This is a genomic window from Marinobacterium mangrovicola (assembly GCF_004339595.1).
Taxonomy (GTDB): Bacteria; Pseudomonadota; Gammaproteobacteria; order Pseudomonadales; family Balneatricaceae; genus Marinobacterium_D; species Marinobacterium_D mangrovicola.
On record NZ_SMFU01000008.1, the window covers coordinates 344,254 to 574,939 of the forward strand.

Consider the following 230,686-nt stretch of genomic DNA (forward strand, 5'->3'; position numbering starts at 1 on the left):
CTGCCAGCGGCGGTTAGCCTGCAGAATGGTTTCGTGCTGATCGATGACCAGAATCGCCTCATCCAGGCTGTCGAGCAGTGCTTGTGGATCGACGACCGTTTTGTCGCGGCGTAGCCAGGCAGGTTTCAGCAGGCTCATGCTTCGCCCTCCAGCTCTACCTCCGGGTGCGCATGAACCCAGGCCGCCAGCTCCAGGCGGGAGTGCAGATCCAGTTTGCGCAGCAGGGATTTGACGTAAACCTTGACGGTGCCATCACTGATCCCCAGCTCCCGGGCGATCAGCTTGTTGCTCATGCCGGCGGCGATCAGCGACAGGGTCTGGCGCTCACGCAGGGTGATCTCACCCAGCGAGTTGTCGGCCTGTACCGGGGCTTGGGTATTTCTCAGGCGCTGGGTCAGAATCACCAGGGCTTCATCATCCAGCGCGACTTTGCCCTCCAGCACGCCTTCCAGCCGCTGCAGAATCAGTTCGGCATCGGTCTCTTTTAGCAGGTAGCCGTCGGCACCGGACTGAATCGCCTGCAGCAGATGTTCGCTGTCATCCGAGGCGGTGAGCATAACGATTCGCAGGTCAGGTGAACGTCCCTTCAACTGTTGCAGTAAAGAGAGCCCATCATCGCCGGGCATCTGCAGATCGATCACCGCGAGGTCTGGTTGCAGCTCGTCGATCACATCCAATAGCGCGCGGGCGGAGCTGAAGTCAGCGATCACTTCGAAGCGTCCGCTTTCATTGAGCAGTTCCGCCACACCGCGACGGAAGATGGGGTGATCATCGACCAGAACGACCCGGGCGCAGCTTTGGCTTTTAAAATCGGGGCTGCCAGGGGCGCGGATCTCAAGATCGGGCATCGTTGTCCTCCAGTATCAGCTCTATGCGGGTGCCGCCGCCGGGACGCTCTTCGATGCTGAAACGGGCGCCGATCCGGGCCGCCCGCTCCTGCATGATGCCCAGGCCGAAGCTGTCGCCGCGACGGCGCTCCGGGTCCAGGCCCTCACCGTTATCCTCAACCCGCAGGTGCAGGCCGCCGTTGTCCAGCGGCAGCAGCTGGATACGCAGATGGCTGGCATGGGCGTGGCGCACGGCATTGCTGAGTGCTTCACGCACGATCATCAACAGCTGGATCGCGCTGGATTCATCGGGCTCCCGCTGCGGGCAGCGATCATCCAGTTCAAACACCAGCGCCGAGCGCTGTTCGAACTCCCGCACCACCGCGGCCAGGGCCGAGTGCAACGAGCCGCCTTCCAGCGTCAATCGTGAGCTGCTGATCAGGTCGCGCAGCATGCGGTAGGCGTGGCGGGTTTGCTGCGACAGGTCGGCAGCAATCGCCTGCAGCTCCGGCTGATCGCAGCGGCCGCAGCGGGCATCCAGGCGCGAGGTGCCCAGGCGCAGATAACCCAGCACCTGGGCCAGTGAGTCGTGCAGTTCGGCGGCATGGGTGCGGCGTTCGTGGGTGATCGCCTGCTCCAGACGCTGGCGGTGAGCCGCATGGATCGCCAGCCCCTGGCCCAGCGAGCGGGCCAGGGATTCAAGGGTGGCCGCAGCGGCCTTGGGCAGGCTGACCGGCCCAGACAGCATCAGCCAGGCGTCGGCGGGTGTCGATTGCAAGCGGATCGCATGCAGCGCCTCGGTGGAGGCGGGCAGTGGCATGGCCAGTGAGTGCAGCTCGTCGAGGCTGCCCAGGGTGCCGCTCAGTTGGTAGCGAACGAATCCGGTCACGCCGGGGGGCAGATCATCCGTCCTGCCTGGATGTGCCCCGGGAGTATGCAGCTGGAGCTCTTCGCCCGGGCAGCGTGTAGCGATGAGCAGATGGGCCGATTCCAGCCCGTTGTACTGCCTGAAGGAGCGCTCCAGCGTCTTCAGTTGCGCGGGTAAGACGTTTTCCAGCTTGTCACAGCCGGCTATCTCCAGGGAGAGGGCCGAGAGGCGTGCCGAATCCGACGGCTTGCCGGTCTGCTCCTGTGGGACGGCAGAGCGGTTCAACAGCGCGTCGATCAGACGCCGGAGCCAGCCCGTCGATGGTTGATAAGCCTGGTTGCCTGTTCTTTGCATCACTTGGGTATCCCGAGCCATTGAATCAGGTTTAACAGTGGGAAGAGCAGCAAATATGCCAACTTTGGCAACTTACCCACTAAGTAGTATCTCCATAGATGCATTGAAGCTCTAGCTATTGTAAGTAAAGATTTTTTCCTATCAGTGATCGGTTTCGGGCGTTTTGGCTCCTTCTCCGGGTGCACCAGTCTGAGTCTGAACAGAGTGGAGTGCACCCGGATGAGGCCTTCCTGGACTGAGTTCAAACCCGTTACGCACAACCCTTTATTTTTGAAGGAGGGCCCAGGCATGACCGCTTTGCAAACACAGCTGCCTCGTGATTCCGGCTGGGGCAGTTTGCGCCAGTCGCGCAGGCTCAGGATCAAACCCCAGGATGGCCTGCGCCTGCGGCTAAACCCCGGAGAGCGGCTGCAGATAGACAGTCTGGACGGCATGCAGTGCTGTGAGCTGGTGGGGCTGGATGCTTATAGCCAGGATTATCTGAGCACACTTGAGCTGGCGCCCGCCTCGCTGTTTCAGCGACAACTGGCGACTGAGCGGCCCAGTGCGGTGCGTTTGAATGCGCTGCTGACAAGTTCAGGTGTGGCCGAACCGATGAGTCAGCCGGGTGTGGCGGTTGCCTCCGAGCAGATGCCGCTGGAACTCAAGGCGGTGGAAGAGGGCGACCCGCTGGAGCTTGTGCTGATAGCGCCGGGGCTGGATATGCCGGTGGATGAACAGGTCGCACCCGGCGAGCTGGAGCTGCTGCATCATTATCGTACCGCCTCTGTGGATCTGCTGCCGACGCCCTATACCGGCGACAGCCGCAGTGTGGCGCCGGTCCGTGAAGTGCACGTTCCGAACTCCAGCGCCCGCGCCTACGAGGTGAAGGCGGGCGAGTGGATTCAGATCAGCGATGTGGCCGGCAAGCAGTGCTCCGATTTTATCGCCTTCGATCTGGAAGCGCTGCAGCGGGGTGAGGAGATCACCCTGGATTCCACCGCCACGCGCACGCTGGCGGGTGTCTCGCTGCCGCAGCCGGGGCTTTACTCCCGCTTTGCTGACCAAAAGATGCAGACCATGCTGGAGCTGGTGCAGGACAGCGTTGGTCGTCACGACAGCTTTCTGCTCGCCTGTACGCCCAAGTACTACGAGGACGCCGGTTATTTCGGCCATATCAGCTGTACCGCCAACTTCAACATGGCGCTCAAGCCCTACGGCATCAAGCCACGTTCCGGCTGGCCGGCGATCAACTACTTCTTCAATACCTCCGCTGAACCCTGCGGCGCCATCGGTATGGATGAGCCCTGGTCCCGTCCGGGGGATTACGTGCTGATGCGCGCAAGTCGCGACCTGCTCTGTGTTTCATCCGCCTGCCCGGACGATATCGACCCGGCCAACGGCTGGTGCCCCACCGATATCCAGGTGCGGATCTACGCCGCCGACGAGGAGTTTCCCCGTGCCATCGCCTACCGCAACCAACCCGAGGAGCCTGCCCGCATGACGCAGCAAACCGCTTTCCACAGCCGCACCTCCGCGCTGACACGCCATTTCAGTGAATACCGTGGCTACTGGATGCCCTCCGAGTTTGATGGCTGGGGCGCCCGGGCTGAATACCTGGCCTGTCGCGAGAAGGTGGCGGTGATGGATCTGTCGCCGCTGCGTAAGTTCGAGGTTACCGGCCCCGATGCGGAAGCGCTGCTGCAGAAGGCGCTGACCCGCAACGTGCGCCGGTTGGCGGTGGGTGCTGTGGTTTATTCCGCCATCTGCCATGAGACCGGCGGCATGATCGATGACGGCACCCTGTTCCGCATGGACGATCAGGCGTTCCGCTGGATCTGCGGCGACCCGTACACCGGCACCTGGCTACGTGAACTGGCCGAGCGGGACGGCTTTCGCGTGCGGATTCAGGAATCCACCGATCAGCTGCACAACCTGGCTGTGCAGGGGCCGTTGAGCCGCCAGTTACTTAGCGAAATTATCTGGACCCCGGAGACCCGCACTCCGGTCAGCGAGCTGGCCTGGTTCCACTTTACCGTGGGGCGTCTCGGCGGGCCTGCGGGCACACCGGTGATGATCTCCCGTACCGGCTATACCGGCGAGCTGGGCTTTGAAATCTGGTGTCATCCAAGCGATGGCGAAACTGTCTGGGACGCGATCTGGGAGAAGGGCAAACCGCTGGGGCTGGCGCCGCTGGGCTTCGATGCCCTGGATATGCTGCGCATCGAAGCGGGGCTGATCTTCGCCGGCTACGAGTTCTGCCCGGAGACCGACCCCTACGCCGCGGGTATCGGCTTTACCGTACCGCTGAAAACCAAGGAGGAGGATTTCATCGGCCGTGCTGCGCTGGAGCGGGTACCAGCGGCAAACCGGGAAAAACTGATGGGACTGGTGCTGGATACGGAAGACGCCATCGCCCACGGCGATCAGATCTTCAATGGCCGCTTCCCGGTAGGCGTGGTGACCAGCGCGATCCGTTCACCGCTGATCGGTAAAACCATCGCCCTGGTGCGGCTGCAGCCGGACTTTGCAACGCCGGGAACAAAGCTGGAGGTCGGTCAGCTGGATGGCCACCAGAAACGCCTCGGCGGTGAGGTGGTAAGCCTGCCGTTCCACGATCCAGAGCGCATCAAGGTTCGCAGTTAGGATAAAGAGCTAAGGCGGCCGTGCAGGCCGCCATTAGGTAGTAAGTCAGGGGGCGCCTAACTAATCAGCTTGTTTGCCACTTCATCCAGCCGGTCCAGAGCACCTTTGGCTTCTGCGAGCAACGATGCCCAGTCGTCTGGCGGATGCCCTGTATCAAACATCTTCTCAAAGACGCGATAGGCATCCGTTTTGCTGCCATAGGCGCGTTTGTTTTTTTCGTCATTCACCCAGGCAAAGACAATAATTTTCGACGCTGAGTCAAAGCGGAAAAACAGCCGGTACTGCTGGAAAAATTTCGCCCGAAACCAGTGCTTATGCTCGTTTCCCAGGGTCTCACCCTGGCGATACTCTGGAAGTGCCGGGTTCTGCGGTATGACCTCAAATGCCAGTTTGGCTATGGCCGCGAGGCGCTTGGTGGCGTTTTTCCGGGCAAAGTTTTCAGGGTCTTTGGCTTTGAGTGCTTCGACCTGAGTGAGGAGTGAATCAACCTCATCGAGAAATAGCGGGTGGCAGAAAAGAGTCCACCCGTTGATAACGAGACTGGATTGATTCGGCAAAACTATTCGTCCTCATCATCCAGCGGTGCATCCAGATCGACGTCGATATCGCCGACCAGCGTTTGGATGCGCGAGAGCAGTTCCGGAGTGGCTGACTGCAATCGTTGCGGGTTGGACTGAATATCCTTGGCCAGAAACGTCAAAAAGCTACCCAGCGCAGGATCGGATTCATCCTGATCCGCGCGCGACAGCAGAACCTGTCCATCAGGCTGGATGGTGTAGCGAATCTTTTCCCGTTTGCCCAGATTCAGTGCTTTACGCACGGCATCGGGAACGGTGGTCTGGTACCGGTCGGTCAGGGTGGATTCTGTAGTGAGCAGGGACTTGGCCATGGTGGACCTCGGTACATAAAATCAACGTACCGAAAAGGTAATGCAATTGCATTGTCTGGTCAAGGTGTGTCCAGATCTCTACTAGACTTCGCGGTTCAACCGCGCCGAGCAAGCGTCTGCGAAGGCAGCTCCCCAAACAGGCGCTTGTAGTCAGTGGCAAACTGGCTCAAGTGATAAAACCCATAGTGAGCCGCGGCATCGGAGACCGATTCGGTCTCACTGTTACTCAGGCGACGCCTAACCTGGTTCAGTCGGTTGGTGCGCAGGTAGAGCTTGGGATTAATCCCCAGAATACTCTCGAAACTGTACTGCAGTGTGCGCCGGCTGACGCAGGCGATTTCGCACAGTTCGGTGAGGGTCACGGGCAGGCTGCCGGTATCGGCCACATGTTCTCTTACCCTATCCACTACTGCCTTACGGTGGGCATGGCTGGGCGTTAGCCGGTCGTTGATCTTCGCATCGCGCAGCACGTTGAGCAGGGTCTGCATCACCAGGTCTTCATGAATACTACGGTCGATGCTGCCTGCGCTGGCCGAGATCACCCGGTTGATCAGTACACCCATCTGTTCGATTTGGCGCGGGTCCACCTGAATTCTCGGGTTGCCGCCGATCTGCGGCAGCTGAATCGCTATTCCCTGAGCTTCGGCCTGTTGCAGCAGTGACTGCTCATGCACCGCGATGCTGAGGATATTGGAGTTGTCCGGCGTCATCAGCTCGAAGGCGTCCTGGCCGCGCCGCCAGAGCAGATCGCAGCTTTCCGGCGCTTCGCCATTGATGCGAAAACCCTCCCGCACCACCGGAATGCCGACCCAGATGGCGTCCTGCCAGATCTCGCAGGTTTGTCTCAGAGTTTTGCTGGTGTGCTCGCGAAACACCTGCAGGGCGCCGATATGGCACTCCTCGATGGAGCCATGAAAAGCGCCGGCGCTCACCTGGTCATATTCCTGCTGCCAGTCGGTGATGCCACCGGCCTGCTCGTTCAGGTCATCGGAGAATACCGCGCACCTAAGGGGTGCGTTGCTCAGCGTGGGTGAGCCAATAGGGGCCTCTGGTATTACCTCGTGCTGCGAGGTCTGGGCTACCTCGTTCAATAGAAACCTGGTCATGGCCGCCGTACCGCTCCTTTGCCGGTTTTCGATAACCCAGGCTTAGTTGCCTGCTCTAGTCTGGAATGACAGGAAGCAATAACCGTTCCGCCAGGGGCTTTATGCGGTTGCAGCTCCATTGCGCGAAACAAGATGAGTCAGGAGTCCCATGATCTATACCGACGCACTGATCGAGGCGATCCGGCAGCGGCTGGAGGAGTCTCTGGCCAACTGGCGTTTACCCCCAGGTTCCAAGGTGGAGATGCTCACCGTCTCGGAGAACATCACTTATCTGGCCCGCTCGGCAGACGACAGCCAGCGCCTGATCCTGCGTCTGCACCGGCCGAACTATCATCAGCCGGGGGAGATCGAGTCAGAACTGGCCTGGATCGAAGCACTGCGCGCCGATAATGCGCTGCATACGCCGGCAATTATTGATGGCGAGGCGGGGCGTGTTTGCTCGGTCGAGGTCGATGGCGAAAGTTACGCGGTGGTGGCGTTTGATTTTGTGGCCGGCAACGAACCCAACGTGGGTGAAGATCTGCCACGCTGGTTTGAACAGCTGGGTGCGGTGACGGCCACCTTGCATCAGCACAGCCGCCGGTGGCCAAGGCCGGAAGGTTTTGTGCGCAAGGAGTGGAACTTGAACACCATGCTCGCCGCCGATGGTCATTGGGGTGACTGGCGCAGCGCAGAGGGGCTGGATGCGCAGAGCGAGGCGTTGATAGCGGCTGCTATCGCGAAAATAGAGCAGCGTGTCGAAGCATATGGCGCCGGCTCTGACCGCTTTGGCTTGGTACATGCTGACCTGCGCCTGGCGAATCTGCTGGTCGATGATGACCGACTCTGGGTGATCGATTTCGATGACTGCGGTATCAGCTGGTTCGCCTACGATTTTGCCGCCGCCATCAGCTTCTACGAGCTGGATCCGTCGATCCCTGAACTGCAGAGCGCCTGGGTGAAGGGCTACCGATCAAAAGGGGAGTTCACCGCTGAGGATGAAGCGATGCTTGCCAGCTTCATCATGATCCGCCGTATCATGCTCACCGCCTGGTTGGCCAATCACAGCGAAAGCGGCACCTATGCAGAGTTTGGCGAGGGGTACGCGGCGGGCACGGCCAGCCTGGCTCAGCGCTATCTCGAGGGGGAGTTCTAATGAGCGCGGAAACGAAGCGCGATACGCGTTCAATCCTCGACCAGAACGCTTTTAACTTTGCGCGCAGCAGCGGCAATGACCATCTGGACTCACTGATCCGCCAGCGCCGCGAGCTGGTGGGTCCCACCTCTATGCTGTTTTACGACCAGCCGATCGAGATGGTCGAGGGCCAGGGTGTCTGGCTGTTCGATGCCGAGGGCAAACGCTATCTCGATGTTTATAACAACGTACCGGTGCTGGGGCATTGCCACCCCAGGGTGATCGATGCGGTGGCGCAGCAGATGGTGCGGCTCAATGTTCATACCCGCTATCTGGACGAGGCGCTGCACCGCTACGCCGAGCAGCTGCTCGGCACGCTGCCTTTGGATAGCGGGCGGCTGGTGATGACCTGTACCGGCAGCGAGGCCAACGATCTGGCGCTTCGGCTGGCGCGCCTGCACAGCGGCAAACAGGGCGTGATCGTCTCGGCGGCGGCTTATCACGGTAATACGGCGGCGGTGACCGAGGTTTCGCCCTCGTCGATGAAGCAGGGGCAGGTGCCGGATTTTGTGGTCTGTATCGACCTGGAACCGCTCAACGATGAAAGCCTGGATGCAGCGGCTTACCTGGATACCCAGGTAGCGAACGCCATCGAACTCCTTGATGAACGCGGCTTTGGTTGTGCGGCGCTGCTGATCGATACCATCTTCTCCAGCGATGGTGTTTATGCCGATCCCGCCGGCGCTTTGGCGCCTGCGGTGCGAAGGGTTCAGCACGCCGGCGGTCTGCTGATCGCCGATGAGGTGCAGCCCGGGTTTGGCCGCACCGGCTCCGAGTTCTGGGGCTTTGCCCGCCACGGACTGATGCCGGATATCGTCACCTTCGGCAAGCCGATGGGTAACGGTTATCCGGTGGCGGGGCTTGCGGCGCCGGAAGCGCTGCTGGCGGAACTGGCTGCCCAAACCGGCTATTTCAATACCTTCGGTGGCTCTTCGGTGGCGGTGGCGGCGGCCCAGGCGGTGCTCGATACGCTGGTGGAAGAGGAGCTTCAGGCCAATGCTCTGAGCACCGGCAATGAGCTGCTTGCTGGCCTAAGTGGGCTCTGCGATGAGTTTCCGCAGCTGGCGCGGGTGCGTGGCGCCGGGCTGTTTATCGGTGTGGATATCGTTGCTGCGGACAACCAGCCGGACCCGCTCGCCTGCAGCCGGATCATCAATGCGCTGCGCCATCGCGGGGTACTGATCGGTGCTGCCGGCCTCTATGGCAACGTGCTGAAGATCCGTCCGCCACTCTGTTTTAAACCCGAACATGGGCACCTGCTGCTGGAGCAGCTCCGCCAGGTGCTGATCAATGATCTTGGAGGAGTTACATCATGACTGAGACAAGCAAGCGTGTCGCAATGGTGACTGGTGCCAGCAAAGGCATAGGTCTGGGTATCGCCCGTGTTTTCGCCGCCCAGGGCTATAAGGTGGCGCTGGTGGCCCGCCATGCGGAGGCTGCCGAAGAGGCGGTGGCCGCTATTGTTGTAGCCGGCGGCGAGGCGATCGCGGTCAGCGCAGATGTGACCGATCGCGCCTCGCTGAAGAGCGCGGTGGAAAAGGTGCAGAGCGCCTTTGGTGGTTTGGATGTGCTCTGCGCTAACGCCGGTATCTTTCCCTCTGCGGATCTGGAAACCATGAGTGAGGACGACTGGGACCTGGTGCTCAATACCAACCTTAAGGGGATGTTCAACACTGTGCAGGCGGCGATTCCGGCGCTGAAAGAGAGCAGCGCGGGGCGCATTGTGGTGACCTCTTCGATTACCGGCCCGGTCACCGGCTTTCCCGGCTGGTCCCACTACGGCGCCAGCAAGGCGGGGCAGCTTGGCTTTGTGCGCACGGCGGCGATCGAGATGGCGAAGTACGGGATTACCGTCAATGCGGTGATGCCGGGCAATATCATTACCGAGGGGCTAGAAGGTATGGGTGAGGAGTACCTGGGCCAGATGGCGGCATCAATTCCACTGAAGCGTCTTGGCAGCGTGGAAGATATCGGCGAGGCGGCGGCGTTTTTCGCCTCACCGGCGGCGGCCTATATCACCGGCCAGACTCTGGTGGTGGATGGCGGCCAGATTTTGCCCGAATCGCTGGAAGCTTTGGGATAAGTCGCTGGCAGCGCTGGAATAAGCCGTTTGCTCCGGCGAGTTTCCGTGAAGGCGGCCTTCCGGGTTGCCTTCCCTTTACGCTGGTGTCAGCATCCTCAGCCTCGGGCACGCCACAGGGGGTGGCGCCGTCGTTAGTTTGATAGAGGTAAGGTTAATGAATCCCTGGTTGTTGCTGACTATCGCCATCGTCTCGGAGGTGATCGGGACCTCGGCGCTGAAGGCAAGCGAAAGCTTTACCCGCCCCATCCCTGCCACCATCGCTGTGGTCGGCTATGTGCTGGCGGCCTATCTGCTGGCGCTGACATTGAAGACGATCCCCGTGGGGGTCGCCTACGCGATCTGGGCCGGCATGGGCGTGGTGCTGGTGGCGCTGGTGTCCTGGCTGCTCTATGACCAGCGCCTGGATATGCCGGCGGTGGCGGGTATGTGTCTGGTGATCGCCGGAGTTGCCGTGATCAACCTGTTCTCGAAAACGGCAGTTCATTAAGAAGGAAGGCGCTGGTAATCGTATCGCCGGGTAGCAGAAGTCAGTCCTGAGCGGGGCTGACCGCAGCTCTTACCACCTGGTTTCTTCCCCCTTCCTTGGCGCGATAAAGCGCATCATCCGCGGTTTTCAGCAGGTCGCTGGAACTGGCTTCCGATATTCTGGGTAGATAGGACAGACCACAGCTGATGGTGACGAAGCCACGTGCGGCGCCTTCGTGTCTGAGCACAAGCGCTTCGATACCGCGTCGTATCGCTTCTGCCAGTTCTACAGCCTGGGTTTCCTCGACGCCGGGCAGGATCACCGCAAACTCCTCTCCACCGATACGTGCCAGAAGCGCATCAGCACCCGCCTCGGAACTGACCGTTCGCTGCGCGCTATCTGAAAGCATGATCAGACATTGGTCGCCCGCCTGGTGACCATAGCGGTCGTTATAAGCCTTGAAGTGATCCACATCGAACAGGATCGCCGCCACTGGCTGGCCTTTATGCTCGACCTTGTTGAACAGTGCTTTTAGCCGGTCATCAAAACAACGTCGGTTCGCCAGCCCGGTCAGGTGGTCGGTCAGTGACAGGTTTTCCAGGCTGGTGCGCTTCATCCGCTGCTGCTGGATAAGGTGGGTAAATTCCCGTGCCAGCTCGCCGACCTCATCACGGCGTTCCAGCAGCGCAGAGCTCAGCGTGGCCTCGTTGATCTCTGCCCGCGCCTCTCGGGTAAAGCGTGCCAGCTGACGCAGTGGCAGAAGTACCGTCCGTTCAAGCAGTACAAGGACCAGAAGAATCACTGTTGCCAGCAAGCCTGCTGTCCAGAGCTGGCTGTAGCGCATGGCGGCAAGGCGTTCCATGAAGTTACTGCGATGAATCTTAATGCCGATCTGTACTGGTACATCTGTGCCGGAGAGCTGTTTCCGAGCGATGAGTTGTTCATCCGAAATCGGCTCAATACTCGGTGTACCCAGATCCTCCTGCTGGCCTAACTGAAACTGCATCGCCAGTGCCGTTTGTGTTGAAATCTTTTCGACCCAGGCCTCGTCCAGCACCTGCAGTTGCACCAGCCAGCCTTCAGAAGGGCCGGTATCGTCGGTGTGGTGAATGGCGTGTGCCGCCACATTGAACACCTGGCCGTCATTGACGAGGAGAAAATTGGTTTCTGGTTCGCCCTCCAGGTTGTGATCGATCTCCACAACCGCTCGGTTGGCGAGCTTGTCACGTGCCAGAGACGCAAGAGGCGCCGCCCAGGAGCAGCGTTGGGTAAGATCCGGGCAGGAGCTGAAGTTGCCAGTGTTGGAATCGATACCGGCCGTCCAGTGCAGCTCAAGCTCCGGTGTGAAAAACAGCATCAGGTCGTAGTCCATATCGTTGAACATTTCGAAGCTGAAGTTTCTCACCGGGTAGTCGTTTTGTTTGCCTTGAATAAAGGCGTAGGTGTCATCCCAGGCGGCCCAGTCCTTGGTGGTGGTGGCCAGATAATGCAGGTCAGTGTGGATAACGCGATCCAGCCGATTGAGCTCGCCAAGTGCGTCATCGCGTTCATGCACCAGGAGCTTGGGCAAAACGATGAGCTTGCCGGTCAGTATTATCGCCAACAGGGCCAGGAGCAGAAGGATGACAAGGCCTGAGAAAAAGCGCCCGCATAAGGAGCTGGGTGCCAGCCTGCTTGGCCAGTGGCGCGTAGGTTTACGTGGAGTGTTGGGCAAGCCTTGAATCCTGTTTTCCGCAAATGGGGCGTTCGGTCATCAGAGACTGAGCGCGTTTAATCACCTTCCATGATAGATGCTATGCCGTGAAATTCCCTTTTGCGGTGTGCCGGGTAAACCCCGAGCGGAGCCTTGCTGAGAGATCCGCGAGCGAGAATCTACATCCGTTTGTAGCTGGATGGAACCTAATCCTTCTAGCGGGTGGATGATTGCGGCTTAACTGTTCGGCTTGGCGGCTGGTGATCTGCTGAATGAATACGTGAAGGATGAGAAACCGGATCATCTGCACATCCGATTCGAGATTGTCTTTGGGCTGTCATGTAAACGTTTACATATCGTAGTTAATCGTTAACACTTCTGTAATTTGGCGCATCTAACCTTGCTTTCCATCGGAAGGAGGGCGGATGAACAAACCAGCCACAATCAAGGATATAGCCAGCTACTGCGGTCTGTCGGTCGCTACGGTTTCCCGGGTGATCAATGACAAGGGGCCGATCAAGGCGGATACGGCTGAGCGGGTGCGTCAGGCGGTGGATGCCTTGGGTTACGCGCCCAGTATGGCTGCCCGTGCGCTGAAAACCGCCAGCAGCAGTGTCATCGGTGTCATCCTGCCCAGCCTCACCAACCCGGTGTTTGCCGAGACCGCCTCGGGCATTCAGCAGCGTGCCCGCGAAAAGGGGCTGACGCCGATTATCCTCTCCTCAGACTATGACCTTTCGCTGGAGCGCAGTGCCGTGGCCACGCTGCTGGGCTACCAGGTTGAGGGTGTGCTGCTGACGGTGAATGACGCCGCCAGTAGCGATGCCCTGGCGCGGCTTGATAAAGAGGGCGTGCCCTACTGCCTGATGCACAATGTGCCGCGGCAGCAGGTATGCGGATATATCGGTGTGGATAACTATCGCGCCGCCGCTGAGGTGGCCGTGCATCTGGCTGACCTGGGGCATCGCTGCATCGGCATGGTATCCGGTGATTTTCAGCGTACCGACCGGGCGCGGGACCGCCACGCCGGTTTTCTGGCCGGGCTCAGGTACCGCAACCTGGAGCTGGCGCAGCTGGTACAGGTGGACCCGGTCAATGCCGTTGGGCTGACGGGGGAGATCCACCGCGTTTATGAGCAGCCCGGCTCAGCGCCCACGGCCTGGTTCTGCTCCAACGATCTGCTGGCCCTGGCTACCATCGCGAAACTTCAACTCCTGGGCATTCGCGTGCCTGAGGATGTGTCCATCGTCGGCTTTGACGGCATTCAGGCCGGCACCCTGAGACAACCCAACCTGGCCAGTATCCGCACGCCGAATGCAGAGATCGGCGCGGCGGCTGTGGACCAGCTGTTAACCAATAAACGGGGTATCCCCGGGCAAACGGGCCGGACTCTCGGCCATCAGTTGCTCATGGATGGCACCGTGGCACCACCTCCTGATCATCTATCCTGACCCACTCAAGAGAGAGTTCTCATGTTCAAGAAACCTGCGACCAAGCTGTTTTCTGCCCTGGTACTGACCACCGGAATGTTCCATGGATCGGCCCAGGCAGCCGATGCTGATGCGATCTGCTACAACTGCCCGCCGCAGTGGGCCGACTGGGGCACCCAACTGGAGGTGATCAAGGAGGAGCTGGGCTATACCGTTCCCTTTGATAATAAGAACTCCGGCCAGACCCTGTCCCAGCTGCTGGCAGAGCAGAACAACCCGGTGGCGGACGTGGCTTACTACGGCGTCTCTTTCGGCATCACCGCCCAGGAAAAGGGCGTGACCCAAGCCTATAAGCCTGCGCACTGGGATGAGATCCCGGACGGCCTGAAAGACCCGGAAGGCAACTGGTTTACCATCCACTCCGGCACCATCGGTTTCTTCGTGAATGTGGATGCCCTGGATGGCAAGCCCGTGCCGCAGAGCTGGAACGACCTGCTCGACCCGCAGTACAACGGCATGGTGGGTTACCTGGATCCGACCAGCGCCTTCGTCGGTTACGCCGCGTCGGTGGGTCTGAACGGTGCTCTGGGCGGCGACCTGGATAACTTCGAACCGGCCATCGAGTACTTCAACAAGCTGAAGGACAACGACCCGATCGTGCCGAAGCAGACCGCTTATTCCCGCGTGATCTCCGGCGAGATCCCGATCATGCTGGATTACGATTTCAACGCTTACCGCGCCAAGTACAAGGATGGCGCCAACGTCGAGTTCGTGATTCCGCAGGAGGGCACAGTGGTGGTGCCTTATGTGATGAGCCTGGTGAAAAACGCACCGCACGCCGAAGCGGGCCGCAAGATCCTCGATTTCATCCTGTCTGACAAAGGCCAGGCGGTTTGGGCCAACGCCTTCCTGCGCCCGGTACGTCCGGGAGCGATGAGCCCGGAAGTGGAAGCCAAGTTCCTGCCGGCCTCCGATTACGCCCGTGCCGAGTCCGTGGATTACGCCAAGATGGCGGAAGTACAGAAGACGTTCCAGAGCCTTTACCTCGAAGGCGTCAACTGATCCTGACAGTTGACCTTGGGTGCCGGTGCAAGCCGGCATCCGTTTTACCCGTTGGACGAGTGATTGATGAAATACACCCTTTCCGGACGCTGGCTGCGCGGCGAGCAGTCGGCACGCCTGTTACTGCTGTTGCTGCCGGTGCTGATTATCTCCGCCGCCTTCTTCCTGCTGCCGCTGGCGCGGTTGCTGGTGATCTCTTTTGAGGGCGATCAGTGGGGCGCCAATTACTGGCAGGCGCTGACCGAGGCGCGTTATCTAAGCAGCCTGATCGATACGCTGCTGCTGTCGGTGTCCGTCACCCTGGTAACCCTGGCGATCTCCGTGGTTTGCGGCCTGTTTCTGGCGCGCAACGAGTTTGCCGGCAAGTCGCTGCTGGTGTCGCTGCTGACCTTTCCGCTGGCATTTCCCGGTGTGGTGATCGGCTTTCTGGTAATCATGCTGGGCGGCCGCCAGGGGCTCAGTGCCGAGCTGGGCCTGATGCTGGACGGGACCCGCTGGACCTTTGCCTACTCCATCGCCGGTCTGTTTGTCGGCTATGTCTATTTTTCCATTCCGCGGGTGCTGCTCACGGTGATCGCCGCCGCAGAAAAGCTGGACTATCAGCTGGAAGAAGCCGCGCGCTCCTTCGGCGCTTCCCGCTACCGCATCTTTCGCGATGTGATTCTCACCGGTCTCAAGCCCGCGCTGCTGGCGAGCGGGGCGATCTGTTTCGCCACCTCCATGGGAGCCTTCGGTACCGCCTTTGCGCTGGCCACCGATATCAATGTGCTGCCGATGACCATCTACACCGAGTTTACCCTGGGCGCCAACATCGCCATGGCCGCGGCGCTGAGCATACTGCTGGGGCTGATTACCTGGCTGGTGCTGTTTCTGGCCCGCATGCTGTCTGGCGCCGATGCCAGCCCGGCGGCCTGAGTGGAGGAATCGAGAATGAAACGAACGCCTTCCTATTATCTGCAGCTGGGATTCACCCTGCTGATCTGCGCCTTCATGCTGGTGCCGGTGCTGATGTCGGTCACCGCCGGGGTTACCGAAAACTATTTCAAAGGGATCAGCAGCGGGCTGACGCTGCGCTGGGTGCAGGAGGTGCTGTCGATCTACAGCGATACCCTCTGGCTCACGCTGAAGCTGGCGCTGGCCACCCTGGCGGTGAACCTGCTGGTGGGCGTACCAGCGGCCTATGTGCTGGCGCGCTCTAAAAGCCGCTGGGCACGCCTGTTCGAGGAGATTCTGGTGCTGCCGGTGGCGATTCCGGGACTGGCGATCGCGCTGGCGCTGATCATCGCCTACGGCGGCGTGCAGGACCTGCGTACCAGCTGGCTGTTTATCCTGATTGGGCACGTCATCTATACCCTGCCGTTTATGGTGCGGGCGGTGGTCGCGGTGCTGCACAGCATCGATTTCCGCCAGCTGGAAGAGGGCGCATCGAGCCTGGGCGCCGGATTCCTGCGCCGCTTCTTTGATGTGATCGTGCCCAACTGCCGCGGCGGTATCGTCAGCGGTGCACTGATGACGCTGACGCTTTCGGTAGGCGAGTTCAATCTGACCTGGATGCTGCATACGCCGCTGACCAAAACCCTGCCGGTGGGGCTGGCCGATGCCTATGCCTCGATGCGGCTGGAGATCAGCAGCGCCTACACGCTTATCTTTCTCGTGATGCTGCTGCCGCTGTTGCTGGCGACGCAGTGGAACGGTCACCGTCGCAAGGCTCAAGCCAGACCTGCAGTGCAGACGCCGGCGCCGGTTGCTAAAGGAGTTACCTCATGAAGCTAGATCAACAGGGCGTATCGATCCGCCTGGAAAACTGCAGCAAAACCTTTGCCGATGGTAATCGAGCGCTGCAGCCGCTGGACCTGGAGATCCGCGCCGGTGAAACCCTGGTGCTGCTGGGGCCTTCCGGCTGCGGTAAAACCACCACGCTGCGCATGATCGCGGGGCTGGAGTTCCCGGACGCAGGCGGGCGGATACTATTCGGCGATGAGGATGTGACCCGGCTGCCGATTGAAAAGCGTCAGGTCGGTATGGTGTTCCAGTCCTATGCGCTGTTTCCCAATATGAGCGTGGCGCAGAACGTGGCCTACGGCCTGAAGGTGCAGAAGTGCGCCAAGGCAGAGATCCGTCAGCGCGTCGATGAGATGCTGCAGATGATGGAGCTGAGTCACCTGGCCGAGCGCAAGATCGATCAGCTCTCCGGCGGCCAGCGTCAGCGGGTGGCGCTGGCACGGGCGATAATCACCAACCCTCGCGTATTGCTGCTGGATGAACCGCTGACAGCACTGGATGCGATTCTGCGTGACCGCCTGCGCGCCGATATCGACCGGCTGCTGCGCTCGCTTGGGATCACCGCGATCTACGTCACCCACGATCAGGAGGAGGCGATGGCGCTGGGCGACCGTATCGTGGTGATGGATCACGGTCGGGTGGCACAGATCGGTACGCCAAAGCAGATCTACTTCCAGCCGCAGAGCGATTTTGTCGCCGACTTTATCGGCCAGATCAACGCCTTTGAGGGCGAAGTCCGAAACCAGTGGATGACGCTGCCCGGCGGCCGTCTGCACTGTCCGCACCTGGCCGATGGCGAAGCGCGGGTTTATTGCCGCCCGGAAGATATCGAGCTGGTTGATATGGATAGCGTCGATGCGCATCTGCAGGGCGTGGTTGAACAGACTCAGTTTGTCGGCGACCGTAACCGGCTCTGGCTTGCCGGCATCATGCCGCGTCAGGTGCTGGTGGAAAGTAGCGGCCGGGTCGAGTTTGCCCCGGGGCAGCGGGTCGGTATCCGTGTGCGCAGCGAGAAAATGATCGCTCTGGAACCCCGTGAACCGATCCGCAGCGAAAGTGTGCGGGAGGTGAGCCCATGCTGATAGCCCAGCTTAGCGACCTGCATATCAAGGCGGGCGGCGCTCTGGCGTACGCCGGCAAGGTGGATACCTACACGGCGCTGGAGCGTGCGGTGGATCACCTTAATGCAATGAAGCCCCGCCCGGATCTGGTGATGGTCAGCGGTGATCTGGGCGACTTCGGCACCCTGGCGGAATACCGTCAGGCGCGGCTCGCGCTGGATCGTCTGCAGATGCCGTTTCACGTCATTCCCGGAAACCACGATGAACGCGGCGCCATGCGCGAGGGGTTTGCCGATCATGCTTATCTGCCCTCCGGCGACGGGCACCTGAGTTATGCCCTGGAAGATCAGCCTTTAAGGCTGGTCGCACTGGATACCAGCGAACCGGGCAAACCCTATGGTCTGATGGATTCAGAGCGGGTGCAGTGGCTTGAGGCGACGCTGTCCGAACGGCCGGAGGAGCGCACTCTGCTGTTTATGCACCATCCGCCGTTGGCGGTGGGGATCACCCATATGGATGTGCAGTGTCTGCAGGAGGCGGAACGGCTGGCGGTGGTGCTGCGGCGTCATCCCCAGGTGGAGCTGATCCTGTGCGGGCATCTACACCGTCCGGTGGAGTTTATCTGGGAGGGACGGCCGGTTTATGTGGCGCCGGCCCATAACCACGCGGTCACCCTGGATCTGGAACCGGGCGCAGCGTCCAGCTTTACGCTGGAGCCCGCGTTGATCCGCTTACTCTACCTGCATCCGGATAGCGGTACCCTGCTCAGCCATATGACGCCAGTGGGTAACTGCGACGGGCCCTATCCCTTTTTTGATGCGGCGGGGCGGCTGATCGACTGAGCCGTCACGGCCGCATGGTTTTCAGCACCGGTTCAGCTCGGGGGGAGTCTTATGTGGGTAAGGCTCCTTGACGATCTGAGGGAGGTGCATCATGTCTGCCAACAACACCTGTCTTAACAACACTTGGCTTCACATCATCGGTCTCAACAACATCTGTCTGGTGTTGCTCGCGTCGCTGCTGCTGGGTGGCTGCAGCTACGAAGCCTACAACGGCCACGGCAGTGGTTACGTTAATAGTCACGTCAGCAGCCGCACCACTGTGGGTGTGCAGGGTTACTACGACAGTGACTACGACGATTTCTTTTTCTACCCCGATGTGAATGTCTACCTGGGGATTAACTCGGGGAGCTATTACTACCGGCCCCGTCCTTCACATCGGAGCAGCTGGGTGGGTGTGCGGGTGCTGCCCGGTTATATCAACCTGCGTCCGTCTCATCGGGTCAGAATCGACCGTTTACCGCGTCACAGCCCCTATCGGCATCACCGCGACCATCGCTTGCGTTACCGTCGCGATCATCACTATCGCTACCGCCAGCATCGCTAAACAGCCGGGACTGCTACCACGTGGCTGACCACCCTGTTGCGGCCCTCATCCTTGGCCGCCAGCAGGGCGTGATCGGCGCGCAGGATCAGGTCGTCCGGTGAGTCATGTTTTTCCAGCTGCGCCACACCCAGGCTGACCGACACACTGATCAGCTCCTTGTTGACCTTCAGGTGGTGTTTCTCAACGGCATGACGCAGGCGCTCGGCAAAGTGCTGCGACTGTTCCAGGTTGCTGCCGGGCAGGAAGAAGATAAATTCGTCCCCGCCCCAACGGCAGACCAGATCGGAGGAGCGGGTCAGCGGCGCAAACTGCTCGACAATGGATTGCAGCAGCAGGTCGCCGGTGGGATGACCGTAGTTGTCGTTCACCTCTTTGAAACCGTCCAGATCCGCAATCACGCAGCTGAGTGCTTCAGAGCGCCGTTGAGCCTGGGCGATCTGTAGCGGCAGCCACTGATCCAGCATCTGGCGGTTGGCCAGGCCGGTAAGCTTGTCGGTATGCGCCATCGCTTCCAGGCGACGCTGGAACTTGCCCACGGTGAGCCAGGCCAGTAGCAGTACCGCCAGGGTGATCAGGGCCGAGCAGATCAGGTTCCAGATCAGCGTGGTGTAGATCTGCTCGGTGGCACGGTTGTTGGCCTGCTGTACGATCAGGTACCACTGAAACTCCGGCACCAGCCGGCTGTTAACGTAGTGGGTCTGGCCCTCGTCATCGCTGTAATTGAAGCTGGTGCTGGGCGAGGTGAGAATCCGGGTGGCATAGATGCCCAGCTCTTTGCTGTCGCGCAGCTGCTCCTCACCATCGAAGGAGTCACCGTGCATGGTGACCTTGCCGAGCCGGTCTACGAAGAAGATCTCGCGGTTATAGCGGCGCTGGTAATCCTCGATCAGCTGCTTCACCAGTGAGGTGGAGAGCCCCACGCCAGTGGCGCCGATAAAGTTACCGTCGTAGTCATACACCTTGTAGTTGATGAAGACGGTGATCTGGTCCGGCTTGGCGGTGTCCGTATCGATATTGATCTCGTACTGATCGACCTTGTTCTTGAAGTCGAAGTACCAGGAGTCCTGTGGGTCGTTTTTGTCCACCGTTTTGATCATGCCCTGAGGATGATAATAGTGGCGCGTTTTTTCCGACACGAAGAAGGCGGTTTCGGTGTCGTAGCGCTTTTCGATCTCGCTCAGGTAACGGGTGATGGCGCTGTCATCCTCCTCGCCAGCCAGGGCCCAATCGCGCACGAAAGTATCGTGGGCCATCAGTGACGAGATAAAGATAGGCCGCAGCAGATCCTGCTGAATCTCTGAATAGATGTTATCGCCGGTGAGCGGCAGGGTGCTCTCTTCAATCTCGCGCGAAAGTGTATCCCGGGCGGTGAAGTAGCTGATCAGGCTGGTGGAGATAAAGCCTGTGAACAGAATCAGGCAGAGAACGATAAGGATCTGGTATTTCTTGGTCACGGGCGGCTAATCCAAAGAGCGTATCAGAGCTTCGAGCTGTGCTGAGCACGTTGACGTGCCGGTCAGGTTTGCGAGTTTGAGAAGGTTATAGCGAAGTGTGAGGCAAGTCCATGCAGGATGCATTGTCAGCGGATGGGTTACAGGGGAGTTGCGGGGGGAATAATGCAGGAGGGCGCACTCGGCGCCCTCCTGGTTAGTGGGCTTAGCCCTTGGCGGTGCGTTTTTTCTTTTCCGGATCGTCGAACGGCAGGGTGTGTGAAATGGCAGATACCTCGATGCTGCCCTTCACCTGCAGCGGTGTGCCCTGTTCGGCGTAAGGTACTTCCAGACGGGCGATTGCCATGGAGCGGTCGGTGAGGCGGGAGTACATGGCGCAGGTGATCACGCCGACCTTCTTGCCGTCAGCCCAGAGCTCGTCACCCTCGGCTGCGGCTTCCTTGCCATCGAGCAGCACGCCGAAGATCTTGAAGCGCTCTTTGCCCTGCAGGCGGAAGTGTTCGAAGGCGCCGCAGAACTCGGTCTTGTCCTTGGAAACGGTGAAGTCCAGACCCAGCTCCCAGAGCGTGTCGCCGGCGGGCTCGTTTTCGAACGGGTAAAACTCGGAGTTATCGAACGGGTAGAACAGCAGGTAGCTCTCGGTACGCAGCCAGTCCAGCGCGGTGAAGGAGCAGGGGATGATGCCGAAATCCTTGCCCTGTTCCAGGATACCGTCCCAGATGGTCGCCGCGTCAGCTGCCTTGCAGAAGATCTCATAGCCGCGTTCACCGGTGTAGCCGGTGCGGGAGATGGTGATCGGGCAACCGAACAGACGGGCGTGGGTGTGGTGGAAGTAGGCCAGGTCGCGGATACCGGGAATATGCTCGGCGAGGAAGTCCACCGCAGCCGGGCCCTGCAGCGACAGGTCGTGCAGGTCGTCATCAAAGAGTACCGCCACGTTCTTGCCGAGCGCGGCCTGGGTCAGCTGCTCGTAGCCGCGGCCGGTGCCGTGTACCACCATAAAAGCGTTGGGTCCGGTGCGGTAGATCACGCAGTCATCGATGAACTTGCCGCCATCGTTAAGCATGGTGGCGTACACCGCCTTGCCCGGATACAGCTTGGAGATGTCGCGGGTGGTCGCCCACTCCAGCAGACTTTCGGCGTGGGGACCCACGTAGTGAACTTTCTTCAGGCCCGACACATCCATCAGACCCGCCTTGGTACGGATCGCTTCATGTTCATCGGCCAGGGTGTAGCCGCTGTTGCTATAGGTCCAGGCAGTGGGCATGCCGTTCCAGTCTTCCAGGTTGGAGCCCAGTGCGCGGTGCTTGTCCGCCAGTGCGGCGATACGCCAAGAATTTGCCATTGTTGCCTCCTTATATAGAGCAAGCTAAGAACTGTTAATTCCTGATAGGTGATTTTTATTCCCTAAAGGAAAGGCAAGAGTTGGGCCAGTTCGATAAAAGCGCAAATTCCCTTTGGTTAATAAATATTCCTAGCGTAGGTGCTGCCTGTAGTAGAGCTGGTATCGAGGCAGGAACCGTCTATAAGGGTGCAATACCCTGTAAGCCCGTCGATAAGGCGGTTTCGTGCATGTCTCTGGTGCGCCGGTGCATGCTTCTGGTGCGATATTGATCTGGATCAAGAAAGCGCGGATGCAATCATCCGGTAAAAATAAATATTCCTATAAAGAAAATAATATTCACAAGTTCAGTGTTTTCAGGCCCTTGAAGCTACGGGGCGGAAAAAGTTTGTCGGGGCTTTCGAAGTTGGCAAAGAACTTGCTTTCTCATTGAGAAATTAATTTTCTTAACGAGAAAGTAGGTGAGGAAGATGGCTCTCGATCCCCAAAACACCCAGCGTTATCGCATCACGATTTCTTGTCCTGACAAGGTCGGCATCGTTGCCGCGGTCACTCAGTTTATCTCCGAATATAACGGCTGGATCAGCGAGGCTCACCAGTTTGCCGACGCGGAAAGCTGCACCTTCTTTATGCGCTATGAAGTCGTTGCCGATTCGCTGCCGTTCGGCCTTGAAGAGCTGAAAGAGAAGTTCGCGCCGGTGGGTGACAAGTTCCAGATGAACTGGAACATCACCGACTCCGCAGCTCGCAAGCGTGTCGTGCTGATGGTCTCCAAGGAAGCCCATGCGCTGTCCGACCTGCTCTATCGCTGGAGCGCTGGCGAGCTGAACATCGATATTCCCTGCGTTATCTCCAACCACGACAAGCTGCGCTCCTATGTGGAGTGGCACGGCATTCCCTTCGTCCACGTGCCTGTGGATATGAGCAACAAGGAGCCGCACTTCCAGGCGGTACGTGAGCAGATCGCCGCTGCCGATGCGGACGCCATCGTCCTCGCCAAGTACATGCAGATCATTCCGGAAGAGCTCTGCGAGGTCTATCCGAACAAGATTATCAACATCCACCACAGCTTCCTGCCGTCCTTCATCGGTGCGCGTCCTTATCACCAGGCGGCCGAGCGCGGCGTGAAGCAGATCGGTGCGACCTGCCACTACGTCACCTCCGAGCTGGATGGCGGCCCGATCATCGAGCAGGACGTACAGCGCGTGACCCACCACAACTCCACCCAGGACATGGTGCGCCTCGGTAAGGATGTGGAGAAAGCCGTATTGGCGCGCGGCCTGCGTTACCACATCGAGGACCGTGTCCTTGTTTACGGTAACAAAACCGTCGTTTTCGCCTGATTCACCCTCTGGAGACGAGCAATGCCCTGGCGCTTACTGAAATTCGGGTTGCAGAGCGAGCATAACGAGCCCCGCTTCTTCCCGGAGAGCAAACCGCTCAAATCGCACTACGACGTAGTCATCATCGGTGGCGGCGGCCACGGTATGGCCTGCGCCTATTACCTGGCAAAAGAGCACGGCATCACTAACGTGGCGGTGCTCGAGCAGGGGTATATCGGCGGCGGCAATACCGGTCGTAACACCACCATCGTCCGCTCCAACTACCTGACGCCGGAAGGGGTCAAGTTCTACGACACCAGCGTCAAGCTGTTCGAGGACCTGGCCGATGACTTCGACCTGAATATCTTCTACTCCACCCGCGGCCACTTCACCCTGGCCCACACCGACAGCGCGCTGCGCACCATGCGCTGGCGTGCCGAAGTGAACAAGCATCAGGGCATCGACAGTGAAGTGGTAGGGCGCGAGGAGATCGCCAAAGAGGTTCCGTACATGGACCTGGACTGCAACGGTCACGCGCCGGTGATGGGCGCGCTGTACCACGCACCGGGCTCGGTGGCGCGTCACGATGCGGTGGCCTGGGGCTATGCCCGCGGTGCTTATAACCGTGGTGTCGAGATCCACCAGAAGACCCGCGTCACCGCGATCCGCACCCAGGGCGACAAGGTGGTGGGTGTGGATACCGACCGGGGTCAGATCAGCTGCAACAAGGTGATCTCCATGGTGGCTGGCTCCACCCCGCGCATCACCGAGATGCTGGGGATTCGCACGCCGATCGAGATCTTCCCGTTGCAGGCCTGCGTCTCCGAACCGGTGAAGCCGTTTATGGACACCATCGTCGTCTCCGGCAGCCTGCACGTGTATGTCAGCCAGTCCTCCCGCGGTGAGCTGGTGATGGGCGCCTCGGTGGACCCGTCGGTGCTGCACTCCACCCGCTCCAGCTTCGACTTTGTCGAAGGCCTGGCGGACCAGATGCTCGACCTGTTCCCGTTCATGAGCCGCATGAAAGTGATGCGCCAGTGGGCCGGTATGTCGGACATCACCCCGGACTTTGCGCCGATCATGGGCAAAACCCCCATCGACGGCTTCTACCTGGATGCCGGCTGGGGCACCTGGGGCTTCAAGGCGACACCGGTCAGCGGCAAGACCATGGCCTGGACCGTCGCCAACGATAAAACCCATGAATTGATTGAACCCTTCCGTCTGTCCCGCTTTGCCGACTTCGATCTGGTCGGCGAGAAAGGCGCGGCGTCGGTGGGCCATTAAGGAGACGGGATTATGAAACTGCTTGATTGTCCCGATATCGGCAAACGCCCGATCAGCGAATTCGACTACCTGGGCGAGATTCGTATCCCGCCCTCCGACGCTGACGAGGCTACCTGGGCCGACTACGTCTTTAACCGCGATAACGCCCCTGGCGTGCTGCGCGAGCGCTGGTATCACCGCCCCACAGGACGCTGGTTCATTCTTGAGCGCAACACCCTGACCGATGAAGTGGTCGGTCTGGTTGACCCCGCTGACGTTCGTTACAAGGAGCCGAATTATGAAGTACCGGCTTGATCCCCAGCCGCTGGAGTGGATCGACCGTCGCGAGTCGGTCAGCTTCCGCTTCGAAGGCCAGTCTTTTTCCGGTTTCCGCGGCGACAGCCTGAGCTCCGCGCTGCTGGCCAGCGGCCAGAAACTGCTGGGTCGCAGCTTTAAGTATCATCGTCCGCGCGGTGTGCTCTCCATGGCCAACCACGATGTGAACGCGCTGTTCCAGAGTGACGAGGCCACCAACATCCGTGGCGACGTAACGCCAGTCAGCGAAGGTCTGGACCTGCGTGCGTGCAACGTTAACGGCTCGCTTGCTAACGACAAGGACAGCTACATCGGTCTGCTGTCGCGCTTCCTGCCGGTGGGCTTCTACTACAAGGCGTTCCACAAGCCGAAGAAATACTTCCCCTTCTGGGAAAAAATCATCCGCGAGAAAGCGGGCCTCGGCGAAATCAATACCGACTGGACCGCAACCCGTCAGCCCAAGCAGTACGGTTTCTGTGATGTGCTGGTGATCGGCGCTGGCGCCAGTGGCATGAGTGCCGCGCTGACTGCTGCAGACGCCGGTGCCGATGTGGTGCTGGTGGATGAGAACCCGCATATCGGCGGCAGCCTGGACTATCAGCTGGCCAATGTGGAAGAGGCTGCCGGCGTTCGTGCGGATCTCAAAACCCGGGTCCGCAGCCACGCCAATATCCGTCTGCTGGAAGGTCACTACGCCGCCGGTTGGTACACCGACCACTACGTTCCGCTGGTGGGCGCAGACGGCATCGTCAAAATGCGCGCCGAGCAGGTGATCATGGCCACCGGCGTGATGGAGCAGCCCTCCGTCTTCCGTAACAACGACCTGCCGGGTGTGATGCTGGCCTCTGCGGCGCAGCGCCTGATCACCCGTTACGCGGTCAAGCCGGGCCAGCGCGCCGTGGTGCTCACCGGTAATGATGAAGGCTATCGTGCGGCGCTGGACCTGCTTGAAGCGGGTATCGAAGTGGCCGCGGTGGTAGATCTTGAGTGGCTCGACAAGCGCGGCCCCTGGGCTGAGCAGGTCAAGGCGAAGAACATCCCGATCCTGGAGCAGAGCGCGATCTACGAAGCCAAGGGTAAGGATGCGCTGACCGGTGTGGTGGTTGGCGAGTTCGATGGTCGCGGCTGTGATTCCGGCCTGACCCGCAAGTTTGCCTGCGACCTGCTGCTAATGAGCGTGGGCTGGGCGCCAGCATCGCAGATGCTGTACCAGTCCGGTTGCAAGCTCGGTTACGACAAGAAGGCACACCAGATTCTGCCGCGTGCGCTCTCCAACGGTCTGCATGCCTGCGGTCGCCTGAACGGCGCCTTCACCCTGGAACAGCGTCTGGCCGATGGTGAGCGCGCCGCCAAGGACGCGATGGCTCAACTCAAGGGTGAAGCCATCAACATGGATCTTACCCTCCACCGCGACAGCGCGGCCCATAGCCACGACTGGCCGATCATCCGCCATCCGAAGGGTAAGAACTTCCTCGATATCGATGAAGATCTGCAGCTTAAGGATCTGATCAACGCCGCCAAAGAAGGCTTCGACAACATCGAGTTGATGAAGCGTTTCTCCACCAACGGCATGGGTCCGAGCCAGGGCAAGCACTCCAATATGAACGGTATCCGCGTGCTGGCGGAAATCACCGGCAAAAGCATCGACGAGACCGGTTCCACCACCGCGCGTCCCATGTTCCACCCGGTACCGGTCAGCGCCATGGCGGGCCGCCGTTTCCGTCCGGAGCGTCTCACGCCGATGCATCAGTGGCACCTGGATAACGGTGTTCAGCTGATGGAAGCGGGCCAGTGGATGCGTCCCGAGTACTATCTACCTGTTTCAGAAGCTGGCGCTTCTGACGCCGCGGGCGCTGGACAGATCGATCAGCGTCAGCAGGCGATTCTGCAGGAAGTGCAGGCGGTGCGTAGCGGCCTTGGTCTGATCGATGTCTCCACCCTTGGCAAGATCGAGGTGATGGGGCCGGACGCGGCGCGACTGTTGGACGTGGTGTACACCATGAAGATGTCCACCATCAAAATCGGCATGACCCGTTATGCCCTGGCAGTGGATGACAGCGGCGTGATCATCGACGACGGTATCGTCGGCCGCATCGCCGAAGACCGCTTCTACGTCACCGCTACCACCAGCCACGCGGCGGCGGCTTTCCGCACCCTGTCACTGAAGATTCAGGAGCTGGGGCTGAACGTACGCCTGGCTAACCTGACCGGCTCCATGGCGGCCATGAACCTGGCGGGACCGGCTTCACGCAAGCTGCTTAGCGGCCTTACCGATGTGGACCTGAGCGAAGCGAACTTCCCCTATCTGGGTATGCGCGAAGGCACCCTCTGCGGCTACCCGGTACGCCTGATCCGTGTCGGTTTTGTCGGTGAGCTCGGTTACGAGATCCACCTGTCGGCAGCGGGCGCGATGGAGGTCTGGGAAACCCTGATGCGTGAAGGTCAGTCCGCCGGCATCCGTCCGTTCGGTGTCGAGGCCCAGCGTATTCTGCGCCTCGAAAAAGGTCACATCATCGTTGGCCAGGACACCGACGGTCTGACCAACCCGTTCGAAGCCAACATGAGCTGGGCGGTACCGCTGAAGAGCAAGCCCTGGTTCACCGGCAAGCCGTCGCTGGCGCTGCTCAAGGCACGCTGCCAGCGCAAGCTGATCGGCTTCCGCCTGCCGCAGGGCTTCACTGGCGAACTGCCGAAAGAGTGCCACCTGATTATCGAGAACGGCGAGATTGCCGGCCGTATCACCAGTATCGCCTACAGCCCCTCGCTGGGTCGCACCATTGGCCTGGCCATGGTCGATCTGCCGCTGGCCGATGAAGCCACCGAGCTGAAGGTGCGGGTCGATGGTGGCGCCATGGTCAGCATCGAGCCCTGCCCAACACCTTTCTACGATGCCGATGGCGCCCGCCAGACGGCGGACCTGACGGAGGTGGCCTGATGAATGCTTATGCCTCAACAGATATGAGCAACCTGAGTTTGAGTGTGCGTGATGACCTCTGCGGGTATCTGCTGACCGGTCCGGAAAGTGCCAGTGCGCTCTCCGCCGCCGGCCTGCCGCTGCCCGAGGCGCAGCTGAGCGCAGAGGAAGCCGGGGGGGCGCTGGTCGCCCGCACCGGCAGCGATGAATACCTGGCCTTCCTGCCCAAGGGGCAGAACGCGCCCGCCTGTGCATGGTGCTTCCCGCGTGCGGATCGCATCCTCGCGGTGCAGGGCGAGGGCTGGATTGAACTGATGGCGCAGCTCTGTCAGTTCGATTTTCGCAAGATGCAGCCGGGCGACTGGCTGATGGCTTCAGTAGCCGGCGTTAACTGCTGGCTCTACCGCGAGCAGAGCGGCAACGCCCTGCTGATCGGCTTCGACGCCGGTTTCGACCACTACCTGAGCGACGTTTTTAACACCCTGGTCAGCGAACTGGGTGGCAAAGAATCTACTAAAGGAGGTGCACTATGATGCCCGCAGAGATCGATCGTTTTATCAGCCAAAATGACATCAAGTACATCCTGGCCCAGTTCGTCGACATCCACGGCGTTGCAAAGACCAAGTCGGTACCGGCCAACTGCCTGACCGATGTGGTCGAGAAGGGCGCGGGTTTCGCCGGCTTCGCCGTCTGGGGCCTGGGTATGGAGCCGCACGGTCCTGACTTCCTTGCCCGCGGTGACCTGAGCACCCTCAGTGCAGTGCCCTGGCAGCCGGGTTATGCCCGCATCGCCTGCGACGGTTACGTCAACAACGCGCCGCACCCGTACTGCTCCCGCGTGGTGCTGAAAGAGCAGCTGAAGAAGATCAGCGAACGCGGCTGGACCCTGAACACCGGTCTTGAGCCCGAGTTCTCTCTGTTCACCCGTGGTGAAGACGGCTCCCTGCAGCCGGTGGATGAGAGCGATGTGCTCGACAAGCCCTGCTACGACTACAAGGGTCTGTCCCGCTCCCGCGAGTTTCTTGAGGAACTTGTGGAATCGCTGCAGGCGGTGGACTTCGACGTCTACCAGATCGACCACGAAGACGCCAACGGCCAGTTCGAGATCAACTACACCTACAGCGACGCGCTGACCTCCGCTGACCGCTTCACCTTTGTGCGCATGGCATCCGGCGAGATCGCCAACAAGCACGGTATGGTCTGCTCCTTTATGCCCAAGCCCGCGTCTGATCGCACCGGCAACGGTATGCACTTCCACCTGTCGATCACCGATGAGAAGGGCAAGAACCTGTTCAACGACGACAGCGACAAGAATGGTATGGGCCTCTCCAAGATGGCCTACCACTTCACCGCTGGCATCCTCGCTCACGCCGACGCGATCTGCGCTTTCGCGGCGCCGACCGTGAACTCCTACAAGCGTCTGGTAGTCGGCGGCAGCGCTTCTGGCGCGACCTGGGCGCCGGCCTATGTCTGCTACGGCGACAACAACCGCTCCGCCATGGTTCGTGTGCCTTACGGTCGCCTGGAATTCCGCCTGCCGGACTCCGGCTGCAACCCCTACCTGGTACATGCGGCACTGATCGCCGCCGGTATGGACGGTATCGAGCGTGAGCTGGATCCGGGTGAGCCGATGAACGTGAACCTGTACAGCCTGAGCCTGGAAGAGATCAAGGAGAAGGGCGTCAGCATTCTGCCGCAGAACCTGAACGAAGCGCTGGACGCGCTGGAAGCCGACACCCTGTTCACCGAGAAGATGGGCGAGGAGATCGTCTCCGAGTTCCTGAAGGTGAAACGTCAGGAGTGGGTTGAGTACAGCCGCCACGTCTCCGATTGGGAAATCAAGCATTACGCCGAGTTTTTCTAATTCTCTATTTAGCGCGAATTGTGTGATGCCGGGCGACCGGTAAGAGGACAAAAATATGTGTGGAATTGTTGGACTTTATCTGAAGAACCCGGCGCTTGAGAGCAAGCTTGGTGAGCTGTTCGAGCCGATGTTGATCGCCATGACCGACCGCGGTCCGGACAGTGCCGGTTTCGCCATCTATGGCGACGAAGTGGGTGAGGGCAGCATCAAGCTGACACTGCGTCATCCGGACGATGAGTACGATTGGGAAGGGCTGGCGGACTCCATGCGCCACCAGCTCCGCGTTGAGCTTTCCTGGATGCAGAACGCCAACGTCACCGTGTTCAAGGTGGTTGGTGAAGAGGCTCAGGTACGCGGCTGGCTGGAAGAAAACGCGCCGGATGTACTGATCCTCAGCGTCGGTCAGTCGATCGAGATCCTGAAAGAAGTGGGTCTGCCGGAAAACATCGCCGGCAAGTTCAACCTGAAAAACATGAAGGGCAGCCACATCATCGGCCACACCCGCATGGCCACCGAATCCGCGGTGACCATGGAGGGCAGCCATCCCTTCTCCACCGGTATGGATCTGTGCCTGGTGCATAACGGCTCCCTGTCCAACCACAACCGTCTGCGTGAAAACCTCAAGCGCGAGGGGATTACGTTCGAGACCGAGAACGACTCCGAAGTGGCAGCGGGTTATCTGACCTGGCGCCTGCGTCAGGGCGACAGCCTCAAGGTGGCACTGGAGCATGCGCTGGAAGACCTGGACGGTTTCTTCACCTTCACCATCGGTACCCGTGACGGTTTTGCCGTGATGCGTGACCCGATCGCCTGCAAACCGGCGGTGCTGGCAGAGACCGACGATTATGTGGCGATGGCATCCGAGTACCAGGCGCTGACCACCCTGCCGGGTATCGAGAACGCCAAGGTATGGGAGCCGGAACCGGCGACCTTCTATGTCTGGGAACGCAGTGCCTGAGGAGTGATGACGATGAAAACTTATGACCTGACCGAAGCAGCGGTACGCGACCTGAACCAGGCGCTGCATGACCAGTCCCCGGAGTGCGTTGAGCGTGAATTTGAAGTGCTTAACCCCAAGGGCCAGCACAACATCGCCTGCGGTATCGACCAGAACCTTTCTGTCGATATCAAAGGCCACGCCGGCTACTTCTGTGCCGGTATGAACAAGAAAGCCCATGTCACCATCCACGGCAACGTGGGCCAGGGTGTAGCGGAAAACATGATGTCCGGCACAGTGCGGGTGAAGGGCGACGCCTCCCAGGCCGCTGGCGCCACCGCCCATGGCGGTCTGCTGGTGATCGAAGGTAACGCCGGTGCCCGTTGTGGTATCTCCATGAAGGGTGTGGATATCGTCGTCAAAGGCGATGTAGGCCACATGAGCTGCTTCATGGGCCAGGCTGGCAGCCTGGTGGTGTGCGGCGATGCCGGTGAAGCCCTCGGCGATTCCCTCTACGAGGTGCATATCTACGTGAAGGGCACGGTTAAGTCACTGGGTGCAGATTGCATCGAGAAGGAGATGCGCGACGAGCACATCGCCGAGCTGACCGATCTGCTGAACCGTGCCGGCGTCGATGAAGACCCGGCCAGCTTCAAGCGCTACGGGTCTGCACGCCAGCTCTACAACTTCAAAGTCGATAACGTATCAGCTTATTAAGCAACCGCCGTTAAAGCTAGCTGCGTTGTCAGCAGGGCGTTAAAAACCGGCTCAAATCGGTCATTTATTGGGTATAAACTCCCTCATTTCGCCGATTTTTGTCCGGGCGACGCCTCGCTACTGCTGACCGCCTCGCTAACGCTTTAACAACCGGTTCTCTGATTGATGAGGAATAAATCATGAGCAACGATAGCAACTACAACGGCGGGCTGCGTGAATCGGCAACTTTCGACCGCACCACCATGGATGAGATCCGCCGCGCGGCCGATACCGGCATCTATGACATTCGCGGCTTTGGCGCCAAGCGCAAGCTGCCGCACTTTGACGACCTGCTGTTCCTCGGTGCCAGCATGTCCCGCTACCCGCTGGAAGGCTACCGCGAGAAGTGCAACACCTCGGTGGTGCTCGGCGATCGTTTCGCCAAGAAGCCGATCACCCTGGATATCCCGATCACCATCGCCGGCATGAGCTTTGGCGCGCTGTCTGCCAACGCCAAGGAAGCCCTGGGCCGTGGCGCCTCTGAAGTGGGTACTTCTACCACCACCGGTGACGGCGGTATGACCCCGGAAGAGCGTGGTCAGTCCAAAAAACTGGTGTATCAGTACCTGCCGTCCCGTTACGGCATGAACCCGGACGACCTGCGCAAGGCCGACGCCATCGAGGTAGTCCTCGGTCAGGGCGCCAAGCCGGGTGGCGGCGGCATGCTGCTGGGTCAGAAGATCACCGACCGTGTTGCCCAGATGCGTACCCTGCCGAAGGGTATCGATCAGCGTTCCGCCTGCCGTCACCCGGACTGGACCGGCCCGGACGACCTGGCGATCAAGATCCTGGAACTGCGTGAGATCACCGACTGGCAGGTGCCGATCTACATCAAGGTAGGTGCGACCCGTACCTACTACGACGTGAAACTGGCGGTTAAAGCCGGTGCCGACGTCATCGTCGTCGACGGCATGCAGGGCGGTACCGCAGCGACCCAGGATGTGTTCATCGAGCACGTGGGCATCCCGACCCTGGCGGCTATTCCGCAGGCGGTTCAGGCGCTGCAGGAGATGGGCATGCACCGCAAGGTTCAGCTGATTGTCTCCGGCGGTATCCGCAACGGCGCTGACGTGGCCAAGTGCATGGCCCTGGGGGCTGATGCGGTGGCTATCGGTACCGCGGCGCTGATCGCTCTGGGCTGTAACGATCCGAAGTACGACGAAGAGTTCAAGAAGATCGGTTCCGCCGCAGGCTTCTACGACGACTACCAGGAAGGCAAAGACCCGGCCGGTATCTCCACCCAGGATCCGGAGCTGATGAAGCGTCTTGATCCGGTGAAGGCGGGGCACCGTCTGGCCAACTACCTGCGCGTGCTGACGCTGGAAGCTCAGACTCTGGCTCGCGCCTGCGGCAAGAACGATCTGCGCAACCTGGAACCGGAAGACCTGGTCGCACTGACCGTCGAATCCGCCGCCATGGCGCGTGTGCCGCTGGCTGGCACCAGCTGGGTTCCCGGTCAGGGCTTCTAAGCTCAGCGACGCTTTACCCTAGAACATACCTAAGCGCAGGGCTCTCCCCTTACCCGTTAACTACTAACCGGTAAACAGGGGGAGGGCCTGCCAGTACCCCAATTACAAAGACCTTCAGGAGATAAATGTGGATACAGCACAGCTGATCGACGGCAAGGCCGTTGCGGCCAATCTACGTAAAGAGATCGCCGAACAGGTGAAACTGCGCAGCGAAAAGGGCCTTCCCGCCCCGGGCCTGGCCGTAGTCCTGATCGGTGAAGACCCTGCCTCCAAGGTCTATGTGGGTAGCAAAGTGAAGGCCTGTGAAGAGGTTGGGTTCGTTTCACGCAGCTATCGCATGGACGTGGAAACAACGCAGGGTGATCTGCTCGCACTGATTGATGAACTCAATGCCGATGCGGAAATTCACGGCATACTGGTACAACTGCCGCTGCCGAAGCAGATCGACGTTCAGTCGGTGATCGAGCGCATCGATCCGAAAAAGGATGTGGACGGATTCCACCCCTACAACCTGGGACGTCTGGCCGGCAAGGCTCCGACTCTGCGCCCCTGCACACCTTACGGCTGCATGCGTCTGCTCAAGGCCTACGGTATAGATCCCATGGGTAAAAAAGCGGTGGTCGTCGGCGCATCCAACATCGTGGGTCGCCCGGTGGCGCTGGAGCTGCTGATGGAAAGGGCGACCGTCACCGTCTGCCATTCCAAAACCCAGGATCTACCCGCTGAACTGGCCGACGCCGATATCGTCATCGCCGCTGTGGGTATCCCCAACTTCATCAAGGGCGAATGGCTGAAACCGGGCGCCGTGGTGATCGATGTGGGTATCAACCGCCTGGCGAACGGCAAACTGACCGGCGATGTGGATTTTGAAGCGGCGAAGGCAAAAGTCGCTGCCATCACACCAGTGCCGGGTGGCGCAGGCCCGATGACCATCGCCTGTCTGCTGCAGAACACCCTGGAAGCCTGCGAGGCGATGGAAGCCGCCTGACAGTGCACAGCACTAAAACATCTGCTCTAACCTGTTTTTCATCCAGGGGTGGTCCGTTATCCACCCCGCCCTCAGCCCTTCATGGATAAAGGCCCCTTGGGGCCTTTCTTTTTTGATCTCTTACGCTATTCGTCTCTCTTCATAGCTGAAAGCTGACTGGCTTATTAATCATTCAGGCCGGTTTGTGGTCAGCTATACAAGACAAGTCTCAGAACGTATCAAGAGGGAAGGAACATAGGATGAAACGACGCTATTTACTTCAGGCCGGGCTGGCAGGCGCTGCCGGACTGCTGACTGCGAAAGGGGCATCAGCTGGCGCAACGCCTCTGACTGACGGTCCAGCGGAGGGTGCTCAGCCCTATAAAACCGATATCAAAACCCTGGCGATCGTGTCGCACCCCTATCCGGAAAGATCGGTGATGACCAAGGGGATGCAGGAAGCCGCGGAGAGTGTCGCCGGCGTGCAGGTGCGTAACCTGGAAACGATCTACGGCTTTGATACCCGCGCCATCGATGCAGCGAAAGAGAAGGAGATCATGCGCGGCGTCGATCGTGTCGTGTTTATGTTCCCGACCCACTGGTTCAATATCGCGCCCATGATGAAGGCTTATCTCAACGATGTCTGGGGCAGCGTGGGGCCAGGGCTCTGGCAGGGCAAGGAGATGCTGCTGGTCACCACCGCGGCGGGCGGCAGCACGACCTATGGGGAGTCCGGCAGAATCGGCGTAAAGCTCGAGGATGTGTTCCTGCCGATGAAGGCTAGCGCACTGCACGCGGGTATGACCTATCTGACGCCACTGGCGTTTCAGTCGATCTCGCGCTCAAAACTGCCGGAGTACCAGCAGGCGTTGATCGAGCGTTTGCAGGCTTAAGCACTAAATCGGTAAGAGCCTGCAGACGATCCCTTTTGATCGCCTGCAGGTGATTTACTTCCAGGAGCGATTTCAGGCTGTGCGTGCCAGGTAACGCCAGCGGAAGTAATCGATCATCACGAAGCCGATCAGACTGATCCCGAGCAGCGGCATAAATGCCGACAGCAGGGCGACCACCATCAGCAGCCGGGCGCGGGTGGGCCAGGAGAGCTGCAGCCAGGAATCGATCATCAGCGTTTTACGCTGGCTGCGGTGACGCCACCAGAGGCGATAACCGTAGATGATCAGCACGATCAAGGCGCAGCCAAAGGCCGCCAGTAGCAGACGGTTAGGCAGGCCGAACAGCACTCCCATATGCGCATCGATACCCCAGCGGATCAGCTTGGCTACCATCGGGTAATCGGCAAACCGCGCCGCGTCGATCACGCTGAGAGTGCTGGGATCGATCGATACCGCATCCACCTGCGTCGGCCAGGCGCGATCGATCTCCTTCACCGACCAGCTCTGGTTCGCATTCATCGCCGGATTGATCTCCAGCTTGTTCGCCTCGATGCCGTTTTCACGGGCCACTTGCAGCGCCGTGTCGAACATATCCACAGAAGCCTGATTATCGTTTACCGGTTCGGCCAGGGTGCGGTTCACCGACGGGGTCACCCAGTTGAGCTGTTGGCGCACCATGTTGATCCGCTCTCCGGCCCAGTTGGACCAGGTAAGGCCCGTAGCGGAGAAGAACAGCATGCCGAGGGCGATCCACAGACCGATCAGGTTATGTTTGTGGCGCACCGGCTCCACCTTGCGGGCGCGGCGGTAACGTACAAACCAGAGGATACAGCCGCTGAGCGCGCCGACCCACATCCAGGAAGCGGCCACTTCGCTGTAGATTCTGCCGTAATGACCCAGCAGCAGGTGGCGGTGGAAAAAGTCGATGGCGATACGAAACGGCAGAATACCGCTGGTGCCGTACACATCAAGGTCGCCTTTTACCTCCAGATTGGCGGGGTCTATAAAAATACCCTGGTTAGAGTCCTTGGCCGGATCCTTGAAAATAACCCGGGTGGTTTCGCCCGGTGTAGGTGCAGGACGCACCGCCATCGGCAGCTCGTCGCTGTGGATAAACTGCAGGGCGGCGCGGATCTGCTCCGCCAGTGGTTTGGTGGGCCCGGTATTGCTGGTGGTGAGCTGCTCGCTGTAGAGCGCATCCTCTATCTCTGGCGTCAGCACGTAAATCACGCCGGTGAGTGCGGCGATCAGAATTAATGGCCCGATAAACAGACCGATATAAAGGTGAAGCCGGGTGAGCAGATCCAGCAGTGTGCGCTGGGAAGAGACAGGCGTAGCGCGGCCGCCAGCCTGGCCGGAATCCTTGCGGGACATTTTAAATCTCAGAAAAACAATGAATTAACAGTGATTGAGCGTCGGAGAGTTAAGTGGTGGCGCGCGCTTGAGTGCATGCCAGAAGCGGATATAGCTCGCGTATCCGCCACAGAGCGCCGTGATCAGCAGTGCGGTGGGGATAATCGCTGAACGCCCTAGCGCAGGGGCTGCGATATCAAGAAACGGGAAATGCTGGATCAGCGAGCAGTAGCCGCAGGCCTGGCTCCAGTCGCTATGCCGATGCTGGCCAGCCCCGTGCGACCCATGTGAGTTAACCGAGTGATGCAGGGCAGGATCGGATGCCATCGGTGGCATCACAGACCCCGCGTGATGCGATACCGGTGCTACCAGTTCCCGGCTTAGCTGGCTGTAAAGCGGCGCGACAAGCAGCAGCACCAGCGCAAATAGCGCAAGCCAGGCAGAAGAGCGAAGTAGATGACGGCGGCGGAGAAACATTAACTCAACAGGAGATCAACAGCAGAATGCAGCAGGAGCAAGACTACGCCAATAGAGGGCTGAGTTCATCTATTCAGGGAAAAGTCTTAGTTTGGATGCAGTTTTTCGGTTTGATCAGATCGCCTGTAGAGCCGAGGGCTGGCCAGGTCCAGCCCTTATCGGCAGAGGGAGTCGATCAGGGATATTAAGCGAGATTACCCGACAGCTTTAACATCCTGGCCAGACTCTCGGCGGCGAACCTGAGGTTATCCGGCCCCTGTTTCAGTGCTTCATCCAGGCTGCAGACGCCGGGTACGATACTGAACACCGCTGTAATCCCCTCATCGTAGACCGCATCGATATCCCTGCCCACGGAGCCGGCCAAGGCGACAACGGGAACACCGTATTTTCTGGCGCGCCGCGCCACGCCGATCGGCGTTTTGCCTCTCAGTGACTGGCCGTCGATCCGCCCCTCGCCGGTAATCACCAACTGAGCGTCACCCAGGTGGTGCTCGATATTCACGGCATCCAGTACGATATCGACGCCGCTTTTCAGGCTGGCGTTGAAACAGGCGAGAAATGCCGCGCCGAGACCGCCAGCTGCGCCGGCGCCCGGGGCGTTGATGACCTGTTTATCCAGCGTGCGTTCGACAAGCTGGCCGAAGTGGCCAAGGTTGGCATCCAGGGCCAGTACCATCTCGGGATCGGCGCCTTTCTGCGGTCCGAAAATAGCCGAGGCACCGTTTTCCCCGATAAGCGGGTTATCCACATCGCAGGCGATCTCGAAGCTGACCTGCTGCAGGCGCGGATCGAAGTCGCTCAGGTCTATCTGTGCTAACTCTGATAGCGCACCGCCGCCGGGTTGCAGCTCCTGTCCCTGTTGGTCGAGCAGCCTGGCGCCGAGAGCCTGGAGCATACCGGCGCCCGCATCGTTGGTGGCGCTGCCGCCCAGGCCAATAATAAAGCGTTTGGCACCCTGGTCGAGCGCGGCCAGGATCAGCTCGCCGGTGCCCCGGGTTGTGGTCAGCCAGGGGTTGCGGGATTCCGGCGTCAGAAGATCCAGCCCCGATGCAGCGGCGGCATCGATAACAGCGGTTTCGCCATCGCCGAGCAGTGCCCAGCGTGCCTCCATCAGTCGGCCCAAGGGATCGCTGACTTCGGCTGAAAACCACTGGCCGTCGGTGGCGTTCACCAGTGCTTCGCTTGTGCCTTCGCCGCCATCGGCGACCGGCAACGGGATCAGTTCCGCGTGGCTGAGCAGCGGGGCTATACCTTCGGCAATCAGTGCAGCAGCCTCAGAGGCGCTCAGGCTTTCCTTGAACGAGTCGGGTGCGATAACTATTTTCATCTCTCTGCTCTTTACAGTTCTATTTATTGGTCTGCCTCTCCTTCTGCTTGCTATGGATCCAGGGGCACTATTGCCCTCAAGCGTGCTTGAGAAGAAAAGGGGGAGCCTGTCCTGAATGCTTTGCATCCAGGAGGAGCGAGCTTATATCGACTTTAGTCTTATTGTTTGCGTTATATAGATCGTGCGGAGATGTCTGGTTTATCTTTTATTAAGTGATCTGAATTATGCCTGAGAGGGCTGTTTGTATCTCAGATAATCCAGCACCATTGTTACTGCATGCGCTTCTCTTTCCTGAATATTGGGCAGGCTCAAAAGATCTACATCAAAAATAAAGGAAAGTGTCTGTGCGTTGGCGAGGTAAAAGTAGCCGAGTGCAGCTATAGAAATATAAAGCTGGATAGGATCTACGTCGTTTCTAAATATCTTTTCTGCAGCACCGCGCTGAATAATTTCCCGAATCTGGGATACCAGCGGCGAGTGCTGATCCTTGATCTCCGGCAGAGTTTTGAGAAAACGCGCGTTATGCAGGTTTTCGGTGGTCAGCAGCTTGAGGAACCAGGGGTTCTGATAGAAGTGACGGAAGGTAAAGCGCACCAGCCTGTCCATCGCCTCTACCGGCGGGTATTGCTCGAGGCTGAGCTCCCGTTCCCCCTGGCGTATCGTCCGGTAGGCATCGGCCAGTACGGCACGATACAGGTCCTCTTTGTTGCCGAAGTAATGGTAGATAAGCCGTTTGTTCGCTTCAGCGTTTTTGGCAATGCTATCCACCCGCGCTCCATCAAACCCTCGCTCGCAGAATTCTTCATGCGCTGCGTTAAGAATCTGTTGTTTAGTGGCTTCTGGGTTACGTTTACGGACCATTAGGTGGACACCATTTCAAAGTTGGCTGGGTTTATCGGCAGTTTTAACCGGCGCTCGAGATAAACCGATGGATGCGAAAAGAGAAGCGACCATTTTTCTGAATAGCGGGATACTTAAAAGTATAGCTAAAAAAGTGACCGCGCATAGTACCATACTTATAGGTCGAGTAAAGAAAGGCGCAGGGTCACCGCCACTCAGCATCAGGCCTCGACGCAGGTTTGTATCAAGCAAAGTACCCAGAATAATACCCAGGACGATCGGCGCCATAGGGAATTTCAGCTCACGCAGAATAAAGCCGGCGATCCCGAAGAATATCATCACGTAGACATCAAACATGCGCTGGGTAATTGCAAAGGGGCCCACCACACAGAGTATGTAAACGATCGGCATCAGCTTTTCTCTGGGGATGGACAGTACCTTTATCAGCAGCTTGCTCATGGAAAGGCCGTAGGCGGTGATGGCGAGGGTGGTAAACAGCAGCATCGCGATAACCTGGTAGAGAAAGCTCGGGTTCTGGATCATCAGCGTTGGGCCGGGCTGGATGTCATGGATAAACATTGCCGCGATCAGTACCGCCGCTGAGGTGGAACCGGGGATCGCCAGGGTCAATACCGGGATCATGGCGCCTGGAATAACGGCGCTGTTGCCGGTTTCCGCCGCGGTGAGGCCTTCATAGGAGCCGTCACCGAACTTCTCTTTCTCCTTGCTGGCGCGGCGTGCGGCAGCGTAGGACGCCCAGCTGCCGATATCTTCACCGACGCCGGGGATGATGCCCACCAGGGTGCCGATGATGCCGGAGCGGAAGATGGTGCGGCGGTAACGCCAGACATCAACGAAGCGCGGGATGACCCGGTCTTTCGAGGTGATCACCTGGGAGTCTTTGCGATTACGCATCACTGTCAGTATTTCGGCAAAACCGAAGGCGCCGACCATGGCGGGAATAATACCTACGCCACCGGACAGTTCCGGCATATCGAAGGTAAAGCGCTGATAAGCCTGCAGGCTTTCCATGCCGATCATGGCCACCAGAAGACCGAGTATCCCGGAGATATAACCTTTCAGGGCGTCGGTAGGCGAGGTTAGCTTGCCACAGATCACCACACCAAAGGCTGCGAGCCAGAAAAACTCGTAGGAGCCGAAGTCGAAGGCAAGCTCGGACAGCATCGGTGCCAGCAGTGCCAGGCAGAAGATGCCTACCACGGTGCCGATCGCCGAGCTGGTAGTCGCAAGGCCCATGGCGTAACCCGCCAGGCCCTTTTTGGCCAGCGGATGACCGTCGAGACTGGTGGCGGCGCTGGCCGGCGTGCCCGGAATATTGAGCAGAATCGCGCTGCGGCTACCGCCATAAATGGCGCCGACGTACATGCAGATCAGCGAAAGAATCGCCTGATCCCCGGGCATGTTATAGGTGAGGGTGACCAGCAGTGCGACCCCCATGGTGGCGGTGAGGCCCGGCAGCATGCCGATAATGATCCCCAGCAGTGTTGCCCAGGCAATGGTGAACAGGTTGGACAGGGTCATTAAATGACCTATGCCGTCACCCAGCATTGCCAATCCTTCAGAAAACAGCATAACCAGCTCTCCTCTCTAATTTCTCAGGGCAGGCGAACGAGAAAACCATCCTGGAATATCCAGGTGATCGCGATGCCTACCAACACCCCCTCGACGGCGGCGAGTGTCACGCAGCGTGCCAGGCCATGCTGTTTGTCGGAGATGAAGTACTCGAAGATGAAAATGACGGCAAAGGTAAACAGAGCCGTGGCTATCCAGAACGGAAGCCGGCCGACCATACCCAGGGTGTAGAACAGGGCCAGGGCCAGCATGGTCAATAAGCGACGCATTTCGTTGCTACGAAACAGGGCCGGGATCTCCAGGCTTCTGAAGTGCGCCGCCAGGTCGCCGGACCGGATCGAGCGCAGACTGAGGAGAAAGCCGCAAAGCGCGAGGCACGCGCCCAGTATCATCGGAACCAGGCCGGGGATGGCGTATCCGGGTACACCCCTGGTTTCCAGTCTTGGCATATTCCACGCGCTATAGAAGACGATAAGCCCCAGAGCGAGGAAAACCGCGCCGATAAAGAGATCGGACACTATAAGTCTGCTGTTGTTTTTCATGATCTGCTTGCCTTGAACATGACAGGCCGCTCAGCGGACGAACCCACTGAGCAGCCGGAATGTCAGTGGGATACTTCAGCGTGTTTTTCGCAGTCGATACCGATCTCTTTGGGGTCGATAACGGCTTCGCCACGGGCCACATAGGCACAGGCGTTCTCGATAACGCTCGGCATGGCGCGGCGGCGCGCTTCATTACCGTAGGAGGGATCGAAGATGGCGCCCTGGTGGCGGGCATATTTCTCCAGCTCAGGTGAGTGCATCACCTGCTCTTCCCAGACCTTATCCATGGCGGCAATCACCTCTTGCGGTGCATCCTTGGGGATAAATACGCCGAAGTAGTCCGGTGCGATGGGGAAGTCCGGCAGCCAATTGGTGATCGGCGGGATAGGATCGGTGCCTTCGATCATCAGAGGCTGATCGCTGAGTACTGCCAGGGGCTTGAGGCGGCCACCGCGAATCATCTCCGCCTGGGAGACCGCCAGTTGGGTGGTCACCATCGCTTCGCCGCGGGCTGCGGCAATCACTGCCGGGTTACCGCCGGGATAGGTGATCATGCGGTATTTGAAATCACCCGCATCACTGATTGACGAGATCGCCGTGCCGCCGGAAGAGACGACCCCGGCGGTGGCGACGGTAATATCCTCGCCGCGCTCCTTGAAGGCGGCCAGCAGTTCACCGAAGTCATTGAACTCGCTGGAGGAGGGCACACTGACCACCGGCACGTTGGCCACCGAGAGGTAGATATGCCAGTCATCGATATCCGTACCCTCAATCAATCCATTGACCGAATAGTTGGCGTTATTGGCAATCGCGTTGGCGGTCCACGTGTAACCGTCCTTTTTCGCCAGCAGGGTTTCCCGGGTACCTATAGCGCCCGAGGCGCCCGGCTGGTTGACCACGACGATGTTCTGGCCCAGCCCTTTTTCCAGCAGGGGTGCGGTGATGCGGGTAACCTGGTCGGTTGAGCCGCCAGCACCCCAGGGCACGATAATGTTGATCGGTTTTTCTGGTGTCCATCCTTGAGCAAACGCGCAAGTGCTAACCAGGGTTGTTGCGATAAGACAGCTTTTAAGCGTGGTTTTTATCGGTCGCATCATAATCTCCAGTCTTATTTTTCTTTTAACTTTGATTACTGCTTTTGGGGCTCCAGAGGTTCAGCCTCGCCTGGTAGCGGTTAGCCAATGCCTGGAGTGTCTTTGGAAAAGCTGAAGGAAGGATAAGAACGTGCCGTCGACCCGAGCTGCGTTGAAGCGGTCGCCTGCCTGGCCATGCAAGTCATTGCACGCAGGTGAATTGCGTAGCCTGGTATTGCCCGGGTGGCAGTAGCTGCTCAGCCACCGGTGAGTCTTTGGGGTCAGTGAAAGTTTCATCGTTCTTATACTTATTTGTAACTTTATGGTTACCTGAGGCTAGCAGCGGTAATTTTTCTTGTCAATTGTTCGTTATTTGATCCGAATCCCCAGTCTTTTACCAGCGTTTACTAAACGGAAATCCTCCATTAATCCAAATTAAAAAATAATAAAAACAATAATTTAAAAATAAATCAGATTGCTGTAGTGCTGAAAAATAAACCATAAATAACTATTTGGTTACATATGTGTTGACTTCGAAAAAAGCCACTACTAGGATTTGTAAGTATCTATACGGTTACATATCTTTTGGCCGGATAGGCATAGATCTGAAGGGCACATTGCCACGGGACAGGTTGGCAGGCCGGCTGAACGCTCAGCCCCTTTGGATTGAACAAGTTGATCTGCCCGGCCACGGGCGAAAACAAAAACAAGAGGTAGCACAATGGCTGACGTAAGACTTGGAATCATCATGCACGGTGTCACTGGTCGCATGGGTATGAATCAGCATCTGATCCGCTCGGTGCTGGCGATCCGTGACCAGGGTGGTGTCGTTCTCTCCAATGGCGATCGCGCCGTGCCGGATATCATCATCGTCGGCCGCGATGCCGATAAGATCGAACGCCTGGCGAAGAAGCACGGTGTAGAGCGCTGGACCACCGATCTGGATGCCGCCCTTGCCAATCCGGATGACAAGATCTTCTTCGATGCGGCTTCAACCCAGCTACGTGCGGGCCTGCTGAAAAAGGCGATGGATGCCGGTAAAGCGGTGTACTGTGAAAAGCCGACGGCGGAAAAGCTTGAAGTCGCCCTTGAACTGGCCCGCTATGCCAAAGAGAAAGGCGTTTGTAACGGCGTCGTACATGACAAGCTGTCCCTGCCGGGTCTGATGAAGTTGAAGGCACTGCGTGACAACGGTTTCTTCGGTGAAATCCTGTCGGTGCGTGCCGAGTTCGGTTACTGGGTCTTCGAGGGGGACTGGCAGGCGGCGCAGCGTCCTAGCTGGAACTACCGCAAGCAGGATGGTGGCGGCATGATCCTGGATATGCTCTGCCACTGGCGCTACGTGCTCGATAACGTCATTGCACCGGTTAAGGCGGTAAGCTGCCTGGGCGCGACTCATATTCCCAAGCGTTGGGATGAGAAGGGCCAGCCCTATGAAGCCACAGCCGATGATGCAGCGTACGCAACCTTCGAACTGGAAGGCGGCATCATCGCCCAGATCAACAGCTCCTGGTGCACCCGTGTCCGTCGCGATGACCTGGTGACCTTTCATGTAGACGGCACTCTCGGTTCCGCCGTAGCCGGCCTGCATACCTGCCGTACCCAGAGCCGGGTCAACACCCCGAAACCGGTCTGGAACCCGGATGAGCCGCAGACCATGGACTTCATGAACGACTGGGTCGAAGTGCCGGACAACATGCACTACGACAACGGCTTCAAGGTGCAGTGGGAAGACTACATCCGCCACGTGCTCGAAGGCGGCCCCTGGGAGTACGACCTGCTGGCCGGTGCCCGCGGTGTTCAGCTGGCCGAGCTGGGTCTGAAAAGCTGGGAAGAGCGTCGCTGGCTCGACGTGCCGGTACTCGAGGTTTAATTCGGCACTGCAGTCGGAAGCAGGTGGGGTGAGCATACGCCTCGCACCCCCCGATGAACGCCTTCACCTGCTGCTCCTTCCCCCGGCTGCATTCATGCCGCTTTTTCTCACCCAAACCGGGCTCCCTTATTACCGGGATCGGTATCGGGAGCCGGTGCATCAGCACCGCGACCCAGCGTTTGTCTGCGTCAGGGGATGCCCGGTTTCTGCAAATAAAAACAGAGTGATCCTTATGTCTGAATTGATTCTGCCCGTCGCTGCCGGCGGCACCGAGCGCTACCGGTTAAGCGCACAGCGTGAGTTTGCCCAGCAGATCGACGCTCCCTTGCCCCGCATCGCATACTCTGCAGCCCATGTCGTTGCCGACCCGCTGCGTGACTGTTCTCCCTGGCTGGAAGCGGCCGTGGACTGGGATGCCACCATCGCTTACCGCCAGTACCTCTGGAAACTGGGCCTGGGCGTCGCCGAGGCGATGGATACCGCGCAGCGCGGCATGGGGCTCGATTGGGAAGGTGCCAAGGAGCTGATCCGTCGCTCTCTGGATGCCGCCAGCGATTTCCCCGGCGCTCTGGTCGCCTGCGGCTGCGGTACCGATCATCTGCAGCCCGGGCCTGATGTCAGCGTTGATGACGTGATCCGCGCTTATGAAACCCAGATGGAATATATCGAAGGCCTGGGTGGCAAACTGATCATTATGGCCAGCCGTGCACTGGCGGCCTGCGCCCGCTCACCGGAAGACTATGCCAGGGTGTATGGCCGCATTCTGTCCCAGGCGAAAGAGCCGGTGGTGCTGCACTGGCTAGGCGAAATGTTCGACCCGGCGCTGAACGGTTACTGGGGCAAGGATGATCATGAAGCGGCGATGGATGTCTGCCTGGGGATCATCGAAGAGCACGCCGACAAGGTGGATGGCATCAAGATCTCTCTGCTGGACAAGGATAAAGAGATTGCGATGCGTCGCCGCCTGCCCGAGGGCGTGCTGATGTACACCGGTGACGACTTCAACTACGCCGAGCTGATCGAAGGCGATGAGCAGGGCCACTCCCACGCGCTGCTGGGAATCTTCGATGCCATCGCACCAGCGGCCAGCTCTGCGCTGCAGGCGCTGGGTAAAGGCGACCTGGCGACTTACCACGATATCCTGACGCCCACCGTGCCGCTGTCGCGCCATATCTTCCAGGCGCCGACCCGCTTCTATAAGACCGGCGTGGTGTTCATGGCCTACCTGAACGGTCACCAGAACCATTTCAGCATGATCGGCGGGCAGCAGAGCACCCGGTCCGTGCAGCACCTGAGTGAACTCTTCCGTCTGGCCGATCAGGCCGGCCTGCTGACCAACCCGGATCTGGCCGTGGCGCGCATGCGCAACGTGCTGGCGACCTACGGTGTGGAGGGATAAACGATGCGCGACTTCTCCAATGATATGGAAAACCTCTCACTCAATACCGCGACCGTGCGTCAGCGCTGGAACCTTGAGCAGATTATCGATGGCTGCGCCCGTCACGGGATTGTCGATATCAGCCCCTGGCGCGATCAGGTAGCCGATTGCGGCCTGGAAAAGTCCGCCAAACTGATTCGCGATGCGGGACTGACCGTGTCTGCGCTCTGTCGTGGCGGTATGTTCCCGGCGGCGGATGCCCGCGGTCGTCAGGCGGCGATCGATGATAACTGCCGCGCCATCGATGAAGCGGTGGCGCTGGGCTCTCGCAGCCTGGTGCTGGTAGTCGGCGGTTTGCCGGAGGGCTCCCGTGACCTGGAAGGCGCCCGCGAGCAGGTGCTCGACGGCATGCATTCGATCCAGGAGTACGCGCTGAGCTGCAATATGCCGCTGGCGATCGAACCCTTGCACCCGATGTACGCCGCGGACCGCGCCTGTGTGAACACCCTCAAGCAGGCGCTCGACATGTGCGATCGCCTGGGTGAGGGGGTCGGTGTTGCTGTGGATGTTTACCACGTCTGGTGGGATCCGGAGCTACGCGAGCAGATCATGCGTGCCGGCCGCAGCGGCAAGCTGTTTGGCTATCACGTCTGTGACTGGATGGTACCGACCCAGGATCTGCTGCTGGATCGCGGCATGATGGGTGACGGCGTTATCGATCTGAAGAAGATCCGTGGCTGGGTCGAAGAGGCGGGCTTTAACGGCAAGTGCGAGGTCGAGATCTTTTCTGCCGAGAACTGGTGGAAAAAGGATCCTGACGAAGTACTTAAAACCTGCATCGAGCGCCATCAGAGCGTTGTCTGATCGATGCCTGCTGGGTGGGGGCCCGAGCTATTTTTGATATAGCTGTTTTGATATCGCTGTTTTGATAGTGATGTTTGAGAGACCTCCGCCCAGCGCTTTGATTGTTATCCCTTTTCTTCCCTTTATTTGCAGCTGATAGCTGGCCGTGGCGGTCCTTTTGCCGGTCTGTATCCAGTCTACATGTCCAGCGTCAAAGCCTGGAGGCGAAGCCTGCGGCCGGGTCGCCCTGCATAACCAACACAATAATAAACAGTAGAGATGTACCCATGGATAACCTTGCCGAGCCTCTACGTAAGAACATCAACCTTCTTGGTCAGTTTCTGGGTGAAGCGATCAGAAACGATCAGGGGGAAGCGGTTTTTCAGAAAATTGAGAGTATCCGGGAGAGTTCCAAGAACTCCGGTGACAGCCAGTGGGGAAGGCCGCTTCTCAATCTGATCGAACATATAGACGATGAACAACTGGTGCCGGTGGCGCGGGCGTTCAGCCAGTTTCTCAGCCTCTCCAACCTGGCTGAAGAGGTCGACCGGGTGCGCTGTTACCGCAATCCGGAGACCGATGAGCCTGACCCCTATGCGCTGAACCGGGTGTTCGACGCCATACTGCAGCAGGATATCTCAGCCTCCAAGCTGGTAGAGAAAGCGGCGGACCTGAAGATCGAGCTGGTGCTGACCGCACATCCCACCGAGGTCAACCGACGCACCTTTATCCAGAAGTACGACAGCATGGCGCGCTGCCTCGAATCCATGGAAGGACTGCATCCGTCGAGCCCTACCGCCATTAACCAGAAAGAGCGCCTGCGCCAGCTGGTCAGCGAAGCCTGGCACACGCCGGAAATCCGCAGCAACAGGCCCACGCCGGTGGATGAGGCGAAGTGGGGCTTTGCGGTGATCGAAAACTCCCTCTGGGAGGCGGTGCCCCGCTTTCTACGCAACTTCGACCGCGAACTGGAGCGGGTATCGGATCAGCGCCTGCCGATCGATGCATCGCCGATCAGCTTTGCCTCCTGGATGGGCGGCGATCGTGACGGCAATCCCAATGTCACCGCGGCGGTTACCGCTGAAGTACTCTGGCTGTCGCGCTGGATGGCGGCGGATCTGTTCCTCAAGGATATCGGCCAGCTGTTGCAGCAGCTCTCCATGACTCGCGCCAGTGATGAACTCTGGGCCGAGGTCGGCGAGTGCGATGAGCCTTACCGCAAGCTGCTGCGTGGTGTGCGCACCCGGCTGGAGAACACCCGCAGCTGGACCGAAGAGTGCCTGAAGCTGGGCTGGCGCGAGCCGGTGGATGTTTACCGGCTCAATGCCGAGCTGCGTGAGCCGCTGCTGCTCTGCGACCGTTCGCTGCGCGCCTGCGGTATGGCGGATCTGGCGGACAGTCTGCTGCGCGACACCCTGCGTCGTCTTGCCTGTTTCGGGCTGGGCCTGGTGCGTCTCGATATCCGCCAGAGCTCCGAGCGCCACGCCGATGCGCTGGATGAGGTGACCCGTTATTACGGCCTCGGCAGCTACCGCGATTGGAGCGAGGAGGACAAGCAGGCCTTCCTGATGCGGGAGCTGAACAGCAAGCGGCCGCTGTTACCGAAAGAGTGGCAGCCCAGTGCCGAGACGCGGGAGGTGATCGACACCTGTGAGGTGATCGCGCGGCAGAGCCCGGAGGCGCTCGGCAGTTACGTGATCTCCATGGCGTCGGCGCCCTCGGATGTGCTGGCGGTGGCGCTATTGCTGCAGGAGTGCGGCGTCGCCTTCCCCATGCGCATCGTACCGCTGTTCGAAACCCTGGCCGACCTTAATAACGCTGAGCCTTGCATGGCCCAGCTGTTCGATATCGGCTGGTACCGCCATTACACCCAGAACCACCAGGAGGTGATGATCGGCTACTCCGACTCCTCCAAGGATGCTGGCGCGCTGGCAGCGGCCTGGGGCCAGTACCGTGCCCAGGAGGCGTTGACCCGTCTCTGCCGTGATAACGGTTTTACATTGACGCTGTTTCACGGTCGTGGCGGCACCGTCGGTCGCGGCGGCGGCCCCAGTCACCGCGCCATCCTCGCTCAGCCTCCGGGTTCGGTGGATGGCCGCCTGCGCGTAACCGAACAGGGCGAGATGATCCGCTATAAGTTCGGTATGAGCGATATCGCCGTGCGCAGCCTGGAGCTGTATGCCAGCTCGGTGCTGGAGGCGAGTTTGGTGCCCGCGCCGGAGCCGAAACCCGAATGGCGTCGGCTGATGGATGAAATGGCGGAGACGGCGCACGGACTCTATCGCCAGTTTGTCTGGGAAGAGCCAGACTTCGTGTCCTATTTCCGTCAGATCACGCCGGAGAAAGAGTTGGCCAAGCTGCCACTGGGCAGTCGGCCCTCCAAACGCAAGGTGGATGGCGGCGTCGAAAGCCTCAGGGCGATCCCCTGGATCTTCGCCTGGACTCAGATCCGGTTAAATCTGCCTGCCTGGCTGGGTAGTGATAAAGCGATAGATGAGGCGATGAGTTCGGGTCATCAGCGGGATTTAGAGCAGATGTTAAGCGATTGGCCCTTCTTTAAGTCGTATGTAGACATGTTGGAGATGGTTTTGGCTAAAGCGGACCCTGGAATTGCTCATTATTATCAGCAGCGACTGGTTGATCCGCAATTCAGTGATCTGGGTGAGCGCCTTATAGAACGGCTGCGACAGTGCCAGAACCTGATTAAGCGGTTAAGAAAATGTGAGGTTTTACTACAGGATAAGCGAGCAGTTCGTGAGTCGTTTGACGTCCGAAAAACCTACATCGACCCGCTCCATTATCTGCAGGCAGAGCTGCTGTTGAGAGACAGAAATAAACCCGGCGAGGCTGTCGATTTTGCGTTGATGGTGACCATGACGGGTATAGCAACAGGTATGAGAAATACGGGTTGAAAGTTCAATTTATGAAAGGGGAGCCAGGCATCAGGCTATAACGTTTCGGTAACGTCACTGACCTGCTCACAGCTTCCTTTAACTGGATCCTTAACTTAATCCTTTAACGACATCGTTTTGTTTATCGATGATATCCCCCGTTTAGATAAACAGGAGAGCTAGAATAATGAAAATAGGCATCCCCAGAGAGGTGGAAGAGGGCGAACGCCGCGTAGCGTTAACGCCTGAAGTCGCCACTCAGCTGCACAAGCTGGGTTTTTCTCTTGCCATTGAGACCCAGGCCGGTGCTGCAGCCAACTTCGATGACGAACAGTATCGTGCTGTCGGTGTCGAGATTGTCGAAGACCCTCGCGAGCTGTGGAAAACCTCAGACATCATCATGAAGGTGCGCCCGCCCAAGGAGCATCCGGAGCTTGGCTTTTACGGCGTTGAGCTGCTGGGCAAGGGGCAGACCCTGATCAGCTTCATGTACCCGGCCATGAACCAGGAGTTGCTGCAGGATCTCTCGAATCACGGCGTGACCGCGCTGGCGGTGGACTCCGTGCCGCGTATCTCCCGCGCCCAGAAGATGGACGCGCTGAGCTCCATGGCCAACATCGCCGGTTACCGTGCGGTGGTGGAAGCGGCGCAGCACTTCGGTCGCTTCTTTACCGGGCAGATTACTGCCGCAGGTAAAGTACCGCCGGCCAAGGTGCTGGTGATCGGTGCCGGTGTGGCCGGTCTTGCGGCGATTGGTGCCGCGAAAAGCATGGGCGCCATCGTGCGTGCCTTCGATACCCGTCCTGAGGTTAAAGAGCAGGTCGAGAGTATGGATGCCGAATTCCTCATGCTCGATTTCGACGATGAGGATGGCTCAGGAGACGGTGGTTACGCCAAAACCATGAGCCCCGAGTTTATCAAGGCGGAGATGGATCTGTTCGCGGCCCAGGCGGCTGAGGTCGATATCATCATCACCACCGCGCTGATTCCGGGTAAGCCGGCGCCGGAGCTGATTACCGAGCGCATGGTAGCCAACATGAAACCGGGCAGCGTAATTGTTGACCTGGCGGCGGAAGCGGGTGGTAACTGCAAGCTGACCGAAGCCAACAAGGTCGTGGTTAAGCACGGCGTGACCCTGATCGGTTACACCAACCTGCCGAGCCGTCTGGCGGCCCAGGCGAGCCAGCTTTACGCCACCAACCTGCGTCACCTGCTGACCGATCTCTGCCCGGAGAAGAACGGCGAGATCGTCGTTAACATGGAAGACGAAGTGATCCGTGGCGCCACCGTGGTGAAAGAGGGCGAGGTCACCTGGCCGCCACCCGCACCGCGCATTTCGCTGGCGCCTAAGGAAGATGTCGGCATCAAGTCCAAGGCGGAGCTGGAAAAGGCGGAGCCGAAAAAAGCGCATCCGCTGGCGTTCCTGGTGCCGCTGGCACTGTCAGGCCTTGCCCTGTTTGGTCTTGGCTCTGTGGCGCCGCCTGAGTTCCTCGGGCACCTGACCGTGTTCGTGCTCTCCTGCTTTATCGGTTACATGGTGATCTGGGGTGTGTCTCACTCCCTGCATACGCCGCTGATGAGTGTGACCAACGCCATCAGTAGCATCATCGTTATCGGCGCTCTGATACAGATATCCAGCGACAGTCCGCTGGTGGTGATTCTGGCGACGCTGGCGGTGTTTATCACCAGTATCAACATCGTCGGCGGCTTTGCCGTCACCCAGCGCATGCTGCGGATGTTCAGGAAATAAGGGGCTGACTCATGAACTCAGGCATCATCACAGTTTCATACATCGCCTCCAGCGCCCTGTTCATCATGGCGCTGGGCGGCTTGAGCCACCAGGAAACCGCTCGTCGCGGCAACTTCTACGGCATGCTGGGCATGGGCCTTGCGGTGCTGGTTACCATCGTTGGACTGGTTACAGAGAACCAGGTGTTCCTGATTGGCGGTATCGTTGTCGGCGGCATCATCGGCTGGATTCTGGCCAAACGGGTTGAGATGACCCAGATGCCGGAACTGGTGGCGATTCTGCACAGTCTGGTCGGTCTGGCGGCCGTCTTTGTCGGCTGGGCCAACGCACTGGATCATGGTGTTAGCCTCAACAGTGTGGAGCAGGCCATTCACGCATCGGAAACCTATATCGGTATTCTGATCGGTGCGCTGACCTTCTCCGGTTCGGTTTGTGCCTATCTGAAGCTCGCTGCCAAGATCAGCGGCAAGCCGCTGCAGCTGCCGGGGCGTCACCTGTTCAACTTAGGTTTAGGCGTGCTGGCGATCTGGTTTGGTGTGGAGTACGTGGCCGCATCGCCGGACGGAGGATTCATCTGGCTCGTAGCGATGACCATCATCGCGCTGATCTTCGGTGTACACATGGTAGTTGCTATCGGCGGTGCGGATATGCCGGTGGTGGTTTCCATGCTTAACAGCTACTCCGGTTGGGCGGCCGCCGCCATGGGCTTTATGCTTGGCAACGACCTGCTGATCGTGGTCGGTGCGCTGGTAGGTTCGAGCGGTGCGATCCTCAGTTACATCATGTGTAAAGCGATGAACCGCAAGTTCCTCAACGTCATTCTCGGTGGCTTTGGCAACAAGAGCAGTGGCGGTTCAGAGTCGGCAGGTGCCGCAGGCAGCGAAGAAGATATCAAGCCGATCGAGGCCGACGAAGCTGCCGATATGCTGGTGAGCGCCAAGGAAGTGATGATCCTGCCCGGTTACGGCATGGCCGTGGCCCAGGCTCAGCACACCGTGTTCGAGATCAGCAAGAAGCTGCGCGACAAGGGCGTCAATGTACGCTTCGGTATCCACCCGGTCGCGGGTCGTATGCCGGGCCATATGAACGTCCTGTTAGCGGAAGCCAAGGTGCCTTATGACATCGTCTACGAAATGGACGAGATCAACGAAGACTTCCCGGATGTGGACGTCTCCGTGGTCATCGGCGCCAACGACATCGTCAACCCGGCCGCCCAGGAAGTTCCGGATAGCCCAATCGCCGGCATGCCGGTACTGGAGCCCTGGAAAGGCAAGACGACCATCGTCCTCAAGCGCGGCATGAGCACCGGTTACGCCGGTGTGGATAACCCGCTGTTCTACAAGGACAACACCCGGATGTTGTTCGGCGATGCCAAGGATAGTGTGGATTCTATCCTTAAGATCTTGAATGGCTGATTGGTAGATCAGGTGGGGAGTGCTTAGTCGCTCCCTGCATGATCACACTTCAGTGTGAAAATCGATAACCGTGCGCTTTTCAAGTCCGGTTTCGCCTGCTGGCGAGCAAAGGGGCTTGTGCGGACAAGCCCCTTTGCAATCCCAAACCGCCCCTAAGGCTTGGTCGGCTATGCCGACTTCCCTGTGCTTCTCGTCTGAAAGAGCGGGAAAGGCTTACTTTTTCAGAATAAGTCGGCTTCGCCTCAAACAGCCTTTCCCTTGTTTCTCTTTCAGCCTGCGATGCTCGGCTGCGCCGAAGGGGGTAGATTGATGCGCTCAGGCAGTTATGCGACATCGAGCCTTGTTTAACAATAGGGTTCGAGACAGGCATAGCCCTGAAAAGACGTTGACCACCCTCGTAGGTAATGGCTTATGAGTGGTAAATAAAAACGGCCAGTCCTTTTGGGATTGGCCGTTTTCGTTTAAGCAGATTCTGGCAGAACCTTTTGGCAGAAAAGCCTTACCAGGCCCCCACCACATATCCAAGCTTCTCCGGCAGCCAGAGCGCAAGCCCAGGTACCAGCATCACCAGCAGCAGGCTGGCGAACATCGACGCGACAAAGATCAGTGTCCAGCCCAGGGTCTGTTCCAGCCTGATACCCGCAATCCGCGTAGTTACCATCAGGTTCACCGCCACCGGCGGCGTAAACTGGCCGATGGCGATGTTCATCGCCAGCAGGATACCGAACCAGACCGGGTTCCAACCGAAGTGTTGCATCAGCGGCAGCAGGATCGGGATCAGGATCAGGTAGATCGAGATCGCATCCAGTAGCATGCCTGCCAGCAGAACCAGTAGCATCACCAGCCCCAGCAGAACCCAACCGTTTTCCGATAGGGAAAGCATCGCCTCAGCCAGATGGCGGAAGGTGCCGAGCGTGGTGCCGGCCCAGGCGAAGATGCCGGCCAGGGCGATGATGAACATGACGATGCCGGAGGTGATTCCCGCTTCGCCCATCAGGCGCCAGAGGTCCTTCAGGGTTAGCTTGCGGTAGATCAGCGTACCGACGATCACGCCGTAGGCTACGGCAACAACCGCTGCTTCCGTGGGCGTAAACAGACCGGAGCGCAGACCGCCCAGGATCAGTACTGGCGCAAACAGGGCCGGGAGTGCCTGTTTGAAGCTTTCACCCAGCGGCGGGCGCTCGGTAGTTTCCGGATCTTCCCAGCCGTAGCGGCGGGCCAGCAGCCAGGCCGGCAGCAGCAGCGACAGACCAGCGAGAACGCCAGGGATCAGGCCGGCGGCAAACAGCGCGCGCAGATCCACGCCCGGTACCACGATGGAGTAGAGGATCAGCGCAATGGACGGCGGAATCAGGATCGCCGTGGATGAGGATGCGGCGATCAACGAGGCCGAGAACGGCTGTGGATAACCGGCACGTTTCATACTCGGCAGCATCACCATCGCCACCGCGGCTGCGTCGGCAGGGCCGGAACCGCTCATGCCGCCCATGATCAGGCAGACCAGTACGACGACCACGGCCAGGCCGCCGTGGCGCGGACCGATCAGCGCCTGGGCAAAGCGCACCAGGCTGGCGGCGACGCCGGCGTATTCGAAGATCAGGCCGGTGAGGATAAACAGCGGGATCGCGATCAGCGGGTATTTGGCCACGCTGTTGTAGGTGTTGGTGCCCAGGGTGGCGAGCATATCCGGCGACAGGCCGGAGAGGATGCCGATCATGCCACCGATGCCGAGGGAGATCGCCACCGGCGCACCGAGGAGCAGGGCGAGCAGGAAGCCGCCAATCATCAGAATATCAGGCGTCATGGTGCTCTCCGCTATCGGGTGAACGGCCTTTCAGTCGGTCGATCAGGCTTTGAGTCGAGCGGATCATGATCGCCAGCGTCAGGATCGGCAGCCAGGCCACGTAGATCCAGTTCGGCAGGCCAAGCCCCGGGGAGAGCGATTCCCACTCGTACTCTTCCATGGCGAAGGTGTAGCCGTACCAGGTGGCGGCGCCGAGCACGGCGATGCCGGCGGCCCACTGCAGCAGGTATAGCACCGGCAGCAGTGAGCGCGGTACATGGTGCTCGATCAGTTCGATACGGATGTGCTGGTTATCCCTGGCGGCAGCCGCGGCGCCGGCAAAGGTGACGATCACCAGCAGGAATACGGAGAACTCCTCGGTAAAGGCAAAAGAGGCATCGGTGGCGTAACGTACCACCACGTTACCGAGGCTGATAATACAAATGACAGTCAGTGCCAGCGCGGCCAGGAAACGTTCCGGTCGGGCCTTTGGCGGTCTGGATGACATGTAAACTCCAGAAAGGAAAATGCCCGCCGCGTTAAAACGGGCGGGCAGGGATCAGTTTAAAAGTGTTGTCAGCTATTAGTTGTTGCGGTTAGCCACCGCTTCCTGCGCTTCCTTGACCAGATCTTCACCGATCTTCGGAGCCCAGTTTTCATAGACCGGCTGGGTCGCTTCGACAAAGGCTGCGTGCTGTTCCGGTGTCAGGTCGATCACCTCAACGCCGCGCTCGCGGATCTTCTCCAGAGTCTCTGCCACTTCACCGCGGGACTTTTCGATTTCCCACTTGCCGGCATCGATAGCGGCCTGCTTCAGCAGGGCCTGATCTTCCGGCGAGAAGGTGCGCCATACGCGGGTGCTGACGCCGAATACCAGCGGATCAGCCATGTAGTGCCAGCGGGTCAGGTAGGTCTGGCCAACCTGGTCAATACGCGCCACGTCGAACACGGCAACCGGGTTTTCCTGGCCGTCAACGGCGCCGGTGGTCAGCGCAGGTTTTGCATCAGCCCAGCTCATCTGGGTCGGGTTGGCGCCCAGCGTAGAGAAGGTGTCCTGGAACAGCGGAGACCCGACCACGCGGATCTTCAGGCCCTTGAGGTCTTCCGGCTGGTCGATAGCGATCTTGGAGTTGGACAGCTCACGGAAGCCGTTTTCGCCCCAGGCCAGCGGCGTCACGCCACGCTTTTCAATGGCGCTGAAGATCTTGTCACCGGTTTCACTCTGGGTGATCGCATCGATCGCTTCGTAGTCCGGCATCAGGAACGGCAGGGAGAACAGGTTGAGTTCCGGCACCTGCGGTGACCAGTTGATGGTGGAACCCACGGCCATATCGATCAGGCCTGAGCGCATGGCGGAGAACTCTTTGGTCTGGTCACCGGAGACCAGCTGGGAGTTGCTGTAGATCTTCATGTTGATGCGCCCTTCAGAGCGCTCATTGACCAGCTCAACCCACTTCTCGGCAGCCTGGCCCCAAGGGAAGGCGGCGGGAAGTACGGTGGAAACGGTGTATTCGGCCTTGTATTCGGCGTGCGCAAGCGGGCTCAGCAGCAGGCAGGAAGCGGCGGCTGCCAGCAGGGTGCGTCTTTTCAGCATCGGGGCGTCCTTTTCGATCTTCTTTTGTCTTGGGGTCCACGGGAAGCGGTTGGGCTTCTTAACTGTGGGCGGGGGGCAACAATATGCCGTAGCTGGTGCCGTGCGTAAAGCTTTAGGCGCCTGTTGAGGGCGCTCGAAGCCTGATAGCGCGCAGTTTTAGGGCAGGTCTGGGAATTGTTGGTTCGTCCTGGCACGGATTAAGGAAGAGCGACTGTGGAGAAACATCTGTTGCGGGTGTCCATAAATGGCACGGATGATGCTTCGATTAACTGTATACATATGACTACAAAATAACAGGCTGTTGTGGGTGGCTTTCTTAGCCGACGCTGTAAGAGGTTACTTCGTTTGCTGTGGCTCCGAAGAGGCGTGGATCGATAAGCACCCTGGAAGTTGGATAAAAGAAGGTTGTATCCGGATGAAATTGAACATCAGTATCAAGCAGTCGTTGATCGCAGGGCTCGCCGTTAACCTGCTGGCGCTGGTTCTGTTTGGCGTCATCGCTTTCACGAGTATCAGCACGTTGAACACTAACCAGTCGGCGCTCAGTCAGCTGGCGCTGTTTGAGTCTCAGAGCGGTACGATCAGCCAGGCAGTCAACACGGTGCTTGGGCACAACAGCAGGGTCTCCGCATCGGCAACAGTCGATGAGCTTGATTCGATCGGACGAGAGGCGGATCGCAGCGGGTTTGATGAGGCGCTGGCGCTGAGTGAGCAGACAATTGCTGATTTCGGATTGCCGGAGGATAAACAGGTTGAGCTGGAACAGGGGCTGAAGGAGCTGGGTACCCGGTTTGAGCAGTTCGCTGACACCAGTGGCCAGTTCTACGATCAGTCGCGGCAAATCCTGCTGCTGAAAGAGCAGATGCCGGAACTGATTGCGGAAATTGATGCGCAGACCGATCAGAGCATTGGTTTGATCGCGGACCTGTCTAATGAGCTGGGGCATCTTGTTACCCGTGAAAGCCGGCGCTTTCTGCGCAGTGTGCGTAGTCTCAAGGATACCGACAGCGAAGCGTTGGGAGAGCTGCGCAGCGGTTTTCAGGAGATTGTGTTCGGTAATGTCCGCACGGCGCTGACGGTGAGTGAGCAGATCCGCTTCGACATGGTAAAGCTGACCGCCCTGTCCCGCCGGTTGCTGCTGGTTGAGGATCTGCAGCGGTTACAGGTATTGAAAGCAGAACAGTTCGAACCGCTGGATCAGGCGCTGCTGGATAATCTGGAACGTCTTGATGGGCTTTTGCATGAAGCGCCGGGCCTGCAGCAGAAGGCGGAGGCGCTGAGAGGGGAATATCAGCAGATGCGCTCGCTGCTCACCGACAGTGAGCAGGGGCTGTTTACGGCGAAGGTTGCTCAGCTGCGCTACCAGTTTGCACTCTCGAATGTGGAGCTGCAGCTGGAGCAGATGATGCTGCAGGTACTTAATCAACTGGATCTGTTAAAAGGTCTCGCTGAAACCGTGCGCGTACAGGAAGATGCCGCATCCGCTGAGATCGCTAACAATGCGCGTAACCTGATGCTGGTCGCGGGATCGGCCATGGCGCTGCTCCTGCTGGTTGTTGGTGTGCTGCTGCTCAGGCGGATCATCGCCCCGCTGAACTTTATCTCTGGCCGTATGGATGAGATTGCCAATGGCGATGGTGATCTGACCGCCCGCATCTCTCTCGACAGGGAGGATGAGATCGGCAAGCTGGCGCAGAATTTCAATGCCTTTGTCGCGTTGATTCAGGATCTGGTGCGCAAGACGGCAGGTGCCAGTGCCGAGGTTTCACGAGCTTCCGAGCAGACATCGAGCAGTGCCGAGTTGATGGCCGAGGGCGTTGATGCGCAGAAACGGGAGATCGACTCGGTGGTCTCGGCGGTGCAGGAGATGGCCTACAGCCTGGAGGAGGTCTCCAACAGTGTGGCTTCGACTTCGGGTTCGGCCAGCCAGGTGGATGATCTGGCGAAGACCGGGCGTGGTCAGGTTGATCAGGTGATCCAGCGGATTCGTGATGTGGCCAACCACGTGAAGCAGGGCACTGAGGTGGTGGGGCAGCTTAATGAAGACAGCGAATCGATCGGCGAGGTGCTTGATGTTATTTCCAGTATTTCCGAACGGACCAATCTGCTGGCGCTGAATGCGGCGATAGAAGCCGCCCGGGCCGGAGAGGCTGGGCGAGGGTTCTCCGTGGTAGCCGATGAGGTGCGCAACCTGGCGCAACAGACCCAGGATTCCACGGCGAGAATTCAGGCAATCATCGATAAACTCAGGACCAATGCACAGGCGGCCAACGACGCGATTCGCCAGGGTTATGATCAGTCTCTGGTGGCGGTTGAGTCAGCCGACGCGGCAGGCTCGGCCCTGTCTCAGGTAACCGAGTCCATGGCTAATATACGCCTGATGGCCGAACAGGTGGCGGCAGCCACGGAGCAGCAGTCTGCTGTAGCCAACGACATTAACAAACATATGGTCGCGATCAGCGATGTATCTGATCGTGCTTCCGATCAGGTTCAGGCGATGCGCGACGAGTGTTCGGGGCTGAAATCTCAGGCTTATGGGTTGGGCAGCGTCGTCGGCGCCTTCAAGATCTAAACAAGTCTCCTGTTGCCAAGTTAAGGCTTCTCTTCATCATTGTCTCTTAGCCCGGCTGTTCGCCGGGCTATTTTCTGCACCCTTCTGGTAACCCCTGATTATTGCTGCACCGTTTTGGATGCCGTTTCTCCCGAAATGTGGCCCCAGATCCTGTTTTTTTGCCTGTAATCATGTGTTTATTCAAAGTTGGTCCGCTGATTGCTTATTCCTTTAAGGAAATTAAATATCTTTGTGGTAATTTTCGGTTCGCCATGACGGTGCGCCGGCAGTTCTAAAGCACAGCGGAGAACAGATAGATGGAAAACATGGTGATTGAGCTGGGGTACGCCCTGGACACCTTCTACTTTTTGATGTGTACGGCACTGGTGATGTGGATGGCGGCGGGCTTTGCCATGCTGGAGTCTGGGCTGGTACGCGCCAAGAATACCGTGGAGATCCTGAACAAGAACGCGCTCTTGTACGGCATCGCCTGTATCGTTTATCTGCTCGTTGGCTACAACGTCATGTACCCGGCTAACCCGGTGAGCTCAGTCATTCCTGGTATCGACTTCCTGCTTGGCGCCGATAACAGTGCTGAGGATGTGGTCGCCGGTGGTGAAGGGGCACCTTACTACTCGGCCATGGCTGACTTTATCTTCCAGGCGGTGTTCGCCGCTGCGACCATGTCGATCGTTTCCGGCGCGGTAGCGGAGCGTATGAAGCTCTGGCCCTTCCTTATTTTCGCGGTGTTTATGGTCGCGGTTATCTATCCGGTAGAAGGTTACTGGAAGTGGGGTGGCGGTTTCCTTGATCAGCTCGGTTTCCAGGATTTTGCCGGCTCCGTGGTTGTTCATATGGCGGGTGCCGCCGCCGCACTGGCCGCTGTCATCCTGGTAGGTCCGCGAAAAGGCCGCTTTGGACCTAATGGTGAAGTGCGTGCGATCCCGGGCGCCAACCTGCCGATGGCCACCCTGGGTATGTTTATCCTCTGGATGGGCTGGTTCGGCTTTAACGGCGGTTCTGAACTGAAAATTGCCAACGTTGAAGAAGCTAACGCTGTCGCGAAGATCTTTGTGAACACCAACGCTGCAGCGGCAGCGGGTATGGTGGTCGCTGCACTGGTTGCTCGTTTCCTGTTCGGTAAAACCGATCTGACCATGACCATCAACGGTGCTCTTGCTGGCCTGGTGGCTATCACTGCGGAGCCGTTGGCGCCTTCCGCCGGTGTGGCGAGCCTGATCGGCGCAGTGGGCGGTGTTGTGGTTGTCTTCTCGGTACTGATGCTCGATAAGCTGAAACTGGATGACCCTGTTGGCGCGATCTCCGTGCATGGTTCTGCCGGTATCTGGGGGATCTTTGCGGTGCTGATCAGCAACCCGGACGCCACCTTCATGGGGCAGTTGATCGGTACTGTTGCTACCTTCGCCTGGATGTTTATCGCCAGCTTCGTCGTGCTGCTGATCATCAAGGCGATCATGGGGCTGCGTGTCAGCGAGCAGGAAGAAGCGGAAGGGATGGATGTGCATGAGTGCGGTATGCACGCCTATCCCGAGTTCGGCCCGGACCACATCAAGTAACGCCCAGGCGTGTCAGGTTTGCCCTCCATCAAAGGCCCTTCGGGGCCTTTTTATATTTCTAGATAGATAGTGTCGCTGTAAGGCCTCACTGAGTTTTTATAGTGGCCGTGAATGGCCTTCGGCCGCGCGGGGCGGGGCTTGGCGTCTCCATATCGAACCGCCAACGTGCTAGGATGCGCTGCGGTTTTAAGTACACTCGGGCATCTTTCAGGGATCGGAACCAACTTGGCAGTAAAGACGCGTTCATTTTTGATGTTGCAGGGTGTGGCATCGCCATTTTTTGCTCGCCTGGCGGATGCTCTGCGGGCTTGTGGCCATAAGGTCTACAAGGTCAACTTCAACGCCGGAGATCTGGCCTACTGGATACCGCGCGGCGACAGGGCGCATTTTCGTGGCTCTCTTGAGCAGTTGCCCGCATTTATCGAATCGCTTTGGAAGCGCTGGGGAATAACTGATCAAATTCTGTTCGGCGACCGCCGGCCGGTGCATCGTGCTGCGGTGGAGAAAGCCGAGCGCTTTGGCATTCGAACCCATGTGTTCGAGGAAGGGTATTTTCGCCCTTTCTGGGTTACGCTCGAGCGTGAAGGCGTGAATGGCCATTCACTGCTGCCGAGGGATCCGGATTGGTTTCGTGCCGCTGCAGTCTATTTGCGTGATCAGCCCGAGCAAAAGCCGAAAAGGTTTCATTCGGCATTTCGCAAGCGTTCTGGCTACGACGTGATTTATCACGTTGCAGGCATGTTGAATCTGGTACTAAACCCGCGCTATCAGACCCATTCTCCAATTACCGCTCCGGTGGAGTATGCGGGTTACATCTTGCGTTTTATGCGGCTGCCTTTCTGGCGCAAGCGAGATGCTGCTGTGATCGATCGTCTCTGCCGGGAGGCCGACGAGGTTCCTTTCTATCTTTTGCCGCTGCAGTTGAATACCGACGCGCAGATCCGTGATCACTCCCGTTTCGACAATATGCTGCAGGCGATGGAATATATCCTTGAGTCATTCGCGAGGAACGCCCCGGGTAAATCTCGCCTGTTGATCAAAAACCATCCTCTGGATATGGGGCTTGTGGATTATCCGGGTCAGATAGCGCTGCTGGTTAAGCGGTTTGAGCTGGAAAACCGGGTTGAATACATAGAGACCGGGAATCTGGAAAAAGCGATCAAGTCGGCCGCTGGTACTGTGACTGTTAACAGCACCGCCGGTATGGTTGCTTTGGGGCACGGCTGTCCGACACTCTGCTTGAGCGACCCTATCTATAACCTGCCGGGCCTGACGTGGCAGAACGGCTTAGACAGCTTCTGGCGTGATGCTGGGCCTGCTGATACCGAGCTCTTCGAGGCATTCCGCAAGGTAGTGGTTCATGCGACGCAAATTAACGGCGGCTTCTATTGCTATGACGGGATTGAAATGGCCGTGGAGAACTCCGCCAAGGTACTCTGCGCGGACAATCAGCCGCTTGAGCGTTTACTGAGAGCCTGCCCGTTATGACAGAGATTTTGATTACGGGAGCAACGGGTTCCATTGGGGCCGCTTTGGCCTCTGAATATGCTCAGGCAGGCGTGCACTTGCGGCTTCAAGGGAGAAACGCCGAGCAGCTGAGGCTGGTCGCCGATACATGTCGTAGCGCTGGAGCAAGGGTGACGGAGTCCGTGCTTGATCTTTGTGACCGCCAGGCACTGGTGCGCTGGGTGGATGGAGTACTCGAGGCTGGAACGCCGGATCTGGTGTTTGCTAATGCCGGCATGAATATCAATACGGGGCCTGAGCTTTCTGGTGAAAGCTGGGAAGAGACAGAGCAGTTGCTTGAGCTTAATGTGCGGGCAACATTTTATCTGGCCCACAGGCTGGCGAAGTCCATGAAGCAGCAGGGGCGAGGGCAACTAGTGTTATTGAGCTCTCTGGCGGCCTGGTTTGGTTTGCCGGTGACACCGGCATACAGTGCCAGCAAGGCTGCGGTTAAAGCCTATGGCGAGGGGCTGCGAGGCTGGCTCAGTGGCAGTGGAGTAACAGTCACCGTGGTTATGCCGGGTTATGTGAGTTCGGCGATGTGTGACGCTATGCCTGGCCCCAAACCTTTCCTGTGGCGGCCGGAACGAGCCGCGCGCTATATCCGTTCCAGGGTGGCGCGCGGTCGCGCACGGATCAGCTTTCCCTTTCCACTGAATTGGGGCACCTGGTGGCTGGCGGTGTTACCCGCTGGGCTGTCGCACCGGATTGTGCGGCTGATGGGGTTCGGTGGCTAAAACGTGATGCTGATAGTTGTAACTGCAGGTCTGCTTATTTCGCTGCTGATGGGCTCCCTGGTGAATCCCTTGGGTGGGCGGCCAAAACTTCCCGGTCTTTATTCAATACTGAGTGGTCTGGCCTGGTGGCTGGCCTGGTTTGGGGCCGCTTGCCTGTTGAGTCAGAGGCTTTATTTTTCGGTCAGCCTGGTCGTGATTCTGCATGGCGTGCTGATTGCGGTTAACCACGCCAAGTTCACCTCGCTGCGAGAGCCCTTTATTCTCCAGGATTTCGAGTATTTTACCGACGCTATACGCCATCCCCGGCTCTATATCCCGTTTTTCGGCGTCATAAAAACGCTGCTGCTTCTGGCTGCCGGAGCTCTGGCGATCGGGTTGTTCTTCTGGCTGGAGCCCGCTTTCCATGGGGTGCTGGAATGGTGGCAGCTTGCTCCGTCGGCTTTGGTGATCTCCTTCATCGCTGCAGGCGCAGCCTGGTTGATCAGGCCACGGCTGACGCTGCTGCCTGTCGAGGATATGCAGTCGACGGGGCTAATTTCCCTGCTGCATTCTCACCTGGCTGAATACTGGCTGGCGCGTGGTAAAAAACTTCCTGAGCCTGCGGCTGAATTTCCGGTTTTTGAGCAGGGTAGTAGTCTGCCAAACCTGGTGCTGGTGCAAAGCGAGTCTTTTTTCGATCCCCGTAACTCGTATCCTTTTGTGGCGTCTTCTGTGCTCGAAAACTGGGATCAATGTAGCTCCAGGGCGATTGTCAGTGGGGCGCTGTCGGTTCCAGCCTGGGGCGCTAATACGGTGCGTACCGAGGCTTCGGTTCTGACCGGGCTCTCGGAAGATGCTCTGGGAATCTTCCGTTACAACCCCTATCGCCGCCTGGTGAAAACTCCGGTGTCATCGTTGGCTACGCACCTCAGGGCGCAGGGCTACAGGACTGTTTGCGTTCACCCTTATATGGCGCACTTCTATCAGCGCGACCGGGTGCTGCCGGTACTGGGCTTTGATGATTTTATCGATATCACTGCTTTTGAGCCGGTGGATCGTTGCGGGCAATACACCGGAGACCTTGCCGTTACGCGTAAGGTCTCTGAGCTGTTAGACGAAGCTGCCAGGCCGCTGTTTGTGTTTGTGATCACCATGGAGAATCATGGTCCTCTGCATCTCGAACAGCCTGAACCTGGGCTGGAAACCGCGGTCTACAAACGTCCGCCTGAAGGGCCTGTCGATGATCTGACGGTCTACCTGGGCCATCTCAGGCACGCCGACGAAATGGTCGCACAGTTAACCGCAGCGGTCGCAAGCTCCGAGCGAGGCGGCTCCTTGTGCTGGTATGGTGACCATGTACCTATCATGGCGGATGTGTATCGTTGCTTCGGCGAACCGGATCCGGCTACGCCTTGGGTGGTGTGGTCTACAGATCAATCCCATGCTGATGACAAAGTAAAACCGGCTGCTGAGCGGCTCGCGGCAGATCATCTGGCGTGCCGTTGGCTGGAAATTATAAAAGAGCAGCGCCGCCTATAAACACGGTGTATGTATATTTGCTACTATGCGGCGTTACACTGCGAAGAAGTTTGACTCGGGACTGTACACATAGATGGACAAGCGAATTGCTGTTATCGGTTGCTCACTGCGTTTGCCTAGCTGCGACAACACGGAAACACTCTGGAAAGCCCTGCTCGAAAAACGTGACCTGGTGACAGAAGTCCATGAGAGTCGCTGGAGTAAGGACGCATGGAAGCATCCAGACAAAAAACACCCGGGCAGTAGTTATACCTTTGCGGCGGGATCCCTGGGGGATGTGAGCGGTTTTGACGCGGCTTTTTTTGGTCTGTCTCCGCGTGAAGTAACTCATATGGATCCTCAGCAGCGCCTGCTGCTGGAGATGAGCTGGGAGGCGATGGAGCGCGCCTGTATTGCGCCTTCCACCCTGCGCGGCAGCAATACCGGTGTTTTTATGGGTATCGCTTCCGTTGATTACGCCTACCGCTTCGCTGATGACTTCAGCGCGATTGATGCCAATACCGGTACAGGTACCGCGTCAAGCATCGCCTCCAACCGAATTTCATACCTGTTTGACCTGAAGGGCCCCAGTGTCTCCATGGATACGGCCTGCTCATCGTCCATGGTGGCTTTTCACCAGGCGTGCCAGTCGATCCTCAGTGGTGAAAGTGATCTGGCTTTGGCAGGTGGAATCAGTCTGCATCTGCACCCGTTCGGTTTTATGATCTTCTCGAAGGCGACCATGCTCTCGCCGGACGGTCGTTGCAAAGTCTGGGACGAGGAGGGCAACGGTTACGTCCGTTCCGAGGGCGGCGGTGTATTCCTGCTTAAGAATTATGAGAAGGCGGTTGCCGATGGTGATCCGATTATTGCCGTCGTCGCGGCAACCGCGGTCAATACCGATGGCTATAAAACAGGGATTACTGTCCCCAACCCGGATGCGCAGATTGCGCTGATGCGCAAGGCCTGTGAACGTGCAGGGCTGGAGCCGGATCAGATCGATTATGTCGAGGCTCATGGTACGGGCACTTCTGTGGGAGACCCCATAGAGACGCGCGCTATCAGTGAGGCCTTGGCCCGTCAGCGAACTAAGCCGCTGAAAATAGGTTCCGTCAAAAGTAACCTTGGGCATCTGGAAACGGCATCCGGCGTGGCGGGTCTTGCCAAGGCGCTGCTGTCGATTCATAACCGTCAGGTGCCGGCGACCATCGGTTTACGCAAGCCGAACCCAAATATCCGTTTCGATGAGTGGAACATAGAAGCCGTCACCGAAACTCTGGAACTGCCTAAAACCGGCCAGTTAACCATTGGCGTTAACTCCTTCGGTTTTGGCGGTGCCAATGCTCACGTGATTTTGCAAAGCCCGCCGGAGGCATCTGAAATCAGTGAAGCGGATCATGAGCCAGGCCGGGATCTGCCGCTGATTCTTACCGCTCGTAACGCGGATGCGCTGAAAGTGATGGCTGAGCGCACCGCCGATCAGCTCGATTCCGCTCATGCCGCCAGTCTTTACGATCTGTGCTGGAGCGCACGCTACCGCCGCGAACAGCATGAGCAGGCGTTGCTGGTATGGGCTCGGGATAAGGGGCAAGCCGCTGGCGCGCTGAGAGCCTTCGCGAAGGGCGAAGAGAGTTCGGGTGTATTCAGCGGACGCAGGCAGCTGCAGGAGCAGGGCAGCGTTTGGGTCTACTCCGGAAACGGCTGTCAGTGGGCCGGTATGGGCCTGCAGTTGCTTGAACAGTCGAGCCAGGTCCGCGAGACCGTCGCGGAAGTTAACGCGCTGATCAAGCAGTACTCTGATATATGCGACGTAGAAAAACTGCTCGGAGAGCCTCAGGAAGCTGACTGCTATGATCTGACCGAGCTGGCGCAGCCGGCGCTGTTCGCGCTTCAGGTTGCGGTGACCCGTTACCTGCGCGATCAGGGCATCAAGCCCGTAGCAGTGACCGGCCACAGCGTCGGTGAAGTGGCAGCAGCCTGGGCCTCGGGCGCGCTGACGCTGGAGCAGGCCGCTCGCGTCATCTGTATTCGCAGCCACTATCAGGGCAAGACCGCTGGCAGCGGTGAAATGACCGCCGTCGCGCTGGACGAGCAGAGCCTTAATACGCTGATCGATGAGCTTGAATGTGAGCGCGTTGCCGTTGCCGGCGTCAACAGTGCGAAGGGGTCTACGCTGGCCGGTGAGCCCGCTCAACTCGAGCTGATCGAAACCCGTTTAAGGGAGCAGAGCGTTCGCTTCAAGCGCTTGAGTCTGAATTACGCATTCCACAGCCCCTGTATGGATCCGATCGAAGCGGGCCTGAAAGAGGCGTTGGCCGGATTGCAGCCGGGCGACAGCGAAATTCCGTTTATCTCCACGGTGACTGGCGAGGAACTGGGCGGTAAATCTCTGGATGCTGAGTACTGGTGGCGCAATATCCGCCAGCCGGTGCTGTTTGAAAAGGCGATATCGAATTGCCTCGAAAAGGGTCAGCGGACATTCATTGAAATTGGTGCACATCCCGTACTGCGCACTTACCTCAATGAATGCCTGCGGGCCGAAGACCTGCAGGGGCAGGTGGTTGCAACCCTGTCTCGTGGTCAGGATAGCGCAGCGGAGCTTGAAAGAGCTCTGGCTGAGTTGATTCTGAGCGGCGCGAAACTCGATGAAAGCGCCTGGTTCCCGGTACAGGGCAAAGCCGTCGCGCTGCCCGATTACCCCTGGCAGAAACAGCCTTACTGGAAGTCGGACAGCGCTGAGTCTTTGCGTTTGCTGTCACGTCACTATCAGCACCCGCTGCTTGGCTACACCTTGCCGCATCAACCCGGAGTCTGGGAGTCGCAGCTGGATACCGGACGCCAGCCCTGGCTGGCGGATCATTTGGTGGGCGATGGTGTCGTATTCCCGGGTGCCGGTTATGCGGAACTCGCACTGGCGGCGGTCGAACAGCATCTGCTGGAGCATGAATCCGACGCGGATTGGATCGATATCGAAGGCCTCGAGATCCAGGCTCCGATGCTGCTGGAGACGGGCACGACCAAGGTAGTGAGCACCAGCCTCGAAGAAGTGAGCGGCAAGCTGTGTATCAAGGCACGCCCATATGCTCATGAAGGCGAGTGGCAGAATCACGTTAAGGCACGTTGGTTTGCCGGTAGCGCTGGCCGTCTCCTGGATCGTCAGGGACCAGGGATACCGGAACGGGCAGCGGACTTTAATCGTGAGCAGCACCTGTCCGCGGCCGCTCATATCGGCCTGGACTACGGCCCTGCGTTCCAGGGTGTCAGCGAAGGCTGGGTCGACGGCGACACCGTTATCGGCCGTTACCAGCCTACTGAAGAGATCAAGCAGACTCATGATGGCCTGCTGTTGCACCCGGGCATCCTGGATACGGCTTTCCAGCTGTTTATCCCGTTACTGGCCCAGGAAAAAAACCGGGGCGGCTTCGGTTATGTGCCGGTGCAGATCGAACGCCTGCAATTTAGCCGGGTGAATATAGGCGTCATTCCCGCGCTGGTTCGGGTGCGGCTGGTGCGTCGATCGCCACATTCGCTGCTGGCCGAAGTTGAACTCTTCGGTGCTGAGGGCGAAGCGGTTGCCGTACTGACCGGCGTCCGTTTCAAGGCCGTGCCGCTGCGTAAACAGCAGTCACTGGCTATTTCCAAACTGGAGATGCCGTTGCTGCCGCTGCCGCTACCAAAGATACCCTCTGCGTTGAACCACACCGGTTTATTACAGGCGTTAGAGCCATTTTTTGCCGATCAATCCGAAGACCGGATGATCACCGAAGTTGAGCCGCTGCTGGATACCCTGGTGCTGGCGGGCCTCGAACATGGGGTCAGCGAGAAACCTGTGCGTCTGGCTCAGCTGGGCGACCAGCAGAAGCGCTGGGCAGAAATGGCCATCAAACAGGGAATGCTGGCTGAAAACGAAGCCGGCGATCTGATCGTTCCTGAACCGCCGGAAGTGGATCTGGCCGGCCTTTGGGAGCTGCTTCTGCGTGAATATCCCGAAGCTTTTGTGCCTGTGCATGCGGCAGGCCGTTTTGGTTTGCACCTGTCTGAATGGTTGCACCAGACCGGCTCATTGCCGGAATTAACCGAGCGAGCCTGGGGTGAGATCTACCGCGCGCGTTATGAACCGGCCCGAGAAGCCGTATTCCGGGGGCTGCTGGCTGAACGGTTACACGCGCAGCTACAGGATCTGCAGCCGGGCCAGCGCTTGGCTATGGCGGAAGTGTGTGCGGGAGAGATGATCCTGACACCGTCGCTGGCAGCGCAGATCAAAGGCTTTAATGCAGATCTATGCTTCCTGAGCAGTTCGTCGGCAGCCGTTACAGAGGCGCGTGCCCAGCTACATAATCCTGAACAGCTGCAGGCGCTGCACTGGGATAAACAGACTTTGCCCGCTGAGCTGGGCTTGCTGGACCTGGTCATCATCCACCTGGACTTTATGCGTCCGTCCGAGGTGCGTCAGTTGCTGCAGCAGCTGCGCACGAAGCTCCGGCCGGGTGCGCAGGTGATGCTGATGGGGCTGCCGCAGGCGTTCTGGCTGGAGCAGCTTTCAAGTGCAGCACCTGATCTGCTGGAGCAGGAGGGTAGTCTGCAGCCGGGCGTCGCTCATTGGATCCGCTTGCTCTCCGGCCTTGGCTACGAAATCGCGCAGCAGCTGGAAGATTCCGAGCAGCCGGGTAGTGCCTTCCTGCTGGCGGCGGCGCAGCCGCTGGACGCGGAGGTCGATGATTCAGGTGAGCCGGGACGGTTGCTGGTGTTGACCGATCAGGCCGCTCAGGTATTGAGTGACAGGCTGCTATCCCACTGTGGACGGGCGCAGGCATTTTCCAGTTCCGATGATCTGCTGGGTCAGCTTTCCGAAGAGGTAGATTTGTCACAAGCGACGCAGGTTGTTCTGTTGGCAGGGGCCTGGTCCGAAGGCTCGCCAGAGCAGACGACAAAGCGCTGTGCACAGATCCGTGACCTGGTTAAATCGCTTGATGCCAAGGATGAAGCGATTCGTCTGACAGTCATTACGGCCGGCGTGGGTGCGGCTCAGCTAACTCCGCAGACGCTTCCGCAGAGCGAACAGGTTATCAGCCAGACCGCTGTCTGGGGCTTTGTTCGCACCTTGATGAATGAAACGGCGTTGCCTCTGCAGTTGATCGATCTGCCAGCTGATCCCGCGAAGGTTGATTCGGCTGCCTTTGAGCAGGCTTTGAACTGTTCGGTTGATGAGGATGAGCAATACCTCGTCGCTGCCGGTGAGCGATACGTGCCGCGTTTGATGCACGCTAAACCGGCCGAGCGAGAGGACAGTGTCGAACTGAGCCAGAGCTTTACTCTTGGCTTCGATCAGCCTGGACAGTTGAAGAATCTGCGTTGGAAGCCTCGTGAACTGGCGCTTCCAGGGGATGAGGAGGTTGCCGTTGAGGTCAAGGCTACCGGACTCAACTTCCGCGATGTGATGTACGCGCTCGGCCTGTTGGCCGATGAGGCGATCGAGAACGGTTTCTCTGGTCCAGCCATGGGGCTCGAGTTTGCCGGTGTCGTTACATCGGTGGGCGCCGGCGTCACCGATTTCCGTCCTGGTGACAAGGTGGTTGGCTTTGGTTCCGCCAGCTTTAGCACTCAGATGGTGACCGGCGCAGAGACCCTAGCGCATCTTCCTGCCGATATCAGCTTTGAAGCGGCAGCGACAATTCCGACCACCTTCTTCACCGTGTACTACGCGCTCAAGCATCTGGCGCGGCTGCAGCCCGGTGAACGACTGCTGATTCATGGCGCCGCCGGTGGTGTAGGTCTTGCCGCGATTCAGATCGGCCGCCTGATGGGAGCGGAAATCTTCGCCACAGTCGGCTCTGCCAGCAAGCGTGATGTGGTGCGCCTGCTGGGCATCGACGCGATTTATGATTCGCGCAGTCACACCTTTGCCGAAGAGATTCTTGCTGACACCGACGAGCAGGGCGTGGATGTGGTGCTCAACTCCCTGGCGGGTGAAGCAGTTAATCAGAACCTGCGAGTGCTGCGCCCCTTCGGTCGTTTCCTGGAGCTGGGCAAGCGTGATTTCTATGAGAACACGGCAATAGGCCTGCGTCCGTTCCGCAATAACATCAGCTATTTCGGCATCGATTCCGATCAGTTGATGAAGGTGCATCCGACGCTGACCCGGATGCTGTTTCGGGAGATGATGGCCCTGTTTGAAGAGGGTGAACTTTACCCGCTGCCGTATACGGCGTTTGCCGCATCTAATGTGGTCGATGCGTTCCGCTATATGCAGCAGGCGAAGCAGATCGGCAAGGTCGTGGTTAACTACCCGCAGCTCCCCGACGCTTCGCAGCCGCCGCTGCAGCAACATGAGAGCCTGAATCTGTCGGGCGATAGAACCTTCCTGGTCACCGGCGGCCTCGGTGGTTTCGGCCTGCGTACGGCTCAGTGGCTGGTTGAAAAGGGTGTACGCCACCTGGCTCTGGTGAGTCGCCGAGGTAAGGCTGAAGGGGGCGAGGCTGAGATTGTCGCGGAGCTATCTGCTCAGGGCATTGACGTTCAGGCTTATGCCTGTGATGTATCCGATAAGGCTCGCCTGCAAGAAACGCTGGAGCTTATCGAGCAACAGCAGCCGTCTCTTGCCGGTGTGGTGCATGCCGCCACCGTTTTTGCCGATGGCCTGGTAGAAAACATGACCGACGAGCAGATCTCGCAGGTTTTGGGGGCCAAGGCTTACGGTGCCCAGTACCTGCATGAGCTGACGGTGGATAAGCCGATAGAGCTCTTCCTGATGTTCTCTTCGGCAACGACTCTGTTTGGTAACCCTGGTCAGGCTAACTACGTAGCCGCGAACCTGGCACTTGAAGCGCTAACTCATCTGCGCAAAGCTCAGGGACTGGCCGCAACCTGTGTGCGCTGGGGAGCGATTGATGATGCCGGCTACCTGGCCCGCAATACCCAGATTAAGCAGGCACTGCAGTCTCGCATGGGTGGCGATGCTCTGACCACGGCCCGTGCTTTAGCAGTATTGGAACAGATGCTATTGCAGAACCAGTCGCTGCTGGGTGTAATGGAGTTTGACTGGTCGGCACTGGCGCGCTTCCTTCCCAAGGCGAATGCTGCACGTTACCAGCTGATTGCTCGCAGTCATGACGGCAGTGATAGCAGTGACAAGGGTGGGGACCTGTTGGCAGAACTACTGAGTTTGGAGCCAGAGGAACAGCTGGTCAGGATTGCTGAGGAGCTGAAACAGAGCCTGGGGCAGATCCTGATGCTATCCGCGGATCAGATCGATCCGGAGCAGTCGGTCTATGACTTGGGCTTTGACTCGCTGATGGGCGTCGAGCTGATCACCGCGATAGAGGATCGCTTCGGTGTGCAGCTGCCGGCAATGGCGATCAGTGAGTCTCCGACCATTGCGAAGCTTTCCGTTAAGCTGCAGGAGCGTATCAGCGGTGAGCACGACGACAGTGATGATGTAACACATGCCCAGATTGCTGCTCAGCACGGCGTGAGTGAAAACGAGGTAAAAGGTAGTTGAAAGTCGCGCAATCGATGAAGCAGCGTCTGATAGAACAATCTGTTCAGCGCAAACTGAAACGCAATGACCGCAAGGCTTCTGCTGGAACGTTGGTAACCGGTGAGGCTGCGCCTAACCGGCGTACAGACTTTCGGCAGCACCCCGGCTGGCAACAGCTGAATATTATGCGAGAGGGGGCTCAGAAGCTGGGTGTTGAAGATCCCTTCTTTCGGGTCCATGAGGGCTGTTCCGGTGCCACCGCCATTATTGACGGCCGCGAGTGTATCAACTTCGCCAGCTACAACTACCTGGGCTTGTCCGGCGATCCGCGTGTGATAGCAGCAGCGCAGAATGCTGCAGCGAAATACGGTACTTCGGTTTCAGCCAGCCGGATGGTGTCGGGCGAGCGTCCTATTCATCGAGAGTTGGAGCAGGCATTGGCGCAGGTTTATAAGGCCGATGATTCCCTGGCGTTTGTCAGTGGCCATGCGACCAATGTTTCGGTGATCGGTTACCTGATGGGTAGTCGTGACCTTGTTCTGCATGATGAATATATCCACAACAGCAGCCTCGTTGGGGCCCAGTTGTCCGGCGCAAGGCGTATGGCATTCCGTCATAACGACCTTAATCATCTTGAAAAACTTCTGCAGCAAAATCGTCATCAGTTCGAACGGGTGTTGATCGTTGTCGAAGGCCTTTACAGTATGGACGGTGATACGCCTGACCTCTCGGGCCTGGTTGAGCTGAAAGAGTCCCATGAGTGCTGGTTGATGGTTGATGAGGCTCATGCGCTTGGGGTTCTTGGAGAGAAGGGGCTCGGTAGTCATGAGCATGTGGGTATCGATCCGACCCGCGTCGATATCTGGATGGGGACACTGAGCAAGAATCTGTCTGGCTGCGGCGGCTATATCGCAGGCTGTCAGCCGCTGATCGATATGCTGCGCCATTTCGCGCCTGGATTCCTGTACAGTGTTGGCATGCCTGCCAGTGTTGCAGGTGCAGCGATTGAGTCGCTGCGGATCATGCAGGCTGAGCCTCAGCGCGTGCAGGCGCTGCAGAAGAATTCTGAATATCTAGCAAACCAGGCAAGAGCTGCGGGTTTTGATGTGGGTGAAAGTATAGGCCGGGCGGTGGTGCCGGTTATCAGTGGGAGCTCTCTGGTCGCGACGCGTCAATCAGTTGAGCTGCTGAAACAGGGTGTGAACGTTCAACCCATCCTGTACCCCGCGGTGCCTGAAAAAAGTGCGCGCCTGCGTTTCTTTGTATGTAGTGAGCACACTGAGGAACAGATCGATTTTACACTTGATGCTCTTCTCGAATTGGGAGCAGCATCATGAACGCCTCGTGGACTAGTGGCTTAATGACGACGTCCAACCGCTCTAGTGGCGCTGGCCGGCTGGCCAGCGCTTACTGAAAACGTTAATATGCCGCCCTCAAAGGATTTGAGATGTCTTTGCGGGCGGATATAAATGGAGTTATCTGTGGTATGCAGACCCCTTTCTTTACGACCACATCACGGTTTTTAGCGACTTTGGTCTGTGTCGGCGCTCTCGCCGGTTGTGCCCAAACGTCCCCCGTTTCCTCCGGTAGCCAATGGCAGTCGCAGGCGACAGTCGCCAACACCTTATCACCTGAACTACAGCAGTTTTTCAATAACTCCGCTGAGCAGGCATCCGCATATTTTGATCACACCCCTTGGGGCAGTCATGCCGATGTGATCGTGCAGAGCCAGTATTACGCCGGTTCAGGGCGTGATTGCCTGCGCTTGCAGGTAATTCCTGCCGCCCAGACGACAAAAATCGCCATCGCCTGTAAACAAGATAGCCAATGGGTCTCGGTACGTCCGGTCACCCAGCTGCTTAACGCCCAATAAAGCTGGTATTTGCGCATGAAACAGATCAAAGCATTATTCCGTCCGTTCCTGCTGGGGCTTGGTGGATTGGTCCTGGCGAGTCAGGCTCAGGCGATGGATATCGACAATAGTGGGATTTTGTCGGGGGTAGATCGCGCCGCTCCTATACCCCAGACCATTGATGAACAGCAGTCGCGTACCGATTGGCGTACAGCGCGCTTCGGGAAGGGGTCTTTGGATGCTCTTTCTGAAGATGATATGGATTTGGTTCTTCCCTTCGGCAGTCATCTGTTTAACGGTGGTTTTAGCGGAATTCGTGCTGATGGACTGAACTCCGACTATCGTCTTGTGCCTGGAGATCAGGTCACACTGAGGGTATGGGGCGCGGTTGAGATAGAGCGAATTATGCCCGTCGATGCACAGGGTAATATCTTTGTGCCGGGTATTGGACCGATCAAGGTGCAGGGCAGCACCAACGGTGAGTTGAACTCCAAGGTTACCTCAGCCATTAAGTCTGTTTACCCCGAGGGGGTTGAGGTTTACACCAACCTTCAGGGAGTTCAGCCGGTAGCTGTGTTTGTTACTGGCTACGTCGAACATCCGGGCCGCTATGCGGGTACGCCCACAGATTCTCTGCTGTATTTCATTGATCAGGCCGGTGGCATCGATAGTCGTTTGGGCAGCTATCGTAAAATCAGCGTTAAGCGTAATAACGAAATTATCGCTTCCGCGGACCTCTATGACTTCCTGCTTGACGGCAAATTGCCGCTGCCTCAGTTCCAGGACGGCGACACCATCGTTATTTCTGAACGTGGCCCGTCTGTCGTGGTAACCGGTGACGTTGAACGTGACTACCGTTATGAGCTCTTGCCTGAAGAGATGAACGGCGGCGCGTTGTTGTCCTTGGCGCGTACCAAGTCAGACGTTTCGCATGTGTTGCTGCGCGGTAACCGTGATGACGGGCCTATCTCGATCTACGTAGCTGTTAACGAGCTGTCACAGCAGCCGCTGCGCAGTGGTGATGAGGTGCTGTTTAGCTCGGATCAGCGTGATGAAACGATCGTTGTTCAGCTTGAAGGCAGTTTCTATGGCCCTTCCCGCTATGCACTGCCGAAAGATGTCCGCCTGCAGGAGTTTCTGGATGCGATTGCGGTACCGCCCCAGTTGACCGACACGTCCAGTATCTCGTTGCGTCGTGTTTCGGTTGCTGAACGCCAGCGTGAGGCCTTGCAGGAAAGCCTGCATCGTCTCGAAACCAATTACCTTTCTACGCCTTCATCAACTTCGGAAGAGGCTGAGATTCGACTCAAAGAATCCGAGTTGATCAGCAACTTCGTGGCGAAAGCATCACAGGTCGAGCCGAATGGCCGTCTTGTTGTCTCGCATAACGACCAGATCAGCAACATCCGTCTTCAGGATGGTGATGTGATCACTCTGCCGGAGTACAGCGATTCAGTAATGGTCAGCGGTGAAGTCCTGGTTCCGCAGTCGATGGTATACAAACCCGGCCTGACCGCTATGGACTACATCGAAAGCTCCGGTGGCTTTAGCCAGAATGCAGATGATGAGAATGTTCTGGTGGTACGGATGAATGGCGAACTCCGCCAGGCAAGTGATGTCAGCTTAAAACCGGGCGATGAAATCCTGGTGCTTCCGGTTATCCCAACGAAGAACTTGCAGTTGGCCACCAGCATCAGCCAGATCGTCTACCAGATCGCTATCGCAGCCAAGGTCGCCTTCGACCTGTAATAGGCTGACGTTAAGCTGATCCCTTTCGGCGGGCTTGGCCCGCCACATTTTTTCGCATGAGGTTTATGCGTGATTAGTACAAGAACTCCATGGCAGGTCACCCGCTCGGTATGGCACGCCATGTTTATCCGCGAAGCCCTCGCTCGTACCATGTCAGACCGCATGGCCTGGTTCTGGATGCTGTTTGAGCCGATTGCGATGATCGTGCTGATGGTACTAATTCGAACTGTGGCCATGGGGAGTGTGCAGCACATTGGGGGGGCTGAGTTCATACCCTGGATAGTCACAGGCCTATTCGGATTTTTCCTTTTTCGCGAAAATATGTTGCGTCCTATAGGTGCCATTGATGCGAACAAAGGCTTGCTTGCTTATCGCCAGGTCAAACCGATTGATTCGGTTATGGTTAGGTGCTATCTCGAAGGCCTCCTTAAATCATTTATTTTTTGTCTCTTTATTTTGGCGGGAGTGTTGCTGGATATAGGGCTTCTACCGGCGGAGCCTCTAGTGGCCCTATGGGCTTGGTTTTCGCTTTGGTGTCTAGGGGGGGGCGCAGGTCTCGTTTTTTCCGCGCTTGCCGGGCTAGTTCCCGAGGTGGCGAGGGTCCTACGAATTATATCTATGCCGTTGTTGATTATATCGGGCGTAGTATTCCCCCTGAACTTCGTTCCCCATGATTTGCTGCACTATGTGATGTGGAATCCAATAGTACATGGTCTGGAGACGCTGCGAGCCGCTTTTTTTGCTTTGTACCAACCTGTGCACGGCACGAGCCTTCTTTATCTCTGGTATTGGGCGTTAACATTGATGACCCTTGGGTTGATGCTACATGTTCGTTTTGAGTCTAGGCTGAAACGCCAATGATCAAAGTAGAGAACCTTTACAAACGCTATCACAACCACCATGGCAGTGATTGGGTACTTAAGGATGTGAGTATTGAGATTCCGAGTAACGTTAGCGTGGGATTGGTTGGCCGTAACGGCGCCGGAAAGTCCACGTTACTGCGCTTGCTTGGTGGGATGGATAGCCCTGATCGCGGTCGTATCGTTACCAATAGTCGTATCTCTTGGCCCATAGGGCTGTCAGGGGGGCTTCAGGGCTCAATGACTGGTCGACAGAATGTACGGTTTGTTGCCCGAGTTCACGGAAATCGCGATGGAATTGCGGATATCGTCGCCAGAGTCGAAGAGTTTGCAGAGATAGGTAAGGCTTTTGATGAGCCAGTTAAAACATATTCTTCAGGTATGCGTTCTAGATTAAATTTTGGTCTATCGCTTGCGTTTGACTTCGATGTCTATTTATCAGATGAGGCAACGGCTGTCGGTGACAGATTGTTTAAAGCCAAAGCGACGAAGGCTTTTCGCGATCGTGTTGGAAAAGCGAGCATTATTATGGTTTCTCACTCAGAAGGAATTTTAAAAGATTTGTGTCAAGCCGGTATTTGGCTCGATGAGGGTAAAGCTATCTGGTTTGATGATATTAATGCTGCCATCGAGGCATATCATAATAGTAGCGGCAAAAAGGGAAAGGGTAATTAACCTGCATGAAAATCAACATTAAAAAGCTTATTAAGCAATATCCTTACTGGTTTGCCTGCCTGCTATCGATAGCACTTGTTGCATTCTATTGGGGTCTTTGGGCCAGCGATCGTTACGTATCAGAGGCCAATGTGGTGTTGGAAAGCCCACAGATAGCAGCGCCTACATTGGACTTCCAGTCCTTGCTAACTGGCGCTGGTAGTAATGATCGTGACATGCTGTTGCTGCGGGATTACCTTTTGTCGGTTGATATGTTGCGTAAAGCCGACGCAGAGCTGGACCTACGTGGTCACTATACGCGGAACGGTATCGATTTCTTCTCAGAGTTATCTGGTAAAGATGTAACGATTGAGGAGCTGCACGAATACTATCTAAAGCGTGTCTTTGTAGACTTAGACTCATATGCAGGTGTTTTACGTATCAAGGTAGTCGCGTTTGATCCGGATATGGCGCATGCACTGTCTTCTTTTCTGCTGACTGAAGGCGAGCGTCACATGAACGCTATGGGGCAGCGCTTGGCTGAAGAGCAGGTTCAGTTTTTAGAAAAACAGGTAGCCAAACAGGCAGAGCAATTTGATCTCGCACGCCAGAAACTTATCGAATACCAGAACGAAAATGGCCTAGTTTCACCTACGGGTACAGTTGAAAGCATCAATGCGGTAGTCGCGAGTCTTGAAGCTCAATTGGCGAATTTAAGAGCAAAGAAAACAGCTTTATTGAGCTATCAGAGCAAGCGCTCGTCCGAGGTGCAGCGTACGGAAGCTGAAATTAAGGCATTGATTCAGCAAATCAGCCTGGAGCGCGCACGAATGGCGCAGCAGTCGGGTGGTGCGTTGAACGTCGTCTCTTCTGAATACCAGACACTTGAATTGCGTACCCAGTTTGCTCAGGAAAGCTACTCGGGTGCATTGATGGCGTTGGAAAATACGCGTATTGAAGCAGCACGTAAGCTCAAGCAGGTATCTGTGCTGCAGAGCCCAACACTGCCGGAGTACTCAGTAGAACCGCGTAGACTCTATAACACAGTGGTGTTTGCGATCATCGCGTTGCTGGCGGGGCTGATTTTTCAGATGCTCGTGCTGATTGTTAAAGATCACAAAGATTAATTTTTTCACAAACTGAAAACCGGGTCGGAATGCCGGCCCTACAGCACGTGCGGATAGAGGTTGCTCTCCAAATTGGAGGAATACGCGACCGGGCGGTAGCGTGCTTAATCACTGGCCAAGGATCATGATGAGTCAAAAAACCTTTCTTGTGACCGGCGGTGCCGGCTTTATCGGGTCGGCTGTTGTGCGTGAGCTGATCAACAATAGTAGCCACAAGGTCGTTAATGTCGACAAGCTGACCTATGCCGGTAATCTGGAGTCTTTGGTAAGCGTTACAGGCGACCCGCGTTACACGTTTGTGCAGGCCGATATCGGTGATGCTGCCGCTATGCAGCGCGTCTTGGCAGAGCATCAGCCTGATATCGTTATGCACTTGGCGGCCGAAAGCCATGTGGATCGCTCCATCGACGGCCCTTCTGAATTTATTCAGACCAATATCGTAGGTACGTATATTCTCCTGGAAGCAGTCCGCCAGTACTGGAACGGACTGAATCAATCAGCTCCTGAAAAAGCCGAATGGTTCCGTTTCCATCATATTTCCACTGACGAAGTTTACGGAGATCTGCCTCACCCTGACGAGTTTGAGGGTGACGAGCTGCCATTGTTTACAGAGCAGACGAGCTATGCGCCCAGTAGCCCGTATTCCGCCAGTAAAGCTAGTTCGGACCATTTGGTACGCTCCTGGCAGCGCACGTTTGGCTTACCGACATTGGTAACTAACTGCAGCAATAATTACGGCCCGTTTCATTTTCCTGAAAAACTCATCCCGTTGATGATACTTAATGCCTTGGCTGGTAAACCTCTTCCGGTTTATGGTGACGGTAAGCAGATCCGTGACTGGCTGTATGTTGAAGACCACGCTCGTGCGTTGATTCTAGTTGCCCAGAAAGGCGCGATAGGTAGCACATACAACATCGGTGGCCACAACGAAAAGCGGAACATCGAAGTGGTCCACACTCTTTGTGATATTCTGCAAGAACTCCTTCCCTCTGACGCAAACTACGGTGATCTGATCACCTATGTACAAGACCGTCCCGGCCACGATGTCCGCTACGCCATCGACGCGAGCAAGATCGAACGCGAACTGGGCTGGAAGCCGCAGGAAAGCTTTGAAACAGGCATGCGCAAGACCGTCGAATGGTACCTTAATAACAGGGAATGGTGGCAGCGCGTGCAGGATGGTAGCTACCAAGGCGAACGCTTGGGAGTCGCCAAATGAAAATCCTGATCACTGGCGGTAATGGCCAGGTAGGTTTTGAATTGCAGCGTTCGCTGGCACTGTTCGGCGAAGTTTTAGTACCTACCCGACAGAAATTGGATTTGGCCAGCCATACGGCGGTTGAAGATTATCTGCAGACTCATCATCCGGGTCTCATCATCAACGCCGCTGCCTATACAGCTGTCGATAAAGCTGAATCTGAGCCCGATAAGGCCCGCCGCTTGAATGCCCAATTGCCCTCTCAATTGGCTGCCTACGCTAAAGCAAATGACATCTTACTGGTGCATTATTCATCCGATTATGTCTATCCGGGCATAGGTGATAAGCCATTCAGTGAAGATGCTGAAACAGGCCCTTTGGGCGTCTATGGCCAAACCAAATTGGAGGGCGACGAAGCCATTACAGCCAATGGTTGCCGTCATCTGATTTTTCGTACCAGTTGGGTCTACAGTGCTCGTGGTAACAACTTCATGAAGACCATGCTGCGTCTGGCTAAGGATAAAAACGGTCTCAATATCGTTGCTGATCAGGTCGGGGCACCAACTCCGGCAAGGTTGATTGCTAATGTAACCGCTCATGCAGTTGCCCGATCGTTACCCTCCGGTACATACCACCTGGCCCCCAAGGGATCAACCAGTTGGCATGGCTTTGCCCAAGCGATCTTCAAACTGGCGAAAGAAAAAGGCGAAGAATTGAAAGTGGGACCGGAACAAGCCCATCCTATACCGACCAGCGAGTACCCAACGCCGGCCCAAAGGCCGCTGAACTCTAGATTAAACCTGAGTAAACTAGAAACAGCACTTAACGTCCAATTGCCTGATTGGCAGAGTCAGCTGCAGCTGACCCTGGGTGAATATCTAGAAGAATGATTGAGTCTCGGAGCAACATCAATATGACGGTAACATTGGGCGTAAGCCTCTACAGCAACTGGCAAATCATATCTCCCTTGCTAGAAACCTTAGGTTGCGCCCCCGTTAAAGATGCTTATCCAGAAAGTTGGTATTTAGAACAACAGGGTGTCCCGGAGGGATTCCTTTTACTTGCTTACACTTACCCTGAAAAAGCATTGGTGTGTGCAATGCAAAAGGGGCAGGAACCGGCTAAAGCATTGCAAGATTGGGAAAGGCATATCCAAGCATTACTTACCCTTTACAAAAAAAACCGGAACCGTGCTGTCTTAGTCAATATCCAGCAGGCAGCGAATAATCGGGAGCGAACCGTAGAAGCGATTGCCAGCAATTGGAATCTGAATATTGCATTGCCGGATATCAAAGACAAAAACGATGACAGTGAGCCAGACTCATATTTTCGACTGATCGCAACCTATATAGTACAGCAAGACCGGAAATTAAACGGGCTTCTTGCTCAACTGGAGGCTTGTACCCTTCCAGTAAACAGTGAGGACTCCGAGAGGATACAGGAGCTAGATATAGATTCCCTATTCTGGGATATTTCGAAACTTCGTCAAAGGAATAGCGAATTTGAGGCTCTTAAAGTATCCCGCGACAAAGCTGAGGGCGAGCTGAAGCAGTGTATCGAAGATATGCACGAGCTGCGCACGGCCCTAGAGTCAAAGGACTTAGATTACCAACAAAAGGATTATGAGGCGCAGAGGCTTCAGCAAGAGCTTGAACAGGCCCGTCGACAAAGCCAGCAGCTGCAATCGGGGCTGGGCGAAGAAAATCTGATGGTTATTGAACAACTCCATCGGGTTCAAGAAGAGCTCGCGCAAGTGCAAGGGCTGGATATAGATTCTGTATACCGGGAAGTTTCGAAACTTCGTCAAAGGGATAGCGAATTTGAGGCTCTTAAAGTAGCCCAAGCCAAAGCTGACGAAGAGCTAAAGCAGCGTATCGAAGATGTGAACAAGCTGCGCACCTCCTTGGAGGCAAAGGAATTAGAATACCAACAAAAGGATGATGAGGCGCAGAGGCTTCAGCAACAACTGGAACAGACTCGTCAACAAAGCCAGCAGCTTCAATCGGCGCTGGGCGAAGAGAACCAGTTGGTTATTGAGCACCTCCACCGAGTTCAAGAAGAGCTCGCGCAGGTACAGGGGCAGGATATAGATTCCGTATACCGTGAGGTTTCGAATCTTCGTCAAAGGGATGAAAAACTTGAGGTTCTAAAAGCAGCCCAAGCCAAATCAGACGAAGAGCGAGAGCGGCGTGTCGCAGATGTGAACAAGCTGCGTGCCTCCTTGGAAGCAACGGAATTTAAATACCGAAAAGCACACGATGAGGTGCGCAGGCTTAATCAAGAGCTGGAACATGTTGGTCAACAAGGCGAGCAGGTACAATCGGCGCTGCGGGAAGAAAACCGGTTGGTGATAGAACACTTGCATCAGGTGCAAGAAGAGCTCGAGCGACAGTTTATTCATAAGCATTCACTCGAAAAACAGTTGAAAAGGTTAACCCTGGAACAAGAGCAGGCTCTTTCCGCCGCCAACAACCAGATCAGTCGGCTACAAAACGAACTTAACCGAATCAAAGGTAGTGTTGCGTGGAAAGCTACTACGCCCATGAGGGCTATCAGCCACTCCTTCATACGGACATCGCACGAAAAAAGTAAGCTTAAAAAGCAAGTAGAACAGCTAGAATCTACGAAATACTTCGATGCAGCCTGGTATCTGAAAACCTATCCGGATGTGGCAGCAAGCGAGCTAACTCCGGTGGAACACTACCTAAAGTTTGGAGCGGATGAGGGGCGAAATCCTAGCCCGGAATTCGACACTCATTGGTATGTCCAGGTAAACCCAGATGTTCAGGAGTCTGGCATCAACCCTCTTATTCACTTCATTAGCCACGGCCAGGGCGAAGGGCGCGCACCTAACTCAAGAGTACAGCAGTCCCTCCCATCACCCCAGGAGGAGAAGTAAGCTATGGCAGTTATAATCACTCTGAACGCGGCTAGTACAGAAATCATTACCATAGGCGCCAAAGGTGAAAAAACAGCGAAAACCATCGCCGTTGCGGTGACGCCGAACCCGGAAAGTAACACTCTTTACGAATACAACCTGCCTGACGCCAACAGTCTGCATCCGGCGGAGGAAGGCCTGAAGCTGCTTTTTCCGGGTTTGAAATTACAAGCAAAGCGGCAAGTTGAAACCCAGCATCCTGAGGAACTGGTACGTCACTGTTGTCCGCACCTAGAGCAGGACAACCAGTTGAGTATTAACAGCCCTGGCGAAGAGCAGAATATATTCAACGCGCTTGCCGAAGCCGGGCTCCTAAAATTTTTTACCCAACTTACTGTACTTGCCCACGAGAAGCCTGTTTATCAGAATGCGAAGCCTGCTCAAGAAATAGTGGATTTATTTACAAAGCATGGCTTTGAGTATGGCGGAACCAATACCAAAGATCCGGACTGGCCAACGTTGACATTCAAGCGCAACCGTCTCCAAAACACGGTAGATAAGCTGCGAGGCGAGCTTCAAAGCGCACTCGAAAAGTTCCATGCAGAGGTCGAAAAAAACAAAGCCTTAGAGAAGTACCTGGCTGAAACACAAAGCCGGTTACAGCAACTGGAAAAGGCACGAAAAAGTACTGAAGACAGGCTCAATGACACTCTACATGACGAAAGGAAAGCGGGTCAGCGTCTGAGCGCAGAGCTTGAAAGTCTCAAAGTGAAGTTGGCGGAAACCGAAGAACAGCTCGAAGAACGGTCTAATACTCAAAGTACTCTCAAGACCCTGCAGGATCGGATGGAATATCTGTTCGGCCAGAATACATTGCAACTTGAACAAGCTGCAAATGCGTTGGGCCAACACGTAAGCCAAACTGCAGAAATCACTTCAAGGGAACTTGAAGCCGGCATAGCCTTGCAGCGCGTGGCTCCGGGGGCCGCTGCAATCACTCACAGCGGGCTACCTAAAAGTGCCGCGTTGGAACTGGCAAGCCAGCTTAATACCAAAAACTACGACCTGATCATTGAACTGGGCAGTGGTAGTACCACTTATTTCATAGCTCAGCTCTTGAAGAACGCCGGAAAGGACCACTCCTCGACAACTGAGAATCAGAGGTCGCTGAGCCATTATGTAGAGCCCAGTGAAGACGACTTGCCAAGGCGGATCCTGAGCGTCGATCACAATCGAAATCGTCAGAAAGAACTCGGCGAAAATTTAACCAATGCGGGTCTAGCAAGCTATGTAAGCCTGCAATTCGCACCGCTGGTACCTTCGCAATACGCCGGTAAAGAGCAGCTCTTCTATGACTGCAGTACTCGCCTGCAGCAGGTTGCTCATTTGTTGGATAGCCGCCTAGGTAGAATCCTGGTTGTGGTGAATATCGACCCAACAGAAACCGGCCCGGAACCAGGCGCGGCCTTGCCCGCAGTATTGCAATATCTTTCAGCGCATCAGCTAGATATCGTCATCCATAGTCCGTCCCAGCAGCAAATCACCGACCAATGGTTAAGCATACTGAGCCAACGAGGTCTTGACCATTCGGCACTGAAGGCCTTTGGCACGGGACAGGTTCAACACCTCACGGTGAACCCGTAACAGAGAGTAAAACAGCATGAAACCGGACAACCCCCTGATTTTGAACTTCTCTCAACCCGCTCAACAGGTCTCTCAGGCGACCTTGCAAGCTGATGCTACAGACGCTGCTCGGCAACTTGAAAGGCTAAAAAGTGAACTCTACGGCAAGAATCAACTGATCGAAACCAAAAATAAAGAAATCAGTGAATTGAAAATCAGAAATCGCCAGCTGCAGGCGGAAAATCAAGAAAATCAAGAACGGCAAAAACTCATGGACGAAGAGCTGCGAAGAGCCGAAACGCAAATTGAATTAATCATGGAGCTAATGAACGAAAACCAAGCAAAGAAATAGTAAGTCACTTTTCTTTTCGTGTTTATTAGTGGATTAATGGAAAAAGGTATCAAAAAAATGAAAGGCATAATTCTCGCCGGTGGCTCCGGCACCCGCCTACACCCCATTACTCTGGGAGTCTCCAAGCAGCTGCTGCCTATTTATGATAAACCCATGGTGTACTATCCCATCTCCGTACTCATGTTGGCTGGTATTCGCGATATTCTCATTATTAGCACCCCGGAGGATCTATCCCAGTATGAGAAGTTACTGGGTACAGGCGAGCAGTTCGGTGTGAACTTCAGCTACAAGGTGCAGCATAAACCCGAAGGCCTTGCTCAGGCTTTTACTATCGGCGAAGAGTTCATAGGCAAAGATAGCGTATGCCTGGTACTGGGCGACAACATCTTCCACGGCCAGCATTTCAGTGAGCAGCTAAAGGATGCTGCTCAAAAAGACAAAGGCGCAACGGTATTCGGCTACTGGGTTAAAGACCCCGAACGATTTGGTGTGGTGGAATTTGACGAAAATGGCAGAGCCATCAGCATCGAAGAAAAGCCCGAGCAACCAAAATCATCCTACGCTGTCACAGGCTTGTATTTCTACGACAACGACGTTGTGGAAATAGCCAAAAACGTAACACCGTCCGCGCGTGGCGAACTGGAGATCACCGCCGTAAACAATGTGTACCTCGAGAGGGGCGATCTGCACGTTCAGAAACTCGGTCGCGGCTTTGCGTGGCTGGACACTGGTACCCACGACAGCCTGTTAGAAGCCAGCAGCTACGTGCAGACTATTGAGCACCGTCAGGGATTGAAAGTGGCTTGCCTGGAAGAAATCGCTTGGCGCAACAAGTGGATAACTGACGAAGAACTCCGGGCGCGGGGAAAGACCCTCAAAAAGACGGGTTACGGTAGCTACCTCTGTGAACTCGTAAAGTGAAACCCCCATTATTAATTATCTCATCGTCGCTATTACATGGAATTGTTAGCTGGTAACCCATGATGAATGTTCAGGTAAAACCTGCAACGCTGCTAAGCGCTGCGAACAGTAAATTCAGAAATGCGCAATATCGGGAGGCGATCGATGCATATCGTCAATTACTCCGGGACAACCCGGAATTAGGAAGGTCAATCCACTTTAATCTGGAACTTGCGCAGAGACGGCTGAACGGTGATTCGCACGCTCAAAAAGAGGTGAAGACCACTCCTGCGGCGGCTCCAGAGAAATCAGCAGTGGAGATGAGTAAAGCAGCTCACCACTTTGACCCCGAATACTACTTGCAAGAAAATGACGATGTGCGCGAAGCAGGCGTTAATCCTGAAGAGCACTACTGGTCAAACGGCGAACGAGAGGGCCGAAAGCCCAATCCGTGGTTTGATCCTTCGTTCTACTACCGGCTGAACGCTGATGTCCGCCAAGCCGGGATTTCCGCTTTCCGGCATTACATCGATTCAGGCCGTCAGGAAGGTCGTGGAAGTCATTCTCCCATTCAGGATGACAAGCGAGTAACTACCTCTGCCCATAAACCGTTATTGTTCGTGGGGCATGATGGTGTGCTCGCGGGCTCTGAAATTGTGCTGCTTGAAGTGGTGAGGTGGTTCTATAACCACACCACTCGTAAAATCAAACTTTTGCTTCTAGCTCCTGGCCCGGTAGCTGACCAGTACGCTGAATTTGCTGATGTCTATGTGTTGCCCGGTGACGGTGTCGACCAGCCCGACGACCTGAAAGCATTCCTTAACGAGAACTTCGAGTTCGCATATCTCAACACCGTTGTCTCGGGTAGACTGTTCAACTATCTAGAACAAGCAGGTGCGCGACTGGATTGCGATATCGTTACCCATATTCATGAAATGGAAAAGGTGTTGGCGACCTTTCCGGTGGAGATGGAAGCATTGCTTGGCCGAACCAAACATTGGATATCTGCCTCCCCGGCTTCCTCTGCAACACTGGAAACCAAGTACCAAATAGCCATTGGCGCACTGACAACCGTACCCGCGTTTATTAACCCGGTTGCAAGAAAGGAAGCCCTCACCAACGAACTTCAGGCCGAGGCAAGAGAAGAACTGGGGCTGAGCACGAGTGCCTTCGTGGTCATGGGTTGTGGGACGGTCTACGAGCGTAAAGGCCCTGACCTGTTCCTGGAAGCCGCCCGCTTGCTGAAAAAGCAAACCAACCAGCAGATTGAGTTTGTGTGGCTGGGCCAAGGGCCTGACAAGGAAATATTGGAAGCATCACTCACTGAAGAGGAAAAAGGCTGGATAATATTTGCGGGTAACAGAAATAACGCGAACAAACTACTAGCTGGGGCTGACGTATTCTTTATGTCATCCAGAGAAGATCCGTTCCCTCTCGTGGTTCTGGAATCTGCCCAGCATGGTGTCCCAACCGTCTGCTTTGAGCCTGCAACCGGCATCACAGCGTTTATTGAGGAGAATGCCGGTATCGCAGTACCGGAAATCAGCTCTCAATTGGCAGCGAAGGCTCTTCAGAAACTGATGGAGCACCCCAGCTATCGGCAGGAGCTTGGTAACAATGCGCGGGCAAAACTGTTCGCTAACTACACCACAGACCAGCAAAACCTCAAGATTTACACTACCATTCAGCAAGTTACCGATTACAAGCCGTCTGTTTCAGTCATCGTGCCGTTCTACAACCACGAAAAATTCATCGAAGAGCGGCTGGACAGCATTCTGGCGCAGCCCATAAAAGACATTGAAATCATCGCGCTGGATGACTGCTCCACTGATAACACCGTGGCTAAAGTGCACCCGTACGAGCTAGACGGCCGGGTAACCCTCATCGAGAACGAAGCCAACTCTGGCTCCCCCTTTAAGCAGTGGGAGAAAGGCATTCGCCTGGCTCAAGGGGATGTGATCTGGATTGCAGAAGGTGACGACACCTGTGATCCAAACTTCATACAAACCCTGCTGCCTTATTTCGACGACCTGATGGTTAACATTGCCGGGGCGAAAACAGAAATAATTGACGAGCACGGTACCCTGAAGGAAAACGCGCTGTCGCCATACCTGAACATGGCGTTCCCCGGCAAGTTTGACAAGAGCTATATCAAGGATGGCTTCGAGGAAGTCAACGAGCAACTTGGAGCCATGTGCACCCTCGTGAATGCAAGCGGATTGCTGATCAGAAAGCGATCCTTCGGCGCCAGTCTGAGCACTGCCCAGAACTTCAAAATGTGTGGCGACTGGCTGATTTATCTTGAATGTCTAACAGGCGGAAAAATAGCCTATGATATCAACACTCGAAACTACTTCCGGCGCCACTCTGCATCCCAGGTTCACAAGGTAGAGGGTACCGAGGTTTACTTTAACGAGCGCTACGCCATCACAGATTTTGTGGTAGAGAATTTTGCAGTATCCCGACGGATGCTGAAAAAAGCGTTCGCAGCAATCGACCATGAATGGGAGCGCTTTGCGCACAAAAATCCAGGCAAGAGCCTCTCGGACTTGTACAACCTGGACACCATCAGAAAGAAATCCTCTTTCCTTGAAAGGCAACCCCACGTTGCTTTTTACGTGCACGGCATGATGTTCTCCAAAGGCGGAATCGAGCGCCTGGCAGGTCAGCTCGCGAATCATCTGGTGGAGAACGGCTGGCAGGTAACCATATTCTGCAAGGCCCACCCAAGTAGAAAGCCGATCTACCCACTCTATGAAAGCGTTAGAGTGGTGCCGCTGTTCGATGAACATAAACTGGAAAAATCGGTAAAAGCTCTCAATACAGCGCTTTGTTATTCAGACATTGATGTATTCGTTCCGATGCTCTCTGAGTGGCTGTTTGAGCCTGTAATAGAAGCAGCACAGAATACAGGCGTTGCCATAATTGCGTCCGAGCACAATGATCCTTGGAAAATCGAAGAATTGTGGTGGGGTAAAAAGGAGCGAGCTGAGTGGTTTGGGAAGGTCGATGCCATCCATCTTTTACTGAATAAATTCACAGAAAGTTTGCCTGGGAATTTGCACCAAAATGTATTTACCATACCAAATGGCGTCGATATCCCCAAAGAAATATCAATAGATAAGAGAGAGAAAATTATTCTTGCTGTTGGTCGTTTGGAGAAACAAAAGCGATTTGACCGACTTCTAGAGGCAATTGGTAAAACTCAAACTTCTCTAAGGGATAAGGGGTATCGCGTACATATTTTGGGTGAAGGTAGTTTAAAAGCCGAGTTGAAGAGCCAAGCGGAATCTCTAGGAATTCAGGACTTGGTTGTGCTATTGGGGTCATCCCCAAACATTGAAATTTCCTATAAAAGCGCAGATTTTTTTGTGATGTCATCTGAGTTCGAAGGGTTTGGGATAGCTTTGGTCGAAGCAATGGCTCATGGATTGCCTGCTATTGGGTTTCGTGAGTGCAATGGACCGAACGAAATAATCATAGAGGGCGAGACTGGAGCATTAGTTGATAGTAGTGATGAGCTCGCTAAGATGATTGATGAATGGCTATCGGCAGACCTAACTGAAGCTCGATTATCTGCTGCCAAGCACGCGAAAAACTTTAGTTTGGATAAATTCTATGATGAGTGGAAAGATCTACTCAGCTTTGTAAGGAGTGCGACGTGAAAAGATTGGTTATTCTATCAACCCAAAGAAGTGGCTCGACGATGGTATGTGATGATATTGCAGGGGCTGGTGCTCTGGGTAGACCATCTGAATACTTCATTAAGGTGATTGATTCCAGCGAGAAGGTCGATTCACAAGAATTGAAACGCTTAATTCGAGAGGTAGACGAAAGAGGTCAGACAGAAAACGACATAACAGCTGTAAAAATTATGTCTAATCAAATAAGACCTATTGGAAAAGCTTTGAAGAAATCAGGTATATTGAATATTGATGATGCAGATGAGTGTTTTTATGAATACTTTAAAGGCTCGGTTTTTGTGAGAGTTAGAAGAGCTGATAAGGTCGCTCAAGCCGTTTCTCGGGTAATGGCACAGCAAACCGATGTCTATCATTCGGCTGATGAAACAAATGGACTTGAGGGTATGTTAGGTAAAGTTTCTAAGTCCCGCGACAATACCAAGTTGCATTATGATGAGGTTGCTATTAGGAATTCTTTAAAATCTATAGGGAGGGAAGAGGCGTTTTTAGATCAATTTGTCTCGAAGTTTTCCTTGAATGTTGTAAATATTCGGTATGAGGATGTGGTAAAAGATAGATCGTATGTGAGCAAAATAGGTGAACTGTTTGGTTTGGAATCTGTCAGCCTAAATGATCGCCGTTTAAGAAAGATATCCGGTAGTGAAGCTGCAGAATGGATTGAGAAATTCAAAATGGTAGCTGATAGCTGATAGCTGATAGCTGATAGCTGAGATTTAATGATAATTGAACGCTTGTAGTATGAGGTTATGAAAAATAAGCCGGTGCTATAAGCTTACAGGCAGTGTCTTTAGAACAGTGAATAATATAATCAGTTGATCTGTTGGTTAATAGCCTGCCTTTTTAACAGGTAATATCGTAAATCATTTCCTGTTTTAAATTAAATCTTAGTTTGTGCTCATGCCTTAAATTTCTTTATTGTTCATCGTGGAATGAAAAATAACTAACCAGGATTTTCTATAAAGTCTGTAGTTTGGGCCGCTCGAAAGCATTTAAAAAGCCCCCTAAATTCCACTTGGAATCTCGCTGCCATAGGTTGAAAAGAATATCTTATGCATTTTACTGTTTATGGGAACTGTCAATCTAAAGCTTTGGCAGAAAGCCTTTTATGTTTTGATGATTTTTGTAAACTATATAGTCATTTAAAACTTAAAGCGGTCCAAAATATAGGCGCTGATGAACTAGAATCAGTATTTGATGTTTTTCGTAAATGTGATCTTTTTATTGAGCAGGTGATAAGTGATAATTATAAGACGCCCGATCTTGCGTCCAAAAAACTGGCTCTATTTAAGAAGTCGTCTGCTCAGACTCTAAAGTTTCCCTCAATTTATTTTGGCGGAACTTTTCCAAGTTTTTTTTTCGGTACCGTTGAAGTCTGTATTGGGATTTAATCATTGTTACTTAATAATTAAGTGCTTTATTCTTGGCGTACCCAAAAAACATTTAACATGTCTTTTGAAGTCAAAAGATATGTTTATGTATGAAGAGTCTGTTGAACTTTTTGAGAATTGTCTTTTAGGACTTAAGGTTAGGGAAAAAACAAACGAAGTGGATTTAAAAGTTTCAGATATTATCTTGGCTAATTTTAAAGATAATGTCCTTTTTGATACGATGAACCATCCTAGAGGCCTTGTTTTTAAAGAACTTAGTAATAAAATTATCGGCATCCTAGGGGGCAATAGAGACTGCTATAATTTTGATGATTTTAAGATTTTTCTTGGTAGTGTTAGTATTCCTCCTTATTATAGTACCAAGTTCAATCTGGGTTTGAACTATGAATTAGAAGACTTTTCAACCGTTGATGGTGAATTAATTTCGATAGATGAGGTTGTGGATAGGTTTTATTACGATTATATGAATTCATCTTTATCGCTTGAAACACTCTTGGAAAAAAATAAGAGTAAGAACGTTATAATTCTTGATCGCGTAGTTAACAGGTGTTTCTTTGATGGTTAATGATTTCTTTGATGAGTTCAAGAGGCTGTTCCGTGATGCCAGATACAGCGATATTACCGTAGTTAAAATAAGCTCAGAAGCGAGTGAGTTTTTCTCTGGCGAAGTGAAAGACATATGTAAGTCCCAGTCTTCTTTCGATTATGGCCGTATAAAGAGGCAGATTAACGAGCTTGCTCGCTTAGACTCTAATTTGCAATTATGCAATCCGGTAAGTGGTGAGTTGACGCGTGTTTGTTTTTCTCGTACGCATGGAATGAGCAACTTTTTGATTTTTGCAGATGCAGAATATTCAAATATATGGATGCTTGGCCAGACGACGAGCTTTATAGATATAGTTATAGTTAATGGAAAGATATATAGGACAGGATTTGATTCAGCTACTTGTTTGAAAAACTTTGAAGCTGCTGTCTTCGAGGGTGTTTTTGATAATTATTCTGGAGGGTTTTCATCAAAGGCAGCTTTGGTTTTGAAGTGTGCAAGGCCATTTCATAGCATCTACGATCAAGAGTACTGGCTTTGGTTTCTATGTCAAAATAATGAGAGTGATATAGGGTTTAAAATATTTGATGAGGTTTCCTTTATTGACCCCGCTTTGATTGTGAACGAATTTGATACAGTTAATTCGTTCGCACAAAAAAATGATGATTATGCCTGTTTCTTTCCATGCTTTTTTCCAAGAAACTCTTACCTTAAGTCCATTGCAAGTGATAGCGGTTCAGGTTATCAAGACTCTCTAGAAATAAAGAGGCTAGTTAGCACTGTAAAAGATTATGAGATTTTTTTGAGAGGCTGTTCTGATCAAGAAATAGTAAAAAAAGACGATTGCTTTTATCTCTGGATAGGTATTACGGGCCAAAAAAGATCTTGGGTTGAGCAGAGCTCTGGTTATGCACAGATTATCAATTATCTTAGTAATTCGATCGATAAAAAATTGGTCGTTTTTGTTGATGGTTGGACAGCTGTTCATGGCTCAAAAGCTCAAGGACAAGTTTGTGATGAAGATAATGCCGTAGCTTCAGAGATATTTTTAAATCTTAATTGCCATGATAAGGTAGAGTTTGTTTCTTTGGTGGGGTTCGATTACGCATCCAAGATATCTGCGAGTAAAGTGGTCGATTTTTTTATATCGAATGGCGGGGCTGGTGCGACCGTTCCACTGAGAATCGCGCAGCTGCCTGGTGTTATTCATTCTAATTCTAGCCTGTTTACATTTCCTGATAATTATCCCAGCAGTATTAAAATTATTAATAAGCCGCCTTTAGTTTCTGATTTGGTGGGGGAAGATAATTTGATTTCAGATAAAACATCTTACTCTATAGCATGGGATGTTGTTTTAAATAAGCTTCTTGATGCTATTTTTGAACTTAGAGGTGAGAGTTTTATCAATAGAGATTTAGAGGAATGTAAAGCTAGGTCGATCGAATTTATAGAATCTAGGCTAGGAAAATCAATAGGATACTTTCCCGATATCTTTCGGACGATTGCTGTTTTTTTTGAAATGCGAAAAGATATGTTTTGGGCTTATAAAGCGATCTCTTTAGCACATGAAGCGCGACCATCAGGGGATTTCTTGATTAATAAAAAGAAAAAGTATTGTAAATACCTCGATTTTGAAATTATTTCCTATCAAGACTATAAAAGAAGGCACAGTGCATGAGGCTACTCGATTGTACGTTTAGGGATGGTGGTTACTATAACTCCTGGGATTTCTCCACTGATTTAATCCACCAGTACCTTGAGGCTATGTATTCTGCTGGGGTGGATGTGGTCGAACTTGGCTTTCGTACGCTCAAGAATAATGGATTTCAGGGCCCTTGTGCCTTCACTACCGATGAGTTTATCCGCAGCTTGACGATACCGGACGGGCTGAAGATTGGTGTCATGGTCAATGGCAACGAGCTGGTGGGTGGGATGCCTCAGCAAGAGGCGCTGGCACGGCTATTCCCCGATGCAGCGGCGGATTCCCCGGTGGATCTGGTACGTATTGCATGCCATGTGTATGAATTTGAGCAAGCACTTCCTGCCGTTACCTGGTTGAAGGAACGCGGCTACCAAGTTGGTTTTAACCTGATGCAGGTGGCGGATCGCACCGAAGACGAGGTTAAGGCGCTCGCTCGTCTGGCCTCAGCCTACCCGATGGATGCGCTCTACTTCGCCGACAGTATGGGCAGCATGAACCCTGGTCAGGTTGCACAGATTATTCATTGGTTCCGCAGCGAGTGGACCGGCGCCATGGGCATCCATACCCATGATAATTTGGGGCTGGCGCTCTCCAATACCCTCCGGGCGCTGGATGAGGGCGTAACCTGGGTCGACTCCACTGTCACTGGGATGGGCCGTGGGCCGGGCAATGCCCGCACTGAAGAGCTGGCTATCGAGATAGCCGCACGGAGCGGCAAGTCGGCCAATATGGTGCCGCTGATGGTGCTGCTGCGTGAGCACTTCAAGCCGATGCAGGCCCATTATGGCTGGGGCTCCAATCCCTACTACTACTTGGCGGGTAAGTACGGCATTCACCCTACCTATATTCAGGAGATGCTCGGCGACTCTCGCTACAGCGAGGAAGATGTTTTGGCGGTAATCGAGCATCTACGAGTGGAGGGTGGCAAGAAGTTTAATCTTAACACCTTGGATGCAGCACGACATTTCTACCGGGGCGAGCCAAAGGGACGCTGGACTCCCAAGGAGCGATTTGCCAGACGTGAAGTGTTGTTATTGGGTACTGGTCCAGGTGTGGCCCGGCACCGTAGCGCGTTGGAGCGCTATATCCGCGACAAGAAGCCGTTAGTGTTGGCCCTCAACACCCAGAGCGCTATTGATGCGGAATTGATAGATCTTCGCGTAGCCTGTCATCCAGTTCGCTTACTGGCAGACTGTGAGGCTCATACGCGGCTGCCTCAGCCGCTGATTACTCCTTACAGCATGCTGCCGCCAGACGTCCGTGACTCACTTGGGAATAAGGAGGTGCTGGATTTCGGACTAAAAGTGCAGGCTGATAGCTTTGTGTTTAAGGATAAGCACTGCACCTCGCCCACCTCGCTGGTCGTGGGCTATGCGCTCGCGGTAGCTACTAGCGGTAATGCCTCTCGCATCCTGATGGCCGGCTTCGACGGCTATAGTGCAGACGATCCGCGTAGTCGCGAGATGCACCAGCTCCTGGAGCAGTACCAAGATTCTGAGGGGGCTCTACCGATTAAGTCCATCACTCCGACACGGTATGGGGTACAGAGCGAGTCGGTTTACGCCCTTTAATATCTCCTATTTCTCGATAAGCTTTTTTGCTATCCGGTGCAATTTGTTAAACAAGAGGTTTGTATGCGCACTGTCGTTATTATTCCAGCCCGCTATGGTTCCAGCCGCTACCCGGGCAAACCTTTGGTTTCATTACTGGAAAAACCGATGGTCCTCTGGGTGGCCGAGCTGTCGGCAAGAGCCGTAGGCGTCAAGAACGTTTATGTTGCTACCGAGGACTCTCGTATCGCAGAGGTTGTTGAGGCCGCTGGTTTTCAGGCAGTAATGACCACCGACGATGCTCTTACTGGCACCGACAGGCTGGCTCAGGCGGCCGAGCAGGTCGAAGCGGATATCTACATTAATGTGCAGGGCGATGAGCCGTTGGCTGATCCTGCTGATATTTTAAAGGTGCGCGACGCTAAATTGGCCCACATGGACGCTATTATCAACGGTTTCAGTTGGGTAGGCGATAACGAGGATCCGCAAAGCGTTAACATTCCCAAGGTGATTACCAACGAGCGCGACGAGCTGGTTTACATGTCCCGGACGGCCTTGCCGGGGTTTAAGGACGCCAAGTGCGCGCCTAGCCGCTACAAGAAACAGGTCTGCATCTACGCCTTTACTCGGGAGGAACTCGCCGCCTTTCGTGCCTTTGGCCGCAAAAGCGAGCTGGAATATTCGGAAGATATCGAGATCCTTCGTTTCCTAGAACTAGGCACAAGCATCCGCATGGTTGAAACCCGACCGGGCAGCCTCGCAGTGGATGTACCTGAGGATGTCGCCAAGGTTGAGTCTGCACTGCGCCAGGCCATCGAGGTGCAGGTATGAGGTCTTCGGTAAACCTCTACACCACGCTGGTCTTCGACTGCGACGGAGTAGTGTTGAACTCCAACAAAGTCAAGACCGAGGCGTTCTATCAAGCAACGTTACCCTTCGGGCAAGCCGCAGCTAGTGCCATGGTCGACTACCACGTCGCTAACGGAGGAATCTCTCGCTACAAAAAGTTCGCCCACTTTCTTGAGCAGATTGTGCCAATTCATGCCGAGCATCAAGGGCCTGATATCGACGGTTTGCTGCAGGCTTATGCCAGTCATGTGCGTGAGGGGCTGCTGAGCTGTGAGTTGTCCCCGGCGCTTGAAATGTTGCGCCGGCAGATCCCGGATACGCGCTGGTTGATCGTTTCCGGCGGTGACCAGACCGAACTACGCGATGTGTTTACCCAGCGAGGCATTGCCGATTGGTTCGACGCTAGTATATTCGGCAGTCCAGACACCAAGGATGAGATCCTGGCGCGGGAGCTCGCCTCTGGCAACATCCGGCAACCGGCTCTGTTTCTTGGTGATAGCAAGTATGATTACAAGGCTGCCACTGCTGCCGGGCTGGATTTCGTGTTTCTGAGTGACTGGAGCGAGGTGGTTGATTGGCATGCTTGGGTTGCTGAACAGGGTATAGATTCGGTCAACTCTATTCAGTCATTGGCGGAAATTTGAGCGATAAATGACCAAAACATTACCGTTGCAAGAAGCTGCTCATGCTATTGCTAAGGCGTCTGTTCTGGCAGGACGCAAGGATGTCTCAAGTAACTTGAAGCACTTGCTCGATAAATTGGGGACCGGCGCAGACGAATCTTGGAACGCTGAAGTTGCAGGGAGCGATATTTGTGAAGAGTTTTTTGAGCTGCAGTCCCGCGTCTGCTTCCCTATTGGACTGTCGGCCTGGTACGCCTTTGATGAAGGGTTAGGAGTTTACCATCGAGAATCTTTGGCGGAATTTACATATTCTGACGGCGATGAAGTAGAAGACCGCATCTTTAACGCCGTTAAAAGTGCGGAGCAGGTGGGTTTATATTCCAAAGAATTGCTGAAACACCAGATCGACTGGCCTTCGGAGTACCATCTTTCGGCAGATAGGGCTAATCTGCTTCGACCGTTCGCGAATCAACTTGCTTTTGGCCATGTTCTTGAACTCGGGTGCGGTTGTGGTGCTGTTACCCGTTACCTCGGGGAACTAGGCGCTCGCGTGACTGCGGTCGAGGGGAGTCCCAGGCGTGCAGCCATTGCTGCTGAGCGCTGTCGGGACCTTGCGAATGTTCAGGTGGCGGTTGATAAAATTGAAAGCTTCCCGATCCAGGGCAAATATGATGTGGTTACCCTCATCGGGGTGTTGGAGTACTCTCGTGTGTATGTTGAGGGGGATGATCCGGTTCAGCAGGTACTGGAGCGTGCGCGAAGTTACCTTAAACCTGGGGGGGTACTGATTGTTGCCATCGAGAATCAGCTTGGTCTGAAATACTTCGCTGGTGCGCCAGAAGACCACGGTGTTGGCGTTATGTCGGGCATCAATGACTTGTACACTAATGATTCGCCGGTCACCTTTGGTCGTTTGGAACTGGAGCAGCGCGCCGCTAGCGCTGGTTTCAGCCACGCAGAAACCTTTTCTCCCTTCCCTGATTACAAGCTCCCGAACTTTATTGTTGCTCCCGAGGCGGCTGAAAAAGCACCGCATACTTGGAACCTCGGCACTTTATTGGCGAGTTCCGTGTCTGCAGACCGGCAGCGGAATAAGAATTCACTGTTTTCTCTGCGCCGAGCTTGGCCGTTGGTGGCGAAGAATCGTTTAGTGGAAGACCTTGCCAATTCTCATTTGATGTTGGCCCATACTCAACCTGGCAATACCTGGCAGGAAAAAGATTCACTCGCTTATTACTATTCCCCGAAAAGAGGTGCTTCGACGAGCCAGGAATTAGCGTTCCATAAGAACACGTCAACAGAATCAGGCATATCCGTTTGGCGCCGGAATATTGGCAATACTCTACTTACCGCCGGGGATGCCGGGTGGCGAGAAGAGCCTTATCAACCCGGTGAGGTCCACAGCGACCTATTGCAGGCTGTTTTGCAACGCCCGGGTTGGACATTGGACATGGTATGCGAGTGGGCAGAGACCTGGATTACCAGCTTGCGGCGAGCAGTAATGCCAGAATGCGTTGAGGGACTGGTGCCTGAAGGGTGGCAAGGCTATCAGACATGGCTCCCTGCGCACTTTCTGGATGCAGCACCCCGAAATCTTATAATTAAGCCGGATGATTCAACTGTATGGATTGACCTGGAATGGAAGCGGGAGCATCCGTTACCGATTGAGCTGGTTGTGTTCCGGGGATTGTTTGTGACGTTTTACGGTATAAAAACTGTAGCTGCACCAGCCAATACGGAATTGCTGGATGGCAATGTGTTGTTGCACCGGGTAATGGAACATTTCGGCTACAAGGCGACTGCCGGCGACTTACGGCTGTTTTCGAAAGTCATGCACAGTATCGCGTGCCATGCGGAAGGCCGAGTGCCGAGTGAGGGGGGGGCTTCGCTCGATTCTGTGAGATTGCCGGTTTGGAGTACCAGAACCCTGAAGCCAACGCTCACCGCAGATTGCACGGTTTATTGGCGTGCCCAGAAGCAAGGGTTCAGTGAGGAGCGCAGTTGTCACCACCCGCTTGCGCTGGATGGCAATAAGTATACGTTTGGTCTGCACCTGCCTGAAGCCTTAGGCGAGGGAGGTGAGCTAAGACTGGACATATCCAATCGTCCCGGTGTTTTTTTGGTGGACGCGCTAGAGTTAGTGAATGCAGATGGAAACTGTATCTGGCAGTGGGCACATGATGGTGAGGGCATGACAGGCGTCGCTCAAATGAAATTACTTCCCGGGCAGGGCGGTTCCACTTCTGTCTTCCTGTCTGAAGGGTATGATCCCCAGTGCATTCTGCGCATACCTGAGCCTGTTTTTGAACAGTTGGCTGCTGGCACGGTGTTACGCTTGGTAGTGGCTGGTGCGTCCTTTCAGTTGTAAGTCTAGGTTACGCGGTAATTCCTTTTGGAGAAAGTAAACCACATGAAAGTTCTTGTTGTAGGCGGTGCCGGCTATATCGGTTCCCACATGGTCAAGCGGCTAGCCCGGTCTGGCCATGAGGTGGTTGTTCTCGATAATCTCACCACAGGACGTCGGTCACTTGCCCAATATGGCAAGCTTATTGTAGGTGATCTTGGTGATCCTGCTTTATTGGAAAGGTTGTTTCGGGAATACGAGTTTGATGGGGTGATGCACTTTGCGGCCAGCAGTCTGGTTGGCGAGTCGGTTTCAGATCCTTCAAAGTACTATCAAAATAATGTGGCGTGCACGATAACTCTGTTGGATGCCATGGTTCGCAATGGCATAAAACACTTTATTTTCTCTTCCACTGCTGCGACCTTTGGTGAGCCTGTATACACACCGATTGATGAGGCCCATCCCCAGGAGCCGATTAATCCCTACGGCGCCAGTAAATTGATGCTCGAGCGCATTCTGAAAGATTACGCTTTTGCTTATGGCCTTAATTCTGTGAGTTTGCGTTATTTCAATGCCTGCGGTGCTGACCCGGATGGTGAGCTTGGCGAATGTCATGATCCTGAGACTCACTTAATTCCGTTAGTGCTGCAAGCAGCATCTGGCCGTCGCAAGTCGATCACGGTTTTTGGCCGAGATTACGCCACTGAGGATGGTACTTGTGTTCGCGATTATATCCACATCGAAGATCTGTGTTCAGCCCATGCCCTGGCGCTTGAAGCGCTAGTGTCTGGAAAGAAAAGTGGTGCCATCGCTTATAACCTTGGGAATGGCTCGGGTTATTCGGTTCAGGCGGTTATTGATGCAGCTCGTCAGGTCGTCATAAAAACAGGCCATACATTCATTGTCGAAGAAGGACAGCGTCGGCCCGGAGACCCTGCGATCCTAGTCGCTGACGCGGGCCGGGCCAGGACAGAACTGGGCTGGTACCCGCAGTATGAGGATCTTCAAACCATCATTGAGCACGCTTGGCATTGGGAACAGAAGCAAGCGTCTGATGTGCTCTGTAATTAATGGCTAACCTGTCTACTTTTTCGGTTTAATCCTTTAGTTAAGGGGCGTTAATGGATTACCAACGACTTTCAATTCCTGATGTAGTGCTGATAACTCCAAAAGTGTTTGGTGATGAGAGGGGATTTTTTCTTGAAACCTTTCGTCAAGGCGACTTTAAGGAAAACTGCGGCAACTATACCTTTGTACAGGACAACCACAGCAAATCCCGCCAGGGTATTCTGCGTGGACTCCATTATCAGCTTGAGCAGACCCAGGGCAAGTTGGTTCGTGTGGTACAGGGCGAGGTGTTTGATGTGGCTGTGGATCTGCGTCGAAGCTCGCCGACCTTTGGGCAGTGGGTGGGTGCTTATCTGTCAGATCAGAACAAACAGATGCTATGGGTACCTCCAGGTTTTGCACATGGCTTTTACGTAATGTCTGAGACGGCTGAATTTGTCTATAAGTGCACCGATTATTATCATCCTGATAGTGATCAGTCATTGCTATGGGCCGATCCGGAAATTGGCATCGAGTGGCCCTTGATCAATGGTGAACCGCCGATGCTGTCGGACAAAGATCGTGCAGCACAGAGTCTGTCTAACGCGCCGTGCTTCTGATCCTCTATTAGTTCTCGTTATAGGGGCGCATCCTTGACGTTAGATGATAAGAGGAACCTTTAATATTAGTTCCTGTATTGACGACGACGCAGAGTATCAGTGGTTTACAATAGTTCGAAATGAAAAGAGCGTCGGTATTTTTTTTCAGTGTGCTTCTTGCAAGCATACATATTAGTGATTTTTTAGCTCATCAGTTGGCACTTAACGCTTTGCTTTCAGGTGAAAGCTCTAGTGCTTTAGCTTATAAATTGGGTAATGGACAGGGTCATTTGGTGCGTCTGGCTATTATAGTAGTGTAGCATGTTGTAGCAGAGGATGGCCGTAGGTATAAGGTGGGAAAAAACGAACGGTGATCTAGTGATACCTGCGGTATTTGTGGCTAATGCTGCGCTTTTTAAATACCAACGCGGATGGAACACAGCGTAAACCGAATTGGAAGTGATAATCCGTCATGCTTGGGAATGTGAATAAATGGCAGAAATTTGTGATTAAGCGTTTTATAAAGTGGCCAAAAAAAGATATATCGGTTCGGAAAAGCCTTTCGGGAATAACGACCGAGTTGTCTTGCGAACGAAAGAGAACTGAATTAGATTTGGATGTTAAACTCCCGATGGCTGAAGACATGGGAGAAGCTAAAAATACGAAGGCACTATTTTTCGTACATATTCCAAAAACAGCAGGTACTAGTTTTCGTAAAGCTGCGGAGGAATATTTTAGTTTTGAGTCTGTTTGCTACGATTACTCTCTTGATTCTGCAGAGACCTCGGATTTAGTTAGAAAGTTCATCTATGAGGAAAAGGATTATCTAGGTCTAAACACCGCTTTGTCCGAGACGGAAATTCTTTTTATTAGTGGTCATGTGCCAGCGAAAAAATATGTGCATCTGTTGGGCGCGAGCCAGTTAGTAACATTTTTACGTGACCCGGTTCAGCGAGTTTTGTCAGAATATAACCATTTCTTGCGCCACAAAAATTACGAGGGAGATCTTCCGTCCTTTTACCGTAAGCCTCAGTTTATTAATCGTCATTCTAAGATGTTGCATGGACTCCCTATTGAAGCTTTGGGTTTTATCGGTTTAACAGAGGATTATGATGTCAGCTTAAGTCAATTGAATGCTCTATTCGGAACAGCTTTTCAACGTCGAAAGTTGAACCAGGGACGCGAGGCTAAGGATAAAGCCTATGAAGTGCCAGATGATCAATTGAAAGAAATGCAGGAGCTGAACGCTGTTGACATTGCGCTATATCAAAAGGTGGTTGAGCTTTACAAACAGCGTTATGCCCTGTTTGTAAAGGGCTTGCCTTATGTACATGGTACTATTCAGCAACTCAACTCAAAAGTTATTAAGGGCTGGGCGTGGTATGCTCAAGGGGAGCGAGCCGTAACTATCGAGGTTTTGGTTGATGATAAAAAAGTGGCGGATCTAGTAGCTAATGATCTGTGTCCCGGTTTATTGCATTTGTCTCCTCCACGGAACGGTTATATCGGCTTTCATTATCGCTTTAGCAAACCTTTGGGTGCTGGTGTTAATGTTTCTGTTCGTGTCTCTGAAACAGAGCAGGTTCTGGGGCAGCAAGAAGTGGTGGTTGTTTAATGACAACTCCGGTTGTTGGGGGCTTTCTCCGACCAAGTGAAGTAACCTCCCTTGCTAGATACTTTAGAATTACCCATTAATGAATAAATTATCTCACGATACCTACAGCACCGATCGCTGGTATCTGATCGATGCTAATTTGCCGGAAAACTGTACAACTATTAACGTCTGGGCCGTGATCCACTTCGCTACCTATGAACGCCGAATTCCTCTTCCGGCTAGCTTTAAAGGGCGTGTATTTGAACTGCTACCCCGCCCCAAAGCGTCCCATAGGTTGAGCATTGAAGCTGAATATGAGCAAGGCCCGTTATCTATAGAGAGTCTTGATCTGCAGATTGTTTCCGGGCCGATTGCTTGGTATTGGGTGGGACGTCGTATTTTCGGGACGTTACCGAAAGTGGAAACCGCTAAAGCCGAACGCATGAAGCTTGGCTGGCGCAAGGTGCTTTCGGATCCGTTTAGCGTATATCGTTTACTTGGAAGCTTACGCTACCACTTTCCAGCTCCCGACTACAGCGAGTGGCGAGCCCATTACTGGTCGTGTACAGATGATGTTAAGCGCCGTTTGGGCCGATACCTAAGCCACAATAGGTTGGATCAAGCCGCTGTCCAGGTGCTGGTCGATGCACGCCAATTTGGCGAGCGCAAAGTGCAAGATTTGACACTCAAGCCTGTATGTAACAGTTTACGTGAATCTGTAAGAGATCAAATTGGAGTACGAACCTCCGTTCACGTGTTGACCGAAGAAGATGATTATTGGCCTGTTGGCGACCCAGATGGGTGGGTGCTCTTTACACAGCCTGGTCATATATTGGAACCTTGGGCACTAGCATGGTTTTTGAGTGAGGCAAATAAATATCCTGATGCCAAACTGATTTACTCTGATCATGCCCATTTACAAAACGATGAAATCCCCTCCGATCCTTACTTCAAGCCGGATTGGTCGCCAGAGCTGCAGCGTGCGAGTCATTACGTAGGTGATTGTGTATTTATCAAGGCCTCGGAGCTGGATGCCGTCCGTGATCGCTTGGGCTATATGCCCAGGGCATACGAGTTAGTACTAGAGGTAGGAATATTTTCGAACGAGGAGCAGGTTCGGCATATTCCGGCCGTACTCTTCCATCAGGCCGGTGCGAGCTCTAAGGCCTGTCCTGAGCAGCTAAGTGCGCACTTGGTACGTCACAACATTGATAGCAGGGTGATCCGGGATGGTCGTGATCAAGTGAGGGTGTGCTACGGTTTACCAGCTTCGCAGCCGAAGGTTAGCATTATTATCCCAACTCGTGATATGTTGCATTTTCTGCAGCCTTGCGTGAACAGTATTCTTAAGAAAACCACCTGGCCTAATTTCGAAGTGCTGATTCTCGATAATCAGAGCAGCTGCGCAGATACGCTAGCGTATATGGAGGCATTGTCGTCAGACCTCCGGGTTAGGGTGCTGGCCTATGATCGTCCGTTCAATTTTTCTGCAATCAATAATTTTGCAGTAGAGCATGCTGAAGGTGATCTGGTTTGTATGCTCAATAATGATACTGAAGTGATCAGCACTGACTGGTTGGATGAAATGGTTTCCCGCCTGTTGCAACCCGGTGTAGGGGCTGTCGGGGCCCGGTTGTATTTCAGTGATGGCAGGGTTCAGCATGCTGGTGATGTGATTGGCCCTGGCGGATGTGCCAATCACCTGCACGGCATTCTCGAAGCGGGTGATCCAGGCTATATGAATCGCTCGATTTTACCTCAGGAACTATCAGCGGTTACAGCAGCCTGCCTTTTAACAACACGTAAGTTATATCGGGAATTAGGCGGCTTGGATGAGCAGAATTTGGCCGTCGCCTTTAATGATGTTGACTTTTGTTTACGCGTTCGACAGGCCGGTTATCGAGTAGTGTATACCCCTTATGCTGAGCTGTATCATCATGAGTCAGTATCGCGGGGTAAGGACGATAACCCTGAAAAGCAGGCACGGGCTGAAAGCGAGGTTCGATACATGCGTGAACGCTGGGCCAGCGTGATCGAGCGAGATCCTTTCTATAATCCCAACCTTAACTATGCCAAGCCGGATTTTACACTCGGCAAATATCCTCGCATCGATTGGCCTTGGTAACAGCTGAATGAGCTGGCTTCTGATCGAGCAGAATGAAAACCCCAGTAGTGACTATTTCGTTAAACCCGTCTTGGCAAGTGGTCGCCTGTGTGTCTGCGATTTGAATTCGTCTACTGAACCGGTTGCCGTTGAGTCTGGCACTCATCTAGCCTTTGTGCGTTACGTCACGCCTCGATGGATAAGCTGGGTGGAACGGAATCGGGCCTCTTTGGGGCGACTGGTCTTTTTCATGGATGATGACCTCTTCGACCTCAGCGCGCATCAGGGGCTCCCCCTGCGCTACCGTTGGAAGCTTTATCGCTTAGCCACCCGCCGTAAAGCCTGGCTGCGCAGGATGAATGCAGAGCTTTGGGTCTCAACTCAGTGGTTGGCCGATAAGTACGCAGATTGGCAGCCGCGTGTATTGGAGCCTAAGTCTCCCTATGCAGGTTGTCAGCCACAAAAGACTTTTTTCTATCACGGCTCTGCCTCGCATATTGGTGAAATCCGCTGGCTGCTGCCAGTGGTTGAAGAGGTGCTGCAGCGGGACTCCTCGTTTAGTTTCGAATTGATCGGCAATGCCGAAATTCGCAAGCTGTTTTCGCATCTACCCCGTGTTCATGTTCTCCAGCCTATGAGCTGGCCTGCCTACAAGGCCTTGGTTAGCCGGCCTGGTCGTACGGTAGGGCTAGCACCGCTCCTGCCCGGCTCGTTCAACCAAGCACGTTCCGCCACCAAGTTTTATGATATTACCCAGGCAGGTGCGATAGGCATCTACGCAGACCATCCAGTGTATCGGTCGGTTGTTCAGCATGAAGAGAATGGTTTGCTGCTTCCGATGGAGCAGGTGGCTTGGGCAGAGGCGATTTTAGATCTTGGTAACAATTTGAGTAGGCGTGAAAGTATGCTTAAGCAGGCTGGAGCTGTGTCGTCTAAGTAATACTAAGCTTACTGGCATACATTTATATAATTGGTCGTCTTTAAGTATCGGCGAGTTTTTAATTCAGTATTAAAGGTATCGTTTTGCAGCAGATTTCAGAGTTAATTTCCGCATATTCTCAGACTCAACCTGATCCCAGTAATTCTGGCCAACGTGTAAGCTTCGGTACCTCTGGCCATCGAGGTTCAGCCCTCAAGTCCACCTTTAACGGAAATCATATTCTGGCAATCACTCAGGCCACGGTGGATTACCGCAAGGAGCAGGGTATATCAGGGCCACTGTTTATTGGCATGGACACCCACGCGCTGTCTCAGCCTGCGTTCGAAACCGCAGTCGCTGTGCTGGCTCCCAATGGTGTGCGGGTGATGGTCGATTCGGCAGGTGGTTTTACCCCAACCCCTTTGGTGTCCCGGGCGATTTTGGCGTGGAATGAAGGGCGTTCGGAAGAACTCGCTGATGGTTTAATTATTACGCCATCCCATAACCCGCCGGAAGATGGCGGTATCAAATACAACACTCCCGACGGCGGACCTGCGGACGCTGTGGTGACCGGTTGGATCGAGAAGCGTGCTAACGAGTTGCTGCAATCGGGTCTTGAGGGTATCCAGCGTCTGCCATTCGATGAGGCTCGTCAGAAAGCTGAGCAGTACGATTATGTGGGCGAGTATGTGGCGGCGCTGGCGTCAGTTGTCGATATGGATGCCATAAAGGCGGCCGATATTCACATTGGTGCTGACCCGATGGGAGGCACCTCGCTGGCAAGCTGGGATGCGATCGCTGCTAAGTTTGGCCTAAATATCGAAGTAGTTAACCGTGAGCAGTCGCCGGACTTCGGATTTATGCCGCCGGATCACGATGGCAAGATTCGCATGGATTGCTCCAGTACCGCAGCGATGGCTAACCTGCTGAAGATCCGTGAGCGCTTTGATCTTGCATTCGGTAACGATCCCGACGCGGATCGCCACGGTATCGTCGACGCCGGCGGGCTGATGAATCCCAACCATTACCTCGCTGTGTGTATCGATTACCTGCTTTCGCATCGTCCGCATTGGCCTGCAGAGCTGGCTATCGGCAAGACACTGGTATCTTCTTCAATGATCGACCGGGTTGTCGCAGGTCAGCAGCGGGAGCTTTATGAGGTACCGGTGGGCTTTAAGTGGTTTGTGCCTGGTCTTCATGGCGGTAAACTCGCCTTCGGTGGTGAAGAGAGTGCCGGTGCAAGTTTCCTGACTCGCGATGGCAAGGCGTGGAGCACAGATAAGGACGGCATTATCCTTTGCCTGCTGGCGGCAGAGATTCTTGCTGTAACCGGTAAAACGCCGTCTCAGTATTATGCGGAGCTGACTCAGCGTTACGGTGCGCCGGTCTATAAGCGAATCGACAGTCCGGCCACTGCTGAGCAGAAGGCGAAGTTGAAGGCGCTGACATCCGACGATGTTAACGCTGACACCCTGGCAGGTGATCCTATTATCGGCTGCTTCACCGAAGCTCCGGGTAACGGAGCGGCCATCGGTGGGCTTAAAGTAGTTACGGAGAATGGCTGGTTTGCCGCGCGCCCCAGTGGCACTGAAGACCTGTGTAAGGTCTATGCAGAAAGCTTTAAGGATGAAGCGCACCTGGAAGCCATCCTTAGCGAAGCGCAGCTGCTGGTAGGGTGAGGCGTTGCCTATAGTAGGCTTTATTGTGTTATGCGCTCCGGTTTTGCATCCTGAGGTGAAGGCCGGAGCGTAGTTATCTTCGATTGGCTTCCTGGAGAGAGGAATGCAGCAAGCAAAGTCGGTAATCGGTCGCGTTTTGCGTTACCCGTACTGGTTTATTGAGCTTTTTACCTGGGCAAAAAGCTTTAAGCAAAACCCGATCATAGGTAGTTACTGGCTTAATCGCTGCGGGCTACATGTAGCCCGGGTTGTGGTCTCTCAGGGGTTATTCCGTTTCCGTCTGTTGCTCTTGGCGCCATTGGTGGCGAAAGAGGATCGACGGGATTTTCTGCGTAATGGTTATATCCTCAAAAAGGACTTTCTCGAGCCTGAGCAGTTTGCTCGTCTGAAGGCGGAAGCAGAGGGCTATCAGGGATTGATCCGTGAGTTCGTTGAGGGAACGACGCTGACCCAGCGCGCCTTTCTGACCCAGGATAAACGCGCAGACCTGCCGGCCATTAGTGCGTTTACCGATGGTTCACGACTGGATAGGTTGATGCGCTGGGCTTCATCGAAGAACCGGCCGCCGTTTTTCTTCATCGAGAACCTCTGTAACCACGCCAATGTGGCACCTCAGCCGGACCCGCAAAGGGATTTCCATACCGATACTTTTCACCCCTGCGTAAAAGGCTGGCTGTTTATCGATGCAGCCGATAATCGCAACGGGCCTCATGTTTATGTGCCCGGTTCCCACCGCTTAACCTGGCGGCGCTTGAAGTGGGAATACCGTGAAAGCCTGGAAGCTTCCAAGCAGGGTGAAAGGCGACAGCCAGGACGTTACTGGGATGGCTCATTCCGTGCCAGTGAGGCAGACCTTGCCCAAATGGGGTTCGAACCGAAGGCTCTGCATGTGCCGGAAAATACGCTGTTGATTGGCAACGTCTATGGGTTTCATCGCCGTGGTGTCGCAGAACAGCCCAGTCGGCGCATGACAATCTGGATGCAGTCCCGGGATAATCCCTTTAATCCGCTGTTCACGCCTTTCCCTCGAGCGACAGCCTGGTTGTTTGAAAAGGTCTGGCAGCGAGAGCTTGAAAGTCAGGATCCCAAGAAAATAGCAGCAGGCACTCAGCGCAATCAAACGGGCTCGTTTGACAGGAATTGCGTTAACTGAGTATGCGAGTTGGTTTCATGGTAAAGGGGCTGGGTCAGACTCCTTGGCTGGCCGAGTTTCTGGAAGCGCCCTGTGCACGGATTTCTGGCTGGTCAAGCCTTTATCGATTCACCCATGTTGCTGGGTGGGGCTTGAAGCCCAGTGCGATTAGGGCGCGGGAGTGTGCTCAGAAACTGAGTGTGCCCTATCTGTCCCTGGAGGATGGCTTCCTGCGCTCTCTGGGGTTGGGCGTTGACGGCGCTCCTCTCCATAGTCTTATCGTTGACAGTAGTGGTATCTATTACGATGCCACTCGCCCTTCCGATCTTGAAACGCTGATACGCGAGCAGGCACCGGACCCGATTCAACTGCAGAGGGCCGGTGATTGCATCGATATGTTGAAGCGCTATCGCCTCTCCAAATATAACCACGCGCCAGATCGATCGCCGGCTGAACTGGAAACCAAGCAGTCCAATGTCTTGGTCGTGGATCAAACCGCGGGTGATGCCTCCATAGAGTACGGCTTGGCCAGCGCGGCCTCCTTCAGTGAAATGCTTAATGCGGCCGTTGCCGAAAACCCGGGTGCTGAAGTGCTGGTTAAGGTGCATCCGGATGTGATTGCTGGCAAAAAGCAGGGGCACCTGCTGGAGCAGGCACGCGCCTTGGGCTGCCGCTTGATTGGGGATGACCTTAATCCCTGGGCATTACTGGATCTTGTAGATCGTGTCTATGTCGTGACCAGTCAGCTCGGTTTTGAAGCGCTGCTGGCCGGCAAAAAGGTGCATTGCTTCGGGATGCCTTTCTACGCGGGTTGGGGCCTGACTACAGATCGGCAGAGCTTGGAGCGTAGGGGCGTCAAACGCAGTCTTGAAGCCCTCTTTTATGCTGCCTATCTGCAGTACTGTCGCTATATCAACCCTTACACCGGGAAGCGATGCGAGTTTGAGGATACGGTTGCCCTGATCGCTGATCAAAAACGCGCTCGGGATCGCTTCGCTGGTAGCTGGGATGCGATCGATTTTGCAGGGTGGAAGCGTGCGTTTATCGGTCGGTTTCTTGGGCTGGGTGCTCAAGTGGAGTGGCGGCAGCCGGCTTCGGAAGTGTCGGCACCCAAAGTGTTAGCCTGGGCCTCCAAGCTGGATTCGGCGCTTATTTCCGGTTGCCGGGAGCGGGGGCAGGAACTTTGGCGGATAGAAGACGGTTTTATCCGCTCAGTGGGGCTGGGTGTGGATTTGGTCGATCCGCTATCGCTGGTGATCGATTCTCGCGGTATCTACTACGATGCATCTGCCCCCAGTGATCTGGAGTATATGCTGGAACATGATGAGTTCTCGCCGGATCTGTTGCGACGGGCTGCGAGGCTGAGGCAGCGCCTCGTTGCATTGAAAATGTCCAAGTACAATGTGGGGATTCAACAGCAGTTGGATCTACCGAAAGATCGCAGGATTGTGCTGGTGCCGGGGCAGGTGGAAACCGATGCATCCATTCGCACCGGTTCTCCCCAGATGCAGACGAATCTGGAGTTGCTGCGCGCCGTGCGGCACGCCTGCCCGGATGCCTATATCATCTATAAACCTCATCCGGATGTGGTATGCGGTGGCCGCAAAGGCGAGATACCCGGGCAGGACTATTTTGATCTTGAAGTTCAGGATCTGGCGATGCCGGACCTGCTGGAGCAGATCGATGAGGTACACACACTCACTTCACTGACCGGGTTTGAAGCGCTGCTTCGCGGTATTCCCGTTCATGTCTGGGGGCTGCCTTTTTATGCGGGCTGGGGGCTGACAGAGGATCATATTGACTGTCCGCGTCGCACTCGCCGCCGCACTCTGGATGAGCTGGTGGCCGCAACGCTGATCCGCTATCCGCTGTATGTCGATCCGGATAGCGGGGATCAGGTCAACGCTGAAACCGCGGTGGATATTCTTCAGCAGCACCGGCAAAAGAAAAGAAAAACGTCCTTAAGAACCCATGTCTGGCGCCGGATTCGGAAACGGGTTTAAGACGCATTAAACGGAAACACCAGTGGCGTAAGAGTAAGCACTGTTGCGGTATAGACCAGGCTCACCGGCAAACCTGTTTTCAGGTAATCCGATAGGCGGTAACGTCCGGGCGAATAAACCATCAGGTGGGTCTGATAACCAAATGGGATCAGGAAGCAGGCGCTGGCACCGTAAGCCACCGCCATGATGAAAGGCATGGGATCCGCGTTGAATGCTTGTGCTGTGGACAGTGCAATCGGAAACGCCAGTGCCGCTGCGGCATTGTTAGTGACGGTCTCCGTCAATACCAGTGTCAGCAGGAAAATGCCGACGAAGGCTGCATAGACGCCATAGCCGTTGAATAGCGCCTGCATCCCTTCTGCGACCAAGCCTGCAGCGCCTGATGCGCTCATACCCTTGGCGATGGTCAGGGCCGAGCCGATCACCAGAAACAGTTCAAACGGGAAGCGGCGTCTCATTTCATTAACGCTAAGCAGGCCCCCCAGCAGAAAGAGCCCCAGCAGGCAGAGCAATGCCTCGAACAGGGTTGTGATACCCAGCGACGCACTCAAAATTGCTGCGGCGAAGCCTCCAAGCGCTGTCAGGCTCTGTTTCATGCTTAGACGAGGGCGTTGCAGGGTGCCACTGAGTAGATGAAAGTTTCGGTCCAGGTTTCTATGCTGGCTGAAGTCGCCACCGACAGCGAGCAGAAGGCTGTCGCCCACGCGCAGCGGGATTCGACCCAGCTGCCCCTCAAGTCTTCTCTCTCCGCGCCGTATCCCCACCACACCTGCGTTAAACGTGGTGCGGAAATCCATATCTTGCAGGGTGCGGTTCGCAAGCTCCGATTCGTTTGAGATCACCACTTCCACCAGGTTGCTGGCGAGCAGGTCGTCGGCATCCTCTCCCATCAGTTTCAGGCCCTGAAAGCGTTGCAGTGCCTGTACCTTGTTGACCTCTCCGGTAAATATTAGCAGGTCTCTGGCCTGCACCACCTCGTCGGGCGTAACCGGGCTGATCAGACGGCCATCACGTTCGATTTCCAACAGATACAGGCCATCCAGGTTACGCATGGCATTGGCTTCAATGCTTTTTCCCACCAGCGGTGAATCAGGCGCCACCTCTGTGGTCAGGAAATAAGACTGGCGGCTATCCCTGCTCGTGTTGCTGTTGTTTGGCAGGTAGCGGGCGCTAAGCATCAGTGCGCCAAGGCAGACCAGAGCGACGGGTATGCCTACCAAGCTGAACTGGAACATGCTGAGTTCGGGTATCCCAGCATCAACGGCGAAGGAGCTGACCACCAGGTTGGTGGAGGTGCCGACCAGCGTCGTAATACCGCCCAGTATGGAGGCATAGGATAGAGGTATCAGGAGCCGGGAGGCGGGAATGCGGGTTTGCCGTGACAGTGTGCCGAGAAAGGAGGCCACAATCGCAGTGTTGTTCAAAAAGGCTGATAGCACCGCGCTGGTAGTCATCAGTTTGAGCAGAGCCGACGACTGGCGGCCGGAGACGATCTTGTCGGAAATCTGATCGAGCAGCGGAGAGCGCTCCAGAGTCAGAGATATCAGCAACAGCAAAATAAGGGTAGCCAGGGCCGGGTTGGCAAAGCTGCCGAGCAGTTCGGGCAGGTCGACCAGGCCTGTTAGCAGGTAGCCGCAGGCAAGAGTCACAAAGGCGGTGGCCGGTTGTATTCGTCCGCTCGCCAGTACCGCCAGCAGGGCAACAACCGATGCAAGAACTCCCCATTCCATTGTGTTACTCCCTGAATGTCGGCCGTAAAAGGTTGAAATTCTATAGAAAGCTTTAATAAACTGTCTATGTGAATAACCGTATTTTTATCTATATTTGTTTTTTATTCCTTATAAAACAATATATTAAAGAGGTTTTTGGCTATTAAGGATTTATCGCCGAAGAATCTGGAAAAAGCTCGTGTAAGGGCTGTTCAGCTTCGAATATCAGGCTATACCCTGGCGGAAACCTCTGCCCAGACCGGACTTTCTGTGCCTACGATTACCAAGGTGTTCAAGGCATTTGAAAGCGGTGGTTGGGCTGCGATAAAGCCGGCGCCAAGAGGGCGCAAGGCCGGAGAGGGAAGTGGTCTCTCTGCAGAGCAGCAGCAACAGTTGCGTGAAAGATTGCTGGAGCCGCCGGTAACGGGCTTATGGAGTCGCGAAGCGGTGGCTACAGAAGTCGCTAGACTGCTCGGTGTGCAGGTCTCCGAGAGAGCCATATCGCGGTTACTGGACGAGTGGCATTTAGATTGCCCTGCGCTCAAAGTGCGCAAACCCAAAGGAGTGCGTAACACGCCTGCCCACTGGTACCGGCATGAGTATGAGCCTTTGCTTGCCTGGGGCGAGCAGCATCAGGCATCTCTGCTGTTGGCATTCTGCCGGCCAGCCCGTCGTTCCCCTGATACGTTTCAGTTATCTCTCCAAACGTCTCTGCGCAAGCAGCTTTGGCTGGAGAGTTCTCACTGGCCGACCGAAAGCTGGCTGATCCAGGTGCTGGAGCGACTGATAGCCCAGAAAAAGACGCCGCTGGCGCTGTGTCTTGCAGGCCTGGATCTCAGGCGGGCTGATCGGCTTTGGGCTTGGCTCAACGAACATGAAACACAGATTAAGTTGATTGCAGTGCCGCCAGAGGTGGAACTGCGCTCATCCTGACTTTAGGTAAATGATTTTAGATAACTGGCTTTTTATAAGCACAGACTGGTTGAAGGAACTCTATGTCTCTTACACATTTAAAGCGCTTGGAAGCGGAAAGCATCCACATCATGCGCGAAGTCGTGGCTGAAGCGGAAAATCCGGTGATGCTGTACTCAATCGGCAAAGACAGTGCGGTGATGCTGCATCTGGCTATGAAGGCATTTGCTCCTTCCAAGCCGCCGTTCCCGCTTTTGCACGTGGATACCCGCTGGAAGTTCCGCGAAATGTACGAGTTCCGTGATCGCATGGCGGAAGAGTTGGGCCTGGACCTGATAGTCTATGTTAACCCGGAAGGTGTGGAAAAGGATGTTAACCCCTTTACCCATGGCTCCGCGCTGCATACCGATATCATGAAAACCGAGGGCCTGAAGCAGGCTCTGGATAAGTACGGTTTCGATGCGGCCTTTGGTGGTGCCCGTCGTGATGAAGAGAAATCCCGTGCCAAGGAGCGTATCTTCTCGTTCCGTACGGCCCAGCATCGCTGGGACCCTAAGGGTCAGCGTCCTGAGCTCTGGAAGCTTTACAACGCGCGTAAGCAAAAGGGCGAGAGCATGCGCGTATTCCCGCTGTCCAACTGGACCGAGCTGGATATCTGGCAGTACATCTATTTGGAGAATATCCCCATCGTGCCTCTTTACTACTCCGCAACCCGCCCGGTGGTGGAGCGTGATGGCACCCTGATCATGGTGGACGACGAGCGTATGCCGCTCAAAGAGGGCGAAGTGCCGATGATGCGCAAGGTACGTTTCCGTACCCTGGGCTGCTACCCGCTGACGGGTGCCGTTGAGTCCGAAGCGGACACCTTGCCGTCAATCATTCAGGAGATGCTCCTGACCAACACCTCAGAACGCCAGGGGCGAGTGATCGACCACGATTCCGCCGCCTCCATGGAGAAGAAAAAGCAGGAGGGCTATTTCTGATGGCACACGTATCCGATCTGATTTCCAGCGATATCGAACAGTATCTGAAACAGCACGAGAACAAAGGCCTGCTGCGCTTTATCACTTGCGGCAGCGTAGACGACGGCAAGAGTACGCTGATCGGGCGCCTGCTGTTTGACTCTAAAATGCTGTTCGAAGACCAGCTTTCCGCAATTGAGTCTGACTCCAAGAAGTACGGCACCCAGGGCGAAGATATCGATTTCGCACTGCTGGTTGATGGCCTGGCAGCAGAGCGCGAGCAGGGTATCACCATCGATGTAGCCTACCGTTTCTTCTCCACCGATCGTCGCAAGTTTATTGTTGCCGATACCCCGGGGCACGAGCAGTATACCCGCAACATGGTTACTGGTGCTTCCACTGCAGACGCGGCCATTCTGATGGTCGATGCGCGCAAGGGAATTCTGACTCAGACCCGTCGTCACAGCTTCCTGATGTCCCTGATCGGTATCCGCAATATAGTGGTAGCGATCAATAAGATGGACCTTATGGGCTATTCCGAAGAGGTCTTTAACCGGATCCGTGACGAATACCGCGAGTTTGCCAAGAATCTCGATCTGGATGAGATTACCTTTATCCCGATGTCGGCGCTTAAAGGGGATAACATCACTTCTCTGAGTGATAGCACCCCTTGGTATCACGGCACTACGCTGATGGGCTACCTGGAAACCGTTGAGGTGGATGACGATCGCCTGCAGCGTAATCCTTTCCGCATGCCGGTGCAGTGGGTTAACCGTCCCAACCTGGACTTCCGAGGCTTTTCGGGAACCCTGGCCAGTGGTGTGATCCGCCCGGGCGATGAAATCCGTGTCCAGCCTTCTGGTAAAACCAGCCGTGTGGCAAGCATCTACACCTATGACGGTGATCTGGAAGAGGCGGTAGCTGGCCAGTCCGTGACCCTGACGCTGGCCGATGAGATCGACATCTCCCGTGGCGACGTGATTTCCACCACCGAGCAGCCGGCACAGACAGCGGAACAGTTCGAAACCACCATCGTCTGGATGCACGACGAGCCACTGCTGCCGGGGCGTCCTTATCTGTTGAAACTGGGGACTCAGACCGTTACCGCGACCGTCACTGCCATCAAGTACCAGGTGAACGTGAATACTCTGGAGCATACCGCGGCGAAGAACCTGGCCTTGAACGGTATTGGCATCTGTAACATCAGTCTGGACCGCTCGGTTGCCTTTGATCCCTACAAGGAGAACCAGGACACCGGTGGCTTCATTCTGGTTGACCGCATGAGCAACAATACGGTTGCTGCGGGCATGATCCACTTCTCCCTGCGTCGCAGTCAGAACATTCATATGCAGCATGTGGATGTGGATAAGGCGGCGCGTGCAGTTGCCAAGAACCAGAAACCCAGCGTGTTATGGTTGACGGGGCTTTCCGGCGCAGGCAAATCCACCATTGCCAACCTGGTCGAGAAAAAACTGCACGCTATGGGCCACCACACCTATCTGTTGGACGGTGACAACGTTCGTCATGGCTTGAACAAGGATCTTGGCTTTACCGACGGCGATCGGGTGGAAAATATCCGCCGTGTAGCTGAAGTGGCTAAGTTGATGGTGGATGCGGGTCTTATTGTAATCACCGCTTTCATCTCTCCGTTCCGCTCCGAGCGCGCCATGGCGCGCGGTATGGTCGAGGATGGCGAGTTTGTTGAAGTATTCGTTGATACACCGCTGGAAGTGGCGGAAGACCGTGATCCGAAAGGTCTTTATAAAAAGGCGCGTCGCGGCGAGTTGAAAAACTTCACCGGTATAGACTCCGTCTACGAGGCACCGGAAGCGGCTGAAGTTGTGCTGGATACAACACGTAGCACCGCTGAAGAAGCTGCAGATCAGGTGATCCGTCAGCTGCAGGCGCGAGGCATCGTACCTACGCTTTAAGTTTTAACGTATGCAAGGCAGTGGCCCCAAAAGAGAGGGCTGCTGTCAGCAATAGCAGGAATTTAAGATGACCGATATTTCACTGCCGGTACTGATGGATCAGGTAGAGCAGATCGCTCTCAAAGCGGGCGAGGCGATCATGGCGATTTATAGCCGTGAGTTCACCATTGAAGAGAAAGAGGACAAGTCGCCTCTGACCGAAGCGGACAAAGCTGCTAATAGCATCATTGTTGCAGGCCTTGAGGCTCTGCCGGTGTCTATACCGGTGCTGACCGAAGAAGCCGTAGAGGCTTTTGACGGCGCGGACGATAACGGGCGCTACTGGCTGGTAGATCCCCTGGATGGCACCAAAGAGTTCATCAAGCGTAATGGTGAGTTCACCGTAAACATCGCCCTCATCGAACAGGGGCGGCCGGTGTTGGGTGTGGTCTACGCACCTGCACTCGATATCACTTATCTCGGTGCCGAGGGCGTGGGTGCTTTCAAGGCTGAAGGCAAAAACGAACGACAGCCGATCGAAGTGGCTGTGCATGCAGGCGATACTGCATGGCGTATCGTCGGCAGCCGCTCCCACGCCAGTCAGGATACGCTGGATTGGTTGAAGCCGCTGGGTGAGTACGAACTGGTACCCATGGGCAGCTCGCTGAAGATATGCCTGGTTGCAGAGGGTGCTGCCGATCTATATCCGCGCCTTGGTCCCACCTGTCTGTGGGATACGGGAGCGGCCCATGCAGTGGTTAATGCTGCTGGCGGCGCCATCGAAACACCTGAGGGTGAGGTGCTTGGTTATGCCAATACGGCAGAAACCCTGAACCCCTGGTTTGTTGTTTACGGCGGTAGCCGGCCTTAACGGTTCACAGTCGACGCTAGACAAAGGGTTGGACTCTACGGGTTCAGCCCTTTTTTTGGCTCAGATAGTGCTGCTGGCCTTGTTGCGGCGGCGATCCCATCAGGATGCCCATCGGAGTTCTGAATCACCGCCGTGCCGGCCTTAATCGACACGATGGTGGGCTTCCCACATAGGGGATTCTTTCACTACAGGCCCGTCGCAGATGCCCCGGCTTGATGAACTATACTCAAACAGCGAAACATCACTCTAATGAGAGGTGGATCATGTCTAGAGTAAAATCCGCAATTTTTACTGCAGTGCTGGCGTCGGCCTTTTCTGTATCGGTCCTGGCAGGCCGCTGCCCCATGGATGCCAAGGCCGTCGAAGAGGGGCTTGCCAGTGCTGAGATTAGTGATGAAGCACGCAGCAAAATTATGCAGCTTCACGATGAAGGGCTGGCCGCGCACAATGCGGGTAATCACGCCGAAGCGGAAGAAAAGCTCGGCGAAGCGCTGAGGATGCTGTCGAACCCCTCTGATATGTAGCGTAGCGGGGCTGTACTTAACGAGAAAAGCCGCTCGCGATCAGAGCGGCTTTATATTTCTGCGCGAGGTAAACAGGATCGCTGAGCCAGGGTAATTATGTCGCTGCTGTTTTGAGTCGCCAAACCACGCTCATCGGTTTAGCGCCTTCGTGGCTCTGATAACTCACTTCGCCATAAAAGCGGAAAGGAGCAGCTTTGCCGTTATCCAACTTATGTTCACGCACGAAAAGATAGACCCGGGTGCCTAATTTTTCATGCTGAATAATTTCACGACCGCGTTTGTTGTCCGGGCTCGTGCTGTTCTGAGACTGCCAGTGGAAGTGGGTGCCGTCGATGAAATAGTCATGGTACTGATGATCGCTGGCTTTGCCCTGCTTGTTCAGTGTTACCAACAGAACCTGTACCTGTTGGTCTTTCAGCACAACGTGGCCGGATTGCCAGTTGCCCTGATTGAATTCTGCGCCAAACAGCGGTGGGATCTCTTCCCGCATAAAACTCTGTCCCACACTTAGTTCGAGCGGGTCTACTTTGCCCCTAAACCGGGCGAAGGTCACCATGCTTTCGTCGGCTGTCAGGTCTTCATAATCTGGATTGTTGGCTCTGAGGGTGTAGCTGCCATCGGAATTCTTTAGCACCCGTCGCAGCAGGTACTGGTTATCGCCAGCGCTGTCCTGACGCTCTATCGCCAGAGTGTGGTTGCTGATACTGCCTGCGCTGCCGGGAGTGATCTGCTCCAGTATGAGGTAATCGCCATCGTAGATGGGGTTCTTGCCGCCGTTCATGGAGTTGCCAGAAGCACGGGCGATGAAGTGGCGCTGCGGGGAAAGATCGCCAAACCCGGTAGGAGCGGGCAGGTATTCCTCCAAATCGGCTTGGCCGGTTTTAAAATGCCCACAGGCGATTTTGATATTAGGGAAGAAGGGGAGTTGCGTTACGGGTTCAGCCGGCGGCATATCGGTCATGGCCGAGATCGCTGTTGGTGCCGATGAAAGCCGGTCTTGAGCGTACTTTTCCAATCGCCAGGTCAGTATTTCCTGTGTCATTGCGCTAAACGTCGGAAGCTCCGCCGCACTCAGGCTCTGCTGATAGTGAAACTGCATTCCATCCTGAGCGAACCACTGGATCCTGGAGCCCTGTTCCTCTGTGCACCAATGGTGAATGGGCATTTTTCGCCAATGGTTAAGCCAGGTGTTGTCAGTGACGGTGGGCAGAGGTTGCAAGGTCTGCGGTAGGTCTGTTATCCAGTCGGGGCGAGCCAGAAACCAGTCTTTGGCCCAGGCTGCCAGTTCCTGCACCGCAACTGGCTGGTTCAGGGCTTGCTGCTCAAGCAGCGTCTGCAGCAACACCAGCTTGTAGGACTTGGAGGTTTTGCTGATGCTCAGATCGCGAAACCACTGCGCATGCTGCTCCAGTACCTGCAATTCATCGGCCGAAGCGTCTCCCTGTTCATCGATAAATTCCCACCAGCTGCCGTAGTTACGGCGTAGTTGGCTGAGGTTGGCACCGCTATTCCAAAACTCCTTCAGTGTTGGTCGCCGTTTCAGACTTTGCTTGAGTTTGCTGTAATGGGCATCGAGCTTGTCGCCCACCAGGCTATCCAGGAACTCGATAAACCCCAGGTCGTAATTGATATAGCAGCCATCCGGCAGCAGCTCGGCGGGGTTCTTTGCCGCCTGGACCAGTTGCCTGCGGCCCGGTTTGTTATCGAACGCCGATCCCAGCAGCATCTCCGGGCGGTTCAGAAAGCTGTGATGATTACCGACGAAATCCAATACCACCAGTTTCTCTTTGCCAGGGTGCAAACGCAGACCTCGGCCAAACTGCTGCAGGAAGAGTATTTTTGATTCGGTGGGGCGCAGCATCATCACAGTATCGATCTGCGGCAGGTCGACACCCTCGTTAAACAGGTCCACCGAAAACAGTACCGCCAGTTGGGCTTTCTCCAGTTGTTCGAGCGCCTCTGAACGGGTCAGTGCGGATTCGGTATGCACGCTGGCGGCATTGATACCTGCTCTGGTGAAGAAGTCGGCCATGTAATCCGCGTGACGGCGGGAGGCGCAGAAAGCGAGGGTTCGGGCCTGGGCCTTGTTGCGCCATTCTCTCAGGGCGTGGCGAGCACGACCGCGAGTGGCGAGCTGGGTGGATAACCTGTCCGGATCAAAACGTCCGTTACGCCAGGGGATCTGCTCATAGTCGACTTCGGTGTCGAAAATACCGAAATAGCTGAATGGACAGAGTTGTTGATCGCTGATGCCGTCAAACAGGTCCCGGCGGTAAACCAGATTGTGGTCGCACAGCCGCAAAATGTCTGAGCCATCGGTTCGGTCTGGCGTTGCCGTGAGGCCCAGTAGAAACCTGGGCTGAAAATACTCGAGCAGGCGCTGGTAGCTCCCGGCCGAGGCGTGATGAAATTCATCCACCACGATGTAGTCGAAATAATCCCGGTTGAAGCGTTCCAGGTGAGCGGTACGGCCCAGCGTTTGAATTGATGCGAAGAGCAGGTCGGATTCAACGTCTTTCTGTTGGCCGGTATAACGGCCCACCCGCTTGTGCGGCAAAATTGCGAGAAAACTCTCTTCCGCCTGTAGCAGTATCTCCTCACGATGGGCGACAAATAGCACCCGCCCGGCTGCCATCTGGGCTGCGTCAAAAGCTGCCAGGTAGGTTTTGCCCATGCCGGTTGCCAGCACAACCAGGCCTTTTTGCCAGCCACGTTGGCGGGTTGTGACTAAAGCCGCCAGCGCCTCAGCCTGATGAGGCTTGGGTGTAGGGCGTGCTGGTTCAGGCTCCTGCTCATCCATCTTGGCGGTATGGATAGACACCACTTTGCGTGCCTGCGCATAGCGTTGTTCGTAGCTCTCGATCCACGGATGGCTCAGCGTTTTGACCTGCGGTTGCTGCAACAGGTGCTGGAACTGCTGGCGCACCTCATCCAGTCGCTGGGCGGCCAGGGAGTCCTGCTCGTTGGGGTAATCCAGGTGATAGTTCCACTCCAGTCCATCAGTGAGTGCTTTGGCACTGATATTACTGGAGCCCACAAAGGCATCCGCGCTGATCAGATCACCCTGCTCGGAACGAACGAAGATATAAGCCTTGAGGTGAAAACTGTCGGCGGAACCTGTTTCGAAAACATGGATATCCGCGCCCCGTTCCGCCAGCAGCATCAGCTTCTTCAAAGCGGTCGGATCGGTAATGCACATATAGTCGCTGGTCAGCAGTGTTAGACGCACCTGGCGTGTCTCGGACTGCAAAGCGGCTTCCAGGTCGCCGAAGATAAGGTTCAACCCGGTGGAGCGGATAAAGGAGACCGCGATTTCAATATCGCTGGCGTGGGTCAGCGCGCGACGCAGGGCCGGCAGCAGTTGGCGGTTCTCTCCGCCGGTCAGCAGATACTGTTTTGCGCTCACGCTTCTGCCTCTGGCGGATGCTGGATGCAGACTGTCTGCCAGCTCACATCACTGCGCTGAAGCAGGTCGGCAGACTTGTTATCCCTGATGGTTTGCATCTGCAGACCTTCTCGGTTGGCTAAGTCTTTCAATTCATCAGTACTGACAGGAAACATCGGACGTGCCGGATCTGATGGGCCAAAGCGGAGAGTGATGACCAGTAGGCCGGTTTTGCCAAGTAGTTGTGACAGCCTATGGAAAGCGAGCGGGCGCTCACTGGACGGCAGGTGCATCCACACGGCCGAAAGTAGAATCAAATCATAGCCCGAGGCCGGAGGTTCAACGTCTGTTAGGTGTGGCAGGCTGGCATCGACCCAGCGAACGCAATCGCCAGTCGTACTCAGCCCGAGTTCGCGCAATGCTCTCGCTGGCTCGACTGCGGTAACCTGACAGCCCAGTGTCGTCAGCCAGAGTGCATCTCTGCCGCTGCCTGCCCCCACATCCAATGCATTGGCGGGTGTACGATGCGCCAGAAGTGAGATCCAGTCTGCGTGAACATTATGAGCCGCGACCGAATCATATTGCTTCTGATAGCGCTCGGCATGCTGGTGATAGTGCTTGATGGTTTGACCCGGCATAACCGTCCTTTGCTGGTGTCACTTCCTTAGATACCTTCGGAGTATACCTAATGCATCCAGCGATCCCAGGGTGCCTGAAGAGTCTGTAATGAACTCTTCTTTTCCCAGGGCCTTTGGCGGTGTTTCTCTCTCGAAAAGAGGCGCTGGTTTTCATCGAATGCAGTTGGAAAGTTGAGTATAAATAAAAAATAGGATTTAGGGTTTGACAGGGTGCAGGGGCGAATGTATAGTTTGCCCACGTTGATGCGGGGTGGAGCAGTCTGGTAGCTCGTCGGGCTCATAACCCGAAGGTCGTTGGTTCAAATCCAGCCCCCGCTACCAAATTTAAGAGAGGCAGATCAGCTACTTAGCGATCTGCCTTTTTTGTTTCTGGCTTATAGCAGCCGCAATACAGTCATGCTGCGGCCGGCAGAACCCGATTGATAAATTCTCGCCTTTATTCGGGCGCGCTTACATCTCACCGACGCGCTGTTGGCGACCCGCCGATTTTACTTCATGCTTTTTGGATTGTTTCTTGAGGCGCTTCGTCGGATCTCGGTAGCATCACGCTTCGATTGCGTCCGTCACGTTTAGCGCTGTAAAGCGCTTTGTCAGCGCCACAGATGGCGATATCGATACTTTCAACATTGCCGCTGGCTATGCCGATGCTGAGGGTTATCGCTTCTCCTGAGGGGAGGAGTGATAATTCTTCGATCTTCTGGCGCAAGGATTCTGCGATCTCGATCGCCTGCTCAGGGCTGACGGAGACCAAAATCAGCAAAAACTCCTCACCGCCCCAGCGAACAAGCAGATCGTTTGTGCGTATGTTGTCTTTCAGGCATTGAGCAATGGCGAGTAGCACATGGTCGCCACGTTCGTGACCGAAGCGATCGTTGACCTGTTTGAAGTGGTCAATATCGATCATCAGTACACTGAGCGTTGTCGATGCGTTGTGTAATCCGATCCACTCGTTGAACAGCATCCGGTTGCCGACACCGGTCAGCGGGTCTCTACTGGCCATGCGCTTCAGCTCCTGGTTTGCCAGCTCAAGGGCTGCCGTGCGTTCAGCGACGAGAAGTTCTAGCCCCTCGTTGGCTTTTTCAAGCTCACGGGAGGTTTGTTCCAGGCGCTGTTCAAACTCCTTACGCATGCTGATATCGCTCATGCTGCCAACCATGCGGCTGGGGTTGCCGTCCGCATCGTATTCCATGACCCGGCCACGGTCATATACCCAGATCGCTTCGCCGTTACCGACCAGCATCCGGTGTTCATGGCGGTAGTGGCCGTTTCCGTCAAGTGCTTCCTGAATAGCGCCCATGACCTCCTCGCGATCATCTGGATGGAGAAGGCCTGAGAGTACATCCATATGGTGTTCGGACATCTGGTCATCCAGGCCGAGTAACTGACACCATTTTGCGTTATGGGTGACCCGGTTGTTCGGGATATCCCAGTCCCAGATGCCGACGTCGGCGGCGTCCATAGCATAGGAGTAGCGTTTTTCCTTCTCCTCGATCTCCTGATGAGCTTGGGTGAGTTCGGTAATATCGTGGGCAATGACGAGAATTCGGTCGCTGCCGTCGGGCCCCTTGAGCGGCTTTTTGATCGACTGGTAGTAGCGTTCTTCGCCGGTGATCGAGTCGGTTGAGTGTTCGTAAACAACCTGGGTTTCTCCTGAGCGCATAACCGCCTGGACATTCTTTAGATAGAAATCGACCTGCTCTTGGTTCGGGTTGAAGTCGGCGTCGCTTTTGCCAACCATCTCTTCCGGCGTGGAATCATAGAGCTTTGCCAGGGTGTCGTTGCAGAGCAGGAAGTTTCCTTCCCAGTTTTTCAAAATGATGATGTCGGGAGATTCATCGATCACCGTGCGGAGCAGGCTATCCCCTTCAGACTGAAGCACGGGATCCTTGCAGAGAGGTGTGCGTGGCCCTCGTGCGCCGCAGCTGTTACAGCCCAGGAACTGGGTCGCTTCATCCCATTTCTGGATCTGAAGCGCAGAAGCGCCACAGTAAGAGCAGATCAGATCGGCGGTTTTAGTTGCTGTTTTCAAGCCTGACTCCATGGCGAAGCGGTAAGCGTGTTTTAACTTATCTTAATATTCCTTTTTGGATATTTCCTGTCCATACGGTTAACAAGATTTTGGTGGGGTATTTTCAGCCTGTTAGACGCAACTCTTGGTAAGGAAGGGGCTGTGGGTGTGGTGCCAGTGTGGTGAATGTTAGGCCGTTGTTTGACGGGTTCAGAATGTGTAAGCGAGCAACCGTCTCAGTGGGACGGTTGCTCGTCAGTCACTAGTTGTTCATCACCATAACGATTTCAGGTACGCCGATTACCAGTGCGACGACCACGAGGTCTGCTACCAGGAAGATCGCTACCCCCTTGAAGATATCCACCAATGAGGCGTATTTACCGGCAACGCCACGGATGACGAAAATGTTCATCCCCACAGGAGGGGTGATCATGCCGATCTCCAGCAGTTTCACCAGCAACACGCCGAACCAGATCAGGTTGATGTCATAGACCTCGAAGATCGGCAGCAGCACCGGCAGAGTCACCAGCATGGCGCCGAAGGGCTCCATGAACAGGCCCAGGATCAGGTAGATGATAACCACGACGAGCATCAGCTGTAGATATGAGGGATCCCAGCCGGAGACGGCGGAGGTCAGCACATCGGCGATGCCGCTGAGGCTCAGGAAAAGCGTAAACATGCTGGCACCGATACCAATAATCAGCAGTGACGACGTGGTCGCCAGTGTTTCCAGAAACGCTTTTTTGGCGCTGGCCCAGTTGAGTTTGCGCACGGCGATGGAGAGTATCAATGCTCCGGCAGCGCCGACGGCACCTGCTTCCGTTGCGGTGAAGAAGCCGCTGAACATACCGCCGAATACCAGCAGAGCCAGCAGCAGAACCGGCCATACATCCAGCAGCGCACGGGTAGGGTCGATATTCTCGGCGTCCTTGGCCACGCGGGGCACGATATCCGGGCGCAGCCAACTGACCGCCAGAATGATCATCGCGTAGCTGACGGCCGTGAGCAGACCGATGGTGATACCGCCGAGGAACACCTGAGTAATAGATACCTGGGCAAAGACGCCGTAAACGATCATAAGAATGCTGGGCGGAATCAGTGCACCGATGGTGCCGCCGGCCGCGATGGTGCCGCAGGCGAAACTCGGTTTATAGCCGCTTTTGACCATCTCAGGGATGGCGATACGTCCCATAGCGGCTGCGCAGGCGACACTTGAGCCGCAGACGGCGGCAAAGCCTGAGCTGGCGAACACGCTGGAGATCGCGATGCCACCGGGCAGCCAGCGGAAGAATACCTTGGCGGCGTTGAACAGCCCGGAGGTCAGACCCGAGTGGTAGCAGATGAACCCCATCAGCAGAAACATGGGCACTGCGCTGAGGGTCCACTTGGAGACAAATTCGTAAGGCTTGGATGCCAGTAGGCTGATAGCGGTATCCCAGCCGAACATCAGGCTGATACCGCCGAGTGATACAGAGATCAGCGCCAGTGCGATCGGAATTCGTACCACCAGCAGAACGATGAGCAGTGCTAGCCCTGCAAAGCCGATTTCGATACCCATGGTCCGGTTACTCCTCTCGGTCCTTGGTAAACAACAGCGGGATGCGGGCCAGGGTGACCAGCGTGGACAGGCCAAAAGCGACCGGTAGAATCAGGTAGGTGGGCCAGACCGGCATCGGGAAATTCAGCGACATGACGTAGGAGCCGATATCGTACTGCTCCATCGCTTTGTCCCAGGTGGCGACGGTGAGAATGGCGTATACACTGGCGGAAAACAGCGCTACGAAGCAGTCCACAAAGCGCAGACCGCGGCTGCCGAAGAGGCCACTGAACGCTTCAACGAAAATCATGCTGCGTTTGCGCTCAACCCAGGCCAGCGGCAGCAGGGCCAGTGTCACCATGTAGTAGCGGGTCACCAGTTCCTGAGTTGCCGGTATTGAAAAGGAAACCGAGCTTCTTAGAAAAACATCCAGCGTGATGTGAACCATCATCGCCAGAATGCCCAGGGCACCGAGAAGCGCCACGCCCTGAGCTGTGCGATCAAGCCAACGCTCTAGCAGTTTCATAGCAACTCTCTTGGATAATTATGGGGGCCAAGGATGGAAGCCCGACGGCAGATCGCCGGGCTTCCGGGTTGAGACGGATCAGATACCGTAGGTGCTGAAATCGACTTTGGACCAGATCTCGCTGTTCATCGCATCGGCGACGGCGGCAGGATCGTTGTTGGCCGAGTCGGCGATACCTTCCCACTTGGTGACAAGCTCCTGGAAGCGGGCAAGCTTGGCATCTGCATTCTCGATACCGTAGCGTTCACCTGCCTGTGAGGCAGCAGTTTTCAAGTCTTCCTCAACGAACGCCTGTGTCGCGTCAATTAGACCCTGGCTCGGCTGCAGCACCTCAACGCCCGCTTTGGCGGCCATGCCCATGCCCTTGTCGGAGATGGTCGCCCAGCGGTCTGTGCACAGAGTGCTGGCCAGGGAAGAAACCTCGATCAGTGCCTTGCGGTCTTCGGTCGAGAGGCTTTTCCAGGTGTTCAGGCTGACCGCGTGAGAGATGTCGGAGAAGAAGGTGCCCAGCGGGACTTCGGTGACATACTTGATCGCATCATCCAGGCGGAAGGAGACGATGTCGGCTGTGGAAGCCAGAGTCCCATCGATAACGCCCTGTGACAGGGCTTCGAACTGCTCGCCAACCGGAATGCTCGCCGGCGCGGCGCCCATCGCTTCAGCCCAGCGTGAGTACTGAGGTCCGCCGGCGCGCAGGCGCAGACCCTTGAGGTCTTCCAGCTCGGTAACCGGCTTGTTGCTGAGAATCTGGTAGATGTTGGTGGAGTGAGCCGAGGTGAAAACCACGCCCAGCTTTTTCAGCTCTGCCTGACAGTCTGCACAGGTGACGATGTACTCGGTCAGCGCTGCACCCATCGCCTGAGGGTTGGCACCGAGGAAGGCCATATCGCCCACCAGGTTGAACTCCGGGAGATCTGCGGGGAAATAGGCGGAGAGGAACAGGCCTGCGTCTACCAGGCCGCTTTTGATGCCGGTACGCATCTCGCTCAGAGAGGCGATCTCGGGGCCAAGCAGCTTGGCGGTCAGGCGGCCATCGGTGGCTTCCGGCAGCTTTTCCTGCAGAGTGGTGTACAGCGGATCGGTAGCGGGGTGAGCCGGCGGAACGCCCGGTGCAATGCGTAGTTCCTTGGCCGTGACAGCCTGGCCGTAGCAGGCCGCGAGGCCAATAGCGATGGCGATACCTTTGGTAAGGCTCTTCTTGATAGTTAGCATTTTTGGACCCTTATAATTATTAGATTTGCCGTATTTGCTGCAGACCCCGTCCTTCGCTTGGTGTCATGTGAGGGTTAGCCGCATGCACGCTTACCGAGGAATGCGGCTACCATAATAATTAGATGAGTAGATTGTATGCAATACTATTTGTTTAGCAGTAAACATAACCCGGTTCGTCCGGGATGAGTCGAGTGAAATACTTCAAATAAGAAAAGAGCGGTGCCCCTGGCGGCGCCCTCAAACAGGATGGGAAAAGTATGCGTCTGCAGGACAAGGTGTGCATCGTCACCGGATCGGCCAATGGAATAGGGTTGGCGACCGCGAGGAAGTTCGTCAGCGAGGGAGCTGTTGTTATCCTCTGTGATCTGGATATTGATCAGGTGGAGGCGGTGAAGCAGGAGTTGCACGCTGAGGGTGGAAGGGCCGAAGGCTTTCGGGTTGATGTCAGTGACAGGGCCAGTGTTGATGCGATGGTATCAGCCGTCCGCCAGCAATATGGGCGGATCGATGTGTTGGTAAATAACGCCGGTATTACTCAGGATGCGAGCCTGCTGAAGATGGAAGAAGCGCAGTTCGATGCCGTCATCTCGGTGAACCTTAAAGGTACGTTTAACTGTACTCAGGCTGTCGCTGCATCCATGGTGGAACAGGGCGCTGGCGCGATTATCAATACCTCCAGTATTTCCGGGGTTTACGGTAACTTCGGCCAGACCAACTATTCTGCGTCAAAGGCAGGGGTTATCGGTATGACCAAGACCTGGGCGCGGGAGCTCGGGCCCAAGGGTGTGCGTGTGAACGCTATCATCCCGGGCGCTGTTGCCACCGATATTTTGAAAACCGTGCCGGAAAAAATTTTGCAGCAGGTGGAGAGTGCCTGTTGGCAGCGTCGTATCGGTCAGCCGCAAGAGCTGGCCAACGCCTATGCGTTTTTTGCCAGTGATGAGGCCAGCTATATTAATGGCGCCACGCTGGAGGTCAGTGGCGGTGTGTCTGCCTGAATAGCAGGCTGATGATCCTGAGGCGGCGCGGGTCGTCTCTTCTGCTTATCGTTCTCGTGGGTGCATCCGCTGGCGAAGCTTGTTAGGCTCCTCTCTCATTCTGAGCCATCAATAAGTTCGCGCTGTGCCTGATCCCGATTACTACATTGGTCTCCCGCAATGGAATCATCCCGCCTGGCATGAGCATCTTCTCGCCAGTGATGACTCCACCCCTCTAAAGGGCTATGCCGGCAGCTTTAATTCGGTAGAGGGCAACACCACGTTTTACGGTTTGCCCTCCGCCGATGCAGTCACTCGATGGCGTTATGAAACCGGTCGGGATTTTCGCTTCTGCTTCAAGTTTCCTTCCGAGCTCAGTCACCAGAATGGCCTGGCCCACGGGGATGAAGTCCTGCTCGGCTTTATTCGTCGTCTCTCATTGCTTGAAGAGAAGCTGGGCATGCTCTGGCTGCAGTTGCCGGCGGCCTTTGGACCCGCTCAGCTGGACCTGTTAGCGCAGTTTCTGATGCAACTGCCGGCAGGCTTTCGTTATGCGGTGGAGGTTCGCCATCCGGCATTTTTTGAGCGCGGAGATGCCGATAAGCGCCTGACCGATCTGCTTGCCCAGGCCGGCGTTAATCGGCTGGCTTTTGATACACGGGTACTGTTTCGACATCCGGCGGATGATCATGTCACCCGCGAGGCATTGAAGGCCAAGCCGAGGTTGCCGCTCCGCCCGGTAGCGACGGCAGGTAATCCGATGCTGAGATTTATTGCACCACTGGACAGATCGCTTGCGGAAGATGCGCTTGATTATTGGGCGGGCCGGGCGACGAAATGGATAGAGGAGGGGCGTACTCCCTGGCTGTTTTTTCACACGCCGGATAACGCTCATGCACCGCTGCTGGCACAGCGTTTTGCAGAAAAGATGTCTGGGTTTCGGGGCTTTACCCCCTGGCCAGAGCCATCTCTGGCACAGGGTGGTTTGTTTTGAAGCGGTAGCCTGGGAGCCTAATTCCTTTAGTGCAGTGCGTTCGGCTGGGCCAGGGTAAAGGCAGGTATAGGCGCGATGAAGGATTCTTCATCTTCGGTCTGCATCTGGTAGTGTCCCTGCATGCTGCCGACCTCAGTGGCCAGCACGGTACCGCTGGTGTAGCTGAAGCTCTGGTCCGGCTCGATCACGGGCTGCTCGCCGACAACACCCTCGCCTTCAACTTCCTGAACCTGCTCGTTGCCATCGGTGATGACCCAACGGCGGCTGACCAGCTTGACCGGGTCCGGATTGTGGTTGGTCACGGTGATCTGGTAGGAAAACACGAAGCGGTGAGCCTCCGGGTCCGATTGCTCGGGCAGGTAGGAGGTCAGTACATCAATTTCTATATTGCGGCCGTATTCAAAAGGGTCCATGCGATTCAGTGTTCCTCTTGGTCAGTGTCGCTGAGGGCATCGCTGATCCGCACAAACTCTGCAAGCGTCAGGCGCTCGGGGCGAAGCTGCGGATCAATCCCCAGTGTTTCCAATGTGGCGGCATCGATCAACGGTTTCAAGTTGTTGCGCAAGGTTTTACGTCGCTGACTGAAGGCGGTACGCACCACATCCTGCAATTTTGTTACATCTTTAGCCGGGCAGGGGAGGGTTGCATAGGGGGTGAGGCGAACGATCGCCGAGTCGACCTTGGGCGCTGGGTTAAATGCGCCGGGCGGGACGATAAACAGCTTCTCCACCTCGCAGTAATACTGCGCCATGATGCCCAGGCGTCCGTAGTGGTTCTCACCCGGTTGCGCCGCCAGTCTGTCTACGACCTCGTTTTGCAGCATGAAGTGCATATCGCTGACCCGGCCGCTGAAGCTCAGCAGGTGGAAGATCAACGGAGTCGAGATGTTGTAAGGCAGGTTGCCGACGATGCGCAGTGGTTGATCATTTGTGCACAGCGAGGCGAAGTCGAACTTGAGCGCGTCTGCTTCATGGATGCGGAAGTTGTCTTCATAACGGAAGAACTTGGTGCGCAGTACTGGAATCAGGTCCCGGTCCAGCTCGATGGCATCCAGCGCCCCGGCTTCACTCAACAGCTCTTCGGTGAGGGCGCCCAGGCCAGGCCCGATCTCCACCAGGTGGTCTTCAGGCTTGGGGTGAATGGCGCGGACGATGCGGCGAATGATGCCGGCATCGTGCAGGAAGTTCTGGCCAAAGCGCTTGCGCGCCTTGTGCGCTATCGGTTTCTTGCTCATGAAAGTTTGCTGTTGTCCTGTCTGCAGGCCGCCATGTTGGCAGCATAGTCGATCGCGGTGCGCAGGGAGCCGGTGTCTGCCAGCCCGGTGCCGGCCAGATCCAGCGCTGTGCCGTGATCCACCGAGGTGCGTATGATCGGTAATCCGAGAGTAATGTTAACGGCGTTGCCGAAGCCCTTGTATTTCAGCACCGGCAGCCCCTGATCGTGATACATCGCCAGCACCGCGTCGGCGTTGGCCAGGTATTTTTCGGTAAACAGGGTATCGGCGGGCAGAGGGCCGATAAGCTCGACATCGGCGTTAGCGTAGCTTTCCATTACCGGCTCGATCACGTCGATCTCTTCACGTCCCAGATAGCCGCCTTCCCCCGCATGGGGGTTCAAGCCGCATACGAGCACGCGTGGCCGTGCACAGCCAAAATACTTTTTCAGGTCGGCGATCAGTACATCGATCACTTCATGCAGCAGGGGGGCGGTAATGGCCGCCGGAACCCGTGCCAACGGCAGGTGAGTGGTAGCCAGTGCGACCCTCAGTCCTTCGGTGGCCAGCATCATAACGACCTTGTTGGTCTTGGTCAGAGCTTCAAGAAACTCGGTATGGCCACTGAACTCGATTCCGGACTGGTTGATAACGCCCTTATGCACCGGTGCGGTGACCAGTGCGTCGTAGTCACCAGACTGACAGCCCAGAGTTGCCAGGGTTAGCGTTTCCAGCACGTAGCCAGCATTGGCCAGGTCGAGCTGGCCAGCTACAGCGGGCGCAGCCAGTTTGACCGGCTGAATAAACAACTCGCCAGGCGCGGCGGGCTGTGCCGGTTGCATCAGGTCGATGGTATGCAGCTGAATATCAAGGCCCAGCTCTGCAGCCCTGGACTGCATAAGCTCAGGGTCTGCAAAGACTACCAGCTGATGCGCCTGAGGCTGTTGAGCAATCGCCAGGCACAGGTCGGGACCTATGCCGGCGGGTTCACCCGGTGTAATCGCAATCCGAAGTGTGCGGCTCACAGGTCGTCCAGGTTTTTACGCTCGATATAGGCCTGGGCGCGGATTTCACGCAGCCAGTTATCCAGCTCTTCGTTGTACTTGCGTTTGCGAATCGCGTTGCGAGCGGTGCTTTCACGCATCTCGTCGGCGAAGTCCTGGGTACGGCGCTCTTCAACCTGGAGGATGTGCCAGCCAAAGCGAGACTCGAACGGCTGGCTGATGCTGCCTGCGGCGGTGTCATCCATTACCTGCTCAAACTCAGGCACCATCTGGCCAGCCTGGGTCCAACCCAGCTCGCCCCCCTGGGAGCCGCTGGCGGGGTCGTCGCTGTATTGACGAGCCAGCTCATCAAAGGATTCGCCGTTCTGGAGTCGGTTATAGAGCTCCTGCGCGAGCTGCTGAGTCTGGGATTCGCTACGCACTTCGCTGGGTGAGATCAGGATATGACGTACCTTGGTCTGTTCGACCAGCGTTTCCTGTTCGCCCCGTTTGTCGCGCAGCTGCAGAATATGAAAACCGGCCGGTGTGCGCACCGGTGCGCTGACCTGGCCATTCTGCAGAGAACCGATTGCGCCGGCAATATCGGTAGGGAGCTCGGTACGCGCACGCCAGCCCAGGTCGCCGCCCTGCAGGGCGTTCGAAGCATCGGAGTTGGCGGTGGCGAGCTGCTGGAAGTCAGCACCATCACGCAGCTGCTGGTAGAGGCTGTCCGCTTCATCCTGGGCGCGCTTGATCAGCTCGGGAGAGGCGCTCTGCGGGATTGAGATCAGAATATTGCTGAGCAGGTACTCAACCTTGTCGGAGGCCTGATTATTCGCCAGGAAATTCCTGATCTCCTGTTCGGAGACGTTGATCCGGCGGTTGACGTTGGCCTGCTGAACGCGGGAAAGCAGGATCTCCTGACGGATCTGCTCGCGAGACTGAGCGTAGTCTCGACCCTCTGCAATCAGAGCTTCACGGAACTGAGCCAATGACATGTTGTTCTGGTCGGCAATCCGCTGCATGGCTGCATTAAGCTCCTGATCGCTGACGCGGATACCCTGACGATCACCGATCTGCAGCTGGATACGATCCATGATCAGTCGTTCGAGTACCTGCTGGCGCAGCACATCAATAGCCGGGGCCTGAGCGCCCTGGGCTTCAATCTGCTCCTGAACCAGCGCAGTGCGCTCTTCCAGCTCGCTTTGCAGCACAATATCATCGTTAACGACGGCGACCACCTGATCAAGCAGCTCGGCTGCCTGTGCCTGCTGCAGGGTGAACAGGGTCATTACCAGTAGCAGTTGGCGTTGAACAAACCGCTTAAAACGCATTTCGAGCATCCTCTTCCTTGCCAGTGATATCTTCCAGGAATTCACGACCGCCGGACTGGCCGAAGGAGCCCAGGCCGCGGAGTACGAATTCAAAGAAGATACCGGTGTCGGTCTCTATATCTTCGATATTATCGGTGTCATCTACCCACTGGCGTCCAGTGACTCGGATCTTCCAGCAGCAGCTGGTGTATTCAACACCCAGCAGGGTTTCGATGTTCTCATCCCTGAGCAGATCTTCCTGCCAGCGGCCGATCATGCCCCATTGGTCCGAGATCGGCCAGCGGAACGCAAAATCAGTTTGGCGAATTTCGTTTTCATCCTTGTCCCGTTGAGAATCGAAACGGGAGCCCGAGTTGTCACGGTAACTCAGATAGATCAGCCTGGATTCATCAGGCTGGTAACTGAGTCGATAGTTCTGCTGGACCATTTGCAGATTGTCAGAGTCATCAAGCTCACTGTCGTGAGCGAAGCGCAGCTCCGGCGTGATATTCCAGCTGGCCAGAACCGCCAGGTTGGAGCGGCTTTCCGTGCCATCCACATCACCCGGTCGGAAGCCTGTTTCTTCATCCCTGTCTTCGAAATAGTAGGCCTGGGCTACGCCAACCCGGGCTCGTTCCAGACCTGCTTGGGAGTAGAACGCGCTGCTTAAACCAACTGTCGCTTGGCTGGTGCCTGCGACTTTATCGTTGCCGCTATAGCCGGTTTCGTTGAACAGGTTGTAGTAATTTAAATCCAGTCTTTCTGAATCGAAGTTAGGTATCTCCGATTGATCTTCGCTGGCCGTGTGAATCAGTTTGATACGTGGCTCAAGGGTTTGGGTCAGATCAGCACCGTAGCCACGTTCGAACTTAAGGGTTGAGTCGAGACTGGCAATGGGGATGCCCAGGCTTGGTGCTTTGGACCAGTTTTCAGGCTGGTCGGAAAGATCGTATTGGGAATACCAGTAAGTAAGTCTGGGCTTGACTGAAGCCCAGGGTCGATCCCAGCTGTAGCTGATGCTGGGGCGAACATGGAAACGGCTGCCGATCACTCTTTCCTCTTCGGTCAGCCTGGTGTCGTCGTTATCGCGGTCGAAATAGGTGTACTCCGCCTGGTAGGCGAACAGCGCTGTATTGGCGATAACTTCCTGGCCGGTCAGAGCAAATTGGGGCACCTGCTCGTAAGGCTCCCGGCCCCCGTCAATGGTCTGGTATTTATGTACTTTTCCGGTGAAGGTCCAGCCATCACCCTCGTAGCGAGCCATGGCTATCTGATCAAGATCGTCTTCTTTAGCGATTTCCAGGTTGGTCGTATCCAGATCATCCAGGTAATCGTCGTCACTGATGCGGCGGTAGTCGATCCGGGTAAACCAGTTGTCCGCCGGGTTGCCATTATGCTCGATGCCCAGTGCCCAGCGGCTATCGCCATAAAGGTCATCATCATTGATGTAGGCGGTGCTTAGAGTGTTCATGGACCAGGTGTTCATGTACCGGAACTCGTTTTCCAGCACCAGACCGCGCTCGCTTACGTAGCGCGGTGTGAACGTGTCATCGTAGTTCGGCGCCAGATTGAAGTAGTAAGGCGTCGCGATATCAAGGCCGTCGGTATCCGAGTATCCGACGCTTGGATAGAGAAAGCCTGAGCGACGGGTGTCGTCGATCGGGAAGTAGAAATAGGGCAGGTACAGTACCGGGATATCCGCAACTTCAAAGGTCGCGTGGCGAGCCTCGCCGTAGCCTTCCTCGGTGTGGATCTCCAGGTCGTCTGCTGCGATCGCCCAGTCGTTGTTACCCGGCTCACAGAAGGTGATACGGCCATCGTTCATAACGACACGGGCATCGACGAAACGTTCGATCGAGTTAGCGCTGCCGCGCAGATGCTCCTGGTGCATCACATACTCGGCGTTATGGAAGCTGGTATGGCCGGCGTTAAGATCAGCGCGGGCACTTTCACCCACCATCAGCAGGCCGGGTTCCCGGTACGTGACCTTGCCATCCAGAGAGGCTGTCTGACTTTCGGCGTCGTATATTGCTTCGTCACTGGTCAGCAGGCGCTGGCCCTGGCGCATATTGATGCCGCCTTGGAGCTGGGTGGTGCCACCAAGGACAGTGGACGAGCGCAGCGCCTCCAGGAAAATGGTCTGCTGCTCTTCCAGTGTCTTTGCCTCGCCCAGGTTCAGTGCGGGCTCGCGGTACTCACCAGCGCAGGCGCCGCCGAAACCCTCTTCACCGGGGGTGTAGCGATACCAGTCAAGGTAGGCGTAATTTTGCGCTACCGCTTTGGCACCTGCTGCAGGGGCTACGCTAGAACGGGCGACCGGGTTCTGCGTGCAGACCCACTGACCGTTGTCGACGGTACAGGCAAACTGGTCATAGCGGTCACCGGCTGCTACCTGCTGAGTCGTTACCTGACGAGAGGTCGATTCAGCGCTAGGCTCCGAGCTTTCGTTGGCGCGAGCTGCCGGTGCGGCGGTTTCTGTGCGGGATGCCGTCGATCGGGAAGCCGGTGCTGGCGCGGAAGCCTGTGGTCGCGGCGCCGCTGGGGGGGCAGCCCCAGTCACTTTTTGTGGCTCGGAAGGCTTTTCCGCCTGGGAGCTGGATGCTGTAGCAGTGTTTTCTGAGGGGGTAGTAGAAGCAGAAGAGCGGGCTTCGGGTGCAGCAGTGGCACCAGCCTCCTGCATCAAGGTTTCATTAACCTCACAATCCCACTCGCCGGATGAACTGGTATTGCAGTTCCAGAGTCTTTGGTCATCTTGTGCGGCTGCCTGTGACGCGGATAAAGCTGCTGCAACCGCTAGCATCAGCTTGAAAGAGTGGGCTCTTTTAAAGGGCATCAAGTCGCTTTCCGTTTGCGCGTGTAGGCGGCCTGTTTCTTGCCACCCCCGAAGTCGAGTACCATACCGAGCTGTGCATGATACAGCGGTTAGCGGCGCTAAGGCCAGACCTGAGGCGAGAGTCTGCGGGCGCTCTTAGCCCGAGTGTGATTGAGAATTAACCCAGGCTCAAAGTCGGTGAGTAAGAGCACTGCAGACCGAGCCAGAAGGAGCCAAAAAACTGATGGATGTTCGCCTGCAGCAGCTGGAGCAGTGGGTGTCGACAATAGCTGCAGAGCAGGGGCTCGCACTTAGCTCGGACACCCTGATCCCCGTATCCGGGGATGCAAGCTTTCGACGTTATTTCAGAGCGTCTGGAAAGCAAGTTAACTGGATCGCTGTTGATGCCCCGCCAGAGAAAGAAAACAGTGCTCCATTTGTTACTTTAGCCAGAGACTGGTTCAGCCGTGGCGTCAGGGTGCCGGCGATACTGGCAGCTGATCTGGAGCTCGGATTCATGCTGCTGGAAGACTTCGGGGATCGCTTGCTATTGCCGGAGCTGGTGCCAGAAAGTGCCGATCGTCTTTATGGGCAGGCGCTCGAAACCTTATTACAGATACAGCAGATTCCTGCCGATGACCTGCCGCCCTACGACGAAGCGCTCCTGCGTCGTGAGATGGGGCTGTTTGATGAGTGGTTTCTCGACCGTTTGTTGGGTGTGCAGCTCGGTGACGATGAGCAGCAGTTGCTGGCCGGCATCAAGACGCAGCTGGTTGAATCATCCCTGTCCCAACCGCAGGTTACCGTGCACCGGGATTACCACTCCCGTAACCTGATGCCGCTGCCCGATGGTGGTCTTGGCGTTATCGATTTTCAGGATGCGGTACGAGGAGCGTACACCTACGATCTTGTTTCTCTGTTTCGTGACAGCTACATCCGCTGGCCCGATGAACGCGTTCGTGGCTGGGTAGAAGAGTTTCGCTGCGCCTTGCAAGCTGCAGGCGCTGATGTGGCAGAAAGTGATCAATTTCTGCGTGATTTCGACTGGATGGGTATGCAGCGTCAGTTGAAAGTGCTGGGGATCTTCTCCCGATTGTCATTGCGAGATGGTAAAGATGGTTATCTCGCCGATATGCCAAGAACACTGGGTTATCTGCTGCGTGCAGCGGCTCGCTATTCGGAAACTCAGCCTTTCGCTCATTGGCTTGAGCAACGCATAGTGCCTGCCATGAGCGCACATCCCTTATTTAATAAAGGGGTTGATGCGGATGCTTTAGCCCGGGAGCTTGATTAAACCGTGCGTGCGATGATTCTTGCGGCCGGGCTGGGTACCCGGATGCGCCCGCTGACACTGAAAACCCCCAAGCCGCTGCTGACCGCGGCGGGTAAACCGCTGATCGTATTCCATATCGAACGTCTTGTAGCCGCCGGTGTGGAGCGGATCGTGATCAATCACGCCTGGTTGGGTGAGCAGATAGAGTCGGCCCTGGGCGATGGTGCCCGCTTCGGCGTGGAGTTGCTCTATTCACCCGAAGGTCAGCCTCTGGAAACGGCAGGGGGGATCCGTCAGGCGTTACCGCTGCTGGCCGACCGGGAAGGCGACAGTTTTCTAGTGGTCAATGGCGATGTCTACTCGGATATAGAGCCTGGTCGTCTGAAAAGAATGGAACTGAACCCGGATAGCGACGCTCACTTGTTACTGGTTGATAATCCCAGCTGGCATCCGGGAGGGGATTTTCACCTGGCCGCGAGCGGTCGGGTTTTGGATAGCGGCGATTCCAGGCTGACCTTTTCCGGGATCAGTATGCTGCGAGCGTCTCTGTTTACCGGGTTGGTCAGTGGTGAGCCGGCAGCACTGGCACCGATTCTACGCCAGGCCATGAGTGCTGGTCGGGTCAGTGGGGAAGCCCTGGATGCTTACTGGGATGATATAGGAACCCCGGAGCGGTTGAGTGCGCTGGATAAGCGCCTGAAAGGAGAGAGTTAAGATGGCAAATGCGGAATCCCTGGGTCAGAAGCTGTACCGACACCGGACAGGTCTGGGCGTGGGCGCATTGATTGGTCTTTTCAGTGGTGGTCCTGTTGGGTTGTTTCTCGGCGGAGCACTGGGGTATTGGGTCGATAGTGCGTTGAGAAAAACCGCTTCTACCTATAATCCGCAGCAGCTGTTTTTCCGTGCGACCTTCTGTGTCATGGGTAAGGTGGCGAAGGCGGACGGTCGCGTGACCGAGGTCGAAATCGACTTTGCCCGTGAAGTGATGGCGCGGATGAATCTGAGCGAGGAGAAGCGCCGCGAAGCGATTGAATGTTTCTCCGAGGGCAAAGCGCCTGACTTTGATATCGCCAAGGTGCTGCTGCCTCTGTCTGCGTTAATGCGCAACCGTAGTTCGCTAAAGCTGATGTTTGTCGAAATTCAGCTGCAGGCGGCCATGGCTGATGGTCAGATCAGTGCCAATGAGCAGGCGCTGCTGCAGCAGATCTGTCAGCAGCTGAACTTTACCCAGAGAGAAGTGCAGGCCCTGCTGGCCAGGATGCAGGCGGAGCAGGCGTTCCGCGAGCAGGCTTACCGTTCGCATGCGCAGCAGGAAAATTATTCAGCGGCATCGCTGGATCAGGCCTACGGCGTACTCGGGATCGAGCCCTCGGCCAGCGATGCTGAGGTCAAGCGCGCCTGGCGCAAACTGATGAGCCAGCATCACCCGGACAAGCTGGTTTCCAAGGGGCTGCCGGAGGAGATGATTCAGCTGGCCAAGGAGCAGACTCAGGAGATCCAGGCGGCTTATGACCATATCCGCAAATCCCGCGGCATGCGCTAGCTCCGCTTTGTTGTTTATGCTGCTAGATGGATTTGTTCCAAGAAGAACCCGGCTATTAGAGCCAGGGTTCTGCGACCGCAGCACACTCGATGATAACTCGAACTACTAGCAAGTCTCTCAGTTGCGGGGCATACCGGGTGGGTTTTGTGTTTGGGCTGCTTGCGCTTCCTGCTGCTCTTTTTCCTTTTCCTCGGCGATGGGGGCAAGGATTCCGGACTGTATCAGTCCTCTTACCTTGGCCGTTAGCCAGGGCATCTCATCATGCCAACCGGTGAAGGGGCCGGCAGCTCGCACCTGCAGATAATTGGGCAAGCCCTCGCGGCGGGCCTGGCCTTTGCGAATGCGGGCGTCGGGAGCGGCCTGTGGATAACCCGGTAGCGGTGAATGGTAGATATCGACGATGCGCGTCTCATCCAGTCCAGCCCATAGGGTGGTAAAGAGCGGTGCGTCGGCGGACTGATCTGGTATCGGGTCGATCATGACCAGTGAAAGGCGCTGCTCTGCTTGTTGGTTCAGATAGTCCATCACCCAGGGAGTGGCGCGGCCGAATGCGATAACCACGACAGGCTCCAGGGAATCGGCCGTTAACTGCTCCAGCGCCAGGTCCATGCGTTCAGCAAAGCGCTCTGCAAAGGGGGCGAGAGGTGCCTCGGGCTGTTCGTCGCTGACGCTGTTCCCAGTGTTTGTTTCCTCTGCCTCATTGGCTGCGGGTTCTGCTGCCGAGGCTGCGCCCGATGCGAAACTCTGCATTACCGGCAGGGTACGCTCCGGCAGTGGCTGCTCATCGGGCTGGGGAGGCTCCAGTGCAAGCGTCAGCCAGCCTTTTTGAGCCAGGTCGAACCTCAGTGCTTCAACCTGTTGTACCCAGGCGGTGCCAATCGCCGGGTCGGGGACCAGCAGCAAACCACCCACCGGTTCCTCTCTGTCAGCCTCCTGGCGCAGAGCGTGGAAGCGCTGCTCTCCAATTTCCATGGTCAACACCACCGTGTCGGCTGGCAGAAGTTGGCGCAGCTTGGAGTCCAGGGGAAGGTTGCCAGCACTGCTACGTTCGACATTATAAAGCTCGGCCATGTCGAAACTGGGGGCTGCGGCCGACGCCGTGCCTTCCGTTTCTTCGGATGCCTGGGTCGCAAGGGGAATAGCAAACGCCAATAGCAGAAGGCTTGTTTTCATCGCTGAGGATGTGAGGCTGCTCAATAAGGTCATGGCGCCGATTATCGGCGTCGCAGCGTTTGCGGGCAAGGCTGAAACCCGCGGCTTGCTTTTGTACAATAGCGCACCACCTATCTAATCCTTGCGGTAGATTACCTGATGACAGATTTCAAAATTGCCCCTTCGATCCTTTCCGCCGACTTTGCCCGCCTGGGCGAAGAGGTTGAAGCGGTGCTGAGTGCCGGTGCGGATATTGTTCACTTCGATGTGATGGACAACCATTACGTACCCAATCTGACCATCGGGCCGATGGTCTGCAAGGCGCTGCGCAAGCACGGCATCGAAGCGCCCATCGATGCGCACCTGATGGTTAAGCCGGTTGACCGAATGATCGGTGATTTTATTGAGGCTGGCGCCACCTATATCACCTTTCATCCGGAGGCCTCGGATCATATCGATCGCTCACTGCAGATGATCCGCGATGGCGGCTGCAAGTCAGGACTGGTGTTCAACCCGGCGACCCCACTGCACTACCTGGATCACGTCATGGATAAGGTCGATATGATTCTGCTGATGTCGGTAAACCCGGGTTTTGGTGGGCAGAAGTTTATCCCGACGACGCTCGATAAGCTGCGCCAGGTGCGTCAACGCATCGATGAAAGCGGCCTGCCGATCAGGCTCGAAGTCGACGGCGGTGTAGGCATTGGTAATATTCGCGAGATTGCTGAAGCCGGTGCGGATACCTTTGTGGCGGGCTCGGCGATTTTTAACACCGATGACTACCGTGCCACCATCGACAAAATGCGCGCAGAACTGGCCCTGGTGAAATGATGGCAGTGGCCGGAACGCCCAAGGCGGTGCTTTTCGATCTGGACGGTACGCTGGTTGATAGCGTGCCGGACCTGGCACGGGCGGTGGACCAGATGCTGGAAGCGCTGGGCCGCAGCGCGGCAGGTGTGGATTCGGTGCGCCAGTGGGTGGGTAACGGCGCTGATATGCTGGTTAAGCGTGCCCTTAGCGGAGATATGGCAGGGCTGCTGAATGGCGATGATGTCGAGCTTTTCCCTGTCGCCAGGGATCTGTTCTTTGGCGCCTATGCCCAGGCGAACGGTCGTAATAGCCAGATCTATGCGGGCGTTCAGGTTGCGCTGGATCGTTATCGTGAAGCGGGCATGCCCATGGCCGTAGTGACCAATAAACCCGCTGCTTTTACCGATCAGCTACTGACCCAGCTTGGGCTTGCTGGTTATTTTTCGGTGGTGGTGGCAGGCGATACTCTGGCGGAGAAGAAGCCCTCTCCGGCACCGCTGCTTTATGCTTGTGAAAAGCTGGGCAGTGAGCCTGCCAGCTCTCTGATGGTGGGCGATTCCTCGGTGGATGTAGCAGCTGCCCGTGCCGCTGGATGTGCGGTGGTGTGTGTCAGCTACGGTTACAATAAAGGCGCGCCAATCGCTGAGGCCGGTGCAGATCGGGTAATCGATTCGCTGGCTGAATTAATCGTCTGATTTCGTTTCTTGCTCCAAATCCTGTTCTGTTTCCAGAAGCAGTTCCCGAGCCCTGTGCGTGATCGCCTGCACGCCGGGGTGGCGGATCTGCCGCTCCAGAGAAATGGCGTAGTAGCGCTCCCTGATTCCCTCCAGGCGACCGAGGGTTTCGACGCTATGCTGTCGCTGCAGTTCGCTTTCCAGGACTGAGGGGCCGCAGAACAGTCCGGTTCCAGCCTGGCCGAAAATATCGATCAGGGCGGAGTCTACGCACTGTACCCGGATTGCCGGCTCGATATGACGGGCCCGGAACCACTTCATGATATTCGCTCCGGCAACGGTGTCATCCGTAGGTAGCAGAAGCGGAGCTCCATTCAAGCCTTCAGGAAAGTTCGGTCGGTATTGCTGTGCCAGTTCGGGGCTTGCGAACATGCTGATGCCGGTTTCGCCAAGCAGATGGTTGTAGGCGCGTACATGGGTGCTGGCATCGATGGGGCGATCCGCCAGGATGAGGTCCACGCGGTTGGCAATCAGGTCGCCCAGCAGGGATTCCATCGAGCCTTCACGGCACTCCAGGTGTACTGGTTCTTCCAGCTCCAGCGCCGGCGCAAGCAGTTTATAAGCGATGCTCTTCGGGACGACATCCGCGATCCCGACAGCACAGTTAATGCGACTGCTGCCGGCATGGTGCAACTGCAGTTGCATCGCCTCACCCAGGTTGAATATCTCCTCCGCATATTCGAGCGCCTGGCGGCCGGCGTCCGTTAAATCAAGGCGTCGGCCGTGGCGCTCGAACAGCTCTATCTCCAGCATCTCTTCAAGCACTTTCAGCTGTCCGGAGATGGTTTGTGGAGTGAGGTTGAGTCGCTTGCTGGCGCGCGCAATGGTGCCTTCCTGGGCGACGACCATGAAGTAGCGTAGATGACGGAAGTTGAGGTTATGAATATGCATTCGAAATTTTCGAATATTGGTGAGATTAAATTCGAATTTTATATCGGTTTGGAAGGACTATACTCGAACTTGCTCATGCAGTCTCTCCCCGAGACTGAATTGCTCTGTTCCGGTATGTGGACAGACATTGGCTTTATCACACACATATTTACCCGCCGCCCTGGCGGGTTTTTTTTGCCCGGGAGGCGCCAGGCTGGGCAGCTCGAGCGTTGGTTTTTTCAGCCTGCTTCCGCTCGCATTTACGGCCTGCATTTCTGGCGGGGTGGTCTTTTGGCTAGCCGTTTGAATTCTATATTCGTGGTTGTTGGCTGCAGAAATGACAAAAGGCAGATCCGGGGATCTGCCTTTGCTGAGGTAGCGCGTCAGAGATGCTATTACATCTGTGACTGCTGGTAGTTTTTCAGACCGATCTTGTCGATCAGGCCCAGCTGTTTTTCCAGCCAGTAAGCATGATCTTCTTCGGTGTCTTCCAGTTGCTGGCGCAGCATCTCGCGGGTCTGGTAATCCTGCTCTTCTTCACAGAGCTTGATCACGTCTTTGAGGTTTTTGGCGACGCTGTACTCGGTGTTCAGATCGTTGCGCAGCATCTCCGGGACATCCTTACCCACATGGATAGGGTCACGGGTAACCAGGTCCGGAGTGCCCTCCAGGAACAGGATACGGGCGATGATCGCCTTGGCATGGCCTTTCTCGTCGTCAAACTCGTGAGCGATGCGCTCGTAGAGCTTGGTCAGGCCCCAGTCGTCGTACATTTCTGAGTGGATGAAATACTGGTCCATGGCGGCCAGTTCGCCCGCCAGGAGCTTGTTCAGGGCGTCGATGACTTTCTTTTTGCCTTGCATCACTTATTCCTTTTCGATGGCGGATTGCAGGTAGTTCTCGATGCCGGTTTCCCGGATCAGATGTTGCTGGGCTTCGATCCAGTCAACATGAGCTTCTTCGCTCTCGAGAATCTCTTCGAGCAGGTGGCGGCTGACATAATCTCCACCAGCCTCGCACTCGGCAATGACTTCGCGCAACAGGGCCAGTTGTTCCATCTCCAGGTCCAGATCGCACTGCATCATTTCAGCACAGTGTTCGCCAATACGCAGGCGCTCCAGTTGCTGCAGGTTAGGCAGGCCTTCCAGGAACAGTATGCGTTCGATCAGCTCGTCCGCCTGTTTCATATCGAGAATCGATTTTTTGTAGGCCGCGTGGTTGAGTTTTTCCAGGCCCCAGTTTTTGTACATGCGTGCATGCAGGAAATACTGGTTGATGGAGGTGAGCTCGAATGTGAGCACTTTGTTAAGCCGGCGAACTAGCGACTTGTCACCTTGCATTGAAAACTCCTTTTGAGACGTCGCATGGATAATTGACGGCTGGGCGGGTGAGCAGCCATGCAAAGGAGTATAGCGCAGATGTCCCCGCGTTGGGGACCGATGAAACTTATGGGCAAGTGGAGGGGGTGTTGCTGATTATGGAATCAGGCCGGCATGGCCAGTGCCATAGCTCGCTCGGCCTGCTCGCGCTTGATTATCTGGCGCGCGGTGCAGGTGCATTTGCCACATTCACTGCCGACGCAGAGTGCGCGGTTGAGGTCCCGTACGCTGCGTGCGCCATCATCGATCGCCTGCTGAATCTCGCGTTCGGTAATGTTGTTGCAGATGCATACGTACATAAGATACCTCTGTGGATCTTTAACCAAATAATATTGGTAATGATAATAGTTCGTATTAGATAGATTTCAACTGTTTTTTTCTCAAGATGACGCGGCCGGCTAGATCCTTGTCGCATGCACGCCCGGCGGCCTTGTCATGCTTAATCATCAGCAAAACCAGTGCCATGCGGAGAGGTTATTAGAGGCCTTTTAAAAACAGTATATTAGCGATGCTTGGAGCAGGGGGGCAGGTCTCAGGAGCGAGGATGTAAGAAAGTGAACAGCACTTTGTCATCCTTGGGGCGGAGATTTCTAACAGTAAGTATTTTGACGCAGGTTGTTTTAAAGCGAGGAGCGTACGAATAAAAAAGGCCCGGGGTGACGGGCCTTTTCGATGAATCCTTCGTGCCGGATTAATCGCAGAGAGCGTCCAGCTTCTTCTTCAGTATGCCGGTGACGGCGCCCGGGTTGGCCTTGCCGCCGGTGGCTTTCATCACCTGGCCCATAAAGAAGCCAAGCATCTTGCCGCGCTTCTCGGGTTCTGCCGCTTTATATTGCTCGACCTGCTTATCGGCATTGGCGATCACATCATCGACGATCTTCTCGATGGCGCCGGTATCGGTTACCTGTTTCAGGCCCTTGGCTTCGATGATCTCGTCGGCGCTGCCGCCGTCGGTCCACATGGTCTCGAACACTTTCTTGGCGATGTTGCCGGAGATGGTGTCGTCCTTGATACGCTCCAGCAAGCCGCCGAGCTGATCGGCAGATACCGGGCTCTGCTTGATGTCGATATCATTTTGGTTCAGGTACTTGGCCAGTTCGCCCATGACCCAGTTTGCCGCCAGCTTGGTATCGCCGCAGGCTTTAACTACGGCTTCGTAGTAATCCGCCTGGGCGCTGTAGCCTGAGAGTACTCCTGCATCGTAGTCGGAGAGTTTGTACTCGCTGATAAAGCGCTCGCGGCGCGCGTCCGGCAGTTCCGGCAGTGTTTCGCGAATCGCTTCGATGTAGCTATCGTCGATCACCACCGGCAGCAGGTCGGGGCAGGGGAAGTAACGGTAGTCGTTGGCATCCTCTTTCGAGCGCATGCTGCGGGTCTGGTTCTTGTCCGGGTCGTACAGGCGGGTTTCCTGCAACACGGTGCCGCCATCTTCGATCAGATCGATCTGGCGGGCGACTTCGGTATCGATAGCGCGCTCGATAAAGCGGAAGGAGTTGATGTTCTTCAGCTCGGTACGGGTACCGTACTCTTCCTGTCCTTTCGGGCGCACCGAGACGTTGCAGTCGCAGCGCATGGAGCCTTCGGCCATGTTGCCGTCGCAGATACCCAGGGTGGTAACGATCGCATGGATCTTGCGGGCGTAGGCGGCGGCTTCCTTGGAAGAACGCATATCCGGCTCGGAGACGATCTCCACCAGCGGGGTGCCAGCGCGGTTCAGGTCGATGCCAGACATGCCGTGGAAGTCTTCATGCAGGGATTTGCCCGCATCCTCTTCCAGGTGGGCGTGGTGCAGACGCACGCGGCGTTGCACGCCTTCCTCGGTTTCGATATCCACAAAACCAGGGCCGACGATCGGTTCCGCCAGCTGGGTGGTCTGGTAGCCCTTGGGCAGGTCGGGGTAGAAGTAGTTCTTGCGCTCAAATACGGAGCGCTTGCCGATCTCTGCGTTCACTGCCAGGCCGAACATGACGGCCATGCGCAGGGCGTTTTCGTTGAACACCGGCAGCGTGCCTGGCAGTGCCAGGTCAACGGCGCAGGCCTGGGTGTTCGGCTCGGCACCAAAGGCGGTGCTGGCGCCGGAGAAAATCTTGGTCGTAGTGGAGAGCTGGACGTGAATCTCCAGCCCGATAACAACTTCCCATTCCATCGTAGTCAAACCTCTCAGATGCCAGCCGGTGCCTGTTTATGCCAGTCAGTCGCCTGCTGGTACTGGTGTGCCACATTGAGCAGCTTCGCTTCGGCAAAGTGGTTGCCGATGATCTGCAGACCGACCGGCAGGCCATCAACCTGTCCACAGGGCACGGACATGCCTGGGAGACCAGCCAGGTTCAGCGACAGGGTGTAGATATCTTCCATGTACATGCTGACCGGGTCGTTGCTCTTTTCGCCGATCTTGAACGCCGGGTGCGGCGTGGTTGGCGCCATGATGACGTCGACCTCTTCCAGTACCTTGGCGAAATCCTGCTGAATCAGACGGCGGATCTGCTGCGCCTTGTTGTAGTAGGCGTCGTAATAGCCGGCGCAGAGCGCGTAGGTGCCCACCATGATGCGGCGCTTAACCTCTTCACCGAAGCCTTCGCCGCGGCTGCGCTTGTACATGTCTTCCAGGTCTTTCGGGTCTTCACAGCGGTAGCCGTAACGTACGCCGTCAAAACGGGAAAGGTTAGACGAAGCTTCAGCCGGAGCGATGATGTAGTACGCAGGGATCGACAGCTCGGTGCGCGGCAGGCTGACCTCTTTCACAGTGGCGCCCATCTTTTCGAACTCGGCCACGGCGTTGCGCACCTGTTCGGCAACCTTCGCATCGAGAGTATCGGTGAAATACTCTGCCGGCAGGCCGATCTTCAGGCCGGCCAGCGGCTCGTTCAGTGTTGCCGTGTAATCCGGTACTTCACGGTCAACGCTGGTGGAGTCCATCGGATCGAAGCCGGCCATCACGTTCAGCATCATGGCGCAGTCTTCTGCGGTGTGGGCCATGGGGCCGATCTGGTCCAGAGAAGAGGCGAAGGCCACCATGCCGTAACGGGATACGCGGCCGTAGGTCGGCTTCAGGCCGGTGATGCCGCAAAGGGCCGCCGGCTGGCGAATGGAGCCGCCGGTGTCGGAACCGGTAGCGGCCGGTGCCAGGCGTGCAGCGACAGCCGCACCAGAACCGCCGGAGGAACCGCCCGGTACACGGTCGGTATCCCAGGGGTTACGGGCCGGGCCGTAGTAGCTGGACTCGTTGGAACCGCCCATGGCGAACTCGTCCATATTGGTTTTGCCCAGCATGACCGCGCCGGCCTGCTTGAACTTGGCCACCATGGTGCCGTCGTAGGGGGAGATGAAGTTATCCAGCATCTTGGATGCGCAGCTGGTGCGCACGCCCTGGGTGCAGAACAGGTCCTTGTGGGCGATCGGCAGGCCGGTGAACGGGCCAGCGGTGCCGGCGGCGATCGCTTCGTCAGCGGCCTTCGCCTGTGCCAGCGCTTCCTCTTCGGTCACGGTGATGTAGCTGTTGTACTTGCTGTCTTCGGCCTTGATGCGCTCCAGCCAGGCTGTAGTCAGCTCAGTGCTGGTGAAGTCGCCGTTGCGCAGGCCTGCCGCCAGCTCGGCCAGTGTCTTATCAAACATGATTCACTATTCCTTGAAAACTGAGGCCGGATTACTCGATCACCCTGGGGACCAGGAACAGGCCGTCTTCGACCGCGGGAGCTGCCTTTTGCAGCGCTTCGCGCTGGTTACCCTCGGTAACCTCATCGGCCCGCAGACGCTGAACCGCGTCCAGTGGATTGGCCAGAGGGGCCACGCCGCTGGTGTCCGTCTGCTGCATCTGGTCGATCAGATTAAGGATGTTGGAGAGGTTTTCGGTGTAGGCGGGGATATCGCTTTCATCGATCTGGAGGCGTGCCAGATGGGCGATACGTTCTACGTCGGATCGGTCCAGAGACATAAGTCCGCTTCTCGCTGTCTAAACGTTCGGGATAGGAATTAGAAGCCGGTTAAGTTACCACATTTGTTCCTTGCCCAAAATCCCCGCCATTGTTAGAGTTATCGCCTTTCAGGACTTGTGGCCAGTAAGTTCGCCCGGACCCTACTTCTCCCCGCGGCGGCCAAATGGCAAACCTCAGGGTATCCGCTTCTCATGTTCAAAAAAATCCGTGGTCTTTTCTCCAGTGACCTGTCCATCGACCTGGGCACCGCTAACACCCTTATATATGTACGTGATCAGGATATCGTCCTTAACGAACCCTCTGTGGTTGCGATTCGCGTTAATGGAAACCAGAAATCGGTTGCCGCGGTAGGCGCGGACGCCAAGCGTATGCTCGGCCGCACGCCGGGTAACATCACTGCCATCCGACCGATGAAAGACGGTGTTATTGCCGACTTCCACGTGACCGAAAAGATGCTGCAGTACTTTATCAGCAAGGTACACGATAACTCTTTCCTGACGCCTAGCCCGCGCGTGCTGGTGTGTGTGCCGTGTAAATCCACCCAGGTTGAGCGTCGTGCTATCAAGGAATCGGCCATCGGTGCCGGTGCCCGCGAGGTCTACCTGATCGAAGAGCCGATGGCGGCAGCGATCGGTGCCGGCATGCCGGTGGATGAAGCCAGTGGTTCCATGGTTGTGGATATCGGTGGTGGTACTACGGAAATTGCCGTCATTTCACTGAACGGTATCGTCTATGCGGAGTCTGTACGTGTAGGTGGTGACCGTTTCGATGAGGCGATTGTCACCTATGTGCGTCGTAACTACGGCAGCCTGATCGGTGAGGCGACTGCCGAGCGGATCAAGCAGGAAGTCGGCACCGCCTATCCGACCTCGGAAGTGTTCGAGATCGACGTGCGTGGCCGCAACCTGGCTGAAGGTATTCCGCGCAGCTTTACGCTGAACTCCAACGAGATTCTCGAAGCGCTGCAGGAGCCGCTCTCCTCCATCGTGCAGGCGGTTAAAAGTGCACTGGAACAGTGCCCGCCGGAACTGGCGGCAGATATCGCCGAGCACGGTGTTGTGCTGACCGGTGGTGGTGCACTGCTGCGCAACATCGACCGCCTGATCAGCGAAGAAACCGGTCTGCCGGTGGTGATCGCCGAAGAGCCGCTGACTTGTGTAGCCCGTGGCGGTGGTAAAGCGCTGGAGATGCTGGATAAGCAATCGTTCGAGCTGCTGACTTACGAATAATAACATGTGACCTGTTTTCGACTGGCCGTCGACGGGAGTGTCGGCGGCATGAAGTCAAAACCGGAGGTCTGTTATCAAGACTATTTTTAGAGGGGGGGCACCGCGTGCCCTCTTTGTCGTTCTGATACTGTTTGCGGTACTGCTGATTGTCTCTGACCTGAACTGGTCAAAGATGCGCGAGGGACGTGCCTGGATGTCTCTGGTGGTAACGCCGCTGCAGTGGCTGGTGGATCTGCCTTCCCGTGCGGCCGACAATCTGTCGGGCGTGCTCGTTTCCCGTACCACCTTGCTCAGCGATAACGAACGCCTGCGCACCGAAGCGCTGCAGCTGGAGCGCAAGGTGCAGCAGAACGCGTCGTTGATGGCCGAAAATATCCGTCTGCGCGAGCTGCTGGATGCCGGTCAGCGTGTCGACGAGCCGGTGCGCCTCGTGGAGCTTATCGGCGTCAATCCTGACCCCTTCCAGCATGAAGTGATCATCAACCACGGTTCTGAAGACAGTGTCTATGATGGTCAGCCGGTGCTTGATGCCGGTGGCGTTATGGGGCAGGTGGTATCGCTGTCTCACTATACCTCCCGAGTCATGTTGATTACCGATGCTCGCGCCGCAATCCCGGTAGAGGTCAACCGAAACGGTTTTCGTGCCATTGCCCTCGGTAAGGGCGTGTTGGGTGAGCTGGAGCTTGAACATGTCCCTGATACGGCTGACGTTCGCGAGGGTGATCTGCTGGTGACCTCCGGGTTGGGTGGCCGATTCCCGCGCGGTTACCCTGTCGGTATCGTCGGTGAAGTCGTACGCGATCCCGGACAGCAGTTTGTCCAGGTGCGCGCACGGCCGTCTGCTCGGCTCGATAAAAGCCGTCATCTGTTGCTGGTGGGTAATAAACCCCAGGTGAAGGAGATCCCGGCGGAGGTCGCCAGTGAGTGAGGAGCGCGCCGGCGGCGGGCTGATCATCTTTGGTACCTTTATTATCGGTCTGGTGCTGAGCCAGATTCCGATGCCTGACATGCTGATCTGGGCGCGGCCCGCCTGGGTGGTCCTGGTGTTGATCTACTGGGTGATGGCGCTGCCGCATCGAATCGGCGTGGGCAGTGCGTTTCTGCTTGGGTTGGTTATGGACCTGGTGCGTGGTTCGGTGCTGGGGTTGAATGCGCTTTCGATGACGATCATCGCGTTCCTGGTGCTGGTTCTGTACAAGCGGATGCGGATGTTCCCTCTCTGGCAGCAATCAGGGCTTATTCTGGTCCTGGTCGGTATCAATCAGTTACTCTTCCACTGGATGCAGGGCATCACCGGAACAACCAGCGACTCGTTGCTGTTTTTGCTGCCCGCTGCAGTCAGTGCCCTGGTCTGGCCCTGGCTCTTCCTTTTACTGCGTAATGTTCGACGCCTTTTCCGCATAGCCTGACCTCGGTCAGGGTAAGCAGAGCATCACGGAGATCAACATGGCACAGCTAATACTCGCTTCAGCTTCCCCAAGGCGCAGAGAGCTGCTGGGCCAGATCGGTATCGACCTGATCATCCAGCCGGTGGACCTGGATGAAACCCCTCGCGCAGCGGAAGCACCGCGAGATTACGTGGCGCGTCTTGCACTGGAAAAAGCGCAGGCGGGATATAGTGCTGCCGGCGTTGATCTGCCTGCACTGGGCTCCGACACCGCCGTCATTCTAGATGACGAGATTCTTGGCAAGCCCCTGAATGAAGAAGATGCAGTGCGCACCTTGTTGCGTCTCTCCGGGCGGCGCCATCAGGTGATGACCGGGGTTGCCGTTGCCCAAGGGGAACATTGCCAGGTCCAGGTCGTCACAACTGAAGTGACGTTCACGCCGATTACCGAACACCTGGCCCGCACATACTGGGCGACGGGAGAGCCCGCAGACAAGGCGGGCAGCTATGGTGTCCAGGGTCTGGGAGCCGTGTTTGTCGAGTCGATTAACGGCAGCTACTCCGCTGTGGTGGGGCTGCCATTGGCACAAACAGCGGCCATACTAAAAGAATTCAATATAGAGATCTGGCAGAAGCCGGACGTTACTGCCTGACGGCTAAGGGAGCGGCATGGGTGAAGAGATACTGATCAACTTTACGCCGATGGAAACACGGGTCGCCGTGATCGAAAACGGTATGCCGCAGGAGATCTACGTGGAGCGCGTCAAGCGCCGCGGCATCGTCGGCAATATATACAAGGGCAAGGTGGTACGAGTGCTGCCCGGTATGCAGGCGGCCTTTGTGGATATCGGTCTTGAGCGTGCCGCCTTTATCCATGTGGACGAGGTGGTCGATCAGAATCAGACCCCGCCGGGAGAGCCCCGTACCAATCTGTCTATCGCTCAGGTGCTGCGTGAGGGGCAGTCGCTGCTGGTGCAGGTGACCAAGGACCCGATCGGCACCAAGGGCGCCCGTTTGACCACCCATCTGTCTATCCCGTCCCGTTACCTGGTGCTGATGCCTGGCAGCTCTCATATCGGCGTATCCCAGCGGATCGAGGATGCCGAGGAGCGTGAACGCCTGCGTGGGCTGATTCAGAAACTCACCGAAGAAGATGGCAGTGATGAAAAGAGCTGCGGATTTATTCTGCGCACGGTGGCTGAACGTATCAGTAGCGCCGAATTGTCGTCTGATATCCAGTTTTTGCGCCGACTCTGGAGCAATATCCAGGAACGGATCGAGAAGGTGCAAGCGCCGGCAACGGTATACGAGGATCTACCGCTGAACATGCGTGCCCTGCGAGATATGGCCCATGCTGGCGTAGAGCGCATCCGCATCGATTCCCGCGAGACCTTTCAGAAGGCGATCGATTTTTCCCGTTCCCTGGTGCCTGAGATCGAAGACAAGCTGGAGTACTATCCGGGCGAGCGCCCGATCTTCGACCTCTTCAATGTGGAAGAGGAGGTGCAGAAAGCGCTGGGTCGCAAGGTTGAGCTCAAATCCGGTGGTTACCTGATTTTCGATCAGACCGAAGCGATGACCACCGTGGATGTGAATACCGGCGGTTTTGTTGGGCATCGCAACCTGGAAGAGACCATCTTCAAGACCAACCTGGAAGCGGCCACCGCTATAGGGCGTCAGCTGCGCCTGCGTAATCTGGGCGGCATTATCATTATCGACTTTATCGATATGGAGGATGTGGATCATCAGCGTCAGGTGTTGCGTACGCTGGAGCGGGTCCTCGAAAAGGACTATGCCAAGTGCAAGGTGACCGGTGTGTCCGAGCTGGGCCTGGTAGAAATGACACGCAAGCGCACGCGGGAAAGCCTGGAGCAGGTGCTTTGCGAGCCCTGCCAGCAGTGCGAGGGACGCGGCTCTATCCGTACGCCCGAAACCGTCTGCTACGAGATTTTCCGCGAGATCCTGCGTCAGCACCGTGCTTATGACACCGATTCCTATCTGGTACTGGCCGCGCAGCGGGTGGTGGACTATCTGCTTGATGATGCCTCGGATCACGTGGCTGAACTGGAAATGTTTATAGGGAAAACCATCCGTTTCCAGGTTGAGCCTATGTACAACCCGGAACACTTCGACGTTGTTCTGCGCTAAGGACGCGCTCCTTTCATGATCAAAGCCTCGGTCAAACACCTGCTCTGGTGGAGCCTCATGGCAGCTATGCTGCTGGGGCTGCTATTGATCGGGCTGCGCCTGGCGCTGCCGCAGCTGGGTAGTTATCGCGAAGATATCGCTGACTATCTTGGCAGCCGGCTGGGTGTCGAATTGAGCATTGCCTCGCTTGATGCTCGCTGGGATGGTTACTTTCCCAGTGTGACCCTGCATCAGTTGCGGGTGAATAGTTCGGAAGATGCAGGGGCGGAAGTTCGTCTGGAGATCGCCCGCATCGATGTGAAGCTGGATCCCTGGCGCTCACTGCTGAGTTGGCAGCCCATCTTTCAGCAACTGGATGTTATTGCACCGCGGGGGCACTGGCGTCAGCAGGACGGTAACTGGTTACATCGGCCGGGCCTTGGCGAAACGGATAGTGCACAAGCCAGTAGTGGGATGAGTGAGGCTGGATGGAGCAGGCTGCTTAACCTGTTGCTGAGTCAGCCGCAGGTCGGCATCCAGGATGCAAACCTGGTGTTGCAACCGGAGCAGGGGGCTCCGCGCCAGCTTAATGGCATCGATGGGTTGCTGGAAAATGTGGGCGATGAACATCAGCTTAGTGGTGGCCTTCGCATTGCTGCGTTGGGTGAGGATACCCGGCTGCAGTTTGCCGTGCAGTTTCAGGGGACGCCGACCGATCCTCTGCAGGGTGATTATCCCTTTTATCTCAAGCTGGACTCGCTCGGCCCTGAGCTATTGACGCTGACGGAGCTAGAGTTGCCTTTGCGCCGGCTAAGGGCCGGTACCGAATTCTGGGGGCGCTGGAGTCACGGCAAGCTTAACCAACTCCAGGGCCGGCTTGCGGTAGGAGATCTTCTCTATGGTGAAGCGGAACAGGCGGTTCAGCTCAGCAACAGCACGCTGGATTTTGCCCTGCTCCCGCTTGCAGATGCTCAGTATCAACTGCAGCTGAACAATGTTCACCTGAACTCTGCCGGCAAGCAGTTCGATCTGCCGCAGTTGGCCCTGGAAGGGCGCCTTGAAGGTAAGGGTTTTCAGCCAAGCCATCTATTGATACCAGAGTTAGAGCTTGGGTCTCTGAACGCTTTGCTCGTTGAGCAGCCGATACTGCCGGAAAAGGTGGTAGAGGCGCTAAGCGAAATATCACCGGCGGGCCGTTTGGCCAATATTGATTTGAGCTGGGAGACGGGAGCACCCCTTAGGGCTTTCCAGGCAGAGGCTGACGCAGATGACTTGAGTATGCAGGCTTACTACGGAGCACCCTCTATAGAAGGGATCTCCGGTCTGGTAGAGGCAAATATCGACGGCGGCCGGGTGAGCCTGGGTAGCGATGATTTCGCGTTACATTTTCCCAAGCTGTATCAGCAGGGGTGGCGCTTCAATTCGGCACAGGGGCAGGTCAGCTGGCATCTGCGTCCCGATGGTGCCCTGATCTCCAGTGGCTTACTCCATCTCGGCGAGGATGAGGTCAGTGCTGAGGGGCGCTTCAGTATCGATATTCCCTACAGCCGTGAGGTGCAGACCGAGCTTACGCTGATGATCGGTATGCGTGACAGTGACGGCAGTCATGCACAGCGCTTTACTCCCGCCCACGAGGTCGGACAGGGGCTGCATGAATGGCTGGGGCGGGCGATCAAGGCTGGCCACGTACGTCAGGCGGGTTTAGTACTGCATGGTGGCACTCGTACAATGGAACCGCGTCGACCACCCACAGTACAGCTATTTTTCGATATCGATGAGGCTCGTCTGGATTATGACCCCCAGTGGCCTGAAGTCACTGATGCGGACCTCTTCCTGTATATCCATAACGGTGATCTGCGCGCAGATGTACGTAGCGGTCAGCTAATGAATACGCGTGTAGAGTCTGGCTGGGCATATAAGCCACTGCACGATGACCAGCTGCAGTTGGCGTTTCAGCTTGAAGGGCCAGCCAGCGATCTGAATACCGTCCTGGCTCTGGAGCCACTGCGAGAAAGAATCGGTGAGGGGATGGACGACTGGCGGTTAGCGGGTGATTTATCCACAGGTTTGCGTCTTGCGGTGCCGGTGGTACATCGGGAAGGACAAAATCTGCAGCCGGGCGTCTGGGTTCAGTCCCGTCTGAGTCAGGGAGAGCTGGCGTCGAATTCGCTGCGTCTTCAACTGAGCGATCTGAGTGGTGATATCAGCTTTTCCATGGACCAGGGCCTGAATAGTGACAATCTGGCGGCACGGGCTTTTGGGCGTGATGTGAGCGGGCGGATCGACACCCGGGCAGGCATCACCACTGTGCAGGTATCCGGTGACGCTGCAATGTCCGATGTGCAGACCTGGAGCGGCGTCGGTGTCTTGGGGCTTGTATCGGGCGAGCTGAATTACGACGCTCTGCTGGTGCTCTGTAACGGTCAGCAGCAGTGCGTTAACCGATTTGAACTGACCTCTTCACTGAACGGCGTAACGGTGGATCTGCCGGCGGAGTTTGGGCTCGCCGCAGAGGCTGAGCGTAACCTCAGGGTGAGAGTACCGCTGGCTAGTTCAGAACTCGACTTCGATTACGGTGGTCTGCTAAGCGGTGCGTTTGATCTTTCCGACGGCCCTCTGCGTGGAAGCCTGCAGTTGGGTGGGCTGGCTGAGGAGAGGCCGAGTCTCAGGCCTGATGAGGGGCTCTATGTGGATGGTGCGCTGGAGACGTTGGCGTTTAGTGATATCAGTGAGCTGCTGGATCGCCTTGAGGCCAATGGCGGTGCTTCCACAGAGAGTGATACCGGTAGCGCGGCGAGCCCTTTACGACAGGTGGCCCTGGATATTGGTCGTTTTGAGCTGGGCGAGTTTTCCGTAACAGATGTCCAGGCGCAGCTGAAGCCCGCGGATGTGGGTTGGCTGTTGCAGCTCGCCGGCCCCGTGGTAGAGGGGCAGATTATCCTGCCTAATGATGGTCAGCCGGTGGAGGTCGCGTTAGAGCGTTTACGGATAGCCCTACCGGATGAGGCTGGTGTTCCCGATACGGGATCGGCGGGCGAGAGTGCGCCGGCTTTACCGCTGGATGAGCTGCCGGAAATCGATCTGTCAGTACTCGACCTGATCTACAAAGATATGCCGATGGGGCGCTGGAGTCTGAAGCTGAGGCCGAAGGCTGGCGAAATCGAGCTGCAGGAGATTCGTGGTGAAATGGATCAACTCAAGCTGCGCGGTGAGGTTAGCTGGGCGCAGGGCGAGGCGGAACACACTGGCCTGACGTTAAAGGTTGAAGGCCAGGATATTGGCAGACAGCTGGAACTCTGGGGTTTGGATAAGACCCTTGATAGTCAGTTGGTTCAGTCAGATCTGCAGTTGGAGTGGCAGGGCGCCCCCTGGGGGATTAATGCCGCAACGCTGGATGGCTCCGCTCAGCTGTTGTTGAAAGATGGTCATCTGATCGAGTCCGGCAACAGCGCTAATTTGCTGCGTGTCTTTGGCATTCTGAACTTCAACACGCTGGGGCGTCGTCTGAGACTGGACTTTAGTGACCTGGTGGATAAGGGCGTCGCCTTTGATCGTCTTGCCGCCGATTATCGTTTCGATAATGGCGTTGCCAGCAGTGAAACGCCGCTGTTGATGGAAGGGCCTTCCGCCAACCTCCGGGCTTCCGGCAGTATCGATTTTAATAATGAAACCGTTGATAAGGATATCGACGTGGTGCTGCCGCTGACCAGTAATGTGCCGTTTGCGGCCGTGTTGCTGGGGGCGCCTCAGGTGGCCGGTGCGGTGTTCCTAATCGACAAGCTGATTGGTGATAAGCTGGAGCAGGTGACTACACTGGGTTATCACCTGAGCGGCGATTGGGGTGACCCGAAGGTAGAGCTGGATACCGCGCCACCGCCAGAGAGGGAGATTGGCTTGCCATGACAAAAGCCGCAGTCATTCAGATGGTTTCCACGTCGGCATTGGCCGCCAACCTAGAGCGAGCAGCGCATTTGCTTCAGCAGGCCGCCGAGGCTGGCGCCAGGCTGGCGCTGCTGCCGGAAAACTTCGCCTTGTTTGATAGCGGCCTGGCTCGCTCTCTGGCAGAGGCAGAATATCGTGACCAGCCGGTTCAGACCTGGCTCGCCGAACAGGCGCGCAGCCTGGGTATCTGGATAGTGGCAGGCAGCTTGCCGGCTATCGATCGTCCTGATGGCAGTTTGATCGAGGATGGCCGGGTGCGCAGCCGCATGCTGGTGGTGAATGATAGCGGAGATGTTGTAGCTCGTTACGACAAGCGTCATCTGTTCGACGTGGATGTGGGCGACGCCCAATCTCGTTATAGAGAGTCGGACAGATTCGAGCCCGGCGATGACGTGGCGGTAGTGGATTCACCGATCGGTGTGCTGGGTCTGAGTATCTGTTATGACCTGCGTTTTCCGCTGCATTATCAGCGACTGCGCGAGCTGGGTGCCGAAGTGCTGCTGGTACCCTCCGCGTTTACTGCCGTGACCGGTGAGGCCCACTGGGAGGTTTTGCTCAGGGCCAGAGCGATCGAGACTCAGTGTTACTGCTTGGGTGCTGACCAGGGTGGCCAGCATACGCCAACACGACTCACCTGGGGGCATTCGATGATCTTGTCCCCCTGGGGCGAGGTGCTCGGCTGTCATGAAACTGGCGAAGGCATAGTGCTCGCGGAGATTGATCTGCCCGGGCTGCATCGGCAGCGTGAGCAGATGCCGGTCTGGCAGCACCGGCGTGATCGCTGTTAATCGTTTTTGTTACTAGAGTGTTATTTATCAGGCAGTTTCAGCCTTTCTCGCTAAGCTCGCGCAGGTAGCGGAACAGTTTGCGTGCCTGGGCGGGCGGCTTGTTCTGCTGGCGCTCTTTTTTGGCGTTGCGCACCAGCTGGCGCAGGTGCTGAATATCAGCCTGCGGATGTTCTTCGATATAGCGTTGCAGCACATCGTTATCGCCATCGATGAGGCGATCACGCCACTGCTCCAGGGCATGAAAATGCTGGTTGTGGGCGGATGAGGCTGAATCGAACCGTTCCAGTACTTCGGCGATCGCATCTGCATCTTCGGTACGCATCAACTTGCCGATGAACTGCAGGTGGCGCTTGCGGGCACCGTGGGCGCTGATGCGGCTCATCTCTGCTACCGCTTCTGCGAGGCGTTCTCCCATGGGAACCTGGGCCTGCTGATCGGGGCGCAGGTCGGTGATCCGTTTGCCCAGTTCCTGCAGCGCTTCCATCTCCCGTTTGACCTGGCTGCGGCTTGGGCCAAAATCCTCTTCGTCGGACTCGAAGCCCGGCTTATCGTTAACGTTGCTCATAAACCTAACCAAAAAACAGGGTCGCCAGACCCAGAAATGCAAAGAAGCCCACCACATCGGTGATGGTCGTAAGTAGAACGCTGCCGGCCAGTGCAGGGTCGATGCCCGCTGATTTCAGGGCCATGGGCAACAGGGTGCCAGCCATGGCGCCGGCCAACAGGTTGATGATGATCGCCAATGCGATCACCACGCCCACGGTGGTATCGCCAAACCAGATCACCGCGACTACAGCAACAATCAGTGCCCAGAGCGCGCCGTTCAGGGCGCCGGCGATGAGTTCGCGGTTAAACAACCAGCCAATGTTACCACGTTCGATATGTCCCAGCGCCTGGCCTCTGATCATCAATGTCAGGGTCTGGCTGCCGGCGATGCCGCCCATGGAAGCGACGATCGGCATCAGTACGGCCAGGGCGACAACCTGCTCCAGGGTGTCTTCGAACAGCCCTATTACCGCTGAGGCAATAAAGGCGGTAATCAGGTTGATCCCGAGCCAGACCGCGCGTCGGCGTGTGGTACGAAATGCTGGTGCGAAGGTGTCCTCGTCATCGTCGAGGCCGGCCATACTCATCAGCGAGTGGTCGGCGTCCTCGCGAATCACATCGACCACGTCATCAATGGTGATTCGGCCCAGCAGGCGGCCGTTGTCATCGATTACCGGCGCCGAGACCAGATCCTCGTCCTCGAACAGACGGGCAACCTCCTGGTCCGGCAGGGTGGCGGGGATCGCCGCCTGTTCGGTGCGCATGATCTCGCGCACCATTACCTGAGGGTCTGATGTCAGCAGGCGAGTCAGCGGCAGCACCCCGATAAACGAGTCCTTGCGGCTGACCACAAACAGGCTGTCGGTGTCCTGGGGTACGTCGCTGTGGCGGCGTAGATAGCGGAGCACCGTTTCAACAGTGATATCCGGGCGGATGGTGACGGTATCGGTGTTCATCAGACCGCCGGCGGTATCTTCCGGGTAGGAGAGCAGCTTCTCGACGCGCTTGCGGTTCTGCTTATCCATGATGCGCAGAACCTCTTTCATCAGCCGTTCCGGCATCTGCTGCATCATGTCGGCCATATCGTCCGAATCCAGCCCCTCGGTGGCTGCAAGCAGCTCGCTGGCATCCATGCGGCTGACGATATCAGCCTGGACGTCGTCGCCCAGGTGCTGGAGTACCTTACCCTCGTTTTCCTTGCTGACCAGGTTCCATAGAATCTGGCGTTCGCGCGGAGGCGTCTTTTCCAGCAGCTTGGCGGCTTCAACCGGCCTCAGCCCTTTATTCAGCATGAAGCGCATACGCTTCAACTCGCCGCTGTCGAGAGCGCTGCTGAGTTGTTCGAGGGTGTTGTTTTTGTCGGGCTGGTTGCTCATGCCGGGAAGATCGCTGCGCTCTTGGAGGGTGTCGGGTGTAACGGAAAGTATAGCGGCGCGGGAGGGCGGTGGATCTACTCGGGCTCGTCGAAGCGGTTGTTAATCAGGGTTTCGATAGCCTCAAGCGCCTGGTCTTCATCTTCACCAGAAATCAGAAAGGTGAGGTCGGTGCCCTTGGATGCGGCCAGCATCATGACGGCCATAATACTTTTGCCATCTACCTGGCGGCCGTCTTTCTCAATCTTGATTTCGCTGGAAAAATGCCCTGTGGTATTGATCAGCTTGGCTGCGGCCCTGGCGTGGAGGCCGAGTTTATTGATGATTGTTAGTTGTTTTTCGATCATCGGGTTTCCTGGTGGCGGGCGGCTGTCAGGTCAGTTCGCGGTGACGGACGTGAACATTATCCATAAGTTGGCCGAAATGACCAGCGAGATGCTCAGCGATGTAGACAGAGCGATGCTGGCCGCCGGTGCAGCCGATCCCGATTGTGATATAGCTGCGGTTATTCTGTTTGAACAGTGGAATCCAGCGCTCCAGAAAATCACGGATATCGCCGATCAGCTGCGGTACCTCCGGTGAGTTCTCGAGGAACTCGATGACCGCCTGGTCCTGGCCGGTGTAACCGCGCAGGTCTGGAATCCAGTAAGGATTGGGGAGCATACGCACGTCAAAGGTAAAGTCCACATCCAGCGGCACGCCGTGCTTGAATCCGAAGGACTCGAACTGAACCGACAGGCTCTGCTCGCTACGCTGAGCGATGCGCAGTTTGATGGTGTCCCGCAGTTCGTAAAGCGTTAGTCGGGTGGTGTCGACGCGAATATCTGCGAGGCTGGCGATCGGTTCAAGTAGTTCGCGCTCGTAGCTGATCGCTTCCTGAAGGCCAGATTGGCTGGTCGACAGTGGGTGTTTGCGTCGCGTGGCGCTGTAGCGCTTGATCAGCGTAGGTTCTGCTGCATCCAGGTAAAGTATCTCGCAGCTAAGATCGCTGCGTTTCGAAAGTTCACCGATGATGTCGGGGAAAGCATGCAGGTTGCTGACCAGATTACGTGCGTCGACGCTGACTGCCAGACGGCCCGGATGTTCCGGATCGTCCAGCATCTGTTCAATCAGGTCAGGGAGTAGGCGTGCCGGCAGGTTATCGATGCAGTAAAAGTCTACATCCTCAAGCGCCTGCAGGGCCGTGCTCTTGCCAGAGCCTGAACGGCCGCTGATAACGACCAGTTTCATCAAGCCCCCAAAGTCTCCGCAAGTTTGATGAAGGTGGAGTAGAGCTCCGCATTGCTTTCGCAACTACGCAGTTTGTCCCTCACATCACTCTGGCTGAACAGTTCAGCCAGCCCCGCGAGGGTCTGCAGATGCTCCTCGGCACCGTCTTCAGGTACCAGCAGGAAGCAGAGCAGATCCACCGGCTTATTGTCGATGGCATCGAAATCGATCGGTGTGGCGGGCGTCATCAACAGGGCAACGGCTGAAGTGCAGTTGGCCAGTCGGCAATGCGGGATCGCCACGCCGTCTCCTATACCGGTGCTGCCGAGTCGTTCACGGTTCAGCAGGCCGGAGAAGATCTCTTCCGAAGGGGGATTAGCAGACTGGCCAGCGAGGGTGTCGCTGGCCAGTTCGAGGGCTCTTTTTTTGCTAACGACATCGGCGTGACAGAGAATGCGCGATTCGTTCAGCAGTTCAGTTAAGTTCATTATCTGACAGGAGCGTCCGGTTTTCGGTTTATTTGTGCGCCTTCATCTTTTCCTTGTGCTTGATGATCTGGCGATCAAGTTTATCCACCAGTCCGTCGATGGCTGCATACATATCGTCGTGTTCGTGAGTCGCGAAAATCTGGCCGCCGGCAAGGTGAAGATCGGCTTCGGCCTGTTGACGCTGCTTCTCAACGCTCAGAGTCACCTGGGTGTTGGTGATGTTATCGAAGTGGCGCTCCAGTTTGTCAAACTTGGTACGAACATAGTCGTTGAGGGCATCGGTCAGTTCGACATGATGGCCAGTGATGTTGATCTGCATACGTTTTCTCCTAGTCACAATGCACGCTTTTTTATCGTGCTTTCCACTTCAATTAAACCAGACGCTTACGCTCATTAGAAGGCGGAATTGCCATCGCTTCACGATATTTTGCGATGGTACGTCTGGCCACATTGATTCCCTGTTCATCGAGCAGCTGAGCGATCTTGTTATCGCTCAGCGGTTTGCCTGGGTTTTCTGCTGAAACCAGCTTTTTGATCAATGCCCGGATAGCGGTGGAGGAGGCGGCTCCGCCATCAGAGGTACTGACGTGGCTGGAGAAGAAGTACTTCAGTTCGAAGATACCTCTCGGGGTGTGCATATATTTCTGAGTGGTGACGCGAGAGATGGTGGATTCGTGCATCTCAACCGCTTCTGCAATGTCGTGCAGCACCATCGGTTTCATCGCTTCTTCGCCGTGTTCGAGGAAGTCGGACTGGCGGGCGACGATTTCGGTGGCCACCTTGAGCAGGGTGTCGTTCCGGCTCAGCAGGCTCTTCAGGAACCAGCGCGCCTCCTGAAGATGGTTTTTCAAAAAGTTGTTATCGGCGCTGTTATCGGCGCGGCGGATCAGATCGGCATACTGGGCGTTAATGCGCAGCTTGGGTGCGGCGTCCGGGTTGAGGTTAACCACCCACTCGCCCTTGATCTTGGTAACCACTACATCGGGAATGACATATTCCGACTGGCTCGGGTTGATCATGGCACCAGGCTTGGGATTCAGCGACTGGATCAGGCGGATGATCTCCTGCAGTTGATCCTCTTTTACCCGCATGCGGCGCAGCAGCGTTTTATAGTCGTGGTTGCCAAGTAGTTGCAGGTGCTCACAGACCAGTCGCAGTGCGTCCTGCAAGAATGGAGTGTCGCTGGGTAGCTGGCGCAGCTGAATCGCCAGGCATTCGCTCAGGTCGCGGGCGGCAACGCCGGGTGGGTCAAACTGCTGTACGCGATGCAGTACCGCTTCGATCTCATCGAGCTCGGTTTCAGCGAACTCTTCCGGATACTGGTTAACGAACTGCTCGAGCAGTTCATCGGCGGATAGTGTCAGGTAACCGTCCGGCTCTATGCCGTCGATAATTGACTCGGCGACCAGTCGGTCACCCTCGCTCATTGGCGTCAGGTTAAGCTGCCAGAGCAGATGGTCCTGAAGCGTTTCGTCGCGAGTATCGTTATCGCCTGGCTCCCAGTCGTCATCCCTGGCAGGAGCTGAGGCGGCGGGTGTGGCCTGGTAGGTGTCGTCCCAGGAGCTATCGGTGGTCAGCTCGGAGGGGATGTCTTCACTCCAGCTGTCTTCGGGCGTGTCCTCATAGCTCTCTTCGCGCTCGGAGTCGCTGCTATCGGAAGCCTCGGGCTTTTCCTGGGTGTTATCGCGCTCGTTGCCGTCATCGCTGCCGGGGAGTTCGTTCTCCTCTTCGCTGACCTCGAGCAGCGGGTTGCTCTCCAGTGCCTGCTGGATCTCCTGCTGCAGGTCCAGCGTCGAGAGCTGCAGCAAGCGGATGGCCTGCTGCAGTTGCGGCGTCATGGTGAGTTGCTGACCGATTTTTAGCTGTAACGATTGCTTCATATATTACGCGATAGACTGATACTGAATCGGTTTGTTCGGCGCTCGGTCAGGGATCTGATCATTCAGAGCCTGAACTGCTCGCCGAGATAGGCCTGGCGCACCTGCTGGTTTGCCAGGATCTGTTCCGGATTACCCTGAGCGAGAATGCCTCCATCACTTACAATATAGGCACGCTGGCAGATGTCGAGTGTCTCGCGGACATTATGATCCGTGATCAGCACGCCTATTCCTTTGTCCTGCAGGTGGCGTACCGTCTGCTTGATATCTCCTACAGAGATCGGGTCGACGCCGGCGAAGGGCTCATCAAGCAGGATAAAACTGGGTTCTGTTGCCAGCGCGCGGGCGATCTCAACGCGGCGCCGCTCACCACCGGACAGGGACATCCCCAGACTCTTGGTCAGGTGGGTGATATGGAACTCTTCCAACAGTTCCTCGAGCTTGGCCTTGCGTTGTGCATTGTCCAGATCCTTGCGTGTTTCAAGGATCGCCTGCAAGTTATCGCTGACGCTGAGTTTGCGAAAGATCGATGCTTCCTGCGGCAGGTAGCCGATACCGCGACGTGCACGCCCATGCATAGGTAGGCGGGTAATGTCGTCCTGATTGATACGTATCTGGCCGTGATCTGCCTTGACGAGCCCCACGATCATGTAGAAACAGGTGGTTTTGCCTGCGCCGTTGGGGCCTAGCAGGCCGACTACTTCGCCGCTACTGATTTCCAGGGATACATCACTCACCACCTGGCGACCCTTGTAGCTCTTGGCCAGGTGCAGGGCTTCCAGCTGCATTATTCCTCTCCGCCCTGTTTCGGCTGAATCACCATCTGAACCCGCTGGTCACCGCTTTCGCTGCTGAATGCATCAACAATGGCCTGATCCATTTTGTACACGATGCGTTCGCCGGTAAAGACGTCTTTGCCCTGTTCGACGCGAGCCTCTTTGGTGATGGTGACCTGCTTTTGATTGACCAGGTACTCCATACGCTGGCCGTAGGCGTGCGTCAGCGGGTCATCGCGCTTGGGTTGCTGCTCGAACTCTGCCGGGCGGCCAACCGAGACGATACGGTTAACTTCGCCGTTGGCATCACGGAACAGTTCGACCTGATCGCCGCGGATCTTCATTGTACCCTGCACAATTTCCACATCGCCGCGATAGGTGGTGACGCCTGTACGGTCGTTCATGCTGGCGCTGTCTGCGCCGATGTGGATCGGCTGCGATGAATCTTCAGGAAGCGCCATGGCCGGTGATGTCAGCCAGAATGCAAGGCTGCAGATCACGGCTGGGATGTTCAGGTTAAGGCGCATTGTATCGTCCCCGTACATTTGAAAGCAGTTCCACTCGGCGCTCGTCGAAGTAAACTTCCAGGCCTGTACTTTCCGTTTGCTCACCGTTGCGGGTCAGGGTGACCAGCGCATCGGTTTCTGCATAATTCGTTTGCGGGAAGACGTTCAGCGTGCTGGTGGCCATCACTGAACCGGGCCCGGATTGCGGATTATGGTTAACCTCAACATCGCCTGCAAGCTGTATCTCGCTCTGGTCATCCAGGATCCAGCCTTCATTGGCCCGTATTTTGTATGTCCCACCTTCTTGCTGGGGCATATGGGCGACCGGCTGCTGCAGCTGGCTGGCGTTGCGGGCAGGGTAGTGATGCATTTCACTGCTTTCCCAGCTGCGCTGAAAACTGCCATCTTCCCCCCAGTAGCGAGACTCCGTATCACGCATGAAGAAATCGTAGGTGGAGTTGGTCTCCTCTCGAACGACAGGAGTTTTAGGCATAGTGTTGCCACCCAGCCCCCACCAGACCAGGAACGGGGTGATAATCAGCAGTGCGATCAGCAGCCTGAGGCGTCCTGCGGTTAGCACGTCAGAGGTACTCCTCGAGAATCGGCGTCAGCTTCTCCTGTGCGGCGAGAATCAGCTCGCAGATTTCCCGTCCTGCGCCCTGGCCGCCGGGGGTGCTGCTGACCCAGTCGGCGTGTTGGCGAACATACCAGTGACCGTTGGGTACGGTAGCGCCGAAGCCGGCTGCGCGAATCGCACCCAGGTCCGGCAGGTCATCGCCAATGTATGCTGTGGATGCGGCGTCAAAACCGGTTTCCTGCCAGAGCTCTTCCAGCGCAATACGCTTATCTTCGCGGCCCTGTCGCAGGTAATTGATACCCAGGGCTTCGGCGCGCAGTTCCACCTGCGGTGAGCGACGGCCGGTGATAATAGCGCTCTTGATGCCGCCCTTGTGCAGCAGCTTGATCCCCAGGCCGTCGAGGATGCTGAACGACTTGATCTCACGCCCATCGGCGAGGAAATTGAGCTGGCCGCTGTTAAGTATGCCGTCCACGTCAAAGACCACGAGGCCAATCTTTTTAAGCTTGGCGAGCTGCTCGGTAGATAGATTGTCCAGCATCAGATGACTCCCGCTTTCAGCATGTCGTGCATGTTGAGAGCGCCTACGGGGCGCTTGTTTTCGTCAACGACGATCAGCGCGTTGATTGAGCGGCTCTGCATAATCTGCAGTGCCTCAGCAGCGAGAATACCGGCGCGGATCGTGGTGCAGTCGGCGGTCATTACCTCGCTGATTGCGCTCTGCTTGAGGTCGATTTCTTGGTCCAGAGTACGGCGCAGGTCGCCATCTGTGAAGATGCCGACGAGACTGCCGTCAGTATCGGTGACCGCGGTCATACCGAGGCGCTTCTGGGTGACTTCCAGCAGTGCGTCACGGATCGATGTGTTGATATCGACGCTGGGTACTTCGCTGTCGGTATGCATGATGTCGTCAACCAACAGCAGCAGGCGGCGACCGAGAGCGCCACCCGGGTGTGAAAATGCGAAATCCTCAGCGCTGAATCCGCGAGCCTCCAACAGGGCGATCGCCAGAGCATCGCCAAGCACCAGTTGGGCAGTGGTGCTGGAGGTGGGGGCCAGCCCCAGCGGGCAGGCCTCACGGTCAACCTGAATATGCAGGCTGACATCGGCAGCCTGTGACAGTGTCGACTCCGGCTTCGCAGTCATGCTGATCAATGGCGCTTTCATACGCTTGATCAGCGGCAGAATCGTAACAACTTCGGCGGTTTCGCCTGAGTTGGATAGGGCCAGGACCACGTCTTCGCTGGTAAACATACCGAGGTCGCCGTGGCTGGCTTCACCCGGGTGTACAAAGAAAGAGGGTGTACCGGTGCTCGCCAGCGTCGCGGCGATCTTTCTGCCGATATGGCCGGATTTACCCATGCCGGTGACGATAATGCGCCCGCGACAGTTGAGCATCAATTCACAGGCCCGGGAAAAACGCTCATCCAGGTGGTTGAGCAGACTATTGACCGCGTCCAGCTCCAATTCGATGGTGCGGGTGCCGGCGCTTAGGAAGTCGAAATCGGACATGGGTAACTCAATCTCTCTGAGGGGCAGTTAAATGTCGAGGCCAAGAGTTTACAACACTGCTGTCCCGGGGGCACACCCGGCTACCGGCTGAGAATGGGATTTAGTTTCGTTTTTAGCCCCCCAGTGGTATATTTGCCGGCTTCCAACTCCACTGCGTTGCCCTCGCTACGGGCCAGAAGGAACTGAACGCGAGGCTTTCTAAGGCAGGTATATGGACCCTCTCAGCGACAATATTATCGATATCCGGGCTATGACATTCAGCCGCGGATCGCGGACCATTTTTGACAGTATCGATATACAGGTTCCCCGCAGCAAGGTGACGGCGATCATGGGGCCCTCGGGTACCGGTAAAACCACCCTGCTGAAGCTGATCGGTGGTCAGCTCAAGCCTGATGCCGGTCAGATCCTGCTCGATGGCGATAACATCCCGACACTTGGGCGTAGTGAGCTGTTCGCTGCCCGCGAGCGCATGGGTATGCTGTTTCAAAGCGGCGCCCTGTTCACGGATATGAGCGTGTTTGAAAACGTCGCGTTCCCGATTCGTGTGCACACTGATCTGTCCGCCGACATGATTCGCGACGTGGTACTGATGAAGCTTCAGGCTGTGGGCCTGCGCGGCGCGGCTGATTTGATGCCCAGCGAGCTTTCCGGCGGCATGGCGCGGCGTGTGGCGCTGGCCCGCGCCATCGCTCTGGATCCGGATATCGTTATGTACGATGAGCCTTTTACCGGGCAGGACCCGATCGCCATGGGCGTGCTGGTGAATCTGATCCGCCGCCTGAACCAGGCGCTGGGCCATACCAGTATCGTGGTATCTCACGATATCAACGAAACACTGAGTATTGCCGATTATGTTTATATCGTTGCCGATGGCCGGGTGATCGCCAAGGGCTCTCCCGAAGAGTTGGCTTCTGTGGAATCCGATCAGGTTCGCCAGTTTATGCAGGGGCTGCCGGATGGTCCGGTTCCCTTCCATTACCCCGCGCCGGATTATCTGCAGCAACTGTTACAGGGATCTCGATAGATGCTGGATTGGATTCAGTCACTGGGCCATCGCGGCCTGTCGCGATTGGCCGCGTTTGGGCGTGCCGGGCAGCTGCTGATGCAGTCGCTGATCGCCCGCCCGGAACCGATCACCATGTTTCCGCTGCTGATCAAGCAGCTCTACTTTGTGGGCGTGCTTTCGCTGATCATTATCGTCGTCTCTGGCGGTTTCATCGGCATGGTGCTCGGCCTTCAGGGTTACACCATTCTTGTCGATTACGGCTCTGAGCAGGCGGTGGGGCAGATGGTCGCCCTGAGCCTGGTGCGAGAACTCGCCCCGGTGGTGACGGCCCTGCTGTTTGCGGGTCGCGCGGGCTCGGCGCTGACTGCGGAAATCGGCCTCATGAAGGCCACTGAGCAGCTGGCCAGTTTCGAGATGATAGGTGTCGATCCGATGCGTCGCATCATCGCGCCGCGCCTCTGGGCCGGTTTTATCTCGATGCCGATTCTGACCATTATCTTCTCAGTGGTCGGTGTCTGGGGCGGCGCGCTGGTTGCCGTGGAATGGCTGGGGATTTTCGATGGCTCGTTCTGGGCCAACATGCAGCAGGCGGTCGATTTCCGCGCTGATGTACTCAACGGTGTGATCAAGGCGGTGGTCTTCGGCTTCGTCGTCACCTGGATCGCCGTGTTCGAGGGATATGACTGCATACCTACTTCTGAAGGGATCAGCCAGGCCACCACCAGGACTGTAGTGTTTTCGTCCCTGGCGGTACTTGGGCTTGATTTCTTACTGACCGCATTAATGTTTGGAGAGCTGTAACAATGCGCATGCGTACAATGGAAATTAGCGTGGGCTTCCTGATGCTGGCCGGCTTTCTGGCCCTGGTGGTGCTCGCGCTGAACGTTAGTGGCTTGAATCTGTCTGATCAGGGAGGCGGATATAAGGTCTACGCCCGTTTCGATAATATCGGCGGTCTGACACCGCGCGCCAAGGTGGCGATGTCAGGTGTGCAGATTGGTGAGGTAACGGCTATTCGTCTGGATCCGCAGATGCTGATGGCTGAAGTGGAAATGAAGATCCGTGATGACGTGGATTTTCTCAGCACCGACAGTTCGGCGCAGATTCTGACATCCGGTCTGCTGGGTGAGCAGTACATAGGTATCACATCCGGAGCAGAAGATGAGATGCTGGCAGATGGCGATCGAATCAGCGATACCCAGTCGGCTCTGGTGCTGGAAGATCTGATCGGCAAATTCCTGTTTAATGAGGTAAGTGATTGATGAAGATGCTCAATCGTGCAGGCGGCGCGCTGGTTGCCCTGATGTTCATGGTCATGGCAGGCGTGGCTCAGGCCAATTCTCAGGCCGCCTGGGAAGAAGCCAGCAGTGTGATGGATGGCGCGACCCGCGATATGCTGGCCGTGGTTGAGGATGAAACCCTCAAGGATCCGGAAAATATCGATCGCATGATGGGCGAAGTCGAAAAGGTGATCTCACCGGTTGTCGACTTCCCGTACATTGCCAAGCGCGTGATGGGTAAGTATTACCGCCGTGCCAGCGATGAGGAGATGGATCGCTTCTCGGAAGTGTTTAAGAACACTCTGCTGAAGACTTTCGCCAAGGCGATCGTCGGCTTCGAGTTTACCGGCTATGAAGTACAGCCGCCCCGTGGCGAAAGCCCTGAGCCGGACAAGCAGGTGATCAACGTCAAGATCAGCTCCGGTAATGGCAATACCTACGCCCTCGATTACTACATGCTGAAGCAGGATGGCCGCTGGACACTGGTCAACGTCCTGGTTGACGGCGTTAACCTGCGCCTGACCTTCAAAAACCAGTTTGCCGATCTGTATCAGCGCCAGAACAGTGTTTCCGGTGTGATCGATAGCTGGGAAGCCCAGGTGGCAACCGAAGTTGCCAACGGAGTGACCGGCAGTGACGAAGGTTGAGCAGAAAGAAGAGGGCGTGATTGCCATTACCGGCGATCTGCTGTTTTCCAGCATCATGGCTGTTCGCAAAGAGCTGGAATCGCGCCTGAAGAATGTCAGCGGTCAGGTTGTTCTTGACCTGGCCGGCGTGGCCCGAGCGGATAGTTCGGCGCTGGCGCTCTGGCTAAACTGTCGTCGCCTGGGAGAACGCCAGGGGTTTGAACTGAGTCTGCGCAATATCCCCGAGGGAATGGAGTCTATTGCCGATCTGGTCGGGCTCGACCACGGCCTCGCCTGAGACTTTGCATCCCTGTCTGCACTGGGCGTTGATTGAGCCAAGGTGGCCCGATCAGCGCCCAGCCTGTATTATTCACCCCCTGTCCCGACACGAACCCTAAACTCTGCATTTCGGAGTTCCGCATGCAAGCTGAAGAAGTAAAACAGATCATCGAGAGCGAGCTCGATGGGTGCACCGTTTATACCACCGGTGAAGGCTGTGATTTCCAGGTAACCGCGGTGGGCGAATGCTTTGCCGGACTGACTCCGGTGAAAAAGCAGCAGCTGGTTTATGGCTGCCTGACCGAGCAGATCGCCAGCGGCGCCATTCATGCAGTGTCGATTAAGACCTACACGCCCGCACAGTGGGCCGCCAAGCAGTAAACGCGGGGCGAACAGGAATACCTGATGGATAAACTGTTAATTGAGGGCGGCGTGACCCTGCGCGGTGAGGTACGAATCTCCGGCGCCAAAAACTCCGCTCTGCCGATTCTCGCCTCCACGCTGTTGGCGAGCGAGCCGGTGACCATCGGCAATCTGCCGCATCTGCACGATATTACCACCATGCTTGAGCTGATCCGTCGCATGGGCGTTGAGCTGATGCTGGATGAAAAGCTGAGTGTGCAGATCGACCCTCGGTCGATCAATGACTTCTGCGCCCCTTACGAGCTGGTGAAAACCATGCGTGCATCGATCCTGGTGCTCGGGCCGCTGCTGGCTCGCTACGGTGCGGCGGATATCTCCCTGCCCGGTGGCTGTGCGATCGGCAGTCGTCCTGTGGATCTGCATATTCGAGGCCTGGAAGCGATGGGCGCCGATATTCGTGTGGAGAACGGTTATATCCGTGCCCGCATGGATGGTCGTCTTAAAGGGGCGCGGGTCTTTTTTGATACGGTAACCGTGACCGGTACCGAAAATATCCTCATGGCCGCAACGCTGGCCGAGGGTGAAACCATTATCGAAAATGCCGCCCGTGAACCCGAAGTGGTAGATCTGGCCGAGTGCCTGATCGCCATGGGCGCCGACATCAAGGGCGCGGGTACCGATATCATCACCGTGCGCGGTGTGGATAAGCTGCATGGCTGCCACTTCCCGGTGATGGCTGACCGTATCGAAACCGGTACCTACCTGGTGGCCGCTGCGGTCACCGGTGGCAAGGTGAAGTGCCTGAATACGCGTCCCGATACCTTTGATGCGGTACTGAAAAAGCTGGAAGAGGCGGGTGCCAAGGTTGAAGCAGGGGACACCTGGGTCAGTCTGGATATGGAAGGTCGCAAGCTTAAGGCGATCAGCCTGACCACCGCACCTTACCCGGCATTTCCTACCGATATGCAGGCGCAGTTCGCTGCCATGAATACCATCGCCGAAGGGGTAGGGCGCATCAAGGAAACGATTTTCGAGAATCGTTTTATGCACATGCAGGAGATGATCCGCATGGGCGCCAATATCACCATCGACGGTAACACCGCCATCATCGAAGGTGTGGATAAACTGCAGGGTGCGCCGGTAATGGCGACCGACCTGCGTGCGTCCGCCAGCCTGGTGATCGCGGCGTTGGTTGCCGAAGGTGAAACGCTGATCGACCGTATTTATCACATCGATCGCGGTTACGAATGTATTGAAGAGAAGCTGCAGTTGCTGGGTGCGCGTATTCGTCGTGTACCGGGCTGATCGCAGCAGAGCGTGAGCAAAGAGGCCAATGAAAGAACAGCTGACCATCGCCCTGTCGAAAGGGCGCATCCTGAAGGAAACGCTGCCACTGCTGGCGGCAGCTGATATTGTTCCGGCTGAAGATATCTTCTCCAGCCGCAAGCTGATCTTCGATACCAACCATCCCCATATCAAGCTGGTGGTGATTCGCGCCACCGATGTGCCGACCTACGTGGAGTATGGCGGTGCCGACATGGGCGTGGCCGGTAAGGATGTGCTGATGGAGCATGGCGGCGAAGGCCTGTATGAGCCGCTCGATCTTGAGATCGCCTGCTGCAAGCTGATGGTCGCCGGCATGAAAGACGCCGAGCCGGTCATTGGTCGCATGAAAGTGGCGACCAAGTTCGTCAACGTGACCCGTGAATACTTTGCCCGCCAGGGTGCTCAGGTCGATATCATCAAGCTCTATGGTGCGATGGAGCTGGCCCCTATCATGGGACTGGCCGACCGCATCGTCGATATTGTCGATACCGGCAATACCCTGCGTGCCAACGGCCTCGAGCCGATGGAGCATATCGCCGATATCAGCTCCCGTTTCGTGGTCGGTCAGCCGTCCATGAAAATGAAGCACCGCCAGATCCAGCCGCTGTTGGATAAACTGGCTGCTGCTATCGAGGCCAAGCGTGAGGAGAAAAGCGCATGAGTAAAGTTGATATCACCTGTCTTGATAGTCAGCAGTCCGATTTTGAGGCGCGTCTGGACAAGATGCTTGCCTGGGAAAGTGTCTCCGATGCTGGCGTTAACCAGATCGTCAACGAGATCATTGAGCGTATTCGTAGCGAAGGCGATGCGGCTCTGGTGGAATACACCAACCGCTTCGATCGCATGAGTGTGGCCTCCATGGCCGAGCTTGAAATGGGCCAGGAACGTCTGCAGCAGGCGCTGGAAGGACTGCCTGTCGAGCAGCGTCAGGCTCTGGAAACAGCCGCACAGCGTGTGCGGGCCTATCACGAAAAGCAGCTGGCTGGTTCCTGGCAGTACACCGAAGACGACGGCACCATGCTGGGTCAGCAGGTGACGCCGATGGATCGCGTCGGTCTCTACGTTCCCGGTGGCAAGGCGGCGTACCCCTCATCCGTCCTGATGAACGCACTGCCGGCTCATGTGGCCGGTGTTGAAGAGATTATCATGGTCGTACCGACGCCGGATGGCGTGGTTAACGAGCTGGTTCTCGCGGCCGCTGCGGTTGCAGGTGTCAGTCGTGTATTTACCGTGGGTGGTGCTCAGGCCGTGGCCGCTCTGGCTTACGGTACCGAAACAGTGCCCCGTGTGGATAAGATTGTCGGCCCCGGTAATATCTTCGTGGCCACCGCCAAGCGTGCCGTCTTCGGCGCTGTCGGCATCGATATGATCGCAGGTCCCTCAGAGATTCTGGTGATCTGCGATGGTGACACTGATCCTGATTGGGTGGCGATGGACCTGTTCAGTCAGGCCGAGCACGATGAAGACGCACAGCCGATTCTGGTGAGCCCGGACGCCGAGTTTATCGAGCAGGTCAAAGCCAGTATTGAGAAGCTGCTGCCGACCATGGAGCGTGAAGAGATCATCGAGCAATCGTTGAATAATCGCGCGATCCTGATTAAGGCGCAGGATCTCTCCGATGCGGCTCGCATTAACAACCGCGTGGCGCCGGAGCACCTGGAACTGTCCGTGGCCGATCCGGAAGCGCTGCTGAAAGAGATTCGCCACGCCGGTGCGATCTTTATGGGGCGCTACACTGCCGAAGCGCTGGGCGATTACTGCGCTGGCCCGAACCACGTGCTGCCCACCTCCGGCACTGCGCGTTTCTCGTCACCGCTGGGCGTCTATGACTTCCAGAAGCGTTCGTCGCTGATCATGTTTTCTGACGAGGGCGCCTCGGAAATGGGTAAGGTTGCGTCGGTTCTGGCGCGTGGCGAAGGTCTGACTGCCCACGCTCGTTCCGCTGAATACCGCATCAAGTCCTGATAGTTTAACGGCCATCAGGTACAAAAAAAGCACGCCTTCGGGCGTGCTTTTTTATGGCTGTAATCCGCTGCCAGGTCAGTTAACCTCCGCCGGCCTCTCGGTGGTGGTGACCACGATATCCATCTGCTCACCATCACGGTAGATGGTAAAGCTGGCCTTTTCGCCGGGCTTCAGGCGGGCGATGGCGTTCATGGTGGTGTGACCTGCGTCGGTGATTGGCTTATCGTCAAATGCGAGCAGCACATCGCCCGGGCGCAGGCCTGCTTCGTGGGCGGGGCTGTCGCGATAGATGCCGGCGATGATCAGGCCGTGCTGGCTCGGATCAAGTCCAAAAGATTCTGCCAGACGCGGGTTCAGTGCCTGAGCTTCGACGCCCACCCAGCCGCGCACGACACGGCCCTGTTCGATCAGGTCCTGAAGCACCTGTTTTACCAGGTCGGTCGGAATGGCAAAACCTATCCCTTCGGAACCGCCTGATTTGCTGAAGATAGCGGTGTTGATGCCGACCAGGTTTCCGGTGGGGTCAATCAGTGCACCGCCAGAGTTACCGGGGTTGATCGCGGCATCTGTCTGAATAAAGTCTTCATAGGTACTTAGACCCAAACTGTTGCGGTCGGTGGCGCTGATAATACCCTGAGTAACCGCCTGGCCGACGCCGAAGGGGTTGCCTATGGCCAGTACTACATCGCCCACACGAAGGTTGCTTGTGGGCGCCAGAGTTACTGTGGGCAGGTCGGGCAGGTTGATTTTCAGTACCGCGATATCTGTGGGAGGATCGGTACCGACGATCTTGGCGGCGGCTTCACGGCCATCCTGCAGGGCGACAATAATGGAGTCGGCGCCACTGATTACGTGGTTATTGGTGACCACATAACCCTGGTCGTTGATAATGACACCAGAACCCAGGCTGGCATGAACCTGCTGGCTCGGCTTTTGGTCTTCATCGTCGTAATAGTGGCGGTAGATTGAGTCATCGCCCTGGCTGTTGTCGTCGGCGTTGACGCGTCGGGTATAGATGTTGACGACAGCTGGTGCGGCCTGGTCGACGGCATCAGCATAGCTGAACGGGCCGCTTTGGGATCTGACCGGGCCGTCGGCTTCGCGAATTTCCACGCGGGGGCCCGACCCCAGTAGCTCGGGCTTGAGCTGGAGTATCAAAATAGCCGCCAGTATGCCGGTCAAAATAGGCCAGCCAAGAAACGAAAGTATGCGCATAAAAGTAAACTAGTTAGGCGAGCGCGTAAGAGATGCCGCGTATGAATCGACGTTTTGAGCCGATTATACGGATAGTTGCGGATAAATGGGAAATATCATGACAGAAAGAAAAGGGGTCTCCAGAGCCCGTTTAGTGGATTATTGCGACCAGATTCTGCAAAGCAACCGCTTCAAGGATTACTGTCCCAACGGCCTTCAGGTCGAGGGAAGGCCGCTGGTGGCGAAAATACTCACCGGTGTGACCGCCTGCCAGGCGTTGCTGGACGAAGCCGTTGCCTGGGGAGCCGATCTCGTCCTGGTACACCACGGTTACTTCTGGAAGGGGGAGCCGGCGGCGGTGACCGGCATCAAACAGAAGCGGTTGAAAACCCTGCTGGGAGCCGATATCAACCTGCTCGCCTATCACCTGCCGTTGGATGCGCATCCTGAATATGGCAATAACGCGCGCCTGGGTCATCTGCTCGGTATCGATGTGCAGTCAGGCCTGGAGCCGGGTAATCCGCTTAGCGTGGGCAATATGGGCGTAGTGGAAAAACCGCTGGCGCTGGAAGAGATGGTAGCGCGTATAGAACGGGTGCTGGGCCGCACGCCGCAGGTGGTCAGCGGTGGGGATCGCAAAATCCATCGTATCGGTTGGTGTACCGGTTCTGCCGACCGCATGGTGGAGCAGGCGGAAGCGTTGGGAGCTGATGCGTTCTTGACTGGGGAAATTTCGGAGCCGGTGGTTCATTTTGCCCGTGAAGCGGGGATTCATTACATCGGTGCCGGTCATCATGCTACCGAGCGTTACGGTGTGCAGGCGCTGGGTGAGCATCTGGCGCGTCACTTCGGGTTGGAGCACCGTTTTGTCGATATCGACAATCCGGTCTGAAACGGGATGAGGAACGCGGGGCCGGAAAGGGCCCCGCTGGATAGTCAAGGGGGATTAAGAGTCAGTCGCGCTTGCGCTCTTTCGTGTCTTCTTCTTCGGAGGCCGGTGCGGCAGCAGGGTCCGCTGGTGCCTGAACCTCTTCCTCTTCTTCCTGTTTTTTCTTCAGACCGTAGGTGTCTGACAACGTACCTTCTTCGTCTCCCGATTTCGGTGCGTAGTCTCGCGGAGGCTGAGGCTGTTCTTCGGCATCCTCGTTCTCCAGAGCGTCAGTCACCGTAGGAATATCCTGCTTGCTGATCCTCGGCTGCAGCGAGGCCTGCAGGGATTCACCAGGGCGCTGGTCATTGCAAAGTGTCTGCGCACCTGCCGCCAGATGCTGATGGACCTGGCGGTACTGCTCGGTGAGTCCGTTGACCAGCTCCGCCGTGGTTTCGAAGTGTTCGTTGACCTGCTCCTTATAACGGGCAAGTTCAGCGTGGGCGTCGTTAAGCTCCTGCTTCAGTGTGTCCTGTTTGCCGCCACCGATCCGGCCGAGCAGGTATCCAATGACAAGGCCGATCGCGGCGCCCACCAAAGCCAATGTCCAGGCATTACTCGCTTCCACAACATCTCCTTACTCAACTTCGTGCTAGGCATCTGTTCCGTAGAATAAGACAAAGCGGTTGCTCTGCCTATGCCCGCGAACGGCGACTTTCGTCGCGAGCCCGACTCATCTGTGCGGACAGGGTTTCAACCTGGCGTGCAATCTGTTCCCGTGCGGCGTCTTCGTCACCGCTGCGGATCGCACTCAGGAGTGCTTCGTGTTGGCTGATGATCAGGTCGCGTTCCGGATACCGGAAGACGATCATGTTACTGACCGGCTGCAGTCCCTCTATCACCGCGTACATCAACAGTTTCAGCAGTGCGTTGCCACTGGCATCCACCAGCGCACGATGAAAAGAGACATCGGCACGACAGAATTGTTCAGGCTGATCGATAAAACGTTTCTGCTCTTCCAGTGCGTCTTCAAGTTGCTGAAGGTCTGAGTCGTTGCGGCAGCGTGCCGCAAGACCCGCGCAGAGCTGCTCCATCTCAAGCCGGCACTGGATGACATCTTCAGGTGACAGGCTGTTCAGTCCCACGAGCAGGCGAGTGGAGCTGGAAAGCTCCTCGCCAAGTTCCGCCAGGTCCGGGCGGTTTACAAAGGTGCCGCCAGTGGGGCCACGGCGTGAGCGGATCAGGTTCTGTGCCGCCAGGCGCTTCAGTGCTTCGCGGATGGTCGGTCGGGAAACGCCAAAGCGTTTAGCCAGCTCATCCTCGGTGGGCAGACGCTCGTCGACGCCAATGCTGCCTTCGGTGATCGCCTGACGAATCTGGTCGGCGATCTGGCGCGGCAGGTCCTGCTGGCTTACTGGGCTGAATTCCAAAACGACATCCTGCTGGCTGTTGGATAGACAATATGGACCGATTATTTCATATCGATCGTCTATTGTTAATTTGTTTGACAAATAGCGGGGTAGTGTTGGATTCTTATTTGTAAATAAGTCAGACAAATAGGTCTGTGCTATTTTTCAGTCTTATCTCGGGCTGGATGCTGAGCAGCGCGAAATGCTCTACATACACTAATAAAGCTAATCGAAGTGGAGGTATTCCATGTTTAAAGCACTGGTACTGGATCAGGTGGATGGTAAAACCCAGGCGGAAATCCGCGAACTGGATGAAAGCGCTTTGCCTGATGGAGAGGTCCTCGTGGATGTGGATTACTCCTCACTGAACTACAAAGATGGTCTGGCAGTGACCGGCAAGGGCAAGATCATCTCCTCCTTTCCGGCGGTACCGGGAATCGACTTTGTGGGTCGTGTTTCCAGCTCTGCAGATGAGCGCTTTGCACCGGGTGACGAGGTGATTCTTACCGGTTGGGGCGTTGGCGAGCGCCACTGGGGCGGTATGGCAGAGAAAGCACGGGTAAAAGCCGACTGGCTGGTACCGCTGCCGGACGGTATGTCCGGGCGCACTGCCATGTTGATCGGCACGGCGGGCCTTACCGCGATGCTCTGCGTGATGGCGCTGGAGCAGGGCGGTGTTTCACCGGAGCAGGGGCCTGTTCTGGTCACCGGCGCCTCTGGGGGTGTGGGTAGTGTAGCCGTGGCTCTGCTGGCGAAAAAAGGCTTTGACGTAGTCGCAGCGACTGGGCGAACCAGTGAGGAGGCTTACCTGCGTAAACTGGGTGCTAAAGAGATCCGCAGCCGTGACGAGATGGCAGCGCCACCGCGGCCGCTGGAAAAACAGCTCTGGGCAGGTGTTGTCGATACCGTGGGGGGAACAGTGCTGGCCAGGGCGCTGGCGGAAACCCACTACAGCGGTACGGTTGCCGCCTGTGGGCTGGCGGGCAGTCACGAGCTTCCGGTGACGGTCATGCCGTTTATCCTGCGCAATGTTCGCCTGCAGGGGGTGGATTCGGTGAACTGTCCGACACCCGTTCGGCAACAGGCCTGGCAGAACCTGCTGAGTGATCTGGATCTGGACCTTCTCGGTGACGTGGGGCAGGAGATCGCCCTGGACGAAGTACCCGACTATGCCGAGCGGATCCTGCGTGGTGAGGTGAGAGGTCGTACCCTGATCAAACTCTGAGGAACCTCTCCTTAAGTCCACTGGACTGGTCCCCGGTGGTTGAGCGCGTATACTGCGCTTTTCTTCCCGGGGGCTGGTATGGCGCGCGTTGTTGTTTTCCTGCTGTTTCTTCTGCCCGGCCTGCTTCAGGCCGAGGTTTTGACCGATGCCTCCGGTAAAGCGCTTGATCTGGAACAACCCGTAAAGCGGATCGTGGTGCTGGCTCCCAATATCGCCGAAAACCTTTATGCCATCGGTGCCGGCGAACGTATTGTCGGACGCGTGGCGCATACCGATTATCCGCCTGAGGTGATTGAGCAGCCGCAGGTGGGTGACTATCAGCAGTTCAATGTGGAAGCGATCCTCGCGCTTCAGCCGGATCTGGTGCTGGCCTGGCAGCAGGGCAATCCCGAACAGCGCCTGCGTCGGCTCGAAGCGATGGGCCTGCGTGTATTCCGCCTTTCCTCCGGAACTCTGGATGAAATTCCTTATAACCTCGAACTCCTGGGCCGGTTGACCGGCAGGGAGCCCGAAGCGGGCCGGGCGGCCCGGAACTTCCGCGAGCGCCTGGCAGAGCTGGAGCCGAACCTGGATCGGCGGCCACGTGTCTTTTATCAGCTCTGGAATGATCCACTGCTCAGTGTCAGCCGTGGCACGCTTATCGGTGAGGCGATAGAGTTTTGTGGCGCCGAGAATGTGTTTGCAGAGCGTCCGGAAACGATTCCCCAGCTCAATCTGGAAGCGGTGATCGCCGCCAGACCTGACCTGATTATCGCGACCGATGAGCTTGAACAGAGCTGGCGTGAGCGCTGGTTGCCCTGGCAGCAGATTCCTGCGGTGGCGAAGGGCCGCCTGGTTACTCTGGATGCGGACCTTATGCACAGGGCCGCGCCGCGCTTTCTTGACGGTGTGGCGGCGCTATGCCGTGCTGTCAGCGAAGTCAGAGAGGACGGCTGATAAGGGCAGCTAATAAAGAGGGTGCTAAATTTACATTCAGTCCGCACGGCTTTTCGTATAATCTTTTCAGTGTTGCTGGACGGCAACAGTCTATAGAGATTGACCTATTTCGTTTCCCAGGTGCGGTAGTCGGTGAAATATCAGGATACGTTGAATGCGATTTATGCGGAGCTGGACAGCCTTGGGGATCTGCCGATCTTCAGTGCCACCGTGAACCGTATTCAGCAGGTGAGCTCTTCTCGCGAAAGCGACGCCATGGCACTGGCGATGGCGGTGATGAAGGATGCGAACCTGTCAGCAAAGCTGCTCAAGATCGCTAATACACCCCACTATAATCGCAGCCACGGCAAAATCAGCGTGGTCTCCAGGGCGGTGGTACTGATCGGGTTCGAACGGATTCAGAACCTGTCGATGACCCTTAAACTGATCGAAACCTTCAATGCCGCCCAGCCTGAAACCGGTATAGAGCGTCTGTTGATCAGCGCGTTTCTCAACGCCGCAATGGCACGGGAGATAGCCATCCGCTGCGGCGCCCAGGATGTGGAGCAGAGCTATATCTGCGGTCTGCTCTATCGTCTGGGAGAGATTATCGTCGCGTTTACGCTGCCGGCACGGTATCGGTTGATGCTGGCCGAACGCGCTGAAGGCAAAGACAGCTGGACGCGGATTCAGCTGCGTCAGCTCGGTGGGCATTTCAGCGATATTGGGCAGGATCTGACCCAGAGTTGGGGCTTTCCAAAAGCGGTGGTGGAGACGATGGATCCGATGACTGCCGAGCAGCTGCGCCCGGCCCATAAACTTAACCACCTGCTGGCCGCCGGCAGCCATGATCTACTGGAGATGATCTATTACCGGGATACCGGGCGAGAGCTGGATTATTCCCGCCGGATCAAACAGGTCTCCGCAGCCACAGGCCTGACGCAGGAGCAGCTGGAGGAGGCGATTAACGCTTCTTTCCGCCAGGTCTGTGACCTTAGTGTCGATTACGGTCTTAATCCGCATACGCTAAAACCTCCGTTTCGTGGCAGCGGTAACAGCGACCTGGATGAGCTTTCCCGCAAGCTGGCGTTTTATATCAGTACCCGTGCTGAACAGTTTGGCGTGCCCGAGGCCGAGGCGCAGGGGGCGAGCCAGGCGATCAATCAGAGTCAGCTACAGCTGGATTACCTCGACAAGATGAACCGGCTGGTGGGTGAGGCGGCGACCTCATCGAAACTGGTTGATACGACGGTCGAGGCGATCGAGCGCTGCTCTAGCCTTGAGCGTGTCGCGTTTTGCCTGCTAAGCAGGGATGGCAAGCAGCTCAGTGCCCGGGTAACGCGGGGCGAGGCATCAGAGGAGCTCGCCAGCGCACTTCAGCTGACCTGCAAGGAACCGCTTGGGCAGCTGTTTATCCGCCTGGTAGAGCAGGACAGCACTCTCCTGGTACCAGACTGCAACGAGAAGGGCTGGGTGGAGAGGTTGCCTCCCGAGCTGGGCAGGATATTGGCGCCGGCAGGGTTTGTAGCCGCGCCACTGCGTGTGGGGGCAAGAGCGGTAGGGCTGTTTTATGCGGATAATCGTGTCGGCGGAGCACCGCTGGATGACGCGGCTTTTCGCATTTTTAACCAGTTTCTGGTGCAGGCGCGGCTGGCGCTGGAGCTTCACCAGCGCGGTAGCCGCAAATAGGAGTGATCAGCCTTAGTGAGCCTCTTCAACGGGAGGCTTGTCATCGTCAGGCGTATCGCCGGTAAAACCTTCGACAAAATCGCCGGTGTCATCCCAGGCGTCCTTTCCCATCTCCAGCGCTTTTTTGGCACCCGCTTCGGTACTGCAGGCCGCACGCTCGGCGGCACAGCGAGATTCGCAGCCCAGTCGGGCAGCATTGCTGTCAAAGTGCTTGATACTGCAGCGAGCTTCGCAGATGGTCTGGTCGAATGCGCAGTCGGCGCGGGCCAGGTTGGGCAGTAGCAGACCCAGTGCGAGGGTTGCGGCGGCAAAGTTCAGTGTCAGAAGATTAGGCATCATCGCTGTCAGTCTCTTCAGTTGAGGATGTTCTGGCGTTTCGGGGACGCCAAAGGATCTCTTGGCCGCCGTCCCGCCGGGCCAGGATCCGCGCATAAACGAACAGCAGATCGGACAGCCGGTTCAGGTAGGCGATAGCTAAGGGATTGACCGTATCGCTGGCGGCAAGTTCCACCATGCGGCGCTCTGCGCGGCGGCACACGCTGCGTGCCAGGTGGGCCTGGGCGGCGGAACGGTTGCCGCCGGGCAGGATGAACTCCTGTAATGGTGGCAGTGTTTCGTTCTGAAGATCGACTTGCTGCTCAAGGGCTTCAAGGCAGCCAGCGTCGATCACCGTGTAGTTGCTGTCTGCCACCGCAAGCTCGCCACCCAGGTCGAAAAGGTCATTCTGAATCTGCATCAGATCGCTTTGCAGTGCGTCGTTCTCCGTCAGATCGGCGGCCAATAGTCCCAGCAGCGAGTTGAGTTCGTCCACATCACCCAGCGCTTCAATACGTGGATGGGTCTTGGCGACACGGCTGCCGTTGGCAAGACCAGTCGTGCCTTTGTCGCCGCGGCGGGTGTAGAGACGAGTCAGTCGGTTACTCATAGCTTTGCTTCCGTATCCCGGTTGTCTGCTTCATTCTAGTTCCTTCAGCGCATGGCGGGCAGGCAGCACGATTTTCGGGTCCGGCTGCAGCTGAATCTCCGGATTGCGGTCGGGGTAGGGCAGGCTGGCCAGTATGAAGCGCATGGCGTTGATGCGGGCGCGCTTCTTGTCGTCGGAGTGGATCAGCGTCCAGGGCGCCTCGGCGGTGTCGGTATGGCGGAACATGGCAGCCTGGGCTTCGGTGTAATCGTGCCACTTATCCAGCGAGGCCATATCGATCGGCGAGAGCTTCCAGTGCTTCAGCGGGTCGGTGCGGCGTGACTGGAAACGATGAAACTGCTCGTCACGGCTGACCTCGAACCAGAGCTTGAACAGCTTGATGCCGCTGCGTACCAGCATCCGTTCCAGTTCCGGGGTCTGGCGCATGAACTCCAGGTATTCCGAGGGTGTGCAGAAATCCATCACCCGCTCGACACCGGCGCGGTTGTACCAGGAACGGTCAAACAGCACGATCTCACCGGCAGCTGGCAGGTGCTTGATATAGCGCTGGTAGTACCACTGTCCCTTTTCCCGCTCGGTGGGCTTTTCCAGTGCGATGACGCGTGCGCTACGCGGATTCAGGTGCTCCATGAAGCGCTTGATGGTGCCGCCCTTGCCGGCGGCATCCCGGCCCTCAAACAGGATCAGCACGCGCTCGCCGCTGGCGCGGACCCAGTTCTGCATCTTCAGCAGTTCGATCTGCAGCTCCAGCTTCAGCTCTTCATATTCCGCCCGTTTCATCTTTTTGCTTTTCGACACGCTAAATCCTCTTTTACGCTCTGCCCTGTCGGTAGACTACCGCATTCAGCAGCTCCCTGTTCACTGGTGTTTCCAACCCGTGCCTGTCTGCCTCGGCACAGATGAATCCGGTGATCTGATCGATCTCGGTGCGCCGGCCTGCGCTGAAGTCCTCCAGCATCGAGGAGCGGTTTTCGGCCGTATCCTCGGCGATCTTGAGCACCTGGTCCAGTAACGGGTTATCGAACAGTGATTGACCACAGGCACTGGCCACCGCTTCGATCTCCTGACAGAGAGCGGTGAGTTGAGGCCTGTATTGCGCCTCCAGCAGGTCGCCATTGGGGCGGTCCAGCAGCGCCGTCAGCGGATTGATCGCGGCGTTGATCGCCAGTTTCTGCCACAACGCCCGCTCAATATCAGTGGCGATCACGCGATGCTTTAACCTGTGCCAGCCATCGGGCAGTGCGCCGCACAGTGCTGCTGCCTGGTTAAGCGGCCCGATACGGGTTTCCCCTTCACCGGCCAGTTTTAGCTGGAACGGCGCCAAACGGCGTACTCCCGAGGTGGTTATTCCCGCCCACAGGGGCCAGTTCGCGAACGTCTGGGCGATCTGCTGCTGGTGGCCATAGCCGTTCTGAAGCAGTAGGATCTGCGCGCCGGGTTGCAGGCGGGAAGCGATACTTTCCATGGCGGCGGCGCTGTCGTAAGCCTTGGTGGTCACCAGCAGGTGGCTGATCGGGCCCTGGTCGTCGATAAGTTCTGCGCTTACCGGTACTTCTTCAACCCGGTCGCCGTCCTGTAAGCTTAGCCGGTTAGCTTGTTGCTTTAGCTGTTCCCGGCGTTGTGGTGAGCGCAGCAGCAGGCTGACGTCGATACCGGCGAGTCCTAGACGTGCGGCAAACAGTCCGCCAATGGCGCCGGCACCCAGAATATGCCAGTGCATCCGTATCTCCTTTGCAGTGGTTGCAAAGTGACATGATAACGGCGCGAGCTGGATCACAGAAAGTAATAACCTTGAAGCCCGGCGAATGAGCTGGCCGGGGTTCTATTCAGGAGATGGAAAATGCCTTCGTTCGATATCGTATCCGAACTGGATATGCATGAAGTGACCAACGCGGTGGATCAGGCTAACCGTGAAATTGAAAATCGTTACGACTTCAAGGGTGTGAGCGCAAGCTTCGAACTCCAGGATGAAACCGTCACCCTGACCGCTGAAGTCGATTTCCAGCTGCAGCAGATGCTTGATGTGCTGCGCGCCAAGCTGATCGGCCGCAAGATCGACACCAAGTGCATGGAAGTGAAAGATCCGGACGTTAGCGGCGTCAAGGCGACCCAGCAGGCGGTGCTGCGCCAGGGGCTGGATCAGGCGATGGCGAAGAAGATCACCAAGACGATCAAAGAGAGCAAGCTGAAGGTTCAGTCACAGATTCAGGGCGATAAGGTCCGCGTGACCGGCAAGAAGCGGGATGACCTGCAACAGGCGATGGCATTGCTGCGCGAAGCGGATATCGAGCTGCCGCTGCAGTTCAATAACTTCCGCGACTAGATTTCTCCCGGGGGCGTTTCTTGCGGGATTAAGTTCCTTCCGATAAAAGTCCCTGCGCGTTATACCCGGATGACGGGAAGAGGTCAGTGCTTCTTCCCGTTGTTGCCGGCGCAGCGGCTGCAGCCGTTGTCTTCCATACATGCCAGCAGAAACAGCTCTCTGACCAGCTCTTTTTCTCTGCCCTGGCAGCAGCAGAAATCATCGGGGTTGATCAGCCCTGCATCGAGCATCGGTTGCAGTTCTTCACTATGCCAGTGCAGCAGTACCACGCCGGTATTGCGTAGCGTTACTCTCAGTTCCGGGTCCTTGCGTTCCAGCCAGGCATCAATCTGATAGGCCATGGTTTCTCTCCTTGCTCATTAAAAGACTCTGTATTGAATGTAATGATAATCAATATCATTTGCAATAACTTCTGGTCTAAAAATGAGCAGAGGGCTTAACCATCTTTGTCGACTGGGGTCTGATGCCTGATCTGAGTATGGCGGGCCGCCAGAATTATCAGAACCAACACCGGTAAACCGAGTATCGCGGTGCCGGTGAAAAACAGCGGGTAGCCGACCTCGTCAACGGCAATGCCGGAAAAGCCGCCGAGAAATTTGGGTAGCAGCAGCATGATCGAACTGAACAGCGCGTATTGTGTTGCCGAGTACTGGATATTGGTCAGTGCCGACAGATAGGCGACAAACGCTGCCGTGGCAATGCCTGCGCTGAAGTTATCCAGGGAGACCACCACCATCAGCAGTTCGACGATCGGGCCGTTCAGCGCCATCAGAGCGAACAGAAGGTTGGTACCGGCGGCCAGTAGAGCGCCGGTAAACAGAATCTTCATCACGCCAAAGCGATTCACCAGCACACCGCCGGCCAAAGCCCCTACGAGCGTCATGATCACACCAAATACCTTGGTAACGGCGGCGATCTCCGCCTTGGTAAAGCCGATATCCACATAAAACACGTTGGCGATGACGCCCATGACAATATCCGCGATCCGGTAGCTGCCGATCAGTGCCAGAATCAGCAGCGCCTGCCAGCGGTAACGCTTGATGAAATCGGCAAAAGGGGAAACCAGAGTGATATAGATCCAGCCCACCGCCCGGGCGAAGCGGTCATCATTGCGGCCGGAGTGAGCAATCCAGTTCTGCACTTGCTGAATCTGCGATTCAAGCTCCTGGTTGGCTGGCGCGGCGGGCTCGGGGGATAGCAGAGTGGTCAGGATGCCCGGGATCATCAGCATCGCCATGGTGCCATAGGCGAACAGCCAGGGGGCGTATTGGTATGTCTCCTCGCTGGGATCAACGAACGCCGCCAGAGCGAGCACACCAGCGGTGGAGGTGATCATCGCCAGGCGATAACCGACCATATAGGTGGCGGCCATGGCCGCCTGCAGCCGCTCGTCGCCCGATTCGATGCGGTAGGCATCCACGGTAATATCCTGGGTGGCGGAGCAGAAGGCAACCAGCAGCGCCATCCAGACGCTGAATTCCAGATTCTGCGCCGGATCGTTCAGCGCCATGCCGAGCAGGCCGCCGGCCACCCCCAGCTGCGCCACCAGCATCCAGCTGCGTCGCCGTCCCAGCAGATTTCCCAATATCGGTAATTTTATTCGATCCACCAGCGGCGCCCAGACCCATTTGAAGGCATAGGCCAGCGCGACCCAGGAGATCAGACCGATGGTACTGCGCTCGATACCCGCTTCACGTAGCCAGAACGACAGTGATGAAAACACCAGTAGCAGCGGCAGACCGGAAGAGAACCCAAGAAACAGCAGAATCAGTGGGCGAGGCTGAAGATAGACACCGAAGGCGCTGATCCATTTGCTCAGGGTGCGGTAGTACATGGAGGTCCTGTGGTCTGGCTGGGCCGGCCCAATATTGTGCGTCAGGGCCGCAGGAAATCAAGGAATGGCTGAGTATTGGAGAGGAGAGGTAGCCCGGTGCCGAGTCGGACCGGGCGTGGTGACCACCGGTTGGGGCGATCAGATACGCAGAGCGCCGTCGATTTCCAGGCAGCGACCGTCGACGTAATCGTTTTCGAAGATGAACGATACGGTTTTCGCGATCTGTTCCGGCTTGCCCAGTTTTTTGGTCGGAATCATCGCCTCGATCTTTTCCCGCGCTTCCGGCTTCATCGCCATCACCATCTCGGTACCGATATAACCCGGTGCGATAGACGCCGCGCGGATACCGTAGCGAGCCAGTTCTTTGGCCCAGGTGACCGCCATCGCTTCCACCGCTGCCTTGGTGGCGGTGTAGTTGGTCTGGCCCATGTTGCCAGAGCGCGAGATGGAGGAGATGTTGATGATGCAGCCTTCGGTACCCAGCTCGATCATCTTGGCGGCGGCTTCGCGGCCACACAGGAAGGTGCCGGTCAGGTTGACCTTGAGTACCAGATCCCAGTTCTCCTTCGACATCTTGGAGATCACCTGGCCATCTTTGGCTTTGACGAACAGACCGTCGCGGGTGATACCGGCGTTGTTGACCAGACCGTGCAGAGTGCCCAGGTCGCTGACAATGGCATCGAAAAGCTTTTCTACTTCGGGCTCTTCGCTGATATCGAAAACGTAGCCCCGCGCTTCAACGCCTTTTTCGACACACATATTGATGGTTTCGTCGAGATCCGCCTGGTTCAGGTCGACCAACGCCAGTTTGGCGCCCTTGTCAGCCAGTTCCAGAGCCATGGCACGGCCGAGGCCGCGACCGCCACCGGTGATAGCAATAACCTTGTCTTTCAGATCCATAAAGCTAGTCCTCTGTATTGGGGGGTAATACATTGTGATGGCTGTAGCAGTCTTCATTGTGCGCCGCAATATGTTGCGCTGCAACACGAAGGCCGGCTACTGCAGCAAAATTCATTTAGCAGTCATCCGCTGCGGGCCCGGCGATCCGTTGTTAAGTGCCGATTACCGTTCAGGGGCGCTCTCTGGTAGGCTTTCGTCAGCCAGAAACAACTGAGGTGAGCGATGCGCTTTCTGTTTATTCTTTTCGTGATCATTCCGATCGTGGAGATCACCATACTGATTCAGGTTGGCCAGGCGATCGGCGCCTGGTATACGGTCGGGCTGGTGCTGCTGTCCGCCTTTATCGGTGTCAACATGCTCAGATATCAGAGCCTGGCCACGCTTGGCCGGGCCCAGGAGCGACTCAACAGGCAGGAAATGCCGGGCCAGGAGATGGTCGAAGGGATCGTGCTGGCCGTGGGCGGCGCGATGCTGGTTACGCCCGGCTTTGTCACCGATATCCTGGGGTTCTGCTGTCTGATCCCCGCGACTCGCAAGGCCTTCGTCAAAATGCTGATGAGCCGTTTTACCGTGATAACCTCCGCGGGAGGCACTCATACCAGTGGCTTTTACCGTTCAGGGCCTGGTGGTGCGCAAGAGCCGCCGCGTCGTGATGGCGATGTGATAGAAGGCGAGGTTGTCGATCGCGACGAGGAGCCAAAAGACAGGCTGAAATAGTCGTCGCTAATCTTTCCATTTTATCCCCTTGAATCGCGAATCGGCCCACCCCACATATGGGGCATCGGGCCGTTTCTCGTTATGGCCCCTGTGATGCAAAAAAATTTTCTCTGGGCTGTTGAAATCGGTGGGGCCGACCCCACAAAAGAAGCCACAGATATTAATAACAGTTTTGGATACCACCCGTATCCATTTCAAAACCAACATCGCATTGGATCCTAGATACCAGGAGAACAACCAGATGAATATTCGTCCACTTCACGACCGTGTAGTAGTTCGTCGCAGTGAGGAAGAGACCACCACGGCGAGCGGCATTGTCCTGCCGGGTTCTGCTGCCGAGAAACCGAATCGCGGTGAAGTCGTAGCGGTCGGCCCCGGTCGCGTGCTGAACAACGGTGAAGTTCAAGCGCCGTCTGTCAAAGTGGGGGATAAAGTCCTGTTCGGTCAGTATGCCGGCTCTAACACCGTGAAAGTCGGTGATGACGAGCTGCTGATCATGCAGGAAGGCGAAATCTACGGCGTACTGGAAGACTGATCGTCGCGTTAATCGCTCATAACGTTAACAACAGACTGAATTACAGGATATACAGATAATGGCTGCTAAAGACGTACGTTTCGGTGATGATGCCCGTCAGCGCATGCTGGCCGGCGTAAACATTCTGGCGGATGCGGTTAAAACAACCCTGGGCCCGAAAGGCCGTAACGTTGTACTCGACAAGGCTTTCGGCGCTCCGACCGTCACCAAAGACGGTGTTTCCGTTGCTAAAGAGATCGAACTGCAGGACAAGTTCGAAAACATGGGCGCGCAGATGGTTAAGGAAGTCGCTTCCAAGGCCAACGACGTTGCCGGTGACGGTACTACCACTGCAACCGTTCTGGCTCAGGCTATCGTCAACGAGGGTCTGAAGTCCGTTGCTGCTGGCATGAACCCGATGGACCTGAAGCGCGGTATCGACAAAGCGGCTGCTGCCGTTGTTGAACAGCTGGCTGAAATGTCTTCTCCGTGTGAAGACTACAAAGCGATCGCTCAGGTCGGCACCATCTCTGCCAACTCTGACGCTGAAGTCGGCAAGATCATCGCTGACGCGATGGAAAAAGTCGGTAAAGACGGCGTTATCACCGTTGAAGAAGGTTCAGGCTTCGAAAACGAGCTGGACGTGGTTGAAGGTATGCAGTTTGACCGCGGCTACCTGTCTCCGTACTTCATCAACGAGCAGGAAACTCAGACCTGCGAACTGGAAGATCCGTTCGTACTGCTGGTCGACAAGAAGATCGGCAATATCCGTGAACTGCTGCCGACTCTGGAGCAGGTTGCCAAGTCTTCCCGTCCGCTGCTGATCATCGCTGAAGATGTTGAAGGCGAAGCGCTGGCGACTCTGGTCGTTAACACCATGCGCGGTATCGTTAAAGTCTGCGCTGTTAAAGCACCGGGCTTCGGCGACCGTCGTAAGGCGATGCTGCAGGATATCGCGATCATGACCGGTGGTCAGGTTATCTCCGAAGAAGTCGGCCTGAACCTGGAAACCGTTACCCTGGAGCACCTGGGTACCGCCAAGCGCGTCAACATCACCAAGGAAAACACCACCGTTGTTGGCGGTGCTGGTTCCAAGGCTGATATCGATACTCGCGTTCAGCAGATCCGCGTTCAGATCGAAGAAACCTCTTCCGATTACGACCGCGAAAAACTGCAGGAGCGTGTTGCCAAGCTGGCTGGCGGCGTAGCTGTCATCAAGGTTGGTGCGGCTACCGAAGTTGAAATGAAAGAGAAGAAGGCCCGCGTTGACGACGCTCTGCACGCTACCCGTGCGGCTGTCGAAGAAGGCGTGGTACCTGGCGGTGGTGTTGCACTGATCCGCGCTCTGAGCAAAATCTCCGGCCTGGAAGGTGACAACCACGACCAGACCATCGGTATCCAGCTGGCGCTGCGCGCCATGGAAGCACCGCTGCGTCAGATCGTTGGCAACGCTGGCGGCGAAGGCTCCGTTGTTGTCGACAAGGTACGTGCAGGCGAAGGCGCTTTCGGCTTCAACGCTTCTACCGAAGAGTACGGCGACATGCTGGAAATGGGCATCCTCGACCCGGCTAAAGTAACCCGTTCTGCGCTGCAGGCGGCTGCTTCTATCGCTGGTCTGATGATCACCACTGAAGCGATGGTTGCTGAACACCCGGAAGAGAAGCCGGCTATGCCTGACATGGGCGGCATGGGTGGAATGGGCGGCATGGGCGGCATGATGTAGTGCGACGAGAGTCGCCTGCGAGGCACCTTGATTCCTTTTGAATCAGGGTGTTAGCCCGGGGTTTAGGTGTGTTGAGCACCTACCCCATCCTCTCACCCGGACTGTGAATGAGAGGAGCCGCTGCGGCGGTCAGTCCACCCATGTGACCCCGGTCGATGACGGCGTTTAGCTAAGCGCTTGAGACCACAGACTCGGTTCGTCTGCAAATGAACCAACAACGCATGCAAAAAGAGAATCGGGCTTGTCCCGGTTCTCTGCATGTCCTCACCTTATGGCCTTTTGCCATGCCACTTCGTGCTTGCTCATCCACCCGGATAGTGTGGAGCACACATACGATCACCACGGCTCAATCGAGTCACTGATCTAACCTCGCAGCGATGCAAGCTGTAACGATGATTGTTCGGCGCATTTAGCTGATGCGTAGTGAACCTGCTGTTCAGCCAGTTGTAGCCTAGGGATAGTGCGATTCCAGTAATGGAGTGGTGCGAAGCTTCCTGACAATGTAGCCCCGTTTTTCGGTGTGCGCGGCCCGTGAGGGTGCGTGCATGGATCCTGCGAGTGACAACGCGGGTGAGGTGCTAGGCTGGGAGGTATGGTTAACGTATGTGAACTGCTGATAAATACCGTCAACCGCAAGGAGCCAAAGTCACTGACAGGCTTCAACCAAAATGGTGCGTAGCTGGTTAATCCTTTTACATCTGGGATTACGCTGACAACAAAGCTACCGGTAGATAGGCAGAACCTAACCCTCTCGTGTCATCGTTATGGAACTCGGTAAGCCCGTACATCTGCCCATTGGGCAAGTAAGCCGTAAGGCAAACTGTTGGATGTGCGGGTAAAGGATGCCAGAAAAAGCGAATGCCTGGCTGTAATGGCTAGGACAGGGGTTCGAACTTTGCCCTGACCGGAAACGGTGCCCACTTCTGGCAGGTCTTTACTCGCGTAACGTCCTGTAAAGTCTCTAAATCGAAGTCAGGCTCTGGCCTAGGCTTCACTCATCGACGCCCTTGTGGGGATGCATAATTCCCGCAAGGGGTTACTGCGTCTTCAGTCATTCAGGGGAGGTCAAACCTAGGAGGACTGCAAGATGAGTATATCAACCACGATTGACGTACCTGCGTCTTCCCACTCCGCCAACTGGCACGGTATTGACTGGGAAACCTGTCATATCAGGGTGAGAGGACTACAGGTGCGCATCGCGAAGGCGGCCAGTAATCAGCAGTGGCGTAAGGTTAATAGCCTGCAGCGCTTGCTGGTTCGCTCGTTTTCGGCCAAAGCGCTGGCCGTGAAGCGGGTGACGGAAAACCGGGGACGGAAAACCCCCGGCGTCGATGGCGAAACTTGGGACACCCCCGAGACCAAATGGAATGCAGTATTTCGATTAGTGCGTAAGGGCTATAAGCCTAGACCGCTACGTCGTGTATATATCCCGAAGTCAAATGGCGCTCGTCGTCCTTTGGGGATTCCGACAATGCTGGACCGAGCCATGCAGGCGTTATACCTGTTAGCGCTTGAGCCGGTGTCGGAGACCACGGCAGATCGTAACTCCTATGGCTTTCGTCCCCTGCGCTCTACGGCCGATGCAATTGAGCAGTTGTTCATCAGCCTCAGTCGCAAGAGTTCGGCTCAATGGGTGTTGGAAGGCGATATAAAAGGGTGTTTCGACAACATCAGTCATGACTGGCTGGTTGCTCATGTCCCTCTGGACCGGGTGATCGTCAGAAAATGGCTAAAGGCAGGATACATGGAATCCGGCCAGTTATTCCCAACCGAGGCGGGGACTCCGCAAGGAGGTATTGTCTCGCCGGTGTTGGCCAATATTGCGCTTGATGGTCTGGAAGAGGAATTGGAAGCCCGATTCGGGAAGAAGAACACCAAAGCCAGCTACAAGACAAAGGTCAACTATGTGCGTTATGCGGATGACTTCGTCATTACCGGCATCTCGAAAGAGCTGCTGGACAGCGAGGTAAAGCCTGTTGTTGAAGCCTTCATGGCGGAACGCGGGTTAACCTTATCGGCGGAAAAAACGCTAATCACGCATGTGTCGGAAGGGTTCAACTTTCTGGGTCAGAATATCAGGCAATATGGGGGCAAGCTGCTAATCAAGCCTGCTCACAAGAACCTGAAGCAGTTTCTGGCCAAGATTCGGCAAGTGGTGAAGGACAACAAAACGGTCCCGGCCTGGTTGTTGATAGATATGCTCAATCCGATGATTCGGGGTTGGGCTAACTATCACAGGCATATCGTGGCCAAGGAAACCTTCAACTACGTGGATTATCGTATTTGGAAGCTGCTGTGGCAGTGGTGCAAGAGGCGGCATCTAAATCGCCGTAAACGCTGGGTCAAAGCGAAATACTTTAAGCGCGTTGGGAAACGCAATTGGGTGTTCGCGGAGCAGTACCCCAGCGGCAAACTTGCCACGTTGATATACGCAGCTGACACGCCGATCAAGCGACACACTAAGATGAAAGCGGAAGCGAATCCGTACCTGCCGGGGTTCGAAAGCTACTACGAGCAACGCTTGGAGTATGCGTGGAGAAACTCGGAACAGGGCAAGCGGAAGACCTATATGCTTTGGAGTCGACAGCAAAAGCGTTGCCCGATGTGCAAGCAGTACATCACGTTCGAGACCGGGTGGAACATTCACCATGTTATCGAGCGGCACAAGGGTGGTAGCGACAAGCTGGAGAACTTGGTGTTGTTGCATCCGAATTGCCATCGGCAGCTACACACTGGTACAACGTGAAAGCTCATTAATACTACATGTAGTGCTTGTGATGCTTTATTTTGTCTATATGTTGTTGTGTAACATTATTGGTGCTGGTATTTTATACAGGTAACTTCTATCTAGGAGATATTGCATGTCTGGTAAAAACCAACACGTAGTACAGCGGGAAGATGGCTGGGCAGTCAGAGGGGAAGGTAACTCTCGAGATACCTCTCACCATCGTACTCAGCAGGAAGCCGCTGAAGCTGCACGCGACATTGCGAGAAATCAGCAGAGCGAAGTATTGATTCATGGGAGGGACGGGAAAATCCGTGAGCGTGACTCTTACGGGAATGATCCGTATCCTCCGAAGGGTTAATGGGCACACTAGACGCCGGCTCTCCGTGAGGAGGGCTCGTAAAGGCTTGAGCCGTATGCGGGGAAACTCGCACGTACGGTTCTTAGGGGAGGGGTGGTCAGTAATGGCTGCTCCTTACCCGACAGCCAGCCTTGACGCTTAAGTCTCGAAAAGCCCCGCAATAGCGGGGCTTTTTCGTCTTTGGTAAAGCTGCTAGTGTGATTTTCCCCAGCAAAATGGATTGAATATCGAACTATGAGTGAACGCAAAGAGCCTGGATTGGATCTGCAGGGGCTGGAGCCGGGGGAGCCGGAACAGAAACCGCCCCCTCAGCCTGTGCGCAGAGCACCGGCGCCTGCCAAGGCAGAGAGTAGCCGCGGCGGTGGATTCCTGCTGACTCTGATCCTGCTGATACTGGCAGGCGGCGTTGCCGGTATGGGGTATTGGACCCTGGAAATGAAGAAAACCCTCGATGCCCAGCAAGCCGAGCTGGAGCAGACCCGCGAGCGTCTGGCCGAGGTGTCTGAGGCGCTGGCACTGACCAGCGATACCGCCAGTGAGGCGGGGCAGACGTTGATGGGCCGTATAGGCGAGCTGGAAGGGCAGGCGTCAGAGAAATATGAGCACTTCGATTCCGAGATCGCCAAGCTCTGGACCGTAGCCTACCAGCGCAACAAGCCTCAACTTGAAGAGCAGCAGAAAGCGCTGGATGCTCAGGGAGCAGCGGTGGAGTCGCTACAGCAGACGCTGGCGGACACCGAGAAAAAGGTTGCCGCACTCGAGGGCGGTCAGCAGGAACTGGCCAGTGTGAAAAAATCCCTGGCAAGTCTTGAGAGCGCGATAGATGAGCAGAAGTCGCGCATAGAATCGGTCAGCAGTGATAGCAGTTTTGCCCTGTCTCTGGAGAAGGATGAGCGCACAGCCGCTCAGCAGTCTCTGGAAAACCGGGTACAGGGTCTGCAGCAGAAGCTGGAGAGCCAGCCCAACCTGAGCAGTAAGGTCAGCAGCATCGAACAGTCGATCCAGGCGATCGATGGTTCCCGTCGGCAGTTCAACCAGAGCCTGCTGCAGCTACGCGATCAACTCAATCAACTGCAACGCCGGGTAGAAGGCAGTTGATTTAACTGACTTTTTTACTCGGGATTGCGTCCAGCACATTTCAGCGGCACAATAGCCGGTTTCAAAAAGAGGCACCACACACCGCGCATGGACATACGCGCCTTTTTTGCTTTGCCGATCCCTGAACGGGTGGCGCGCGCTTTGGCCGATTACTCGGACGCTTTGTGCGAATATGACCGGGGGCTTGATGCCACCTGGGTGGACTCATCGAGCTACCATTTGACGCTCTGCTTCCTGGATGAGATCAGTCTTGATCAGGTGCAGCAGCTGGAGCAGGAAGCGCGCAAAGTGCTCAGTGATGTGGCGCCTTTTCGTGTGCCGCTGGATACGCTGGATTACTATCCGGTGAACCCGCAGCTGTCGCTGGTGGCCGCGCTGACCAGTGATCCGGCTCCGCTGGCCGATCTGCAGCAGAAGCTGGCACAGGTGGTTGAACGAGCAGGTGTGAACTATCACGAGCGCGGGTTTCGTCCGCACGTCACACTTGGACGCCTGCCGTCGGATAACCGTTTCAACGTGCCGGAAACCTGGCCGGATCTGAGCGAAACGGCACCGGCGGATTCCGTTGTGCTGTTTCAGAGCCGCCCCGGAGAGCGCGGCTCGGTCTACACGCCGCTTTTTGATATTCCCCTGTCCGCCGGAGCGGGCAGCCTCTAACCCAAATACGTTGTTGAAGATGCGAACTCCTGAACTTCTGTCCCCGGCGGGGACGCTTAAAAATATGCAATACGCATTCGCCTATGGCGCGGATGCGGTTTATGCCGGTCAGCCGCGTTACAGCCTGCGTGTGCGTAACAACGACTTTACGCACGATAACCTGGCCGAAGGGATTCGTATCGCCCATGACCTGGGTAAAAAGTTCTTTGTGGCCAGTAACATCCTGCCGCACAACTCCAAGCTCACCACCTACATGCGCGATATCGAACCCGTTATCGAGATGGGGCCGGATGCGCTGATCATGTCCGATCCGGGCCTGATCATGATGGTGAAGGACAAGTACCCGGATCTGCCGATCCACCTGTCGGTTCAGGCCAACACCATGAACTGGGCGTCGGTTAAGTTCTGGCACCGCAATGGCATTGAGCGCGTGATCCTGTCCCGCGAGCTGTCGCTGGAAGAGGTGGCCGAGATCCGTGACCGCTGTCCGGAGATGGAGCTGGAAGTGTTCGTGCACGGTTCGCTCTGTATCGCCTACTCAGGCCGTTGCCTGCTGTCCGGCTACATGAACCACCGCGATCCTAACCAGGGCACCTGCACCAATGCGTGCCGCTGGAAGTACGACGCTCACGAAGCGAAGGAAGACGAGTCTGGTGATGTGGTGCCGGTCCAGTCCTTCGATCCCGCTGAGCAGGGCGCTTCGACCCATGAGCCGGCCCTCGGTGAAGGCAAACCGTCTGACCAGATCTTTCTGCTGCAGGAAGAGAACCGTCCGGGCGAGTACATGCCTGCGTTCGAGGATGAGCACGGCACCTACATCATGAACTCCAAGGATCTGCGCGCCATCCAGCACGTACACAAGCTGGCCGAGATGGGGGTAGATTCCCTGAAGATCGAAGGCCGCACCAAGTCCCACTATTATGTAGCGCGTACCGCCCAGGCGTACCGCCAGGCGATCGACGATGCCGTTGCCGGTAAACCGTTCGATATGGGGCTGATGGATGTACTGGAAAACATGGCGAACCGCGGTTACACCGAAGGTTTCTACCGCCGCCACGTGCACGACGAGTACCAGAACTACGAAAACGGCAGCTCTGTCGGTGTGCACCAGCAGTTCGTCGGTGAAGTACTGGATCACGATTCCCAGCGCGGTACGCTGGAGATTGATGTGAAAAACCGCTTTGAGATGGGCGATACGCTGGAGCTGATGACTCCGGCCGGCAACCGTCGCTTCAAGCTGTCCGAGCTCTACAACAAGAAGGGTGAGGCGGTAGATGCGGCGCCGGGTTCCGGTCACCGTGTGACGATTCCGCTGGATTTCGATACCGATATGCGCCACGCACTGCTGATGCGCGATCTGCCCAACGCGCCGCAGCGTTAATCGCTGATTAACTGCAGTGCGCTAGTCCGGTTCGCCGGATAATGGCATCATCACGGGAGCCTCTTCAGGCTCCCGTTTTGTTTTTGGCGACAGGCAGTTACCGACTTGAGCACCTTATCCTCTTCTCCGCTAGAGAAGTATCAGTTTAAACGCGCCCTGCGCCCCTTCTCCTTTGGCGTTGCGCTCACTACCTGCCTGATAGGTATTACTGCAGCCTGGCAGCAGGGGCTGCTTATCCCGCTGAATGCGGTGTTGGTATTGGTCGGCGGACTGCTGCTACAGGCGGGTGTGAACCTTATTAACGATTACTCCGATATCGCCGAGCTCGGTGACTCAGCGCAGGAAAAAGCCAGCGTGATCGCCATCCGGCGTAACTTTCGCATCGGTCTGCTCTGTTTCGCCGCGGCCACGCCATTGGGGCTGTATCTGGTGTTTGACCGCTCCATGGCGCTGCTGGGACTGTTCCTGGTGGGTCTGATCGGGGCTCTGGGGTATACGCTGCGGCCACTGAATTACAAGGCGAGGGGCCTGGCGGTGCTGCTGGTGTTCTGGCTGATGGGCGTGTTCATGGTGGTTGGCAGTTACGTTGCCGTAGGTGGCACGCTCAATGCTCTGATCCTGGCGCAGTCGGTGCCGATCAGTCTGCTGGTATCGCTGTTGCTGCTCAGTAATGAGTTACGCGATTATGAGAGCGACAAGGGGCAGGGGCTGAAGACACTGACGGTGCGTGCCGGATACGAGCGCGCGCGAGGGCTCTACCTGGCGCTGCTGGTGCTTACGCCGCTGAGTACACTGCTGCTTTGGGGGATGGATATGATTCCTGCGCCCTGGCCACTGCTGGCGGCCCTGCCGTTTATGCTGATGCCGCTGCGTTATCTGAATCGTCCGCCGGAAGAGCGGCGCCCGTTGCCGCCTGCTACCGGGCGTCTGGTGATGATTTTCGGTTTACTGTTTTGCGTGACCCTCGGCTAGATCTGTAGCCTGGCCTACACCGTTAGTCGCACAAGCCGCACCATCGTTGCGACATCTGGTGTATAATCCTGCGCCATCCGAGGGGTGCCAGCGAGTCTGTCAAAGCTTGAATAGCGCCCTGATCCAAACCAGAGCCACTATCGATTAATGGCCCCAGCCTGAATGGAGAGTCACGAATGAGCGTTATTCGCCAGGATGATTTCATCAGCAGCGTTGCCGATGCGTTGCAGTTCATCTCCTACTACCACCCGATCGATTTTATCCAGGGTGTGCATGAAGCCTATCTGAAGGAGGAGAACCCGGCGGCCAAGGACGCCATGGCGCAGATCCTGATCAACTCCCGCATGTGTGCCGAAGGCAAGCGCCCGATCTGCCAGGATACCGGTATCGTGACCGTCTTCCTGAAGGTCGGCATGAACGTGCAGTGGGATGCGAAGATGTCCGTGACCGATATGGTCAATGAAGGTGTGCGTCAGGCTTACATGCACCCGGACAACGTGCTGCGCGCCTCCATCCTGGCTGATCCGGCCGGCAAGCGTCAGAACACCAAGGACAACACCCCGGCGGTTATCCACTACGAGATCGTAGAGGGTGACGAGGTTGAGGTTCACGTGGCGGCCAAAGGTGGCGGCTCCGAGAACAAGTCCAAGATGGTGATGCTGAACCCGTCCGACAGCATTGTCGACTGGATCGTCAAAACCGTACCGACCATGGGCGCTGGCTGGTGCCCGCCGGGTATGCTCGGCATCGGTATCGGCGGTACCGCCGAGAAAGCCGCGGTCATGGCGAAAGAGTCCCTGATGGACCCGATCGATATCCACGAGCTGCGTGAGCGCGGCCCGCAGAACCGCGTTGAAGAGCTGCGTCTGGAGATCATGGATGCGGTCAACGCACTGGGCATCGGTGCTCAGGGCCTGGGCGGTCTGACCACTATCCTTGATGTGAAAATCATGGATTACCCGACTCACGCAGCGTCTCTGCCGGTCTGCATGATCCCGAACTGTGCAGCGACCCGTCACACCCACTTCAAGCTTAACGGCAACGGCCCGGCCGTACTGACGCCGCCGAGCCTGGAAGAGTGGCCGGAAGTGACCTTCGAGGTGGGTTCCAACACCCGTCGCGTCAACCTGGACGAGATCACCCCGGAAGCGGTTAAAGAGTGGAAGGTCGGCGAAACCATCCTGCTCAACGGCAAAATGCTCACCGGTCGCGACGCGGCGCACAAGCGCATGGTCGAGATGCTCAACAACGGTGAAGAGCTGCCGGTGGACCTGAAAGGTCGCTTTATCTACTACGTGGGCCCGGTTGATCCGGTCCGTGACGAAGTGGTTGGCCCGGCAGGACCTACCACCTCTACCCGTATGGATAAGTTCACCCGTCAGATCCTGGAAAGCACTGGCCTGCTGGGCATGATCGGTAAATCCGAGCGTGGTCCGGTCGCCATCGACGCGATCAAGGATAACCAGGCGGTTTACCTGATGGCTGTGGGTGGCGCTGCATACCTGGTCTCCAAAGCGATCACCGGCTCCAAGGTGCTGGCGTTCCCGGAAATGGGTATGGAAGCGATCTACGAGTTCGAAGTGAAGGATATGCCGGTCACCGTCGCGGTAGATACCTCTGGCGAGTCAGTTCACACCACTGGCCCGGCCAAGTGGAAGGACATCATCGCGCACAGCGCCTGATAAACCCTCTCCGCTTCATGACAAACCCCGGCCTCGGCCGGGGTTTTGCGTTTCTGGCAACTGGCTGCTGGCCGGAGTTTGTTGACCCTTATCAAAGGAGACCTGCAAACAGTACTCAAGTACTAAAGAGACCTGATTCCGGCGGGGCATATAGTGGGGCTATCCGTTAACTGGCCTCACGAGGTGTGCCATGAATATTCGTTGGATAGCCGTACTGTCTTTCAGTGCTCTAATGACCTCACCTACGCTATACGCCGAAGGCAGCGATCAGGAAGCGATGGCAGCGGCGGGTGCCGCCGTGTTTCATCAGTGCGAAGCCTGTCACACGCTGGACCCGGCAAAGAACGGCTTTGGGCCTGATCTGCACGGCGTGGTTGGGCGTGAAGCAGGCACTGTGCCGCGTTTTGCCTACTCCGATGCGCTGAAAAACTCCGGTCTGACCTGGAGCGAAGAAAACCTGCGTAAGTGGGTCGCTGACAATGAGGCGCTGGTGCCGGGTACACGTATGCGGCATGTCTCTGTGACCGACCCGGTAGAGCAGGACTACCTGATCGCATTTCTGAAATCGCTTAACTGATCGGTTCGCAGGCTTAGGGCTCTTAAGCGGAGCCCTGGCCGCTATGCTCGAGCCTATGCCGGGTTTAACGTCCCGCTTTACGCGCCCGCTTATAGAGCAAAGTCTGGCCGGGCTAACCGATATGGCGCGATAAAGTGCCATTTAAAGGCATGATTTTTAGTTGATTATTCATCTAATGTAGTTGTTGTTTCTATATTTAAGATATTGAAATAAAAGAACTATCACCCCTTGCTTCTTTGTTCTGGCGCGACATTTGCTTTGTGGGTAAGTGCGTTTTCTGCGCTGGTAAAGTGCTGGTGCAGGATTTCGCTTTAACTGAACCCCGCAGATCCTGTCTTCAGCCCGACAGGTTTTATCCACGGGGAACGCCTTATCCGGGGATAGTTTCCGATGCTGCAGCCACATCCGCTTTCGAACCATAACCTGTTCGCCTCTCACAACCTGGAGGAAACCTGCCATCGAATTGGTGACTTTCTATGGCCCCACAGCATGCAGGTGCTCAGTGGCGGCGATAGTGTCACGACGCGTCTGGACGGTATCCGGCTGGATAGTGTCGAGCTGTTCTGTCTGGAATACGGTGCCGAGGTGCAGCTTGAGCCCGGCGAGATTAACGACTTTTATCTGGTGCAGACGACGCTTTCGGGCACGGGGTTAGTGGTTAACGGTAATCGACGGGCGAACACTGCGGCGGGTATGACCACCGTGGTTTCACCCAGCGAACCGACGACGACGCGGATGGATGCCAGTTGCCGGCGACTGATTTTGCGGGTACGCCGCGATCTGGTGGAAAACCGGCTTTCGCGCCTGCTCAACCGGGAGATGAAAGCGCCGCTGCTGTTTGATCTGGAACTGTCCCACGAGAGCGAAACGGGGGCTGCCTGGCTGCGTACGCTGGATTACCTCTGTCAGCAGTATCAGTGCCATGACGCCAGCCTGGGCAGTGATCCTATCCGCCACCAGTTTGCCGAACTATTGATCGCTCAGCTGATCAATACCCAGCCTCATAACTACTCCGACCAGCTGCGACAGAGCGCTCCGGTAGCCCTGCCTTGCCATGTGCGCAGGGCAAGGGACTTCATCGATGCCAACCTGGGCGATACGCTGATGCTCGCTGATCTGGCAGATATCGTCGGCGTCTCCGCGCGTACTCTGCAGAATGGATTCCAGCGTTTTCTCGAACTTTCGCCCTCCGAGTATATCCGCGAGCAGCGGCTGCAGCGGGCGCATCTGGAGTTGAAACGGGCCGACCCTGCCAGTGCAAAGGTCACCGATATCCTGCTGAGTGTGGGAATAGGTAACCAGGGACGCTTCGCGCAGATCTACAAACGTCGCTACGGTTGCCTGCCTTCGCAGACGCTCAGCGGTGCCGAATATCCCTGATGCGCAACATCCTTGGATAACACCTGAGGTTGTTTCCTTAAACGTACAATGGCTGCAGCTTAAGGATAGCGGGCGCAGTCAGCGTTTACTTAGGATGATTTTCAGCCCCTGCAAATTTCACGGGAATTAAATCATTCGTAGGAGAAACGCATGTTAGCTGCAAAAGCTGAACTTAATCAGGAAAGGGCGGTGGAGCGCAAAACGCTTTACCCCTGGTACATCGTTGCGCTCTGTACACTGGGTTATGTGTTTTCATTTCTCGATCGCCAGGTGATTACCCTGTTGATCGAACCGATCAAGGCGGATCTGCAGATCACCGATACGCAGTTCAGCCTGGTCACCGGCCTCGCCTTTGCACTGTTCTACGCCTTCATGGGACTGCCGATCGCGCGTTGGGCCGATACCCGCTCACGCCCGATGATCATCGCCTGCGGCATTTTTGTCTGGAGCCTGGCGACCGCGGTCTGCGGCCTGGCGAAATCCTTCGGTCAGCTGTTTTTTGCGCGTATGGCGGTGGGTTGCGGTGAGGCTGCACTTTCTCCGGCGGCCTATTCGATGATTACCGATGCGTTTCCCAAGCACCGCGTGGGGATGGCGCTGGGTGTCTACTCTTCAGGATCATTCCTTGGCGCGGCGCTGGCCTTCATTATCGGTGGTGCGGCGATCGAATATATCTCCAGCCTTGGTGAGGTCTCTCTGCCTGTTGTCGGTGTGATGAAGCCTTGGCAGCTGACCTTCTGGATCGTCGGTCTGCCGGGTGTGCTGCTGGCGCTGATGTTTGCGATCACCGTGAAAGATCCCGAGCGTAAAGGTGAAGTGCGCGCCAAGGGCTATACCCTGGGTGAAGTGGGCGCTTACATGAAAGCGAACCTCGGTACCTTCGCTTCCATTTACGTCGGCTTCTCGCTGCTGGCGCTGACGCTGTATGCGCTGATGTCCTGGGGCCCGGCTTACCTGCTGCGCAACTATGAGCTGAGCATGAGCCAGGTGGGTGTCTACCTCGGCGTCGTGGCGCTGGTGGCCAATGCCTCCGGCGTGCTGACCAGCGGCTGGCTGGTGGACTTCTTCACTCGCAAGGGTCATGACGATGCGGCGATGCGTGCCGGCATGGTCGGGGGCCTGGGGGTGATCATTCCCGCGCTGATCTTCCCGTTCGTGGATTCTCTTCTGGGTACGCTCTGCGTCTATGCGCTGACGATGTATTTTGCCAGCTTCCCGATGGCGACTTCGGCCGCTGCGCTGCAGAACATCGCACCCAACCAGATGCGCGCTCAGGTGACCGCGCTGTTCTTTGTCGGCATGAATATGCTGGGTATCACCTGCGGCTCCACGCTGGTGGCGCTGTTGACCGATTACGTGTTTGAAGACCCGGCAGCAGTGGGTCACTCCATGTCGGTGGTGGCGGCCGGTTCCGCCATGCTGGCGGCGTTCTGTCTGCGTACTGGGCTTAAGCACTGCCGTGGCACCATCGCCTCGCTGGTAGACTGATATCTGTCGAAAACAATAAATAGATCAATAGATTGCAAAAAGCCCGGGAAGCAATTTCCGGGCTTTTTTGCATCTCTGCAGGAAAGCTGCGTCAGGCGAATATTGGCTACGCGATCTGCATATCGGTAGCTCTACCAAGGTGAGAATCTGGAAGGGTCTGGCGCTGCCGCTGTTAATGCGGGCGCAACTCTTTAGCGATTGGAGAAACAGTATGGAAATTGCAGTACTCGGTGGTGGTCATGGTTGTTACGCGGCAGCGGCAGAGTTGTCGGAGAAAGGTCATCGGGTGCGTTTCTGGCGCAGAGATGCCGATGCACTGGCGCCGGTATTGGAGTCCGGCTCTATCGAAGTGAAGGACTTTCGCGGTACACGCGATGTGGCGATCGCTCTGCCGACATCCTCTCTAGAAGAGGCTGTCAAAGGCGCTGAGCTGATCGTTATTCCGCTGCCATCCACCACTCATATGGATCTGTCGAAAGAGCTGGCGCCTTTGCTGAGCGATGGTCAGGTGCTGTTTTTCCCGCCGGGCACCTTCGGTAGCTACATCTTTGCCAAGGCTGTGAAAGAAGCCGGCAACCCGGCCGACGTCTCCTTTGCGGAAACCGGCACTCTGCCGTACCTGGCGCGCAAGCACGGTCCCCGTGAGGTGGTGTGCAGCGGCTACGCCACGCGTCTGCCCACCGGCGTATTCCCGGCACGCAATTCAGAACATGCGTTCGCCGTGATCCGCGCAGCCTACCCCTCCATCGAAGAGATCGAAGATGGCCTCAGCGGCGCACTGATGAACGCCGGCGGCATCATCCATCCGCCGCTGATCCTGATGAACGCCGGCCCCCTGGAGCACTTTGATGCCTGGGATATCCACAATGAGGGGACTCAGCCGTCGATCCGCCGCGTTACCGATGCGCTGGACGCTGAGCGTATCGCGCTGCGCGAAGCCCTGGGCTACAAGGCGCCGCATTTCCCGCTGGCCGACCACTACAGCAAGGATGGCGACGAGTGGATGTACGGTCGCTCGGCGCATGAAAAGCTAACCGACAGCGGTGACTGGCGTGAAAAGATCGATCTGCAGAGTCACCGCTATATGGTCGAAGATACCGCGCTGGGTCTCTCGCTGCTGGTCTCCATCGGTCGCTGGAGCGGCACACCCACGCCGATCGCGGCGGGCCTGCTGGCTATGGCATCTGCTATTACCGGGCGTGATCTCTATGGCGAAGGCCGTACGCTGGAAAACCTGGGTCTGAGCGAGCTGAACCGATCTCAGATGGAGCAGCTGCTGTTCCGGGGGATCGAGTGATGAGCCAGGTGTTACCGTGTGTCGCGGCGGTCGGCGCCGGCCGAATGGGGCGGGGTATTGCGCTGAACTACGCCTTTGCCGGCCTGTCGGTCTGTCTGGTTGACCTGAAACCGCGCAGCGAAGAGCAGCTGGCGCAGCTGCAAGACTCTGCGTTGACGGAGATTCGCCAGGATCTGGAATTTATGGCTCGCCTGGGTCTGCTGGAAGGTTCCAAGGTTGAGTCTGTGCTGGCCCGCGTGGAATTCGCCGGTCAGCAGCAGGCAGCCGATGCCCTGGCTAAAGCGGGTCTTATTTACGAGGCGGTGCCGGAGAAGATGGAGGCCAAGCGGGAGGCTTTCGCGGAGATCTGCCGCCATGCTCCGGAAGATGCAGTGATTGCATCGACCACCTCTACGTTCCTGGTAACCGATCTGGCAGCGCTGGTTACGCATCCGGAGCGCTTCCTTAATGCGCACTGGCTGAACCCGGCTCACCTGATGCCGCTGGTGGAGGTCAGCCGTGGCGATCAGACCGCTGAAGCGACGGTGGAGTGGCTGAAGCAGAACCTGAAACAGGTCGGCAAGGTGCCGGTGGTGTGCAGCGCCTCACCTGGCTATATCGTGCCCCGGATCCAGGCGCTGGCGATGAACGAAGCCGCGCGTCTGGTGGAGGAGGGCGTCGCCAGTGCCGAGGATGTGGATACGGCGGTGCGGGTGGGCTTTGGTCCCCGCTTTGCGGTGCTGGGCCTGCTGGAGTTTATCGACTGGGGGGGCGGTGACATCCTCTACTATGCCTCGAACTACATGCGGGAAACGCTGGATGAGCGTTTTGCACCGCCGCAAGTGATCGCTAGCAATATGGAGCAGAATCGTCGTGGCATCCGTGATGGCGAAGGCTTTTATAACTACCAGAATGCGGATCTGGACAGTTATCGCCAACGTCGCCTCAGCGATTTCGCAGGTCTCCTGGCCAGCAGGGAACTGCTGCCGAGCGAGGGGATGGCGCTGAAAGACTAACCTCGAACCCAGAAAAAGGCTGGCGGTCCTGAGAGGCCGTCAGCTCTTTCATCGCTAAGGACTCACTCCTTTGCCGGCAGCAGGCCGGTGTCTCTTAATCGCGCCTTGAACGCTTTCATCACCGGACGTGAGATCCTGGTTTCCGCCAGCACGCGGGTTTCATAAATCTGCTCGATCATCTCTTGTGAGGGTGTCTCGCCGGCGCAGGATATCAACGCGTGCATCTCGTCGCCCAGCTGATCTCCTTTTAGCGTATGGCACTCCCGGTAGAGTTCGGCAGCCAGGGTTTTATCCAGCTTGTTCATCTTGCACTTGCCGTCGAGGATCTTGAGCTTCAGCGCGATCACGCAGTCGATCTCATTCGGCGAGAGCCTGTGGTTTTTCAGCCACTCTTTAGCGGGCACGAGTTCATAGAGTGCTACTAGGTCGCTCATCTGAGAATATTCCACTAGGCGGCGCTCTTTGCGCCCGGGGCGTTAGTGCCGGTCATATCCAGGCCTCTGAAGCTGGCGCAGTGCTCGAACACCTCCATGCTCGGCGGACAGTCGCGGAAGCTGCAGAACTTGGCCACCAGTTTCGCCAGCCCCTTGATATCGCGGCCGCTGGCGCTGGCGAAGCGCTCCGCCAGCTGATCGAGCAACGTTGCTTCCAGTGGCAGAGAAAACTGTTGCGCCATCACCTGCCAGATGCGGCTGCGCTCCTCGGCGTCGGGGTGCTGATAACGCACCATGGCGATACAGCGGGAGATGATCGCCTCATCGATATCGTCGATGCGGTTGGTGGTCAGGAACAGCAGGCCATTGAAGTATTCCAGTACGCGCAGGAATACCCCCACCACGGCGTTCATGGTCAGGTTGTCGTCGCGGCGCTTGATATAGACATCGGCCTCGTCGATCAGCATCACCGCGCCCCAGCGCTGGGCGCGGATCAGCACATCCTTCAGGTTCTTTTCCATCTCCGCCACGTTCAGCCCCAGCTGGCCGGAGTGCACCCGGTATAGCGGGCGGCCGATGATTTCGGCGTAGACTTCAGCGGTGAGAGTTTTGCCGACGCCGGCAGGGCCGCTGCAGAGCACGGTGGTGCCGCCGGATTTACCCTCGATGATATCGTCCAGCAGCATCTCCATCTCGGCGGTCAGGATATCGATCAGATCGGTATGGGCCTGTGGCAGTACCAGCTTGTCTTTCAACTCCGGTTGATAGCGGTAGGGCTTAAGGTTATCCACATGCACCCAAAGGTGGTGGTGCAGCTCCAGGTGGAACATCAGGATATAGGCGTGCACCGGAATGCGGGTGAAGAGCTGTGCCGGGATCGCTTCAGCCAGGGCTTCTATCCGCTTGTCGACCTCATCGCTGAAGCTGGACTGGCGGGCGATCCGTTTGAGCATGGCGTTCAGGATATTGCCGCTCTGCTGCAGCGTCAGTTCACGTTCGGCCAGTACCTCTTCATCGTTGACCAAACGGGCGTCGCCGCCGCTGGCGGAGAGCACCACCCGCGGCTTGCGGCCCCAGTCGCTGTTACGGTGCGAGGCACTGGGGTCTTCCGCATAGATGCCAGTGCCGCTGCCGGAGAACTGCTCACCGAAGTTGGCGCGCCAGTTGATGTAGCGCTCATTGGCGGCGTCGAAGCTGGCCAGCAGCTGCTCGGTTTCCTTCAGGTAGCCCTTGATAGCGAGCAGCTCCACCAGTGACTGGTTGTTAACGTCACGCTCGGAGATGATCAGCTGCTTGGTCTGCAGTTTGCCGCGGCTGTTGGCTTTAAGGTCGATGACAATGCGGGCCTGTTCTTCGCTGCCTGCGGGAGTGAAGTCGATGCGGGAGACTGCCCAGGGCAACAGAGTGCCGCTGCCCTCCAGTCGGAACAGCCAGCCGCGCTGCGTATTCTGACTCAGGTGGGCGATCAGCTCAGGCAGCAGCTCCTCCAGATCCTCGCCCACGCTAACAGGCTCCGCGCCAAAGCTGGCGTCGCGCAGCGCCTGAAGCTGCGCCTTCTTGCCTGCGCCGCCGGGTAGTTGGTCATAGAGGTCGATCAGCAGATTGAGCTGCTCCTGGTTGAAAACCTGAAACGGGATCTCGACCCGGCTGGCGAGTTTGAGCTGCTCCTCCCAGGATGCGAGTGAAGGACACTGCTGGAATAGTAGGGAAGCTACATTGCGCTCGATTTGAAGTTTCACCCTGAAGCCCTCGCTGTTGCTCTGCGCTGAATCGTTTCAGCCTGTTGAGTCGTTTCACTGTGCTAACAGGGGCAAGGGGTGTGCCAGTGCTAAGTTTTTGAAATCAGGTAGGGAGCGTTAGGTAAAGGCTGTTGCGTTGCCAACAAAGTGTTGGAAATCCAGCGCTGTCGTCAGCGAGCGTTTTGCTTTGTCCGCGGTGGTGGATGGCCCAGCACCCGGGTCACGACCTGGTTTCTACCGCTGTTCTTCGCTTCGTAAAGCGCGGAGTCGGCCGCCTCGAGCAGCTCTTCTGCACTGCAGAGAGTGGGCGTATCGGTGTAGGCAAGCCCGGCACTGACACTGAGAGTGACCAACTCTCCCTGGCCGGAAAGCAGCGAAAGCTCCGGGGTTTCGCTGCGGATCTGCTCACAGAGCGCTTGCGCTTCTTGCAGCGGTGTCAGCGGCAGAATCAGTACAAACTCTTCGCCACCATAGCGTGCCGTCATCTCGCCCGAGCGCTGGGTAAAGCGTTTAAGCAGACTGGCAAAAGCTTTCAGACAGTCGTCGCCCTGCAGATGGCCGTGGCGGTCGTTGATCTGCTTAAAGTGATCGATATCCAGCAGGATCAGCGCCAGGCTCTGACGATGGCGCTGGGCGCGGTTGAACTCCTGTTTGAGTGCGGCATCGAAATGGCGGCGGTTGGCGATGCCGGTCAGGCCGTCCAGCTGCGAAAGCTGTTCAAGTTCGTCGTTCAGGCGGCGCAGCTCCTGAGTAGTATCACCGTAGCGCTGTACGTTCCTGGAGATCATATTGAGCTCGGAAAAGAGGGTGGGCTGCTTGTCCGATGAAGGGATAGGTTTGCCCGAACTGGCCAGCTCCAGCGCGTTGCTGGCTTTAAGGATCGGGCGCAGCACCAGGTAATTGAAACCAAAGATAAGCAGGGAGCCGATCACCAGGAAGGCGATGATATATGTCCAGGCGAGCACCTGTATCCTTCCGGCGTCGTCTTCCATCCGCTGTGCCAGGTCCTGAGCGCTCAATGTGGCATCGCTGTTGAGCAGACTACTCAGGTGGCGCTGTTCACTGATAGCGCTCTTGTAAAAGGCATCGGCCTCACTCTGTAAACTCAGTATCTGGGTTGCATCCAGACGCTGCTGCTCCAGCAGGGCAAGCAAGTCGTTGGCGGCTTCACTGTGCTCATTGTGGTAAACAAGCAGGTTCGCTATCGATTCTTCTGTGGCCCGGATATTGTCGATCACCTCCGGCCAGTTGGTAGCGTGCAGCGAGGCATAGCGGGTTTCTGCAGCGGTGGTGAATGTCAGGTGGCTCACTGTTACCGCGGCGAGCATCGGTGGTTCCCGGTTCAGGAACAGGTTTTCCAGACGGTCGGTAAACTGGCGGATGCGGTTGGCGCGCATGGCCATGGCGCGTTCCAGCTGATGCTGTTCGAGTCGAGTGTTGGTTAGCGGCAGTACCGCCTGCATTACCCTGGCAGCCTGTTTGGCCAGCTGCTTGTCCGGCTCGAACGAAAAGCCGTTGGTCAGCACCTGGGATTGGAGGCGGACGTTACGGACCCGGGCGGGGTCCTCGGAACGGTAGAGCGTATTGATAAAGTTGTAGAGCTGCTCGGAGCGTTGGGTATTGTGACGCCAGCGGGTGATAGCCGGTACATGGACATCCCGCGTTTCCCGCGCTTTCTCGGCGATACCCTCAAGCAGTGGAAAGGCGAGCCAGATGGTCAGTACCAACAGCAGCAGTAGGCCGAACACCGCAAAATGAACCGCATGGGCCAGGCTGGGGTGAAAACGTCGCTCTCCGGTGCTGCGCACTGCTGACTCTCCCGGCATCGATCAGTAGATACTGAACGGGAAGTATTTGCGGTTTATACGCTCGTAACTTCCATCCAGCCGGATGTCCTCCAGCGCCTCATTAAGGTCCTCAAGCAGCTGCTCTTCTCCCTTGCGTACCGCGATATGTGCTTTGGAATGCAGTTCTTCCGCCTGCAGAGGGTCTCCGATGTAGTCGAATTGAAGGGATTCGGGTTGCTGCAGGAAGTCCAGCAGATTGATGGTGTCGGACAGCGCCAGGTCTGCCTTGCCGGACTTTAGCAGCTCCAGCGTTTGCGGCAGATCATCGGTCAGAATGATCTCGCTGTCGGTGTAGTGATTCTGCAGGAAGTCGGCCTGGATAGTGTCACGGCCGGTGGCGAGTCGAACTCCCTTCAGCGCCTTGGGCGAGATATCGCTGAAGCGGTCCGGATCGCCAGCGAAGGTGGAGTGGGACCGGTAGTAATAGTCGGTAAAGTTGACGCGCCTGGAGCGGTCTTCGGTTTTAGCCATGCTGGCGACGCTGAAGTCGATCCTGCCGGCTTCCATTTCTGGGATCAGGTCACTCCAGGCTACCTGCCGCAGTTCGCACTCACGTTCCATCTGGCGACACAGGGCGCGAGCGATATCCGTGTCAAAGCCGGTTAGCTGGCCGTTATCATCGACGTAGCTGAACGGTGGGTAGACCCCCTCGGTGGCAACAATGAGAGGCTCGGCCGAAAGTTCCGTGATCAGGCCGCCCAGCGCGAGTGCGAGTAATATCCGGCTGGGCGATCGCGACTTCTTTACCATGTCGTTCTTCCGCGAAACAGATGCTCTTTGGATACATATTACTCCAGGATCACGGGTCTGTCGTTTACAGAACGTACAAAATTACATCTTCCAGAACGGTTTTTTTCCCTCTCTGACCGCATCCGCGCGGGAGATATTCAGGTCTTTCAATTGATGGTCGTCCAGGGTCAGCAGTTTCCTGCGTGTCAGGTGCAGACGGTAGCGGAATTTCATACTGCGGTAGGCTAGCAGGGCTCTGTTGGGCAGATTCATCTCTATCTCCTTGGCTGGAGTGGCTTGGGATAAGGAGATTAAAAGAGCCATAAAAAGGTATACAGATTCAGAAAATGCTATTTTTACATGCACAGAAATGGAATTTTGTATCTGTGTACCTCTATTTTTATCTATCTGTACCGGTTTTTGGTGGGATTTGGTGTGAAACTGTATGAAGCGTTGGTCGAGCATCTTGCCCGGCAGATCGATGAAGGACTGTTCGCTGCCGGTGACCGTCTTCCCTCTATCCGAAGTCTGACCCGGGAGCACAATGTCAGTGTGACCACCGTGCAGGAAGCTTACCGCCGCCTGGAGTTTCTGGGTTTGGTCGAATCCAGACCGCGGTCTGGCTACTTTGTGCGTGGCCGGGCGGCGGAGGCGGAGTTGCCGAGCACCAGTGCTGCAGCGCGGCGCCCGCTGGATATCTCTCAGTGGGAAGGCGTTCTGCAGATGTTGGGGGCGGATAAATCGGCGCGGGTTTTCTCGCTGGGACATGCGATGCCCGATCTCACCGGTGATACGTTGAAGCCACTGTTACGGCTATGGGCAGCGCGGGCACGCCGGGGAGATCCGGCGGCGCTGGAGTATGACAGCCTGCGCGGCAGCGAAGAGCTGCGTGAGGAGGTGGCACGCCTGGCATCTCACTCCGGCTGTCAGTTGCACCCGGATGATCTGGTGATCACCACCGGCTGTCAGGAGGCTCTGTTCTGTGCCCTGCGCGCCGTTACCGAACCTGGAGATGTGGTTGCCGTGGATTCACCCTGTTTTTACGGCGCCATGCAGGCGATCAAGGCTAATGGGCTCAAGGTGATGGAGATCCCCACTCATGCGAGAGAGGGGATCAGTGTGGAGGCGCTGGAGCTGGCGCTGGAACAGTGGCCGATCAAGGCGATACTGGTCACGCCCACCTGCAACAACCCGCTGGGTTATACCCTCAGCGATGAGCGAAAACGTGCCCTTTACCGGCTGGCGCAGCGCTATGACACCGCGATTATCGAGGATGATATTTACGGTGATCTGTCCTATGCCTGGCCGAGGCCTGCGACGATAAAATCATTCGATACCGATGATCGTGTCATCCTCTGCAGCTCGTTTTCGAAAACGCTGGCGCCGGGGCTTAGGCTGGGTTGGGTAGCGCCCGGTCGTTATCGCAGTGATGTGGTGCACAGCAAATTTGTCGCCACGGCGGCCTCAAGTACGCTGCCACAGCTGGCGGTGGCTGAATTTATCGCCAAGGGAGGCTATGAGCGCCATCTGCGTAAAATGCGCGGGCAGTATATGCGCAACCGCGACCGGATGACCGCCTGGCTAAAGCAGCATATGCCCGCTGGCACCCGAATCAGTTGTCCCCAGGGCGGCTATCTGCTCTGGCTGGAGTTTCCCGACAACATCGATTGCGTAGAGATCAATCGTCAGTTGGAGAATGAGGATTTTCGCATCGCGCCCGGCGCGCTGTTTTCCGCCTCGGGCAAGTACCGTAACTGCATGCGCCTGAATGTCTGCCATGGCCTGGATGAGCAGACAGAGCGGGCACTGGTCTCTCTGTTGCAACGTCTGTGAATGCTGCAGCCCTCAGGGCTGCAGCGGCGCGCTTATGGCTATTGCGGACTGTGAACAGCCAGGCGGTTGCGGCCGCCTGCCTTCGCTTCGTAGAGCGCGGTATCCGCTGCCTGCAACGCTTTTTCCAGGGTTTCGTCGCTGGAGGATGCCAGGTGGCAGCCGGCGCTGAGGGTAATAGTGATCGGCGGCTGGGAATCGTCGTAGACGATGCTGGATTCTGCCACTGAGCTGCGGATACGTTCGCTCAGGCCCTCAATCAGGTCCAGCCGGTCGGTTTGGATCAGCAGCAGGAATTCATCGCCGCCCCAGCGTGCGGCATAGTCGTAACCGCGCAGCAGTTTGCGCAGTTGCTCGGCGACCGATAGCAGGACCTGGTCGCCGGCCTTATGGCCGTATCGGTCATTAATCTGTTTGAAGTGGTCCAGGTCCAGCCAGACCAGGCCGAAGCGACGGCGTTCACGCTGCAGCAGCTGCCACTGGTTATCCAGCTGCTCCTGCATGCCTCGACGGTTGAGCAGTTCGGTCAGCGCATCGGTTTTTGTCAGCCGGTCCAGCGCCTCGGTACGGTTGAGTACTTTCTGTTCCAGCTCTTCGCGAGCGCTTTGTACCGCCCTGGCCATATGGCGAAAGTGGTTCATCAGCCGGCCCACCTCATTGTTGGGCGGTGTCTGCGGCAGACTCTGTGGATAGTGCCCCTCGCGGATTTCATCCATCCCCGACTCCAGTTGCGTCAGCGGGTTGAGCACAAAACGGTTCAGTGCCAGGTGCAGCATGATCAGACTGGCCAGCAGCATCAGACCGAAGCTGAGCAATATGCCACTGAAGTGGCTGAACGGAAGAACCTTGTTCAGATCGAGCAGGGTCACTTCGTACCAGTCGATCTCGGGAATATAAGCCAATCCCACCAGGTGGCGGCGGTCGTCGATGGTGACGAAGCGGGTCTTGATCTCGCCCGGATCCGCGACCAGCTGCCGCATCAACTCCTGAACCGCACGTTTATCGGCATCATCGGAGAAAAGACGATCCACCCGGGTCTTATCGGCGCTGGCCTTGGTGATCGAGCCAAAGTCGATCAGGCTCTGGTCGCGGTAAAGCTGAATCGCGCCGTCATGGTCGGTGAACAGGCTGGTGATACCGGGTTCATCCTTATTGACCACAGAGTTGAGCAGATGGGTCAGGTCCAGGCCGGTACCGACCACGCCGAGGATCTCATCGCCGTCGCGCAGCAGCATATCGATCCACAGTTTGGTCACACCCAGTTCCACGTCTGGATTGACGTTCAGGTGCATATCGCGGTTTTGTTTGATGATTTTGTAGAACCAGCTGTCGGCTGGGCGGTCAGGATCCAGTGAGTAGCGGTACTGGCTGTCGGCGTACTCATTGGCGGCATTATTATGGTAGTAATCGCCGGATTCACGCAGCGCAACGAAGTAACTGTTGTCTGCAAAGTTGAGGCGGTAGTTCTCCATCTCGGCGATCGCCTGGCGTTTCAGGTCAGGGTCTTCCGGGTTGCGGGCCCAGCTGATCAGCTGGTGAGAGTTGGCAAACTGGCGGGACAGCGCGATTTCGGTGAGGATAGGTTGCAGCGTACGGCCCTTGTCGTACAGTACCTGCTTTTCGGCGTAGCGTGTGACCCATTCCTCGACAATGGACTCTGAAAGTTGTCGTACAAGAATCCATACTATGCCGGCGGCAACGAGGAAGAGTGCCAGCATCAGCAGCATGAATCGGGTTTTAAGATTCATGGTTAATCGCACGTCGATATCCTTATGAATTGGGCGGTATTGATCATATCAGAGATTGGTGGTCGAGATAGCAGTTGCAGAGGCCGCACTAAGAGAGAGTCAGCATGAGAGCGGATCGGTGGGATTGATACCAGGTCGAAATACAGGAGATAACGGGCGCCGCAGAGGCTTTTGGGCCAGGCTGCGTCGACGGATCGTATGGACGCTGCTGGGCTGTATCGCCTTTTTGCTGGCACTGCTCCTGCTGCTGCGCTTTGTGAATCCGCCGGTGTGGAGCTGGCAGGTACACCGTTGGATCAACCCGCCGGAAGGATTCAGCGGCGAGTTTCGACATCAGTGGGTGGATATCGAAGAGATCCCGGTGGGGATGCAACTTGCGGTGATCGCGTCAGAGGATCAGCGCTTTCCGCTGCATTCCGGTGTGGATACCCAGGCGATAGGTGAAGCGGTGAATGAAGCGCTGGAAGGGGAGGGGCTGCGTGGTGCCAGTACCCTGACCCAGCAAACGGCGAAAAACCTGCTGCTCTGGCCGGGGCGTGACTGGGTGCGCAAGGGGCTGGAGCTGCCGTTGGCATTTCTGCTGGAGTGGATCTGGGGTAAGGAACGCATTCTGGAGGTGTACCTGAATATCGCTGAGTTTGGCCCTGGCGTATATGGCGTTGGCGCCGCCAGCGAATACTGGTACCAGAGACCGGTGCAGAGCATCAGCGATAACCAGGCGGCGCGGTTGGCGGCGATCCTCCCCAATCCCTGGCGCTATTCTGCCCAGCCGCCCGGGCCTTATGTTCAGCAGCGGGCGCGCTGGATAGAGCGGCAGATGCGCCAGTTGGGAGTTGCCTGGTTGGAGCCAATTAAAGACTAGTCCGATTTAATGTCGCAGTATATTGATCGGAAATTAGTCATGGCTGAGGTATACTGCGCATGTTTCAGGCCGTTCGGCCTCATACGTCATCTTCGATACCTTCGATTTAACCGGTTATCTTTTAATGCAGACCCCTACCTCTCTTCAGGAACTGGCAAGTTTCAAAGCCAGACGTGATCCCGCACCTTTTCTGCCGATGAGTCGGCAGGAGATGGATAAGTTGGGCTGGGACGCCTGCGATATTATCGTGGTAACCGGTGACGCTTACGTCGATCATCCCTCCTTTGGCATGGCGATCATCGGTCGCCTGCTCGAAGCGCAGGGCTTTCGTGTCGGCATTATCGCCCAGCCAGACTGGCACAGTGCTGATGCGTTCAAGGCGCTGGGCAAACCGCGGCTGTTCTTCGGCGTGGCCGCGGGCAACATGGATTCCATGATCAACCGCTACACGGCGGATCGTAAAAAACGCTCCGACGATGCCTATACGCCGGGCGGTCAGGCGGGTAAACGTCCTGATCGGGCCAGCCTCGTTTACAGCCAGCGCTGCCGCGAAGCCTATAAGGATGTGCCGATCATTCTTGGCGGTATCGAGGGCTCACTGCGCCGCATCGCCCATTATGACTACTGGCAGGACAAGGTACGTCGCTCCATCCTGCTGGATGCCCGCGCCGACCTGCTGCTCTATGGCAACGCCGAGCGTGCCGTGGTCGAGCTGGCGCATCGTCTGGATGCCGGAGAGGCGGTTGAAGAGATCCGCGATATTCGCGGTACCGCGTTCGTGCGCAAGGACACTCCCGAAGGGTGGATGGAGATCGACTCTACCCGCATCGACCGCCCCGGCAAAATCGACAAGATCATCAACCCCTATGTGAACACCCGGGATCTGGCGGCCTGCGAGATCGAGCGCGATAAGGGTGGCGAAACCGCCGAGATGGATGCGGAGGATGAGCTGCAGGTGCTGCATATCGAATCCTCGCCACGGATGCGGCTGGACCGCGCCAAAACCGTGATCCGTATCCCGTCCTACGAGAAGGTCAGCAAGGACCCTGTTCTGTACGCCCACGCTAACCGCGTACTGCATCTGGAGACCAACCCGGGCAACGCCCGCGCGCTGGTGCAGCTGCATGGCGATCAGGAGGTCTGGCTCAATCCGCCGCCGATCCCGCTGAGCATGGAAGAGATGGACTACGTGTTCGATCTCAACTACGCCCGGGTGCCGCACCCGAGCTACGGTAAGGCGGAGATTCCCGCTTACAAGATGATCCGTTTCTCGGTGAACATCATGCGCGGCTGCTTCGGTGGCTGCACCTTCTGCTCGATCACCGAGCATGAGGGACGCATCATCCAGAACCGCTCCCAGGATTCTATCGTCCGCGAGATCAAGGAGATCCGCGACAAGGTGCCTGGCTTTACCGGCGTGATCTCAGATCTTGGCGGCCCCACCGCCAACATGTACCGCCTGGCGTGCAAGAGCCGTGAGATCGAGGCGGCCTGTCGCAAGCCGTCCTGTGTTTATCCGGGGATCTGCCAGAACCTGAATACCGATCACTCTTCGCTGACCAAGCTGTATCGCGAGGCGCGCAGCCTGAAGGGGATTAAGAAAATCCTGATCGCCTCCGGCCTGCGTTACGACCTGGCGGTGGAGGACCCCGAGTATGTGCGTGAGCTGGTGACCCACCATGTGGGCGGCTACCTGAAGATTGCGCCGGAACACACCGAGCGTGGCCCGCTCGATAAGATGATGAAGCCCGGTATCGGTACCTACGATGCGTTCAAGAAGATGTTTGAGCGCTTCTCCGCCGAGGCGGGCAAGGAGCAGTACCTGATCCCGTACTTCATCGCGGCGCATCCCGGCACCACCGATGAGGATATGATGAACCTGGCGCTCTGGCTGAAAACCAACGGCTTCAAGGCGGACCAGGTACAGGCGTTTTATCCCTCGCCCATGGCGTCGGCCACAGCCATGTATCACTCAGGTCGTAACCCGCTGCGTCGTCTGAGCTACAAGAAAAGCTCGGAAAAGGTGGAAACGGTCAAAGGCGAGCGTCAGCGCCGGCTGCACAAGGCGTTTCTGCGCTGGCACGACCCGGAAAACTGGCCGCTCTTGCGCGAGGCGCTGACGGCCATGGGACGTGCGGATCTGATCGGTGAGGGCGAACACCAGCTGATTCCCAAGGATCAGCCGGAAGGGGAGAGCTACAACGCGCCGCGCCGCAAGAACTCCAAGCAGTCTTCACGTGCAGGTAAGAGCGCCGGTAAAGGACGTTTGCTGACCCAGCACACCGGCCTGCCGCCACGAGACGACGGATCGAAAAAGCCTCGTCCCGCGGGTGCGCGCAAGCCTGGCGCTGCGGCCAAGCCCGGAAAGTCGGGCAAGGCGGTAAAAGGCAAAACCAAGGCGCGGCGGGTTTAACCGCCGCTACCGGACTTGAATCCGGCAGGCTTCGCGTTAAACCCGGAAGCGGCTGATCAGCTGCTCCAGCTGCTCTGACATCTGTGTCTGCTGCTCTGCGTGTCCACCCAGGTTCGCGGCCTGCTGGCTGATGCTTTCGGCGCTTGAATCTATTGTCGCTATGCTGCGGCCGATATCGTTCATCGCGGTGGACTGCTCTTCGGCGGCCGCGGCGATCTGCGTCGATAGCGAAGTAATGTTATCCACCGCATCGACGATCGCATCCAGGGTCGAACGTACTTCACCGATCTGCCCGGTGGTGATATCCATATCACGCTGATTTTTATCCACCAGCTGGCTGGCCTCACTGGTCTGGCGCTGCAGTCGACCGATGATCTCCTCTACCTTGGCGGTGGATGCATGGGTTCTTTGTGCCAGAGTCCTCACCTCATCGGCGACAACCGCGAAGCCGCGGCCTTGCTCTCCGGCGCGTGCTGCTTCGATGGCTGCGTTCAGTGCCAGCAGGTTGGTCTGCTCGGATATTCCATTGATAACGTCGATTACCTCTGAAATGGTGCCGCTGCTGGCCTGCAGCTCGTTGGCCATGATGCCGACCTGGGCAATATCTTCACCGAGTTGCTGGATCGCGGCGTAGGCGTCCTGCATACGGCCGTGTCCTTCGGACGCCAGGCTATTGGTGGCTCGCGCGCTTTCCGACGCGTGAGAGGTGCTGTTGGCCACATCGGCTACGGCGGTGGATATCTCCTCAATGGCAGCAGAGACCTGCATGGTTTCCGCATTCTGGGTCTGCAGGATCTGCTCTGTCTGTTTCACCGTGTCACGGGTGTTGCGGGCTTCGGCGCTGACCCGTTCGCTGGCGACCCGGACTTCACGGATCGCGCCGGAAAACTGTTCCAGCGTGTGGTTGAGAGCCCGAGCGATATCGCCCAGTTCATCACGTGAAACGGCCTCGGCGCGGGCGGTCAGATCATTATGGTCACGCACCCGTGCCATGGTCTCAGCGAGGCTTTGCACCTGACGACGCACGCCCCGGACGATCCAGACAGATAGAACCGCAACAACTGCAATAGCGGCGAGCAGCAGGCCAAGCTGCAGCCACATATCTCTCAGCGTGGTGCTTCGATCCAGACGCGCCTGTGCCAGCAGGTTTTGTGATAGCTGGTCCTCCAGCTTTTTCATCGCCTCAATACGGCTGGTGGCCTGGCTGAACCACTCTGTGGCCGAAAGGCCAAATCCGCCCTGGCGTGCCCGTTCGATAGCCCGGGCCCGCGCTTGCTCAATATACTCAAAAGCGCTGCTAGAGCTGGCCTGCTTCCAGCTGTCATTGAGCTCAGTAGGAGCCGCAATAGCGAACTGGCGCAGATAGGTGTTTTGTTCGGCAACCAGCGTCAGAAAACGTGGGAACAGGCCCGTGGAAAACTGGTCGGCGCCAAAGGCGTTGCTCAGCACCGCACGCTCGATACCGGCGCGCTCCTTGGCTTGAAGAAACGCGAAGAAGGCGTTGCCCATCCGGCTCATCGCGACACTGCTGCTCAAGCGCTCAATCTGGCCGGCCACTGAGAGCAGGTCGGCGTTTAGTCCTGTGTAGTAACCCAGGGCATCGCCGAGAGCTATGTTGCGGGCATCGACGCTGCTGCGTATCTGCTGGAGTTGGCGCAGCTGGTCGGATGTTTTTTTCAGGGTGTTGACGACGAGGGTATCCTCGATATTCAGGTTAGCGCGATAGCTCTGCCAGGCGCTGAGGGCCTGGTTGGTCAATTGGCGCTGCGTCGCCAGTCGATCAGCAAATGCATTGTCGCCGGAACCCAGCCAGCCGCTGGTGAGGCCACGCTCTTTCTGGAGTTCATGGACCAGCTGGCTGTTATAGGTAGAGAGTTCTGCATACTGGTCAATATGGGATAGCTCGTTGGCAAGGTTGAGCGATGCAATCACTCTTTGTCCCTGCAGCAGTGTCAGCAGTATCAACGGAAACAAGATAAGTAGCAGGATCTTGTGAGTGAATTTTAGTTGCATCCTGTCGACTCCCTTACTGTCGGATTGGCGGTTTTTATGTTTATGTCCCTGAAACGTTGCAGTATGGCGGTTGAATGGCGCGTTGCAAGCAGGTCTCTCAACGCTGGGCGGGCCGGTTAAAGCCTGGCATTGATACTCAATGCGGTAATTTCGATTCAGGATTGAGAATAGTCAAAGATGTCGTTAGATGAAGGGGCAAGTTAGCGCAAACAGGCCATTGTAATTGATCGAAACTGGAGTATTATGCGGAAAAGGTTGTCTTCCGGTTGGCAACAATAAATGGTCGTTGAAAACGCCATTAAACGTGCACTTCACCAGTGGTAAAAGCACGATGCGACAAGACCGGGCCCGCCAGCGGGTAAGCTGGTTCGGAGTTATTTTAAGTTTGATGCAACAAGACGTTCGCGGTTTTATGACCGCAAAGCTTCATAATCTGCCGGTACGATCCATCTGTCAGGGAACGACGGCCTCTGAAGCGACTGCCCCATCTCAGCATTCGGCCATTCCGGCCGCCGCTCTCCGTTTGACTCAAGATTGCCAGCGTATCGTCGTCGACTCGGACGTTTCGGTATCGGCCTCTCTGCGTCCGGAATCTGCAGGAGTTGAGATTAAGGCGGGGTGATCCCGGGCCAGGGTGAAAACACCCATTCCCAAAAAATGTTCAGCGCCGCGGGAAAGCTTCACGCGGTTGCCGGAACGGCGAAGCTAGGTTGTACTGCAGCCGGTTGTCGCCACGCGGATTCCAGTCCGGGCTTGTCATAGGGTTGGCAGCCGGTTGGATTCGTTTGGAATCGATCGGAATACAGGATTTCGGTCAGTTAGAAGTCACCAGTCAAAAGGCTGGTCTGAAAGTAAAAAGAAAGAGGCAAAACATGTCACAGCTCGTAACCGGCACCGTTAAATGGTTCAACGATGAGAAAGGCTTCGGCTTCATCCAGCAGGAAAACGGTCCTGACGTATTCGTTCACTTCCGTGCAATCAACGGCACTGGCCGTCGTACTCTGCACGAAAACCAGCAGGTTACTTTCGAAGTAACTCAGGGCCAGAAAGGTCCTCAGGCTGAGAACGTAACGGTTGTTGCTTAAGTTATTTAAGTAGCGCCCGTTTCATGGAGGGCGGATACTTCGGTATCCAACCTCCATATATCCCCGCCAGACCCTCTCGTTATACTCAATATATCGGGCCGATTCAGCCTGAGAACTTCAGTTTTTTTCTCGTTTAAGGCAGGCGTGTAAACGCTGGCCAAACGCCTCTGTATCCAGTTCCCTGTCGTTGATTATCTCGATCCGCGAATCGCGTCGCCAGCTGCTTTCTCTGACTTCCCGATCGTCCGAAAGGCTTCGGTTGTAGCTGATCCATGCATAGCCTATGCGCAGTATCGCCTTGATACGCAGCGGCTCTGATTCTGCGTCGAGCAGGGCGAGAATAGCGTCCGAGTCGAAGCAGTCCTGCGGGTGAAACTGCCAGCTGTAACTGTACATTCCATCCAGCTCACCGCTTTGCAGCAGCGGCTGACCGGGGGCTACACCTGCTGAATGAGAGTCTTCGCCCGTTTCTGCGGCTACCTGAGCTACCTGAGCTACCTGAGAGAGAGCGTGGCGGCCAGGCGTCAGGCTGATGCCTGTGTGTGTTTGCGGCGCAGAGGTCAGATCGAGCAGTGCTGCAGGAATCTCGCCCCGGGTTGTGGTCAGGACCGACGCCTTGGCTGGAAACATGTTATCCGACAGTTGTTGAGCTTCGTCGAGCTGCTCAGTAGAGCAGAGGTCGACTTTGTTCAGCACCAGAATATCGGCGAGTTCGATCTGGTCGTTGAATACCGGGTGTCGCAGAGCCCTGGGATCGTCCAGTATCTGTGGATCGATCAGGCAGATCATCGAACGCAGGTCGATGGCGGAGCTGAAATCAGGCCCCGTGAGCAGATCGACGATACCGGTAGGGTGGCCAAGCCCGGTGGGTTCGATCAGCAGTCGGTCTGGTTTGACTTCGCGCAGCAGGCGGGCCAGGGCCACGCGCATCTGTGGGCCACGTGTGCAGCAGAGGCAGCCGCCGGGGATTTCGCTGATGCGGATATCTTCGCCGGCAGTCAGCAGCGACTGATCCACGCCGATCTGGCCGAACTCGTTGACCAGCACGGCCCAGCGCTCCTCGGATGGCTTATTGGCTAACAGGTGGTTGATCGCCGTGGTCTTGCCGGCACCGAGAAAGCCGGTGATGATATTTGTGGGGACGGCCTTGATCGGGCCGCCTTTGACTATCCGTAGCATGCTGCGCTCTCAACCTCTGACTGGGTGTATCAGGCCTGTCGTCACCGAGACCGGGACACCTTCGAGTGATGTGGCTTAGTGGGAGCGCGCATTGTCCCGTGCCGCGGATCTGGCAGCAAGTATGAGGCTGTCGCTGAGCGCGTGCGGCGTCAGTACGTCCCGGTCAGGCGCAGTCTTTCTCGAACCGGCGTTTGGCTTCCAGGTAACGAGGAGTTGGCCCTATGTCTTCGTACACTGGATCGTCATCCTCGACCCGGATAATCTTTTTGCCAGCGCGATAGGGGAGTTTTGCCTCCACTTCCATCAGTATGTTGTGAAGCAGGCAGGCGGTGAGTTCGTCGATCCCTATACCATAAACCTCGGCCAGGGCTTTCAGGCGGATCAGGTCTTCCTGATCCACCTTTAGTGTGACCTCGCGTTCGTTGGCTGCGCGTTTCGCGCGATGCTCAAGCTCATCAAGCAGGGAGTTGATCTGTCTGTCTGGCATGGCTTTCGCTCTCTCGGCTATTTCGCTTGGGTTACAACCTCAGCATAGACGAGTTTTGTGCGTTGCATGCAAGGGTACGACGATCGGATGAGACTACTTGTTCAGGAACCCGCGGCTATTCAGAAAATCCAGCATATGGGGTCTGGCTTCTTTCACCAGCATACCTGAGATCTGCTCGCTCCAGCTCATTTCCTTGTTGCCGCCGGTACGGGTGCGGTAGTACTCGCGCACAGCTTCGTCGTAGGCCGCGATGGTTTCACGGTCCTCGCTGTCGTCGTAACGCTCATGCTTGAGCACGGAGCTCAGCGGCAGGCGCGGCTTGATTTCGGGATCCTGGTCCGGGTAGCCCAGGCAGAGACCGAATACGGGGTAGACCAGTTCGGGCAGTTCGAGCAGTTCAGCCACACGCTGGATCTGATTGCGTATGCCGCCAATATACACGGTACCCAGGCCCGCTGACTCGGCTGCCACAACAACATTCTGGGCAAACAGGGCGCAGTCTACCGATGCCGTCAGGAACTGCTCGGTAAAGCCGGATCGCATCTCGGCATCATGCATTTCGCAGGCGAGTTTGTGGCGGTGCATGTCGGCGCAGAAAACCAGGAATCGCGGTGCGCTGCCGACATAAACCTGGCCGCCGGTGCACTCCATCAGCTGCTCGCGCACTTCGGGGTTATCCACCTGGATGACCGTGCAGGCCTGGATGAAACTGGAGGTGGAAGCGCTCTGGCCCGCTGCTACCAGCTGGTTCAGTGTTTCCTGATCGATCGGCTGCTGACGGAACTTGCGGATCGAACGGTGGCTTTTTAGCAGGTCTATCACGGCATTCATCGCGGTGTTTGCTCTCTCTCGCTGGATTCAGTTAAACGGTTTATATGCCCATGATGCTATGTCATCCGGCGATGGGCCAGTGCAAAGCGCGCATCGCCGGTTTTGCCGATATGCACCGAGCCGCTGTTAAGTCAGTTTTCGAGCAGTTCCAGAGTTGCATCGGCCAGGGCTTTGGCCAGGCTGATGCCGTTACTGGGATGGGGGACGGATTCGCAGGTGACGACATCCGCCAGTGCTTCCAGTTGCTGCCAGGCATCGGTGGCAAACAGGCCATGCACGGCAATGACTTGGGCGCGGGGGAGGCCGGCCGCCTGAAGGTGTTTCAGAGCTTCCAGCATGGTTCGGCCACTGGAGATGATGTCATCCACCAGTACCGGAGTATGGCTGCGCCATTTGTCCACCTCAGGCAGGGAAACGCTGACGTCATAGTCGCCGCGACGCTCCTTGGTGAGTACCTGAAAAGGCGCTCCAGCCAGCCTGGCCACTTCTGATACCCATTGTTCGCTTTCGCCGTCGGGGCCTATCAGCAAGGGGCTTTCGACCTGCTGGCTGATCCACTCGGCGATCATCGGCGCGGCATGGACCACAGAAGATTTCAGTGTGTAGATATCGTCCAGCGAGTCATAGCGGTGCAGATGTGGATCCACGGTAACCAGCAGGTCGAGGCTGCTGGACAGGAGGCGCGCGAAGGGGCGTGAACTAACGCATTCACCGGCATGGAAGCGTTTGTCCTGGCGCATGTAGGGGAGGTAAGGGGTAATCAGACCTACACGGTTTGCCCCCAGCTCGCGCAGTGTATCGGCCAGGAACAGCAGGCGTAGCGTCAGGTTATCCGGGCGGTAAAGGTTGCAGAGGATGAGGCAATCCCGTTGTGCCGGGTCGCTGTGTACTCGCAGGTAGCTTTCGCCATCGGGAAAGTGCCGCTGTTCCAGTTCGCCGGGTATGGCATCCAGCGCCGTGCGCAAGCGGCTGCCCAGGTCCGGATCAGCGTCCAGGTTAAACAGCAGTGGCTGCATCAGGCTCTCCTTCGCTTTCATTACCCTTTTCATTAGTCAGTGTCATCACCAGCGTGTGGTCACTGAGGTACTCCACCGCATAGTTGAGTTCACCGGCGTTTTCGGCGTGGATGGTTAACAGAGTGTCATACTGGTTGACCCGGTCGCCGATCTTCACATGTAGCTCGATGCCTGCGGCGGGATCCGCCGGGGCACCGGCGAGCTTGGCGACCTTGGCCAGCTGGCGGTTGTCGATACCGGTCACGCAGCAATCATGTGGCGCGATAAGAGCGTAACGGTAAGGGGCTACGGGCGGATTTCTAAGCCCGCCCTGGGCTTCGCAGATGCCATGGAATTTTTCCCAGGCGCTGCCGGAGTCGATCACTTCGACGGCGCGCTTCTCGCCTTCGCCGGGTTCGCAGTGGCCAACCATCTCCAGCATGGCGCCGGCAATTTTGCAGGCACGCTGGCGCAGGTCCGCGGGAGCTTGGGGTTTGTTTTTCAGGACCGCGAGAATATCGTGGGCCTCCAGTGCCGGGCCTATGCCGCGTCCAATCGGCTGGCTGCCGTCGGTCATCAGCACTTCGAGTTTCAGGCCCAGATTGGTGGCAACGGTCTGGAAACTCCGTGCGAGTTTCTCGGCTGCTTGCTGGCTGCGTACTTTGGCGGTAGGGCCGACTGGGATATCGATCAGGACGTGAGTGGCGCCGGCGGCCAGTTTTTTTGACAGCACCGATGCGATCAACTGACCTTCGCTGTCGATATCCAGTGCCCGTTCCACCTGGATCAGCAGATCATCTGCAGGGCTCAGCCGCACCGAACCGCCCCAGGCCAAGCAGCCGCCCTGGGTGCTGACCACTTCGCGCATGCGCTCCAGGGTGAGTCCTACGTCGGTGAGTGTTTCCATGGTGTCGGCGGTGCCGGCGGGTGAAGTGATCGCCCGCGACGAGGTTTTTGGTACGGTGAGGCCGCAGGCGGTGAGGATCGATACCACGATCGGTGTGGTACGGTTGCCCGGCAGTCCGCCGACGCAGTGTTTGTCGATCACCTGCTCCAGACCCCAGTCGATACGGCTACCCGCCTTGACCATCGCCTGGGTGAGTCCGGTTATCTCGCGGTCATTCAGGGCGTCGTCGCCACAGGCGGTGATAAACGCGGCGAGATGAACGTCGGCGTAGCGGCCTTCGACGATATCGTTGATGATGCTCTGCAGCTGCAACTCATCCAGTTCATGGCCGAATACCTTGGCGCGAACATGGGAGAGTGATTGCACCGGACGCGGGTGCGAGAGGCGGATTTCCGCATTGGGGATCAGCTCGAGACGTTCCCAGGCGGATTCGGAAAAGCCGGCCTGTTCAGGTTCAAGCAGTTCCGAGCAGACCATGTTGAGAGAGGCGATGATATGGCGCTCACCCCAGTCGACCCGCACACGGGAGAGGCTGTCAAAGCCTTCCGAGCGGCAGATGGGGCTGTCGGCGCGCAGGAATAAAGTCGGCTCGTGATGGGTGTCTATGCCAAGGCGGCGCGCCTTGAGCGGGGCCATCTTTTCCGGGGTAAAGCTCATGCCGAGGGTATCCTTGAGTTTTCCTTTCATGTTAGCGCAGGCGATGTGGCCGACGGTAGTCGGCGGACTCCCTGCCAGGCGCTCTGGCTGTTAGAATACCGCTCTTTTCTTCGCAGGTAGTGAACAGGGTCAATTTTTCATGGAACGTAATTACCGCTTGGTTTTATCCTGCCCGGATCGGGTAGGCATAGTTTCGATGGTCAGTAACTTTATCTCCAGCCACGGCGGTTCGATCACCGATGCCAACCAGCACTCTGACCCTCTCAGCGGCTACTTTTTCATGCGTGTGGAGATCGATGCGCAATCGCTGCCTTTCTCTCTCGAGCGCCTGCGTGAAGCCTTCGCGCCGATCGCGAGCTCATTCGAAATGGAGTGGCAGATCACCGATTCCAGTCAGCCCAAAAAAGTGATTCTGATGGCCAGCCGCCAGTCTCACTGCCTGGCGGATCTGCTCTATCGCTACCATAGCAAGGAACTGTTCTGCGAGATTCCCTGCGTCATCTCCAACCATGAGGATCTGCGTTCCATGGTTGAATGGCACGGTATCCCATACCACTGTGTTCCGGTGGATCCGGACAACAAACAGGCTCACTTTGATCGGGTCGATGAGCTGATTCACGAGCATGAGGCAGATACCGTGGTGCTGGCGCGCTACATGCAGATCCTGCCGGAAAAGGTCTGTGAACGATACCAGCACCGGATTATCAATATTCACCACAGCTTCCTGCCCTCCTTTGTCGGCGCACGGCCTTATCATCAGGCTTACGACCGCGGTGTGAAGCTGATCGGAGCGACCTGCCATTACGTGACGCCGGACCTGGATGCGGGGCCGATTATCGATCAGGAAGTGACCCGCGTCAGCCATCGCAGCCTGCCTGACGACATGGTTCGTCTGGGGCGTGATGTGGAAAAACTGGCGCTGGCGCGTGGCTTGCGCTGGCACCTGGAGGATAGGGTGCTGGTGCATGGCAACAAGACAGTGGTGTTTGACTGAGCGTATCGGAAGCCGGCACCACTGAGCTAATATTAGAGTTTGTAAACCCAATCGAGGAGAGCCCGTCGCTCATGAGTTTTAGTTTCCCGGAAAAGCCGCTGCTGATTTACCCCTCCCTGGCACGCCAGGTGGGAGTAGAGCCGGCCCTGCTGCTTGGCCTTTATCACGAGGCAATAGAGCGCAACGGGATGACCGATGAGCGCGGCCGTGGCGAACTGGTGCTTTCACGCAGCCAGTGGCTGGCACTGGCGGATTTTTGGGATGAGCCGCAGCTGCGCTCGCTCAGCGAGAAACTGGTGGAGCACGGGCTGATAGAGATCAGCTGGGGAGCGGCCGGTAACCTGAGGGTGCGACTTGGCTCGGCTCACTCATCAGCTCAGGCGGATCCTCGGCCTCAGCAGCAGGTGCCGCGGCCGGCTGAACGCCAGGCGGTGCCGCATACGGAAGTACGTCATATTCCGGTGGTGGATGAACCGCCACCGGCGCCAAGACCCGCGCGTCAAACCAACCTGGCGCGGCAAAAGGGCCCGGCACCCACCTTCGGTGGCAGTATCGGCTGGCGCCGTCACAAGGATGAACTGGAGGAGATCTTCGAGCAGGCGGAGCAGCGTAACCAGAAGCTGCAGGCGATGTTTATCGGTTGGCAGCCCTCAGATCTGTTCCATCAGATGCTGCCACGTTATGCCATCCCGGCTGACTTTGCCGAAGGCTGTATCGACGAGTTTGTGCTCTATTTCCTCGACAAGGACCGTAAGGAAACCAACTGGGATCAGAAGTTTCTCGCCTGGGTAAAACGGGAATGGGTTAAGAAGCAGACACAGGATGCGCGCGATCAGCGTTACCAGCAGGAGCGCGAATCCGGCTCAACAGGAGCAGCCAAAGATGAAAACAGCCGATCAGATTCTCGGGAAAAGCGGAAACGGATTACCGCAGCGCTCATGGACATCAAGAACACCGACTGGTGATCAGGGCCGTGAAGTGCGAGATCCCCGGGCGGGCTACGGTGACCGTGATGCCCAGGATCAGGTGATCGCTGATGAAACCAAGGTGCTGGTCAATATGATCTTCACCCGTTTTATGGCGATCTATGGCCACAAGTTCAAAAGCTGTTTTGAGACCGAACAGGAGATCCGCATCGCCAAGCGGGAGTGGGCCCTGAGCCTGCGCGGCTATGGCGAGCGTGAGCTGGTTGCCGCGGTGAACCGCTGCAAGGAAACCCTGGCGTGGATGCCCACTATCTCGGAGTTTCTCTCCATTATTCGCGATCTCGACGGCGACTTCGGCCTGCCCTCAACCCATGATGCTTATACCGAAGCCTGCATGTACGCCGATCATCCCCGTGAGCATGAGTGGAGCCATCCCGCAGTTTATCTGGCTGGCCGTAACACCGGCTGGTTTGAGCTGCGTAGCGAAGATGAGCCGGAGGTCCTGCCCAAGTTCAGCTACCACTACGACGTACTCTGCCGCCGCGTGCGTCAGGGCGAGGAGCTGGAGTTACCGGTGGTGCCGGCTATCGAGAACAAACAGGACGGCACCCTTGCCCGTTTTATGCTTGCCTTCGGCGAGAAACAGGGCCTGCCCCCGGAAGATGCGTGCAGCCTGCTTTACTACCTGACCCTGCCAAAGGGCAGCGCCGTACGAAAACGCCTGAAGGCCCAGGCCCAGGATAAGCTCGATAAACAGGGCAAAGAGATCCAACTGCCGGACGAACCCGGTGCCATCACCTGATACTGAGTTTAAACAGGTCTCGATTAATCCATTGCGTCTGATATTAGCTGAGCGCAGCATGGATTCCCCTTCTGCGAAGCCGAGCATCGCAGCCTGAAAGAGAAACAAGGGAAAGGCTGTTTGAGGCGAAGCCGAGTTTCCTTTCCCGCTCTTTCGGGCGAGAAGCACAGGGTAATCGGCGCAGCCGATCAAGCAGCAGGGGTGGCTTGGGATTATTAAGGGCTTTGCCATCAAAGCCCTTAATTCGCCAGCAGGCGAAACCTGCAATAGAAATATACTGCCGTTCTTAGACGCTAAGTCTGCTCAAAAAACGTCATCAATGACGCGTAAACGTCTGCCCAAACATCTCCCCAATCGCCTTACTCAACTGCTCACTACGTTCCGGGCTGCGAAACGCCTGCATGATCAAAGCCCGTTGCGCAGGCATAAACATCAGATCCGCCAGTACCCGGCTAAACCCTGCCTGTCCAGCTTTGCCTTCCGCCAGCCTTTCCAGAAACGGCAGTAGAACCTCTGGCGCCTGCAGTGCTGAGCTGCAGCGGGTGGCGATGGCAACGATCACTTCCGCTTCCAGGGCATGTTCGCTCTGCATAACTTTCAGCACCTGCTGCTGTTTGAAGCGCTCGTCAGCCACATTGGAGAGACCGCGGATCAGGGCAGCCACCAGCAGGGCTTTCTCTTCACCCTCGTTGAGTGCTGTGGTCAGGCGCCCAGCCAGGGCATCGCGCACGGCAACCGGTGGAGTGACGTGTTCAAGCAGGGTGGCGATGGAGGCCAGCACCGGTTCCGGCATCTCGGCGATGCGGGCCGCCAGCGCCGGGCTGTTGTCGTCCAGTCTCACCACCAGATCGGCCAGGCCCTGTAGTGCCAGATCGGCCCAGCGATCCAGCGGCATGGAGCCGTTGATGTACTGTTGGGCAGCTTCGTAATAAGCAGAAGCGGGCGCGCCGGTAGCAAGGGCGGCGCGGGCATGGAAAATTGCCATCTTTTCCTGTTCGGGCTTGAAGGAGTATGGGTTGTCCTTTAGTGCATCCTCTTCCAGCGCGCCCTGCTGGCTGTTGACGGCATTCAGCAGCAAACGGCTAACCAGGTCGTCACGGGCTGCCTGCACCAGATAGCCCTGCTCATCCAGCGGCAGTTTCAGGAACCAGATCGCGTTCTGTGCGGGTTGCTTTGGATGCCAGATCAGAATGCCCAGCCAGGCATGATGCAGGAATGGAGTCGGGTAGGGGGTGCGTGCCTCTTCGATGCGTTCAAACTCATCGGAGGTCAGTTTGCTGACACGGCGGCCCATATCGAACACGCGAACCGCAGCGCCGGCTTCACGCAGCACCTGCATGAGGGTGGGTTGTTCGTTGGTGCTGGTCATAGCGGCTCCTGATCTGGCGTTGAGGGGCCGCTATTCTATCAGTTGCTTATCAGCCGCTGAACAGGCGTTCTTCGGCGGCTTCCACCTGGCTGGGTTCGCCGGTCAGGATGACTATATCGCCGCTCTGCAGCACCTCTTCATCCGGCGGTGATCCTAGCTCAATATCGCCACGTTTCAACGCAACCACGCGCGCTTTCAGCGCCAGGCTTTCCAGAGTGCGGCCGCTGGCGTAGCAGTCATCGGTCAGCGTGACTGGGTGGCGTAGCTCATTGGGATCGCCCGCATCGGTGATCTTTTTCGAGCGCTTGCCGTGCAGGAAACCGTGCAGCAGCTGGTAGCGCTCCGAACGCACGGCATCGATCCGGGAGCGGATGTCCTCTTCCGGAATCTCCAGCAGCGTCAGGATATGCGACACCAGCATTAGGCTGCCTTCAAGCGCTTCGGGAACCACCTCGGTGGCACCGGCGTTCTGGTAAAGCTCCAGCTTGCTGTCATCCTGAGTGCGCACCAGCACAGGCAGGTTGGGGCAGTTGCGCTTGATCTGCTTCAGCGCCGCCATGCTTTCACTGTGGTCCGGCACGGTCAGAATCAGCAGGCGGGCACGTTCAGCGCCGATCGCCTTGAGAATGTCGGCGCGCCGGGCGTCGCCATAGAACATCGGTTCTCCGGCCTGAGCCGCCTCATGGGTGCGGAAGGGATCGGAGTCGATCGCAATGTAGGGGATATCCAGCGGTCTCAGGAAGCGTGCAACGATCTGTCCGACGCGGCCAAAGCCGCAGATGATCACGTGACCATCCAGGTGCTCGCTGGCATCGTTCAGTTCTTCGATGCTGGGTTCCTTGACGCTGCTGGTTTCGGGGACTTTTTCACGCAGCAGGAAAGAGGCGATCTGACCGTTGAAACCGATCAGCAGCGGCGTGATCACCATGCTGAAAATGATCGTGGCGGTGATAATAGCGTTCAGTTCGCTACTGATTACGCCATGGCCCAGCCCCAGGGCCAGCAGGGCGAAGCCGAACTCGCCGCCCTGGGCGAGGCAGAGTGCCGAGCGCAGCGCGTTGTGTCCGTCGCGATTCACCCGACCCACTACCAGGGCGATGATGGCTGCTTTCAGCAGCATCAGGCTGCCTCCGCAGATCAGGATCCAGTGCCAGTTGGTGATCAGGGTATCCAGGTTCAGCTGCATGCCCACGGTGACAAAGAACAGCCCCAGCAGCACATCGCGGAACGGCCGGATATCGGCTTCGAGCTGGTGCTTGTAGTGGCTCTCGCCCAACATCATACCGGCCAGGAAGCCGCCAAGCGCCATGGAAAGTCCCGCCGCATGGGTGATCCAGGCAGCCGCCAGGGCGGTCACCAGGGCCATTAGTACAAACAGTTCATCGGAGCGGGAGCGGGCGATCTCCTTGAACAATGCCGGTAGCACGGTGCGTCCGAGCACCAGCAGTACCAGCAGCAGGCCAGCGCCCTGGAGTAGCGACATGAACAGTTCGTCGGAGTTGATCTCACCGCCGTTGCTGCCCAGTACCGGGACAATGATCAGGAAGAAGACCGCGGCCAGATCCTGAAACAGCAGGATGCCAAAGGAGATCTGTCCGTGGGGAGCACTGAGCTGATTCAGCCGCAGCAGCTCGCGGGTGACCACCGCGGTGGATGACAGTGCCAGGGCACCAGCGATCACTATGCCGCTATTGAGGTCGATACCCAGGGCCAGGGAGATCAGTATCAGCGCCACGGTGGTCATCGCCACCTGCAGCGCGCCCAGGCCGAACACCAGCCTTCGCATGGCGATCATGCGGGGCAGGGAAAACTCCAGCCCGAGCATGAAAAGCAGGAACACCACGCCAAGCTCCGACATCAGTTCCATCTCGTGAGGGTCGGCCATCTGCAAAGCAAAGGGGCCGATCACCACGCCTACGGCGATGTAAGCCAGGATCGGTGGCATATTGAGCCGCCGGAACAGAGTGGTAGCGACGACCGCTCCCACCAGAATCAGTAGCAGCTGTTCAAATAGCGAGTGTTCCATATATGTACTTCCCTGCCCGTGGCGCAGACCAGCTGAGCGCCAGGGTTACTGCCCTTCAGTGACTGCTTTGTCCAGATCGGCAATCAGCTTTATTAACTGGTCTGTTTCTGCGTCTATCTGTTTGAACGCTTCTTCAGCCATCGGCGCGATATCGCAGCTTGCCGGTAGCGGCATCTGCTCGACGATGATCTGTTCCATACGCGGCAGCAACAGCCACTGCACCCATTGATGGAAATCCAGGGTGTCTACACAGAAGGGTTGCTGGCTCATCAGTGCTTCCGCAGAAGGCATGGTGTCTGACCAGAGTTCGAGCGCGCGCATCTCGCGCTCGACTTCCAGCAGCAGAGTCAGGATTTGCTGGCGTTGGTTCAACGTTGTCTCCGAGCTACTTTCAGGGTGTCTGCGATCATGAATGCCAGTTCCAGCGACTGGTCGGCGTTTAGGCGTGGATCGCAATGGGTGTGATAGCGGTCCGCCAGACCCTCTTCGGTGATCTGGTAGGCGCCGCCGATACATTCGGTTACATCGTTGCCGGTCATTTCGAAATGTACACCGCCGGCATAGGTGCCCTCGGCGTTATGCACTTCGAAGAAGCCCTGCATCTCGTGCAGGATGGCGGCCACGTTGCGTGTCTTGTAACCGTTGCCTGTCTTGATGGTGTTGCCGTGCATCGGATCGGAGCTCCACACCACGTTGGCGCCCATCTCCTTGACGGCACGTACCAGCGGCGGCAGCTTGTCGAGAATCTTCTCCGCGCCCATGCGAGCGATCAGCGTGATCCGGCCCGGTGTATTGTCCGGGTTAAGAATATCCAGCAGGCGGCGCAGATCATCAGGGTTGGTGGTTGGACCCACCTTGATACCGATTGGGTTGTGAACACCGCGCAGGAACTCCACGTGGGCGTGATCCGGCTGGCGGGTACGGTCGCCGATCCACAGCATATGCGCGGAACAGTCGTACCAGTCACCGGTGAGACTGTCCTGACGTGTCAGCGCCTGTTCGTAGTTGAGCAGCAGCGCTTCGTGAGAGGTATAGAAATCGGTCTCTTTAAGCTGCGGCGTGTTGTTCGGCCCCAGTCCACAGGCTTTCATGAACGCCAGAGTCTGCTCGATCTGGGCAGCGAGATGCTCATATTTTTCATGCAGCGGGCTCTGGGCGACAAAGCCCATGTTCCATTTGTGCACCTGGTGCAGGTCTGCAAGGCCCCCGCCGGCGAAGGCGCGCAACAGGTTCAGTGTCGACGAAGCCTGGTGGTAGGCGTCGAGCAGGCGCTGCGGGTCCGGGGTGCGGGACTCGGGTGTGAACGCGATGTCGTTAACGATATCACCGCGGTACGCCGGCAGCTCGATGCCGTCAATGGTCTCGGTGTCGGCAGAACGCGGCTTGGCAAACTGGCCCGCCATGCGGCCGATCTTGACCACCGGGCAGCTGCCGGCAAAGGTTAGTACCACTGCCATCTGCAGCAGCAGCTGAAAGGTGTCCTTGATCTTGTTGGCGTTAAACTCGGCAAAACTTTCGGCGCAATCGCCACCCTGGAGCAGAAAACCCTCGCCACGGCTCACCGATGCCAGATCCTCTTTCAGAGAACGGATCTCGCCGGCAAACACCAGTGGTGGGTACTTTGACATCTTGGCTTCGGCCGCCGCCAGAGCGTCGGCATCGGGGTAGACGGGCTGCTGGACGATCGGTTTTTCTCTCCAGCTGCTCGGGCTCCAGTTCTGCATCTTGTTATCCACGTGCTTGATGACTGTCTAAATAGGGACGGTCAAGTGTATGTTATTGAGTGGACTAAACAAAGGGTGGCGGGGGGCTTGGCCCCGCTGGATCAGGAGGAGGCGCTGCGGATGCCGTTCAGATTACGGAAGGTCACGTCCCGGGCGGTGCCGAGGAAGTCGAGCATGAAGTCAGCGTTTTTCTGGTCTTCGCGCATGGCCGCGTAGAGTGTGCACCAGAGGCCCTTTTCACCCAAGGGGCGCAGCGCTACATAATCACGCTGCTGATATTCGTGCAGTGCCCAGTTCGGCAGTGCAGCCACGCCGCGGCCGCTGGCCACCAGTTGCACCATCATCACGGTCAGCTCGGCGGTACGGATCTCCGCCGGTTCCACATTGGCGGGGTCCAGGAAGCGGGTAAATACATCCAGGCGTGATGGGTCCACCGGGTAGGTGATCAGTGTTTCCTGGGACAGGTCGCGCGGATGGATGAACTTGCGGGCGATCAGACGATGCTGAGGGCCCAGTGCCAGCACGGATTCGTAGCTGAACAGGGGTACGTAATGGATGCCTGTGCGGGGCTCTGGATCGGAGGTGATGACCAGGTCCAGGTCGCCGCGGGCCAGTGCCGGTAGCGGCTGGAAGGTGAAACCGGTGGACAGGTCCAGCTCCACTTCGGGCCAGTTCTGGCGGAAATGGTCGATAGTCGGCATTAGCCAGTCGAAACAGCTGTGGCACTCGATGCAGATGTTCAACCGGCCCGCTTCGCCTCCGGCCAGTCGGGCGATATCGCGCTCGGCGTTGCGGATCATCGGCAGCAGGTCGTCGGCGAGGGCCAGTAGGCGCTGTCCGGCGCTGGTGAAGCAGATCGGTTTGGTTTTGCGGATAAACAGGGAGCAGTCGAGTCGCTCTTCGAGATCTTTGATCTGATGGGAGAGTGCGGACTGCGTCAGGTGAACTCTTTCGGCGGCTTCTACGAGGCTTCCCGCATCACGCAGGGCGGCCAGAGTTTTCAAATGACGTAGTTCTATCATGCCTGACTGACTCTCTTCGGTTACCGAAACAAGGCGTTGTCGCCAGTATAGTCGCCTGCTCAGGGTCTGGCGAGAGAGATGGCGCGGGATGGTGTCGCAAGGGATGCCGCCTTGGCGCGGCTGAATCCCGGTCGGGTCTGTCATGTGCAGGCCCGGAACAAGACAGCCCGGCTCCCCTGGTGAGTGAGGATGCCGGGCTGACTAGGCGGTTTCTGTGTGGATTGACAGGCCGATCAGGCTTGTTTTACCAGCAGGAACTCCAGCAGGGCTTTCTGTGCGTGCAGGCGGTTCTCTGCCTGATGGAAGGCCACGCAGCGCGGATCATCCATCATGTCTTCGCTGATCTCCTCGCCGCGGTGGGCGGGCAGACAGTGCATGAACAGAGCTTCCTTGTCCGCCAGATCCATCAGTGCCGGGCTGACCTGGTAACCGCGGAACTCGCGCAGACGCTGCTTCTGTTCCTCTTCCTGACCCATGGAGGCCCAGACATCGGTGTACACCATGTGCGCGCCGGCCACGGCTTCTTCCGGGTCGTTGAAGACACGCACGCGGTCGGCGTTCTTTAGTACCAGCTCGGCGTTGGGGGCAAACTCCTCGGGGCAGGCGATATGCAGGTTGAAGTCAAACTGCTGCGCTGCGTTGATGTAGGAGTTACACATGTTGTTGCCGTCGCCAACCCAGACTACGGTCTTGCCCTTGATGGAGCCACGCAGCTCATGGAAGGTCTGCATGTCGGCCAGCAGCTGGCAGGGATGGTAGTCGTCGGTCAGTGCGTTGATGACCGGCACGCGGGAGTGTGCGGCGAAGGTTTCAACGGTCTCGTGGCTGAAAGTGCGGATCATGACCACATCGACCATGCTGGAGATCACGCGGGCGCTGTCTTCGATCGGCTCGCCGCGACCCAGCTGGGTGTCTCGCGGGGAGAGGAACATGGCGTGGCCGCCGAACTGCGCCATTCCGGACTCGAAGGAGACGCGGGTGCGGGTGGAGGCTTTCTCAAAAATCATCGCCATCACGCGGTTTTTCAGCGGCTCATAGATTTCGCCGTTGTTGCGGATGTTCTTGAGCTCGGTGGCCCGTTCGATAATGCCTTGCAGCTCCGCCGGCGTCATATCCAGCAGGGTCAGAAAGTGTCTTGTGGTCATAGTGTTAACGGCGGACAAGCCGCCGGTTCCAGATCTTTAGTTAGATGAATGTGTCTGAATCTTGTTCAGCTGTCGCGTTCGTCTCCGGCATATACACGGATCAGTTGGGAGACGGTGTTAACCAGCAGGTCGGCTTCGCTCTGGCTCAGGATCAGCGGTGGCAGTAAGCGTACCACGCGACCGCCGCCGGTGACGTTCAGCAGGACGCCCTTAACCTTGGCCAGAACGGCAAGTTCGGTGCCGGCTTCGGTCAGTTCGATACCGATCATCAGGCCTTTGCCGCGGACTTCGCGGATGTAGGGGGCATCACCAAGCTGAGCACGGAACTGCTCAACCAGGTAATTACCCAGCTCTTCGGCGCGCTGGCAGAGGTTTTCTGCGCTGATGGTGTCGACCACGGCAAGCGCGGCCGCGCAGGCCAACGGGTTACCACCAAAGGTGGTGCCGTGGGTGCCCGGCGTAAACAGCTTCGCCGCTTCGCCGCGGGCCAGGCAGGCGCCGATCGGAACGCCGTTGGCGAGGCCTTTGGCGGTGGTGACCACGTCAGGCTGGATATCGCTGTGCTGGAAAGCAAAGTAGCGGCCGGTGCGGCCGTTGCCGGTCTGGACTTCGTCCAGCATCAGCAGCCACTCCTGCTGGTCGCAGATTTCACGCAGCTGCTTCAGGTAGTCGTTTGCAGGGATATGCACGCCGCCTTCGCCCTGAACCGGTTCAACCAGGATAGCAACCACGTTGGGGTTCTTTTCTGCGACCAGGCGGATCGCTTCGACATCATCGTAAGGCACGCGAACGAAGCCTGCGACCAGCGGTTCAAAACCAGCCTGGGTGGCGCGGTTGCCGGTGGCGCTCAGGGTTGCCAGGGTGCGGCCGTGGAAAGAGTTCTCCATCACGATGATGGTAGGGCAGTCGATACCCTTGCTGTGTCCGTAGCGACGGGCCAGCTTAATGGCAGCTTCGTTGGCTTCGGCACCGGAGTTGCCAAAGAACACGTTATCCATACCGGAAAGGGTGGTCAGCTTCTCAGCGAGCTGCTCCTGCAGCGGCACGGTATACAGGTTGGAGCAGTGAATCAGGCGGCCAGCCTGGTCGCTGATCGCTTTGGTAACGGCGGGGTGGGCGTGTCCGAGGCCGGTGACGGCGATGCCGCAGAGAGCGTCCAGATATTTGTTCCCGTCGGTGTCGTAAATCCAGGCACCCTCGCCATGATCGAAGGCGACCGAAAGCCGGTTATAGGTGTTCATCAGGGGCTGAAGCGACATCTGGCGTATCTCCATACAACGCAAAAAGGCAGCCAAAGCTGCCGAAAAAACGACCATTCTATGTGTGGGTCGGAATTTTAGCAATATTCATAAGGGTAAGGGG

General features: G+C 56.7%; 200 protein-coding genes and 1 tRNA gene (1 of these 201 cut by a window edge). 121 read left to right on the top strand and 80 right to left on the bottom strand.

Features of this window, described 5'->3' with window-relative positions; translation table 11 throughout:
- The 3 genes in view from CLV83_RS10110 to CLV83_RS10120 are tightly spaced (each overlapping or abutting the next) and all read right to left on the bottom strand, a layout consistent with a single transcriptional unit that may run on beyond the window.
- Window positions 1-138: the start of a PAS domain-containing protein gene (locus CLV83_RS10110; RefSeq protein ID WP_132291344.1), read on the bottom strand. 681 nt of this gene lie to the left of the window's left edge; the window shows 138 of its 819 coding nt (coding positions 1-138); its start codon is at window positions 136-138; its stop codon lies beyond the left edge, outside the window.
- The gene (locus tag CLV83_RS10115) at window positions 135-848 is read right to left on the bottom strand and encodes a response regulator (RefSeq protein WP_132291347.1); all 714 of its coding nucleotides are present in this window, start codon (window positions 846-848) and stop codon (window positions 135-137) included. The genes CLV83_RS10110 and CLV83_RS10115 overlap by 4 nt, the downstream gene beginning before the upstream one ends.
- On the bottom strand, window positions 835-2,049 hold the full coding sequence (locus CLV83_RS10120) for an ATP-binding protein (protein ID WP_243642378.1): 1,215 nt from the start codon (window positions 2,047-2,049) through the stop codon (window positions 835-837). The genes CLV83_RS10115 and CLV83_RS10120 overlap by 14 nt, the downstream gene beginning before the upstream one ends.
- A gap of 288 nt (window positions 2,050-2,337) precedes the next feature.
- On the opposite strand from CLV83_RS10120, the gene CLV83_RS10125 reads away from it, so the two are divergent.
- The gene (locus CLV83_RS10125) at window positions 2,338-4,674 is read left to right on the top strand and encodes a DUF1989 domain-containing protein (protein WP_132291353.1); all 2,337 of its coding nucleotides are present in this window, start codon (window positions 2,338-2,340) and stop codon (window positions 4,672-4,674) included.
- 56 nt (window positions 4,675-4,730) lie between these two features.
- On the opposite strand, the gene CLV83_RS10130 is transcribed toward CLV83_RS10125, so the two are convergent.
- The 3 genes from CLV83_RS10130 to CLV83_RS10140 form a co-directional block, all read right to left on the bottom strand.
- Window positions 4,731-5,231 carry a type II toxin-antitoxin system YhaV family toxin gene (locus CLV83_RS10130; protein ID WP_132291356.1) on the bottom strand — a complete coding sequence of 167 codons (501 nt, stop codon included), beginning with the start codon at window positions 5,229-5,231 and terminating at the stop codon, window positions 4,731-4,733.
- 2 nt (window positions 5,232-5,233) lie between these two features.
- Window positions 5,234-5,563, bottom strand: coding sequence for a type II toxin-antitoxin system PrlF family antitoxin (locus tag CLV83_RS10135; RefSeq protein WP_132291359.1), 330 nt, complete (start codon window positions 5,561-5,563; stop codon window positions 5,234-5,236).
- 95 nt (window positions 5,564-5,658) lie between these two features.
- A complete protein-coding gene (locus CLV83_RS10140; RefSeq protein ID WP_132291362.1) occupies window positions 5,659-6,669 on the bottom strand; it encodes a helix-turn-helix domain-containing protein in 1,011 nt (336 codons plus the stop codon).
- Between the two features lie 148 nt (window positions 6,670-6,817).
- On the opposite strand from CLV83_RS10140, the gene CLV83_RS10145 reads away from it, so the two are divergent.
- From CLV83_RS10145 to CLV83_RS10160, 4 genes are all read left to right on the top strand, one after another.
- Entirely contained in the window at window positions 6,818-7,804 is a 987-nt protein-coding gene (locus CLV83_RS10145; protein ID WP_243642356.1) for a phosphotransferase enzyme family protein, read from the top strand.
- A complete protein-coding gene (locus CLV83_RS10150; RefSeq protein WP_132291365.1) occupies window positions 7,804-9,159 on the top strand; it encodes an aspartate aminotransferase family protein in 1,356 nt (451 codons plus the stop codon). The genes CLV83_RS10145 and CLV83_RS10150 overlap by 1 nt, the downstream gene beginning before the upstream one ends.
- Window positions 9,156-9,926, top strand: a complete 771-nt coding sequence (gene fabG, locus CLV83_RS10155; protein ID WP_132291368.1) for a 3-oxoacyl-ACP reductase FabG — start codon at window positions 9,156-9,158, stop codon at window positions 9,924-9,926. Before CLV83_RS10150 ends, fabG (CLV83_RS10155) begins: the two co-directional genes overlap by 4 nt.
- Before the next feature lie 154 nt (window positions 9,927-10,080).
- Window positions 10,081-10,413 carry a DMT family transporter gene (locus CLV83_RS10160; RefSeq protein WP_132291371.1) on the top strand — a complete coding sequence of 111 codons (333 nt, stop codon included), beginning with the start codon at window positions 10,081-10,083 and terminating at the stop codon, window positions 10,411-10,413.
- A 40-nt stretch (window positions 10,414-10,453) separates the two neighbouring features.
- On the opposite strand, the gene CLV83_RS10165 is transcribed toward CLV83_RS10160, so the two are convergent.
- Entirely contained in the window at window positions 10,454-11,962 is a 1,509-nt protein-coding gene (locus CLV83_RS10165; RefSeq protein WP_132291374.1) for a sensor domain-containing diguanylate cyclase, read from the bottom strand.
- Window positions 11,963-12,510: 548 nt separating this feature from the next.
- Here CLV83_RS10165 and CLV83_RS10170 point away from each other — a divergent pair.
- The 7 genes from CLV83_RS10170 (at window position 12,511) to CLV83_RS10200 (ending at window position 18,806) form a co-directional block, all read left to right on the top strand.
- On the top strand, window positions 12,511-13,536 hold the full coding sequence (locus tag CLV83_RS10170) for a LacI family DNA-binding transcriptional regulator (RefSeq protein ID WP_132291377.1): 1,026 nt from the start codon (window positions 12,511-12,513) through the stop codon (window positions 13,534-13,536).
- Between the two features lie 21 nt (window positions 13,537-13,557).
- On the top strand, window positions 13,558-14,577 hold the full coding sequence (locus tag CLV83_RS10175) for an ABC transporter substrate-binding protein (RefSeq protein ID WP_132291380.1): 1,020 nt from the start codon (window positions 13,558-13,560) through the stop codon (window positions 14,575-14,577).
- Between the two features lie 66 nt (window positions 14,578-14,643).
- Window positions 14,644-15,492 carry an ABC transporter permease gene (locus tag CLV83_RS10180; RefSeq protein WP_132291384.1) on the top strand — a complete coding sequence of 283 codons (849 nt, stop codon included), beginning with the start codon at window positions 14,644-14,646 and terminating at the stop codon, window positions 15,490-15,492.
- A gap of 15 nt (window positions 15,493-15,507) precedes the next feature.
- Window positions 15,508-16,344 carry an ABC transporter permease gene (locus CLV83_RS10185; RefSeq protein ID WP_132291387.1) on the top strand — a complete coding sequence of 279 codons (837 nt, stop codon included), beginning with the start codon at window positions 15,508-15,510 and terminating at the stop codon, window positions 16,342-16,344.
- Window positions 16,341-17,441, top strand: coding sequence for an ABC transporter ATP-binding protein (locus CLV83_RS10190; protein WP_132291390.1), 1,101 nt, complete (start codon window positions 16,341-16,343; stop codon window positions 17,439-17,441). Before CLV83_RS10185 ends, CLV83_RS10190 begins: the two co-directional genes overlap by 4 nt.
- Window positions 17,435-18,262, top strand: coding sequence for a phosphodiesterase (locus tag CLV83_RS10195; protein ID WP_132291393.1), 828 nt, complete (start codon window positions 17,435-17,437; stop codon window positions 18,260-18,262). Before CLV83_RS10190 ends, CLV83_RS10195 begins: the two co-directional genes overlap by 7 nt.
- A 91-nt stretch (window positions 18,263-18,353) precedes the next feature.
- Window positions 18,354-18,806, top strand: coding sequence for a hypothetical protein (locus tag CLV83_RS10200; protein ID WP_132291396.1), 453 nt, complete (start codon window positions 18,354-18,356; stop codon window positions 18,804-18,806).
- On the opposite strand, the gene CLV83_RS10205 is transcribed toward CLV83_RS10200, so the two are convergent.
- Window positions 18,803-20,260, bottom strand: a complete 1,458-nt coding sequence (locus CLV83_RS10205; RefSeq protein ID WP_132291399.1) for a sensor domain-containing diguanylate cyclase — start codon at window positions 20,258-20,260, stop codon at window positions 18,803-18,805. The two genes, CLV83_RS10200 and CLV83_RS10205, sit on opposite strands and share 4 nt — an antisense overlap.
- A gap of 202 nt (window positions 20,261-20,462) precedes the next feature.
- A complete protein-coding gene (locus CLV83_RS10210; protein ID WP_132291402.1) occupies window positions 20,463-21,602 on the bottom strand; it encodes an aminomethyl transferase family protein in 1,140 nt (379 codons plus the stop codon).
- Between the two features lie 467 nt (window positions 21,603-22,069).
- Here CLV83_RS10210 and purU (CLV83_RS10215) point away from each other — a divergent pair, with 467 nt between their 5' ends.
- From purU (CLV83_RS10215) to CLV83_RS10265, 11 genes are all read left to right on the top strand, one after another.
- On the top strand, window positions 22,070-22,942 hold the full coding sequence (gene purU, locus CLV83_RS10215; RefSeq protein WP_132291405.1) for a formyltetrahydrofolate deformylase: 873 nt from the start codon (window positions 22,070-22,072) through the stop codon (window positions 22,940-22,942).
- Between the two features lie 21 nt (window positions 22,943-22,963).
- The gene (locus CLV83_RS10220; protein ID WP_132291408.1) at window positions 22,964-24,205 is read left to right on the top strand and encodes an FAD-dependent oxidoreductase; all 1,242 of its coding nucleotides are present in this window, start codon (window positions 22,964-22,966) and stop codon (window positions 24,203-24,205) included.
- A gap of 12 nt (window positions 24,206-24,217) precedes the next feature.
- Window positions 24,218-24,499: a sarcosine oxidase subunit delta gene (locus CLV83_RS10225; RefSeq protein WP_132291411.1), complete on the top strand. Its 282-nt coding sequence runs from the start codon at window positions 24,218-24,220 to the stop codon at window positions 24,497-24,499.
- Window positions 24,483-27,434, top strand: a complete 2,952-nt coding sequence (locus CLV83_RS10230; RefSeq protein WP_132291413.1) for a 2Fe-2S iron-sulfur cluster-binding protein — start codon at window positions 24,483-24,485, stop codon at window positions 27,432-27,434. Before CLV83_RS10225 ends, CLV83_RS10230 begins: the two co-directional genes overlap by 17 nt.
- Complete coding sequence (locus CLV83_RS10235) at window positions 27,434-27,946, top strand: hypothetical protein (protein ID WP_243642357.1); 513 nt, start codon at window positions 27,434-27,436, stop codon at window positions 27,944-27,946. Before CLV83_RS10230 ends, CLV83_RS10235 begins: the two co-directional genes overlap by 1 nt.
- Window positions 27,943-29,277 carry a type III glutamate--ammonia ligase gene (glnT, locus tag CLV83_RS10240; RefSeq protein ID WP_132291416.1) on the top strand — a complete coding sequence of 445 codons (1,335 nt, stop codon included), beginning with the start codon at window positions 27,943-27,945 and terminating at the stop codon, window positions 29,275-29,277. Before CLV83_RS10235 ends, glnT begins: the two co-directional genes overlap by 4 nt.
- A 55-nt stretch (window positions 29,278-29,332) precedes the next feature.
- Window positions 29,333-30,235 carry a class II glutamine amidotransferase gene (locus CLV83_RS10245; protein WP_132291419.1) on the top strand — a complete coding sequence of 301 codons (903 nt, stop codon included), beginning with the start codon at window positions 29,333-29,335 and terminating at the stop codon, window positions 30,233-30,235.
- Window positions 30,236-30,247: 12 nt separating this feature from the next.
- On the top strand, window positions 30,248-30,931 hold the full coding sequence (locus tag CLV83_RS10250; protein ID WP_132291422.1) for a GltB/FmdC/FwdC-like GXGXG domain-containing protein: 684 nt from the start codon (window positions 30,248-30,250) through the stop codon (window positions 30,929-30,931).
- 179 nt (window positions 30,932-31,110) lie between these two features.
- Window positions 31,111-32,439 (top strand): FMN-binding glutamate synthase family protein, encoded by a 1,329-nt coding sequence (locus CLV83_RS10255; RefSeq protein WP_132291425.1) that lies wholly within the window; start codon window positions 31,111-31,113, stop codon window positions 32,437-32,439.
- 127 nt (window positions 32,440-32,566) lie between these two features.
- Window positions 32,567-33,427, top strand: a complete 861-nt coding sequence (gene folD / locus CLV83_RS10260) for a bifunctional methylenetetrahydrofolate dehydrogenase/methenyltetrahydrofolate cyclohydrolase FolD (protein WP_132291428.1) — start codon at window positions 32,567-32,569, stop codon at window positions 33,425-33,427.
- A 239-nt stretch (window positions 33,428-33,666) separates the two neighbouring features.
- Window positions 33,667-34,299 carry an NAD(P)H-dependent oxidoreductase gene (locus CLV83_RS10265; RefSeq protein ID WP_132291432.1) on the top strand — a complete coding sequence of 211 codons (633 nt, stop codon included), beginning with the start codon at window positions 33,667-33,669 and terminating at the stop codon, window positions 34,297-34,299.
- Between the two features lie 72 nt (window positions 34,300-34,371).
- Here CLV83_RS10265 and CLV83_RS10270 read toward each other — a convergent pair whose 3' ends face one another.
- The 7 genes from CLV83_RS10270 to CLV83_RS10300 form a co-directional block, all read right to left on the bottom strand.
- Window positions 34,372-35,673: a PepSY-associated TM helix domain-containing protein gene (locus tag CLV83_RS10270; protein WP_132291435.1), complete on the bottom strand. Its 1,302-nt coding sequence runs from the start codon at window positions 35,671-35,673 to the stop codon at window positions 34,372-34,374.
- A gap of 24 nt (window positions 35,674-35,697) precedes the next feature.
- Entirely contained in the window at window positions 35,698-36,129 is a 432-nt protein-coding gene (locus CLV83_RS10275; protein WP_132291438.1) for a DUF2946 domain-containing protein, read from the bottom strand.
- A 184-nt stretch (window positions 36,130-36,313) separates the two neighbouring features.
- Window positions 36,314-37,456 (bottom strand): glycerate kinase, encoded by a 1,143-nt coding sequence (locus tag CLV83_RS10280; RefSeq protein WP_132291441.1) that lies wholly within the window; start codon window positions 37,454-37,456, stop codon window positions 36,314-36,316.
- 222 nt (window positions 37,457-37,678) lie between these two features.
- A complete protein-coding gene (locus CLV83_RS10285; protein WP_132291444.1) occupies window positions 37,679-38,317 on the bottom strand; it encodes a TetR/AcrR family transcriptional regulator in 639 nt (212 codons plus the stop codon).
- A 15-nt stretch (window positions 38,318-38,332) separates the two neighbouring features.
- Window positions 38,333-39,889 carry a tripartite tricarboxylate transporter permease gene (locus CLV83_RS10290; protein ID WP_165900277.1) on the bottom strand — a complete coding sequence of 519 codons (1,557 nt, stop codon included), beginning with the start codon at window positions 39,887-39,889 and terminating at the stop codon, window positions 38,333-38,335.
- A 23-nt stretch (window positions 39,890-39,912) separates the two neighbouring features.
- The gene (locus tag CLV83_RS10295; protein ID WP_165900278.1) at window positions 39,913-40,407 is read right to left on the bottom strand and encodes a tripartite tricarboxylate transporter TctB family protein; all 495 of its coding nucleotides are present in this window, start codon (window positions 40,405-40,407) and stop codon (window positions 39,913-39,915) included.
- Between the two features lie 86 nt (window positions 40,408-40,493).
- A complete protein-coding gene (locus CLV83_RS10300) occupies window positions 40,494-41,525 on the bottom strand; it encodes a Bug family tripartite tricarboxylate transporter substrate binding protein (RefSeq protein ID WP_132291450.1) in 1,032 nt (343 codons plus the stop codon).
- A gap of 700 nt (window positions 41,526-42,225) precedes the next feature.
- Here CLV83_RS10300 and CLV83_RS10305 point away from each other — a divergent pair.
- The 6 genes from CLV83_RS10305 (at window position 42,226) to CLV83_RS10330 (ending at window position 51,654) form a co-directional block, all read left to right on the top strand.
- Window positions 42,226-43,377, top strand: a complete 1,152-nt coding sequence (locus CLV83_RS10305) for a Gfo/Idh/MocA family protein (protein ID WP_132291453.1) — start codon at window positions 42,226-42,228, stop codon at window positions 43,375-43,377.
- A gap of 232 nt (window positions 43,378-43,609) precedes the next feature.
- Window positions 43,610-44,776, top strand: coding sequence for a dihydrodipicolinate synthase family protein (locus tag CLV83_RS10310; RefSeq protein ID WP_132291456.1), 1,167 nt, complete (start codon window positions 43,610-43,612; stop codon window positions 44,774-44,776).
- Window positions 44,777-44,779: 3 nt separating this feature from the next.
- A complete protein-coding gene (locus tag CLV83_RS10315) occupies window positions 44,780-45,619 on the top strand; it encodes a sugar phosphate isomerase/epimerase family protein (RefSeq protein WP_132291459.1) in 840 nt (279 codons plus the stop codon).
- Between the two features lie 266 nt (window positions 45,620-45,885).
- Window positions 45,886-48,510: a phosphoenolpyruvate carboxylase gene (ppc, locus tag CLV83_RS10320; protein ID WP_132291462.1), complete on the top strand. Its 2,625-nt coding sequence runs from the start codon at window positions 45,886-45,888 to the stop codon at window positions 48,508-48,510.
- A 166-nt stretch (window positions 48,511-48,676) separates the two neighbouring features.
- Window positions 48,677-50,239: a Re/Si-specific NAD(P)(+) transhydrogenase subunit alpha gene (locus CLV83_RS10325; protein WP_132291465.1), complete on the top strand. Its 1,563-nt coding sequence runs from the start codon at window positions 48,677-48,679 to the stop codon at window positions 50,237-50,239.
- Between the two features lie 11 nt (window positions 50,240-50,250).
- The gene (locus CLV83_RS10330; protein ID WP_132291468.1) at window positions 50,251-51,654 is read left to right on the top strand and encodes an NAD(P)(+) transhydrogenase (Re/Si-specific) subunit beta; all 1,404 of its coding nucleotides are present in this window, start codon (window positions 50,251-50,253) and stop codon (window positions 51,652-51,654) included.
- 499 nt (window positions 51,655-52,153) lie between these two features.
- On the opposite strand, the gene CLV83_RS10335 is transcribed toward CLV83_RS10330, so the two are convergent.
- From CLV83_RS10335 to CLV83_RS10345, 3 genes are all read right to left on the bottom strand, one after another.
- Window positions 52,154-53,458 (bottom strand): TRAP transporter large permease, encoded by a 1,305-nt coding sequence (locus CLV83_RS10335; protein ID WP_132291471.1) that lies wholly within the window; start codon window positions 53,456-53,458, stop codon window positions 52,154-52,156.
- Entirely contained in the window at window positions 53,448-53,945 is a 498-nt protein-coding gene (locus tag CLV83_RS10340) for a TRAP transporter small permease (RefSeq protein ID WP_132291474.1), read from the bottom strand. Before CLV83_RS10340 ends, CLV83_RS10335 begins: the two co-directional genes overlap by 11 nt.
- A gap of 75 nt (window positions 53,946-54,020) precedes the next feature.
- Window positions 54,021-55,031, bottom strand: coding sequence for a DctP family TRAP transporter solute-binding subunit (locus CLV83_RS10345; protein WP_132291477.1), 1,011 nt, complete (start codon window positions 55,029-55,031; stop codon window positions 54,021-54,023).
- A 415-nt stretch (window positions 55,032-55,446) separates the two neighbouring features.
- Here CLV83_RS10345 and CLV83_RS10350 point away from each other — a divergent pair, with 415 nt between their 5' ends.
- The 35 genes from CLV83_RS10350 (at window position 55,447) to CLV83_RS10520 (ending at window position 107,350) form a co-directional block, all read left to right on the top strand.
- Entirely contained in the window at window positions 55,447-57,603 is a 2,157-nt protein-coding gene (locus CLV83_RS10350) for a methyl-accepting chemotaxis protein (protein WP_132291480.1), read from the top strand.
- A gap of 296 nt (window positions 57,604-57,899) precedes the next feature.
- Window positions 57,900-59,159, top strand: a complete 1,260-nt coding sequence (locus tag CLV83_RS10355; RefSeq protein WP_132291484.1) for an ammonium transporter — start codon at window positions 57,900-57,902, stop codon at window positions 59,157-59,159.
- Window positions 59,160-59,384: 225 nt separating this feature from the next.
- On the top strand, window positions 59,385-60,647 hold the full coding sequence (locus CLV83_RS10360) for a capsule biosynthesis protein (RefSeq protein WP_243642359.1): 1,263 nt from the start codon (window positions 59,385-59,387) through the stop codon (window positions 60,645-60,647).
- Complete coding sequence (locus tag CLV83_RS10365) at window positions 60,644-61,402, top strand: SDR family NAD(P)-dependent oxidoreductase (RefSeq protein ID WP_132291487.1); 759 nt, start codon at window positions 60,644-60,646, stop codon at window positions 61,400-61,402. Before CLV83_RS10360 ends, CLV83_RS10365 begins: the two co-directional genes overlap by 4 nt.
- Before the next feature lie 6 nt (window positions 61,403-61,408).
- Entirely contained in the window at window positions 61,409-62,920 is a 1,512-nt protein-coding gene (locus CLV83_RS10370) for an LTA synthase family protein (RefSeq protein ID WP_132291490.1), read from the top strand.
- Window positions 62,921-62,993: 73 nt separating this feature from the next.
- Complete coding sequence (locus CLV83_RS10375; RefSeq protein ID WP_132291493.1) at window positions 62,994-70,397, top strand: type I polyketide synthase; 7,404 nt, start codon at window positions 62,994-62,996, stop codon at window positions 70,395-70,397.
- 14 nt (window positions 70,398-70,411) lie between these two features.
- Window positions 70,412-71,713, top strand: coding sequence for an aminotransferase class I/II-fold pyridoxal phosphate-dependent enzyme (locus CLV83_RS10380; RefSeq protein ID WP_424399125.1), 1,302 nt, complete (start codon window positions 70,412-70,414; stop codon window positions 71,711-71,713).
- 149 nt (window positions 71,714-71,862) lie between these two features.
- On the top strand, window positions 71,863-72,249 hold the full coding sequence (locus CLV83_RS10385; protein ID WP_165900279.1) for a DVU3141 family protein: 387 nt from the start codon (window positions 71,863-71,865) through the stop codon (window positions 72,247-72,249).
- A 15-nt stretch (window positions 72,250-72,264) separates the two neighbouring features.
- On the top strand, window positions 72,265-73,977 hold the full coding sequence (locus CLV83_RS10390) for a polysaccharide biosynthesis/export family protein (RefSeq protein ID WP_132291502.1): 1,713 nt from the start codon (window positions 72,265-72,267) through the stop codon (window positions 73,975-73,977).
- 120 nt (window positions 73,978-74,097) lie between these two features.
- On the top strand, window positions 74,098-74,838 hold the full coding sequence (locus CLV83_RS10395; RefSeq protein WP_132291505.1) for an ABC transporter permease: 741 nt from the start codon (window positions 74,098-74,100) through the stop codon (window positions 74,836-74,838).
- The gene (locus tag CLV83_RS10400) at window positions 74,835-75,512 is read left to right on the top strand and encodes an ABC transporter ATP-binding protein (protein WP_132291508.1); all 678 of its coding nucleotides are present in this window, start codon (window positions 74,835-74,837) and stop codon (window positions 75,510-75,512) included. The genes CLV83_RS10395 and CLV83_RS10400 overlap by 4 nt, the downstream gene beginning before the upstream one ends.
- A gap of 5 nt (window positions 75,513-75,517) precedes the next feature.
- Window positions 75,518-76,618 (top strand): KpsE/RkpR family capsule polysaccharide export protein, encoded by a 1,101-nt coding sequence (locus CLV83_RS10405; protein WP_165900280.1) that lies wholly within the window; start codon window positions 75,518-75,520, stop codon window positions 76,616-76,618.
- A 127-nt stretch (window positions 76,619-76,745) separates the two neighbouring features.
- Window positions 76,746-77,837, top strand: coding sequence for a dTDP-glucose 4,6-dehydratase (rfbB, locus tag CLV83_RS10410; RefSeq protein ID WP_132291511.1), 1,092 nt, complete (start codon window positions 76,746-76,748; stop codon window positions 77,835-77,837).
- Complete coding sequence (rfbD, locus tag CLV83_RS10415; protein ID WP_132291514.1) at window positions 77,834-78,706, top strand: dTDP-4-dehydrorhamnose reductase; 873 nt, start codon at window positions 77,834-77,836, stop codon at window positions 78,704-78,706. The genes rfbB and rfbD overlap by 4 nt, the downstream gene beginning before the upstream one ends.
- Before the next feature lie 23 nt (window positions 78,707-78,729).
- Window positions 78,730-80,715, top strand: a complete 1,986-nt coding sequence (locus tag CLV83_RS10420; protein WP_132291517.1) for a coiled-coil domain-containing protein — start codon at window positions 78,730-78,732, stop codon at window positions 80,713-80,715.
- 3 nt (window positions 80,716-80,718) lie between these two features.
- Window positions 80,719-82,338, top strand: coding sequence for a hypothetical protein (locus CLV83_RS10425; protein ID WP_132291520.1), 1,620 nt, complete (start codon window positions 80,719-80,721; stop codon window positions 82,336-82,338).
- A gap of 16 nt (window positions 82,339-82,354) precedes the next feature.
- Window positions 82,355-82,669: a hypothetical protein gene (locus CLV83_RS10430; protein WP_132291523.1), complete on the top strand. Its 315-nt coding sequence runs from the start codon at window positions 82,355-82,357 to the stop codon at window positions 82,667-82,669.
- Window positions 82,670-82,705: 36 nt separating this feature from the next.
- Window positions 82,706-83,590 (top strand): glucose-1-phosphate thymidylyltransferase RfbA, encoded by an 885-nt coding sequence (rfbA, locus tag CLV83_RS10435; protein WP_243642360.1) that lies wholly within the window; start codon window positions 82,706-82,708, stop codon window positions 83,588-83,590.
- A gap of 59 nt (window positions 83,591-83,649) precedes the next feature.
- Window positions 83,650-87,234, top strand: a complete 3,585-nt coding sequence (locus CLV83_RS10440; RefSeq protein WP_132291526.1) for a glycosyltransferase — start codon at window positions 83,650-83,652, stop codon at window positions 87,232-87,234.
- Window positions 87,231-87,962: a Stf0 family sulfotransferase gene (locus CLV83_RS10445; RefSeq protein WP_132291529.1), complete on the top strand. Its 732-nt coding sequence runs from the start codon at window positions 87,231-87,233 to the stop codon at window positions 87,960-87,962. Before CLV83_RS10440 ends, CLV83_RS10445 begins: the two co-directional genes overlap by 4 nt.
- Window positions 87,963-88,322: 360 nt before the next feature.
- A complete protein-coding gene (locus CLV83_RS22850) occupies window positions 88,323-88,661 on the top strand; it encodes a WcbI family polysaccharide biosynthesis putative acetyltransferase (RefSeq protein WP_132291531.1) in 339 nt (112 codons plus the stop codon).
- Entirely contained in the window at window positions 88,651-89,226 is a 576-nt protein-coding gene (locus CLV83_RS22855; RefSeq protein WP_165900281.1) for a WcbI family polysaccharide biosynthesis putative acetyltransferase, read from the top strand. The genes CLV83_RS22850 and CLV83_RS22855 overlap by 11 nt, the downstream gene beginning before the upstream one ends.
- Window positions 89,219-90,883 (top strand): hypothetical protein, encoded by a 1,665-nt coding sequence (locus CLV83_RS10460; RefSeq protein ID WP_132291537.1) that lies wholly within the window; start codon window positions 89,219-89,221, stop codon window positions 90,881-90,883. Before CLV83_RS22855 ends, CLV83_RS10460 begins: the two co-directional genes overlap by 8 nt.
- Window positions 90,884-91,074: 191 nt before the next feature.
- The gene (locus CLV83_RS10465; protein ID WP_243642361.1) at window positions 91,075-92,478 is read left to right on the top strand and encodes a beta/alpha barrel domain-containing protein; all 1,404 of its coding nucleotides are present in this window, start codon (window positions 91,075-91,077) and stop codon (window positions 92,476-92,478) included.
- 63 nt (window positions 92,479-92,541) lie between these two features.
- Window positions 92,542-93,288 (top strand): 3-deoxy-manno-octulosonate cytidylyltransferase, encoded by a 747-nt coding sequence (locus CLV83_RS10470; RefSeq protein ID WP_132291543.1) that lies wholly within the window; start codon window positions 92,542-92,544, stop codon window positions 93,286-93,288.
- A complete protein-coding gene (locus CLV83_RS10475; RefSeq protein ID WP_132291546.1) occupies window positions 93,285-93,950 on the top strand; it encodes an HAD family hydrolase in 666 nt (221 codons plus the stop codon). Before CLV83_RS10470 ends, CLV83_RS10475 begins: the two co-directional genes overlap by 4 nt.
- Window positions 93,951-93,957: 7 nt before the next feature.
- A complete protein-coding gene (locus tag CLV83_RS10480) occupies window positions 93,958-96,297 on the top strand; it encodes a class I SAM-dependent methyltransferase (RefSeq protein WP_132291549.1) in 2,340 nt (779 codons plus the stop codon).
- A gap of 42 nt (window positions 96,298-96,339) precedes the next feature.
- The gene (gene galE, locus CLV83_RS10485) at window positions 96,340-97,344 is read left to right on the top strand and encodes a UDP-glucose 4-epimerase GalE (protein WP_132291552.1); all 1,005 of its coding nucleotides are present in this window, start codon (window positions 96,340-96,342) and stop codon (window positions 97,342-97,344) included.
- 50 nt (window positions 97,345-97,394) lie between these two features.
- Entirely contained in the window at window positions 97,395-97,940 is a 546-nt protein-coding gene (rfbC, locus tag CLV83_RS10490; protein ID WP_132291555.1) for a dTDP-4-dehydrorhamnose 3,5-epimerase, read from the top strand.
- A gap of 451 nt (window positions 97,941-98,391) precedes the next feature.
- Window positions 98,392-99,534, top strand: coding sequence for a sulfotransferase family 2 domain-containing protein (locus CLV83_RS10495; protein ID WP_132291558.1), 1,143 nt, complete (start codon window positions 98,392-98,394; stop codon window positions 99,532-99,534).
- Between the two features lie 79 nt (window positions 99,535-99,613).
- Entirely contained in the window at window positions 99,614-101,638 is a 2,025-nt protein-coding gene (locus tag CLV83_RS10500) for a glycosyltransferase family 2 protein (RefSeq protein ID WP_132291561.1), read from the top strand.
- A 7-nt stretch (window positions 101,639-101,645) separates the two neighbouring features.
- Window positions 101,646-102,557 carry a glycosyltransferase family protein gene (locus tag CLV83_RS10505; protein ID WP_132291564.1) on the top strand — a complete coding sequence of 304 codons (912 nt, stop codon included), beginning with the start codon at window positions 101,646-101,648 and terminating at the stop codon, window positions 102,555-102,557.
- Between the two features lie 92 nt (window positions 102,558-102,649).
- Complete coding sequence (pgm, locus tag CLV83_RS10510; protein ID WP_132292681.1) at window positions 102,650-104,215, top strand: phosphoglucomutase (alpha-D-glucose-1,6-bisphosphate-dependent); 1,566 nt, start codon at window positions 102,650-102,652, stop codon at window positions 104,213-104,215.
- Window positions 104,216-104,318: 103 nt separating this feature from the next.
- Complete coding sequence (locus CLV83_RS10515) at window positions 104,319-105,368, top strand: phytanoyl-CoA dioxygenase family protein (protein WP_132291567.1); 1,050 nt, start codon at window positions 104,319-104,321, stop codon at window positions 105,366-105,368.
- Between the two features lie 17 nt (window positions 105,369-105,385).
- Window positions 105,386-107,350, top strand: coding sequence for a capsular polysaccharide biosynthesis protein (locus tag CLV83_RS10520; protein WP_243642362.1), 1,965 nt, complete (start codon window positions 105,386-105,388; stop codon window positions 107,348-107,350).
- Here the strand turns inward: CLV83_RS10520 and CLV83_RS10525 are convergent.
- Window positions 107,347-109,080, bottom strand: coding sequence for an SLC13 family permease (locus tag CLV83_RS10525; protein ID WP_132291572.1), 1,734 nt, complete (start codon window positions 109,078-109,080; stop codon window positions 107,347-107,349). The genes CLV83_RS10520 and CLV83_RS10525 overlap by 4 nt on opposite strands.
- Window positions 109,081-109,215: 135 nt before the next feature.
- Here CLV83_RS10525 and CLV83_RS10530 point away from each other — a divergent pair, with 135 nt between their 5' ends.
- From CLV83_RS10530 to CLV83_RS10550, 5 genes are all read left to right on the top strand, one after another.
- On the top strand, window positions 109,216-109,992 hold the full coding sequence (locus tag CLV83_RS10530) for a helix-turn-helix domain-containing protein (protein ID WP_243642363.1): 777 nt from the start codon (window positions 109,216-109,218) through the stop codon (window positions 109,990-109,992).
- Window positions 109,993-110,054: 62 nt separating this feature from the next.
- Entirely contained in the window at window positions 110,055-110,954 is a 900-nt protein-coding gene (gene cysD / locus CLV83_RS10535; RefSeq protein ID WP_132291578.1) for a sulfate adenylyltransferase subunit CysD, read from the top strand.
- Window positions 110,954-112,864: a sulfate adenylyltransferase subunit CysN gene (gene cysN, locus CLV83_RS10540; RefSeq protein ID WP_132291581.1), complete on the top strand. Its 1,911-nt coding sequence runs from the start codon at window positions 110,954-110,956 to the stop codon at window positions 112,862-112,864. The genes cysD and cysN overlap by 1 nt, the downstream gene beginning before the upstream one ends.
- Window positions 112,865-112,931: 67 nt before the next feature.
- A complete protein-coding gene (gene cysQ, locus CLV83_RS10545; RefSeq protein WP_132291584.1) occupies window positions 112,932-113,714 on the top strand; it encodes a 3'(2'),5'-bisphosphate nucleotidase CysQ in 783 nt (260 codons plus the stop codon).
- Window positions 113,715-113,977: 263 nt separating this feature from the next.
- A complete protein-coding gene (locus CLV83_RS10550) occupies window positions 113,978-114,238 on the top strand; it encodes a hypothetical protein (RefSeq protein ID WP_132291587.1) in 261 nt (86 codons plus the stop codon).
- 94 nt (window positions 114,239-114,332) lie between these two features.
- On the opposite strand, the gene CLV83_RS10555 is transcribed toward CLV83_RS10550, so the two are convergent.
- Together CLV83_RS10555 and CLV83_RS10560 are read right to left on the bottom strand one after the other, a co-directional pair.
- Complete coding sequence (locus tag CLV83_RS10555) at window positions 114,333-117,644, bottom strand: DUF3427 domain-containing protein (protein ID WP_132291590.1); 3,312 nt, start codon at window positions 117,642-117,644, stop codon at window positions 114,333-114,335.
- Window positions 117,641-118,261, bottom strand: a complete 621-nt coding sequence (locus CLV83_RS10560) for a class I SAM-dependent methyltransferase (RefSeq protein ID WP_132291593.1) — start codon at window positions 118,259-118,261, stop codon at window positions 117,641-117,643. The genes CLV83_RS10555 and CLV83_RS10560 overlap by 4 nt, the downstream gene beginning before the upstream one ends.
- A gap of 244 nt (window positions 118,262-118,505) precedes the next feature.
- On the opposite strand from CLV83_RS10560, the gene CLV83_RS10565 reads away from it, so the two are divergent.
- Window positions 118,506-118,582: transfer RNA gene (locus CLV83_RS10565), tRNA-Met, on the top strand.
- A 172-nt stretch (window positions 118,583-118,754) separates the two neighbouring features.
- Here CLV83_RS10565 and CLV83_RS10570 read toward each other — a convergent pair.
- The 4 genes from CLV83_RS10570 to CLV83_RS10585 all read right to left on the bottom strand — a co-directional run bounded on the left by CLV83_RS10570 (window position 118,755) and on the right by CLV83_RS10585 (window position 123,544).
- Window positions 118,755-120,290 (bottom strand): sensor domain-containing diguanylate cyclase, encoded by a 1,536-nt coding sequence (locus CLV83_RS10570; RefSeq protein ID WP_165900283.1) that lies wholly within the window; start codon window positions 120,288-120,290, stop codon window positions 118,755-118,757.
- 241 nt (window positions 120,291-120,531) lie between these two features.
- Complete coding sequence (locus tag CLV83_RS10575; RefSeq protein ID WP_132291599.1) at window positions 120,532-121,827, bottom strand: TRAP transporter large permease; 1,296 nt, start codon at window positions 121,825-121,827, stop codon at window positions 120,532-120,534.
- Between the two features lie 7 nt (window positions 121,828-121,834).
- Window positions 121,835-122,332: a TRAP transporter small permease gene (locus tag CLV83_RS10580; protein ID WP_132291602.1), complete on the bottom strand. Its 498-nt coding sequence runs from the start codon at window positions 122,330-122,332 to the stop codon at window positions 121,835-121,837.
- Window positions 122,333-122,410: 78 nt separating this feature from the next.
- The gene (locus tag CLV83_RS10585) at window positions 122,411-123,544 is read right to left on the bottom strand and encodes a C4-dicarboxylate TRAP transporter substrate-binding protein (RefSeq protein WP_132291605.1); all 1,134 of its coding nucleotides are present in this window, start codon (window positions 123,542-123,544) and stop codon (window positions 122,411-122,413) included.
- A gap of 257 nt (window positions 123,545-123,801) precedes the next feature.
- Here CLV83_RS10585 and fabG (CLV83_RS10590) point away from each other — a divergent pair, with 257 nt between their 5' ends.
- Both fabG (CLV83_RS10590) and CLV83_RS10595 read left to right on the top strand, forming a co-directional pair.
- The gene (fabG, locus tag CLV83_RS10590; protein WP_132291608.1) at window positions 123,802-124,542 is read left to right on the top strand and encodes a 3-oxoacyl-ACP reductase FabG; all 741 of its coding nucleotides are present in this window, start codon (window positions 123,802-123,804) and stop codon (window positions 124,540-124,542) included.
- 124 nt (window positions 124,543-124,666) lie between these two features.
- Window positions 124,667-125,515: a DUF72 domain-containing protein gene (locus CLV83_RS10595; protein WP_132291611.1), complete on the top strand. Its 849-nt coding sequence runs from the start codon at window positions 124,667-124,669 to the stop codon at window positions 125,513-125,515.
- Window positions 125,516-125,541: 26 nt separating this feature from the next.
- On the opposite strand, the gene apaG is transcribed toward CLV83_RS10595, so the two are convergent.
- The 5 genes from apaG to CLV83_RS10620 are packed head-to-tail and all read right to left on the bottom strand — an operon-like array spanning window position 125,542 to window position 131,704.
- On the bottom strand, window positions 125,542-125,928 hold the full coding sequence (gene apaG, locus CLV83_RS10600) for a Co2+/Mg2+ efflux protein ApaG (RefSeq protein WP_132291614.1): 387 nt from the start codon (window positions 125,926-125,928) through the stop codon (window positions 125,542-125,544).
- A 5-nt stretch (window positions 125,929-125,933) separates the two neighbouring features.
- Entirely contained in the window at window positions 125,934-126,749 is an 816-nt protein-coding gene (gene rsmA / locus CLV83_RS10605) for a 16S rRNA (adenine(1518)-N(6)/adenine(1519)-N(6))-dimethyltransferase RsmA (protein ID WP_132291617.1), read from the bottom strand.
- Window positions 126,746-127,753: a 4-hydroxythreonine-4-phosphate dehydrogenase PdxA gene (gene pdxA / locus CLV83_RS10610; RefSeq protein ID WP_132291620.1), complete on the bottom strand. Its 1,008-nt coding sequence runs from the start codon at window positions 127,751-127,753 to the stop codon at window positions 126,746-126,748. Before pdxA ends, rsmA begins: the two co-directional genes overlap by 4 nt.
- Window positions 127,750-129,045, bottom strand: coding sequence for a peptidylprolyl isomerase (locus tag CLV83_RS10615; RefSeq protein WP_132291623.1), 1,296 nt, complete (start codon window positions 129,043-129,045; stop codon window positions 127,750-127,752). The genes pdxA and CLV83_RS10615 overlap by 4 nt, the downstream gene beginning before the upstream one ends.
- On the bottom strand, window positions 129,035-131,704 hold the full coding sequence (locus CLV83_RS10620) for an LPS-assembly protein LptD (protein ID WP_165900284.1): 2,670 nt from the start codon (window positions 131,702-131,704) through the stop codon (window positions 129,035-129,037). Before CLV83_RS10620 ends, CLV83_RS10615 begins: the two co-directional genes overlap by 11 nt.
- Window positions 131,705-132,080: 376 nt before the next feature.
- Between CLV83_RS10620 and CLV83_RS10625 the strand changes: the two genes are divergently transcribed.
- Genes CLV83_RS10625 through djlA form a run of 3 tightly spaced genes read left to right on the top strand, consistent with a single transcriptional unit; the run spans window position 132,081 to window position 134,652 of the window.
- The gene (locus tag CLV83_RS10625; protein WP_132291629.1) at window positions 132,081-133,130 is read left to right on the top strand and encodes an aminoglycoside phosphotransferase family protein; all 1,050 of its coding nucleotides are present in this window, start codon (window positions 132,081-132,083) and stop codon (window positions 133,128-133,130) included.
- Window positions 133,131-133,142: 12 nt separating this feature from the next.
- Window positions 133,143-133,823 carry an N-acetylmuramate alpha-1-phosphate uridylyltransferase MurU gene (gene murU, locus CLV83_RS10630; RefSeq protein ID WP_341540379.1) on the top strand — a complete coding sequence of 227 codons (681 nt, stop codon included), beginning with the start codon at window positions 133,143-133,145 and terminating at the stop codon, window positions 133,821-133,823.
- A 1-nt stretch (window position 133,824) separates the two neighbouring features.
- Complete coding sequence (gene djlA, locus CLV83_RS10635) at window positions 133,825-134,652, top strand: co-chaperone DjlA (RefSeq protein WP_132291635.1); 828 nt, start codon at window positions 133,825-133,827, stop codon at window positions 134,650-134,652.
- 117 nt (window positions 134,653-134,769) lie between these two features.
- Here djlA and CLV83_RS10640 read toward each other — a convergent pair whose 3' ends face one another.
- Window positions 134,770-135,825, bottom strand: coding sequence for a DUF3530 family protein (locus CLV83_RS10640; RefSeq protein WP_165900285.1), 1,056 nt, complete (start codon window positions 135,823-135,825; stop codon window positions 134,770-134,772).
- Here CLV83_RS10640 and CLV83_RS22595 point away from each other — a divergent pair.
- The 3 genes from CLV83_RS22595 to CLV83_RS10650 are packed head-to-tail and all read left to right on the top strand — an operon-like array spanning window position 135,722 to window position 137,309.
- Window positions 135,722-135,943, top strand: a complete 222-nt coding sequence (locus tag CLV83_RS22595) for a hypothetical protein (protein WP_165900267.1) — start codon at window positions 135,722-135,724, stop codon at window positions 135,941-135,943. The two genes, CLV83_RS10640 and CLV83_RS22595, sit on opposite strands and share 104 nt — an antisense overlap.
- Before the next feature lie 20 nt (window positions 135,944-135,963).
- Complete coding sequence (gene rpe / locus CLV83_RS10645; RefSeq protein WP_132291641.1) at window positions 135,964-136,635, top strand: ribulose-phosphate 3-epimerase; 672 nt, start codon at window positions 135,964-135,966, stop codon at window positions 136,633-136,635.
- The gene (locus tag CLV83_RS10650) at window positions 136,635-137,309 is read left to right on the top strand and encodes a phosphoglycolate phosphatase (RefSeq protein WP_132291644.1); all 675 of its coding nucleotides are present in this window, start codon (window positions 136,635-136,637) and stop codon (window positions 137,307-137,309) included. Before rpe ends, CLV83_RS10650 begins: the two co-directional genes overlap by 1 nt.
- On the opposite strand, the gene nhaR is transcribed toward CLV83_RS10650, so the two are convergent.
- From nhaR to gatC, 7 genes are all read right to left on the bottom strand, one after another.
- Window positions 137,298-138,239, bottom strand: a complete 942-nt coding sequence (gene nhaR / locus CLV83_RS10655; RefSeq protein WP_132291647.1) for a transcriptional activator NhaR — start codon at window positions 138,237-138,239, stop codon at window positions 137,298-137,300. The genes CLV83_RS10650 and nhaR overlap by 12 nt on opposite strands.
- 374 nt (window positions 138,240-138,613) lie before the next feature.
- Window positions 138,614-139,081: a bacterioferritin gene (gene bfr, locus CLV83_RS10660; RefSeq protein WP_132291650.1), complete on the bottom strand. Its 468-nt coding sequence runs from the start codon at window positions 139,079-139,081 to the stop codon at window positions 138,614-138,616.
- Between the two features lie 3 nt (window positions 139,082-139,084).
- A complete protein-coding gene (gene bfr, locus CLV83_RS10665) occupies window positions 139,085-139,558 on the bottom strand; it encodes a bacterioferritin (RefSeq protein ID WP_132291653.1) in 474 nt (157 codons plus the stop codon).
- A 143-nt stretch (window positions 139,559-139,701) separates the two neighbouring features.
- Window positions 139,702-139,896, bottom strand: a complete 195-nt coding sequence (locus tag CLV83_RS10670; RefSeq protein ID WP_132291656.1) for a (2Fe-2S)-binding protein — start codon at window positions 139,894-139,896, stop codon at window positions 139,702-139,704.
- Window positions 139,897-140,288: 392 nt separating this feature from the next.
- Window positions 140,289-141,743: an Asp-tRNA(Asn)/Glu-tRNA(Gln) amidotransferase subunit GatB gene (gatB, locus tag CLV83_RS10675; RefSeq protein WP_132291659.1), complete on the bottom strand. Its 1,455-nt coding sequence runs from the start codon at window positions 141,741-141,743 to the stop codon at window positions 140,289-140,291.
- 14 nt (window positions 141,744-141,757) lie between these two features.
- Complete coding sequence (gene gatA, locus CLV83_RS10680) at window positions 141,758-143,209, bottom strand: Asp-tRNA(Asn)/Glu-tRNA(Gln) amidotransferase subunit GatA (protein ID WP_132291662.1); 1,452 nt, start codon at window positions 143,207-143,209, stop codon at window positions 141,758-141,760.
- A gap of 31 nt (window positions 143,210-143,240) precedes the next feature.
- Window positions 143,241-143,528, bottom strand: coding sequence for an Asp-tRNA(Asn)/Glu-tRNA(Gln) amidotransferase subunit GatC (gatC, locus tag CLV83_RS10685; RefSeq protein ID WP_132291665.1), 288 nt, complete (start codon window positions 143,526-143,528; stop codon window positions 143,241-143,243).
- A gap of 192 nt (window positions 143,529-143,720) precedes the next feature.
- On the opposite strand from gatC, the gene CLV83_RS10690 reads away from it, so the two are divergent.
- The 7 genes from CLV83_RS10690 to CLV83_RS10720 all read left to right on the top strand — a co-directional run bounded on the left by CLV83_RS10690 (window position 143,721) and on the right by CLV83_RS10720 (window position 153,002).
- Window positions 143,721-144,758: a rod shape-determining protein gene (locus CLV83_RS10690; protein WP_104003411.1), complete on the top strand. Its 1,038-nt coding sequence runs from the start codon at window positions 143,721-143,723 to the stop codon at window positions 144,756-144,758.
- Between the two features lie 121 nt (window positions 144,759-144,879).
- A complete protein-coding gene (mreC, locus tag CLV83_RS10695) occupies window positions 144,880-145,686 on the top strand; it encodes a rod shape-determining protein MreC (protein WP_279387525.1) in 807 nt (268 codons plus the stop codon).
- Window positions 145,679-146,167 carry a rod shape-determining protein MreD gene (mreD, locus tag CLV83_RS10700; protein WP_132291671.1) on the top strand — a complete coding sequence of 163 codons (489 nt, stop codon included), beginning with the start codon at window positions 145,679-145,681 and terminating at the stop codon, window positions 146,165-146,167. The genes mreC and mreD overlap by 8 nt, the downstream gene beginning before the upstream one ends.
- Before the next feature lie 37 nt (window positions 146,168-146,204).
- Complete coding sequence (locus CLV83_RS10705) at window positions 146,205-146,798, top strand: Maf family protein (protein ID WP_132291674.1); 594 nt, start codon at window positions 146,205-146,207, stop codon at window positions 146,796-146,798.
- A gap of 16 nt (window positions 146,799-146,814) precedes the next feature.
- Window positions 146,815-148,293, top strand: coding sequence for a ribonuclease G (gene rng / locus CLV83_RS10710; RefSeq protein WP_132291677.1), 1,479 nt, complete (start codon window positions 146,815-146,817; stop codon window positions 148,291-148,293).
- 15 nt (window positions 148,294-148,308) lie between these two features.
- Window positions 148,309-152,175, top strand: coding sequence for a YhdP family protein (locus tag CLV83_RS10715; protein WP_132291680.1), 3,867 nt, complete (start codon window positions 148,309-148,311; stop codon window positions 152,173-152,175).
- Complete coding sequence (locus tag CLV83_RS10720) at window positions 152,172-153,002, top strand: carbon-nitrogen hydrolase family protein (RefSeq protein ID WP_132291683.1); 831 nt, start codon at window positions 152,172-152,174, stop codon at window positions 153,000-153,002. Before CLV83_RS10715 ends, CLV83_RS10720 begins: the two co-directional genes overlap by 4 nt.
- Before the next feature lie 37 nt (window positions 153,003-153,039).
- Here the strand turns inward: CLV83_RS10720 and yjgA are convergent, their stop codons facing one another.
- From yjgA to CLV83_RS10780, 12 genes are all read right to left on the bottom strand, one after another.
- Window positions 153,040-153,567: a ribosome biogenesis factor YjgA gene (gene yjgA / locus CLV83_RS10725; RefSeq protein WP_132291686.1), complete on the bottom strand. Its 528-nt coding sequence runs from the start codon at window positions 153,565-153,567 to the stop codon at window positions 153,040-153,042.
- Window positions 153,568-153,571: 4 nt separating this feature from the next.
- Window positions 153,572-154,924, bottom strand: coding sequence for a magnesium transporter (gene mgtE, locus CLV83_RS10730; RefSeq protein ID WP_132291689.1), 1,353 nt, complete (start codon window positions 154,922-154,924; stop codon window positions 153,572-153,574).
- A gap of 74 nt (window positions 154,925-154,998) precedes the next feature.
- Window positions 154,999-155,268 (bottom strand): HPr family phosphocarrier protein, encoded by a 270-nt coding sequence (locus CLV83_RS10735; protein ID WP_132291692.1) that lies wholly within the window; start codon window positions 155,266-155,268, stop codon window positions 154,999-155,001.
- A 25-nt stretch (window positions 155,269-155,293) separates the two neighbouring features.
- A complete protein-coding gene (rapZ, locus tag CLV83_RS10740) occupies window positions 155,294-156,151 on the bottom strand; it encodes an RNase adapter RapZ (protein ID WP_132291695.1) in 858 nt (285 codons plus the stop codon).
- Window positions 156,151-156,618, bottom strand: a complete 468-nt coding sequence (locus CLV83_RS10745; protein WP_132291698.1) for a PTS sugar transporter subunit IIA — start codon at window positions 156,616-156,618, stop codon at window positions 156,151-156,153. Before CLV83_RS10745 ends, rapZ begins: the two co-directional genes overlap by 1 nt.
- Window positions 156,619-156,646: 28 nt before the next feature.
- On the bottom strand, window positions 156,647-156,937 hold the full coding sequence (hpf, locus tag CLV83_RS10750; protein WP_104003400.1) for a ribosome hibernation promoting factor: 291 nt from the start codon (window positions 156,935-156,937) through the stop codon (window positions 156,647-156,649).
- A gap of 52 nt (window positions 156,938-156,989) precedes the next feature.
- Window positions 156,990-158,498: an RNA polymerase factor sigma-54 gene (locus CLV83_RS10755; protein ID WP_132291701.1), complete on the bottom strand. Its 1,509-nt coding sequence runs from the start codon at window positions 158,496-158,498 to the stop codon at window positions 156,990-156,992.
- 62 nt (window positions 158,499-158,560) lie between these two features.
- On the bottom strand, window positions 158,561-159,283 hold the full coding sequence (lptB, locus tag CLV83_RS10760) for an LPS export ABC transporter ATP-binding protein (protein WP_132291704.1): 723 nt from the start codon (window positions 159,281-159,283) through the stop codon (window positions 158,561-158,563).
- A complete protein-coding gene (gene lptA / locus CLV83_RS10765) occupies window positions 159,283-159,798 on the bottom strand; it encodes a lipopolysaccharide transport periplasmic protein LptA (RefSeq protein WP_132291707.1) in 516 nt (171 codons plus the stop codon). Before lptA ends, lptB begins: the two co-directional genes overlap by 1 nt.
- Window positions 159,788-160,357 (bottom strand): LPS export ABC transporter periplasmic protein LptC, encoded by a 570-nt coding sequence (gene lptC / locus CLV83_RS10770; RefSeq protein WP_132291710.1) that lies wholly within the window; start codon window positions 160,355-160,357, stop codon window positions 159,788-159,790. The genes lptA and lptC overlap by 11 nt, the downstream gene beginning before the upstream one ends.
- Before the next feature lies 1 nt (window position 160,358).
- Window positions 160,359-160,895, bottom strand: coding sequence for a KdsC family phosphatase (locus tag CLV83_RS10775; protein ID WP_132291713.1), 537 nt, complete (start codon window positions 160,893-160,895; stop codon window positions 160,359-160,361).
- Window positions 160,895-161,866, bottom strand: coding sequence for a KpsF/GutQ family sugar-phosphate isomerase (locus CLV83_RS10780; protein ID WP_132291716.1), 972 nt, complete (start codon window positions 161,864-161,866; stop codon window positions 160,895-160,897). Before CLV83_RS10780 ends, CLV83_RS10775 begins: the two co-directional genes overlap by 1 nt.
- A 211-nt stretch (window positions 161,867-162,077) precedes the next feature.
- On the opposite strand from CLV83_RS10780, the gene CLV83_RS10785 reads away from it, so the two are divergent.
- The 9 genes from CLV83_RS10785 (at window position 162,078) to hisD (ending at window position 168,711) form a co-directional block, all read left to right on the top strand.
- The gene (locus tag CLV83_RS10785) at window positions 162,078-162,890 is read left to right on the top strand and encodes an ATP-binding cassette domain-containing protein (protein ID WP_132291719.1); all 813 of its coding nucleotides are present in this window, start codon (window positions 162,078-162,080) and stop codon (window positions 162,888-162,890) included.
- Window positions 162,891-163,673, top strand: coding sequence for a lipid asymmetry maintenance ABC transporter permease subunit MlaE (mlaE, locus tag CLV83_RS10790; protein WP_132291722.1), 783 nt, complete (start codon window positions 162,891-162,893; stop codon window positions 163,671-163,673).
- Between the two features lie 2 nt (window positions 163,674-163,675).
- Entirely contained in the window at window positions 163,676-164,134 is a 459-nt protein-coding gene (gene mlaD, locus CLV83_RS10795) for an outer membrane lipid asymmetry maintenance protein MlaD (protein ID WP_132291725.1), read from the top strand.
- A complete protein-coding gene (locus CLV83_RS10800) occupies window positions 164,134-164,799 on the top strand; it encodes an MlaC/ttg2D family ABC transporter substrate-binding protein (protein ID WP_243642364.1) in 666 nt (221 codons plus the stop codon). The genes mlaD and CLV83_RS10800 overlap by 1 nt, the downstream gene beginning before the upstream one ends.
- Window positions 164,786-165,076, top strand: coding sequence for an STAS domain-containing protein (locus CLV83_RS10805; RefSeq protein WP_132291728.1), 291 nt, complete (start codon window positions 164,786-164,788; stop codon window positions 165,074-165,076). Before CLV83_RS10800 ends, CLV83_RS10805 begins: the two co-directional genes overlap by 14 nt.
- A gap of 122 nt (window positions 165,077-165,198) precedes the next feature.
- Window positions 165,199-165,438, top strand: coding sequence for a BolA family protein (locus CLV83_RS10810; protein WP_132291731.1), 240 nt, complete (start codon window positions 165,199-165,201; stop codon window positions 165,436-165,438).
- Between the two features lie 24 nt (window positions 165,439-165,462).
- Window positions 165,463-166,725, top strand: a complete 1,263-nt coding sequence (gene murA / locus CLV83_RS10815) for a UDP-N-acetylglucosamine 1-carboxyvinyltransferase (protein WP_132291734.1) — start codon at window positions 165,463-165,465, stop codon at window positions 166,723-166,725.
- A 28-nt stretch (window positions 166,726-166,753) separates the two neighbouring features.
- Window positions 166,754-167,407 (top strand): ATP phosphoribosyltransferase, encoded by a 654-nt coding sequence (gene hisG, locus CLV83_RS10820; protein ID WP_132291737.1) that lies wholly within the window; start codon window positions 166,754-166,756, stop codon window positions 167,405-167,407.
- Complete coding sequence (gene hisD / locus CLV83_RS10825; RefSeq protein ID WP_132291740.1) at window positions 167,404-168,711, top strand: histidinol dehydrogenase; 1,308 nt, start codon at window positions 167,404-167,406, stop codon at window positions 168,709-168,711. The genes hisG and hisD overlap by 4 nt, the downstream gene beginning before the upstream one ends.
- A 75-nt stretch (window positions 168,712-168,786) precedes the next feature.
- On the opposite strand, the gene CLV83_RS10830 is transcribed toward hisD, so the two are convergent.
- Complete coding sequence (locus CLV83_RS10830) at window positions 168,787-169,926, bottom strand: S1C family serine protease (protein ID WP_132291743.1); 1,140 nt, start codon at window positions 169,924-169,926, stop codon at window positions 168,787-168,789.
- A gap of 97 nt (window positions 169,927-170,023) precedes the next feature.
- Between CLV83_RS10830 and CLV83_RS10835 the strand changes: the two genes are divergently transcribed.
- Entirely contained in the window at window positions 170,024-170,797 is a 774-nt protein-coding gene (locus tag CLV83_RS10835; protein ID WP_132291746.1) for a Nif3-like dinuclear metal center hexameric protein, read from the top strand.
- A gap of 61 nt (window positions 170,798-170,858) precedes the next feature.
- Here CLV83_RS10835 and CLV83_RS10840 read toward each other — a convergent pair whose 3' ends face one another.
- Together CLV83_RS10840 and CLV83_RS10845 are read right to left on the bottom strand one after the other, a co-directional pair.
- Entirely contained in the window at window positions 170,859-171,401 is a 543-nt protein-coding gene (locus tag CLV83_RS10840; protein ID WP_132291749.1) for a Z-ring associated ZapG family protein, read from the bottom strand.
- 67 nt (window positions 171,402-171,468) lie between these two features.
- On the bottom strand, window positions 171,469-172,203 hold the full coding sequence (locus CLV83_RS10845; protein ID WP_243642365.1) for a FadR/GntR family transcriptional regulator: 735 nt from the start codon (window positions 172,201-172,203) through the stop codon (window positions 171,469-171,471).
- Between the two features lie 226 nt (window positions 172,204-172,429).
- Between CLV83_RS10845 and acuI the strand changes: the two genes are divergently transcribed.
- The 3 genes from acuI (at window position 172,430) to CLV83_RS10860 (ending at window position 176,011) form a co-directional block, all read left to right on the top strand.
- Window positions 172,430-173,407: an acrylyl-CoA reductase (NADPH) gene (acuI, locus tag CLV83_RS10850; protein WP_132291752.1), complete on the top strand. Its 978-nt coding sequence runs from the start codon at window positions 172,430-172,432 to the stop codon at window positions 173,405-173,407.
- A 78-nt stretch (window positions 173,408-173,485) separates the two neighbouring features.
- The gene (locus tag CLV83_RS10855) at window positions 173,486-174,343 is read left to right on the top strand and encodes a cobalamin-binding protein (protein WP_132291755.1); all 858 of its coding nucleotides are present in this window, start codon (window positions 173,486-173,488) and stop codon (window positions 174,341-174,343) included.
- Between the two features lie 132 nt (window positions 174,344-174,475).
- Window positions 174,476-176,011, top strand: a complete 1,536-nt coding sequence (locus tag CLV83_RS10860; RefSeq protein WP_132291758.1) for an HDOD domain-containing protein — start codon at window positions 174,476-174,478, stop codon at window positions 176,009-176,011.
- Between the two features lie 12 nt (window positions 176,012-176,023).
- Here the strand turns inward: CLV83_RS10860 and CLV83_RS10865 are convergent, their stop codons facing one another.
- The 4 genes from CLV83_RS10865 to CLV83_RS10880 are packed head-to-tail and all read right to left on the bottom strand — an operon-like array spanning window position 176,024 to window position 178,656.
- A complete protein-coding gene (locus CLV83_RS10865) occupies window positions 176,024-176,350 on the bottom strand; it encodes a hypothetical protein (RefSeq protein WP_243642366.1) in 327 nt (108 codons plus the stop codon).
- A complete protein-coding gene (locus CLV83_RS10870; RefSeq protein ID WP_132291761.1) occupies window positions 176,340-176,936 on the bottom strand; it encodes a cob(I)yrinic acid a,c-diamide adenosyltransferase in 597 nt (198 codons plus the stop codon). Before CLV83_RS10870 ends, CLV83_RS10865 begins: the two co-directional genes overlap by 11 nt.
- A 30-nt stretch (window positions 176,937-176,966) precedes the next feature.
- Window positions 176,967-177,734: a polyphosphate kinase 2 gene (gene ppk2 / locus CLV83_RS10875; protein WP_243642367.1), complete on the bottom strand. Its 768-nt coding sequence runs from the start codon at window positions 177,732-177,734 to the stop codon at window positions 176,967-176,969.
- Window positions 177,735-177,747: 13 nt separating this feature from the next.
- Window positions 177,748-178,656, bottom strand: coding sequence for a ketopantoate reductase family protein (locus CLV83_RS10880; protein WP_132291764.1), 909 nt, complete (start codon window positions 178,654-178,656; stop codon window positions 177,748-177,750).
- A 120-nt stretch (window positions 178,657-178,776) separates the two neighbouring features.
- On the opposite strand from CLV83_RS10880, the gene CLV83_RS10885 reads away from it, so the two are divergent.
- The gene (locus tag CLV83_RS10885; RefSeq protein WP_132291767.1) at window positions 178,777-179,259 is read left to right on the top strand and encodes a YajQ family cyclic di-GMP-binding protein; all 483 of its coding nucleotides are present in this window, start codon (window positions 178,777-178,779) and stop codon (window positions 179,257-179,259) included.
- An 83-nt stretch (window positions 179,260-179,342) separates the two neighbouring features.
- Here CLV83_RS10885 and CLV83_RS10890 read toward each other — a convergent pair whose 3' ends face one another.
- The 3 genes from CLV83_RS10890 to CLV83_RS10900 all read right to left on the bottom strand — a co-directional run bounded on the left by CLV83_RS10890 (window position 179,343) and on the right by CLV83_RS10900 (window position 181,993).
- Window positions 179,343-179,600 (bottom strand): PA4570 family protein, encoded by a 258-nt coding sequence (locus tag CLV83_RS10890; RefSeq protein ID WP_132291770.1) that lies wholly within the window; start codon window positions 179,598-179,600, stop codon window positions 179,343-179,345.
- Between the two features lie 95 nt (window positions 179,601-179,695).
- Entirely contained in the window at window positions 179,696-181,093 is a 1,398-nt protein-coding gene (locus tag CLV83_RS10895) for an AmpG family muropeptide MFS transporter (RefSeq protein WP_132291773.1), read from the bottom strand.
- 138 nt (window positions 181,094-181,231) lie between these two features.
- A complete protein-coding gene (locus tag CLV83_RS10900; protein ID WP_132291776.1) occupies window positions 181,232-181,993 on the bottom strand; it encodes an SDR family oxidoreductase in 762 nt (253 codons plus the stop codon).
- A 222-nt stretch (window positions 181,994-182,215) separates the two neighbouring features.
- Between CLV83_RS10900 and CLV83_RS10905 the strand changes: the two genes are divergently transcribed.
- The 15 genes from CLV83_RS10905 (at window position 182,216) to CLV83_RS10975 (ending at window position 199,560) form a co-directional block, all read left to right on the top strand.
- On the top strand, window positions 182,216-182,710 hold the full coding sequence (locus CLV83_RS10905; protein WP_132291779.1) for an FxsA family protein: 495 nt from the start codon (window positions 182,216-182,218) through the stop codon (window positions 182,708-182,710).
- A gap of 241 nt (window positions 182,711-182,951) precedes the next feature.
- Complete coding sequence (locus tag CLV83_RS10910) at window positions 182,952-183,245, top strand: co-chaperone GroES (protein WP_132291782.1); 294 nt, start codon at window positions 182,952-182,954, stop codon at window positions 183,243-183,245.
- A 58-nt stretch (window positions 183,246-183,303) separates the two neighbouring features.
- A complete protein-coding gene (gene groL, locus CLV83_RS10915) occupies window positions 183,304-184,947 on the top strand; it encodes a chaperonin GroEL (protein ID WP_132291785.1) in 1,644 nt (547 codons plus the stop codon).
- Between the two features lie 1,087 nt (window positions 184,948-186,034).
- Window positions 186,035-187,693, top strand: a complete 1,659-nt coding sequence (gene ltrA / locus CLV83_RS10920) for a group II intron reverse transcriptase/maturase (RefSeq protein WP_132291788.1) — start codon at window positions 186,035-186,037, stop codon at window positions 187,691-187,693.
- A 115-nt stretch (window positions 187,694-187,808) separates the two neighbouring features.
- On the top strand, window positions 187,809-188,033 hold the full coding sequence (locus CLV83_RS10925) for a DUF2188 domain-containing protein (RefSeq protein WP_132291791.1): 225 nt from the start codon (window positions 187,809-187,811) through the stop codon (window positions 188,031-188,033).
- A 234-nt stretch (window positions 188,034-188,267) separates the two neighbouring features.
- Window positions 188,268-189,131: a hypothetical protein gene (locus tag CLV83_RS10930; protein ID WP_132291794.1), complete on the top strand. Its 864-nt coding sequence runs from the start codon at window positions 188,268-188,270 to the stop codon at window positions 189,129-189,131.
- 87 nt (window positions 189,132-189,218) lie between these two features.
- A complete protein-coding gene (gene thpR / locus CLV83_RS10935) occupies window positions 189,219-189,788 on the top strand; it encodes an RNA 2',3'-cyclic phosphodiesterase (protein ID WP_132291797.1) in 570 nt (189 codons plus the stop codon).
- Between the two features lie 19 nt (window positions 189,789-189,807).
- Window positions 189,808-191,169, top strand: a complete 1,362-nt coding sequence (gene trhP, locus CLV83_RS10940) for a prephenate-dependent tRNA uridine(34) hydroxylase TrhP (RefSeq protein WP_132291800.1) — start codon at window positions 189,808-189,810, stop codon at window positions 191,167-191,169.
- Between the two features lie 105 nt (window positions 191,170-191,274).
- Window positions 191,275-192,141 (top strand): prenyltransferase, encoded by an 867-nt coding sequence (locus CLV83_RS10945; protein ID WP_132291803.1) that lies wholly within the window; start codon window positions 191,275-191,277, stop codon window positions 192,139-192,141.
- 176 nt (window positions 192,142-192,317) lie between these two features.
- Window positions 192,318-193,823, top strand: a complete 1,506-nt coding sequence (locus CLV83_RS10950; protein ID WP_104003366.1) for a fumarate hydratase — start codon at window positions 192,318-192,320, stop codon at window positions 193,821-193,823.
- Window positions 193,824-194,013: 190 nt separating this feature from the next.
- Window positions 194,014-194,400: a c-type cytochrome gene (locus CLV83_RS10955; protein ID WP_132291806.1), complete on the top strand. Its 387-nt coding sequence runs from the start codon at window positions 194,014-194,016 to the stop codon at window positions 194,398-194,400.
- A gap of 390 nt (window positions 194,401-194,790) precedes the next feature.
- Window positions 194,791-195,780, top strand: coding sequence for an AraC family transcriptional regulator (locus CLV83_RS10960; RefSeq protein ID WP_132291809.1), 990 nt, complete (start codon window positions 194,791-194,793; stop codon window positions 195,778-195,780).
- A 150-nt stretch (window positions 195,781-195,930) separates the two neighbouring features.
- The gene (locus tag CLV83_RS10965; RefSeq protein ID WP_132291812.1) at window positions 195,931-197,268 is read left to right on the top strand and encodes a spinster family MFS transporter; all 1,338 of its coding nucleotides are present in this window, start codon (window positions 195,931-195,933) and stop codon (window positions 197,266-197,268) included.
- 211 nt (window positions 197,269-197,479) lie between these two features.
- A complete protein-coding gene (locus tag CLV83_RS10970; RefSeq protein ID WP_132291815.1) occupies window positions 197,480-198,565 on the top strand; it encodes an NAD/NADP-dependent octopine/nopaline dehydrogenase family protein in 1,086 nt (361 codons plus the stop codon).
- Window positions 198,565-199,560 carry a 3-hydroxybutyryl-CoA dehydrogenase gene (locus CLV83_RS10975; RefSeq protein ID WP_132291818.1) on the top strand — a complete coding sequence of 332 codons (996 nt, stop codon included), beginning with the start codon at window positions 198,565-198,567 and terminating at the stop codon, window positions 199,558-199,560. Before CLV83_RS10970 ends, CLV83_RS10975 begins: the two co-directional genes overlap by 1 nt.
- A 62-nt stretch (window positions 199,561-199,622) precedes the next feature.
- Here CLV83_RS10975 and CLV83_RS10980 read toward each other — a convergent pair whose 3' ends face one another.
- From CLV83_RS10980 to CLV83_RS11000, 5 genes are all read right to left on the bottom strand, one after another.
- Window positions 199,623-199,994 (bottom strand): hypothetical protein, encoded by a 372-nt coding sequence (locus tag CLV83_RS10980; RefSeq protein WP_132291821.1) that lies wholly within the window; start codon window positions 199,992-199,994, stop codon window positions 199,623-199,625.
- 14 nt (window positions 199,995-200,008) lie between these two features.
- On the bottom strand, window positions 200,009-201,733 hold the full coding sequence (locus CLV83_RS10985; RefSeq protein WP_132291824.1) for an ATP-binding protein: 1,725 nt from the start codon (window positions 201,731-201,733) through the stop codon (window positions 200,009-200,011).
- Window positions 201,734-201,903: 170 nt separating this feature from the next.
- Window positions 201,904-203,541, bottom strand: coding sequence for a GGDEF domain-containing protein (locus CLV83_RS10990; protein WP_165900286.1), 1,638 nt, complete (start codon window positions 203,539-203,541; stop codon window positions 201,904-201,906).
- A gap of 21 nt (window positions 203,542-203,562) precedes the next feature.
- Window positions 203,563-204,330: a substrate-binding periplasmic protein gene (locus tag CLV83_RS10995; protein WP_132291830.1), complete on the bottom strand. Its 768-nt coding sequence runs from the start codon at window positions 204,328-204,330 to the stop codon at window positions 203,563-203,565.
- An 81-nt stretch (window positions 204,331-204,411) separates the two neighbouring features.
- The gene (locus tag CLV83_RS11000; protein ID WP_132291833.1) at window positions 204,412-204,582 is read right to left on the bottom strand and encodes a DUF1127 domain-containing protein; all 171 of its coding nucleotides are present in this window, start codon (window positions 204,580-204,582) and stop codon (window positions 204,412-204,414) included.
- 162 nt (window positions 204,583-204,744) lie between these two features.
- On the opposite strand from CLV83_RS11000, the gene CLV83_RS11005 reads away from it, so the two are divergent.
- Window positions 204,745-206,142: an aminotransferase-like domain-containing protein gene (locus tag CLV83_RS11005; protein WP_207894834.1), complete on the top strand. Its 1,398-nt coding sequence runs from the start codon at window positions 204,745-204,747 to the stop codon at window positions 206,140-206,142.
- Between the two features lie 38 nt (window positions 206,143-206,180).
- Here the strand turns inward: CLV83_RS11005 and CLV83_RS11010 are convergent, their stop codons facing one another.
- The gene (locus tag CLV83_RS11010; RefSeq protein WP_132291839.1) at window positions 206,181-207,887 is read right to left on the bottom strand and encodes a GGDEF domain-containing protein; all 1,707 of its coding nucleotides are present in this window, start codon (window positions 207,885-207,887) and stop codon (window positions 206,181-206,183) included.
- 118 nt (window positions 207,888-208,005) lie between these two features.
- Here CLV83_RS11010 and mtgA point away from each other — a divergent pair, with 118 nt between their 5' ends.
- Window positions 208,006-208,749, top strand: a complete 744-nt coding sequence (gene mtgA, locus CLV83_RS11015) for a monofunctional biosynthetic peptidoglycan transglycosylase (RefSeq protein WP_243642368.1) — start codon at window positions 208,006-208,008, stop codon at window positions 208,747-208,749.
- 124 nt (window positions 208,750-208,873) lie between these two features.
- Complete coding sequence (locus tag CLV83_RS11020) at window positions 208,874-211,162, top strand: YgiQ family radical SAM protein (RefSeq protein WP_132291842.1); 2,289 nt, start codon at window positions 208,874-208,876, stop codon at window positions 211,160-211,162.
- 36 nt (window positions 211,163-211,198) lie between these two features.
- Here the strand turns inward: CLV83_RS11020 and CLV83_RS11025 are convergent, their stop codons facing one another.
- Window positions 211,199-213,175, bottom strand: a complete 1,977-nt coding sequence (locus CLV83_RS11025) for a methyl-accepting chemotaxis protein (protein WP_132291845.1) — start codon at window positions 213,173-213,175, stop codon at window positions 211,199-211,201.
- A gap of 872 nt (window positions 213,176-214,047) precedes the next feature.
- Here CLV83_RS11025 and CLV83_RS11030 point away from each other — a divergent pair.
- Window positions 214,048-214,260, top strand: a complete 213-nt coding sequence (locus CLV83_RS11030) for a cold-shock protein (RefSeq protein ID WP_010325086.1) — start codon at window positions 214,048-214,050, stop codon at window positions 214,258-214,260.
- A 117-nt stretch (window positions 214,261-214,377) separates the two neighbouring features.
- Here the strand turns inward: CLV83_RS11030 and CLV83_RS11035 are convergent, their stop codons facing one another.
- The 5 genes from CLV83_RS11035 to CLV83_RS11055 all read right to left on the bottom strand — a co-directional run bounded on the left by CLV83_RS11035 (window position 214,378) and on the right by CLV83_RS11055 (window position 219,316).
- Window positions 214,378-215,439 (bottom strand): CobW family GTP-binding protein, encoded by a 1,062-nt coding sequence (locus tag CLV83_RS11035; protein ID WP_132291848.1) that lies wholly within the window; start codon window positions 215,437-215,439, stop codon window positions 214,378-214,380.
- A 163-nt stretch (window positions 215,440-215,602) separates the two neighbouring features.
- Window positions 215,603-215,926 (bottom strand): hypothetical protein, encoded by a 324-nt coding sequence (locus tag CLV83_RS11040; protein WP_132291851.1) that lies wholly within the window; start codon window positions 215,924-215,926, stop codon window positions 215,603-215,605.
- 93 nt (window positions 215,927-216,019) lie between these two features.
- A complete protein-coding gene (gene nfsA / locus CLV83_RS11045) occupies window positions 216,020-216,757 on the bottom strand; it encodes an oxygen-insensitive NADPH nitroreductase (protein WP_132291854.1) in 738 nt (245 codons plus the stop codon).
- Window positions 216,758-216,888: 131 nt separating this feature from the next.
- On the bottom strand, window positions 216,889-217,773 hold the full coding sequence (locus CLV83_RS11050; protein WP_132291857.1) for a ribose-phosphate pyrophosphokinase: 885 nt from the start codon (window positions 217,771-217,773) through the stop codon (window positions 216,889-216,891).
- Window positions 217,754-219,316 (bottom strand): thymidine phosphorylase family protein, encoded by a 1,563-nt coding sequence (locus CLV83_RS11055; protein ID WP_132292701.1) that lies wholly within the window; start codon window positions 219,314-219,316, stop codon window positions 217,754-217,756. Before CLV83_RS11055 ends, CLV83_RS11050 begins: the two co-directional genes overlap by 20 nt.
- Window positions 219,317-219,455: 139 nt before the next feature.
- Between CLV83_RS11055 and purU (CLV83_RS11060) the strand changes: the two genes are divergently transcribed.
- The 3 genes from purU (CLV83_RS11060) to CLV83_RS11070 all read left to right on the top strand — a co-directional run bounded on the left by purU (CLV83_RS11060) (window position 219,456) and on the right by CLV83_RS11070 (window position 222,038).
- Window positions 219,456-220,310 (top strand): formyltetrahydrofolate deformylase, encoded by an 855-nt coding sequence (gene purU / locus CLV83_RS11060; protein WP_132291860.1) that lies wholly within the window; start codon window positions 219,456-219,458, stop codon window positions 220,308-220,310.
- Between the two features lie 71 nt (window positions 220,311-220,381).
- Window positions 220,382-221,275: a DnaT-like ssDNA-binding domain-containing protein gene (locus tag CLV83_RS11065; RefSeq protein ID WP_132291863.1), complete on the top strand. Its 894-nt coding sequence runs from the start codon at window positions 220,382-220,384 to the stop codon at window positions 221,273-221,275.
- Window positions 221,276-221,288: 13 nt separating this feature from the next.
- Complete coding sequence (locus tag CLV83_RS11070) at window positions 221,289-222,038, top strand: replication protein P (RefSeq protein WP_243642369.1); 750 nt, start codon at window positions 221,289-221,291, stop codon at window positions 222,036-222,038.
- A 316-nt stretch (window positions 222,039-222,354) separates the two neighbouring features.
- Here the strand turns inward: CLV83_RS11070 and CLV83_RS11075 are convergent, their stop codons facing one another.
- From CLV83_RS11075 to CLV83_RS11105, 7 genes are all read right to left on the bottom strand, one after another.
- The gene (locus CLV83_RS11075; RefSeq protein ID WP_132291866.1) at window positions 222,355-223,407 is read right to left on the bottom strand and encodes a DUF3549 family protein; all 1,053 of its coding nucleotides are present in this window, start codon (window positions 223,405-223,407) and stop codon (window positions 222,355-222,357) included.
- Between the two features lie 49 nt (window positions 223,408-223,456).
- Window positions 223,457-225,433, bottom strand: coding sequence for a monovalent cation:proton antiporter family protein (locus CLV83_RS11080; protein ID WP_132291869.1), 1,977 nt, complete (start codon window positions 225,431-225,433; stop codon window positions 223,457-223,459).
- A 45-nt stretch (window positions 225,434-225,478) separates the two neighbouring features.
- Entirely contained in the window at window positions 225,479-225,805 is a 327-nt protein-coding gene (locus CLV83_RS11085) for a YqcC family protein (RefSeq protein ID WP_243642370.1), read from the bottom strand.
- Complete coding sequence (locus CLV83_RS11090) at window positions 225,802-227,157, bottom strand: class II 3-deoxy-7-phosphoheptulonate synthase (RefSeq protein ID WP_132291872.1); 1,356 nt, start codon at window positions 227,155-227,157, stop codon at window positions 225,802-225,804. The genes CLV83_RS11085 and CLV83_RS11090 overlap by 4 nt, the downstream gene beginning before the upstream one ends.
- Window positions 227,158-227,258: 101 nt before the next feature.
- Window positions 227,259-228,179, bottom strand: a complete 921-nt coding sequence (locus CLV83_RS11095; RefSeq protein WP_132291875.1) for a LysR family transcriptional regulator — start codon at window positions 228,177-228,179, stop codon at window positions 227,259-227,261.
- 233 nt (window positions 228,180-228,412) lie between these two features.
- A complete protein-coding gene (argF, locus tag CLV83_RS11100; RefSeq protein ID WP_132291878.1) occupies window positions 228,413-229,324 on the bottom strand; it encodes an ornithine carbamoyltransferase in 912 nt (303 codons plus the stop codon).
- Window positions 229,325-229,389: 65 nt separating this feature from the next.
- Window positions 229,390-230,583, bottom strand: a complete 1,194-nt coding sequence (locus CLV83_RS11105; protein WP_132291881.1) for an aspartate aminotransferase family protein — start codon at window positions 230,581-230,583, stop codon at window positions 229,390-229,392.
- Window positions 230,584-230,686 lie beyond the last annotated feature (103 nt).

Excerpts from the sequence above, each read along its gene's own strand:
- CLV83_RS10210 (WP_132291402.1), bottom strand. The coding sequence starts at position 21,602 with ATGGCAAATTCTTGGCGTATCGCCGCACTGGCGGACAAGCACCGCGCA.
- CLV83_RS10375 (WP_132291493.1), top strand. The coding sequence starts at position 62,994 with ATGGACAAGCGAATTGCTGTTATCGGTTGCTCACTGCGTTTGCCTAGC.
- CLV83_RS10115 (WP_132291347.1), bottom strand. The coding sequence starts at position 848 with ATGCCCGATCTTGAGATCCGCGCCCCTGGCAGCCCCGATTTTAAAAGC.
- CLV83_RS10745 (WP_132291698.1), bottom strand. The coding sequence starts at position 156,618 with ATGAACTTAACTGAACTGCTGAACGAATCGCGCATTCTCTGTCACGCC.
- CLV83_RS10140 (WP_132291362.1), bottom strand. The coding sequence starts at position 6,669 with ATGACCAGGTTTCTATTGAACGAGGTAGCCCAGACCTCGCAGCACGAG.
- CLV83_RS10785 (WP_132291719.1), top strand. The coding sequence starts at position 162,078 with ATGGACCCTCTCAGCGACAATATTATCGATATCCGGGCTATGACATTC.
- CLV83_RS10175 (WP_132291380.1), top strand. The coding sequence starts at position 13,558 with ATGTTCAAGAAACCTGCGACCAAGCTGTTTTCTGCCCTGGTACTGACC.
- CLV83_RS10345 (WP_132291477.1), bottom strand. The coding sequence starts at position 55,031 with ATGCTGAAAAGACGCACCCTGCTGGCAGCCGCCGCTTCCTGCCTGCTG.
- CLV83_RS10475 (WP_132291546.1), top strand. The coding sequence starts at position 93,285 with ATGAGGTCTTCGGTAAACCTCTACACCACGCTGGTCTTCGACTGCGAC.
- CLV83_RS10720 (WP_132291683.1), top strand. The coding sequence starts at position 152,172 with ATGACAAAAGCCGCAGTCATTCAGATGGTTTCCACGTCGGCATTGGCC.
- CLV83_RS10585 (WP_132291605.1), bottom strand. The coding sequence starts at position 123,544 with ATGCTAACTATCAAGAAGAGCCTTACCAAAGGTATCGCCATCGCTATT.
- CLV83_RS10895 (WP_132291773.1), bottom strand. The coding sequence starts at position 181,093 with ATGTACTACCGCACCCTGAGCAAATGGATCAGCGCCTTCGGTGTCTAT.
- CLV83_RS11020 (WP_132291842.1), top strand. The coding sequence starts at position 208,874 with ATGCAGACCCCTACCTCTCTTCAGGAACTGGCAAGTTTCAAAGCCAGA.
- CLV83_RS10150 (WP_132291365.1), top strand. The coding sequence starts at position 7,804 with ATGAGCGCGGAAACGAAGCGCGATACGCGTTCAATCCTCGACCAGAAC.
- CLV83_RS10830 (WP_132291743.1), bottom strand. The coding sequence starts at position 169,926 with ATGCGCATACTTTCGTTTCTTGGCTGGCCTATTTTGACCGGCATACTG.
- CLV83_RS11050 (WP_132291857.1), bottom strand. The coding sequence starts at position 217,773 with ATGCAGCCACTGCTGTTTAACCTGGACGCTGATCCGGACCTGGGCAGC.
- CLV83_RS22595 (WP_165900267.1), top strand. The coding sequence starts at position 135,722 with ATGTCGAAACTGGGGGCTGCGGCCGACGCCGTGCCTTCCGTTTCTTCG.
- CLV83_RS10950 (WP_104003366.1), top strand. The coding sequence starts at position 192,318 with ATGAGCGTTATTCGCCAGGATGATTTCATCAGCAGCGTTGCCGATGCG.
- CLV83_RS11095 (WP_132291875.1), bottom strand. The coding sequence starts at position 228,179 with ATGATAGAACTACGTCATTTGAAAACTCTGGCCGCCCTGCGTGATGCG.
- CLV83_RS10350 (WP_132291480.1), top strand. The coding sequence starts at position 55,447 with ATGAAATTGAACATCAGTATCAAGCAGTCGTTGATCGCAGGGCTCGCC.
- rfbD (WP_132291514.1), top strand. The coding sequence starts at position 77,834 with ATGAAAATCCTGATCACTGGCGGTAATGGCCAGGTAGGTTTTGAATTG.
- CLV83_RS10705 (WP_132291674.1), top strand. The coding sequence starts at position 146,205 with ATGGCACAGCTAATACTCGCTTCAGCTTCCCCAAGGCGCAGAGAGCTG.
- CLV83_RS10640 (WP_165900285.1), bottom strand. The coding sequence starts at position 135,825 with ATGAAAACAAGCCTTCTGCTATTGGCGTTTGCTATTCCCCTTGCGACC.
- CLV83_RS10515 (WP_132291567.1), top strand. The coding sequence starts at position 104,319 with ATGCAGCAAGCAAAGTCGGTAATCGGTCGCGTTTTGCGTTACCCGTAC.
- CLV83_RS10180 (WP_132291384.1), top strand. The coding sequence starts at position 14,644 with ATGAAATACACCCTTTCCGGACGCTGGCTGCGCGGCGAGCAGTCGGCA.
- rfbC (WP_132291555.1), top strand. The coding sequence starts at position 97,395 with ATGGATTACCAACGACTTTCAATTCCTGATGTAGTGCTGATAACTCCA.
- CLV83_RS11040 (WP_132291851.1), bottom strand. The coding sequence starts at position 215,926 with ATGCCAGACAGACAGATCAACTCCCTGCTTGATGAGCTTGAGCATCGC.
- cysQ (WP_132291584.1), top strand. The coding sequence starts at position 112,932 with ATGACCGATATTTCACTGCCGGTACTGATGGATCAGGTAGAGCAGATC.
- CLV83_RS10780 (WP_132291716.1), bottom strand. The coding sequence starts at position 161,866 with ATGTCCGATTTCGACTTCCTAAGCGCCGGCACCCGCACCATCGAATTG.
- CLV83_RS10480 (WP_132291549.1), top strand. The coding sequence starts at position 93,958 with ATGACCAAAACATTACCGTTGCAAGAAGCTGCTCATGCTATTGCTAAG.
- CLV83_RS10430 (WP_132291523.1), top strand. The coding sequence starts at position 82,355 with ATGAAACCGGACAACCCCCTGATTTTGAACTTCTCTCAACCCGCTCAA.
- CLV83_RS10735 (WP_132291692.1), bottom strand. The coding sequence starts at position 155,268 with ATGATCGAAAAACAACTAACAATCATCAATAAACTCGGCCTCCACGCC.
- CLV83_RS10190 (WP_132291390.1), top strand. The coding sequence starts at position 16,341 with ATGAAGCTAGATCAACAGGGCGTATCGATCCGCCTGGAAAACTGCAGC.
- gatB (WP_132291659.1), bottom strand. The coding sequence starts at position 141,743 with ATGGAATGGGAAGTTGTTATCGGGCTGGAGATTCACGTCCAGCTCTCC.
- thpR (WP_132291797.1), top strand. The coding sequence starts at position 189,219 with ATGGACATACGCGCCTTTTTTGCTTTGCCGATCCCTGAACGGGTGGCG.
- CLV83_RS10400 (WP_132291508.1), top strand. The coding sequence starts at position 74,835 with ATGATCAAAGTAGAGAACCTTTACAAACGCTATCACAACCACCATGGC.
- CLV83_RS10955 (WP_132291806.1), top strand. The coding sequence starts at position 194,014 with ATGAATATTCGTTGGATAGCCGTACTGTCTTTCAGTGCTCTAATGACC.
- CLV83_RS10890 (WP_132291770.1), bottom strand. The coding sequence starts at position 179,600 with ATGGCCTATCAGATTGATGCCTGGCTGGAACGCAAGGACCCGGAACTG.
- ppc (WP_132291462.1), top strand. The coding sequence starts at position 45,886 with ATGGATAACCTTGCCGAGCCTCTACGTAAGAACATCAACCTTCTTGGT.
- mgtE (WP_132291689.1), bottom strand. The coding sequence starts at position 154,924 with ATGAGCAACCAGCCCGACAAAAACAACACCCTCGAACAACTCAGCAGC.
- CLV83_RS10670 (WP_132291656.1), bottom strand. The coding sequence starts at position 139,896 with ATGTACGTATGCATCTGCAACAACATTACCGAACGCGAGATTCAGCAG.
- CLV83_RS10245 (WP_132291419.1), top strand. The coding sequence starts at position 29,333 with ATGTGTGGAATTGTTGGACTTTATCTGAAGAACCCGGCGCTTGAGAGC.
- CLV83_RS10270 (WP_132291435.1), bottom strand. The coding sequence starts at position 35,673 with ATGTCCCGCAAGGATTCCGGCCAGGCTGGCGGCCGCGCTACGCCTGTC.
- CLV83_RS10905 (WP_132291779.1), top strand. The coding sequence starts at position 182,216 with ATGCGCTTTCTGTTTATTCTTTTCGTGATCATTCCGATCGTGGAGATC.
- CLV83_RS10170 (WP_132291377.1), top strand. The coding sequence starts at position 12,511 with ATGAACAAACCAGCCACAATCAAGGATATAGCCAGCTACTGCGGTCTG.
- CLV83_RS10370 (WP_132291490.1), top strand. The coding sequence starts at position 61,409 with ATGCTGATAGTTGTAACTGCAGGTCTGCTTATTTCGCTGCTGATGGGC.
- CLV83_RS11090 (WP_132291872.1), bottom strand. The coding sequence starts at position 227,157 with ATGCAGAACTGGAGCCCGAGCAGCTGGAGAGAAAAACCGATCGTCCAG.
- rfbA (WP_243642360.1), top strand. The coding sequence starts at position 82,706 with ATGGAAAAAGGTATCAAAAAAATGAAAGGCATAATTCTCGCCGGTGGC.
- CLV83_RS10800 (WP_243642364.1), top strand. The coding sequence starts at position 164,134 with ATGAAGATGCTCAATCGTGCAGGCGGCGCGCTGGTTGCCCTGATGTTC.
- CLV83_RS10310 (WP_132291456.1), top strand. The coding sequence starts at position 43,610 with ATGTCTGAATTGATTCTGCCCGTCGCTGCCGGCGGCACCGAGCGCTAC.
- CLV83_RS10145 (WP_243642356.1), top strand. The coding sequence starts at position 6,818 with ATGATCTATACCGACGCACTGATCGAGGCGATCCGGCAGCGGCTGGAG.
- groL (WP_132291785.1), top strand. The coding sequence starts at position 183,304 with ATGGCTGCTAAAGACGTACGTTTCGGTGATGATGCCCGTCAGCGCATG.
- CLV83_RS11065 (WP_132291863.1), top strand. The coding sequence starts at position 220,382 with ATGAGTTTTAGTTTCCCGGAAAAGCCGCTGCTGATTTACCCCTCCCTG.
- CLV83_RS10965 (WP_132291812.1), top strand. The coding sequence starts at position 195,931 with ATGTTAGCTGCAAAAGCTGAACTTAATCAGGAAAGGGCGGTGGAGCGC.
- hisG (WP_132291737.1), top strand. The coding sequence starts at position 166,754 with ATGAAAGAACAGCTGACCATCGCCCTGTCGAAAGGGCGCATCCTGAAG.
- CLV83_RS10960 (WP_132291809.1), top strand. The coding sequence starts at position 194,791 with ATGCTGCAGCCACATCCGCTTTCGAACCATAACCTGTTCGCCTCTCAC.
- gatC (WP_132291665.1), bottom strand. The coding sequence starts at position 143,528 with ATGTCTCTGGACCGATCCGACGTAGAACGTATCGCCCATCTGGCACGC.
- CLV83_RS10855 (WP_132291755.1), top strand. The coding sequence starts at position 173,486 with ATGGCGCGCGTTGTTGTTTTCCTGCTGTTTCTTCTGCCCGGCCTGCTT.
- CLV83_RS10285 (WP_132291444.1), bottom strand. The coding sequence starts at position 38,317 with ATGGTCCGTAAACGTAACCCAGAAGCCACTAAACAACAGATTCTTAAC.
- CLV83_RS11000 (WP_132291833.1), bottom strand. The coding sequence starts at position 204,582 with ATGAATCTGCCCAACAGAGCCCTGCTAGCCTACCGCAGTATGAAATTC.
- CLV83_RS11055 (WP_132292701.1), bottom strand. The coding sequence starts at position 219,316 with ATGAGCTTTACCCCGGAAAAGATGGCCCCGCTCAAGGCGCGCCGCCTT.
- CLV83_RS10925 (WP_132291791.1), top strand. The coding sequence starts at position 187,809 with ATGTCTGGTAAAAACCAACACGTAGTACAGCGGGAAGATGGCTGGGCA.
- CLV83_RS10910 (WP_132291782.1), top strand. The coding sequence starts at position 182,952 with ATGAATATTCGTCCACTTCACGACCGTGTAGTAGTTCGTCGCAGTGAG.
- CLV83_RS10385 (WP_165900279.1), top strand. The coding sequence starts at position 71,863 with ATGCAGACCCCTTTCTTTACGACCACATCACGGTTTTTAGCGACTTTG.
- glnT (WP_132291416.1), top strand. The coding sequence starts at position 27,943 with ATGATGCCCGCAGAGATCGATCGTTTTATCAGCCAAAATGACATCAAG.
- ltrA (WP_132291788.1), top strand. The coding sequence starts at position 186,035 with ATGAGTATATCAACCACGATTGACGTACCTGCGTCTTCCCACTCCGCC.
- CLV83_RS10495 (WP_132291558.1), top strand. The coding sequence starts at position 98,392 with ATGCTTGGGAATGTGAATAAATGGCAGAAATTTGTGATTAAGCGTTTT.
- apaG (WP_132291614.1), bottom strand. The coding sequence starts at position 125,928 with ATGGACCCTTTTGAATACGGCCGCAATATAGAAATTGATGTACTGACC.
- CLV83_RS10280 (WP_132291441.1), bottom strand. The coding sequence starts at position 37,456 with ATGAAAATAGTTATCGCACCCGACTCGTTCAAGGAAAGCCTGAGCGCC.
- CLV83_RS10135 (WP_132291359.1), bottom strand. The coding sequence starts at position 5,563 with ATGGCCAAGTCCCTGCTCACTACAGAATCCACCCTGACCGACCGGTAC.
- CLV83_RS10395 (WP_132291505.1), top strand. The coding sequence starts at position 74,098 with ATGTTTATCCGCGAAGCCCTCGCTCGTACCATGTCAGACCGCATGGCC.
- CLV83_RS10775 (WP_132291713.1), bottom strand. The coding sequence starts at position 160,895 with ATGCTGGACAATCTATCTACCGAGCAGCTCGCCAAGCTTAAAAAGATT.
- CLV83_RS10885 (WP_132291767.1), top strand. The coding sequence starts at position 178,777 with ATGCCTTCGTTCGATATCGTATCCGAACTGGATATGCATGAAGTGACC.
- nhaR (WP_132291647.1), bottom strand. The coding sequence starts at position 138,239 with ATGCATATTCATAACCTCAACTTCCGTCATCTACGCTACTTCATGGTC.
- rfbB (WP_132291511.1), top strand. The coding sequence starts at position 76,746 with ATGAGTCAAAAAACCTTTCTTGTGACCGGCGGTGCCGGCTTTATCGGG.
- CLV83_RS11105 (WP_132291881.1), bottom strand. The coding sequence starts at position 230,583 with ATGTCGCTTCAGCCCCTGATGAACACCTATAACCGGCTTTCGGTCGCC.
- hpf (WP_104003400.1), bottom strand. The coding sequence starts at position 156,937 with ATGCAGATCAACATCACTGGCCATCATGTCGAACTGACCGATGCCCTC.
- CLV83_RS10715 (WP_132291680.1), top strand. The coding sequence starts at position 148,309 with ATGATCAAAGCCTCGGTCAAACACCTGCTCTGGTGGAGCCTCATGGCA.
- CLV83_RS10525 (WP_132291572.1), bottom strand. The coding sequence starts at position 109,080 with ATGGAATGGGGAGTTCTTGCATCGGTTGTTGCCCTGCTGGCGGTACTG.
- CLV83_RS10315 (WP_132291459.1), top strand. The coding sequence starts at position 44,780 with ATGCGCGACTTCTCCAATGATATGGAAAACCTCTCACTCAATACCGCG.
- CLV83_RS10340 (WP_132291474.1), bottom strand. The coding sequence starts at position 53,945 with ATGTCATCCAGACCGCCAAAGGCCCGACCGGAACGTTTCCTGGCCGCG.
- rng (WP_132291677.1), top strand. The coding sequence starts at position 146,815 with ATGGGTGAAGAGATACTGATCAACTTTACGCCGATGGAAACACGGGTC.
- CLV83_RS11075 (WP_132291866.1), bottom strand. The coding sequence starts at position 223,407 with ATGACCAGCACCAACGAACAACCCACCCTCATGCAGGTGCTGCGTGAA.
- yjgA (WP_132291686.1), bottom strand. The coding sequence starts at position 153,567 with ATGAGCAACGTTAACGATAAGCCGGGCTTCGAGTCCGACGAAGAGGAT.
- CLV83_RS10865 (WP_243642366.1), bottom strand. The coding sequence starts at position 176,350 with ATGATGCCTAATCTTCTGACACTGAACTTTGCCGCCGCAACCCTCGCA.
- rapZ (WP_132291695.1), bottom strand. The coding sequence starts at position 156,151 with ATGAAACTGGTCGTTATCAGCGGCCGTTCAGGCTCTGGCAAGAGCACG.
- CLV83_RS10980 (WP_132291821.1), bottom strand. The coding sequence starts at position 199,994 with ATGAGCGACCTAGTAGCACTCTATGAACTCGTGCCCGCTAAAGAGTGG.
- CLV83_RS10405 (WP_165900280.1), top strand. The coding sequence starts at position 75,518 with ATGAAAATCAACATTAAAAAGCTTATTAAGCAATATCCTTACTGGTTT.
- CLV83_RS10810 (WP_132291731.1), top strand. The coding sequence starts at position 165,199 with ATGCAAGCTGAAGAAGTAAAACAGATCATCGAGAGCGAGCTCGATGGG.
- CLV83_RS10265 (WP_132291432.1), top strand. The coding sequence starts at position 33,667 with ATGAAACGACGCTATTTACTTCAGGCCGGGCTGGCAGGCGCTGCCGGA.
- CLV83_RS10870 (WP_132291761.1), bottom strand. The coding sequence starts at position 176,936 with ATGAGTAACCGACTGACTCGTCTCTACACCCGCCGCGGCGACAAAGGC.
- CLV83_RS10520 (WP_243642362.1), top strand. The coding sequence starts at position 105,386 with ATGGTAAAGGGGCTGGGTCAGACTCCTTGGCTGGCCGAGTTTCTGGAA.
- djlA (WP_132291635.1), top strand. The coding sequence starts at position 133,825 with ATGGCAAATGCGGAATCCCTGGGTCAGAAGCTGTACCGACACCGGACA.
- CLV83_RS10220 (WP_132291408.1), top strand. The coding sequence starts at position 22,964 with ATGCCCTGGCGCTTACTGAAATTCGGGTTGCAGAGCGAGCATAACGAG.
- CLV83_RS10290 (WP_165900277.1), bottom strand. The coding sequence starts at position 39,889 with ATGCTGTTTTCTGAAGGATTGGCAATGCTGGGTGACGGCATAGGTCAT.
- murU (WP_341540379.1), top strand. The coding sequence starts at position 133,143 with ATGATTCTTGCGGCCGGGCTGGGTACCCGGATGCGCCCGCTGACACTG.
- bfr (WP_132291650.1), bottom strand. The coding sequence starts at position 139,081 with ATGCAAGGCAAAAAGAAAGTCATCGACGCCCTGAACAAGCTCCTGGCG.
- CLV83_RS10275 (WP_132291438.1), bottom strand. The coding sequence starts at position 36,129 with ATGTTTCTCCGCCGCCGTCATCTACTTCGCTCTTCTGCCTGGCTTGCG.
- cysD (WP_132291578.1), top strand. The coding sequence starts at position 110,055 with ATGTCTCTTACACATTTAAAGCGCTTGGAAGCGGAAAGCATCCACATC.
- acuI (WP_132291752.1), top strand. The coding sequence starts at position 172,430 with ATGTTTAAAGCACTGGTACTGGATCAGGTGGATGGTAAAACCCAGGCG.
- mlaE (WP_132291722.1), top strand. The coding sequence starts at position 162,891 with ATGCTGGATTGGATTCAGTCACTGGGCCATCGCGGCCTGTCGCGATTG.
- CLV83_RS11030 (WP_010325086.1), top strand. The coding sequence starts at position 214,048 with ATGTCACAGCTCGTAACCGGCACCGTTAAATGGTTCAACGATGAGAAA.
- CLV83_RS10575 (WP_132291599.1), bottom strand. The coding sequence starts at position 121,827 with ATGGGTATCGAAATCGGCTTTGCAGGGCTAGCACTGCTCATCGTTCTG.
- CLV83_RS10425 (WP_132291520.1), top strand. The coding sequence starts at position 80,719 with ATGGCAGTTATAATCACTCTGAACGCGGCTAGTACAGAAATCATTACC.
- CLV83_RS10325 (WP_132291465.1), top strand. The coding sequence starts at position 48,677 with ATGAAAATAGGCATCCCCAGAGAGGTGGAAGAGGGCGAACGCCGCGTA.
- CLV83_RS10550 (WP_132291587.1), top strand. The coding sequence starts at position 113,978 with ATGTCTAGAGTAAAATCCGCAATTTTTACTGCAGTGCTGGCGTCGGCC.
- CLV83_RS10755 (WP_132291701.1), bottom strand. The coding sequence starts at position 158,498 with ATGAAGCAATCGTTACAGCTAAAAATCGGTCAGCAACTCACCATGACG.
- CLV83_RS22850 (WP_132291531.1), top strand. The coding sequence starts at position 88,323 with ATGCATTTTACTGTTTATGGGAACTGTCAATCTAAAGCTTTGGCAGAA.
- CLV83_RS11035 (WP_132291848.1), bottom strand. The coding sequence starts at position 215,439 with ATGCTACGGATAGTCAAAGGCGGCCCGATCAAGGCCGTCCCCACAAAT.
- fabG (WP_132291608.1), top strand. The coding sequence starts at position 123,802 with ATGCGTCTGCAGGACAAGGTGTGCATCGTCACCGGATCGGCCAATGGA.
- CLV83_RS10420 (WP_132291517.1), top strand. The coding sequence starts at position 78,730 with ATGACGGTAACATTGGGCGTAAGCCTCTACAGCAACTGGCAAATCATA.
- CLV83_RS10125 (WP_132291353.1), top strand. The coding sequence starts at position 2,338 with ATGACCGCTTTGCAAACACAGCTGCCTCGTGATTCCGGCTGGGGCAGT.
- CLV83_RS10560 (WP_132291593.1), bottom strand. The coding sequence starts at position 118,261 with ATGCCGGGTCAAACCATCAAGCACTATCACCAGCATGCCGAGCGCTAT.
- CLV83_RS10900 (WP_132291776.1), bottom strand. The coding sequence starts at position 181,993 with ATGGATCTGAAAGACAAGGTTATTGCTATCACCGGTGGCGGTCGCGGC.
- CLV83_RS10225 (WP_132291411.1), top strand. The coding sequence starts at position 24,218 with ATGAAACTGCTTGATTGTCCCGATATCGGCAAACGCCCGATCAGCGAA.
- CLV83_RS11025 (WP_132291845.1), bottom strand. The coding sequence starts at position 213,175 with ATGCAACTAAAATTCACTCACAAGATCCTGCTACTTATCTTGTTTCCG.
- CLV83_RS10230 (WP_132291413.1), top strand. The coding sequence starts at position 24,483 with ATGAAGTACCGGCTTGATCCCCAGCCGCTGGAGTGGATCGACCGTCGC.
- CLV83_RS10460 (WP_132291537.1), top strand. The coding sequence starts at position 89,219 with ATGGTTAATGATTTCTTTGATGAGTTCAAGAGGCTGTTCCGTGATGCC.
- purU (WP_132291860.1), top strand. The coding sequence starts at position 219,456 with ATGGAACGTAATTACCGCTTGGTTTTATCCTGCCCGGATCGGGTAGGC.
- murA (WP_132291734.1), top strand. The coding sequence starts at position 165,463 with ATGGATAAACTGTTAATTGAGGGCGGCGTGACCCTGCGCGGTGAGGTA.
- gatA (WP_132291662.1), bottom strand. The coding sequence starts at position 143,209 with ATGTTTGATAAGACACTGGCCGAGCTGGCGGCAGGCCTGCGCAACGGC.
- fabG (WP_132291368.1), top strand. The coding sequence starts at position 9,156 with ATGACTGAGACAAGCAAGCGTGTCGCAATGGTGACTGGTGCCAGCAAA.
- CLV83_RS10975 (WP_132291818.1), top strand. The coding sequence starts at position 198,565 with ATGAGCCAGGTGTTACCGTGTGTCGCGGCGGTCGGCGCCGGCCGAATG.
- CLV83_RS10625 (WP_132291629.1), top strand. The coding sequence starts at position 132,081 with ATGGATGTTCGCCTGCAGCAGCTGGAGCAGTGGGTGTCGACAATAGCT.
- CLV83_RS10995 (WP_132291830.1), bottom strand. The coding sequence starts at position 204,330 with ATGGTAAAGAAGTCGCGATCGCCCAGCCGGATATTACTCGCACTCGCG.
- CLV83_RS10970 (WP_132291815.1), top strand. The coding sequence starts at position 197,480 with ATGGAAATTGCAGTACTCGGTGGTGGTCATGGTTGTTACGCGGCAGCG.
- CLV83_RS10620 (WP_165900284.1), bottom strand. The coding sequence starts at position 131,704 with ATGCAGGAGGCTGGTGCCACTGCTGCACCCGAAGCCCGCTCTTCTGCT.
- CLV83_RS10930 (WP_132291794.1), top strand. The coding sequence starts at position 188,268 with ATGAGTGAACGCAAAGAGCCTGGATTGGATCTGCAGGGGCTGGAGCCG.
- CLV83_RS10365 (WP_132291487.1), top strand. The coding sequence starts at position 60,644 with ATGACAGAGATTTTGATTACGGGAGCAACGGGTTCCATTGGGGCCGCT.
- CLV83_RS10500 (WP_132291561.1), top strand. The coding sequence starts at position 99,614 with ATGAATAAATTATCTCACGATACCTACAGCACCGATCGCTGGTATCTG.
- CLV83_RS10185 (WP_132291387.1), top strand. The coding sequence starts at position 15,508 with ATGAAACGAACGCCTTCCTATTATCTGCAGCTGGGATTCACCCTGCTG.
- CLV83_RS11080 (WP_132291869.1), bottom strand. The coding sequence starts at position 225,433 with ATGGAACACTCGCTATTTGAACAGCTGCTACTGATTCTGGTGGGAGCG.
- CLV83_RS10440 (WP_132291526.1), top strand. The coding sequence starts at position 83,650 with ATGATGAATGTTCAGGTAAAACCTGCAACGCTGCTAAGCGCTGCGAAC.
- CLV83_RS10330 (WP_132291468.1), top strand. The coding sequence starts at position 50,251 with ATGAACTCAGGCATCATCACAGTTTCATACATCGCCTCCAGCGCCCTG.
- CLV83_RS10235 (WP_243642357.1), top strand. The coding sequence starts at position 27,434 with ATGAATGCTTATGCCTCAACAGATATGAGCAACCTGAGTTTGAGTGTG.
- mlaD (WP_132291725.1), top strand. The coding sequence starts at position 163,676 with ATGCGCATGCGTACAATGGAAATTAGCGTGGGCTTCCTGATGCTGGCC.
- rpe (WP_132291641.1), top strand. The coding sequence starts at position 135,964 with ATGACAGATTTCAAAATTGCCCCTTCGATCCTTTCCGCCGACTTTGCC.
- CLV83_RS10355 (WP_132291484.1), top strand. The coding sequence starts at position 57,900 with ATGGAAAACATGGTGATTGAGCTGGGGTACGCCCTGGACACCTTCTAC.
- CLV83_RS10160 (WP_132291371.1), top strand. The coding sequence starts at position 10,081 with ATGAATCCCTGGTTGTTGCTGACTATCGCCATCGTCTCGGAGGTGATC.
- galE (WP_132291552.1), top strand. The coding sequence starts at position 96,340 with ATGAAAGTTCTTGTTGTAGGCGGTGCCGGCTATATCGGTTCCCACATG.
- CLV83_RS10690 (WP_104003411.1), top strand. The coding sequence starts at position 143,721 with ATGTTCAAAAAAATCCGTGGTCTTTTCTCCAGTGACCTGTCCATCGAC.
- CLV83_RS10650 (WP_132291644.1), top strand. The coding sequence starts at position 136,635 with ATGGCAGTGGCCGGAACGCCCAAGGCGGTGCTTTTCGATCTGGACGGT.
- CLV83_RS10390 (WP_132291502.1), top strand. The coding sequence starts at position 72,265 with ATGAAACAGATCAAAGCATTATTCCGTCCGTTCCTGCTGGGGCTTGGT.
- argF (WP_132291878.1), bottom strand. The coding sequence starts at position 229,324 with ATGACCACAAGACACTTTCTGACCCTGCTGGATATGACGCCGGCGGAG.
- CLV83_RS11010 (WP_132291839.1), bottom strand. The coding sequence starts at position 207,887 with ATGAATCTTAAAACCCGATTCATGCTGCTGATGCTGGCACTCTTCCTC.
- CLV83_RS10120 (WP_243642378.1), bottom strand. The coding sequence starts at position 2,049 with ATGCAAAGAACAGGCAACCAGGCTTATCAACCATCGACGGGCTGGCTC.
- CLV83_RS10300 (WP_132291450.1), bottom strand. The coding sequence starts at position 41,525 with ATGCGACCGATAAAAACCACGCTTAAAAGCTGTCTTATCGCAACAACC.
- CLV83_RS10580 (WP_132291602.1), bottom strand. The coding sequence starts at position 122,332 with ATGAAACTGCTAGAGCGTTGGCTTGATCGCACAGCTCAGGGCGTGGCG.
- rsmA (WP_132291617.1), bottom strand. The coding sequence starts at position 126,749 with ATGAGCAAGAAACCGATAGCGCACAAGGCGCGCAAGCGCTTTGGCCAG.
- CLV83_RS10335 (WP_132291471.1), bottom strand. The coding sequence starts at position 53,458 with ATGACGCCTGATATTCTGATGATTGGCGGCTTCCTGCTCGCCCTGCTC.
- nfsA (WP_132291854.1), bottom strand. The coding sequence starts at position 216,757 with ATGAATGCCGTGATAGACCTGCTAAAAAGCCACCGTTCGATCCGCAAG.
- lptB (WP_132291704.1), bottom strand. The coding sequence starts at position 159,283 with ATGCAGCTGGAAGCCCTGCACCTGGCCAAGAGCTACAAGGGTCGCCAG.
- CLV83_RS10305 (WP_132291453.1), top strand. The coding sequence starts at position 42,226 with ATGGCTGACGTAAGACTTGGAATCATCATGCACGGTGTCACTGGTCGC.
- CLV83_RS10880 (WP_132291764.1), bottom strand. The coding sequence starts at position 178,656 with ATGCACTGGCATATTCTGGGTGCCGGCGCCATTGGCGGACTGTTTGCC.
- trhP (WP_132291800.1), top strand. The coding sequence starts at position 189,808 with ATGCGAACTCCTGAACTTCTGTCCCCGGCGGGGACGCTTAAAAATATG.
- CLV83_RS10380 (WP_424399125.1), top strand. The coding sequence starts at position 70,412 with ATGAAGCAGCGTCTGATAGAACAATCTGTTCAGCGCAAACTGAAACGC.
- cysN (WP_132291581.1), top strand. The coding sequence starts at position 110,954 with ATGGCACACGTATCCGATCTGATTTCCAGCGATATCGAACAGTATCTG.
- CLV83_RS10470 (WP_132291543.1), top strand. The coding sequence starts at position 92,542 with ATGCGCACTGTCGTTATTATTCCAGCCCGCTATGGTTCCAGCCGCTAC.
- CLV83_RS10505 (WP_132291564.1), top strand. The coding sequence starts at position 101,646 with ATGAGCTGGCTTCTGATCGAGCAGAATGAAAACCCCAGTAGTGACTAT.
- CLV83_RS10195 (WP_132291393.1), top strand. The coding sequence starts at position 17,435 with ATGCTGATAGCCCAGCTTAGCGACCTGCATATCAAGGCGGGCGGCGCT.
- purU (WP_132291405.1), top strand. The coding sequence starts at position 22,070 with ATGGCTCTCGATCCCCAAAACACCCAGCGTTATCGCATCACGATTTCT.
- hisD (WP_132291740.1), top strand. The coding sequence starts at position 167,404 with ATGAGTAAAGTTGATATCACCTGTCTTGATAGTCAGCAGTCCGATTTT.
- lptA (WP_132291707.1), bottom strand. The coding sequence starts at position 159,798 with ATGCGCCTTAACCTGAACATCCCAGCCGTGATCTGCAGCCTTGCATTC.
- CLV83_RS10615 (WP_132291623.1), bottom strand. The coding sequence starts at position 129,045 with ATGCGTTTTAAGCGGTTTGTTCAACGCCAACTGCTACTGGTAATGACC.
- CLV83_RS10200 (WP_132291396.1), top strand. The coding sequence starts at position 18,354 with ATGTCTGCCAACAACACCTGTCTTAACAACACTTGGCTTCACATCATC.
- CLV83_RS10250 (WP_132291422.1), top strand. The coding sequence starts at position 30,248 with ATGAAAACTTATGACCTGACCGAAGCAGCGGTACGCGACCTGAACCAG.
- CLV83_RS10255 (WP_132291425.1), top strand. The coding sequence starts at position 31,111 with ATGAGCAACGATAGCAACTACAACGGCGGGCTGCGTGAATCGGCAACT.
- bfr (WP_132291653.1), bottom strand. The coding sequence starts at position 139,558 with ATGCAAGGTGACAAGTCGCTAGTTCGCCGGCTTAACAAAGTGCTCACA.
- CLV83_RS10835 (WP_132291746.1), top strand. The coding sequence starts at position 170,024 with ATGACAGAAAGAAAAGGGGTCTCCAGAGCCCGTTTAGTGGATTATTGC.